Consider the following 226,927-nt stretch of genomic DNA (forward strand, 5'->3'; position numbering starts at 1 on the left):
CTCGCTGACCGCCTGCAATACCACCCGCGGCGTGGGTGAAGACATTCAGGCCGGCGGCAAGGCTATTCAGCGCAGCGCGGAATAATCCGCATTCCACCCGGCGGCGTTCCCGCTGCGGAGGGCCGCCGCATTTCCACCTCTTGCTTGCGCGTTAACGCTGCTGCTATCCTGCCGCAGTGCGGGTGAGGTTGCCCGCCATTCATCACTCAGCTGAACGGGACGACCCGTTTACGCGTCATTTTATCGGGGACGACCCCAGTGGTAGGGAGGCCGTCTCATGGCCTGGATTATTTTGCTTATCGCCGGTTTGCTCGAAGTGGTTTGGGCTATCGGTCTGAAATACACCCACGGTTTTACCCGGCTGACGCCGAGCATCATCACCATCGCCGCAATGGTGGTCAGCATGTTGCTGTTGGCCAACGCCATGAAAACGCTGCCCGCCGGCACCGCCTACGCGGTGTGGACCGGCATCGGCGCGGTGGGCGCGGCCATCATGGGCATGGTGCTGTTGGGGGAATCGACCAATATTGCGCGCATCATCAGCCTGTGCCTGATCGTGGTCGGCATACTCGGGCTGAAGTTCAGCAGTCACTGATCGGCGGACTGCTGCACCCAGATCAGCGCATCGGTGGCGAAACCGTAGCCCTTGGCTGTCTGCAATAAACGGTCGCGTACGCTGGCGTCAAGCGTCGGCGTGCGCGACAGGATCCACAGATAGTCGCGGTTAGGGCCGCAAACCAGCGCGTAGCGATATTCTGGATCCAGGGCTATCACGTTGTAGCCGCCATAGAAGGGGCCGAAGAACGACACTTTCAGCGCCGCGACCTGCGGTGAACCGATAAAGTAGGCTTTGCCTTCGCTTTCTTGCCATTGCTGTTTTTGCGCATTGAAGCCGCGATTGATGACTTTCAGTCCGCCGTCGGCGCGCGGGCCGTAATGGGCGGTCACCTGCTGCAAACCGCGTTCAAAACGATGATCCAGACGAGCGATCTCATACCAGGTGCCGAGATAGCGCTGGCTGTCGAAAGGGGTCACGACCTTGATGTCTTTAGGCGGGGAGACGCTGCAGGCCACGGAGAGCAGGGCGGAAAGCATGACGCTAAGCTTTGACCATAAACGCATCGGTGACTCCTGTTTACCGGGGGCGAGTAGACAGTGTAGCCGATGAGAAAAGGGCGGCCAACGGGCGTTGGCCACCTGAGCGGTTTACAGAGTGACGACGCCGATGACGGTGACGACGCTGAGGATTGCTGCCAGACCGTAGAACACCCACTTGCCGGCCGGCACGTGGATCTTCAGATCGTGCATCGCATGGTGGATGCGGTGCAGGCCGCACCACAGCGGCAGAATGATCATCAGCAGCAGGAACAGGCGGCCGATCAGGCTCTGGCAGAACGCCAGCACGCGCTCGTAACCCAGCGCTTCACCGGGGAACAGCCCCAGCGGCAGCAGAATGCCGACCAGCAGCACGATAGCCGGCGCGACGATCGCGCCCCACATGCCGCCGGCGCCGAACAATCCCCAGAAAACCGGCTCGTCGGAGCGTTTAGGTGCTTGATTTATCATGTTTCCTCCGGATTAGAACAGGGCCACGGCCAGAATGACCACGCTGACGACGATCGTGACGGCCCACAGCCCTTTCACGATGGGGCCCGGTCCCATTTTCTCGCTGTTGACCACGATATTGGCGGCCTTCGGCGCCAGATCGAACCAGGTTTTGGTGTGCAGCGCCGCCGCCAGCAGGGCGACGACGTTGATTAACAGCACCAGCGGGTTCTGTAAGAAGCCGACGAAGCCGGCCCAGCTCTCGGCGCCGCCCTTCAGCGCGAACACGCCGTAGAGCAGCACGATGCTGAACCAGACCGCCAGCACCGAGGTGCCTTCACGCAGCATGTAGAAACGGTAGAAGCCGAGCTTTTGCCACCAGGTGGGCGTCATGGTGCGCACATAGGGCTTACGTTGAGTTGTCATGGCAATTTTCTCCCTTATTGCGGCTTCAACATGGCGATCATGAAGTCTTTGGCGCTCTCCACCTTGCCCTGCTGGATGGCGGCGGCGGGATCGACGTGTTTCGGACAGACTTCGGAGCAATAGCCGACGAAGGTGCAGCTCCAGACGCCGTTTTGGCCGTTGAGCTGCGGCATGCGCTGTTTCTTGCCGTGGTCGCGGTTGTCCAGGTTATAGCGGTGCGCCAGCGTGATTGCCGCCGGGCCGATAAACTCGGGGTTGAGGCCGAACTGCGGGCACGCCGCGTAGCACAGGCCGCAGTTGATGCAGCCGGAGAACTGGTGGTACTTGGCCATCTGCGCCGGGGTCTGCACGTTCGGGCCATCCTCCGGTTTGCGATCGTTGCCGATGATGTACGGTTTGATCGCCTCCAGGCTTTCGATGAAGTGGGTCATGTCGACCACCAGATCACGCTCGATCGGGAAGTTGCCCAGCGCTTCGACCTTCATGCCGCCGACGTAGTCGCGCAGGAAGGTTTTGCACGCCAGCTTCGGCACGCGGTTGACCATCATGCCGCAGGAGCCGCAGATCGCCATGCGGCAAGACCAGCGGTAGGAGAGATCCGGCGCCAGGTTATCCTTGATGTAGCCCAGCGCATCGAGCAACGAGGTCTGTTCATCATAAGGCACGGCGTAAGTGACGAAATGCGGCTCGGCGTCACTTTCCGGGTTATAGCGCATGACGTCGATCTTCAGGGTTTGCATCTCAGCCATTTGCCTGCTCCTTATTCTTTTTCTCCTGCGCTTCGGCTTCTGCGCCGTAGACGCGTTTGGCCGGCGGCAGCTTGGTGATTTTCACGTCGCTGTATTCGAGACGCGGCGCGCCCTGCGGGTTATGGAACGCCAGCGTATGCTTGAGGAAGTTGACGTCGTCACGTTCGGTGCAGCCTTCGTCCAGGCGCTGGTGGGCGCCGCGCGACTCTTTGCGGTTAAATGCAGAGTGCGCCATGCATTCGGCGACGTCCAGGCCGTAGCCCAGCTCGATGGTGTACAGCAGATCGGTATTGAACACGCTGGTGTTGTCGGTGATTTTGACGCGTTTGAAACGTTCTTTCAGCTCGGCCAGCTTATCGATGGTTTTTTGCATCAGCTCCGGCGTGCGGTAGATGCCGCAGCCTTCTTCCATCGACAGCCCCATTTCGTCGCGGATCTTCGCCCAGTTTTCGTTGCCTTCCTGCTTCATCAGGTTGCTCAGGCGGGTTTCGACGTCGCGGGTTTGCGCATCCAGCGCGGCGCCGTTGGCCGGCGCGGTTTCCAGCGCGCGGCGCGCCGCGTGCTCACCAGCGACGCGGCCGAATACCACCAGTTCCGCCAGCGAGTTGGAGCCGAGACGGTTGGCGCCGTGCAGGCCGACGGAGGAACATTCGCCGACCGCGAACAGCCCCTTGATGCGGGTTTCGCAGTTCTGGTCGGTTTCAATGCCGCCCATGGTGTAGTGCGCGGTTGGGCGCACCGGGATCGGATCTTTCACCGGATCGACGCCGACATAGGCCTTGGCCAGTTCGCAGATGAACGGCAACCGTTCCAGCAGCTTTTTCTCGCCCAGGTGGCGCAGATCGAGGTAGACCACGTCGCCGCGTGGGGTGGCGATGGTGCGGCCGGCGCGCCATTCGTGCCAGAAGGCCTGGGACACTTTGTCGCGTGGGCCCAGCTCCATGTATTTGTTCTTCGGCTCGCCCAGCGGGGTTTCCGGGCCCATGCCGTAGTCTTGCAGGTAGCGGTAGCCGTCTTTGTTCACCAGGATGCCACCTTCGCCGCGGCAGCCCTCGGTCATCAGGATGCCGGAACCGGGCAGGCCGGTCGGGTGATACTGCACGAACTCCATGTCGCGCAGCGGTACGCCGTGGTGGAACGCCATGCCCATGCCGTCGCCGGTGACGATGCCGCCGTTGGTGTTGTAGCGGTAAACGCGCCCGGCGCCGCCGGTGGCCATCACCACCGCGTTGGCGCGGATCTGCACGCGGGTGCCTTCCATCATGTTGAGCGCCACCAGGCCGCGCGCCTGGCCGTCATCCACCAGGATATCCAGCACGAAGTGCTCGTCGAAGCGTTGAATTTGCGGGTATTTCAGCGAGGTCTGGAACAGGGTGTGCAGCATGTGGAAGCCGGTCTTGTCGGCGGCGAACCAGGTGCGTTCGATCTTCATGCCGCCGAAACGCCGCACGTTGACCGAACCGTCCGGTTTGCGGCTCCACGGGCAGCCCCATTGTTCGAGCTGGGTCATCTCGCGCGGGCACTGATGCACGAAGTGATCGACCACGTCCTGCTCGCACAGCCAGTCGCCGCCGGCGACGGTGTCGTGGAAGTGATAGTCGAAGGTATCATGATCCTGAGTGACGGCGGCGGAGCCCCCCTCGGCGGCGACCGTGTGGCTGCGCATCGGGTAGACCTTAGAGATCAGCGCGATTTTCAGTTGGGGATTGGCTTCCGCTGCGGCTATTGCTGCACGTAAACCAGCGCCCCCGGCCCCAATAATGGCAAGATCGGCGTTAAAGGTTTGCACTGCATTCCTCCAATGTTCTTGTTAAGAACGGCAAGTTAAATATCTATGCTTAAAATTTAGCGAACTCTTCGGGTGCTAACTAATTGAACCGATTAATGTTGCTTAAAGGTTAAGGATAGATATCTCCCACCAATAATGGGGAATTAACTATACCTAAAGTTAAGTAGTCGAAATTTGATGTGATCGATTGTTTTGTCGATTAACGCTTGCCCAACAGGCTTGCCTGCCTTTTCGCGCGTTCGGCGTGCTTTACCCTTTTTAACGCGCTTTTGCCGCCTATTTATCGGAAATTGGCGTTATGGCCGGTTGCGCATCGTGAAGAATTTGTTTGGCTGCAAGGATGCGAGTAGACTGCATCCCCTGTTTGATTTCGGAGTTAATTACCATGAGCGAAACGGCAAGCTGGCAGCCTAGTGCACCCATCGCCAATTTGTTGAAACGCGCAGCGATTCTGGCTGAGATCCGGCGTTTCTTCGCCGATCGTGGCGTGCTGGAAGTTGAGACGCCCACCATGAGCCAGGCGACGGTCACCGACGTTCACCTGTTCCCGTTCGAGACGCGTTTCGTCGGGCCGGGGGCGGCAGAGGGCCTGACGCTATACATGATGACCAGCCCGGAATATCACATGAAGCGCCTGCTGGCGGCGGGCAGCGGCCCGATCTACCAAATGGGGCGCAGCTTCCGCAATGAAGAGGCCGGGCGGCACCATAACCCCGAATTCACCATGCTGGAGTGGTACCGTCCGCACTACGACATGTACCGCCTGATGAATGAGGTGGACGATCTGCTGCAACAGGTGCTGGACTGCGAGAGCGCGGAGACCCTGTCCTATCAGCAAGCGTTCCTGCGCCATCTGGACATCGATCCGCTGTCGGCGGAGAAGGCGCAGCTGCGCGAAGCGGCGGCCAAACTCGATCTGAGCAACATCGCCGATACCGAAGAAGATCGCGATACGCTGCTGCAGCTGCTGTTCACCGTGGGCGTGGAACCGCATATCGGCCGTGAAAAGCCGGCGTTCGTTTACCACTTCCCGGCCAGCCAGGCGGCGTTGGCGGAGATCAGCACCGAAGACCACCGCGTGGCGGAGCGCTTCGAGGTGTATTTCAAGGGCATTGAGCTGGCGAACGGTTTCCGCGAGCTGACCGACGGCCGTGAACAACAGCAGCGCTTCGAGCAGGACAACCGCAAACGCGCGGAGCGCGGTCTGCCGCAGCAACCGATCGACTACAACCTGTTGGCGGCATTGCAGCACGGCATGCCGGAATGTTCCGGCGTAGCGCTGGGCGTGGATCGTCTGGTGATGCTGGCGCTGGGCGCCGAGAGCCTGAGTGACGTGTTGGCCTTCCCGGTCGGGATCGCCTGACGTTTCAGGCGGTGAAAAAAGCAAAAAGGGTCGGCAAATGCCGACCCTTTTTTTATCGCGAGAAGCGCTTACAGCCCCCCGGCGTCGCGCTTGGTGTTCGGCGCCGGCGTAGACGGCGGCGTACGGCCGTTGTTGGTCAACCGCGACAGCGTCTCGGTGCGCACCTGGAACGGCGGGTACGGCAGCGTGATGCCGTGCTCGCGATAGCCCGCCAGGATCAGCTGGTGGATCTCGTGGCGCAGCGGCATGCGGTGGCCCATCTCGGCGGCGTAAATACGCATCTCGAAGATCTGGATGCCCTGTTGCAGATCGACCAGGTAAACCTCCGGCGCCGGATTATCCAGCACCAGCGAACAGCGCTCGGCGGCGTTCATCAGGATCTTGGTCACCTCCTCGCTGTTGGCTTCGCCCGGCGCCGGTACGGTCAGCACCACACGGGTCAGGGTGTCCGACAGCGACCAGTTGACGAACTGTTCGGTGATGAACGCTTTGTTCGGCACGATGATCTCTTTGCGATCCCAGTCCGAAATGGTGGTGGCGCGGGTATTGATCTTGGTGACGGTGCCGGTCAGGTTGCGGATCGTCACGGTGTCGCCGATGCGGATCGGTTTCTCGAACAGGATGATCAGGCCGGAGATGAAGTTGGAGAAGATCTCCTGCATGCCGAAGCCCAATCCCAGACTGAGCGCGGTAACCACCCACTGCAGTTTTGACCATTCGATGCCGATCCAGGCGAAGCTGAGCACCGCGCCGAACAGCAGCAGCAAGTACTTGGTGATGGTGGTGATGGCGTAGCCGGTGCCCGGCGACAGATCCAGGTGCTGCAGCACCGCCAGCTCCAGCAGCGCCGGCAGGTTGCGCACCAGCTGCATGGTGATGATCAGCACCAGAATGGCGATCAGCACCGCGCCGAGGGTGATCGGATGGGCGGTCTCCACGCCGTTGACCGTCGAAGTCACGTCCCACAGCGAAATGTTTTCCAGGAAGGCGAACGCGGAGTGGATCTCCGACAACAGTACGATCACCGACACCAGCGCGATCAGCGTCAGGATCGATCGCACCAGCCGCAGCGACTGGGCGCTGATGGTGTCCAGATCGAAGTCCGAATCGTCCGGATCGATGGCGCCTTCGGTGCTGTTCGGGGTGTGCGAGGTTTCGTCTTCGCCGCGGGCGCGCTGGGCCAGGATGTCGGCGCGGCGCTGTTTGGCGCGATCGAAGGCGATGCGCCGCCGTTGGATCAGCATCCAGCGGCGGATGATGTGGTAGATGACCAGCAACAGGAACCAGATCGCCACCGAGGTCTCCAGGCGCGCCAACAGCGCCTGCGCGGTGGTGAGGTAACCGACGGTCGACGCCAGCGCCGCCAGCAGCGGCGCCGACAGCAGCAGCCCCCAGAAGGCGCTGTTGAGCATGTTGTCGCCGGAGCCGTTTTTATCCAGATACAGCGGAATGCCGGCGCGTTTCAGGCTGTGGGTGACCAGCGCCAGCGCCAGACACAGCAGGATGAAGCACAGCCGCCCCAGGGTGTTGGCGAACTCGCGTTCTTTCAGGCTATCGAAGGTGATCAGCGCCATGATCAGCGGCACGATCAGCCAGATCGACATCTTGTAGTAGCGCATGGCGCGCGAAACCTGCTTCGCCGGCCAGCGGAAGTGCACGATGAACAGCCCCTGCGGGTGGGCGAAGGCGGCGCAGATCATGCAGATCCACAGGATCGGCAGCGTGGCGGTCACCCCTTTGCCGATCGCTTCCGCCACCGGGTAGTTCCAGGCGCTCTGCAGGCCGTAACCGAGCGCGGCCCACAGCACCGGCAGCGGCATCGCCACCAGAATCGACCAGAATACGGTGCGCACCGTGAGGAAGAATTCGTCCTGCGTCACCTTGCCGACGCGGCTGCTGGCGCGCTCGAGGAAGGCGTGATAGTGCTTGCGTGAACTGATGCTGAAAATCACCAGCAGCAGGGCGCCGAAGATCGGGATCAGCGTTTCGCGGCTGGTCACCATCATCATGAAGGCGCCGCCGAGCTGCGACAACGTGTCCAACGACAGGACGCGCGTTAGATCGTGCGCCACGTTGAGCGGATAAGAGAAGTTGATCGGATTGACGTCCGGCACCCAGAACAGATAGCGGTGGGTGGCGTCGCGAATTTCGTTCAACGCTTCGATCAGTTGGGTGTTGGCCACCTTCAACTTGGTCAGCTCGAGGATTTGGGTGTCGCAACCGGACAGCAGCGAGTTCAGCAGCTCGCGCTGGGTGCGCAGCTGGGCATCGACGATGCGCTGCTCCTGGCTGGTCAGCGCGCTGCCGTCGTCGCGCTTGAATTCGCGCTGCGACAGCTTTTCCAGCTGATTCTCAAACTGCAGGCGCTGCACGCGCAGCTGGGCCATGTCGCCGTCCAGCTGTTGCGGCTTGGGCATTTCCGGCAGCGTCGCCACCTGGGCGCGCAGGGTTTCCCCCAGCGCCGACGACGAGCCGAGCCATTGGGCCTGTTCGATGATGGTGCTCAGCGCCTGGCGCACCTGCAGCGTCTGCGCCGCCGCCTGCCGCTGCTGCGACGAAATCAGATCCATGCGCTGCGCCTGGCTGTTCAGCGCGGCGGACAGTTCGCGGTTGATCTGCAGCTGTTGGCTGATGCTTCTTGGCAAATCGCCGTTCTGCTCGGCCAACTGCTCGGTTTTTTCCAGCGCCAGTTCCGCTTCGCGTTGGCGCTGGGCGTTGAGGTTGTTGCGCAGCGCCTGCAGCTGAACGTCTATTTTCTCGTGGCGCTTTTTATAGACCTCGGCGCGCATGCGCGCCAGCTCCTGCCGGTTGTTGGCCGACAGCTGCGCCAGCTCCAGCTCGTCCACTTTGGCTTTGCGCGCCGCAGCTTCGGTCTGCAGCAGGGCCAGGGCGGCCTGCGCGTACGGTGTGGTCGGGTTGGCGGGCTGCGCCTGCAGGCGGCGCTGCACTTCCGTCAGCGCACGGCGGGCGTCGGTCTGCTGCTGCGGCAACTGGCCGAGCGAATCGCTGATTTCCCGCGTGCGATCCTGCTCTTGCTGCAGCAGGCGCGCCTGTTCCAGCAGCAGGCTGCTGGTTTGCAGGATCTGCTGTTCCAGCTCGGCGGCCGGCAGATCGTCGCCGTTCGGCAGGATCTTGTTGCTTTCCAGCACCAACTGACGGCGCAGTTCCTGCGTCATCTTCGGGAAATCGTCGATCACTCTCTGATACTGCTCGGAGCGAGTCTGCGACTCTTTGCGCTCCGTCAGCCAGTTGAGGGCGCTTTGCAGCGCCTCGGTGGTTTCCGCCTGATTCGGCGCGTTTTTGCTGCTTTCCGCCTGCTTCAGCTCCTGTTTGAGCTGGGTCTCGGTCGGCACGGGGGCGGCCAGCGCCGGTTGCCACAGCAGGCAACCGAGCAAAAGCGTGATGATCAGGCGCACGGCGTCGATTCCTTTAGATCGGGGTCTGTGGTGTTTCAGCGGCGGCCGGGATTTCGGCGAAGGCTTCACCCATGCGGGTGACGGTGCCGTTATGCAGCTGCGGCGCGAACTGCACGCTGCCTGCGGTAAACAGGTTGATCACCGTGGAGCCGAGTTTGAAACGGCCCATCTCGGCGCCTTTTTCCAGCGCGATGGCGCCTTCTTCGCCGGCGGCCGGGTAGGTCCAGCGTTTGATGATGCCTTCGCGCGGCGGCGTGACGGTGCCGGCCCAGACGGTTTCGATACTGCCGACGATGGTGGCGCCGACCAGGATTTGCACCATCGGCCCGATGTCTGTGTCGAAGACGCAGATCACGCGCTCGTTGCGTGCGAACAGGTTAGGCACGTTGGCGGCGGTGAGCGGGTTGACCGAGAACAGATCGCCCGGCACATAGATCATTTCGCGCAGCACGCCGGCGCACGGCATGTGGACGCGGTGATAGTCGCGCGGCGCCAGGTAGGTGGTGGCGAACAGGCCGTTGCGGAACGGCTCGGCCAACAGGTAGTTGCCGGCCAGCAGCGCTTCCAGGCTGTAGTGGTGGCCTTTGGCCTGGAAGATTTGGTCCTCGCGGATCGGGCCGAGCTGGCTGATGGCGCCATCGGCGGGCAGCGCCAGCCAGTTGGCGTCGGCGATGATCGGGCGCGCGCCATCGCGCAGCGGGCGCACGAAGAAATCGTTGAAGGTGGCGTAAGACGCCAGGTCCGGGTTTTGCGCTTCCTGCATGTCCACGCGGTAGTAGCGGGCGAAGGTTTTGACCACCAGTTGGGTCAGCCAGCCGGCCCGTTTGTCGGCGCCCCAGCCCGCCAGGCGGGTCAGCGCCAGCTTCGGCAGCCAATATTGCAGTTTAATCTTGATGCTATCCAGCACGTTAACCTCGTGAATCAGGGTAAAGGGCGCGCATTGTAACGAGGGCGCCGCCGCCGTCAATGCCCGCCCGTCAGTGTCAGTCTGCGGCGTCCGTGAAGTTCTTGCGAACCTTCACCTGCGCCATGCTTTCCAGAATGCGGTGGTAATTGTCGAAACGCTCTTCCGCGATGTCGCCTTTCTCCATCGCCGCGCGGATGGCGCAGCCGGGATCGGTATCGTGGCGGCAGTCGCGGAATTTGCAACCACCTAAATAATCACGGAATTCGACAAAGCCGCGGGTAATTTGTTCCGGCTCCAGGTGCCACAGGCCAAACTCGCGCACTCCGGGGGAGTCGATCACGTCGCCGCCATGCTGGAAGTGGTACAGCCGCGCGGCGGTGGTGGTATGTTGCCCGAGGCCCGATACGTCGGAAACCTGATTTACCAGAATTTGCTCTTCAGACGGCGGCAACAGCGCGTTCAGCAGGCTGGATTTGCCTACCCCCGACTGGCCGGCGAAGATGCTGATGCGCCCGGCCAGCGCCTGTTCGAATTCCGCCATGCCTTCCCGCGTCTGGCTGGAGACTTCCAGCACCCGGTAGCCAATCTTGCGATAGATATCCATCATGCCGTCGACCAGCTTGCGCGCTTCGGCGTCCAGCAGGTCAATTTTGTTGAGCACGATCAGCGGCTCGACTTCGAGCGTTTCGCAGGCCACCAGATAGCGGTCGATGATGTTCAGCGACAGCTCGGGCAGGATCGCCGACACGATGACGATCTGATTGATATTGGCGGCGATCGGCTTCACGCCGTCGTAGAAGTCCGGGCGCGTCAGCACCGAGGTGCGCTCGTGCACCGCTTCCACAATGCCCTTCACCCCTTCATGGGCGCCCAGGCCGGGGCGCCACACCACGCGATCGCCGGTGACCAGCGAACGCAGCGTGCGGCGGATGTTGCAGCGGTGCTGAGTGCCATCCGGCGCCTCAACGTCGGCGTGCATGCCGAAACGGCTGATGACGACGCCTTCCTGCGGCTCGCCCAGCTGGGAATCATCCGGTTCCGGTTTGTTATCGGCGCGCTTCAGACGGCGCTGATGGTTCGCCTGCACGCGGCGTTGCTGACCTTTGGACAGTTTGTTCTTACTCACTGCGCCTCACTTGAATCGGTTTTATACCTTTACGTATACGCACAGCTGCGGCGAGGGACTAGCCCCGGGCGCAGCCTTGAACCCGTCAGGGTATATGTCGCCCAAGGCGACCAAAAAGACTATGATACACGCTATTTTATATTAAATAACCGTTGTTAGCCGCCGGCTGCGGCGCGTTGCCACCGGCGGCGCCCGTCGTCTCGTCCGCACAGCGTTTTTCTCTCGGCTTTTAGGCAGGAAACATCATGACAGGAAACGAAAATAACCTGATTTGGATCGATTTGGAGATGACCGGGCTGGATCCCGAGCGCGACCGCATTATCGAGATCGCCACGCTGGTCACTGACGCCAATCTGAACATCCTGGCGGAAGGGCCGGTGATCGCCCTGCACCAATCCGACGAGCAGCTGGCCTTGATGGACGAGTGGAACGTGCGCACCCATACCGGCAGCGGGCTGGTGGAGCGGGTGAAAGCCAGCCGCCAGGACGATCGCGCCGCCGAGCTGGAAACCATCGCCTTCCTGCAGCAATGGGTGCCGGCCGGCAAATCGCCGATTTGCGGCAACAGCGTGGGCCAGGATCGCCGTTTCCTGTTCCGCTATATGCCCGAGCTGGAGGCCTACTTCCATTACCGCTATCTGGACGTCAGCACGCTGAAGGAACTGGCGCGCCGTTGGAAGCCGGAAATTCTCGGCGGCTTTAAGAAGCAGGGCACCCATCAGGCGCTGGATGACATCCGTGAATCGGTGGCCGAACTGGCTTATTACCGCGAACATTTCATTCAGCTTTAAGGCGATGGCGGCCCCTGCGGGGAAAAAACGTCGTTTTTAGCCGCTTAATTCGCCAATCTGGCGCTTTAATCGGCAATCAAACAAAAATCGCGTTTTTTTGCTTTCAGGGGCTTGCGGCAAAAAGGATTTCTCGTATAATGCGCACCCCGTACCGATGAAGAATTTCGTAACGTTCCACCATCGATACGCCGGGCGGGAATAGCTCAGTTGGTAGAGCACGACCTTGCCAAGGTCGGGGTCGCGAGTTCGAGTCTCGTTTCCCGCTCCAAATTCAACAATGTCGCGATGCGGCATGATGAATAAATAAAGCAGTATCAAGCAGTACCTATGCGACGCGGGAATAGCTCAGTTGGTAGAGCGCAACCTTGCCAAGGTTGAGGTCGCGAGTTCGAGCCTCGTTTCCCGCTCCAAAAATTCAAAGGTCACGCCAGTGTTTGGTGACCGGATGCCAAAAGCATCTCTATGCGGGAATAGCTCAGTTGGTAGAGCACGACCTTGCCAAGGTCGGGGTCGCGAGTTCGAGTCTCGTTTCCCGCTCCAATTTTCTCTTCGTTTCAAACTCAAGTCCAACGCCTTATCCGGCGCGGATTTTTGTCCCGTTTTACACGCCTGCTAAAAATGTTGTGAACAGAGTTATCCACAGCCTCTGCACATAAACTCGCCTGCCTGAAAAATCAACGTCATACAAATTAAATATTTATCTATTTGATTTATATGCTTATTTATTTATCCCAAAACGTTATGCCGATCACTTGCTCTTTTTGTTGCAGTTGAAAGACAACGTGTTTTTATTTTTATGCACAAATCCACAGAGTGAGTCTTCCGGCGATAAGCCCGCGCGGCGCACGCCGTCAGGCGTCCCTCGGCAAACCTTTTTCCACAGCCCGTATCAGCCGTTTTTTCTGTGCCGTCTGCACCTCGATGCCCTGCGCTTCGCGGCGGGCGAGCTGTTGCGCCAGCGCCCAGTGGATATGTTCGTCCAGCATGCTGTCCTGGCCCAAACGCGTGCGCAGCGCGAGCACGACGCCGTCCTCATAAGGCGCATTGCCCAGCGCCACGGCGATATTGCGCAGCCAGCGCAGGTGGCCGATGCGGCGTATCGCCGAGCCTTCGGTGATGCGCAGGAATTTTTCTTCTGTCCAGTTGAACAGATCGATCAGCTGCGGCGCATGCAGCGCGGCGCGCGGGCTGAAATCGTCTTCGTCGGTGAGCTGCGAAAAGCGATTCCACGGGCAGATCAGCTGGCAGTCGTCGCAGCCGTAGATGCGGTTGCCGAGCAGCGGGCGGAATTCTTCCGGGATCGCGCCTTCCAGCTCGATGGTCAGGTAGGAGATGCAGCGCCGGGCGTCGACGGTATAGGGGGCGACGATGGCGCCGGTCGGGCAAGTGGTGATGCAGGCGACGCAGCGGCCGCACTGTTCTTCCTGCGGCTGATCCACCGGCAGCGGCAGATCGATCAGCAATTCGCCGAGGAAAAACCACGATCCGGCTTCGCGGTTGAGAATTAGTGAGTGTTTACCAACCCATCCGATGCCCGCCTTGGCGGCCAGCGCGCGCTCCATCACCGGCGCAGAATCGACAAAGGGGCGGAAATTCAACTCGCCGCAGTATTCCTGGATCTGATCGCCCAGTTTTTTCAGGCGCTGGCGCAACAGCTTGTGATAGTCACGCCCCAGCGCGTAGCGGCTGACGTAGCCCAACTGCGAATCTTGCAAGGTGCTGGCGAACGCCGCCTTGGCCGGCAGGTAGTTCATGCGTACGCTGATCACTCGCAGCGTGCCCGGCAACAGTTCGTGAGGGCGTGCGCGCAACATGCCGTGGCGCGCCATCCATTCCATCTCGCCGTGGTACTGCTTGTCGAGCCAGGCCTGCAGCTTCGGCTCTTCAAGGCTCAGATCGGTATCGCAGATGCCAACCTGCTGGAATCCTAGCGATTGCCCCCATTGCTTGATATGTTGGGCGAGTTGATGAAGATCGAGGGGGTGCGTCATGACGGGCCACAGTGAAAAAGCATACGCTGACAGTTTACCACACTCTGTCTGGCCTGCGGATTGGATCCGTCGCTCGGAACCCGCGGCGGCGGCCTCGCTCGGTATTTCTCTTTACGATTTGATGCAGCGCGCCGGTCAGGCGGCCTACGCGCTGGCGCGCAACGCGTACCCTTCCCGCGACCACTGGCTGGTGCTGTGTGGCCACGGCAACAACGGTGGCGACGGTTATGTGGTGGCGCGTCTGGCGAAGGCGGCGGGCGTGCAGGTGACGCTGATCGCCTGCGAAGGCGCACGTCCTTTGCCACCGGAAGCCGCAGCGGCTCGCGAGGCCTGGCAAGCAGCAGGCGGCGACATTCTGCCGGCGAACAGCCGCTGGCCGGCGTCTGTTTCGCTCATCATCGACGGCCTGCTGGGCACTGGTCTGGGCAGCGCGCCGCGTGCGCCTTACGACGCGCTGATCGAGGCCGCCAACCGCCATTCGGCGCCGGTGGTGGCGCTCGATATTCCGTCCGGCCTGCTGGCGGAAAGCGGCGCGGCGCCAGGCGCGGTGGTGCGTGCCGCCCACACCGTCACGTTCATCGGCCTCAAACCGGGGTTGCTGACCGGCCAGGCGCGTGACTGGGTCGGGCAACTTCATCAGAATGCGCTAGGCTTATCGGGTTGGTTGGCGAGGCAACCGGAGCAGATTCAGCGGCTTACCGCCGAGGTGTTGCCGCGCTGGCTGCATCCGCGCCGTCCTTGCGCTCATAAGGGCGAGCATGGCCGCCTGCTGTTGGTGGGCGGCGATAGCGGTTTCGGTGGTGCCATTCGCATGGCGGCGGAGGCGGCGCTGCGCAGCGGGGCTGGATTGGTGCGAGTGCTTACTCACATTGATCATGTTGCGCCGCTGCTGACGGCCAGGCCGGAGCTGATGGCGCAGGCGCTGGACGAGGCGACGCTGCGGCAGGCGATGCAATGGGCGGATGTGCTGGTGATTGGCCCGGGGCTGGGCCAGGCTGAGTGGGGCAAAAACGCCTTGAGCGTGCTGCAAACCAGCGATAAACCAGCCTTGTGGGACGCCGATGCGCTGAACTTGCTGGCATTAAATCCCGAGAAACGGCAGAATCGCGTGATGACTCCGCATCCTGGAGAGGCGGCGCGGCTGTTGAGCTGCAGCACTGCTGACATCGAGAGTGATCGCTTACTTGCCGTGCGCAAGCTGACGGCGCGCTACGGCGGCGTGGCGGTGCTGAAAGGCGCTGGTACGCTGATCGCCGATGAGCAGGGGCAGATGGCGATCGCCGACGTCGGCAACGCCGGCATGGCCTCCGGCGGCATGGGCGATGTGCTGTCGGGCATCATCGGCGGTTTGCTGGCGCAAAAGCTCCCGCTGTATGATGCCGCCTGTGCGGGCTGCGTCGTGCATGGCGCGGCCGGCGATCGCGTAGCGGAAAGACAAGGAACAAGAGGCATGTTGGCGACCGATTTACTGCCGGACATCCTTCATTTCGTTAATCCTGAGTGGGCAAAATAGACTTTATCGAATGAAAGAACTCGTTTTACCTCTGCCGGACGAGGCAGCGACTGTCGCTTTGGGCACCACTTTGGCCAAGGCCTGCGATCGCGCCAGCGTCATCTATCTCTACGGCGACCTGGGCGCCGGTAAAACCACCTTCAGCCGTGGCTTCCTGCAGGCGTTGGGGCATCAGGGCAACGTCAAAAGCCCGACTTATACGCTGGTAGAGCCCTATGCCTTGCAGCCGTTGGCGGTGTATCACTTCGATCTGTATCGCTTGGCCGATCCGGAAGAGCTTGAATTCATGGGCATTCGCGATTACTTCGCGCAAGACGCCATCTGCCTGGTCGAATGGCCGCAGCAGGGCACCGGCGTGCTGCCGGAGCCGGATCTGGCGCTGCACCTCAGCTATCAGGGCGAGGGGCGAGAGGCGAAGATTGAGGCGATTTCCGCATACGGCAGCCAGTTGTTAGACCGCATTCATGGATCACAGGGATGATGCTGCAATGACGCAGGTGTTGAAAAAATTTGCGGTCATCATGCTGATCGCCGTGCTGGGGCCGCTCGGCGCGTTGAACGCGCTGGCGGCGTCCTCGCTGTCCGATATCAAAGTGTCGAACGCCCAACGCGAAGCGACGGTGTCGGTGAGCTTCAATGGTCCGCCGGACTATGCGTTTTTCCCGCTGCACGGCCCGGAACGGGTGGTGCTGGACGTTAATCAGAAGGGCAAGGTCGGCGGTCTTCCGCTCAATTTCAGCGGGCAAAACCTGGTGAAAAGCATTCGTTCCAGCGCGCCGAAAGACGCTCAGAGCGTGCGCCTGGTGTTTGATCTGACCCAGCGCGCCAAAACCCGCGTTTCCACTCGCCAGAACGGCGGCGTGCATACCGTGGTGTTCACCATTTCGGCCGAAGGCGGCGCCAATATCGTGGCGCGTAAAGCGCCGGTGCAAACGCCTCCGCCGGTCGCCGTCAGTCAACCGCCGCGTCAGGCGCCGGTCGCGGTGCGTGAAGCGCCGGAGCCGCCGCTGCGCAAAGCGCCGACGGGATCGAATCCCTTTACCCAAAAACAGACCGTGGTCGCAGGCACCGCCACTGAGGTCACGCCGCGCAGCAGCCGCGTTTCCGCCGGTTCCGGCGATCGGGTGGTGGTGGCGATCGACGCCGGCCACGGCGGCCAGGATCCGGGGGCCATCGGCCCGAGCGGGTTGAAAGAAAAGAATGTCACCATCGCCATCGCGCGTCGCCTGCAGGCGATGCTGGACGCCGACCCGCAGTTCAAACCGGTGCTGACGCGTAACGGTGATTATTTCATCTCGGTGATGGGGCGTTCCGACGTTGCGCGTAAACAGGGCGCCAACGTGCTGGTCTCCATCCATGCGGACGCCGCGCCAAACCGCAGCGCCAGCGGCGCTTCCGTTTGGGTGCTGTCCAACCGCCGCGCCAACAGCGAAATGGCCGGTTGGCTCGAACAGCATGAGAAGCAGTCTGAGCTGCTCGGCGGCGCCGGCGATTTGCTGGCCAATAGCCAGGCCGACCCTTATCTGAGCCAGGCGGTGCTGGATCTGCAGTTCGGTCACTCGCAGCGCGTCGGGTACGACGTGGCGGTGAAAGTGCTGCAGCAGCTGCAGAGCGTCGGATCGTTGCATAAACGCCGGCCGGAACACGCCAGCCTGGGCGTGCTGCGTTCGCCGGATATTCCATCGCTGCTGGTGGAAACCGGATTTATCAGTAATAGCACGGAGGAGCGGCTGCTGGGCAGTAGCGCGTATCAGGAGAAGATTGCCAAGGCCATTCATAACGGCCTGCGCAGCTACTTCTTGGCGCATCCGCTGCAAGCCGACCCAAAGGTGGAAAACCGACCGCTGGACGTCGCAGCGGCGGTTAACACCTCAACACCAGACGTGCGTCAGCCGGAGCCTATCGTCAGCCCGGCCGGCGCGAGCCGCAGCGTTAGCGGCAAGACCCAGATCCACGTGGTGAAACGGGCGGAGACGCTGTCCGGCATCGCCGACAGCTACGGCACCACTATGGCGGCGCTGCGGGATCTGAACAAACTGAAGAAAGATGGCGTGTGGGTCGGGCAACGCCTGAAGGTGCCGGCGGGGAAAACCGCCGCTGTCACCGCCGTCGCCAAAGCGAAAACGCCGGCGAAAAGGCCGTCTAAACATAAAGTGGCCCGCGGAGATACGCTGTCCTCCATCGCTTCCCGCTACGGGGTCAGCGTCGGCGATCTGAAACGGGTCAATAATCTGAAGTCGGACGTCGCGCCGCTGGATCGGACGCTGACCATTCCGCAGGCCTAGCGCCACCGCTACAGGAGTCAGCATGCCTATCCAGGTGTTACCGCCACAGCTCGCCAACCAGATCGCCGCCGGAGAGGTGGTTGAGCGCCCCGCGTCGGTCGTCAAAGAGCTGGTGGAAAACAGCCTGGACGCCGGGGCGACGCGCATCGATATCGATATCGAACGCGGCGGCGCCAAGCTGATCCGCATTCGCGACAACGGTTGCGGCATCGGCAAGGACGATCTGGCACTGGCGCTGGCGCGGCACGCCACCAGTAAAATCAGCACGCTCGACGACCTGGAGGCGATCGTCAGCCTCGGCTTTCGCGGCGAAGCGCTGGCCAGCATCAGTTCGGTGTCCCGTTTGACTCTGACGTCGCGCACCGCCGACCAGAGCGAAGCGTGGCAAGCCTATGCCGAAGGGCGCGAGCAGGCGGTGACGGTCAAACCCGCTGCGCACCCGGTCGGCAGCACGCTGGAAGTGCTGGATCTGTTTTACAACACCCCGGCGCGCCGCAAGTTCATGCGCACCGAGAAAACCGAATTCGGCCATATCGATGAAGTGGTGCGGCGCATCGCGCTGGCGCGCTTCGATGTGGCGATCAACCTCAGCCACAACGGCAAACTGATCCGCCAATACCGGGCGGCGAAGGAAGAAAGCCAGCACGAGCGCCGTTTGGGCAGCATCTGCGGCCCGGCGTTTTTGCAGCATGCGCTGAACATCGACTGGCAGCACGGCGATCTGAGCATCCGCGGTTGGGTGGCGGATCCGGCCGGGGCGCGCCAGCTGGGTGAAATGCAGTATTGTTACGTCAACTGCCGCATGATGCGCGATCGTTTGATCAATCACGCCATTCGTCAGGCCTATCAGGATCAGTTGAAGGACGATCAGCAGCCCGCTTACGTGCTGTATCTGGAGGTCGATCCGCACCAGGTGGACGTCAACGTGCATCCCGCCAAGCACGAGGTGCGTTTCCATCAGGCGCGGCTGGTGCACGATTTTATCTACCAGGCGGTGACCACCGTGCTGCAACAGGCCGGTCAGACACCGTCGCTGCCGCTGGCGGAAATGCCGGCCGAAGCGCCCGCGCCGGTCTGGCAGCAGGAAAACCGCGTCGCCGCCGGCGGTAACCATTTTTCTCAGCCTGCGCCGCGCCGTGAAACGCCGCCACCGGCCGGCACCGCCCGCGAGCGGCCGCCGCAGCCGAGCTGGCAAGCGGCGGGCGGTTATCAGAAACGCGAAGGCGAGCTGTACGGTAAACTGATGCAGCCCGCCGCCGAGCCGCCGGCCGAGGCCGCGCCGGAAGTCTCGATCAAGCCGCCGCTGTTCCCGCCGGCGAAAGCCGCAGCGGAAACGCCGTTGGCGGGCGGCCAGCACAGTTTTGGCCGGGTGTTGATGATCCATCCGCCGTGTTATGCGTTGATTGAACAGCGCCAGCAGCCGGCGTTGCTCAATCTTACGGTGGCCGAGCGCTGGCTGCGTCAGGCGCAGCTCAACCCGCCGACGGAAGGGCTGCGGCCGCAGCCGCTGCTAATCCCAGTCAAGCTGACGTTGGAAAAGAGCGAAGCGGCAGCCATCGCGCGGCATCAGGCGCTGCTGACGATGATGGGGCTGGATCTGCAGGCGGATCACGGCCGTGTGACGCTGCGCGCAGTGCCTTTACCATTACGCCAACAAAATTTACAAAAACTGATACCCGAACTGTTAGGCTATCTGGCCGAACATCAGGAGATGTCGCCCGCGGTGCTGGCCACCTGGCTCGCTCGCCGTCTTGGCAGCGAACATGAACAGTGGAACACCTCGCAAGCGATACAATTGCTGACCGACGTTGAACGACTTTGCCCGCAGCTGGTCAAATCGCCACCGAGCGGACTTTTACAACCCGTTGATTTACAGGCCGCACTGGCGGCCCTCAAGCATGACAGACACTGAAATGACACCACGTCCCCCGGCTATTTTCATCATGGGGCCGACCGCCTCGGGCAAGACCGCGCTGGCGATCGCGCTGCGCGAACGCCTGCCGGTGGAACTGATCAGCGTCGATTCCGCGCTGATTTACCGCGGCATGGATATCGGCACCGCCAAGCCGAGCGCTGAAGAATTGGCGCAGGCGCCGCATCGGCTGATCGATATTCGCGATCCCGCCGAAGCTTACTCGGCCGCGGAGTTCCGCGTCGATGCGCTGAAAGAGATGGCCGACATCACCGCCGCCGGCCGCATTCCGCTGTTGGTGGGCGGCACCATGTTGTATTTCAAGGCGTTGCTGGAAGGATTATCGCCGTTGCCGTCCGCCGATCCCGCGGTGCGCGAGCGTATCGAACGGCAAGCGGCGGAGCAGGGCTGGGAGGCGTTGCACCGTCAGTTACAGGCGATCGATCCGGTCGCGGCATTGAGAATTCATCCGAATGATCCGCAGAGACTGTCCAGAGCACTGGAAGTTTTTTTTATTTCGGGTAAAACTTTAACGGAACTGACTAAAATTTCGGGTGAATCGTTGCCGTATCAAGTTCACCAATTTGCGATAGCACCGACCAGCCGTGAGTTGATCCATCAACGCATCGAGCTGCGGTACTATCAAATGTTGGCGGCGGGTTTTGAGACGGAAGCGCGTGCACTTTTCGCACGGGGTGATTTGCATACGGACTTGCCCTCCATTCGCTGTGTCGGTTACCGCCAGATGTGGTCATACTTGTCTGGTGAAATTAGTTACGATGAGATGGTTTATCGTGGTATTTGCGCAACACGTCAGTTGGCTAAACGCCAAATGACCTGGTTACGGGGTTGGGAGTCGGTCCATTGGTTGGACAGTGAAAAGCCGGGAGAGGCTTTGGACTCGGTGACACAGGTTGTTAGTGCATAGGTTGGGTGATTGTGTACAATTGCTGAGTATTCAGCGCGCAAATTTTTTACGTCGTTTATTTTAGAGCCGACAGGTTCTTAGTTACAAACAACAAGCAAATAAGGAAAAGATAGAATGGCTAAGCGGCAATCTTTGCAAGATCCGTTCCTGAACGCATTGCGTCGTGAACGTGTTCCGGTTTCTATTTATTTGGTGAATGGTATTAAGCTGCAAGGCCAGATTGAGTCTTTTGACCAGTTTGTCATCCTGTTGAAGAACACGGTTAGCCAGATGGTGTACAAGCACGCTATCTCTACCGTTGTCCCGTCACGTCCGGTTTCGCATCACAGCAACAACCCGAGCGGCGGTTCAAGCAACTATCACCATGGCAACAATCCGTCTGCGCAGCAACAGCCGCAGCAGGAAAGCGATGACGCTGAATAAAGCGCGTTGCAAGTCAACCATGACGGGGAGCATAAGCAGCCGCGGGCTGTTTATGTCCCCCAAACTCACGGTGAGTGTCCGTTTGAGAGGTTGCACGCTTGTTTGACCGTTATGAAGCCGGTGAGCAGGCCGTACTGGTTCATATCTATTTCTCGCAAGACAAAGATACGGAAGACCTCAACGAGTTCGAATCGCTGGTCTCCTCAGCCGGTGTCGAAGCTTTGCAAGTGGTGACTGGTAGCCGCAAAGCCCCGCATCCGAAGTACTTTGTCGGCGAAGGAAAGGCCGAAGAAATTGCAGATGCGGTGAAAGCCAGCGGCGCGTCTGTTGTCCTGTTTGATCATTCCCTTTCCCCGGCGCAGGAAAGAAACCTCGAGCGCCTGTGCGAATGCCGGGTGATCGATCGCACCGGGCTGATTTTAGACATCTTCGCCCAGCGTGCCCGCACCCATGAAGGTAAGCTGCAGGTGGAGCTGGCGCAGTTGCGTCACATCGCCACGCGTCTGGTACGCGGCTGGACGCACCTGGAGCGGCAAAAAGGGGGGATTGGCCTGCGCGGGCCGGGGGAAACCCAGCTTGAGACCGACCGTCGCCTGTTGCGCGATCGCATCAGCTTGATTCTGCGCCGCCTGGAGCGGGTAGAAAAGCAGCGTGAACAAGGCCGACGCGCGCGGACCCGTGCCGATGTGCCGACCGTATCGCTGGTGGGCTACACCAACGCCGGCAAATCCACCCTGTTTAACCGAATAACGTCTGCCGAGGTGTATGCGGCGGACCAGCTATTTGCCACCCTGGATCCTACGTTGCGGCGCATTGACGTGCCGGACGTGGGGGATACCGTGTTGGCGGATACCGTAGGCTTCATCCGGCACCTGCCGCACGATCTGGTGGCCGCCTTCAAGGCGACGCTGCAGGAAACGCGCCAGGCATCTCTGCTGCTGCACGTCATCGATGCCGCAGATCCGCGCGTCGATGAGAACATCGAAGCGGTGAACACCGTGCTGGCGGAGATAGACTCGGATGAAATTCCTACACTGTTAGTGATGAACAAAATAGATATGCTGGACGATTTTGTGCCGCGTATCGACCGCAACGACGAAAACCTGCCGATCCGGGTGTGGCTGTCCGCCGCCAGCGGAGAGGGTATTCCGTTGCTGTATCAGGCGTTGACGGAGCGCTTATCGGGGGAGATCGCGCATTACGAATTGCGCTTACCGCCACGGGCAGGCCGTCTTCGCAGCCGTTTTTACCAGCTTCAGGCGATTGAAAAAGAGTGGAACGAAGAAGACGGCAGCATTGGCGTGGTGGTGCGAATGCCGATCGTCGAATGGCGTCGTCTCTGCAAGCAAGAACAGGACCTGATTGACTTTATCGTATGATCATATCCTGTTACATTTATGCTTCGCGAAAGCCTGAAGTACCCAATCACAGAATATGGAGCTAAAACATGGCGTGGAATCAGCCCGGTAATAACGGACAGGACCGCGACCCGTGGGGGAGCAGCAATAATAATGGCGGCAACTCTGGCGGTAACAACAAAGGCGGTCGTGATCAAGGGCCACCTGATTTGGACGATATCTTCCGCAAACTGAGCAAGAAATTGAGCGGTTTCGGCGGGGGCAAAGGCTCCAACAGCAATAGCGGCGGCACCGGCACCTCTGGCCCGGGCTTCAGCGGCCGCATTATCGGCATCGCGGCGGTCGCCGTGGTGGTGATCTGGGCCGCCAGCGGCTTCTACACCATCAAGGAAGCCGAGCGCGGCGTCGTGACGCGTTTCGGCAAGTTCAGCCATCTGGTGCAGCCGGGCCTGAACTGGAAGCCGACCTTCATCGACGACGTGCGTCCGGTGAACGTGGAATCCGTGCGCGAATTGGCGGCGTCCGGCGTGATGCTGACCTCCGATGAAAACGTGGTGCGCGTGGAAATGAACGTGCAGTACCGCGTGACCAACCCGGAAGCGTACCTGTTCAGCGTCGTCAATGCCGACGACAGCCTGAGCCAGGCGACCGACAGCGCCCTGCGCGGCGTAATCGGCAAGTACTCGATGGATCGCATCCTGACCGAAGGCCGTACCGTGGTGCGTAACGATACGCAGCGCATGCTGGAAGAGACCATCCGTCCTTACAACATGGGCATCACGCTGCTGGACGTCAACTTCCAGGCGGCGCGTCCGCCGGAAGAGGTGAAGGCGTCGTTCGACGATGCGATCGCCGCGCGTGAGAACGAGCAGCAATACATCCGTGAAGCGGAAGCTTACGCCAACGAAGTTCAGCCGCGTGCGAACGGCCAGGCGCAGCGTCTGCTGGAAGACTCCAAGGCTTATAAGGACCGTACCGTCCTGGAAGCTCAGGGTGAGGTGGCGCGCTTTGCCAAGCTGTTGCCGGAATACAAGTCCGCACCGCAGATCACCCGCGAGCGTCTGTATATCGAAACCATGGAAAAAGTGCTGGGCCATACCCGTAAGGTGTTGGTGAGCGACAAAGGCAACAACCTGATGGTGCTGCCGCTGGATCAGATGCTGCGCGGCCAAGGCGCGGCGGCGGAGAGCGGCAACAAGGATACCAGCCTGATTCGCCTCAATCCGAATCCTGCGCCGGCTGCCAACAGCAGCGCTCCGCGCACCAGCGGCGGATCGGTTATGGATCAGCGCCGGGCGAATGCGCAGCGTGACGACACCACTCGCGTAGGGAGAGAGTAATCAATGCGTAAGTCTTTTGTAGTTATTGTCCTCGCGGTGCTGGTGGTGCTGTACGCTTCGCTGTTCGTGGTGCAGGAAGGCCAGCGCGGCATCGTGCTGCGCTTCGGCAAGGTTCTGCGCGATGGCGAAAACAAGCCGCTGGTGTATGCGCCGGGTCTGCACCTCAAGATCCCGTTCATTGAGACCGTGAAGAACCTGGATGCGCGTATCCAGACCATGGACAACCAGGCCGATCGCTTCGTGACCAGCGAGAAGAAAGACCTGATCGTCGACTCCTATCTGAAGTGGCGTATCAGCGATTTCAGCCGTTACTATCTGGCGACCGGCGGCGGCGACGTCTCCCAGGCCGAAGTGCTGCTGAAACGCAAGTTCAGCGACCGTCTGCGTTCCGAAATCGGCCGCCTGGACGTGAAAGACATCGTGACCGACTCGCGCGGCAAGCTGATGTCTGACGTGCGTGACGCGCTGAACACCGGCACAGTGGGCGACGTCGAAGAGGTGGCGACCACCGAAGCCGATGACGCTATCGCCTCTGCGGCGGCGCGCGTTGAGCGGGAAACCACCGGCAAACAGCCGCAGGTGAACCCGAACAGCATGGCGGCGCTGGGCATCGAAGTGATCGACGTGCGTATCAAGCAGATCAACCTGCCGGCCGAAGTGTCCGACGCCATCTACCAGCGTATGCGCGCCGAGCGTGAAGCGGTAGCCCGTCGTCTGCGCTCGCAGGGCCAGGAAGAAGCCGAGAAGCTGCGCGCCAGCGCGGATTACGAAGTGACCCGTACCCTGGCGGAAGCAGAGCGTCAGGCGCGTATCACCCGCGGTGAAGGCGATGCCGAAGCAGCCAAGCTGTTCGCCAATGCGTTCAGCCAGGATCCGGACTTCTATGCCTTTATCCGCAGTCTGCGCGCCTATGAAGCCAGCTTCAAGGACAACCAGGACGTGCTGGTACTGAGCCCGGACAGCGATTTCTTCCGCTACATGAAGTCGCCTGATACCCTGCGCAAATAAGCGCGGCAGGCAATCTGATCGAGGGCCCGTTTACGCGGGCCCTTTCTTGTTTTTGGGGGATGCATGAACTCAACGATTTGGCTGGCGCTCGGGCTGGTTCTGGTGCTGGAAGGATTGGGGCCGATGCTGTTTCCGCAGGCCTGGCGCAAAATGATAGTGGCGATGTCGCAGCTGCCGGACGCGACGCTGCGGCGATTTGGCGGTGGAATAGTGGTTGCGGGCTGCGTGATCTACTACATGTTGAGCGGCCGCACGGGTCTTTAAAGTCTAGCCCAAAATTTATGCAATCGTATGCTAAAAGTGCTGAAAATCGAAAATTACGGTGGTAGAATCCATTTTTAAGCAATCGGTGATTTTGAAAAATGGGTAAGAACGTCGTCGTACTGGGCACCCAATGGGGTGACGAAGGTAAAGGCAAGGTTGTAGACCTGCTGACTGAACGGGCTCAATATGTTGTGCGCTACCAAGGTGGCCATAACGCTGGCCACACTCTGGTAATCAACGGTGAAAAAACCGTCCTTCATTTAATTCCTTCAGGTATTCTGCGTGAAAACGTCACCAGCATCATCGGCAACGGTGTTGTTCTGGCGCCGGACGCGTTGATGAAAGAAATGGGTGAACTCGAAGCGCGTGGCATCCCGGTACGCGAACGTCTGTTACTCTCTGAAGCTTGCCCGTTGATCCTGCCTTACCACGTTGCGTTGGATAACGCGCGTGAGAAAGCGCGCGGCGCGAAAGCGATCGGCACCACCGGTCGCGGCATCGGCCCGGCTTACGAAGATAAAGTGGCTCGTCGCGGCCTGCGCGTCGGCGACCTGTTCAACAAAGAAACCTTCGCCGTTAAGCTGAAAGAGATCGTCGATTACCACAACTTCCAGCTGGTCAACTACTACAAAGTTGACGCCGTCGATTATCAGGCGACGCTGGACTACGTGCTGTCTATCGCCGACATCCTGACCGCCATGGTGGTTGACGTTTCCGAACTGCTGGACGGCGCGCGCAAGCGTGGCGACCTGATCATGTTCGAGGGCGCTCAGGGTACCCTGCTGGATATCGACCACGGTACTTATCCGTACGTGACCTCTTCCAACACCACCGCCGGCGGCGTGGCTACCGGTTCCGGCATCGGCCCGCGTTATGTGGATTACGTGCTGGGCATCGTGAAAGCCTATTCCACTCGCGTGGGTGCAGGTCCGTTCCCAACTGAACTGTTCGATGAAACCGGCGAATACCTGTGCAAGCAGGGTAACGAGTTCGGTGCCACCACCGGCCGTCGTCGTCGTACCGGTTGGCTGGACGCGGTAGCGGTGCGCCGCGCCGTGCAGATCAACTCCCTGTCCGGCTTCTGCCTGACCAAACTGGACGTCCTGGACGGCCTGAAAGAAGTGAAGATCTGCGTGGGCTACCGCATGCCGGACGGCCGCGAAGTGGACACCACTCCGCTGGCGGCTGAAGGCTGGGAAGGCATTGAGCCTATCTACGAAACCATGCCGGGCTGGAGCGAAACCACCTTTGGCGTGAAAGAGCACAGCAAGCTGCCTCAGGCTGCGCTGAACTACATCAAGCGCATCGAAGAAGTGACCGGCGTACCGGTAGACATCATCTCTACCGGCCCGGATCGCAGCGAAACCATGATCCTGCGCGACCCGTTCGACGCATAATCAGGCTTTGCGGCATTAAACAAACCGGGCGCGTCCCGGTTTGTTTTTATCCTGACTCCCTCCGATTGCGGTTTCACGTCAAAAAATCCTTTCATAAACCCGCCTTAGGGCGCGGGATTCGCTAAATAATTAGCGACGAACTCTCCGGCTGGTTTATTATCCAATGAGTAATCTTTTGAATAGCGCCGAAAAGCGGCGTATCAGACGGGTAAAGTGATACCCAGAGGTAAGATGTGCAGTTAACAAGTTTTACTGATTATGGCCTGCGGGCGTTGATCTACATGGCCTCGTTGCCGCAGGACAAGATGACCAGCATCTCGGAAGTGACTGAGGTTTATGGCGTGTCTCGCAACCATATGGTGAAGATCATCAATCAGTTGAGCCGGGTAGGTTTTGTCACGGCGGTGCGCGGCAAGCATGGCGGCATACGTTTGGGCAAACCGGCCGAGAGCATTCGCCTCGGTGACGTGGTGCGGGCGCTGGAGCCGCTCGCGCTGGTTAACTGCAGCAGTGAGTTTTGCCACATTACCCCTGCCTGCCGCTTGAAGCAGGTGCTCCACCAGGGCGTACAGAATTTCCTTGAAGAGCTGGATAAGCATACGTTGGCCGACATGGTCGAAGACAATCCGCCGCTCTACAAGCTATTGCTTGTCGAATAAAACGACGTTGAGAAGACAAGGCTCAACGTCATCCTGCTGATGACAACGGAGGAACCGCAATGTCACAAGATCCATTCCTGGAACGAGAAGCAGAAAAATACGAATCCCCTATCCCCAGCCGTGAATATATCCTGGCCCATTTGGCGAAAAGAGAAACGCCGGCCAGCCGCGAAGAACTGGGCAACGAATTGGGCCTCAGCGGCGAAGAACAGCTGGAAGCGCTGCGCCGCCGCCTGCGCGCCATGGAGCGCGATGGCCAGTTAGTGTTTACCCGCCGCCAGTGCTACGCGCTGCCGGAACGTTTGGATCTGCTGCGCGGCACGGTGATCGGCCACCGCGACGGCTACGGCTTCCTGCGCGTTGAAGGCAGCAAAGACGATCTGTACCTGTCTGCCGAACAGATGAAAATGGCGATCCACGGTGACGTGGTGCTGGCGCAGGCCTTGGGCGCGGATCGCAAAGGGCGCCGCGAAGCGCGCATCGTGCGCGTGCTGGTGCCGAAAACCAGCCAGATTGTCGGCCGCTTCTTCATGGACGCCGGTACCGGCTTCGTGGTGCCGGACGACAGCCGTCTGAGCTTCGATATTCTGATCCCGGCGGACAGCGTCAGCGGCGCGCGCATGGGCTTTATGGTGGTAGTGGAGCTGACTCAGCGCCCGACCCGCCGCACCAAGGCGGTCGGCAAGATCGTCGAGATCCTCGGCGACAAGATGGGCACCAGCATGGCGGTGGACATCGCGCTGCGCACCCATGAGATCCCGCATACCTGGCCGCCGCAGGTGGAAAAACAGGTAGCCGATCTCAGCGAGCAGGTGCCGGAAGCGGCCAAGAAGGGCCGCGTCGATCTGCGCAAGCTGCCGTTGGTCACCATCGACGGTGAAGACGCGCGCGACTTCGATGACGCCGTGTACTGCGAGAAAAAACGCGGCGGCGGCTGGCGCCGGTGGGTGGCGATCGCCGACGTCAGTTACTACGTGCGCCCGCGCACCGCGCTGGACGATGAAGCGCGCAGCCGCGGCAACTCGGTGTACTTCCCGTCGCAGGTGATCCCGATGCTGCCGGAAGTGCTGTCCAACGGGCTGTGCTCCCTGAACCCGCAGGTCGATCGTCTGTGCATGGTGTGCGAAATGACCATCTCCGCCCAGGGGCGCCTGTCGACGGCCAAGTTCTACGAGGCGGTAATGAGCTCTCACGCCCGCCTGACCTACAACAAGGTGTGGCACATTCTGCAGGGCGATCAGGAGCTGCGCGAGCATTACCATCCGCTGGTCAAGCACCTGGAAGAGCTGCACGCCATGTACAAGGTGCTGGATAAGGCGCGCGCCGAGCGCGGCGGCATCGCGTTCGAAACCGAAGAAGCCAAATTCATCTTCAACGCCGAGCGTCGCATCGAGCGCGTGGAGCCGACGGTGCGCAATGACGCCCACAAGCTGATCGAAGAGTGCATGATCATGGCCAACGTGGCGGCCGCGCGCTTCGTCGAGAAACGCAACGAGCCGGCGCTTTACCGCGTGCACGATCGTCCGAGCGACGACCACATCTCCGCGCTGCGCAGCGTGCTGAGCGAGCTGGGGCTGACGTTGGGCGGCGGCAACAAGCCGCAGCCGAAGGACTATGCGGTGCTGATGGATGAAGTGTCCGAGCGCCCTGACCACGAAATGCTGCAAACCATGTTGCTGCGTTCGATGAAACAGGCGATTTACGATCCGGAAAACCGCGGCCACTTCGGCCTGGCGCTGGCGTCTTATGGCCACTTCACCTCGCCGATCCGCCGTTATCCGGATCTGGCGCTGCACCGCGCGATCAAATATCAGTTGGCCAAAGAACACGGCGAGCAGAAAGAGCGCTGGACGCCGACCGGCGGCTGGCACAGCGAATTCGAAGAGATGCTGCAGCTGGGCGAACACTGCTCGATGACCGAGCGCCGCGCGGACGAAGCGACGCGCAACGTCGCCGACTGGCTGAAGTGCGACTTCATGCAGGATCACGTCGGTGAAGTGTTCAGCGGCATCATCTCCAGCGTGACCGGCTTCGGCTTCTTCGTGCGCCTGAACGATCTGTTCATCGACGGGCTGGTGCACGTATCAACGCTGGATAATGATTACTATCGCTACGATAATATCGGCCAGCGCCTGATCGGAGAATCTTCCGGCACGGTCTATCGCCTGGGGGATACGGTGGAGATCCGCGTGGACGCGGTACACATGGACGAGCGCAAGATCGATTTCGCACTGGTATCCAGCACCCGCAAAGCGCGCGGTGAAGGCAAAACCGAACGCGATCGCGCCAAGAAGGGCGGCCAGCGCACGCTGCGCGACAACGGTAGCGCGGGGCGCGGCAAGCGCCGCGGCGGCAAACCGCCGGCCAACTTCGAGCCGGACAGCGCCTTCCGCAAGCAGGATGACGCCAAGCCCGCGGACAACGTGAAGAAGGCGAAGAAGAAAGCCAAGAAAGCGTCCGACAAAACGCGGAAAATCGCGGCGGCGACCAAAGCCAAGCGCGCAGCCAAGAAGAAAGGTGCCGAGCAGGCCTAACCTGCCGCACATCGTTATCATCGGCCGGTTATCGCCGGCCGCACGAATTTAAAAGAGCATCATGAGCGAAATTATTTACGGCATCCATGCCGTCAAAGCCCTGTTAGAGCGCGACCCGCAACGCTTCCTGGAAGTGTTTATTCTGAAAGGCCGCGAAGATCGCCGTCTGCAACCGCTGATCGCCGAGCTGGAAGCGACCGGCATCGTGATCCAGGTGGCGAACCGTCAATGGCTGGATGACAAGGTTGAAGGCGCGGTGCACCAGGGGATCATCGCCCGGGTGCGCGAAGGGCGCCAGTATCAGGAGAACGATCTGCCGGGCCTGCTGGAAAGCGTGGAGACGCCGTTCCTGCTGGTGCTGGACGGCGTGACCGACCCGCACAACCTCGGCGCCTGCCTGCGCAGCGCCGACGCGGCCGGCGTGCACGCGGTGATCGTGCCCCGTGACCGTTCCGCCCAGTTGAACGCCACCGCCAAGAAAGTGGCCTGCGGCGCCGCCGAAAACGTGCCGTTGATCCGCGTGACCAACCTGGCGCGCACGCTGCGTCTGCTGCAAGAGATGAACGTCTGGGTGGTGGGCACCGCCGGCGAAGCCGATCATACGCTGTATCAAAGCAAAATGACCGGCCCGATGGCGCTGGTGATGGGCGCGGAAGGCGAAGGCATGCGTCGCCTGACCCGCGAACACTGCGACGAGCTGATCAGCATCCCGATGGCTGGCACCGTCTCTTCGCTGAACGTGTCGGTCGCCACCGGCATCTGCCTGTTCGAAGCGGTGCGTCAGCGCGGCTGATTCTCCTGACGGGGGCGCTCTGCCCCCGTTAATTCCCTCTCTTGTGATCCCGCCTGCGGCAGAAATCTCTGCGCCGACCATACTTATCCCTGACGCTTTTTTCAGGGAGCACTCTCATGGTCTGGACTACGCACACCGTTTTTAACCAACCCAAGCCGCTGGGCAACAGCAACCTGTTTCTCTCCGATACGCCGCTGCGCGAAGCGTTGCAGCGCGAGCAAGGCGGTTGGGACGCCGAGGTATTGGCTTCGCTGGGCCAGCAGCTCGGCACGCAAGAGTCGCTGGAGCTGGGGCGCCTGGCCAACGCCAACCCGCCGGAGCTGCTGCGCTATGACGCCACCGGCCAGCGGTTGGACGACGTTCGCTTTCACCCTGCCTGGCATATTCTGATGCAGGGGCTGATCGCCAATCGGGTGCACAACCTGCCCTGGCAGGAGGATGCGCGCATCGGTTCCTTCGTGGCGCGCGCCGCGCGCTTTATGCTGCATGCGCAGGTCGAGGCCGGCACGCTGTGCCCGGTGACCATGACCTTCGGCGCCACGCCGCTGTTGCTGCAGGCGTTACCGGCGGAATTCCGTTCCTGGCTGACCCCGTTGCTGTCGGATCGTTATGACGCTCACCTGCTGCCTGGCGGGCAAAAGCGCGGTCTGCTGATCGGCATGGGTATGACAGAGAAGCAGGGCGGCTCCGATGTCTTGAGCAATACCACCACCGCCGCGCCGCTCAGCGCGCGTGGGCCGGGCGAAGCCTACCGGCTGGTGGGGCACAAGTGGTTCTTCTCGGTGCCGCAGAGCGATGCGCACCTGGTACTGGCGCAGGCCGAAGGCGGGCTGTCCTGCTTCTTCCTGCCGCGCATTTTGCCGGACGGCAGCCGCAACGCCATTCGCCTGGAGCGGCTGAAAGACAAACTGGGCAACCGCTCCAACGCCAGCAGCGAGGTGGAGTTTCAGGACGCCGCGGCCTGGCTGCTGGGCGATGAGGGCGACGGCGTGCGGCATATCCTGAAGATGGGCGGCCTGACCCGTTTCGACTGCTCGCTGGGCAGCCACGGCCTGATGCGCCGCGGGCTGTCGGTGGCGCTGTATCATGCGCTGCAGCGGCAGGCATTCGGTAAGCTGTTGATCGAACAACCGCTGATGCGTCAGGTTCTGGCGCGCATGGCGCTGCGGCTGGAAGGGCATACCGCGTTGCTGTTCCGGCTGGCTCGCGCCTGGGAAAGCCGCAGCAATGAGGGCGAGCTGATCTACAGCCGCCTGCTGACCCCGGCGGCCAAATACAGCATCTGCCGCCAGGGCATGCCGTTCATCGCCGAGGCGATGGAGGTGCTGGGCGGCATCGGTTACTGTGAGGAGAGCGAACTGCCGCGCCTGTATCGCGAGATGCCGGTGAACAGCATCTGGGAAGGTTCCGGCAACATCATGTGCCTGGACGTGTTGCGCAGCCTGCACAAATTGCCGGGCGCGCTTGAAATGCTGCAGTTCGAGCTGCAGCCGGTGCGCGGCCAGAATCGGTTGTTCGATCGCGCCTGGCGGCAGTGGCAGCAGCGCGCCCGGCAACCGAGTGAGGAGATGGGGCGGCTGCTCACTCAACAGCTGTTCGACCTGTGCTGCGCCGCACAGCTGCTGCAGCACGCCAGCCCGCAGATCGCCGATGCCTGGTGTCATCTGACGCTGGATCATCGCGGCGAGAGCCTGCTGTCGGCCGAGGTGTGCGAACTGCTGCTGAACCGCGCCATCGGCGGTTAGGGAAAAGGGTGGCGCGCGGCGGCGAAAACCTTTTTAATTCAGCCTCACTCTGACAGGAAAATGCACATGGATATTCTCAGCGCGTTGGCGGCGTTCGCCTCTTACTTCTTCAGCGGTTTCGCCATGATTTTGGTGTTTCTGTTCGTCTATACTCGCATCACCCCGCACGACGAATGGGCGTTGATCAAGGCCGATAATCAATCCGCCGCCTTTGCTTTTATCGGCGCCTGCCTGGGGTATGTGATCCCGCTGGCCAGCGCGGCGATCAACTCGATCAGCCTGCTGGATTACCTGCTGTGGGGCGTAGTGGCGCTGGTGGTGCAACTGCTGCTGTTCGCTGCCGTGAAGATCTACATGCCGCGCATCAGCGAAAAGATCGAAGCGAATCACCTGGCCGCCGGGATTTTCCTGGGGGGCGTCTCCGTTAGCGGCGGCGTGTTGAATGCGGCTTGCATGAGCTACTAAAGGTATAAGATGGCGGAGGCGCGCCAGCCAAGCGGGTGCGCCTGCTCTTCCATCCGCAGGATGCGGTAATAGCTGGCGCCGTGTTGGTCGGCGGTGCGGGCGATGGCCAGTTCTGCTTCCTGCGGCGAGCCGGGCAGATCGCTGAAGGTGATCTCGGCGATTTCACTGAGCGGCGTCACGCGATCGGCGGGCGCCAGCTCGGCGGACTGTGCGCCGGTGCTGAGCAATCCCATGGAAAGCAGGAGGGAGGTGAGTGCGGTGGAGCGTTTCATGGCGTTCCCCTTCGTCAGATCCTGAATCGACACCCGCAACATGCGGCATGCTGTCCCTCAGTGTGCAACACCCTTCTTCAGCCAGTGCAAAGCCAGTGTAAATCTGCTTAAACAATCCCCGCCTTAACGATACAGGAGCGCCTGGGAATACCATTGGCCCGGCACGACGGTTTCGCTGTTCATGATGATCACGTAATAACGGGCGCCGGCGGCGGTGGCCTTGCGCTGGATCTCCGCTTCCACGTCCATCGGGCTGCCGCGCACTACGGCGGTGACGGTGCCGATTTTCACCAGTTTGGCGGTCTGCGCGCGGACGATCTCCTGCGCCTGTGCGGTGGGCGGCGGCGGCGGTTTCGGCGTGGTGGTCATGATGCCGCAGGCGGAAAGCTGTGCGGCCAGCGTCAGGGCGATGAGTGTGCGGACAAACGTCATGGGAACCTCGAAAGAGCCGGTGCGATGGCTTCAGTGTAACGCAATATAAGCTGGAACAGATTGAGCTAACGCTGGCTGGCGCAAGTTTGTCATGATGAATGCCAACAGGTGAGTTGAGGATGAGCGGATGATTGAAATTCATGACGAGCGGGTGGGCGATATTGCGGTGATCCATGCGGTGCCGGCGGGGCAGTATCATCGGCCGCTGCCGACGGTGTTCTTCTGCCATGGTTATACCTCATCGAAAGAGGTGTACGCCTACTTCGCCTATGCGCTGGCGCGCGCCGGTTTTCGGGCGGTGCTGCCGGATGCCGATCGGCACGGCGAGCGGTTCGACGGCGATGAGACGCGGCGCCTGGCGTCGTTCTGGGAGATCCTGCGCAGCAATATCGACGAACTGCCGCAGATCAAGGCGCATTTTGAGCGGCTTGGCCTGATAGCCGACGGACGCATCGGCGTCGCCGGCGCCTCAATGGGCGGCATGACCGCGCTCGGCGCCTTCGCGCGCTTCCCGTGGATCCGGGCGGCCGCCAGCCTGATGGGCTCAGGTTATTACCGTTCGCTGGCGCAAACGCTGTATCCGCCGTTGGACGAAGAGGGCGAGGCACTCTCGCCGGCGGCGTTTGCGGCGCGCACCGCCGTGCTGGCGGAATATGAGCTGGAGGGGCATTTGGAGACGATTGCCGGGCGGCCGCTGCTGCTGTGGCACGGCGAGGCGGACGACGTGGTGCCGTCGGCTGACAGCCAGCGTTTGGCGGCTGAACTGCGGCGGCAAGGCGCGGACGGTCGTTTGACATCGCTCATCGAATCGGGGGTGAAGCACCGCATCACGCCGCTGGCGCTGTCCGCCACGGCCGACTTTTTCCGCCGCGAACTGTGATGCGCCGACGGGCACGATGCATGGAATTGCGCCGCTCTGTGCGGGCTGTTTCGGGCATTGTTTCATGCATGTCGGAGGAGAATGTCAGCGTGAGTTCTTTCAGGGGTAGCAAGGAGCGGAGAGCATGATAAAGGGTATCAGCAATACGGCCGAGACAGCGCGCGGGCTGGCGGGAACGATGAAAGCGCGCGCCGAGCTTAACTCAGCGGCCTTCAGCGAGATGCTGGGGGCAGCCGACGGCAAGGCGCGGCAAAACAAGGCGCATTCGCTGTCGCGCATCACCGCGCAGACGGTGCAAAACATGACGGCGCTGTTCGCCTCCGCGCCGAAAGCGGCGGCCACGCAAACCGCGAAGGCCGGCTCGCTCTCCTTCGAGCAGCGGGCGACGCTGGAGGAAAGCGCCGAACTGCTGCAGGCACGGACAAACTATCTGCGGATGGCGCTGCAATTGCACAATCCGGGCAAGGCGTTCAGTGCGCCGACGTTGCTCAAACTGTGATGGGTGAGGAAGTGGAGCGCCCGACAGGCGGCGCTCCGGTGCGGACTGAACGGGCTTTCTGATGAAGCCCTGGGATTTCCCTGGCGTGGCGCGTCTCTTTAGCGGTACAGCTCGGCGCTGACGTGCATCGTGCTGTTGTCGCCCGGTTCGTGCAGGGCGATGATGCGATAAGAGCTTGCGCCGCGTTGATCGGCGATTTTACTGACCTGGCTGCTGGCGTCGTCCGGCGAAACCACATTCTGGTTCAGGGTGACGAAGCCGACGCTTTGGCGTTGGTCGGCCTGGTGCGAGGTGATCTCCGTCGCGGCCATCACGTTGGCGGAGAACAGGGCGGCCAGCGCCGTCGCGAGAATAATGCGTTTCATAGTGCCTCTCTTACTTTTTGCCGTTACGGCCTGACAGCGAGTGTCGCTGCGGCAAAAAGTCATTTATCTGCATTGAATAACCTGGGATCTTTTTCGTCGCGCTGTCTGCGGCGGATATGGTTAATTTTAGTCCGTTGCCGGCGATTAAAAAGCGGGGTGTTTTGAAGGCATCTTTCAAAAAAAATGAAATAGATTTGTGACTCAGCGCTGATTTCATTGAAAGATTTTTGAAACTGATGGATCGGCGTACATAGGTTTACTCACGAGCAAATCGTGCTATTTCCCATAGCGCCTCGCATTAACGCGAATAAAACCCACGCAGTCCTTGAGTTTCCCGCCCTGCGTCAGTATGATTACGCGTCATTTTTCAGCCGCACACTAAACACGTTCCTTGCTTCCATGGGCCGCGGTTGACCCTGACAGGAGGCTGAATAATCCGTAAGGAGCAATTCGATGCGTCATTACGAAATCGTTTTTATGGTCCATCCTGACCAAAGCGAACAGGTTCCGGGCATGATCGAGCGTTACAGTGCTACCATCACTAACGCGCAAGGTCAGATTCACCGTCTGGAAGACTGGGGCCGCCGTCAGCTGGCTTATCCGATCAACAAACTGCACAAAGCTCACTACGTTCTGCTGAACGTTGAAGCGCCGCAGGAAGCGATCGATGAGCTGGAAACTAACTTCCGCTTCAACGACGCCGTTATCCGCAGCATGGTTATGCGCGTTAAGCACGCGGTAACTGAAGCATCTCCGATGGTTAAAGCGAAAGACGAACGTCGTGGCGATCGCCGCGAAGACTTCGCTAACGAAACCGCAGATGATGCAGATGCTGGGGATTCTGAAGAGTAATTGCCGCCGTGACGGCTAATCGTCTGGTGTTGTCGGGCACTGTGTGCAAGGCGCCGGTTCGAAAAGTGAGTCCTTCCGGGATACCGCACTGCCAATTTGTGCTAGAGCACCGTTCGCAGCAGATGGAAGCCGGATTCAGCAGACAAGCATGGTGCCGAATGCCCGTGGTTGTCAGTGGACAACAGTCACAAGCACTAACTCAAAGATTAACGGTCGGCAGTCAGATTACCGTGCAAGGCTTTGTAAGCTGCCATCAAGGGCGCAACGGGCTGAGCAAATTGGTTCTGCATGCCGAGCAGATTGAATTGATAGATTCTGGAGACTAGCCAAATGGCACGTTATTTCCGTCGTCGCAAGTTCTGCCGTTTCACCGCGGAAGGCGTTCAAGAGATTGACTATAAAGACATCGCTACGCTGAAAAACTACATCACCGAAAGTGGTAAAATTGTACCGAGCCGTATCACCGGTACTCGTGCAAAATATCAGCGCCAGCTGGCCCGTGCTATCAAGCGCGCGCGCTACCTGTCTTTGTTGCCGTACACTGATCGTCATCAGTAATCGGCCACTGTCCATTAACGACTTTGAGAGGATAAGGTAATGCAAGTTATTCTGCTTGATAAAGTAGCAAACCTGGGCAGCCTGGGTGATCAAGTTAACGTTAAAGCGGGCTACGCTCGTAACTTCCTGGTACCACAGGGCAAAGCTGTTCCTGCTACCAAGAAAAACGTTGAGTTCTTCGAAGCACGCCGTGCTGAACTGGAAGCCAAACTGGCTGACGTTCTGGCTGCTGCTGAAGCTCGCGCAACCAAGATCAACGAACTGGGTTCAGTCACCATCGCTTCCAAATCTGGCGACGAAGGTAAACTGTTCGGCTCTATCGGCACCCGCGACATCGCTGACGCAGTGACTGCGGCAGGCGTTGAAGTTGCCAAGAGCGAAGTTCGTCTGCCGAACGGCGTTCTGCGTACCACTGGCGAGCACGAAGTGCACTTCCAGGTACACAGCGACGTGTTCGCACAGCTGAATGTAGTTGTGGTTGCAGAAGCGTAATTTACGCTGCTGTTAACCCGGTTAAAACGCCAGCCTCGCGCTGGCGTTTTGCTTTTCTGCGCCTGGCAAAACGCGCTACGCTTGAAGACGGGATGAAAAGGAGAGCGTGCGATGGCAACGATTACGCTACAGCGGGTTTACGATTTCAGCGCGCCGGCGCCGGAACATTGTTATCTGATAGACCGGCTATGGCCGCGCGGCATCAGCAAAGAGCGGTTGACGGGCGTGCAGTGGTTGAAACAGGTGGCGCCGGATGACGAGCTGCGCAAGTGGTTCCATCAGCATACCGACCAGTGGGAAGCCTTTGAGACGCGATACCGCCAACAGCTGGCGGCCAACGACGCCTGGCAGCCGCTGGTGGCGCTGTTACGGCAGGGGCAAGCGCTGACGCTGCTGTATGGCAGTAAAGATACCGAGCACAACCAGGGCGTGGTGCTGCGCGAGTTTCTGCTGGCGCAGCTGTAGAGATTAGCGTTCCCGGCGGTAGCTGCCGTCGGCCTGGCGGCGGAACAGCGCCTGGCTATTGTCTGCCGTGGTGACCGACAGCGCGCTAATCACGCCGTTGGCGTCGCGTTCAATGCGCACTTCCTGGCCGGCTTTCATGTTGCTCAGCGGCTTGTCGCCGCCTTCCACCTGCGCCATGGCGAACACTTCATTCACCGGCAGATTGTTGTCGCGAAACAGTTGGGCCAGGGTCTGGCCGGGCTGGATCTGATAACGCTGCCAGTTGCCCGCCGGCGTCGGCTCATTGGCGGGCGTGGCGGCGCTTCCGCCGTTTTGCAGCTCGGCCTGCAGCGGCACGCTGGTTTCCTGCTGAGAGACCGGGAACGGCTGTCTTTCGGGCGAGTAGGGCCACAGCAACGCCAGCAGCAGGATGATGCCGAAGATCAGCACCCAGCGGCGGTGAAAGTAGGGCAGCGGTTCCATCCAATGGAAACCGTCCGGCAGATGCCAGACTTTAATCAGCAGCGCTTTGACCCGCTGCATTTTGTCGTTGGCCGACGGCGGCTCCGATGGCGGTTCCGCGCCTTCAGCCGTGGGTGCGGCGCCCGGTTTCAGGCGCTGGCTGATGTTCAGCCAGGTGCGCAGCAGCGGCTGGTAGATGCGGGTGGTTTTCCTTCTCCTGGGCGCGATTCTGCCCATGGTGACCTCTCTTCGACGGCGTAATAATCAGTGCGGCGCGTTAAACGCGTCGCCTGCCCGATATCCTGCCTTCAGTATAGTCCGCTAACTGATTGAAGTGAAAGGCGGCTGAGCGGCAGAGCCGGGGTTTGCGGCTGCGGGCGTTAACAGAAGGTTATTGTTTCTTTTTCTACGACAAAAGTCATCATTCTCCACACAAGATTTTACCCGGCATTGACGCGCTGTTATGCTGCGCTTTCGACTTTTTACAGACTTAAGGAAAACCCCATGACAACCCCTTCTTTTGACAGCGTTGAAGCGCAAGCAAGTTACGGGATTGGTTTACAGGTAGGCCAGCAGCTGCAAGAGTCCGGGCTGGAAGGTTTGCAACCGGAAGCTTTGCTGGCGGGTTTGCGTGACGCGCTGGAAGGGAATGCCCCGGCGGTTCCGGTAGACGTGGTGCACCGTGCGCTGCGTGAAATCCACGAGCGTGCTGACGCGGTGCGCCGCGAGCGCCAGCAGGCGATGGCGGTTGAAGGCCAGAAATTCCTGGACGACAACGCCAAGCGCGACGACGTGACGCTGACCGAGTCTGGCCTGCAGTTCTCCGTGCTGGAGCAGGGCAACGGCCCAATTCCGTCCCGTCAGGACCGCGTGCGTGTGCACTACACCGGTCGCTTGATCAACGGCGATGTGTTCGACAGCTCGGTTGAGCGCGGCCAGCCGGCGGAATTCCCGGTCAGCGGCGTGATCCCAGGCTGGATCGAAGCGCTGACCCTGATGCCGGTCGGTTCCAAATGGCAGCTGTATATCCCGCACAACCTGGCCTACGGCGAGCGTGGCGCAGGCGCGTCCATTCCGCCGTTCAGCGCGCTGGTGTTCGACGTCGAGCTGCTGGAAATCCTGTAATCCCACCGAGGATTGTTCTGGGCGCCTTCGTGGCGCCCTTATTTTATGCGCCGCGCAGGCGAGCGATGAATGGCCGGGCGCGCCGGCCATAAACCGCGTCACTTACCGCTTAAATCGATGCGATAAACCGCGAAGCCGATGCTGTCGCTGCCTGCGGCGCTCATCGGATATTGGGCGTGCGCTTTGACAAACCTTGTCGCTTTGTCCGAAGGCGAGGTCTCGAAGCGGATATCCAGCGGTTGCTGGCTGCTGAAGTTCGCCAAACGCCAGTTGTTGTCCGCCTGCGGGCGCACCGCGCCATGCCGCTGAGTTTCGGCGCTGATGTAGGCCGCCAGCACCGAGCGGTTTTCATCCGGCGAAGCGAAGGCGATATGTTTGTCGCCGGTGCCGGCAAACTTGCCGCCGTAGGCGCGGTAGTTGTTGGTGGCGACCAGGAAGGTGGCGTTCGGATCGATCGGCTTGCCGTTGAAGGTCAGCTGCTTGATACGCTCCGCCTTGTCGTTGATCAGTTGGCATTCGCCGTCGTAGCGCGCCGGTTGACTGACGTCGATCTGGTAGTTGACGCCGTCGATCACGTCGAAGTTATAGGTGCGGAAGCCGTCCCAGTTGATCAAGCCCTGCGGCTTGGCGCTGTTGACGTCGATCTGGTTGAACTGGCCGGCGGAGCACTCCAGCCACTCTTTCACCTCTTTGCCGCTCGCCTTCACCACCACCAACGTATTGGGGTAGAGATAGAGATCGGCGGCGTTGCGGAAGGTGAGCTGGCCTTTTTCCACTTCGACGAAGCTGGCGGGATCGTTCTTGCGGCCGCCGACCTTGAACGGCGCCGCCGCCGACAGCACCGGCAGATCGGCTAGATCCGGATCGCCCTGGATGTAATGTTCGACGTAGGCTTTCTGTGCATTGTTGACGATTTGCACCGTCGGATCGTCCTGCACCAGCGCCAGGTAGCTGTACATGTTGCCGTCGGATTTACCGATCGGCTGGCTGACGAACTCGCGCGTGCCTTTGTGATCGTCCGCCAATACCTTCACCAGCGCGGCATCTTCCGCCGCCAGCGATTTCTTGTTTTCTTTGTCGTAGATCGGCCGCGCTTCCGCGTTGGCGGCGGTCACTTTCCAGCTGCCGCCATCGTTGTTGAGCTGCAGGTCGACCACGCCGAGATGATCGCCCCATTGTCCCGGCATCACCGCCGGCACACCGTTCAGCAGACCTTTGTCGATATCCGCGCCTTTTATGTTGGCAAAGTCCTTGCTCGGGAACACCGCATGAGCGTGGCCGAACATGATGGCGTCGATGCCCGGCACCTGGCTGAGGTAATAGACCGAGTTTTCCGCCATCGCCTTGTAAGGCTCGCTGGACAGCCCGGAATGCGGGATCGCCACCACCAGATCGGCGCCCTCTTTACGCATCTGCGGCACGTAGCGCTTGGCGGTGGCGGTGATGTCGTCCACCGTCACTTTGCCCTGCAGGTTGGCCTTGTCCCACACCAGGATCTGCGGCGGCACGAAGCCGATGTAGCCGATGCGCAGCGTATGCGCCTTGCCGTCGCGGTCTTTCACCGGCGTATCGACGATGATGTACGGCGTGAACAGCGGTTTTTGCGTTTTGGCGTCGATGACGTTGGCGTTGATATACGGGAATTTGGCGCCGGCGATGGCGTTCTTCAGGTAGTCCAGCCCATAGTTGAACTCATGGTTGCCGATGTTGCCGACGACGTAGTCCAGCGTGTTCATCGCCTTATAGACCGGGTGCACGTCGCCCGGTTTCAGCCCCTTGGCCGCCATGTAGTCGCCGAGCGGGCTGCCCTGAATGATGTCGCCGTTGTCCACCAACACCGCGTTGGCGGCCTGCTGGCGCGCCTGTTGGATCAGGCTGGCGGTGCGCACCAGGCCGAACTTGTCGGTCGGCGTGTCCTTGTAGTAATCGAAGTCCATCATATTGCTGTGCAGATCGGTGGTTTCCAGCACGCGCAGATCGACGGTGGCCGCTTGCGCGGAGGCGCACACCAGCAGCGCAAGCGCGGACAGCGTCAGTGGATGCTTCATCATTTGGGGTTCTCTCCATTCCATTATTCGAGTGTTATCGCAGAGGGAAATGTAATTAACATTGCTTGCCACAGCAAACTGTGAAGTGTGGCAGAAAACGGCGGCGGGTAACGCGGGGAAGTTCACAGTTGGGCCCAACAAGAACTGAGGAATTCCCGGGGCTTAGGCGGTTGAGATGGATATTCGGCGTAAAAAAAACTAGTCTGCTAGCAGAGACAGGGGGAAATTTCCCACGGAGATGCGGAGTTGAGGTGCATGATGTTAGAGCGAATTTGCCAACTGTCCCGCGAGGCGGGGGCGGCGATCATGGCGGTGTACGACGGTGAACAACCGCTTGATGTCGCACAGAAAAAAGATGATTCACCGGTGACGGCGGCCGATCTGGCGGCGCATCACATCATCAAGCGCGGCCTGGCGGCGCTGACGCCCGAGGTGCCGCTGCTGTCGGAAGAGGATCCGCCGGCGTGGGAAGAGCGCCGCAGCTGGACGCGTTACTGGCTGGTCGATCCGCTGGACGGCACCAAAGAGTTTTTGCACCGCAACGGCGAGTTCACGGTCAATATCGCCCTGATTGAAGACGGGCAGGCGGTGATGGGGGTGGTGTACGCCCCGGCGATCGACGTGTTGTATCTGGCGGAGCGCGGCAAGGCCTGGAAAGAAGAGAAGGGCGTGCGGCAGGCGATCGGCGTCAGCAACGCGCATCCGCCGCTGGTGGTGGTGAGCCGCTCGCATATCGACGACGAACTGAAAGATTATTTGCAGCAGCTGGGCGAGCACCAGACCGTGTCAGTCGGTTCCTCGCTGAAGTTCTGTCTGGTGGCGGAAGGCAAGGCGCAGCTCTATCCGCGCTTCGGGCCGACCAACATTTGGGATACCGCCGCAGGGCATGCGGTGGCGGTGGCCGCCGGGGCGCAAATTCACGATTGGCAGGGTAAGCCATTGCTCTATACCCCGCGTGAATCTTTCCTCAACCCCGGCTTCCGGGTGTCGCTGTTCTGAGTTAGTTCGCCAACAACTGGTGCAGTTTGGACATCACCTGCTGCACCTCTTCCGGCGTCAGCGCGCCGTCTTTGGCGAACTGGATGCGCCCTTGCTTATCCAGCACCACGATGGCGGAGCCTTTCGGCTGCAGATCCCAGGCTTTGCGCACGTTACCGTCGCTGTCGACGATAAACTGCGACCATGGGAACTCCTTCTTGCTGTCTTCAATGCTGCTGCGCACGAACATCGCCGTGCCCATCAGGGCATCGTCGGTGTTGACGATTGTCGTCGTTTGGTAACGATCGTGTGGTAGCTTCGCTTTCTTGATCGCTTCAATCAGTGGGTCGTTCATGTCTTTGGCGGAGCTGCGGCCGGCAATATGTTGTATCACTCGCACTTTTCCACTGAGCTGCGCGCTGTTCCAGTTTTGGTAGCTAAAATTACCGTCAGCGTAATTGAGCTCTCCTTTGTCGCTGACGCCGACCGGCGCCACGCGCTGCTGGAGCTGGAAGTTGTGCGCGGAAGCGAAAAGCGGGGCGAGCAGCAGGGATACCATCAGCATGCGACTTGTTTTCATGCTTTCTCCTTGTAATGGGGGGAATTTGTGCGACAGCACTTCGACAGCCTAAAGCATAGGATGTGATAAGAGGTCTGTCCTGTTAACCGGATCGCAGATTTTCCCTTGGTTCGCTAATCATCAGATTTTGAAGGGATATCCTGAAAACGTTATAAATTATCATATACAATTCTGTCAAAAAGTGTAAATCCAGCGTAGAAATCCGGGCGGAAGTGAACGTTCTGGTCTTTACTGGGTCTACTACATGCAATCAAGTTGCGTTCTGAATTTCGAGGCTGCCACCTTTGGCGGCTCGCTGAGCGCATGGATCAACGGGAGGAGCGTAAAAGAATGAGAATCTTCCAGCGTTATAACCCTTTGAAAGTGGCAAAGTACGTTAAGACCCTGTTTCGCGGAAGGCTGTATATCAAGGACGTGGGCGCATTTGAATTCGACGAGGGGAAAATCCTGCCGCCGAAGATTCGCGACAAGCGCCATTTCAGCGTGATGTCTGAAGTGAACCGTCAGGTGCTGCTGTTGCAGACCGAGATGGGGTGAACACCTCGCTGACAGCGGTAAAAAAATGCGGCCCCGATGGGGCCGCTGATGTTTTTGTCTTACCGCCGTCAGGCCGCAGGCGCGTCGTCCGGCGCTTTCGGCAGCACCGCCGCCGGTTTGTCGCTCAGCCGGGTGACCAGCAGCTGGTCTATCTTGTAGCTGTCGATATCCACCACTTCGAACTTGTAGCCGGCGTATTTGACGAAGTCGGTGCGTTTCGGGATCTTGCGCAGCATATACATCATAAAGCCGCCGATGGTTTCGTAGTTGCCCGCCTGAGGGAACTCATCGATGTCCAGCACGCGCATCACGTCGTCGATCGGCGTGCCGCCTTCAATCAGCCATGAGCTTTCGTCGCGCGCCACGATCTGCTCTTCCTGGCCCTGGCCGACCAGATCGCCCATCAGCGTGGTCATCACGTCGTTAAGCGTGATGATGCCCACCACCAACGCATATTCATTGAGGATCACCGCGAAGTCTTCGCCGGCGGTTTTGAAGCTTTCCAGCGCTTCGGACAGCGTCAGCGTATCCGGCACGATCAGCGCCGAGCGGATCTGCACGCCGCTGCTCAGCACCAGGCTCTGGTTGCCCAGCACGCGGTTCAGCAGGTCTTTGGAATCGACGTAACCCACCACCTGATCGATATGGCCGTCGCACACCAGGAACTTGGAGTGCGGATGGGTCGAGACCTTCTCCTTGATGCTCTCTTCGCTTTCGCGCAGATCGAAGTACACCACGCTTTCGCGCGAGGTCATCGAAGACGGCACGGTGCGCGATTCCAGTTCGAACACGTTTTCAATCAGCTCGTGCTCCTGCTTGCGCAGCACGCCCGCCAGGGCGCCGGCTTCCACCACCGCGTAGATGTCATCGGAGGTGATGTCGTCCTTGCGCACCATCGGCAGCTTGAACATGCGGAAGATCAGGTTGGCCATGCCGTTGAAGAACCACACCAGCGGGCGGAAGATCATGATGGAGAAACGCATCGGGTTGATGATCCGGACGGCGACCGTCTCTGGTGCAATCATACCGATGCGCTTCGGGGTCAAATCGGCGAACAGGATAAACAGGCTGGTCACCAGCACGAAAGAGCAGATGAAGCTGACCTGTTCCGCCAATTCGGGCGACAGGAAACGATCGAACAACACCTTGAAGGTGGGAGAGAAAGCCGCGTCGCCCACGATACCGCCGAGGATGGCCACGGCGTTCAGGCCGATCTGCACCACGGTGAAGAAGATGCCAGGGGTTTCTTGCAGCTTGAGCACTCTGGCGGCGTTGACGTTACCTTCGTCAGCCATCAGCTTCAGTTTGATCTTGCGCGAGGCGGCCAGAGAGATTTCCGACAGTGAGAAGAACGCACTCACCGCGATCAGAAAAAGAATCAGTAAAATACTGTTTAACATAATCTATCCATACGTGCCGACGGGATGACGGCGCTCTTGAGGAAGGGTAGTACATAGTAAAAAAAGCAGCGATAACAACCAGAAGGGAAGCTATCGGGCCGCAGAAGCGGCCCGCATAGTATAGCAGTTGCCCCACCGGGGCCGCCAGCGGTTAAAAAAGTGCCGCCGGCCGGCATCAAATCAGCCCTGCGGCGGCAGGCAAACGCCGATGCCGCCCAGCCCGCAGTAGCCTTCCGGGTTCTTGTACAGGTACTGTTGGTGATCGTCTTCCGCGTAATAGAACGGCAGCGCCGGCGCGATCTCGGTGGTGATGACGCGCTTGTCGCCCGCCGCGTCCATCGCCTGCTGGAAGCGTTGCAGGCTGCTTTCCGCCTCGGCCTGCTGCTCAGGGCTCAGCGTATAAATCGCCGAGCGGTACTGCGTGCCGACGTCGCCGCCCTGGCGCATGCCCTGCGCCGGATCGTGATTTTCCCAGAACAGCTGCAGCAGCTGTTTGTAGCTGACGATCTGCGGATCGAACACCACGCGCACCACTTCGGCGTGCCCGGTCTGGCCGCTGCACACTTCGCGGTAGGTCGGGTTCGGCGTATAGCCGCCGCTGTAGCCGGCGGCGGTGCTGTAGACGCCCGGCTGTTGCCAGAACAGACGCTCAACGCCCCAGAAACAGCCCATGGCGAAGATCGCCACGTCCATGCCTGCCGGCACCTGGGTCATCGAGTGCTCGGTGACCACGTTGAGCGTTGCGACAGGCATTGGCGTGGTGCGGCCAGGCAGCGCGCTTGCCTTATCGACGGTTTGTGATTTATCAAAAAATGGCACCACGGTTGACTCCTGTTGTCACAGTAAGAATTGACCCTACATGGCGGTGGTTCGGTTGTATCTCACCGCGTCTTTGCCCACAATAAGCGGCAAGTTGGATTTTGTATAAGCTTAACGCAGTATTTTGAGCGCCAAAAGTGAAGAATTCGCCTGTTGCGCGGCGGTGGCAAAGCGCGGCGGGCGGCGTCCGGAATAAGGTTGAAGAGGGCTGCCGTCATGATAGCGCGGAGTCTGCCCTGGCCCCGGAGCGAACACCATAACAGGACAGTAAAATCAATAAGGAGAACACGTGCCAAAGTACCCGGTCATGTGCTTGATATCTGTGTTGCTTGCGGCACCTGCAGCCTATGCGGCCAACGTGCGGCTGCAGGTGGAGGGGTTAAGCGGAGAGTTGGAAAAAAACGTCCGGGTGCGGCTGTCGTCGATCACGCCTGAAGAGGTTGGCACCGACGGCCGCTTCCGCGCGCGGGTGGATGAGGCGGTGCGCCAGGGGCTGCGCGCGCTCGGCTATTACCAGCCGACCATCGAGTTTACGCTGGACGATCGGCCGGGGATGTCGCGCCCGGTGCTGCACGCCAAGGTCAATCCGGGCGAGCCGGTGCGCATCGCCGGCGCCAACATCGTGCTGGAGGGCGGCGCAAAGACCGATGAGGACTACCTGACGCTGGTAAAGAAGGGGCGGCCGACCATCGGCGAGATCCTCAACCACGGCAAGTATGACAGTTTCAAAGGCTCGCTGACCGGCCTGGCGCTGCGCAAAGGCTACTTCGACGCCGATATGACCAAAAGCCAGCTCGGCGTGGCCGAAGATCTGCACAAGGCGTTTTGGGATATCGATTTCAACAGCGGCGAACGTTACCGCTTCGGCAAGGTGAAATTCACCGGTTCGCAAATTCGCGAAGACTATCTGCAAAATCTGGTGCCCTTTCATCAGGGGGATTACTACAGTTCGGAGGATTTGGCCGAGCTGAATCGCCGTTTGTCCGCCACCAACTGGTTTAACTCGGTGGTGGTGTCCCCTGATTTCAACGATGCCAAAGAGAACAAGATTTTGCCGTTGGACGCGCTGGTGACGCCGCGCACGCGCAACACCGTCGAAACCGGTATCGGTTATTCCACCGACGTCGGCCCGCGGGTGAAAGGCACCTGGAAAAAGCCCTGGCTCAACGATCGCGGGCATAGCCTGGAAACCAGCGCCAGCGTGTCGGCGCCGGAGCAGCAGCTGGATCTGACCTATAAGATCCCGTTGCTGAAGAATCCGCTGGAGCAGTATTACCTGCTGCAGGGCGGGCTCAAGAACGTCGATCTTAACGACACCAAATCCGTGACCTCCAAAGTGGTGGCCTCGCGCAACTGGGATCTCTCCAGCGGCTGGCAGCGGGCGATCAACCTGACCTGGCGCTGGGATAACTTTACCCAGGGCAACGTCAGCAATACCACTATGCTGCTGTACCCCGGCGTCAGCTTCAACCGCACCCGTTCGCGCGGCGGGCTGATGCCGACCTGGGGCGACAGCCAGCGCTATTCCATCGACGTGTCCGACACCTCCTGGGGCTCCGGCGTGGACTTCGCGCTGATGCAGGCGCAGAACGTCTGGATCCGCACTCTGGCCGACAAGCACCGTTTTGTGGCGCGCGGGCAGGTGGGCTGGATCGAAACCAACGACTTCGACAAGGTGCCGCCGGATCTGCGTTTCTTCGCCGGCGGTGACCGCAGCATTCGCGGCTACAAGTACAAAGACATTTCGCCGCGCGGCGACGACGGCAAGCTGACCGGCGCCTCCAAGATGCTGACCGGCTCGCTGGAGTACCAATACAACGTGACCGGCAAATGGTGGGGGGCGATGTTCGTCGATTCCGGTGAAGCGGTGAACGATATCAAGCAGAGCAACTTCAAGACCGGCGCCGGCGTAGGCGTGCGCTGGCAGTCGCCGGTGGGGCCGGTGAAGCTGGATATCGCCGCGCCCGTGGGGGACAAGGACACCCACGGGATGCAGTTCTACATCGGTTTGGGGCCTGAACTATGAGCCTGATTAAAAAGATTTGCCTTGGATTTCTGGTCGTCCTGCTGTTGCTGATCGGCGGCCTGGCCTTCCTGGTGGGGACCACCACCGGTTTGCATATGGTCATCAACGGCGCGGCGCGCTGGGTGCCGGGGCTGGAGATCGCCGGCGTCAGCGGCGGCTGGCGCGATCTGACGCTGAAGGGCGTGAAGTATCAGATGCCGGGCGTGACGGTCAACGCCGGGCAGTTCCATCTCTCTCTCGATCTCTCCTGCTTTAAACGCAGCTCGCTGTGCGTTAACGCCTTGACCGCTCAGGACGTGGACGTGGCGGTGAACACCAAAGAGATGGCGCCCTCCGCGCCGGTGGAGGAGAGCAGTGAGCCGACCACCAATCTCAGTACGCCTTATCCGATCACCCTGCGCCTGCTGGCGCTGAACAACGTCAAGGTCACCGTCGACGACACCGCCATTTCTCTGGCCGAGTTCCGCACCGGCGCGCAGTGGCAAGAGCGCGCGCTGACGCTGATGCCGACCAAGATCGGCTCGTTGCTGATCGCCTTGCCGAAAACGCCGCAAAATCCGTTGCCGGAAGCGGTGCAACCGGCGGTCGAGGTGGCGAAAAAGGTCGGCGAGCAGGTCACCGACGCGGCGAAACCGGCGCCGCAGCCGGAAGAGAAGCCGCTCGGCGAAACGCTGAAGGAACTGTTCGCCAAACCGCTGTTGCCGGATCTGCCGGACATCCGCCTGCCGCTGGATATCACCGTGAAAGAGATCAGCGGCGAACAGCTGCGCTTGACCGGCGATACCGACGTGCTGATCACGAGCCTGTTGCTGCAGGCCAGCACGCAGGATCAGCATATCCAGCTGGACAATTTCGACGTGAAGTCGCCGCAGGGCACGCTGTCGGTGCAGGGGCAGGCGACCCTGACCGGCGACTGGCCGGTGGCGCTGACCGCCAACAGCGCGTTGAACATTGACCCGCTGAAGGGCGAGAAGGTGAAACTGAACATCGGCGGCGGGTTGCGCGACGAGCTGAAGGTCGCGCTGAACCTGTCCGGCCCGGTCGGCGCCCAGCTCGATGTGCAAACTCGGCTGGCCGAAGCCGGCCTGCCGCTGGCGCTGACGCTGCAGAGCAAACAGCTGAAATGGCCGCTGAGCGGCGTGGCGCAGTACCAGGTCAACGATTTCCGCCTGCGCTTTAACGGCAAGGCGACCGATTACGCGCTGTCGACGCGCGCCAATCTGAAAGGCCAGGATCTGCCGCCGGCGGTGCTGACGCTGGACGGCAAGGGCAACGTCGAGCAGTTCAAGCTGGAGCGCCTGCGGCTGGCGGCGCTGCAGGGCAATACCGATCTCACCGCGCTGGTGGACTGGAGCAAGGCCATCAGCTGGAACTCGCAATTGACGCTGAGCGGCATCAATACCGCCAAGCAGTGGCCGGAATGGCCGGCGAAACTCGACGGCAAGATCACCACGCGCGGCAGCCTGCACGGCGGCAGCTGGCAACTGCAGGTGCCGGTGCTGCAGCTGGACGGCAACGTGAAGCAGAACAAGGTCACGGCGCGCGGCACGCTGAGCGGCAACGCCGCCGGGCAGTGGAAAATCCCCGGCATCGATCTGACGCTGGGGCGCAACCAGCTGAACGTCAAAGGGCAGCTGGACGAGAAGAGCTGGAACCTGGACGCCAACATCGACGCGCCGCGTCTGGACGGCGCGCTGCCGGGCCTGGGCGGCACCGCCAAAGGGCTGCTGAAGCTGCGCGGCAATCTGCAGGCGCCGCAGCTGCTGGCGGATTTGACCGCTTCCGGCTTGCAGTGGCAGGCGCTGCACATCAACCGGGTGAAGATCGACGGCGACGTGCGTTCCACGGATCAGATCCAGGGGCAACTGGCGGTACGCGTCGAGCAGCTGAAGCAGGACGCGCTGGAGGTCAGCCTGCTGACCCTCGACGCCAAGGGCAGCGAGAAGCAGCACCAACTGCAGTTGAAGATCGACGGCAAACCGGTCTCCGGCCAGCTGGCGCTGCAGGGCAGCTTCGATCGTCAGCAGCAGCGCTGGCGCGGCAATTTGAACAATACCCGCTTCGATACGCCGGTAGGGGAGTGGCGCCTGACGCGCGCCATCGCGCTGGACTACCTGAACGCCGAGCAGAAAATCAGCGTCGGGCCGCACTGTTGGCAGAACCCGAACGCCGAGCTGTGCGTGCCAAAGACCATTGAAGCCGGCCAGAGCGGCCAGGCCAGCGTGGTGCTCAACCGGTTCGATCTGGCGATGATCAAGCCGTTCCTTGGCCCGGAAACCGCCCTGAGCGGCGTGTTCACCGGCCGGGCCGACGTCAGCTGGAAGCCGGGCGGCGCGCTGCCGGAGGCGAAAGTCACGCTCGCCGGCAACGGCGTCAAAGTGGTGCAGCAGGTGCAGGGCAACGCGCTGCCGATCGCCTTCGATACGCTGACCCTCAACGCCGGCCTGAACAACGGCCGCGCGCAGGCCGACTGGCGGATCAAACTGACCAACAACGGCCAGTTCGACGGCAATATCCAGGTGGCGGATCCGCAGGTGCGGCGCACCATCAGCGGCAACGTCAATATCACCAACATCTCGCTGGCGCTGATCAACCCGGCGCTGATGAAGGGCGAAAGCGCGGCGGGCATGCTGAACGCCAACCTGCGTCTGGGCGGCAGCGCGCAGAAGCCGCTGGTGTTCGGGCGTCTGGCGTTGGATCGGGCGAAGGTGCAGGGGCACTGGATGCCGTTCGATATGACCGACGCGCGGCTGGCGGTGAATTTCAACGGCATGACCTCGACGCTGGAAGGGCTGCTCAGCACCACGCGCGGCCAGCTGAATCTGGCGGGCGATGCCGACTGGCGTGACATCAACGCCTGGCGCGCGCGCATTGCCGCCAAGGGTGACAAGCTGCGGGTGACGGTGCCGCCGATGATCCGCATCGACGTCTCGCCGGATCTGGTGTTCGAAGCCACGCCGCAGCTGTTCTCGCTCAACGGCAAGGTCGACATTCCCTGGGCGCGCATCACGGTGCAGGAGCTGCCGGAAAGCGCGGTGGGCGTCTCTTCCGACGAAGTCATGCTGGACGATCAGCTGAAGCCGATTCAACCGAAGACCGCCTCGATCCCGATCAACAGCAACCTGATGATCCACGTCGGCAACGACGTGCGGCTGGACGCCTTTGGCCTGAAAGCCCGCTTGAAGGGCGATTTGAAAGTGGTACAGGACAAGAAAGGGCTGGGCCTCAACGGCCAGATTGACATCCCTTCCGGTCGCTTCCATGCTTATGGTCAGGATTTGATCGTGCGTAAAGGGCAACTGATGTTCTCCGGCCCGCCGGATCAGCCGCTGCTCAATATCGAAGCGATCCGCAACCCGGAATCCACCGAGGACGACGTGACCGCCGGCGTGCGCGTGACCGGCCTGGCGGATGCGCCGAAGCTGGAAGTGTTCTCCGATCCGGCCAAATCGCAACAGGAAGCCCTGTCTTATCTGCTGCGCGGCCAGGGCTTGAACAGCTCCGGCGCCGACGGCAACGCCATGACGTCGATGTTAATCGGCATGGGGGTTGCACAAAGTGGTCAACTTGTGGGTAAAATCGGCGAGGCATTCGGCGTGAGTAATTTGGCTCTGGACACCCAAGGGGTTGGCGACAATTCCCAGGTTGTCGTGAGCGGCTATGTCCTCCCAGGCTTACAAGTAAAATATGGGGTGGGCATTTTCGACTCGCTGGCCACGCTGACGTTGCGTTATCGCCTGATGCCTAAGTTGTATCTTGAAGCGGTGTCTGGTCTCGACCAGGCATTAGATTTGCTCTATCAGTTTGAGTTTTAGCGATGCGAATAATTGTCTACGGCAGTTTACGGCGCAAACAGGGAAACAGCCATTGGATGACCAACGCCCAATGGCTCGGCGAGCACGAGCTCGAAGGCTATCAGATTTATAATCTGGGCCATTACCCGGCGGCGATCCCTGGAGAGGGCACGATACATTGCGAAGTGTATCGTATTAACTCATCGATTCTGGCAGAGCTGGACGAACTGAAAAGCAACACCAAGGACTATAAGCGCGAGCTGATTCAGACGCCTTATGGGAGTGCGTGGATCTACCTGTATAAACACAGCGTGGACGGTTACCCGCGAATTACCAGCGGTGACTGGCTGAAACGCCTCGAAGATCAGTAATAAAAAAACACCGCTCAATGAGCGGTGTTTTTTCATCGGACGGCGGCGAAAATTACTTCTTGGCAGCGCGTTCGAAGGAGGCGATGATTTCCGCTTTCGCTGCTGCAGCGTCTGCCCAGCCTTCCACTTTCACCCATTTGCCTTTTTCCAGATCTTTGTAGTGCTCGAAGAAGTGAGCGATCTGGGCTTTCAGCAGTTCCGGCAGGTCGTTCACGTCTTTCACGTGATCGTACTCTTTGGTCAGCTTGCTGTGCGGTACCGCAACCAGCTTGGCGTCTTCACCGGCTTCGTCGGTCATCTTCAGCACGCCAACCGGACGGCAGCGGATCACGGAGCCCGGCTGCAGCGGATATGGGGTTGGGACCAGCACGTCAACCGGATCACCATCCAGAGACAGAGTGTGGTTGATGTAGCCGTAGTTGCACGGGTAGAACATCGCGGTGGACATGAAACGGTCAACGAACAGCGCGCCGGTTTCTTTGTCGATTTCGTATTTGATTGGATCGGCGTTGGCCGGGATTTCGATTACTACGTAGATGTCTTCCGGCAGGTCTTTGCCAGCAGGGACCAGATTCAAGCTCATGTCGGTTTCCTTTAATCATCAAACCAGAAATGGAGTGGCGGCTATTATAGCGGACTCTTTTGCGATTTCCTGCCCTTTTCATCGTCGAAAACCCCGCGTGCCGGCGCAGGGATAATTTCCAGATAAATCCCGCCACGGCATGAAGTTTTGTCTCCGCCTGCCGATAACTTCAACAAACAATAATGAGCCAGCAAAGCTGGCTCCGCGTTTTGCCACCCCTACTACGTCTGATCTCACTATTCTGAAGCCGGGAAGAACTCATGCTAAAAAAGATTACGGTGAAGGCTGGGCTGATCGCCCTGCTGAGCCTGATGACCATGCTGCTGATCATGGTCAGCGTTATTGGCGTCAACGCGATTAACGAAGGATCGCGCTCGATCCATACCTTAAACCAGATCCTCGGCGAAGAGCTGGGCTCGCTGGCCAACAGCTCCAACCTGACGCTGCGCGCTCGCACCGCCGCCTCGCTGGCGGTGCGCCAACGGGAGATCGGCCAGATCGATGTCGCTGACGCCACCGTGGGCCGCATTTACGGCTACCTCGAGCAGTCGAACAAGGAAATGGCGCGCTTTGTCGGCGTCGGCACCGTGACCGAGCGCGGCCGTGAACTCTCCAATCGTCTGCAAAACAGCTATCGCGCCTACCTCGAGCAGGGCGTGAAGCCGATGGCCGCCGCCATCAAGGCCGGTAAAATCGATGAGTATTACCATATTCAGGAGACCCGCATCTCTGCGTTGAGCATCGCGTTTGAAAAGGATCTCAGCGATTTCCGCAGCTTCGCCATGAAGCTCGGCGAAAAGCAGGTGTATGACGCGGAAAACAACGCCAGCACCAAGATCTCGCTGATCGTGGTGGCGGGCCTGCTCAGCGTGCTGCTGGCGGTGCTGGCCTGGTTCGCGCTGCGCGTGATCATTTTGCGCCCGTTGGACGAGTCCATCGCGCAGTTGGAACACATCGCCGGCGGCGATCTGACCCATGAGATCCGTGGTGAGGGCGATACCGAGATGGGCCGCCTGGTGCGGGCGATGCAGCGCATGCAGCAGGCGTTGGCCAGTTCGGTCAGTAAAGTGCGTGACGCCAGCAGCCAGATCGACACCGGTTCGCGCGAACTGGCGGCCGGCAACCTGCATCTGGCGCAGCGTACCGAAGAGTCGGCCGCGTCGCTGGAAGAGACCGCCGCCAGCATGGAACAGCTGACTTCGACGGTGAAAATGAACGCCGAGAACTGCGAGCAGGCCAATCAGCTGGCGCTGAGCGTGTCCGATATCGCCAACCAGGGCAGCGACGTGGTCAGTCAGGTCATGAGCAAGATGCAGGCGATCACCGACAGCTCGCGCCGCATCGCCGACATCATCAGCGTGATGGACGGCATCGCCTTCCAGACCAATATCCTGGCGCTGAACGCAGCGGTGGAAGCGGCGCGCGCCGGTGAACAGGGCCGCGGTTTCGCGGTGGTGGCCGGCGAAGTGCGCAATCTGGCGCAGCGCAGCGCCCAGTCGGCGAAAGAGATCAAAGGGTTGATCGAAGCGTCGCAGAACCGGGTGCAGGAAGGCGAGCAGATGGTGGAGTCGGCGGCGCAGACCATGAGCGGCATCACCGGTGAAGTGGGCCGGGTGACGGCGTTGATGCGTGAGATCTCGGCGGCGACGCGCGAACAAAGCAGCGGTATCGAACAGGTGAACCTGGCGGTGGCGCAGATGGATCAGGTGGCGCAACAGAATGCGGCGCTGGTGGAGGAGTCTGCGGCGGCGACGCGCTCGCTGGAAGATCAGGCTCAGCTGCTGGCGCAGAGCATGGCGGCGTTCAAGCTGTAAGGCGATAAGGGTTCGGCGTGGCGCCGAACCCTTGCCAGAAACGCGTTACTCGTCCGGGTTTTCGGCGATGAAGCGTTCTGCGTCTTCTACCATCGACTTGGTGCCGACGAAGAATGGCGCGCGCTGGTGCAGTTTCACCGGCGTGATGTCCAGAATGCGATTTTTGCCGTCGCTGGCCTTGCCGCCGGCCTGTTCGGCCAGGAACGCCATCGGGTTGCATTCGTACAGCAGGCGCAGCTTGCCTTGCGGGTGGCTGGCGGTGCTTGGGTAGATGTAGATGCCGCCTTTCAGCAGGTTGCGGTGGAAGTCCGCCACCAGAGAACCGATGTAGCGCGAGGTGTAAGGGCGCTGCGTCGCTTCATCCTGCTCCTGGCAGTATTTGATGTATTTCTTCACGCCGAGAGGGAACTTGATGTAGTTGCCTTCGTTGATGGAATACATGTTGCCGCTCGCCGGGAAGCGCACTTTCTCGTGAGAGAGACAGAACACGCCCAGAGACGGATCGTACGTGAAGGCGTGGACGCCGTAACCGGTGGTGTACACCAGCATGGTGGACGAGCCGTAAACCACGTAACCCGCTGCGACCTGGGCGCTGCCCGGCTGCAGGAAGTCTTCTTCGGTCACCGGCGTGCCGACCGGCGTGATGCGACGATAGATAGAGAAAATCGTACCGACCGAGACGTTGACATCGATGTTGGACGAACCGTCCAACGGATCCATCAATACGACATACTTGGCATTTTCAGCTCGCTCGCCGTCGAATATCACGATTTCATCTTCTTCTTCGGAAGCGATACCCGCAACTTCACCACGCGCTTTCAACGCCGCTTTCAGTTTTTCGTTCGCGTACAGGTCCAGTTTCATCTGAACTTCGCCCTGTACGTTGGACACCCCGCTGGTCCCCAGAATATCAACCAGGCCGGCCTTGTTGATGTCGCGGTGGATGATTTTGGCGCCCAGTTTAATGGCAGAAAGTAACGCAGTCAGCTCGCCGGTGGCGTGCGAGAAGTCGTGCTGTTTCTCGACGATAAATTCGCCTAACGTTTTCATGACACAATCCCTGAATCTACGGATGGATAGCGGCCTGTTAACAAACCGCCAACGTTTTCGCGAGCAGTGTAGCCCAAAGATGCGCGCCATTCATAGGCAAATCCATTTCTTCTGGACGATTCTGAGCGTTAGAATATGCCGACATTCGATGCACTCACATGAGAAACCTATGCGCATTCACATTCTTGGGATCTGTGGCACCTTTATGGGCGGGCTAGCGATGCTGGCGCGCTCACTGGGGCATGACGTCACCGGTTCGGACGCCAACGTCTATCCGCCGATGAGCACGCTGCTGGAGAACCAGGGGATCGATCTGATTCAGGGTTATGATCCCGCCCAGCTGGATCCGGCGCCGGATCTGGTGATCATCGGCAACGCCATGACGCGCGGTAACCCGTGCGTGGAGGCGGTGCTGGAGCGCGGTATCCCTTACGTTTCCGGCCCGCAGTGGCTGCACGATGCCGTGTTGCGCGATCGCTGGGTACTGGCGGTCGCCGGCACCCACGGCAAAACCACCACCGCCGGCATGGCGACCTGGATCCTCGAAGCCTGCGGCTACCAGCCCGGCTTCGTCATCGGCGGCGTGCCGGGCAACTTCGACGTCTCGGCCCGCCTCGGCGGCAGCCCGTTCTTCGTGATCGAGGCCGACGAGTATGACTGCGCGTTCTTCGACAAACGCTCCAAGTTCGTGCACTACAGCCCGCGCACGCTGATCATGAACAACCTGGAGTTCGACCACGCCGATATCTTCGACGATCTGAAAGCCATCCAGAAACAGTTCCACCACCTGGTGCGCCTGGTGCCGGGCAAAGGCAAGATCATCCTGCCGGACAACGACAGCCACCTGAAGCAGGTGATGGCGATGGGCTGCTGGAGCGAACAGGAGCTGGTGGGCGAAGAGGGCGCCTGGCGCGCGCAGAAGCTGACGCCGGACGCCAGCCATTACGCGGTGTTCCTCGACGGCGAGCAGGTCGGCGAAGTGAACTGGGCGCTGGTGGGCGAGCACAACATGCATAACGGCCTGATGGCCATCGCCGCGACCCGTCACGTCGGCGTGCAGCCGGCGGACGCCTGCCGCGCGTTGGGCGATTTCATCAACGCCCGCCGCCGCCTGGAGCTGCGTGGCGAAGCCAACGGCGTCACGGTTTACGACGATTTCGCGCACCACCCGACGGCGATCCTGGCCACTCTGGCCGCGCTGCGCGGCAAGGTCGGCGGCACGGCGCGCATTCTGGCGGTGCTGGAGCCGCGATCCAACACCATGAAAATGGGCATCAGCAAAAACGATCTGGCGCCTTCGCTCGGCCGCGCCGACGAAGTGTTCCTGTTCCAGCCGCACCACATTCCGTGGCAGGTCGCGGAAGTGGCGGATGCCTGCGTGCAGCCGGCGCATTGGAGCGCGGATCTCGATACGCTGGTGGAGATGGTGGTGAAAACTGCGCAGCCGGGCGACCACATTCTGGTGATGAGCAACGGCGGTTTCGGCGGCATTCACGATCGCTTGCTGGACGCGTTGGCGAAAAAGCAGGAACCGAAGGTGACCTACTGATCGTTCAGCCGCATAAACCAATCTAAGGGCCGCATTTGCGGCCTTTTTTACGCCCATAAAAAAGCCCTCGCGAGCGAGGGCAACGGGGTTCGTCGGATAGGACGACGAGAGGGTCTCTGGGAAATCGGCGTTTGCGTCAGAACTCGGCAGTGGCAGTGACGAGGGTAATCAGCTCTGCAAAGCCGTTCCCAGAGTTGTTATTTGTAAATCTCGGCGGTGGCGTGGTAGTTGCCTTCGTTACGGGCTTCGATCACGCGGTAGGCGGTCGCGCCTTTCGCGTCGGCTTTCTCCGACAACGCCTGGCGAATATCGGTCGGTGCGCCGTCGATACCGCTGACGGTAATGGTGCCGATAGATTGCAGATTGGCGGTCTGATCGTTAGTCACCAACTGGGCGGCAGATGCGCCGAAGGAGATGACGGACAGCAAACCGAGTGCAGCAAGAGTAGTTTTCATGTTCATGATAGCGATCCTTGTTCATAACAGCCTGGAAGGGCTTGGCAGCGATTTTTATTCTTGAAGGCCGTTATGACAGCGTTTGATTCCAGAGAGGTATTGCCCGTTGCCGGGTAATACCGTTACTTATTTGTAGATTTCAGCGGTCGCGTGGAAGTTGCCGTCGTTGCGCGCTTCGATTACGCGGTAAGCGGTCGCCCCTTTGGCGTCAGCTTTGTCGGACAGCGCCTGGCGAATGTCGGAAGGCGCCGCGGCGACGCCGCTCACGGTGATCACACCGGCGGGCTGCAGTTTTGCGGCCTGGGTTGCATCAACAGATTGTGCTGCGAATGCACCAAAGGAAAGCATGGACAGAACGCTCAGGGTTGCAACGGTAGCTTTAATTTTCATCATCTCACCTCATCGTATTCTTTTATCAGTTCCAACGAACTGTGATTCAGTTCACGAAAATGAGTATACAGCTAGTAACGCGAAAAATTAATAGTTAGCTAACAGTTGCTAGTGAAACTTTAACCTCATGATCCTTATTTTTTATAACCGTAAGGAATAAAAAACGCTCATAAAACGATCTTTTGATGTTAAATTTATGTAATTTCAATAAGGTAAGTGATTTTGACCAAAAGTGCGGAAGATCACAGTGGGTACTGCTGGTTACATGGATATGTCATGGAAATGTGTTGTTACGGGATAAAAAAGCAGTGTTAAACGCGGTTGAAGGCTGGGAAGGTAACGCGAGGGTTAAAGAAGCGCTAACAAAATGCGGTTTACAGCCGCACTTTGTTAGCGCCAGGTTTCACAGCTCTTGCTCGAACACGCCCAGGATCGCTTCATGCAGCTTCTGAGCGGTAAAGCCGCTGGACGGGGTGACGAAAATCGTGTCGTCGCCGGCAATTGTGCCGAGGATACCCTGGGATTTACCCAGTGAGTCGAGCAGGCGGGCGATCAGCTGCGCGGCGCCCGGGCTGGTGTGGATCACCACGACGGCATCGTTATGGTCGACGTCGAGCACCAGATTCTTCAACGGGCTGGTGGTGGTCGGCACGCCGAGTTCGGCAGGAAGGCAATACACCATTTCCATTTTGGCATTGCGCGTACGTACCGCGCCGAACTTGGTCAGCATGCGCGATACTTTGGATTGGTTAATGTTTTCGAAGCCTTCTTCTTGCAGCGCCAAAACGATCTCGCCTTGAGAACTGAATTTTTCTTCTTTCAATAACGCTTTGAACGTCTTGATCAGATCTTCCTGTTTTGCGGGATTACGCATTTTGCACCGTGGAATGTTGATAGTGGAAGTCATGATTATGCATATAGATGAATTTTTATGCAACAAAGGCCGCCCCAAAGAAAATAAAAATGACCGGACGGCGAGGAAAGGGCGGCATTTTAACAAAATCCGGCCGCGATGAATATGCCCTTTTGACGACGGAAAATCGGCCTGCAGTGGTAAATAAAATGTTATTAAAATGATGTTGTTCTGATGTTGCGTAAGGGTGTAATGTAACGGCCGGTTAACTTGCTCGTGAATAACCTCGCACTATTTTTGATTAGTGTGCGCTATGCCCTTCATGCGTAAGCGATTTAATCTAAAATGGGCGCGACAGCGGCCGTTTTATTACACCTGCAGGCAAGAATTGGCTAATTTATTGTTTTGAAAGGTGTAATAACTTAAGGTCCGTAACCAACACATTCACGGCGCTTTATATATTTAAGATAATAAAGGAGTATAGGATGAAAGTTGCAGTTCTCGGTGCTGCTGGCGGTATCGGCCAGGCCCTCGCCCTTCTACTCAAAACCCAGCTTCCTTCAGGTTCTGAACTCTCTCTCTACGACATTGCCCCCGTTACCCCAGGCGTTGCCGTCGACTTAAGCCACATCCCAACCGCAGTTAAAATCAAAGGCTTCAGCGGCGAAGACGCGACTCCGGCTCTGCACGGCGCGGACGTGGTGCTGATTTCCGCCGGCGTGGCCCGTAAGCCTGGCATGGATCGCTCTGACCTGTTCAACGTTAACGCCGGCATCGTGCGTAATCTGATTGAGCAAGTGGCGAAAACCTGCCCGAAAGCCTGCATCGGCATCATCACCAACCCGGTTAACACCACGGTCGCCATCGCGGCGGAAGTGCTGAAAAAAGCCGGCGTTTACGACAAGAACAAACTGTTCGGCGTGACTTCGCTGGATATCATCCGTTCCAACACCTTCGTGGCCGAGCTGAAAGGCAAGCAGCCGGAAGAATTGAACGTGCCGGTGATCGGCGGCCACTCTGGCGTGACCATCCTGCCTCTGCTGTCGCAGATCCCTGGCGTGAGCTTCACCGAGCAGGAAGTGGCGGATCTGACCAAACGCATTCAGAATGCCGGTACCGAAGTGGTGGAAGCCAAAGCCGGCGGCGGATCTGCAACGCTGTCCATGGGGCAGGCGGCCGCCCGTTTCGGTCTGTCTCTGGTGCGTGCGCTGCAGGGCGAGAAAGGCGTTGTGGAATGCGCTTACGTTGAAGGCGACGGCAAATACGCTCGCTTCTTCGCGCAGCCGCTGGTGCTGGGCAAAAACGGCGTTGAAGAACGCAAAGATATCGGCACCCTGAGCGCCTTCGAGCAGAAAGCGCTGAACGAGATGCTGGACGTGCTGCATAAAGATATCGAACTGGGCGAGAAGTTCATCAATAACTGATCGACACCGATAGTCAGCCGATAAACGCCGCCGGACGCTGTTCCGGCGGTTTTTTTTGCTCCGCGTTCACGATTTGATACGTGCTTTGCGATCCAGCAGGCAATCGTTGTGCGGATCGTAATAGCGGCTTGGCCAGATCTCCGAAGGGTGGATGCCTATCGCTTCGGCGATCAGCCATTCCCCCTTCGGCCACGGGCGCGACAGCGCATTGGCCAGCGTCGATGAGCTTAATCCGGCCTTGCGCGACACTGCCGCCAGCGTGGTGCCCTGCTTGCGTAGCGCCGCGATGATATCTGCCGGATGCCAATCTGGGTTCCTTGAATTCATGTTTACATTCCTTTTCTGATTAGCCAAAGTTGCGTTAGTGGTATAACTAACGGGTCATGGTTAAGCGTTTGAACAACGTGAAACGCTTATTCGGAAATAAGAATACCATTAAATTTCCTAAAAAAATACCCAGGTAATTTCCAAAAAACGACATTGCCCACTATTGCCCAGAGATGATGGCTATGAAAAACGAGTGGTTTGCCGCCAAGGAACTGACAGGCATCGCAGGATTACCCTCCTCACCACAGGGAATCAATCTGATGGCCCGACGCGAAGGCTGGATCAGCCGCAGGCGTAAAGGCGTGCAGGGAAAAGCGTTGGAGTACCATATCGACAGCCTGCCTCCAGGCGTGCGTAACCTGCTGGCGCTGAAGGAAGACGGGGCGGCATATGACGTAGAACGCCAGGATCCGTTGGCGGTCTGGATCGAGTATTACTACCATTTGACGGAGAGCGAGCGCGAGAGAATGGTGGCTTTCCTGATGCGGGAAGGGATCGGCGGCCTGCTGGCGCGTATCGACGAAGAGAGCAATACCTAAGCAGGCCCGCGTGGGCGGGCCTGATGAACACATTGAGAAATCGCGATTTCTTAAAAGTCGCGTTGTACCGCCAAATGGGCCAGGCCTTCCAGCGCTGTTCGGTGCTCTGATGCCGGCAATACCTGCAGCGCGGCGATCGCCTTGTCGGCTTCTTCCTCGGCGCGTTTGCGGGTGTATTCCAGCGAACCGCATTGCTGCATCGCCTGCAGCACCGGCTCCAACAGGTGACGGCCGTTGCCTTGCTCAATCGCGCCGCGGATCATGTCACGCTGGGCGTCGTCGCCGTTGTGCATCGCGTGCAGCAGCGGCAGGGTCGGTTTCCCTTCGTTCAGATCGTCGCCGGTGTTTTTGCCCAGGGTGCTGCCGTCGGCGCTGTAGTCGAGCAGATCGTCGATCAGCTGGAAAGCGGTGCCGAGGTAGCGGCCATAATCTTGCAGCGCCTGTTCTTGCTCAGCGCTGGCGCCGGACAGGATCGCCGACGATTGCGCCGCCGCTTCAAACAGACGGGCGGTTTTGCTGTAGATCACCCGCATATAACTTTCTTCGCTGATGTCGGGATCGTGCACGTTCATCAACTGCAGCACTTCACCTTCGGCGATGACGTTGACCGCCTCCGACATCAGCGCCAGCACGCGCAGGGATTCCAGGCTGGTCATCATCTGGAAGGCGCGGGTATAGATAAAGTCGCCGACCAGCACGCTGGCGGCGTTGCCGAACGCCGCGTTGGCGGTGGCTTTGCCGCGGCGCATGTCCGATTCGTCGACGACGTCGTCATGCAGCAGCGTGGCGGTATGAATGAATTCGATCAGGGCGGCGACGGTGACGTGCTTGTTGCCTTCGTAGCCCAACGCCCGCGCCGCCAGGACGGCGATCATCGGCCGGATGCGCTTACCGCCACCACTGATAATGTAATAGCCAAGCTGATTGATGAGCGTGACATCGGAATTCAGCTGTTCGAGAATTGTTGCGTTCACGGCCGCCATATCTTGCGCGGTTAACTCGGTAATTTGCTCTAGGTTCATTGTGTTTTTTTTCAGCTGTGTTTCTCTTCACCGCGTTGAGATCGCTGCTCACATCGGTACATGGCGGTAACTGTCCCTATGATTGTACTTGAAAAACGGTTCAGATAAACGCCACGAAAGAAACTGCGCTTTTTTTCTTCTTTTTTCTCCTTCTGGTCTTATTCTGCTCTTGTCATGCGCCGCTTTTTTGCGTAGAATTCGCGCCCTATTGTGAATATTTATAGCGCGCTCTGAACTAACACAGTCGGGCACGCGGAAAGCGGAGTTTTATATGTACGCGGTTTTCCAAAGTGGTGGTAAACAACACCGAGTAAGCGAAGGTCAGACCGTTCGCTTGGAAAAGCTGGACATCGCAACTGGTGAAGCGGTTGAGTTTGACCAGATTCTGATGATCGCTAATGGCGAAGATATCAAAATCGGCGTTCCTTTCGTCGATGGCGGCAAGATCAAAGCTGAAGTCGTTGCTCACGGTCGTGGCGAGAAAATTAAAATCGTTAAGTTTCGTCGTCGTAAACACCACCGTAAGCAGCAGGGCCACCGTCAGTGGTTCACTGACGTTAAAATCACCGGCATCAGCGCTTAAGTTAGGAGAGCGGATTAATGGCACACAAAAAGGCTGGCGGCTCGACTCGTAACGGTCGCGATTCAGAAGCTAAACGTCTGGGCGTAAAACGCTTTGGCGGCGAAGCAGTACTGGCAGGCAGCATCATCGTTCGTCAGCGCGGCACCAAATTCCACGCTGGTACCAACGTGGGTTGCGGCAAAGACCACACTCTGTTTGCTTTGAAAGACGGTAAAGTCAAATTCGAAGTTAAAGGCCCGAGCAATCGTAAATTCATCAGCATCGAAGCTGAATAATTTTTCGAGCCTTACGAAATAGATGTAAGCCCCGCAATTCGTTGCGGGGCTTTTTACATTTATGGGTTGCCTGAGGGTTGGCCCGTCAGCGTTGGCGAAGGTGATATGGATACGAAGCAGCAGGTCGGCGTGGGCATCTCTCTGGCGTTAACCACGGCGGTTTGCTGGGGCGCGTTGCCGATCGCGATGAAAGAAGTGTTGGTGGTGATGGAGCCGTTTACCGTTGTCTGGTATCGCTTTACCATGGCCGCCATCGGTTTGGGCGTGATTCTTGCGGTGCGCGGCAAGCTGCCGCCGCTGACGATGTTCCGCCAGCCGCGTTGGCTGCTGCTGTTGGCGATCGCGACGGCGGGGCTGCTGGGCAACTTTGTGTTCTTCAGCTCCTCGCTGCAATACCTGAGCCCGACGGCGTCGCAGGTGATTGGCCAGCTGTCGCCAGTCGGTATGATGTTCGCCAGCGTGCTGATTTTAAAAGAACGCATGCGCATCACCCAGGTCATTGGCGCCCTGATGCTGATTTGCGGGCTGATGCTGTTTTTCAACGTCAGTCTGATAGAGATCTTCACCCGGCTGACGGACTACACGCTGGGCGTCATGCTGGGTGTGTGTGCGGCGATGGTCTGGGTGAGCTATGGCGTGGCGCAGAAGGTGTTGCTGCGCCGGCTGGCTTCGCCGCAGATCCTGGTTATGTTGTACACTTTATGTGCGATTGCGTTGTTCCCTCTGGCCAAACCCGAGGTGATTTTCCAGCTTAGCGGCTGGCAATTGGCGTGCCTGCTGTTTTGCGGCGCCAACACGCTGATCGGCTATGGCGCGCTGGCGGAAGCGATGGCGCGCTGGCAGGCGGCGCAGGTGAGCGCGTTGGTTACGCTGACCCCGCTGTTTACCCTGCTGTTTTCAGATTTATTGGCGCTGGCTTGGCCCCAGGCATTCGCCATGCCGACGCTGAACATCGTCGGCTATGTCGGTGCGTTTGTGGTTGTGGCGGGCGCCATGTTTTCCGCAATTGGTCACCGGTGGTGGCCGCGACGGGCAGACCCCCCCCTGGTTGCTCCTTTGAAGCAGCCCGGTGAATGATTTACGGAGACGGTAAATGAAGTTTGTAGATGAAGCAGCGATTCTGGTCGTTGCAGGCGACGGCGGCAACGGGTGCGTCAGCTTCCGCCGCGAAAAATATATCCCGAACGGTGGGCCTGACGGCGGTGACGGCGGCGACGGCGGCGACGTCTACCTGCTGGCGGACGAGAACCTTAACACCCTGATCGACTACCGCTTTGAGAAGTCTTTCCGCGCCGAGCGTGGCCAGAACGGCCAGAGCCGCGATTGTACCGGCAAACGCGGTAAAGACGTCATCATTAAGGTGCCGGTCGGCACGCGCGTGAAGGATCAGGGCACCGGCGAGATCCTCGGCGACATGACCCGCCACGAGCAGAAGCTGATGGTCGCCAAAGGCGGCTGGCACGGTCTGGGCAACACCCGTTTCAAATCTTCGGTCAACCGAGCGCCGCGTCAGAAGACGCTGGGTACCGCCGGCGAAGCGCGTGACCTGTTGCTGGAGCTGTTGCTGCTGGCCGATGTGGGCATGCTGGGGCTGCCGAACGCCGGCAAATCGACCTTCATCCGCGCGGTGTCCGCCGCCAAGCCGAAGGTGGCCGATTATCCGTTCACCACGCTGGTGCCGAGCCTGGGCGTGGTGCGCATGGACCACGAGCAGAGCTTTGTGGTCGCCGACATTCCGGGGCTGATCGAGGGCGCTTCGGAAGGCGCCGGTCTGGGTATTCGTTTCCTGAAACACCTGGAGCGTTGCCGCGTGCTGCTGCACCTGGTGGACATCGCGCCGATCGACGAATCCGATCCGGTGGAAAACGCCAAAGTCATTATCAACGAGTTGAACCAATACAGCGAAAATCTGGCGCAGAAGCCGCGCTGGCTGGTGTTCAACAAAATTGATGTGATTGGTGAGGAAGAAGCCGCCGAACGCGCCAAGGCGATTGTGGAAGGCATGGGCTGGGAAGGGAAGTACTACATGATCTCCGCCGCCAACCGCGAAGGCGTCAATGCGCTGTGCTGGGACGTGATGAACTTCATCAACACCCAGCCGAAAGCGATGGCGATCGAAGAAAGCGCACCGGAAAAAGTCGAATTCATGTGGGATGACTACCACCGCGAGCAAATCGCGGAAGTGGAAGCCGAAGCGGAAGATGACTGGGATGACGACTGGGACGAAGACGACGACGAAGGCGTCGAAATCATTTACCAGAAGTAATTCGGTGATAAAGGGCTCAGCAACGCTGGGCCCTTATTATTTGAGCGCCTTTTCCGGCAGCCAGCACTGGGCATTCAGGCCGCGCGCATCGCGGCGGTTTTCCAGCGTCAAACGCCCCTGGTGCAGTTGCGCGATGCGGATTACGATATTCAGGCCCAGTCCGCTGCCGCCGTAGCGTTGATCCATGCGGCGAAACGCCTGCGTCAGTTCCCCGACCATCTCTTCCTTGATTCCCGGGCCATCGTCGATGACCTGCAGCAGATAGCCGTTGTCTTGCGGCGTTAACCGCACCTGTATCGCGCCGCCTTCCGGGCCGTAACGGTGGGCGTTTTCGACCAGGTTGCGCAGCAGCAGCCGCAGCAGCACCGGATCGCCGTGCACGGTGGCAGCAGCCGGCAATTGCCAGCCCAGCGTCTGCTCGCGTTGGGCGGCCATTTCGTCGAGCTCTTCACGCAGCGGCTGGATCACATCAGCCACCCAATCGAAATGCTGATAATGGCCGCTGGCGAAGTCTTGCCCGGCGCGCGACAGCATCAGCAACTGCTCGACGGTGTGCATCAGCTGATCGATGCGGGCGATCAGCGCCTGGCTGCCCTTGACGCCCTGCTTTTCCATCAGTTCCAGCTGCAGGCGGATGCCGGCCAGCGGCGTGCGCAGCTCGTGGGCGGCGTCGGCAGTGAACAGGCGTTCCTGTTGAATGGTGTTATCCAGCCGTGAAAACAGCTGATTGAGTGCATTGGTGACCGCCACCATTTCCTGACTGTCGCTGGTGATTGGCAGCGGCGTCAGGTTATCGGCAGAGCGTTTTTCCAGCCGTTGCTGCAGTTGGTTGAGTGGGCGGATGATCCAACTGATGGCCCAAAACGACGCCAACAGCGTGACGATCATCATGATCAGCGAAGGCGCCAACAGCGACGCGATGGCCTCGGCGATCTCGGTATCGACGCGTTCGGTACGCACTTTGGCGGACAGGGTTTCGTCCACCAGGAAGCTGATCTGCTCCTGGCTTTCGTGCCACAGCCAGAAGGCGCTGATGAGTTGCGTGACCAGCAGGATCAGCGCCAGCATCAGCAGCAGGCGGCGGCGCATGCTGATCATGACGAGGGTTCCAGGCGGTAGCCGATGCCGCGCACGGTGCGGATGCGATCCTTGCCCAGTTTGCGGCGCAGGTTGTGGATATGCACTTCCAGGGTGTTGGAACCTAAATCATCTTGCCAGGTGTAGAGATCCTGCTGCAGGAGTTCGCGGTTGACCGTCTGCCCGGCACGCATGATCAGGCGCGCCAGAATGGCGAACTCTTTCGGCGTGACCTCCACCGGCTGCTGTTGCAGATAGACCTGCTGGCTGGAGAGATTCAACTGCAGGTCATCCACCTGCATCAGATTGTCGCTGTGGCCCTGGTAGCGCCGCAGGAGAGCGCGCACGCGCGCCTGTAGCTCAACCAGCGCGAAGGGTTTGACCAGGTAGTCGTCGGCGCCGGCGTCCAGCCCATCGACGCGGTCTTCCAGGGCGTCGCGGGCGGTCAGGATCAGCACCGGCAGATCGATCTGCTGGCGGCGCCACTGCCGCAGCAGCGCTGCGCCGTCCATGTCCGGCAGGCCGAGATCCAGGATCACCATGCTGTATTGGCTGGTGATGAGCAGGCTGCTGGCCTCCGCCGCTGTGGCGGCGCAGTCGCACACGTAGCCTTCACCGGTCAGCGCCAGCGCCAGCCCTTGTTGCAGCAGTTCATCATCTTCAACGACCAGCAGCTTCATGGCGATCCTCAGTTGTTTTGGTAAATATCCCGATACAGGCGGCTTTCGAAACGCACCAGCGGCGCACGGCGCTGTTTCTGATCTTCCGGTGGCACGGCGTAGCCGGAGAGATACTGCACGAAGGCCATGCGCTGGCCGCTGGCGGTAGTGATGAAACCCGCCAGGTTGTAGACGCCCTGCAGCGCGCCGGTCTTGGCCGACACCTTGCCGTCTACGCCGGCCTCATGCAGGCCGCCGCGGTAGCGCAGGGTGCCGTCATAGCCGGACAGCGGCAGCATCGAGATAAAGTTCAGCTCGTTGTCGTGCTGCGCGATGTACTGCAGCGCCTGCATCATGGTCGCCGGGGCCAGCAGGTTGTGGCGCGACAGGCCGGAACCGTCGGCGATGATGGTGTTGCCCAGATCGATGCCGGCCTTCTGGCGCAGCACCTGCCGTACCGCATCGGAACCGGCTCGCCAGGTGCCCGGCACGCCGAAGCGTTCGTGGCCGATGGTGCGGAAGACGGTATCGGCGATCATGTTGTCCGATTTCTTCAGCATGATTTTCAACAGATCGTGCAGCGGCGCCGACTGGGTTTGTGCGATCACCGTGCCGGTGATGCCGGGGCGCGTCTGGCGTTTCAAATGCCCGTCGATCTGGATGTCGGCCTGCTTCAGCTCGTCTTTCAGGATGGCGCCCGCATAGCTGGCACCGTCCTGGATGGCGAAGGCCAACGGCAGCGGTTCGCTGCGCTGCGTCAGGCAGCCGGTCAGGGTAAAGCGGTTCAGCTCGCCCGGCACCACGTCCAGTTCGCAGTATTGCGCGTCTGCGGATCCGCGCGCCAGGGTGCGCACCTGGCTAAACATATTGACCGGATAATAGGAGGCGACGCGGATAAACGCCATGTCGCCCGGGTTCGGCGCGCTGTACAGCGAGACCGAGAAACAGTTGCGATCGACGATGGCGGCGGCCGGCGGCGCGCTGAAGCACTGCGTCAGATCGTTCCACGGCCAACCAGGCGCCTTGTCATGGCTGGCGAAGACCGAGGTATCGACCAGCACGTCGCCGCTGATTTGGCGCACGCCCTGCTTCTTCAGGACGGCCACCATATTGCGCAGGCTCTGACGTTTGAAGGTCGGATCGCCGCTGAAGCGGGCGATCAGGTTGCCGCGCAGCACGCCGTCGCGGATATCGCCCTGGCTCTCCAGCGTGGTGGTGAAACGGTAATCGGGCCCGAGTTGCAGCAATGCCGCCAGCGCCGTCAGCACTTTTTGGGTACTGGCCGGCAGCGCCATCTGCTGAGAGTGATAATCGATCGTCGGCGCACCGGCACCGATCTTCTGAACGACCAGGGCAAGGTTGGCCCCATCAGGCAGATATTGTGTGTACTCTTCAACCGGGGCCGCATTCGCATTCAGAACAAATGCGCAAGCCAATGCACTGACAATTCGTGAAAAACGCATAATCTCGGGATAACAGCTGGATAACGTGCCGTCATACTACGGTGCAATCAGGGAAAAAGTAAACGATGACCCTCAAGGAACTCTAGGCTAAAATGCGTATCAAAATGCAAAACCGATCTTGGCTTGGGCCCCGTTCCGAGTCAGGTTTCTTTTGTTTGTCGCCTGGAGGCGGGGGGCGGAATGCCAACCGTGTTTTCATACGAATACGTCAGGATGACGGTTATTTGAACAGGAAAGATTTAGAGGTATTTATACGATGAACCAAATTCCGATGACCTTGTTTGGCGCTGAAAAACTGCGCGAAGAGCTCGAATATCTGAAAAGCGTGCGCCGCCCGAAAATCATTGCGGATATCGCTGAAGCGCGTGAACACGGCGACTTGAAAGAAAATGCCGAGTACCATGCCGCCCGCGAACAGCAGGGTTTCTGCGAAGGCCGCATTCAGGAGATCGAAGCCAAGCTGTCCAATGCGCAGGTGATCGATATCACCAAGATGCCGAACACCGGTCGGGTGATCTTCGGCGCCACCGTATCGGTGATGAATCTGGACAGCGAAGAAGAAGTGACTTACCGCATCGTTGGCGACGATGAGGCCGATTTCAAGAAAAATCTGATTTCGGTAAACTCGCCGATGGCGCGCGGCCTGATCGGCAAAGAGCAAGACGATGTGGTGGTGATCAAAACCCCTGGCGGCGACGTGGAATACGAGATCCTGAAGGTCGAGTATCTCTGATCGGGACCGTTGGTCATTAATACGCCAACGTTTTGTAAAGATAGGAAAAAGGCCGCAAGCGGCCTTTTATCTTGGTCAGGCGCATGGCACCTTTTCGTTAACCTGATGGTTATTAACGCGGTAGACTGATCTTGCGCTCTTTCGACGGGCGGTAAAGAATAAGTGTACTGCCGATAACTTGCACATTGCAGGCGCCCGTTTCACGCACGATAGCGTCGGCGATCAGGGTCTTGGTTTCGCGATCTTCAGCGGCGATTTTTACCTTGATCAGCTCATGATGCTCCAGAGCCTGTTCAATTTCAGCCAGCACCCCTTCGGTAAGACCGTTATTGCCCAGCATCACCACCGGTTTTAACGGATGCGCCAGGCCTTTCAGGTGCTGTTTTTGTTTATTATTCAGATTCATTGTCTTTTTTGCTTAAGTTGGGATTGAAAACGGTACATTCTACCGCCATCTCATGTATATCACCAAATCGGTCTTCACCGGTGTGAGTCTACGTGAGCAGCGACCCTGACATAAGACTCTTTTTATGATAGTTGGAAAACGAGATGGCTAATAAAAAGCGTTCGGCTAGCTCCAGTCGCTGGTTACAAGAACACTTTAGCGATAAATATGTACAGCAGGCGCAGAAAAAGGGACTGCGTTCCCGTGCCTGGTTTAAACTTGATGAAATACAGCAGAGCGACAAACTGTTCAAACCGGGCATGACCGTGGTTGACCTGGGCGCCGCACCGGGCGGCTGGTCGCAGTATGTGGTCACCCAAATCGGCGGTACCGGGCGCATCATCGCCTGTGATATTTTGCCAATGGATCCTATCGTTGGCGTCGATTTCCTTCAGGGCGATTTCCGTGATGAACTGGTGCTGAAGGCACTGTTGGAACGAGTAGGCGAGAGTAAGGTTCAGGTGGTCATGTCCGATATGGCCCCGAATATGAGTGGCACCCCGGCGGTCGATATTCCAAGGTCGATGTATCTGGTGGAGTTGGCGCTGGATATGTGTCGTGATGTCCTCGCACCAGGCGGAAGTTTCCTGGTGAAGGTGTTCCAGGGAGATGGCTTTGACGAGTACCTACGGGAAATTCGCTCCCTGTTTACGAAGGTTAAGATTCGTAAGCCAGACGCTTCCCGCGCCCGTTCGCGCGAAGTGTACATTGTAGCGACAGGGCGCAAACTGTAGTACCCTAACGCTGTTTGTTAACACAGTTGTAAGATGCGGTTAATCCCTTGAGTGACATGGCGAAAAACCTAATTCTCTGGTTAGTCATCGCGGTAGTGTTGATGTCTGTATTCCAGAGCTTTGGGCCCAGCGAGTCGAATGGCCGTAGGGTGGATTACTCTACCTTCATGTCCGAACTGACCCAGGACCAGGTTCGCGAAGCGCGAATCAACGGACGTGAAATTAACGTTACCAAGAAAGACAGTAACAAATACACGACCTACATCCCTGTCAACGATCCTAAGTTGCTGGATACGTTGTTAACGAAGAATGTGAAAGTGGTCGGCGAGCCGCCTGAAGAGCCGAGCCTGCTGGCTTCTATCTTTATCTCCTGGTTCCCGATGCTGTTGCTGATCGGGGTCTGGATCTTCTTTATGCGGCAAATGCAGGGCGGCGGCGGCAAGGGCGCGATGTCCTTCGGCAAGAGCAAGGCCCGCATGCTGACGGAAGACCAGATCAAGACCACTTTCGCCGATGTCGCCGGGTGTGACGAAGCGAAAGAAGAGGTGAGCGAACTGGTGGAATACCTGCGCGAACCGAGCCGTTTCCAGAAATTGGGCGGCAAGATCCCGAAAGGCGTGCTGATGGTTGGCCCGCCGGGGACCGGTAAAACGCTGTTGGCGAAAGCGATCGCCGGCGAAGCGAAGGTGCCGTTCTTCACCATTTCCGGTTCCGACTTCGTTGAAATGTTCGTCGGCGTGGGGGCATCCCGCGTGCGTGACATGTTTGAACAAGCGAAGAAAGCCGCGCCGTGCATCATCTTCATCGATGAAATCGACGCCGTCGGCCGCCAGCGTGGCGCCGGCCTGGGTGGCGGTCACGATGAGCGCGAGCAGACCCTGAACCAGATGCTGGTTGAGATGGACGGTTTCGAAGGCAACGAGGGCATCATCGTCATCGCGGCGACCAACCGTCCGGACGTGCTTGACCCCGCGCTGCTGCGCCCGGGCCGTTTCGACCGTCAGGTCGTGGTCGGGCTGCCGGATGTGCGTGGCCGTGAGCAGATCCTGAAGGTGCACATGCGCCGCGTGCCGTTGGCTGCCGACATCGACGCCTCCGTCATTGCGCGCGGTACGCCGGGCTTCTCCGGTGCCGACCTGGCCAACCTGGTCAACGAAGCGGCGCTGTTCGCCGCCCGCGGCAACAAGCGCGTGGTGTCGATGGTGGAGTTCGAGAAAGCCAAAGACAAGATCATGATGGGTGCGGAACGTCGCTCCATGGTGATGACCGAAGCGCAGAAAGAGTCGACCGCGTATCACGAAGCGGGCCACGCCATCATCGGCCGCCTGGTTCCTGAACACGATCCGGTACACAAAGTGACCATCATTCCTCGTGGCCGTGCGCTTGGCGTGACCTTCTTCCTGCCGGAAGGGGATGCGATCAGCGCCAGCCGTCAGAAGCTGGAGAGCCAAATCTCCACCCTGTATGGCGGCCGTCTGGCGGAAGAGATCATCTACGGGCCGGAAAAAGTCTCTACCGGTGCGTCGAACGACATCAAAGTGGCGACCTCCATCGCCCGCAACATGGTGACCCAATGGGGCTTCTCCGAGAAGCTGGGGCCACTGCTGTATGCGGAAGAAGAGGGTGAAGTGTTCCTGGGCCGCTCCGTGGCCAAGGCGAAGCACATGTCGGATGAAACCGCGCGTATCATCGACCAGGAAGTGAAGTCGCTGATCGAACGTAACTACACGCGTGCTCGCTCGCTGCTGATGGAAAACATGGACATCCTGCACTCGATGAAGGATGCGCTGATGAAGTATGAAACCATCGATGCGCCGCAGATCGACGATCTGATGAACCGCAAAGACGTGCGTCCGCCGGCGGGCTGGGACGATGCGAACAAAGGCAACAGCTCCGACAACGGCGGCACCCCGAAAGCCCCGACGCCGGTAGATGAGCCGCGCACCCCAACGCCGGGCAACACCATGTCCGAACAGCTCGACAAGTAAGAACGGCTGTGTAATAACATCAAACCCCGGTACGCCGGGGTTTTTTTTGCCCGGCGGGCAGTGAACCAGGCAACAGTAAGGTGAAACAACATGCAGTTAACCGTGCGCGACATGACGCTCAACCTCTCTCATCCACAGGTGATGGGCATCCTCAACGTGACGCCGGATTCGTTTTCCGACGGCGGTCGCCACAACACGCTGAATCAGGCGTTGCTGCACGCGCATGCGCTGATTTCGGCCGGCGCTACGATGATTGATATCGGCGGCGAGTCGACAAGGCCGGGGGCGGCGGAGGTGAGTGAAGAGGAAGAATTGGAACGGGTCGTGCCGGTGGTGGAAGCGCTGGCGCAGCGTTTCGAAGTCTTCATCTCGGTCGATACCTCGAAAGCGGGCGTGATCCGCGAATCGGCGCACGCCGGCGCGCATCTGATCAACGACATTCGTTCGCTGCAGGAGCCGGGTGCCCTGGCGGCGGCGGCGGAAAGCGGCCTGCCGGTCTGCCTGATGCACATGCAGGGGCAGCCGCGTACCATGCAACAGGCACCGCACTACGACGATCTGATCGCCGACGTTCAGGCGTTTTTCGAACACCATATCCAGCGCTGTAACGAGGCAGGGATAACAAATCAGAAATTGCTGCTCGACCCAGGCTTCGGTTTCGGTAAAAATTTGGCGCACAACTATCAGCTTCTGGCCCGGTTGTCGGAGTTTCATCGTTTTGGTTTGCCGCTGTTGGTCGGCATGTCGCGCAAATCGATGATTGGACAACTGTTGAACGTACCGCCGGATCAACGGGTTATCGGCAGCGTGGCCTGCGCGGTGATCGCGGCGATGCAGGGTGCGCAGATTGTCAGAGTGCATGACGTTAAAGAAACCGTCGAGGCGATGCGTGTCGTCGAGGCAACACTTTCAGCTAAGGGACAGTAGAAACATGAGCGAGCGCAAATATTTTGGCACCGACGGCATCCGTGGCAAGGTCGGGGACAGCCCCATCACGCCGGACTTCGTGCTGAAGCTGGGCTGGGCGGCCGGTAAGGTGCTGGCGCGTCACGGTTCCCGCAAGATCATCATCGGAAAGGATACGCGCATCTCCGGCTATATGCTGGAGTCCGCGCTGGAAGCCGGCCTGGCGGCCGCCGGATTGTCCGCGTCCTTCACCGGGCCGATGCCCACGCCGGCGGTGGCTTATTTGACGCGTACCTTCCGGGCTGAAGCGGGCATTGTCATTTCCGCTTCGCATAACCCGTTCTATGACAACGGCATCAAGTTTTTCTCGATCGACGGCGCCAAGCTGCCGGACAATGTCGAAGAAGCGATCGAGGCCGAAATGGAAAAACCGCTGACCTGCGTGGAGTCCGCGGAGCTGGGTAAAGCCAGCCGCATCATCGACGCCGCCGGTCGCTATATCGAATTCTGCAAAGGCACCTTCCCGAGCGAGCTGAGTCTGAAAGGGCTGAAAATCGTGGTCGACTGCGCCAACGGCGCGACTTACCACATCGCGCCGAGCGTGCTGCGCGAGCTGGGCGCCACGGTGATCGCCATCGGCGTTGAGCCGGACGGCATGAACATCAACGAGAAATGCGGCGCTACCGATGTACGTCAGCTGCAGGAGCGCGTGCTGCAGGAAAAAGCGCACGTTGGCCTGGCGTTCGACGGCGACGGCGACCGCGTGATGATGGTGGATCACCTGGGCAACAAGGTGGACGGCGATCAGATCTTGTACATCATCGCCCGCGAAGGCCTGCGTCAGGGGCAGCTGCGCGGTGGCGCGGTCGGCACCCTGATGAGCAATATGGGGCTGGAACTGGCGCTGAAACAGCTGGGCATTCCGTTCGCTCGCGCCAAAGTGGGCGACCGTTACGTGCTGGAGAAGTTGCAGGAGTTGGGCTGGCGCATCGGTGCGGAAAACTCCGGCCATGTGATCCTGCTGGACAAAACCACCACCGGCGATGGCATCGTGGCCGGGTTGCAGGTGCTGACCGCCATGGTGCGCAACCACATGAGCCTGCATGACCTGTGCAGCGGCATGAAGCTGTTGCCGCAGATCCTGGTCAACGTGCGTTTCGCCGGCGATCACAATCCGCTGGAATCTGAAGCGGTGCGCAAGGTCACCGAACAGGTGGAAGCCGAGCTGGCCGGCCGCGGCCGGGTGCTGCTGCGTAAATCGGGCACCGAGCCGCTGATCCGCGTGATGGTGGAGGGCGAGGACGAGCAGCAGGTGACCGCGCTGGCACATCGCATCGCCGACGCGGTGAAATCCGCAGGTTAAAACAGACAGTTAGCCACCGGGCTTGGCATCGCTGAGCCCGAATAGACGATTGTTGGCGTTTTTTTCCGCAAACGCGCCGGCGGCTGCAAATTGCCCTTGCGCGGGTTGGCGGCTTTGGTTAGTATTCACACCCGCTTCAGTAGGCAGTTTATAAACACGCCTGCTTGATGAGTGTGAAGCATTTGGCATGCGGTGAGGCCGCAAGGATACGGGTACTACTATGTACGAAGCTCTTCTGGTAATTTTCCTGCTGATTTCAATCGGGCTGGTTGCTCTGATTATGTTGCAGCAAGGTAAAGGCGCTGATATGGGAGCCTCTTTCGGAGCAGGTGCATCAGGCACGTTGTTCGGTTCGAGTGGTTCCGGTAACTTTATGACCCGCATGACTGCTGTATTGGCGACGCTGTTCTTCGTCATCAGCCTGATTTTGGGCAACCTCAGCAGCAACCAAAGCAAGAAAGGCAGCGAGTGGGAAAATCTGGGTCAGCCGGTGAAAACTGAGCAGACAACCGCGCCGGCAGCACCTGCCAAGCCGAGCAGCGATATCCCGCAGTAAGCCGTAAAAGTTTGTAAACGGTGGTTGTGAACTCGAAAGAACAACGGCCGTTAGCAGTAAGAATCAGTACCGAGGTGGTGGAATTGGTAGACACGCTACCTTGAGGTGGTAGTGCCCTAACGGGCTTGTGGGTTCGAGTCCCATCCTCGGTACCAAATCCCAGAGATAACTTGCAATTTTGCGATTATCGGCGTAGTATTTGCCACGTTTTCGGACGCGGGGTGGAGCAGCCTGGTAGCTCGTCGGGCTCATAACCCGAAGGTCGTCGGTTCAAATCCGGCCCCCGCAACCACTTTCCTTTAAGTGTTTATTTTCAAATACACTTTTCGATTGAAATCCGCTTTTCTCGATCATCATTTGAAAATGACACTTGCTCGAAAGTTGTACCGAGGCCGCCTAGCGGCAAACAGGGTCCAGTTGCATAAAGCCCCGATTTTTCGGGGTTTTTTGTTATTTGGCAACAGAATCACTGGGCTATTTAGCCCTTTTTTTATGTCTTGGGGGTGGGCTTGTCCACATTAGAGCAACAGTTAACAGAGATGCTTTCGGCACCGGTAGAAGCGTTGGGCTTTGAGCTTGTAGGCATCGAATTCATTCGTGCGCGCCAATCGACGCTCCGCATCTATATTGATAGTGATAACGGCATCAATGTTGATGATTGCGCTGATGTCAGCCACCAGGTCAGCGCTGTATTGGACGTCGAAGATCCAATCACGGTCGCTTACAACTTGGAAGTCTCCTCTCCTGGCCTTGATCGCCCGATGTTCACCGCAGAGCACTATACGCGTTTCCTCGGTGAAGAAGTCAGCCTGGTCCTGCGCATGGCGGTACAGAACCGTCGCAAGTGGCAGGGTATTATCAAGTCTGTCGAAGGCGAGATGATCACGGTTACTGTGGAAGGGAAAGATGAAGTGTTCGCGCTGAGCAACATCCAGAAAGCGAACCTGGTACCCCACTTTTAAAGTTTGGAAGAGGCAACTAGGATGAACAAAGAGATTCTGGCTGTTGTTGAAGCAGTTTCCAATGAAAAATCCCTTCCGCGCGAGAAGATTTTCGAAGCGCTGGAAACTGCATTAGCCACCGCAACCAAGAAAAAATACGAGCAGGAAATCGACGTGCGCGTCAGCATTGACCGCAGAACCGGCGATTTCGATACCTTCCGCCGTTGGGTCGCCGTAGACGAAGTGACGCAGCCAACGCGTGAAATCACGCTGGAAGCCGCTCAGTTTGAAGATCCGAGCATCGAGCTCGGCGGCTACGTCGAAGATCAGATCGAATCCGTGACCTTCGACCGTATCACCACCCAAACCGCCAAGCAGGTTATCGTGCAGAAAGTGCGCGAGGCCGAGCGTGCGATGGTGGTCGACGCTTTCCGTGAACACGAAGGCGAGATCGTCACCGGCGTGGTGAAGAAAGTGAACCGTGACAGCATCGCGCTGGATCTGGGCAACAACGCCGAAGCGGTGATTGGCCGTGAAGACATGTTGCCGCGCGAAAACTTCCGTCCGGGCGACCGCATTCGCGGCGTACTGTACGCCGTGCGTCCTGAAGCCCGCGGCGCGCAGCTGTTCGTCAGCCGTTCCAGCCCGGAAATGCTGAAAGAACTGTTCCGCATCGAAGTGCCGGAAATCGGCGAAGAAGTGATTGAAATCAAAGCGGCAGCCCGCGATCCTGGCTCCCGTGCGAAAATTGCAGTGAAAACCAACGACAAGCGCATCGACCCGGTCGGCGCCTGCGTAGGTATGCGCGGTGCGCGCGTTCAGGCCGTGTCGAGCGAGCTCGGCGGCGAACGCATCGACATCATTCTGTGGGATGATAACCCAGCGCAATTCGTCATCAACGCCATGGCGCCGGCCGACGTCGCGTCGATCGTGGTAGATGAAGATAACTGCACCATGGATATCGCCGTTGAAGCCAGCAACCTGGCACAGGCGATCGGCCGTAACGGCCAAAACGTGCGTTTGGCTTCCCAGCTGCTGAAACAACACCGCGGCGACGATCGCTGGGAACTGAACGTGATGACGGCGGACGACCTGCAGGCCAAGCACCAGGCCGAGGCTCATGCCGCTATTGATACCTTCACCAAGTATCTTGATATCGACGAAGATTTCGCCACCGTACTGGTTGAAGAAGGCTTCTCCACGCTGGAAGAGCTGGCCTACGTGCCGATCAAAGAGCTGTTGGAAATCGACGGTCTGGATGAAGATACGGTTGAAGCATTGCGCGAACGCGCCAAAGCTGCATTGACCACGCTGGCCCTGGCACAAGAAGAAAGCCTGGGCGACAACAAACCGGCCGACGATTTGCTCAACCTGCCGGGTCTTGAGCGCAGCATGGCCTTTAAACTGGCCGCGCGTGGGGTTTGTACGCTGGAAGATCTTGCCGAGCAGGGTGTTGACGATCTGGCTGATATTGAAGGGCTTAGCGACGAGCAAGCCGGCGAGCTGATCATGGCTGCGCGCAATATCTGTTGGTTTGGCGACAACGCGTAATAACTGTAGCAGGAAGGAACAGCATGACGACAGATGTAACCGTAAAATCGCTGGCAGCAGAGATTCAGACTCCGGTTGATCGCCTGGTACAGCAGTTTGCTGATGCAGGGATCAACAAGTCCGAGTCGGACTCTGTTACCCAGCAAGAAAAAGAAACATTGCTGGCGCACCTGAACCGTGAACACGGCAGCGCGCCGGGTAAACTCACTTTGCAGCGCAAAACGCGCAGCACCTTGAATATCCCGAGCACCGGCGGTAAAAGTAAATCGGTGCAAATTGAGGTCCGCAAGAAACGCACTTATGTAAATCGCGATACGCAGGAAGCCCAGTTGGCTGAAGCGGCAGAGCAGGCACAGCGTGAAGCGGAAGAGCAGGCACGGCGCGAAGCGGAAGAGCTCGCAAAACGCGAAGCGGAAGCGAAGCGCGCAGCCGAAGAGCAAGCCAAACGTGAGGCCGCGGAGATTGCTAAGCGTAATTCAGCGGAAAAAGAAAAAGTGACCAATCAACATACCGACGAAATGACCAAGCCAGCTCAGGCGGAAAAAGCACGCCGTGAAGCCGAAGCCGCTGAACTGAAACGCAAAGCGGAAGAGGAAGTGCGCCGCAAGGTTGAAGAGGAAGCCAAGCGCGTGGCGGAAGAAGCCCGTCGCATGGCCGAAGAGAACGGCGAGAAGTGGGCCCAGGCAGACGCGGCAAGCGCCGCGGTTGAAAGCGCCGACTATCACGTGACCACCTCTCAGCACGCCCGTGCCGCAGAAGATGAAAACGACGCCAAAGTTGAAGGCGATCGTCGCAGCCGCACCCGCGGCGGCAAAGCGACCAAGCAGAAGAAAGGCAACAAGCTGTCCGAATCCAAAGCGGATCGCGAAGAAGCGCGCGCCGTTACCCGTGGCGGTAAAGGCAAACGCAAGCCTAGCGCTCTGCAGCAGGGCTTCAACAAGCCGGCGCAGGTGGTTAACCGCGACGTGGTGATCGGCGAAACCATCACCGTGGCCGAGTTGGCCAACAAGATGGCGGTAAAAGGTTCTCAGGTCATCAAAGTGATGATGAAGCTGGGCGCCATGGCCACCATCAACCAGGTTATCGACCAGGAAACCGCGCAGCTGGTTGCCGAAGAGATGGGCCACAAAGTTATCCTGCGTCGTGAAAACGAGCTGGAAGAAGCGCTGATGAGCGACCGTGATACGGGCGCTGCGGCCGAGCCGCGCGCGCCGGTCGTGACCATCATGGGCCACGTTGACCACGGTAAAACCTCTCTGCTGGACTACATTCGCTCCACCAAAGTGGCGGCGGGCGAAGCCGGCGGCATTACCCAGCACATCGGTGCCTACCACGTAGAAACCGAGAACGGCATGATCACCTTCCTGGATACCCCGGGCCACGCCGCGTTTACCTCGATGCGTGCTCGCGGTGCTCAGGCGACTGACATCGTGGTTCTGGTGGTGGCGGCTGATGACGGCGTGATGCCACAGACCATTGAAGCTATCCAGCACGCGAAAGCGGCGCAGGTGCCGTTGGTGGTTGCGGTGAACAAAATCGACAAGCCGGAAGCCGATCCGGACCGCGTTAAGCAAGAACTGTCTCAGTACGGCGTGATGCCGGAAGAGTGGGGCGGCGAAGCGCAGTTCGTCCACGTGTCCGCGAAAGCCGGTACCGGTATCGACGAGCTGCTGCAGGCTATCCTGCTGCAGGCCGAAGTTCTGGAACTGAAAGCGGTACGCAGCGGCATGGCGAGCGGCGTGGTGATCGAGTCCTTCCTGGATAAAGGCCGTGGCCCGGTTGCCACCGTGCTGGTTCAGGAAGGTACGCTGAACAAGGGCGACATCGTCCTGTGTGGCTTCGAATACGGCCGTGTGCGTGCGATGCGCGACGAGCTGGGCCGTGAAGTGACCTCCGCCGGTCCGTCTATCCCTGTGGAAATCCTGGGTCTGTCCAGCGTGCCTGCAGCGGGTGACGAAGCCACCGTGGTGCGCGACGAGAAGAAAGCGCGTGAAGTGGCGCTGTACCGTCAGGGCAAGTTCCGCGAAGTCAAACTGGCGCGTCAGCAGAAGTCCAAGCTGGAAAACATGTTCGCCAACATGACCGACGGCGAAGTGTCCGAGCTGAACATCGTACTGAAATCCGATGTACAGGGTTCTTGCGAAGCGATCAGCGACTCGCTGCTGAAACTCTCCACCGACGAAGTGAAGGTGAAGATTGTCGGCTCCGGCGTAGGTGGGATCACCGAAACCGACGCGACGCTGGCTGCGGCTTCCAACGCCATCATCCTGGGCTTCAACGTGCGTGCCGACGCTTCTGCGCGCCGCGTAATCGAAGCGGAAAGCCTGGATCTGCGTTACTACTCCGTGATCTATAACCTGATCGACGAAGTGAAGCAGGCGATGAGCGGCATGCTGGCGCCGGAATACAAGCAGCAGATCATCGGCCTGGCCGAAGTGCGCGACGTGTTCAAATCGCCTAAGTTCGGCGCTATCGCCGGCTGTATGGTTACCGAAGGGACCATCAAGCGTCACAACCCAATCCGCGTACTGCGCGACAACGTGGTTATCTATGAAGGCGAGCTGGAATCCCTGCGCCGCTTCAAAGATGACGTTAACGAAGTCCGTAACGGCATGGAATGTGGTATCGGCGTTAAGAACTATAACGACGTGCGCGTCGGCGACATGATCGAAGTGTTCGAAATCATTGAGATCCAACGCACCATCGCTTAACGATTGCACATCTGCTTATATCTGTTTACGGGGGGCCTTTGTGCCCCCCGATTTGTCTGGAGAATCCAAAATGGCAAAAGAATTCAGCCGCGGTCAACGCGTGGCGCAAGAGATGCAGAAAGAGATTGCGATCATTCTGCAGCGTGAAGTGAAAGATCCGCGCGTCGGCATGGCGACCGTTTCCGGCGTGGAAGTCTCCCGTGACCTGGCGTATGCCAAGGTTTACGTCACCTTCCTGAACGTGCTGACCGAGAACCACGATCCGGATCTGGTCACCAACGGCATCAAAGCGTTGCAGGACGCTTCCGGCTATATCCGCACCCTGCTGGGCAAAGCGATGCGCCTGCGCGTGGTGCCGGAGCTGACCTTCGCCTACGACAACTCCCTGGTGGAAGGCATGCGCATGTCCAACCTGGTGACCAACGTGGTGAAGAACGACGCCGAGCGCCGTTCCGCCTCAGGCGATGACAAGGAGGATTAATGAGTCGCCCTCGTCGCCGCGGCCGTGATATCCACGGCGTGCTGTTGCTGGACAAGCCGCAAGGGTTGTCGTCCAACGATGCGCTGCAAAAAGTAAAACGCCTGTACAACGCCAACCGAGCGGGCCATACCGGCGCGCTCGATCCGTTGGCGACCGGCATGCTGCCTATCTGCCTGGGCGAAGCGACCAAGTTTTCGCAATACCTGCTCGATTCCGACAAGCGCTATCGGGTGATCGCCAAGCTGGGGCAGCGTACCGATACTTCCGACGCCGACGGTCAGATCGTGCAGGAACGCCCGGTGAACTTCACCCAGGCGCAGCTCGACGCGGCGCTGGACACCTTCCGCGGCGACATCCAGCAGGTGCCGTCGATGTATTCGGCGCTGAAATACCAGGGCAAGAAACTCTACGAGTATGCGCGCCAGGGGATTGAAGTGCCGCGAGAAGCGCGCAGCATCACGGTGTACGAGCTGCAGTTTATCCGCTGGGAAGGGGATGAGCTGGAGCTGGAGATCCACTGCTCGAAAGGCACCTACATCCGCACCATCACCGACGATCTCGGCGAGTTGCTGGGCTGCGGCGCGCACGTGATCTATCTGCGCCGCCTGCAGGTGGCGACTTATCCGATCGCGCGCATGGTGACGCTGGAACAGCTGAATGCTTTGCTGGCGCAGGCGCAGGAACAAGCGATCGCGCCCGGCGAGCTGCTCGATCCGCTGCTGATGCCGATGGACAGCCCGGTTGAGAACTATCCGGAAGTGAATTTGCTGCCGGTGGTGGCGGGTTACGTCAAGCAGGGGCAACCGGTGCAAGTGGCCGGCGCGCCGGCTTCCGGTCTGGTGCGCATCACCGAGGGTGAAGAGCGAAAATTCATCGGCGTTGGCGACATCGCCGAGGATGGTCGCGTGGCGCCGCGCCGCCTGGTGGTCGAGCATTTCGACTGACGGCGGGGCACTGCGTCGCCTTGCGATCGCACTGCGCTAAGAGTAGAATGGCGCAGCTTATGCATTGGGTTGCTGAATTAGAGATCGGCGCCTGTTTTTATTATCTATAATCTGGAGTATTACAATGTCTCTAAGTGTTGAAGCTAAAGCTCAAATCGTAGCTGATTTCGGTCGTGGTACTAACGACAGCGGTTCTACCGAAGTTCAGGTTGCCCTGCTGACTGCGCAGATCAACCATCTGCAAGGCCACTTCTCCGAGCACAAAAAAGATCACCACAGCCGTCGTGGTCTGCTGCGTATGGTTTCTCAGCGTCGTAAGCTGCTGGACTACCTGAAGCGTAAAGATGTAGCACGTTACACCAGCCTGATCGAGCGTCTGGGTCTGCGTCGCTAATCTAGCAAGTTTCAGTGGAAAGGGGCCTATTTTGGCCCCTTTCTTCTAGGAAGCATAAGCAAATCAGGTTAATGTATTACTGATGTTTCCAAACAGGTTCTTCCGTTACAGAGGTTCGCGCGGCTAATGAGAGGCTTTATCTCCCGCCTGAGATAAGGATTGTCATTAGTCGCGAGGATGTAGTGAGAAGGCAAATCGAGTCACAGGCGTGTCGAGTCGTCAATGCGATTGCGCGCCGTTAATCAAGGATATAATTTTGCTGACACCGATCATTCGCAAATTCCAGTATGGCCAGCATACCGTCACCATCGAAACCGGTATGATGGCGCGTCAGGCCACCGCCGCCGTTATGGTGAGCATGGATGACACCGCCGTATTCGTTACCGTCGTTGGCCAGAAAAAAGCCAAGCCGGGCCAGAGCTTCTTCCCGCTGACCGTTAACTACCAAGAGCGTACCTACGCCGCCGGCCGCATCCCGGGCAGCTTCTTCCGTCGCGAAGGCCGTCCGAGCGAAGGTGAGACGCTGACTTCCCGTCTGATCGACCGTCCGATCCGTCCACTGTTCCCGGACAGCTTCCTGAACGAAGTTCAGGTGATTGCGACCGTGGTTTCCGTTAACCCACGGGTGAACCCGGACATCGTTGCGATGATCGGTGCTTCCGCGGCCCTGAGCCTGTCCGGTATTCCGTTCAACGGCCCAATCGGTGCCGCGCGCGTAGGTTACATCAACGACCAGTACGTACTGAACCCAACGACTGACGAACTGAAAGAAAGCCGTCTGGATCTGGTGGTTGCCGGTACTGCAGGCGCGGTGCTGATGGTTGAATCCGAAGCGGACGTGCTGAGCGAAGACCAGATGCTGGGCGCCGTGGTGTTCGGCCATGACCAGCAGCAAGTGGTTATCGAAAACATCAACGCGCTGGTTGCCGAAGCGGGCAAACCGAAGTGGGATTGGCAGGCGCCTGCGGTCAACGAAGCGCTGCACGCGCGCGTGGCTGAACTGGCCGAAGCTCGCCTGGGCGACGCTTACCACATCACCGAAAAACAAGAGCGTTACGCTCAGGTTGACGCGATCAAAGACAGCGTTGTTGAAACCCTGCTGGCGCAGGACGAGACGCTGGACGCCGGCGAAATCCAGGACATCCTGGGCACCGTCGAGAAAAACGTGGTGCGCAGCCGCGTACTGCGTGGCGAGCCGCGTATCGACGGCCGTGAAAAAGACATGATCCGTGGCCTGGACGTGCGCACCGGCGTACTGCCGCGCACCCACGGTTCCGCGCTGTTCACCCGTGGCGAAACTCAGGCGCTGGTTACCGCGACCCTGGGCACTGCGCGCGACGCACAGAACCTGGACGAGCTGATGGGCGAGAAGACCGACAGCTTCCTGTTCCACTACAACTTCCCTCCGTACTCCGTAGGCGAAACCGGCATGGTCGGTTCTCCTAAGCGTCGTGAAATCGGTCACGGTCGCCTGGCGAAACGCGGCGTATTGGCTATGATGCCTAAACCGGAAGATTTCCCGTACACGGTTCGCGTGGTGTCTGAAATCACCGAATCCAACGGTTCTTCTTCCATGGCTTCCGTGTGCGGCGCGTCTCTGGCGCTGATGGACGCCGGTGTGCCAATCAAGGCTGCCGTTGCGGGCATCGCGATGGGCCTGGTGAAAGAAGCCGACAACTATGTGGTTCTGTCCGACATTCTGGGTGACGAAGATCACCTGGGCGACATGGACTTCAAAGTGGCCGGTAGCCGCGACGGTATCACCGCGCTGCAGATGGACATCAAAATCGAAGGCATCACCCGCGAAATCATGCAGGTGGCTCTGAACCAGGCCAAGGGCGCGCGTCTGCACATCCTGGGCGTGATGGAACAGGCTATCAGCACTCCGCGCGGCGATATCTCCGAATTCGCACCGCGCATTCATACTATCCGCATCAACCCGGATAAAATCAAAGACGTGATCGGTAAGGGCGGTTCCGTTATCCGCGCGCTGACCGAAGAGACTGGCACTACCATCGAAATCGAAGATGATGGTACAGTTAAAATCGCTGCGACCGACGGTGAGAAAGCGAAATTCGCTATCCGTCGCATCGAAGAGATCACGGCAGAGATCGAAGTGGGCCGTATCTATCAGGGTAAAGTGACCCGTATCGTTGATTTCGGCGCATTCGTCGCTATCGGCGGTGGTAAAGAAGGCCTGGTGCACATTTCTCAGATCGCCGACAAGCGCGTTGAGAAAGTGACCGACTATCTGCAGATGGGTCAGGAAGTGCCGGTTAAGGTACTGGAAGTTGACCGTCAGGGCCGTGTGCGTCTGAGCATCAAAGAAGCGATGGCGCCGGAAGCGGGTTCACCTGCGCCTGAAGCAGAATAACTGTATAGATAGTTTTACAGCTCCCCGCCACGGGGTTGGGAGCTGTTCGTATCGCGCGGGTAGGATGCCCGCGTTTTAGCAAACGGAGGACAGGACGTTCATCCAATGTTTGTCTTCGGGAGTGGGAAATGAAGCCTTTCTTGCGCTGGTGTTACGTTGCGACAGCACTCATGCTGGCAGGATGCAGCAACCATGATTGGCGTAAAGACGAAGTTTTGGCAATCCCGTTGCAGCCAACGTTGCAGCAGGAAGTGATCCTGGCGCGCATGGAACAAATTCTTGCCAGCCGGGCACTGACGGATGACGAACGCGCACAGCTTTTATATGAGCGCGGTGTGCTGTATGATAGCCTCGGGTTACGTGCATTAGCGCGCAATGATTTCTCGCAGGCGCTGGCGATACGTCCCGACATGCCGGAAGTTTTCAACTACCTGGGCATTTACTTAACGCAGGCAGGCAATTTTGATGCTGCCTATGAAGCGTTTGATTCTGTACTAGAGCTTGATCCAACTTACAATTACGCGCGTTTAAACCGGGGCATCGCACTGTATTATGGCGGCCGCTTCCCGTTGGCGCAGGATGATCTGCAGGCGTTTTATCAAGACGACCCAAACGATCCCTTCCGTTCGTTATGGCTGTATCTGGTGGAGAGAGAAATCGATCCCAAGAAGGCCGAGGTAGCGCTTCAGCAGCGCTATGACAAAGCGGACAGAGGGCAATGGGGATGGAATATTGTCGAATTCTACCTGGGCAAGATCAGCGAAAAAACGCTGATGGAACGCCTCAAGGCAGATGCAACGGATAACACTTCGCTCGCTGAGCATCTCAGTGAAACTGACTTCTATTTGGGTAAACACTACCTGAGTCTGGGGGACAAGGACACCGCTTCGGCGCTGTTCAAACTGACGGTGTCTAACAACGTTCACAACTTCGTTGAGCACCGCTATGCATTGTTGGAATTGGCGCTTTTGGGCCAAGAGCAAGACGACCTATCGGAATCGGACCAGCAATAGCTGACGAACACCTATCAGCCTGATGGACATTGGTTTTTAACCAAAGTTATCGCCTTCACGGGCGAGGGCTTTTTTGTTCGTTTTATAATCTAATTTGAGCCGGTTCACACTTTTCAATGAAAATGACTGAAAATTTTCTCGACGAGTTATGTAGACTGGCTGCCATTATTAATGAGGCACGTGTACATGACGACTGAGTTTGAAACCTCTTTTGCTGATCTGGGGCTGTCTGCTCCAATCATTTCCGCCCTGAACGATCTGGGCTATGAAAAACCATCTCCGATCCAGGCTGAGTGTATTCCTCACCTGTTGAACGGCCGCGACGTGCTGGGCATGGCGCAGACCGGTAGTGGTAAAACTGCAGCGTTCTCGCTGCCGCTGCTGCACAACCTGCAGGCAGACCTGAAAGCACCTCAGATCCTGGTGCTGGCGCCGACCCGTGAACTGGCGGTTCAGGTTGCCGAAGCGATGACTGATTTCTCCAAACACATGAACGGCGTCAACGTGGTAGCCCTGTACGGCGGCCAGCGTTACGACGTGCAGCTGCGCGCTCTGCGTCAGGGCCCGCAAATCGTTGTGGGTACCCCAGGCCGCCTGCTGGACCACCTGAAGCGCGGCACCCTGAACCTCTCCAACCTGAGCGGTCTGGTGCTGGATGAAGCCGACGAAATGCTGCGCATGGGCTTTATCGAAGACGTAGAAACCATCATGGCTGAGATCCCGGCTGAACATCAGACCGCGCTGTTCTCCGCCACCATGCCGGAAGCGATCCGTCGCATTACCCGCCGCTTTATGAAAGAGCCGCAGGAAGTGCGCATCCAATCCAGCGTGACCACCCGTCCGGACATTAGCCAGAGCTACTGGTCGGTCTACGGCATGCGTAAAAACGAAGCGCTGGTGCGTTTCCTGGAAGCCGAAGACTTTGACGCGGCGATCATCTTCGTCCGTACCAAGAACGCGACCCTGGAAGTGGCCGAAGCGCTGGAGCGCAGCGGTTACAGCAGCGCCGCGCTGAACGGCGACATGAACCAGGCGCTGCGTGAGCAGACTCTGGAGCGTCTGAAAGACGGTCGTCTGGATATCCTGATCGCGACCGACGTTGCGGCCCGTGGCCTGGACGTTGAGCGCATCAGCCTGGTTGTCAACTACGACATCCCGATGGACTCCGAGTCTTACGTTCACCGTATCGGCCGTACCGGTCGTGCGGGCCGCGCCGGCCGCGCGCTGCTGTTCGTGGAAAACCGCGAACGCCGCCTGCTGCGCAATATCGAACGCACCATGAAGCTGACCATCCCTGAAGTGGAACTGCCGAACGCAGAACTGCTGGGCGAGCGTCGTCTGGCCAAGTTCGCCGCGAAAGTTCAGCAGCAGCTGGAAAGCAGCGATCTGGACCTGTACCGTGCACTGCTGACCAAACTGCAGCCGGAAGAAGAGCTGGATATGGAAACCCTGGCCGCAGCGCTGCTGAAAATGGCTCAGGGCGAACGTCCGCTGATCCTGCCGCCGGATCCGGTCTTCAAACCGCGTCAGCGCCGCGAGTTCAACGACCGTGACGATCGTCGCGGTGACCGTGGCGATCGCCGCGACAGCCGTGACGGCGATCGTCCGCGTCGCGAACGTCGTGACGTTGGCGAAATGCAGCTGTACCGCATCGAAGTGGGCCGTGACGATGGCGTAGAAGTCCGTCATATCGTTGGCGCTATCGCTAACGAAGGCGACATCAGCAGCCGTTACATCGGCAACATCAAGCTGTTCGCTTCCCACTCCACCATCGAGCTGCCAAAAGGCATGCCGGGCGAGATCCTGAATCACTTCACTCGCACTCGCATCCTGAACAAGCCGATGAACATGCAGCTGCTGGGCGATGCACAGCCGTTCGAACGTCGCGAGCGTCGTGACGGCGGCAACGGCGGCGAGCGTCGCGGCAACGGTCGTCCGTTCAACGGCGAACGTCGTGAAGGCGGCCCGCGTCGCTCCTTCGGCGAACGTCGTGAAGGCGGTAACGGCGGCGAGCGTCGTGGCGGCAACTACAACCGCGACGGCAAGCCGGCGCCACGCCGTGATGATGGCGCACCGGCGGCACCACGTCGTCGTTTCGGCGACGCGTAATTGCTGATTCGCCGTTCGCGGTGAAGCGCTCTGAAAAACCAGCCTGCGGGCTGGTTTTTTTATGCCTGAAAGTTGCCGTCAAACGCCCCTGAATGGCGTATCATTCATAAGGTTTTTTCTTACGGATGATATGCACGGGAGATGCCATGAGTTGGCAGCAGTTTAAATCTCAATACCTGGTGCGCTTTTGGGCGCCGCTGCCGGCGGTGATCGCCGCCGGGATCCTTTCTACCTACTACTTCGGCATGACCGGCACCTTCTGGGCGGTGACCGGCGAATTCACTCGCTGGGGCGGCCATGTGCTGCAGTGGTTCGGCCTGCACCCCGAGCAGTGGGGCTATTTCAAGGTCATCGGCCTGCAGGGCACGCCGCTGGAGCGCATCGACGGGCGCATGATCATCGGCATGTTCGCCGGCTGCATCGCCGCCGCGCTGTGGGCCAACAACATCAAACTGCGTCAGCCGCAGCACCGCATTCGCATCGTGCAGGCGCTGCTGGGCGGCATCATCGCCGGCTTCGGCGCACGCTTGGCGATGGGCTGCAACCTGGCGGCATTCTTCACCGGCATTCCGCAGTTCTCGTTGCACGCCTGGTTCTTCGCGCTGGCGACTGCCGCCGGCTCCTACTTCGGCGCCAAATTCACGCTGCTGCCGATGTTCCGCATTCCGGTCAAATTGCAAAAGGTGAAGGCCGCCGCGCCGCTGACGCAGAAGCCTGAGCAGGCGCGCCGCCGCTTCCAGCTGGGCATGGCCGTCTTCGGCCTGGCGGTGGCCTGGTCGCTGTGGACACTGTTCGATGCGCCGAAGCTTGGCATCGCCATGCTGTTCGGCATCGGCTTTGGCCTGCTGATCGAACGCGCGCAGATCTGCTTCACCTCGGCGTTCCGCGATCTGTGGATCACCGGCCGCACCCACATGGCGAAAGCCATCATCATCGGCATGGCGGTGAGCGCCATCGGCATCTTCAGCTATGTGCAGCTCGGCGTGGCGCCGAAGATCATGTGGGCCGGCCCGAATGCGGTGCTGGGCGGTTTGCTGTTCGGCTTCGGCATCGTGCTGGCCGGCGGCTGCGAGACCGGTTGGATGTACCGTGCGGTGGAAGGGCAGGTGCACTACTGGTGGGTGGGGCTGGGCAACATCATCGGCGCTACGCTGCTGGCCTATTACTGGGACGACCTGGCGCCGGCGCTGGCGACCGATTACGACAAGATCAACCTGCTCGATACCTTCGGCCCGATCGGCGGCCTGCTGGTGACTTACCTGCTGCTGGCGCTGGCCTTCGCCGCCATGCTGTGGTGGGAGAAACGCTTTTTCCGCGCCCGGCCTGAGGCGCAGGTGGTGAATTTGAGGAGCATGCCATGAAAGAGACGACGATAGTGCCGGACTACCGGCTGGACATGCTGGGCGAGCCTTGCCCGTACCCGGCGGTGGCGACGCTGGAGGCGATGCCGCAGCTGAAGCCGGGAGAGATCCTGGAGGTGATCAGCGATTGCCCGCAGTCGATCAACAACATCCCGCTTGATGCGCGCAACCACGGCTACAAGGTGCTGGATATCCAGCAGGACGGGCCGACCATCCGCTATCTGATCCAGCGTTAACGCTAAGGCGGTGGGGTTCCCACCGCCTTTTCGTTTTTTAGCCCTTCACGATGTCGCCTTTCACCCCGGCGACGATCTCGAACGAACGCAGCCGCGCCTGATGATCGAAGATCTGGCCGTTGACCATGATCTCGTCGGCATCGGTTTCACGCAGCAGCGTTTGCAGCCCGTGACGCACCGTTTTTTCATCGCCGACGATCGACATCCGCAGCGCCTGTTCGACGCCATACTGCTCGCCGGCGGTCCACAGCGCGTGGATGTTATCCACCGGCGGCGGCAGCGGGCCGGGCGAACCGCGGCGCAGATTGATGAATTGCTGCTGCATCGAGCTGAACAGGAAGCGCGCGTCGCGGTCGCTGTCGGCGGCGATCACGTTGACGCACACCATGGCGTGCGGCTGCGCCAGCTGTTTGGAGGGTTTGAAGTTCTCGCGGTACAGCTGCAGCGCCTGGAACAGCATATCCGGAGCGAAGTGCGAAGCGAAGGCGAATGGCAGGCCGAGCTGCGCCGCCAGCTGGGCGCTGTAGAGGCTGGAGCCGAGCAGCCAGAGCGGCACATGCAGCCCCTGGCCCGGCACCGCCTGCACCGGCTGGCCGGGCTGCGCATCGCAGAAGTAGTTTTGCAGTTCCTGCACGTCGCGCGGGAAGGTATCCACGTCGCCGGACAGGTGGCGGCGCAAGGCCATCATGGTGCGCTGATCGGTGCCGGGCGCGCGGCCCAGCCCCAGATCGATGCGGCCGGGGTAGAGCGACTCCAGCGTGCCGAACTGCTCGGCGATCACCAGCGGCGCATGGTTCGGCAGCATTACGCCGCCGGAGCCGAGGCGAATGCTTTGGGTGCCGGCGGCCAGATAGCCCAGCAGCACCGAGGTGGCGGCGCTGCCGATGCCGGTCATGTTGTGGTGCTCGGCCAGCCAGTAGCGCTGGTAGCCCCAGCGTTCGGCGTGTTGCGCCAGATCCAGCGAACAGTGGAAAGCGTCGCGCGCTTTGGCCCCTTGCGGGATTGGCGATAAATCCAGTACCGACAGCGGTACGGCAGTGTTTTCAGTCATGACATCGTCCATCAGAGAGTGGATCGCTTAAAGGGCGATTGCAGAGGTCTGCATACCAAAAAGCCGAAAATGATGCTTTTTAGTGTTAAAAGCATAATCCAATTTATAGTTATAAAAGAGGAGATATGTGCTTGTGATATCCTCATGAGAGCAATGGTGTTTTTTGGAGCAATTTGAAATATGGAAATGATGATACTCGCCCGCCGCTTACCGTTCCGGGAACTGACATAATGAAAAAAAAGACGTTGTTTACCCTATTGCTGATGATGGTGGCGATCGCATTGGCGATCCTGTTCCGCGCGCACAACCAGGATTTGTTGCTGCAGGGTGAAGTGGATGCACCTGAAGTGATCGTCGCTTCCAAAGCGAAAGGCCGGGTGGTTGAACGCCTGATTGAGCGCGGCGACGACGTGAAAAGCGGTCAGCTGATCATCCAGCTCGACAGCCCTGAACTGATAGCGCAACTGCGTTCCGCACAGGCGACGCGCGACGAAGCCAAGGCGCAGCTCGACCAGTCGCTGAACGGCACCCGTGAAGAGAGTATCCGCAACCTGCGCGCCAACCTGGCGCAGGCCGAAGCGCAGTACCGCAATGCGCAAAATGACTACAACCGCAACCTGAGCGTGGCCGGCAAAGGCTATATCTCGAAGTCCGAGCTGGACGCTTCGCGCCGCGCGCGCGACACCGCCTTCCAACAGGTACAGGCGGCCAAAGCCAATCTGGATGAAGGCATCAACGGCGATCGCGTCGAGCTGCGGCAACAATATGCGGCGGCGCTGCGGGCGGCGGAAGAGAACCTGCTGCAGATCCAGGCGCAGACCGACGACCTGCAGGTAAAAGCGCCGGTGGATGGCGAAGTGGGGCCGATCCCGGCCGAAGTGGGTGAACTGCTGAACGCCGGCAGCCCGCTGGTGACGCTGATCCGAGTGCCGGACGCTTACTTCGTGTTTAACCTGCGCGAAGACATCCTGGCCCACGTGCGCAAAGGCGACAAGGTCAAGCTGCGGGTGCCGGCGCTGAAGGACAAAATGATCGACACCGAGGTGCGCTACATCGCGCCGCTGGGGGATTACGCCACTAAACGCGCCACCCGCGCCACCGGCGACTTCGACCTGAAAACCTTCGAAGTGCGCTTGTATCCGTCACAGCCGGTGGACGGCCTGCGTCCGGGGATGAGCACCTTATGGCAATGGAAAGAGTAAGGGCCGGCTGGCGCTGCTTCAGTCACGCGTTCGACAAAGAGTGCCGCGTCGCCTTTCGCAGCCCGGTGGTGCACTGGCTGAGCTGGATCTTTCCGCTGATCCTGTTTGTGCTGATCAGCAGCAACTTCTCCGAAGGCACGCTGCTCGATCTGCCGGTCTCGGTGGTGGATAGCGATCACAGCCCGCTGTCCAAATCGCTGACGCGCCGGCTGGATGCGGGTTCGCACGCCCACGTCGAGGCTTACGGCGGCGGATTGCCGGAGTCGCTGAACCGCCTGCGCAGCGCACAGGATTACGCGTTGCTGTACATCCCGCCGGACTTTGAGGCCAACGCGCTGTCGGGCAAGCAGCCGAGCGTGGTGATGTACTACAACGCGCTGTTCTACGGCGCCGGGCTGTACTCCACCCAGGACTTCGGCGGCCTGATGAACGAAATCAACGCCAGCACCCGCAGCATCATCGCCACCGAGATGGGCAAATCGCTGCCGCCGCTGGCGGACGTGACGCTCTCCTACGGCAGCCTGTTCAACGCCAGCGGCAGCTATATCTACTACCAACAGTTCGCCGCCACTATCCACCTGCTGCAGCTGTTCGTGGTGACCTGTATGATCTACGTGCTGGCGCGCAGCAAGTCGCTGCTGCAGGCCAAGCCGTTCAGCCTGGCGCTGCTCGGCAAGCTGGCGCCCTACACGCTGTGTTTCACCACCCTGCTGATGGTGGAGATCGCGGCGCTGGTGGGCATCTTTGACGCCCGCGTCAGCGGCAATCCGCTGTTTATGCTGATGATCGGCCTGTTCTACGTGATGGCGGCGCAGAGCATCGGCCTGCTGCTGTATACCTTTACCGGCAGCACCATCACCGCGTACAGCCTGATCGGTATTTTGGTCAGTATCGCAATGACTTTCTCCGGCATGGCGGTGCCTGAGCTGTCGATGCCGCTGCCGGCGCGCATCATTTCCAACATCGAACCGTTGACCCACGCGCTGTACGCGATGTTCGACGTGTTCCTGCGCCAGGTGCACGCTAGCGCCATCTTCAGCGTGTGCGCGCTGCTGGCGGTCTATCCGCTGGTGGCCGCGCTGCTGGTGCGCAACCGCCTGCCGGCGCGGCTGGCAAAAGAGGGGAACGCCGGATGAAGCTCTATTGGCAAACCTTCGTTAAGGTGCTGCTCGGCATGCTGGAGCGGCCGGTGTGGCTGATGCTGATCCTGTCGCTGTGTATCATGAGCCTGGTGTACGCCAACCGCACGGTGTGGGATCTGCCGGTGGGGGTGATCGATCAGGATCACAGCACCGCCAGCCGCCAGCTGATCCGCCAACTGGACGCCACCTCCAAGATCGCCATTGAAACTTACGACAGCCTGGAGCAGGCGCAGCGCGATCTCGGCTGGCGCAAGCTGTTTGCGGTGCTCATCATGCCGGTGGATCTGGAGAAGAAAATTCTCAGCGGGCAGAACATCGTGGTGCCGATGTACGGTGACGCCACCAACCGCCTGGCTAACGGCCAGATCCAACAGGACGTGGTGGCGGCCTACCAGCAGTTGTTGACGGAGTACAACAACGGGCTGCTGCTGCGCAGTGGCTTCAGCGAACGGCAGGCGCAGATATTGCTGACGCCGATACTGGGACAAACGCTGGACGTGTTTAACCCCGGCATCAGCTTTGCGGCGATCATCTTCCCCGGCCTGCTGGTGATGCTGTTGCAGCACTCGCTGCTGATCGCCTGTATCCGCGTCAATATCGCCATGAAGAGCATGCCCGGTGGCAAGGCGCCGCTGGCGGCGCACCTCGGCGGGCTGACGGCGCTGCTGCCGATCTGGCTGTTCCTGTCGATCGTGCTGTTCGTGCTGTGGCCGTGGGTATTGGGCTATAGGCAGACGGCGAACATCGCCGAACTGCTGCTGCTGACCTTCCCGTTCCTGCTGGCGGTATTGGGGCTGGGCAAGCTGGTGACCGAGTGCCTGCGCAGCGTCGAGATGATCTACCTCACGCTGGCGTTCATCACGACGCCGGTCTTCTACCTGTCCGGCACCATCTGGCCGCTGCAGTCGATGCCGGCCTGGGTGCGCGCCATCTCGTACAGCATTCCCTCCACCTGGGGCACCAAGGCGATCGCCGGCGTCAACCAGATGGGGCTGTCGCTGAATGAAGTGTGGGGCGATGTGGTGATGATGTTGATACTCGGCGTGGTCTACACCCTGCTGGGCTTCGGCGTGGCCTTCTTGCGCAACAGCGTGGCGCTGCGCGGGATGTTCAGGAAGCGGCGGGCGAGTTGATCCCCTCATTGACCCTTTTTTTGGCGACTAAAATTAATGCTTTTAATTTCAATAAAATGCATTCTCTACCGGAAAAAGGGTTTTTGGGTGAGTAACGGCCGATTATCTTTTTTCTCAGCAGGTTAGAATCACTTGCTAACTGTTCACTGCCGTACAGGCAGCTTAGAAAAACGGCAATATTGCTTTCGGTTATCACTTCTAGTTCACTGCCGTACAGGCAGATCTAATGAGCACCACAATAGGTGCCCATTTGTTGAATACAAGAGGGCATCACCCCACCAACTCCAACCCCGCCACGCGGCGCCAGTAGCCGTTGCAGTCGGCGTGGTCGGTTAAAGTCAGCGGCTGCTCGCCGCGCTCGTTGGCGCGGAAGGCGTCGATTTGCGCCAGCGTCTCGGCGCCCTGCGGCGATAGCCGCACGATGTCCACCAGCCCTTGCATGCTCGGTAGCTCGTTGCCGAGGTTATAGCAGTAGCCGCTCATGGTCTGGATGCCGTTGAGCACGAACACCTGCTGCTGCTCCTGCGAGCGCATCATGCGACCCTGCGGATACTTGATGCAGCAGGTTTCGCACTCGTCCTTGCCGCGGTTTTCCGAGCGGGCGGTGAAGCAGCGCGCCGAATAGGCCAGCGGCAGGTGGCCGTAGCTCAGCACCTCCACTTCGAAGTCGTGGCGGAAGCCCAGTTCGTCGCACTGCGTCAGCAGGTTGGCCAGCCAGTCGCGCGACAGCTCGACCGGCATGCACCAGCGCATCATGCCCTGGCGGCGCAGCAGGCGTAGGGTATAGGCGTTGTAGCAGTTCAGCGCATGGCCGGCGACGAACGGCAGACCGCGCTCCGCCGCCATGTTGACCGCGCCCAGATCGTTGGCTTCAAACAGGAACTCGCCGTTCTCCACATAGCGTTTCAGCTCATTCAGTTCGGACGGCGCCTGCAGCAGCGCCAGCGTGGAGATCACCACCTGCTTGCCGCTGCGGGCGATTTCACGCGCCAGCGCCAGCCAATCGCCGACCTTCATCTCGCGCCGCTTGGTGCAGACGTTCTCGCCGAGATAAATGATGTCGGCGCTGCTCTCCGCCGCCTGTTGATAGAACGCCGAGATGTCGTTTTTCGGCCAGTAGTAGAGTACCGGCCCGAGTGCATATTTCATGTTTCCTCCGGCTACTGCCATTTGCGGTGATAGGCGCCCAGCGTGGTTTGGGTGCCCTCGGACATCGCGCCCAGCGTCTCCATCCAGGCGGCGTCGGCGCGATAGGCGGCCGGATCGGCCTGGCAACGGTCGATCGCCTGGCGCCAGACGCGCGCCACCTGGCTGACGTAAGCCGGGCTGCGCTGGCGGCCTTCGATCTTCACCGAGGCGATGTTGGCGGCCAGCAGCGCCGGCAGCAGCTCCAGCGTATTGAGGCTGGTGGGTTCTTCCAGCGCGTGGTAGCGAACGTCGTCCACCAGATAGCGGCCCTTGCACAGCGTCGGGTAACCGGCGTTTTCGTGGTCCTGATAGCGGTCGATCAGCACGTCGTTCAGGCGCGACTCCATGCCCTGTGCGGTTTGCTGCCAGCGCACGAAACGCGCCGGCGAACAGGCGCCGACGGTGTTCGGCGACTCGCCGGTCAGGTAGGAGGAGAGGTAGCAGCGCCCCTCGGCCATGATGCACAGGCTGCCGAAAGCGAACACTTCCAGCGGCACCGGGCTGGTGCGCGCCAGCTGTTTCACCTGGTGCATCGACAGCACGCGCGGCAGCACCACCCGGCCGACCTCGAAGTTGCGTTGGTAGAAACGGATCGCTTCCTCGTTGGTGGCGGAAGCTTGCACCGAAACGTGGCGTTCCAACTGCGGGTAGCGTTGGGCGGCATATTCCAGCATCGCCAGATCCGCCAGAATCAGGGCGTCGGCGCCCAGTTGGGCCGCCATATCCACCGCGCGCTGCCAGCGGACGTAGCCGTCGGGATGGGCGAAGGTATTGATGGCGATATGCAGTTTGCGGCCGTGGCGATGCACGTAATCGACCGCTTCCTGCAGCTTTTTCTCGGTGAAGTTGAGGCCGGCGAAGTGGCGCGCGTTGGTATCGTCTTTCAGCCCGATGTAAACGGCATCGGCGCCGTTATCCACCGCGGCCTTCAGGGCCGGCAGGTTGCCGGCGGGACAAAGCAGCTCCATAGATTTATCCTGGCTTAGCCGTACGCCCGGCCGGGCGCACGCTGTCTTTAAAGGTTGCCGGCGGCGGTGTTCCGCCGGCAAACGCGAATCGGGGAGGCCATTTTAGGCAAAGGGGCGCACACAGGTTTTGATTTGGGGCAGCTTATGGCGTATTGATAAACATGGCGGTGAAATGCACTATTTGTTGATATAGACCGCTGAAGCCGCGCGCCAGTGTGGCAAAATAGCGGTAGTCCGTATTGAAAGGAGTGGATGACCGTGTTGGAACAACTACGAGCACGCCTTGTGCGCCAGGGGCCGTCGCTGCTGCGCATCCCGCTGAAATTCACGCCGTTCGCCCTGCAGCGCCAGTTGCTGCAACAGGTGCTGAGCTGGCAGTTCCGCCAGGCGTTGGCGGATGGCGAGCTGGAATTTCTCGAATCGCGCTGGTTGAAGATCGAAGTTCGCGATCTGGCGCTACACTGGTTTATGACGGTAGAAAACGACAAACTGGTGGTCAGCCAGCACGCCGAAGCGGACGTCAGCTTCAGCGGCGACGCCAACGATCTGATCCTGATCGCGGCGCGCAAGCAAGATCCGGATACGCTGTTCTTTCAGCGTCGGCTGCAGATTGAAGGGGATACCGAATTGGGCCTGTATGTGAAAAATTTGATGGACGCCATCGAGCTGGAAAGCATGCCTGCGCCGCTGCGCATGGGGCTGCTGCAGTTGGCTGATTTTGTCGAAGCAGGGCTGCAGGAGGGCACGGCGTCGGTTTCCCGTGTGGCGGTATCATGCTGATCCGCGTAGAGATCCCGGTAGACGCGGCGGGCATTGACGCCTTGCTGCGCCGCGCCTTTGGCCGCGACGACGAAGCCGATCTGGTGCAGCAGCTGCGTGAAGACGGCCTGCTGACGCTGGGCGTGGTCGCCACTGACGACGAAGGCGGGGTAGTGGGTTACGCCGCGTTCAGCCCGGTAGACGTGGCCGGCGAAGACCGCCAATGGGTGGCGCTGGCGCCGCTGGCGGTTGATGAAAGCCTGCGCCGCCAGGGGCTGGCTGAAAAGCTGGTGTACGAAGGCTTGGATTCGCTGAACGAATTCAGCTACGCCGCGGTGGTGGTGCTGGGCGATCCGGCCTACTACGGCCGCTTCGGCTTTAAACCGGCCGCCGCCTATGGCCTGCACTGCCGCTGGCCGGAGACGGAAAGCGCATTCCAGGTGTATCCGCTGGCGGAAGACGCCCTGAATGGCGTCAGTGGCGAAGTGGCTTTTTCGGCGCCGTTTAATCGCTTCTAGCGCCCGGCAACAAATACTCCAACGACAGCGGCGGGTGATTCACCAGCCGCTCTTTTTGTATTTTGCTCAGCTGTTTGACGCGGTATTCCAGCCTCAGCGCCGTTGAGCGATCTCCTACCTGGCAGTGAAACGCCAGCGTCAGTTCCCCTTTGCCGCGTAGCGCCTTGGCGCCTTTGCCGGCCTGGTGTTCTGCCATGCGGCGCGCCACGTCAGTGGTGATGCCGGTGTACAGCATGCCGCTCGGTAAACGCAGCATATAGAGATACCAGTGGGGCAAGTCCATCATTGGGATCCTGTGCAAGGGTAGAGATGACATCAGGCCGCCATAGCTAAGCGCGGCATCTCTATTTTGTCACGATTTAACGATGGATTTCACCACTGGCGGAACGGTTTGTTTATTCCGTCTTGACGATAAGGGATTATTTTACACCCACGGTAAATTTGTTTTCTTCCCCTTTATGATGCTGAATTGTCCACTCGCCACTGACGCGGAATGAAGCCGCGGAAGCATAGGTGTCTTCCATAAACTGGAAATAAACGATTTTTCCGTCTTTGACCTGCGCTTTTATTGCGAAAGGAGAGGTGAACTGATGGCCTAGCGCTACTGAGGTATAGGTGAATTGACCAAATACGGCCACGGTGCCTCCGTCGGCAAGAATGTCACCGATCGTGAAGTCGTTTATCTCCCAGTAAGTGCCGACATTTGAAAAGGTATCGATGTAAACCTGGCGCCCTTGAGAAGTGCCCGCCCAGGGCTCGATCTGTTTGAGCTCTTTGTTTTCAAAGTTCAGGGAAGTATAAACCGCGTTTTCATCGATAAGACGCATGGCGGCATTGGTGACGTCTTCCTTTGCCGTGTTCATCAAGAATGCATAAACCACATCTTTTGGCAGTTGAGTCTCTTCTGCTTTCACAATGAGTTTTTCATTGTTTTTCATATAAACCTCGTCACGTGACTTCCGGGGTGAATAATTGGCCGTTTATTCCGATGATGAGCCGGTGATTGGTTGTAAATCAACGATGATCATAGCACCGCCGGAAAGCAGAGCAGATGATAGAAAGTGCTTAGGCGTTCGGGAAATAAAGTCCCTGTAAAACGGCAATAATCATCCTAACTCAATATTAAATAAGTTTTTTATTCATGGCGAAGGCATTGGCGCACATGGGGTGACGAAGCGAGAACGCTGTTTTAAATGGATTTATATAAGCGGTATCAATGATGTTTTGATGCTTTTTATTTATGAATGGCGGTAGTGAACAGGGATTATGCTTGGTGGCTTGGATTTACTGATAATAAAGCCCGAGAGTAAGAAAGAGAGTGAGTCATTCCAGTCACTAGAGCGGCGTGGGCGACAGAGAGCATCGGCTGGCCAGGGTTGCGATGAGGTGATATTGCACCCCATCACAATCCCATCCCCGGCCGCCGGAGCCTTACCGCTTTACCCCTTTTTTCCCGCCAGCTCGAAGCGCGGCGAAACGATGCCGTACAGCGTCCAGCCGAGGAAGGTGGCGATGGCGCCCCACATCATCGCTTCTTCACCGGAGCTGTAGAGCGCATAGAAGCTGTACAGCGCGCCGATGCCGGCGATGATATTGGCGATGCGCGCCTTGTTGTCCGGCACCTTCGCCACTTTCTGAATAATGACCAGCGCCGCCATCGACAGGATGTAAGGGATGATGTTGGTCACCACCGCCAGGTTCACCAGCACGTTGAACTGCTTGTTCAACGACGGGCTGATGGTCATCAGCGACAAACCGCTCTGGATGACGACGATGGTCAGCATGCCTTTAACCGGCGCGTCGGCCTTGCTCAGCTTGGAGAAGATTTTCGGGAAGAAGCCGCTGTCGGCGGAGGATTTGAACACCTGAGCGATGGTGAACTGCCAGCCGAGCAGCGAGCCGACGCAGGACATGACCATCAACGCCATGATGATCTTGCCGACCGTCGGGTTGAACATGTGGGAGAACGCCAGCCCGAACGGGGCGGTGGAGTTGGCCAGATCCATGTTCGGCACGATGCCGGCGATCACGTTGGTCGAAATGATATAGATCACCGCCGCGCTGAGGGTGCCGCCCAGTACGGCGATCGGCACGTTGCGCTCCGGGTTTTCCACCACGTCGGTGTTGGCGCAGGCGGATTCCAGCCCCAGGAACGCCCACAGGGTCATTGAGATGGAGGCGCCGATGGCTTCGAAGGTCGGCACCTGATGCGGGTTCCAGGCGGCGACGTAGGCGCTGCCGCTGAACCAGTACCAGCCGATGACCGAGATGCCCACCACCGGAATGATCACGCCCCAGACGGTGATGCCGCTGATTTTGCCGGTGATGCGCGCGCCGCCGAAGTTAGCGACGGTTGCCAGCCACAGCACGCCGATGGTGGCGATACAGATACCGAGCGGGCTGAGCGTGGTGTCGAACAACTCGGTGCCGTAGCCGACGGCGGAAATGGCGATGGCGATATTGGCGATCAGCAGCGAAACGCCGTAGGTATAGTTCGCCATGAAGTTGCCTGATTTACCGAAGGCGTATTCGGCGTAGCCGCCCATGCCGCCGGATTTACGGCTGAACATGCCGCATTTGGCGAAGGCGTAGGCCAGCGCCATCGAGCCGACGGCGGTCACCAGCCAGGAAACGATCGAAATCGTGCCTACTTCGGCCAGCTTGGTCGGCAGCATAATTATGCCGGAACCCATCATATTCACGGCGGTCAGGATCGTTAATTGTACGACCCCCATTTTATTATTGGACTTACTCATGATCATTTTCTCTTTTAGGATGCGATCCGGGCGGCGAGAATAATCGCCGCCCCGTAAGGTGATTAATTTTTCATGACGTAGCCGTAAGCGCGGTTCCAGCCGTCCTCATCCTGTTGGATATAAACGCCCTGCAATTCCGGCGCGAACCCCGGCAATAAATTGATGCCTTCCTCCAGTGCCAAGAAATAACGCTGCGCGGCGCCGCCCCAAATTTCACCGGGAACCACGCACAGCACGCCAGGCGGGTAAGGCAGGGCGCCTTCGGCGGCGATGCGGCCCTCGGCCTTGGCCAGCGACACCAATTCCACATTGCCGCGCACGAACTCGGTATTGGCGTCCTGCGGATTCATCACCACGCGCGGGAAATAACTTTTGCGGAACATCTCTTTTTGCAGTTCTTTAACGTCATAGCTGACGTAAAGATCGTGCATTTCCTGGCACAACTGGCGGATGGTGTAGTTTTTGTAGCGCTGCTGGTGGTTTTTATAGACCGCAGGCAGCACCTCGCTGAGCAGGGAGTTTTGCTCGATGTGCTTCTCGAAGCGGGCGATCAGGGCCACCAGGTGCTGCATCTTGGCGATGTCTTCCGCCGGCGTCAGCAGGAACAGGATCGAGTTGAGATCGCATTTTTCCGGCACGATGCCGTTTTCGCGCAGGTAGTTGGCCAGAATGGTCGCCGGGATGCCGAACTCGCTGTAGCTGCCGGTGGCGGTATCGATGCCCGGCGTGGTGAGCAGCAGCTTGCATGGATCGACGAAGTACTGCGACTCGGCATAGCCCTCAAAGGCGTGCCACTTCTCGCCGGGCACGAAGTTGAAGAAGCGCAGATCGTTGGCCATCGCCGCGGTGTCATAGGCCTGCCACGGCTTGCCGTCGATCTGATCCGGCACGAACGGTTTGATCATCGTGCAGGTATCCAGCAGCATTTTGCGCGCTTCGATGCCCACGCGCACGCACTCTTGCCACAGGCGCTGGCCGCTCTTGCCCTCGTGCATCTTGGCGTTGACGTCCAGCGCGGCGAACAGCGGATAGAACGGGCTGGTGGAGGCGTGCAACATAAAGGCGTTGTTGAAGCGCTTGTGGTTGCAGTAGCGGCTCTGCCCCTTGATATGCTTGTCTTTTTTATGGATCTGCGAGGTTTGCGAGAAGCCGGCCTGCTGTTTGTGCACCGACTGGGTGACGATGATGCCGGGATCGTTTTCGTTCAGCTCCAGCAGCAGCGGCGAGCAGTCTTTCATCATCGGAATGAACTGCTCATAGCCCACCCAGGCGGAGTCGAACAGGATGTAATCGCACAGGTGGCCAATCTTGTCGACCACCTGGCGGGCGTTGTAGATGGTGCCGTCGTAGGTGCCGAGCTGGATGATCGCCAGGCGGAACGGGCGGGCTTCGTTGGCGCGTTCCGGCGCCACTTCGCGGATCTGTTGGCGCAGGTAGCGTTCGTCGAAGCAGTGCGCGTCGATGCCGCCGATAAAGCCGAACGGGTTGCGCGCGGTTTCCAGATAAACCGGCGTGGCGCCGGCCTGGATCAACGCGCCGTGGTGGTTAGATTTATGGTTGTTGCGGTCGAACAGCACCAGATCGCCGCGCGTCAGCAGAGCATTGGTCGCCACCTTGTTCGAGGCCGAGGTGCCGTTGAGCACGAAGTAGGTCTTGTCGGCGTTGAACACCTTGGCGGCGTGCTGCTGTGCAGCGCAAGGCGCGCCTTCGTGGATCAACAGATCGCCCAGTTTGACGTCGGCGTTGCACATGTCGGAGCGGAAAAGCGTTTCGCCGTAGAAGTCGAAGAACTGGCGGCCCGCCGGATGTTTGCGGAAGAACTCGCCGCCCTGGTGGCCGGGGCAGGCGAAAGTGGCGTTGCCCATTTCTACGTATTGCGTCAGCGTGTTGAAGAACGGCGGCAGCAGTTCGCTCTCATATTTGGCGGCGGCGGCCTCCAGCTGTTTGCCGTAGAATTGGGTATTCTTGCCGCACAGTTCAAACACACCGTGCAGCGCCGGCAAGACGGCGTTATCCAGCTCTTCTTCGCAGCAGACGGCGACGAACAGCGGAATGTTCAGGCCGTGTTCTTCGATGCGCGCCACCATGCCTTGCGCGACGTCGTCTACCGACAGCACGATGGCGGCGACGTCATTGAAATCGCTGTGATGCACATCGACGATGTCGCGTTCAGTTTCAAAGCAGCCGAGGGTTTGGGTGTTGGCGGCAATTTTTAATTTTTTCATTTTTCTCATTCTTCAGGCAAAGGCATTCCGCCGGCAAATAATTTCATTTGCCGTTAACGCCTTCACGAAAATAAAGGTGTGCGAGAACCCAGTGATGCCGAAAGGCATTGACTGGGTTCTTTGTTTTATTTTTCTTGGAGGCTCTTTTACGGTATTAAAAATGTATTGCGCGCCCTTCCCGGTTTGCGGGGGAAAGACATTATCACCGGAGTGCGGAGAATAAAGTGAAACGCAAAGACACTCTTAACAACGGCGTAAGAGCGAGGGGGTGAGGGTTATCTGTAGTTGAAGAATGCGAAGCTAAAGCAGCTGCGATGAGCCATCATCATAATATGGGTTGTGCGCCTGATGTGCGCCATTTTTCGGTTATTGTTTTCCATTTTCTAATCCACCTTGCTGAGTGAAAAGATGGCGCTATTTTAACGCAAGATGCACTAAAAATTGTGATGAGAATCACATAAATGCCGGTTTTGATAAATAACTATTCACCGGTTATGCAATGTGTTGCATAAGTATCATCCAGGCGCAGAGGTTGGCATGTAAATGAATTGCTAATGTTCGCGAGCCCTGAACACTTAATTTCAATGGCGCTCGGGAAGGAATAAAAAAAGCGGTCAAATAACCGGCTGCATAACGATCAAATAAATCTGTATTGTGTTATTTATGTTATCAACCTGCTTTATGTCAAAATAAATAAAAATTCACTATCTTTGTTTTTATATTCACTTTTGTTTTTTGGCGATTATCGTTATTTGTGACTCGCCTCAACAACGCAGGGTAAGATGAAGTGAGTGAACAGGGAGGCGAGTAACCTTGAATACCCCAGAACAACGGCAGCAGATTGCGGATTTTATCGGTAAACAACACGTCTTGACAATGTGCGCCGGCGACGGCCTCGACATGTGGTGCGCCAACTGTTTTTACGTGTTCGACGCCGCGACGATGGCGCTGTGGCTGATGACCGAACCGCACACCCGCCACGGCGGGCTGATGCTGAACAACGGCCGGGTGGTCGGCACCATCGCGCCGAAACCGAAAAGCATCGCGCTGATCCGCGGCGTGCAGTATCGCGCCGAGGCGGTGCTGCTGAGCGGCGAAGAGGCCGAGGCGGCGCGCGCGCGTTACTGCAAGCGCTTCCCGATCGCCAGGGCGATGAAGGCCTCGGTATGGCGGTTGGATCTGCACGAGGTGAAGATGACCGACAACACCCTGGGCTTCGGCAAGAAGCTGCATTGGGCGCGGTCTATACTTTAAATCGACGTATTGATTACAACGGGAGATCGCATGGCGCGAGCACTGTTAGTCGGCGCAACCGGGCTGGTGGGGCGCGAGTTGCTGCAGCTGTTGCAAAGCGATCCGCAGATAACGGCCATCGTGGCGCCGACGCGCACGCCGCTGCCGCCGCACGGCAAGCTGAGCAATCCGGTCGGTGATGCGCTGTTCGAACTGCTGAGCGGCCTGCAGCAGCCGGTCGATCTGGTGTTCTGCTGCCTGGGCACCACCCGCCAGGCGGCGGGCAGCGCCGATGCCTTCCGCTACGTCGATTACCAACTGGTGGTGGAGAGCGCGCTGACTGGCCGCCGGTTGGGGGCACAGCACTGTCTGGTGGTGAGCGCGTTGGGTGCCAACGCGGATTCCACCTTCCTGTATAACCGCACCAAAGGCGAGATGGAGCAGGCGCTGCGCGAACAGCGCTGGCCGCGCCTGACGCTGGTGCGGCCTTCCATGCTGGTGGGGGATCGCCCTGCGCCGCGCCTGATGGAGCGCCTTACGCTGCCGTTGTTCAGGCTGCTGCCCGGCAAATGGCGCGCGGTCGCCGCCAAAGACGTGGCGCAAACGCTGCTGCAGCAGGCGTTCACGCCGGGTGAAGGGGTCAGGGTGCTGGAGTCGGATCGGCTGCACTGCTACCGAGGCTGACGCTGAGGTGATCGAACGCCAGCTCCAGCCCGGTGGGCAGTTCGTGGTCCAGCAGCCACCGATCGAGATGATGGCTGATGTGCGTCAGCAGCGTGCGTTTGGGCTGCAGCAACCGCTGCGTCTCCTGCGCGCGGGTCAGATCGTTGTGGTTGCGCGGCGCCTGCGGCTGAGGCGGCAGGCTGCAGTCGAGCACCAGCAGATCCAGCGCCACGTTCTGCAGATAGTCGGCGGTGGCCGGCGGCAGGCCGACGGTGTCGGTCAGGTAGGCCAGCGCAGCGCCCCCCGCCTGGATCAGATAGCCGTGGGTCAGTTTGGAGTGTTGCAGCGGCAGCGGGGTGATGCGCATGCCGCCCAGTTCGACGGTGGTGAAGGGCGCCAGCGGCGGCTGAAACGCCAGAATGCCGGGGTGTTTGAACAGATCGTCGCAGCCCTGTTCATCCGGCGGGCCATATACCGGAATGGAATTTCCGCACCCCCAACGCAAAGGAAATAACCCCTGAACGTGATCCATGTGGTAATGTGTCAGTAAAAAACGTTGAATTTGCCCCGCCGAAAATCGCCGCTCCAAAGCCGGTAATCCCGCATCCAATAAGGTCGTTTCCCCCTGATAGTTGAGCATGGCGCTGCATGCTCGCCGCCGAAATGCCGGCTCGCGCCGCGCCCGTTGGCAGATAGGGCAGTCGCAGCCGAACACCGGCACCTGCTGCGCGCCGCCGGTGCCGAGAAAGGTCAGTTGCATCGCTCCCCTCCGTTAAAGGTACTTCTGCGCAAAGCGGTTGATGTCGCGAAAATCCGCCAGCCGCGCCTGCAGCGTGGCGTGATCCCAGTGCCACCACTGGCTGCGTTCGATGCGTTCTATCAGCGCGTCGTCAAAGCGCATGCCGATCTTTTTGGCCGCCACGCCGGCGACGATGCTGTAGGGCTCCACGTCCTTGGTGACCACCGCCGCGCTGCCGATCACCGCGCCGTTGCCGACGCTGACGCCCGGCATCAGGATGGCGTTATGGCCGATCCACACGTCGTGGCCGACGGTGACGTGGTGCTCGCGCCGCCAGTCGAAGAACGCTGCGTCGTCTTCCCCCAGCCCGTATTCGGAAGCGCGGTAGGTGAAGTGGTGCTGCGCGACGCGCTGGTAGGTCGGGTGGTTGCCGGGATTGATGCGCGCATAGGAGGCGATGGAGACGAACTTGCCGATAGTGGCGTAAAAGATCTGGTTGTGCCCGGCGGTGTAGGAGTAGTCCCCCATCTCTACCTCTTCCAGGATCGCATCGTCGGCCAGATGCACATACTGGCCGAGCCGGGTGCGGTTAAGGGTCACGTTGTCGCCGATTTTCGGCTGGGCGAAGTCGTTCATGGCGTCGCGTCCTGAGTTTGTCGGGTAGAGGTCGGCAGCAGCGCCAGCAGCGCCGCCAGGGTGTCGTCGAGTGGGCCGTCGTTGTGCAGCACCCGGCAGCCGGCGGGCAGGCTCTGCTGATATTCCGCCGCCCGCGCCAGCCGCTGCTCGATCTGTTCAGCGCTTTCCCGCCCCCGATCCTGCAGGCGCCGGCGCAGGATCGCGGCGTTGACCTGCAGGCATACCGGCAGCAGCTGTGCACCGTAGCGCTGCTGCGCCTGCGGCAGGTGGGCGCGTGAACCGTTGACCGCCACGTCGATCCCCTGCAGCAGCCAAAGATCCACTTCGATCCCGAACGCGTAGCGCTGCTGGTGGGCCTGCCAGTCGAGCGCGAACAGCCCCTTGGCGCGGCGGCGCAGAAATTCCGGTTCGCTCAGCGCGATGTGATTCTCGCAGCCGGCGTCCGCCGGCCGGGTGATGTAGCGGTGCGCCACCAGCGGCGCGCGGTCGGCGTCGGCCCGCAGTGCGGCCAGCAGGCTGTCCTTGCCTGCGCCGGAAGGCCCCATCAGATAGATGAGCCGCGCCATCAGAACACCTGCCTGCCCTGACGCCACACGTTCTGCACATAAACGTGCTCGCCGTGCGGCCGTGCCAGCACCAGATCCGCCCGTAATCCTTCGGCGAGGGTGCCGCGATCCTGCAGATCCAGCGCCCGCGCCGGGTTGCGGGTGATCATACGCACCGCCTGGGGCAGATCGTAGGCGTTGCGCTCGTCCGCTGCGAGGCGAAACGCCGCGTCCAGCAGGCTGGCCGGGTAATAATCGGAAGAGAGAATATCCAGCACCCCCAGCGCCGCCAGGTGGTGCGCCGCCACGTTGCCGGAGTGGGAGCCGCCGCGCACGATGTTCGGCGCGCCCATCAGCACCTGCAGGCCCTGCTGGTGCGAGGCGCGGGCGGCCGCCTCGGTGGTGGGGAACTCGGCGATGGCGCTTCCCAGCGCGCAGGATTCGGCCACGTGCGCGGCGGTGGCGTCGTCATGGCTGGCCAGCGAGATGCGGCGCGCGCGGCAGTGGGCGGCGATCGCCTCGCGGTTCGGCGCGGCCCAGCGGGCGGACAGGGCGACCTGCTGCGCCTCGTACTCGCTCATCTGCTGGTCGTTGAGGTGGTATTTGCCCTGATAATATTCGCGATACTTTTCGCGCGAGGCGAACTGGCGCTGGCCCGGCGAATGGTCCATCAGCGACACCAGCGACACGCCCGGCTTGTCCATCAGCTGTTCGAACAGCGGCAGGGTGCTCTCGTGCGGCAGCTCGCAGCGCAGGTGCAGCCGGTGCTCGGCGCGGTTCACCCCGGCGCGTTGGCTGTGGATCACCGCGTCGATCATCTTTTGCAGGTTTTCCAGCCGGTGGCCGCCGTCGCGCACGTCGCCGATCGCCACCGCGTCCAGCACCGTGGTGATGCCGTTGGCCACCATCAGCGCATCGTGGCTGCTCATCGCCGAATGGGCCGGCCAGTCGACGTTCGGGCGCGGGGTAAAGAACTTGTCCAGGTTGTCGGTATGCAGCTCGATCAGCCCCGGCAGCAGCCAGCCGCCGTCGCCGTCCAGCGCCTGCGGCAGCCGGCTCGGGCCGTCGGCGAAGCTGCGGATCATGCCGTCCTGCATCTCCAGCGAGCCTTGCACCACCTGGTCATCCAGCACCAGCTTAACGTTATTGACGATCATCAGAGGGCCTCCAGCGCCTGCGGCGCCTGCATGTCATAAAGCCGGTCGGCGACCTGTCGGCGGACGCCTTCATCATGGAAAATGCCGACGATCGCCGCGCCGCGCGCCTTGGCGCGTTCGATAAGCTGCACCACCGCCGCGCTGTTGCGGCTGTCGAGCGAAGCGGTCGGTTCGTCCAGCAACAGGATCGGGTAATCGACGATAAAACCGCGCGCGATGTTCACCCGCTGCTGCTCGCCGCCGGAGAAGGTGGACGGCGCCAGCGGCCACAGGCGATGCGGCACGTTGAGCGCGGCGAGCAGCGCTTCGGCGCGTTCGCGGCACTCGGCGCGCTCGACGCCCTGTTCCAGCAGCGGCTGCATCACCACCTCCAGCGCGCTGATGCGCGGGATCACCCGCAGGAACTGGCTGACCCAGCCCAGCGTATGGCGGCGCACCGCCAGAATCTGGCGCGCATCGGCGCTGACCATGTCCAGCCAGTCGCCCTGATGGTTGATCCAGATATGGCCGCTGTCCGGCAGGTAGTTGGCGTACAGCGAGCGCAGCAGGGTGGATTTGCCGCTGCCGGAGTGGCCGTGCAGCACCACGCATTCGCCGCCGTGGACCGTCAGGTTGGCGTCGTGCAGCACCGGCAGGCGGGTGCCGTACTGCTGATGCAGCACAAAGGTTTTACTGAGATGTTCAACTCGGATTTGCATAGTCATCTGTTATCGCCTTGGGTTACGACAGCACCGAAGAAACCAGCAGCTGGGTGTAAGGATGGTGCGGATCGTCGAGCACCCGATCGGTCAGGCCGCTCTCCACCACTTCGCCCTGTTTCATCACCAGCAGGCGGTGGGCCAGCAGCCGCGCCACGCCGAGATCGTGGGTGACGATCACCGCCGCCAGCTGCATTTCCACCACCAGATTGCGCAGCAGATCGAGCAGGCGCGCCTGCACCGACACGTCCAGCCCGCCGGTTGGCTCATCCATAAACACCAGCTTGGGGTGGGTGACCAGATTGCGGGCGATCTGCAGCCGCTGCTGCATGCCGCCGGAGAAGGTGGTCGGCAGATCGTCGAGGCGCGACAGCGGGATTTCGACGTCTTCCAGCCACTGGCCGGCCTGGCGGCGAATGTCGCCATAGTGGCGCTGGCCGATGGCCATCAGCCGCTCGCCGATGTTGCCGCCGGCGGAGACCTGCGGCCGCAGCCCGTCGAGCGGGTGCTGGTGCACCACGCCCCAGTCGGTGCGCAGCAGGCGGCGGCGATCGCTCTCCGCCATGGCGTACAGATCGTGTTCCTGGTCCGCCTGCGGGCGGTAAAGGATCTGCCCGCGCTGCGGCGCCAACCGCGCCGAGATCGACTTCAGCAGCGTGGTTTTGCCGGAGCCGGATTCGCCGACGATGCCCAGCACTTCACCGGGGTAGATGTCGAACGACACGTCGCTGAAGCCCTTGCCGGGGGCGTACAGGTGGGTGAGCCGCTTCACCGACAGCAGCGGGGTGGTGCTCAATGGGGTGGAAGTCATCAGTGCTGCGCCTCTTGCGAATATTGCGCCAGCTGCTGCCGGCAGTAGTCGGTGTCCGAACAGACGAACATGCGGTTGCCTTGATCGTCGAGCACCACCTCGTCCAGATAGCTGTGGCGCGAGCCGCACAGCGCGCAGGGTTCGTCCCACTGCTGCACGCTGAACGGATGGTCGTCGAAGTCCAGGCTCTCCACCTTGGTGAACGGCGGCAGGGCGTAGATGCGTTTCTCGCGCCCGGCGCCGAACAGCTGCAGCGCCGGCATCATGTGCATTTTCGGGTTGTCGAATTTCGGGATCGGCGACGGATCCATCACGTAGCGATCGTTGACCTTCACCGGGTAGGCGTAGGTGGTGGCGATATGGCCGTAGCGCGCGATGTCTTCATACAGCTTCACCTGCATCACGCCGTACTCCTCCAGCGCGTGCATCTTGCGGGTCTCGGTTTCGCGCGGTTCGATAAAGCGCAGCGGCTCCGGGATCGGCACCTGATAGATCAGGATCTGGTCTTCGCGCAACGCCGTTTCCGGAATGCGGTGACGGGTCTGGATTAGGGTGGCCTCCGGCGTGCGTTCGGTGGTTTCCACCCCGGCGACGCGCTGGAAGAAGCGGCGGATCGACACCGCGTTGGTGGTGTCGTCGGCGCCCTGGTCGATCACCTTCAGCACGTCGGCGCGGCCGATGACGCTGGCGGTGAGTTGAATGCCGCCGGTGCCCCAGCCGTAGGGCATCGGCATCTCGCGGCCGCCGAACGGCACCTGATAGCCGGGGATCGCCACCGCCTTCAGGATAGCGCGGCGGATCATGCGCTTGGTCTGCTCGTCCAGATAACCGAGGTTATAGCCGGTCAATACTTCACTCATCGCGGGCCTCCTGACGCTCGCTGTATTCCTGCCGCAGCCGCTTGAGCAGCTCCAGTTCGGCCTGGAAGTCGACGTAGTGCGGTAGCTTGAGATGGGAGACGAAGCCGGCGGCCTCGACGTTGTCGGCGTGGGCCAGCACGAACTCTTCGTCCTGCGCCGGGCCGGCGACGCCTTCGCCGTAGTCGGGGCTCTGCAATGCGCGATCCACCAACGCCATCGCCATCGCCTTGCGTTCGGCGCGACCGAACACCAGCCCGTAACCGCGGGTGAAGTGCGGCGGATGGTCCTTGGGATCGACGAAGCCGTTGACCATTTCGCACTCGGTCAGCAGGATTTCGCCGACATCGATGGCGAAGCCGAGCTCTTCAGGCACGATCTCCACCGAAACGTGGCCGGTGCGGATCTCGCCGGCGAACGGGTGGTTGCGGCCGTAGCCGCGCTGGGTGGCGTAGCCGAGCGCCAGCAGGAAGCCTTCGTCGCCGCGCACCAGCTGCTGCAGGCGCGCCGAGCGCGAGCAGGGGTAGACCGGTGGGTTGCGGGTGATGTCGTCCGGCGCGCTGCCGTCGTCCTGTTCCTCCCGCGCCAGCTGCTGGCGACACAACAGATCGAACACGTGGCTGCAGTTGTCCGGCAGCGGTTCGTCGGCCTGCGGCGCGCGCGGCGCCTCGCCTTCCGCCAGCAGCGCGAAGTCCAGCAGCCGGTGAGTGTAGTCGTAGGTCGGCCCCAGCACCTGCCCGCCGGGCAAGTCCTTGTAAACCGCCGAGATGCGCCGCTCCAGCCGCATGCTTTCGCTGGCCAGCGGCTCGCTGACCGCCAGGCGCGGCAGGGTGGTGCGATAGGCGCGCAGCAGGAAGATCGCCTCCACCAGATCGCCGCTGGCCTGTTTGATGGCCAGCGCCGCCAGCTCGCGATCGTAGATGCCGCCTTCGGTCATCACCCGATCTACCGCCAGCCCCAGCTGCTGTTCGATTTGTTCCGCGCCGATCGCCGGCAGCGCCTCGTCGCCACGCCGCAGCTGTTCCTGCAGCTGGTGGGCGGCCTCAATGGCTTTTTCGCCCCCTTTTACCGCTACGTACATCAGCACACCTCCACGCGGGTGGTCCGCGGGATCGCCAGCAGGCGATCGCCGCAGGTCAGCAAGATATCCAGCCCCAGCGGGAAGCGCTGCGGGCGGTTGACCAGATAATCCAGCAGCGCCGGCGGCAGGCGCGGCGCTATCAGGCGTTGGCTCTCGATGCCGGGGCCGGTCAGGCGCAGCGCGGCGCCGTTATCCAGCTCGGCGAGCTGCACGATGACCGTGGCGCCGCATTCCGGCGAGATTTCAGTGCCGTGCGGCAACGCCTGCAGATCGGCGGCCTGCACGTGCTCATCGAACAGGGCAAAGCAGACCTCCTGCGCCGTGGCGGCCAGCGGCGCGCCGCTGTGAAAACGAATGTTGGTTAGCACTTGCTCACTTTTAAGCGCAGCGCACAGCTGCAGCGGCGTTTCCTGATCGGCCAGCGTCAGCAGCGCGGCGGTGCTGGCGGCGTTCAGCGGCGTCCAAGCCGAGCCGCCCGGCAGCGTCACCCGGTGGCCCGGTTCGCTCAAGGCTTTAAGAATCAAACGGAAAGTGTGCTGCGATTGGTCTATCGGTTGTTCAAAACCGGTCAATAAACTCATGGCTTAATCCCCTCGCACCAGCGTAAAGAAGTCCACCCGGCTGGCGGCGATCGCCCGGGCGCGCAGCTGGCGCTGTTCGTGCTGCAGCGCGGCCAGCGGCGCGATCAGCTGTTGTTGCAGGCGTTCGCCGTGTTCCGGCTGTTGCAGCAGCGCATCGGCCAGCGCGCACAGCTCGGCGTGCGCCTTGTCGCGCCCGGCGATATAGCTGTAGCCGTAGCCGCCGTTGTCCAGCTGCACCACCGCGCGGGTGACCGTCATGTCCCCCAGCACGAAGCGGCGGCCGGTGGCGCCCATGCGCCCCTGCAGCTGGGCCAGGCCGATCTCCGGCGCGCGGATGCTGCGGTAACCCGGGCTGAGGTTCAGCGCCAGCCAGTGGCTGCGCAGCTGCTCGGGCCGGCTGTGCGCCAGCACCGACATCCAGCGTTGTCTCGACTCTAAGGCGTGCATTCAGTGCTCCATCGTCAGTTCAATCATGTCGGCGCGGGCCAGGCTGACGGAGTATTCCGCCACGTCTTCGCCGCCGCTGCGGACGTTAAGGGTGCGCACGCACAGCAGCGGCGCGTGGGTAGCGATCTCCAGCAGCCGGCTCTCTTTGGCCTGCGCGCGGCGCGCGCTGATGCGCGTCTGGCGGCGGGTCAGCGGCTGCTGGAGGTGCTGTTCGATAAACTGGTGCAGCGAACCGCTGTGGAACTGCTGCAGCGCCGGCCACCAGTCCAGATCGGGCAGATAGTGGTCGATCACGCTCATCGGCACGCCGTTGACCCGGCGCAGGGTGCGCAGGTGGATCACCATTTCGCCTTCTTCACGCGAGAGCGCGCTGGCGACATGCCCATTGCACGGCCGCAAGACTGCGAGTAAGCGCTCACTGGTGGGGTGGCTGCCCTGCTCGAACAGGTTCTGGCTGAAGCGGGTGTTGGCGTGCAGCGGGTAGTCGTAAGGCCGCATCAGCACCAGGATGCCGACGCCGTGGCGGCGCTGCAGCCAGCCGCGCTCTACCAGCTGATCCACCGCGCGGCGCAGGGTGTGGCGATTGACCTGATAGCGCTCGGCCAGCTGCTGTTCAGAAGGCAGGTAGTCGCCGCAGCGGTACTGCGTGCGCAGCTCCTGTTCCAGCTGCGCGGCGATCTGCTGATAGCGGGTGGGGTAAGTGGTCGGATGTCTAGATAACTCCATCATAATAAAAACCTCGTCATGCCGATGGCGGTGCGATGAAGGCGGAAGCTGTGCGTTTCATCGGGCGTCTACCCTGTGGTTTTCAAGTTGGCATCATGGTGACGGGCGCAGATGACAATCGCGTTACGCCTCGGTGGCGAACAGATGAACTATTTAGGACAGCCCGGGCGTGCACGAGCGGCGGCGGCGCGCTATGCTGGCGCCACTGTTGACTGACTCTGGCCGCTACCATGCCGCAACCTCTGAACGCCCCTGAACACGCCCCACGCGCCTGGCCGCTGTGGAAACCGATCCTGTTTCTGCTGGTGGTGGCCGTCGGCCTCTACTACGTCAAATGGCAGCCTTACTATGGCAAGGCCTTTGTGGCGGCGGACAGCCACTCGATCGGCAAATCGATCCTGGCCGACGGCGCCGCGAGCCCCTGGCTGGCGGCCTGGCAGTACGTGCTGGTCTACTTCACCGCGGTATGGAAGGCGGCGCTGCTCGGGGTGCTGTTAGGTTCGCTGGTGCAGGTGCTGATCCCGCGCGACTGGCTGGCGCGCACGCTCGGCCACCGGCGTTTTTCCGGCACCGTGCTGGGGGCGCTGATCGCGCTGCCGGGCATGATGTGCACCTGCTGCGCCGCACCGGTTGCCGCCGGCATGCGCCGCCAGTCGGTATCCAGCGGCGCCGCGCTGGCCTTTTGGCTCGCCAACCCGGTATTGAACCCGGCGACGCTGGTGTTCATGGGATTTGTGCTCGGTTGGCCGTTCGCCGCCATCCGCCTGGTGGCGGGCGTGGTGATGGTGCTGGGCATCGCCTGGCTGGTGCAGCGCGTGACCGCCAACGATCCGCAGCCCACCGCGCCGCAGCCGCCGGTGATGATGGCGCAGAGCGACGAGCAGCCGTTCCTCGCCCGCTGGGGCAAAGCGCTGTGGGCGCTGTTTTGGTCGACCATTCCGATCTACGTGCTGGCGGTGCTGGCGCTGGGCGCGGCGCGGGTCTGGCTGTTCCCGCACGCCGACGGCGCCGTCGACAATAGCCTGCTGTGGATCATCGGCCTGGCGATCGTCGGCTGCCTGTTCGTTATCCCCACCGCGGCGGAAATCCCGATCGTACAAACCATGATGCTGGCGGGCATGGGCGCCGGCCCGGCGCTGGCGCTGCTGATGACCCTGCCGGCGGTCAGCCTGCCTTCGCTGTTGATGCTCAACAAGGCCTTCTCCGCCCGGGCGCTGTGCCTGACGGCGGCGCTGGTGGCGCTGTGCGGCGCACTGACCGGCGTGGTGGGGATGGGGTTGGTGTAACGGATTCGTGACTTGACGCTATCTCAATGGAGGAGATGGCAACTTTGAACGTATAAGAAACGGTAACGCAGTTTGTATAAGCCATTCGGAGGCAGAAAAACGAATGGCTCTATTCAAAGCGAAAATCATGGCGCGCTATCGGCGGGGGGGCTGAGGGGGGGGGGGGGGGGGCAGGATTGGGTTGATGTTTCTGTGGAAAAAACAGTATTTCAGCTGGTGAACGGCTTTGAGCGAAGAACGGACACTCGGTTAAAAGATAAATTAATTTCAGCAGCAGAAAAGAGAATATTTATCTTTATACATCCCTCCCCTTAAAGTAATAATGTTCGATATTGTAATTATTTCAGGGAGAACCAATCATGGATAAACACTGGCTATTTAGATGTTCTATTAGCCAGTGCTATTAGATAATCAGTTAAAGATTTGAGCTAAAGAATGGCTTCACCGCAGGATGTACAATAAATTGTTCCTCGAGATATACCATTGGATTATCTCTTGCTGCGTACTGAGGGATTTTGTTTCCTCTCTTTCCGGTTATATAATTCCCCACAACCCCCACGGTATACAATTTTTTTAAAAGTTCACCGGCTTTATGACTTTGGTCCAAACTATCAACTTCAGAATAAATGCCGGCAAGCTCAGTCATTTGATTTTTAAATTCATGAATAGTAAATGGATTCCTAAACTTACTTAGCACTCGTGACAAACCTTCTATTTGCATAGCTGTCATTGATGCAGATAGCTCTTCGCCTATCTCAACCCAACTCTCTGAGGAGTATAATTTTTTTGACTCATCAAAATGACGTTGCAATAAGACATCTACATTTTTAAAGGATTTTAATGCAACTTCCATTAATCTTACAAGATCTCTAGGGCGGTACCATGTCTGAGCCAATGAGAACTCTCTAAAGTCTTTACCATGGAAATTACCTTTAAAGTACTTGCTCCATATATCTCCATGTTCAGAGATTCCATGAATTTTTTCTGTGGCCAGTATCCTTGATTCAATAATTTTAATTAAAGGATGATTGGTTTTGTCTTTTGAATAACGACTCCATGCTAGAGTATCTCCAAAATCAAATAGAGGTTTATTAATTTCCTTGCCAATACTTCTGGCGGACTGCATAACCTCCGATCTAACTGCCAAAATAAAGTTTATATTAAATGATTGCTTTCTGCTTATTTGGTTTAATCGATCTATACTAGTAATGAGATCTCTTACCAGATGAATATCTCTACTTGTAGATGCGTCATCTAAAACCCTAATTTCGAGTTCATCTACAAATATGATATTTCTAGTTGATGTGGAAATTAACTCCTTATATTTCTCATCACAAACCTTACAGTATTCCGAAAAGTTAACAACCTTTTTCTTATCAATCATTTCAAAATCAAATTCGAATTTTGGATCTTTAGAAAGAACTACTTTACCCCCTTTAACTTTTGGCAATGATATAGATGAATTTATATTCCCTGGGGATATTGCTAGAATTAGATCTTTAAACTCATTCCAAATCTTATTTTTTTGAAATGCATCAATTTTATCTGAGAGAGTGAGAGATACAATTGTTTTATATACGTACATTCTCCAAGCCTGTTCATAATCATATTGGCTATTAGTAGTATCTGGTTGAGGGGTTGTTGAGATTATTGAGTTATGCAAAGATTCTCTTTCATATGAATCAAACTCAGATTTAAATAAAATAAAACTTGTTTTAATGTTTTTTTTATCAGCTTTGATTTGTATAAATCTCAATAAAGCTGTTTTCCCAGTTCCTTTAAGACCCGATATGTAATATTTCTTGCCATTCAGGTAATCATCTAAATTTATATTTGGAGGCAATACATAACTGTCTTCAAAATATTTTATTTCCGCAGGGGTCCTTCCGTCAACTTCATGTTTAGCGTCTATACTTCCAAAATTAACATCGCTAATTTTCATAAGTCATCTCCTAATCAATTCCTTGTAACTTTCAAGTGCAGCATCAATTGTGCATAAATCGTTTTAGGTGCAGAGAAGTTTTTATACAAAACACAATAAAGATATCATATGTTCACATGTTCTGTCCAATTTTAAAAAAACATGTCTAGGTCAGAAACTATAGTTCACCACCTAAGTAGCTACATTTTTAATTATTATAAAGGTATTGGATGTCACACTTTCAGAATTATTTCAACTCTCATTCAATGAGATTGCCGACAAGAACTTGTAAGGTAAATTCCCATTGGATATAATTGAATGAAAAATAAAAACCAAAAACTCGGCATCAAAAGAAGCCTCGTTTAATATATTGATGAAGTGCTTTTAAGCATAATAGAGAATTATATGGCGAGAATGTTTCTGTAAGAAAAATAGTAAATTTTACGGGGGGGGCTTTAAGAGTTTAATCCACAGATGTCATTTAAGCTAAGCATTACACAATTAGATCGAGGTAATTTAGCCATCACCTAATTCTAAACTTGTCGTGATGTAAAAATGTTCGCTTCGGCACAAAGCCGCCTATCAGATCAGGTTTAGCTCTGTGCCGTAGCCATATCATGCCGACTTTGTATTAACACACGTCGAGACACGCACTATCAGCTCATCGCAACCTATGCACCACTTGGTTGCTGCTGCCGCGCCAAATCAGCGCCGGGTCTTGCAAATCCTGCACGAACTTGCCGTCGATCAGCACGTTGATCCTGTCCACCACCTGCATTTGCTGTGCGTCCAGCTCCGCCAGCCGGTAGCCGGTCCACAGCCAGATATCCTTGCCAGGGCACTCGGCGCGCACCCGTTTCACCAGCGTTAAGATGCTCGGCACGTTGGCCGGGTGCAGCGGATCGCCGCCGGAGAGCGACAGCCCCTGGCGCGGCACGCGCGTATCGTTCAGATCGGCGATGATGCGGTCTTCCAGCGCCGGGGTAAACGGCAGGCCGGAGTTGAGCCGCCAGGTGCTTTTGTTGTAGCAGCCGGGGCACTGGTGCACGCAGCCGGCGACAAACAGCGTGCAGCGGGTGCCGGGGCCGTTGACCACGTCGATTGGATAGTACTGGTGATAATTCATGTGAGGCCTGCCCATCAGGCTATTTTACTGGCCATTTTGCCTCCGGGCAGTGCTGCCAATCCTCACGTACTGCGTGTACGCTGCGGTTGGTGCGCGCTGGCCGAAGGCAAACTGGCTGCGACAATCACGCCTGTTGAACAGGCTTCTGCATAGGCTGCACGGCGCTTTTCAGCCGAGCTGCCCATTGCCGAGATGTTTCACCCGGCGTTTCACCTCTTCCTGCTTGCCGGCGTTGAACGGCCGGGCATCGGGGCTGCCGAGATAGCCGCACACCCGGCGGGTGACCGAGACCTTGGCCGAATCGTGGTTGCCGCATTTCGGGCAGGTGAAGCCTTTGCTGGTGCAGGAGAATTCACCGGTGAAGCCGCATTCGTAGCACTCGTCGATCGGCGTGTTGGTGCCGTAGTAAGGCACCCGGCTGTAGCTGTAGTCCCACACGTCTTCCAGCGCCTTCAGGTTGTGCTGCAGGTTCGGGTATTCGCCGTAGCAGATGAAGCCGCCGCTGGCCAACGGTGGGTAGGGCGCTTCGAAGTCCAGCTTGTCGTACGGATTGACCTTCTTCTCCACGTCGAGGTGGAAGCTGTTGGTGTAATAGCCCTTGTCGGTGACGCCCGGCACCACGCCGAAATCGGCGGTGTCCAGCCGGCAGAAGCGATCGCACAGGTTTTCGCTCGGCGTGCTGTAGAGGCTGAAGCCGTAGCCGGTCTCGTCTTTCCAGGCGTCGACGGCGGCGCGCAGCCGTGCGACGATCGCCACCGCTTTGGCGCGCAGCGCCTCGTCGTCATACACGTGGTTTTCGCCGCCGAACAGCGCATTGATGGTCTCGTGCAGGCCGATATAGCCCAGCGAAATTGAGGCGCGGCCGTGCTTGAAGATATCGGCGATGTTGTCGTCGGCCTTGAGCCGCACGCCGCAGGCGCCTTCCATGTACAAGATTGGCGCCACCCGCGCCTTGATGCCTTCCAGCCGGGCGATGCGCGTCATCAGCGCCTTTTTCGCCAGCTGCAGGCGCTGATCCAGCAGCGTCCAGAAGCGCGACTCATCGCCCATCGCCTCCAGCGCGATGCGCGGCAGGTTGAGGCTGATGACGCCGATGTTGTTGCGGCCGTCGTGCACCAGCTCGCCGTCCTGCTCGTAGGTGCCGAGGAAGCTGCGGCAGCCCATCGGCGTTTTGAACGAGCCGGTGACCTTCACCACCTGATCGTAGTTGAGGATGTCCGGGTACATGCGCTTGCTGGCGCACTCCAGCGCCAGCTGCTTGATGTCGTAGTTCGGGTCGCCGTACTGGTGGTTGAGGCCGTCGCGGATGGCGAACACCAGTTTGGGGAACACGGCGGTCTTGCGGTTTTTACCCAGCCCGGCGATGCGGTTTTTCAATATCGAGCGCTGGATCAGGCGCGACTCCCAGCTGGTGCCGAGGCCGAAGCCGAAGGTGACGAACGGCGTCTGGCCGTTGGCGGTGTGCAGGGTGTTAACCTCGTACTCCAGCGACTGGAAGGCGTCGTAACACTCTTTCTCGGTGCGCGCCATGGCATAGCCTTTGGCGTCCGGGATCTGCCACTCTTCCGCCACCTGCAGGTGTTTGCGGAAGCTCTCGTCGACGAACGGCGCCAGAATTTCATCGATGCGGTTGATGGTGGTGCCGCCATAAATATGGCTGGCGACCTGGGCGATGATCTGCGCGGTCACGGCGGTGGCGGTGGAGATCGACTTCGGCGGCTCAATCTCGGCGTTGCCCATCTTGAAGCCGTTGGTCAGCATGCCTTTCAGATCGATCAGCATGCAGTTGAACATCGGGAAGAACGGCGAGTAGTCGAGATCGTGGTAGTGAATTTCGCCGCGTTCATGGGCCAGCACCACGTCGCGCGGCAGGATGTGCTGCTTGGCGTAGTGTTTGGCGACGATGCCCGCCAGCAGGTCGCGCTGGGTGGGGATCACCTTGCTGTCCTTGTTGGCGTTTTCGTTCAGCAGCGCGCGGTTGCTCTGCTCGACCAGGCCGCGAATTTCCTGGTTCAGGCGGCCGCGCAGCTCGCGCGCCACGTCGCGATCGTGGCGGTATTCGATATAGGCGCGCGCCAGCTGTTTGTACTCGCCGGCCATCAGCTGGTTTTCCACCGCCTGCTGGATCTCGTGGATATCGACGCGCGGCTGTTGCTCCATGCGCTGAGCGACCACGCGGGCGACGGTGGCGCAGTAGTCGGCGTCGACCACGCCCACCGCCAGCGCGGCGCGCTCGATGGCCTGCGCAATGCGCGCTTCGTCAAAAGGTACCTGGCAACCGTCCCGCTTAATCACTACTGGTTTCACGTTGTACTCCTTGTTCCCCGAGGGAGCGTTCATACCCGCCTGACGCGGCGAGCAACCGTCAAATTTCGCTTATCCACAGGGCAAAGCCGCAGCGCGCAAGGGCTGTGGCGGCGTGTGGATGATTTTGTGGATAACTACTATATATAGGTGTTCGCAATTCTTAATGCACTATATATAGATATTGGCGCGATTCTTTTGATGTAGAACAAGGAAAACGGAAGAGCGTGCGCAAGCTGAACAGACGTCAATCGCCCGCCGGCCGATCGCGAAAATGTTCCAGCAGAAAATCGACCCAGACGCGCACCCGCGGCGGCAGATCCGCCGAAGCGTAATAGAGCCACAGCTGCACCGGGCGCGGCCAGCATTCCGCCAGCACCGGCCGCAGCGTGCCCTGCTCGAAGTGTTTCTCGACGTACCAGTGCGCCAGGTTGACGATGCCCAGCCCGGCCAGCGCTGCATCCAGCAACATCTCCGGGCGGCTGACCACCAGGCGGCCGTTCAGATCCAGCGCCAGCGTTTCGCCCTGATGGCGCAGCTGCCATTTGACGTGGCGGCCGTTGGCCGGGTTACGGTGCAGCAGGCAGTCGTGCCGCAGCAGATCGTGCGGCGTTTGCGGTTCACCGCGCCGCGCCAGATAGTCGGGTGACGCCGCTAGCACCATATGCATCGGGTAGAGCGGGCGGGCCACCAGCCGGCTGTCGGGATCGACCCGGCTGCCGATGCCGACGTCAAAACCTTCGCCCACCAGATTCACCACCCGCGCATCCAGCGACAGATCGAGATCGATCTGCGGGTAGCGCGCCAGAAATTGCGGGATCAACGGCATCAGCATCTGGCGGCCGAAGCCGGGGATCATCGTGATGCGCACCACCCCGGCAGGCGCCTGCCGTTCGCCGCCGGCGCTTTCCAGCGTCGCCGCCAATGCCTGCCACAGCGGCGCCACCTGCGCCAGCAGCGCTTTGCCCTCGTCGGTCAGCAGCACGTTGTGGGTGTTGCGCTGAAACAGCCGCAGCGCCAGCTTCTCTTCCAGCGCGCGGATGTTTTTGCTGACCGCCGCCGGCGTCACGCCCAGCTGGCGAGCGGCAGCGGAGAAATTTTGCGCCTGTGCGGCGGCGAGGAAGGCCGGCAGCAGGCGGTGCACGTCAAAGGGCAGCGACATAGTGGTTGATACTTTCGGTTGAAATTGAAGTGACCTTTAACAGCCTACACCCGAAGCGGCGGAAATGGAAAAATGCCCTCATCTTCTTATGACCGAGGAATCGTTATGTCACGCATTTTAGTGTTAACCGCCCACCGCACCCCCGACGAGTCACGCATTAATAAGGCGTTGATCGAGGCCGTACGCCCGCTGCCCAACGTGACCGTTCACGAACTGATCCGCGCGTACCCGGATTACCGCATCGACGTGGCGCGCGAGCAGGAACTGCTGCAGAGCCATGATGCGGTAGTGATGCTGTTCCCGTTTTATTGGTACAGCTCGCCGGCGATCCTCAGCGAATGGCAGGATGCGGTATTAACCTACGGTTTCGCCTACGGCAGCGCAGGCACCCAGCTGCACGGCAAGCCGCTGCAGCTGGTGGTGAGCACCGGCGGCAACGCGCAGGCTTATACGGCGCAAGGGTATAACCGTTATCCGGTGCAGGATCTGCTGCTGCCGTTCCACGCCATGGCCAACCTGACCGGCATGGATTATCTGCCGCCGCATCTGGTGCAGGGCGTGAGCGACATGAGCGATGAGCAGTTGGCGCAAGAGGCCGCCGGGGTGGCGGCGCTGCTGGGGAAATGGTAGGGCGCAGCGCTCGCCGCGCCCTGTGGGGTCAGTCTTCGAGCAGCCACCACACCGCTTCGAACGGCCGCAGCGTCAGCGCCTGCGGCTGATCCGCTGAGTCGCTGTAGTTGCTCATCAGCGGGCGCCACTGCGCGGAGGCTTCCACGCCTTCCGCCGCCCAGGCCTGCGGCTCGCGGCTCAGGTTGGCCGCCACCAGCAGGCGCTGGCCGTTCCAGCTGCGCTGATAGCACCACAGCGCCGGGTGTTCCGGCGCCAGATCCTGATAGTCGCCGTAGGTCAGCAGCGGATACTGCTTGCGCAGGGTGATCAGCTGGCGGTAGGCGTAAAACACCGAGTCGAGGTCGGCCAGCGCCGCTTCGGCGTTGATCTGCGGGTAGTTCTCGGCGCAGCCGATCCACGGCGTGCCGGTGGTGAAACCGGCGTGCGGCGCGGCGCTCCACTGCATCGGCGTGCGGCCGTTGTCGCGCGATTTGTCGGCCAGGATCGCCAGCAGTTCGGCGTCGCCGCGGCCCTGAGCGCGCAGTTCAGCGTACATGTTCAGGCTTTCCACGTCGCGATACTGCTCGATGGCGCGGAAGCCGGGGTTGGTCATGCCGATCTCTTCACCCTGGTAGATATAAGGCGTGCCCTGCATGCCGTGCAGCACCATCGCCAGCATTTTGGCGGCCGGCGCCCGCAGTGCGCCTTCATCGCCGAAGCGCGACACGATGCGCGGCTGATCGTGGTTGCACCAGAACAGCGCGTTCCAGGCGCGGTTATGCATCCCTTGCTGCCAGTGGCGGAAGATCTGCTTCAGTTCCACGTAATCCGGCGCCGCCCGCGTCCATTTTTCGCCGCCGGCGTAGTCCACCTTCAGGTGGTGGAAGTTGAAGGTCATCGACAGCTCTTCGCCGCTCTGCGCCGCGTACTGCTGGCAATGCTCAAGCGTGGTGGAAGACATCTCGCCCACCGTCATCAGGCCGCGCGGCTGAAACACCTCGCGGCTCATCTCCTGCAGGAACTCGTGGATGCGCGGGCCGTCGGTATAGAAGCGGCGGCCGTCGCCCTGGCTGTCGGACGGGAAGTCCTGCTGTTTGGACACCAGGTTGATCACGTCGAGGCGCAGACCGTCGACGCCTTTGTCCGCCCAGAACTGACACACTTTCTTCAGCTCTTCGCGCACCGGCGGGTGTTCCCAGTTGAGATCCGCCTGCTCGGTGGCGAACAGGTGCAGGTAGTACTGGCCGCTGTCGGCGTGCCATTGCCAGGCGTTGCCGCCGAACTTGGAGCGCCAGTTGTTCGGCGGCGTTTCACCTTCGCCGTCGCGCCAGACGTAGAACTGACGATACGGGCTGTGGCGATCCTGCGCGGCCTTGAACCACGGGTGCTCGGTCGAGGTGTGGTTGAATACCATGTCCATCACGATGCGGATGCCGCGCTGGTGGGCGGCGGCGACCAGCTGCTCGAAGTCCGCCATCGTGCCGTAAGCCGGATCGATGGCGCAGTAGTCCGCCACGTCATAGCCGTTGTCCACCTGCGGCGATACGTAGACCGGCGTCAGCCAGATGGCGTCTACGCCCAGCTCCTGCAGATAGTCCAGCCGCCGGGTCACGCCGGCCAAATCGCCGTAGCCGTTGCCGGTGCTGTCCTGAAAACTCTTCGGATAAATTTGGTAGATGACGCCGTTCTGCCACCAAGGGGTTGGGTTGCTCATAGATCAATACCTTTGAATCGTGACAACGAGCCTGCGCGAGCAGGCTCCTACATTCATATTGCGTGAATCAAACCGGCAGCTCGCCGCGGGCGGCCTTGCGTTTGTAGACCATGATGGTCAGCACCAGCGGGATGACGATCGCCACCAGAATCGCCAGCGAGTAAATCAGCCAGAACTGCGGCTTGATAGACAGAATGCCCGGCAGGCCACCGACGCCGATGCCGTTGGCCATTACGCCGTCCAGGCCGCAGATCAGGCCCGCGATCGCGGAGCCGATCATCGCGCACAGCATCGGGAAGCGGTATTTGAGGTTGATGCCGTACATCGCCGGTTCGGTCACGCCGAGGTAGGCGGAGATCGCCGCCGGCACCGAGATTTCACGCTCGTTGGCCTTGCGGCTGATGATGATGATGCCGAGCACTGCCGAGGCCTGCGCGATGTTGGACAGCGCAATCAGCGGCCACACCGGGGTGCCGCCCATGCTCTGGATCATCTGCATGTCGATAGCCAGCGTGGTCTGGTGCACGCCGGTGATCACCAGCGGCGCATACAGGAAGCCGAACAGCGCGGCGCCCACCGGCGCGAAGCTGCCGGTCATCACCGCTTTCACCGCCCAGGCGACGCCATCGCCGATCATGCGGCCGAACGGCCCGATCAGCGCGTGCGCCAGGAACACCGCCAGCAGCAGCGAAACTACCGGCACCACCACCAGATAGAGATAGTCGGGGACGATCTTTTTCAGCCGGGTTTCGATCCAGCCCAGCGCCATGCCCGCCAGGATCGACGGGATCACCTGCGCCTGATAACCCACTTTCTGGATCACGAACCAGCCGAAGTTCCACACTTCCGGCGTTTGCTGGCCGAGCAGGTAGGAGTTCATCAGCTGCGGCGACACCAGGGTGACGCCCAGCACGATGCCGAGCACCGGCGTGCCGCCCATCTTTTTCACCGTCGACCAGCAGATGGCCACCGGCAGGAACATGAAGATCGCTTCACCGAGCAGCCACATGAAGTCGTAAACGGTTTTCCACGCCGGATGCATCTGCGCCAGCGTTTGGCCGCCGGACATCGGGATGTCGCCGATCACGTTGCGGAAGCCGAGGATCAGACCGCCGCTGATCAGCGCCGGCAGCAGCGGGAAGAAGATTTCGGCGAAGTGGGAGATGGTGCGCTCAGACCAGGTCATGTTCTGGCGCGCGGCCACCTTGGCCTGTTCCTTGTCGGCCTCGTTGACGCCGGTGCTGGCGATCAGGGCCTGATAGTAGTCGCCGACGTCGGTGCCGATCACCACCTGGAACTGCCCGGCGTTGGTGAAGCACCCTTTGACCATCGGCAGCGCTTCGATCTCTTTCGGTTTCGCCTTATTGGGATCGTTGAGGACGAAACGCAGCCGGGTAATGCAATGGCTGACGGTGGCGATGTTCTCGCGGCCGCCGACCAAAACAATCAGGCGATCAATATCCTGCTGTTTTACTTTGCTCATTATGGGATACCTGCAGAGGTGTTGACTGAGTAATGATCAAAGCTTAGCCACTCGGCTTTTTGAATGAAATGGGAACGTTCCCGGTTTGGGGCGAGGATCACAAAATGACAAAAAATGGTCAACTTCTAAGCAGGTCGTCAGGAAAGTTTGCTGGGCACCACCAGGCGGCGGATCCCCTGTTCGCCGCTGAGCTGCGCCAGCAGCTGCTGCGCCGCCAACAGGCCGGCGCTGCCGTAGCCGAACTCCACCGACAGGGTGTCGGGGAACAGGAAGCTGAGCAGCGGGGTGTTGCCGATGGCGCATACCTGGATGGCGCGCGCCGGCTGTTGTTGCAGGTATTTGATCGCCCCCAGGGCGATGCTGTCGGAGGCGCAAATCAGCGCGCTGGTGTGCGCATCGATCACTTCGGCGGCGTGCTGGAAACCGCTCTGGTAGCTCAGCTCGCCCAGCGTGGCGCGCGGCGTGAGCGTGAGGCGTTCACAGGCGTCGAGATAGGCCTGATAGCGGCGCTGGCCGGTGGTGGCGTCGCTGAGCTGCACCCCCAGATAGCCAATATGCCGATGCCCTTGTTGATACAGGCGATCCATCAACAGGTTCACCGCGCCGGCGTCGTCGTAGCAGACGGACGAGAAGCCGTCGTATTCGCGCACCATCACCACCATTTTTTCCTGCCACGGCTTGAGCATCGCCGCGGTCAGGCCGGTGAAGCCGAACAGGATCACGCCGTCGACGTTGCGCTGATGCAGTACGTGCAGATGCTCCTGCACCAGACGAGTTTCGAACTGGCTCTCCATCACGATCGGATCGAAGCCCTGCTGGTACAGCAGCGGCAGCATGGTGCGCACCGCCTGGTTCTCCGACGGCGAATCGAGACGAGAAACGATGATGCCCACCACTTTGTCGCTCTGGCCGCGCATGGCGCGCGCCGACTTGGAGGGGGTAAACCCTTGCTGACGGATCACCGCTTCCACCCGTTCACGGGTTTGCGGGCTCACGCTGCCTTCATTGTTCAACACGCGTGAGACGGTGGATTTGCCTACGCCGCTCAGGCGTGCGATGTCCTTGATGGTCAGCCGGTTTTGCATGGTTTACTTTTCGTTGAAGTGGACAGGCGTAACATAACGGCCTGTAAAACAATGCCCGTCAGCATAGCTCATTTTCCTACGGGGATCTTGATGCAAAACGGGATTGTTGCACTGCGCTGAACGGCCGCTCCTGCCGCTCTGTTTTTCCCTTTACCGGAGGTTATACCCCATATGGACCCCGACCCGACTGCTTTAGACACTCACTCGGTTCTCCGGTAAAACCTCTCCGCCTGGCGCTGCTGTTTTACCGGTGAAGTACATCACGGTAACCGGTAGCGCGCGCTTCGTCGTTCGCTCCTGCTGCTGAAAAAAATAATAAGGATCTGCGTTGGCAGAGGCTTTTTGGCGCACCCGCCATCCGCCCGGCCGATGACGATCCCCGTTTACCCGCTGCCGTGAGGCACCGGGCGACGAGGTGCGAACCATGAAACTGAAAAAACTCCCCCGTCAGCTGCTGGGCCTGTTCGCCCGCGGCCTCCCGCGCCGTTTGGTACGCCGCGACAGCTTGCTGGACGGCGTCGGCGGCGCTGCGCGCGATATGCCTGCCGGCCTGGCGCAGCAGCGGCTGGCATGCGCCGCCGCAGAGACGATGCAGCTGTTTGAGCGTTTTCACAGCCACCCGGAAGGCATCACCGCCCATGAGGCGGAACAGGTTCGCCGGCGCTGCGGCGAGAACGTCATCGACGATCAGCAGAAAGAGGCCTGGTGGCAGCACCTGTGGCACTGCTACCGCAACCCGTTCAACCTGCTGCTGACCGCGCTCGGCATGATCTCTTACGCCACCGAGGATCTCACCGGCGCCTTGGTGATCGCGCTGATGGTGCTGATCTCCACGTTGCTGAACTTCATCCAGGAGGCGCGATCCAACCGGGCGGCCGACGCGCTGAAGGCGATGGTGAGCAACACCGCCACGGTGATCCGCAGCGATGCGCTCACCGGCAGGAGCGAGCACGTGGAGCTGCCGATCGCACAGCTGGTGCCGGGCGACATCATCAAGCTGGCGGCCGGCGACATGATCCCGGCGGATCTGCGCGTGCTGTCGGCCAAGGATCTGTTCATCAGCCAGGCGGCGCTGACCGGCGAATCGCTGCCGGTGGAGAAATCCGCCGCGCCGCAATTGTTGGCGGCCGATCCGCTCGACTGCCAGAACCTGTGCTTCATGGGCACCAACGTGGTCAGCGGCACCGCGCTGGCGATGGTGATTGGTACCGGCGGCGGCACCTATTTCGGCCAGCTGGCGCAGCGCGTCACCAGCCAGGATGAGCAGCCGAACGCCTTCCAGAGCGGCATCAGCAAGGTCAGTTGGCTGCTGATCCGCTTTATGCTGGTGATGACGCCGATCGTGCTGCTGATCAACGGCTACACCAAGGGCGACTGGTGGGAGGCGGCGCTGTTCGCGCTGTCGGTGGCGGTCGGGCTGACGCCGGAGATGCTGCCGATGATCGTCACCTCGACGCTGGCCAAAGGGGCGGTGAAGCTGTCGCGCCAGAAGGTGATCGTCAAACGGCTGGACGCCATCCAGAACTTCGGCGCCATGGATATTCTGTGCACCGACAAGACCGGCACCCTGACCCAGGACAAGATCGTGCTGGAGCGCCATACCGATGCGTTCGGCGCCGGCAGCGAGCGGGTGCTGCGCTACGCCTGGCTGAACAGCTTCTACCAGACCGGGCTGAAAAACCTGCTCGACGTGGCGGTGCTGAGCTGCGCGGAGCAGAACCGGCAGCCGGAGGCGCTGCAAAACTACCGTAAGGTGGATGAGATCCCGTTCGACTTCGTGCGCCGCCGCATGTCGGTGGTGGTGGCCAAAGACAACGAGTATCACGAGCTGGTGTGCAAGGGCGCGCTGGAAGAGATGCTGGCGATTTGCAGCCACGTGCGCCACGAAGACGAGGTGATCCCGCTGAGCGAGGCGCTGCTGGCGAGGATCCGCCGCATCACCGACGATCTCAACCAGCAGGGGCTGCGGGTGGTGGCAGTGGCCAACAAGATCCTGCCGGCGCAAACCCATGAATACGGCGTGGCGGACGAGTCGGATCTGATCCTCGAAGGCTACGTCGCCTTCCTCGATCCGCCGAAGGAAAGCACCGCACCGGCGCTGGCGGCGCTGAAACAGAACGGCGTCACGGTGAAGATCCTCACCGGCGACAACGAGCTGGTGGCCGCCAAAGTGTGCCGTGACGTCGGGCTCGAGGCCGATCATCTGCTGCGCGGCAGCGAGATCGAGCAGATGGACGACGAGCAGCTGGCGCAGGCGGCGGCGCGCACCACGGTGTTCGCCAAGCTGACGCCGCTGCACAAGGAGCGCATCGTCAAACTGCTGCGCCGCCAGGGGCACGTGGTGGGCTTTATGGGCGACGGCATCAATGACGCGCCGGCGCTGCGCGCGGCCGATATCGGCATCTCCGTCGATTCGGCGGTGGACATCGCCAAGGAAGCGGCGGACATCATCCTGCTGGAAAAAAGCCTGATGGTGCTGGAGCAAGGGGTGATCGAAGGGCGCCGCACCTTCGCCAACATGCTGAAATACATCAAGATGACCGCCAGCTCCAACTTCGGCAACGTGTTCAGCGTGCTGATCGCCAGCGCCTTCCTGCCGTTTCTGCCGATGTTGCCGCTGCATCTGTTGATTCAGAACCTGATGTACGACATCTCGCAGATCGCCATCCCGTTCGATAACGTCGACGACGATCAGATCACCCAGCCGCAGCGCTGGAACTCCGCCGATCTGGGGCGGTTTATGGTGTTCTTTGGGCCGATCAGTTCAATTTTCGACGTGCTGACCTTCAGCCTGATGTGGTGGGTATTCAAGGCCAATACGCCGGAAATGCAAACGCTGTTCCAGTCCGGCTGGTTCGTGGAAGGGCTGCTGTCGCAGACGCTGATCGTGCACATGATCCGCACGCGCAAAATTCCGTTTATCCAAAGCCGCCCGTCCTGGCCGCTGTGCATCATGACGCTGGCGGTGATCGCCACCGGCATCGGCCTGGTGTTCTCGCCGCTGGCCGGCTTCCTGCAGCTGCAGGCGCTGCCGCTCGGCTACTTCCCGTGGCTGGTGCTGATCCTCGCCGGTTACATGGTGCTGACCCAGTGCGTGAAAGGCTGGTTCGTGCGCCGCTACGGCTGGCAATAACCCGTTCGCCCCCTCCGGCCGGGAGGGGGCAACGGTGATCCCGTCCGCTTTTTCACCGCAACGGTTGGACATCTGTTCTGTGCTGAGTCTTTATCTACAGCGTTGGCTGTTTTCCCCTGCGCCTTTCAAGCCACCGCGTTGTTGGCTGTACGCCCGCCCCCCAGTTACTTAGCAGACCTAAGCGCCTGGGGATGCGGGCGCTTGCCGCCTAGCGGTGGTTTGAAATTCATTGGGGATATTTTGTTTTTTTCCTCTGAGGAATTTCCGATGCACAGACCTTTCCGTTATACGCTACTGGCTTCATCGTTATGGTTTTCTTGCGGCGCGCTGGCGCAGCCGGCGGGTGATTTGCCGCTGATGCCCTGGCCGCAGCAGGTGGAAGTGACGCAACCGGCGGGCAAGCTGGTTTTGGATCACCGTTTGTCCCTGACGCTGCAGGGTGACGACTTGGGTGACGCGCTGCCGCGCTGGCGCCAGCGCATCGAACTGCAGACCGGCTGGACGCTGGCGCCGAGGGAAGAAGCAAACGGCGCGGCGATCAAGGTGGTGATCAAGGATCGGGTGGCGGCGCAGCCGCTGCCGGGCAGCGATGAGAGTTACCGGCTGGCGGTCACACCGCAGGGCGCCACGCTGACCGCCAACACCCGCTTCGGCGCGCTGCGCGGCATGGAGACCCTGCTGCAACTGCTGCAGACCGACGGGCAAAACACTTTCCTGCCATTGGTGGATATTCGCGACGTGCCGCGTTTTCCGTGGCGCGGCGTGCTGCTGGATTCGGCGCGCCATTTCCTGCCGCTGCCGGACATTTTGCGCCAGCTCGACGGCATGGCGGCGGCCAAGCTCAACGTATTCCACTGGCACCTGACCGACGATCAGGGCTGGCGCTTCGCCTCCGAGCATTACCCTAAATTGCAGCAGCAGGCCAGCGACGGCCAGTTCTACACCCGTGAGCAAATGCAGCAGGTGGTGGCTTACGCCACGGCGCGCGGCATTCGCGTGGTGCCGGAGATCGACATGCCGGGGCACGCCTCCAGCATCGCGGTGGCCTATCCCGACCTGATGAGCGCGCCGGGGCCGTATCGCATGGAGCGCGAGTGGGGCGTGCATAAGCCGACGCTCGATCCAACCCGCGACGAGGTTTATCAGTTTGTCGATACGATCGTCGGCGAGCTGGCGGCGATCTTCCCCGATCCTTATCTGCACATCGGCGGCGACGAAGTGGACGCCAGCCAGTGGCGGGCGTCGCCGTCGATTCAGGCGTTTATGCAGCAGAACGGGCTGGCGGATACCCATGCGCTGCAGGCCTACTTCAACCAGAAGCTGGAAAAGATCCTCGAGAAGCACCAGCGGCAGATGGTCGGCTGGGACGAGATCTACCATCCGTCGCTGCCGCGTTCGATCGTCATTCAGTCCTGGCAAGGGCAAGACTCGCTGGGCGCCAGCGCGCAGGATGGCTATCAGGGCATCCTCTCCACCGGTTTCTACCTCGATCAGCCGCAAAGCACCGCCTATCACTACCGCAATGAAATTCTGCCGCAGCCGCTGGGGGTTGAGACGGCGGTACAACCCGGCGAGCAGGCACAAAGCTGGCGTTTCAGCATGCCGCGCCTGAAGGGCAGCGCGGTGGAGGGCAGCTTCACGCTGATCGAGGGCAAGCAGGGCTGGCGCGGCTTTATCGATTTCAACGGCAAATCGCGCCGCGCGGTGCACGATATCGTCTGGCGCACGCCGCAGCTGGTGACGTTCCGCGTCGATACCTGGATGGGCGACACACGGCCGGTGTTTACGCTGCAACAGGACAAGCTCAGCGGCTATACGTTGGTCGGCAACGTGCGTTACCCCACCCAGGGCGAGAAACTGGCGGCGGCGCCAGCGGGCAAGATGCCGGTGGTGCCGGATGAGAAGGGGCAGGCCAACATTCTCGGCGGGGAAGCGGCGCTGTGGGCGGAAAACGTGCGCGCGCCGCTGATCGATCTTAAGCTGTGGCCGCGCGCCTTTGCGGTGGCGGAGCGGCTGTGGTCGGCGCAGGACGTCACCGATGAGAACAATATGTACCGGCGGCTGGCGGCGATCGACGCCTGGTCGGTGGTGTCGGTCGGCCTGCAGCAGCACGCGGAAACGGCGCGCGAATTCACCCGGCTGAGCAACAGCGTGCAGATCGTGCCGCTGCAGATCCTGGCCGAGGCGGTGGAACCGGCGCAGTATTACACCCGCCAGCACCTGAAGTTCCAGGCCGGCAACTATCACCAGTTCGAACCGCTGAACCGCTTCGCCGATGCGCTGCCGCCGGAGAGCGAGGCGGTGCGCGCCATGCATGCCCAGGTCGCGGCCTTGCTGAAGGATAAGCGCGATAAGGCGGCGGCGCAGGCGCTGCGCGAACGGCTGCAGCGCTGGCAGGCGAACGGCGCGGCATTGCAAACGGCGATCGCGGGCAACCGCACGCTGCGGGAGCTGGCGCCGGTGGCGCAGGACGTGGATGCCCTGGCCGCATTGGGGTTAACGCTGCTGGATCGCCATCAGCAGGACAAACCGCTGAGCCGGGCCGAGGCCGAACAAGCGCAGCGCCGGCTGGATGCGGCGGCGCAGACGCGCGACGAAGTGGTGATTGCCGCGGTGTACCCGCTGGAGGCGCTGCTGCGGGGGCTTAAAACGGAGTGAGGGTGACGGGGCTCGGCCAGTTGAGCCCCGGTTTTGTTACGCCTGTAGCGACAGCGGCGCATACCCGATGGCGTGCTGCAGGTAATTCAGCAGCAGCTGGCGGGTGAAGCGCGGCTCATCGATACCGCTGCCCTGCAGGAAGCGTTGCAGGTTGCTGCAGTCCCACCGATAGGTGTCTTGATAGAGCTCCACCGTCGATAGCTCGTCCACCATAGGATCCTTGAACAGGCTGAGCAGCGGGTAGAGCGGCGCGTCGCTGTCGTTTTCCCATTGGGCCCGCCACTTTGCGAAGGGCAAGGGACGAAAACGATAACCGAACTCGCGCTCCAGCAGGCTGAAAAACTCACGCAGCGTCAGATTATTGTCACCTTGATGGATCAGGTTGAATTTCTGCCCCAGCGCCTGCGGGTTGCGAGAGACGTGGGCGATGGCCCGGGTCATGTAATCCACCGTGGTCAACCCTTCGCGCATATCCCGTAAATCCGGTACCGTGCCGCTGCTGATGCAGGTTTTCACCAGCCGTCCCCACCATTGATAATCGGCGTTGACGCCGGTACGGCTGTGGCAGGTGGCGTAGCCCAGGCGGAAGGTCATCAGCGGCAGGCCTTGCGCCGCCGCCAAATCGGCGATTTTCTCCATCACCCATTTGCTGCGCACGTAGCCGATATCGCGGCTGACCGCCGGCAGGTTTTGGTCGATATCGTCGCTTTCCCGCATCACCCGCTTGCCGGTGTGCAGATGCCCCCAGCTGTATACGGAGATGGTCGACAGCAGCATCAGCGGCTTGGTGCGGCTATGCGCCGCGAAGCGAATGATTTCCCGCAGGCCCTGCACGTTGTCGCGCTTCATGTAGGCGTAAGGCTGGATAAAATTCACCGCGCTGGCCGAATGGTAAATCAGATCGATATCTCGGCTTAACGCCCTGTAGGCCGCCGGCGTCAGCGAAAAGTCGTGTTCCGCTACGTTGCCAGGCACGATATGAATGCGCGCGTGCTGGCTGGCGTTCAGCGCGATCCGGTAGCGCTGCAGCACCGCCTCCAGCCGCTGTCTCGGCGGCAGTTTGGCGCCGTCGCGCACCAGACAGTACAGCTCGGCGTCGGTGGTGCGCAGCAGATCGGCCAACAGATGCGCGCCGACGAAGCCGGTGGCGCCGGTCAGCAAAATGGCGCGCGGCGCGCTGATTTGCCGCGGATCGAACGTCGGATCGATGACGATATCCGACGGCAAATACACATCATCCTGTAAGGCACGCGCTTCGCCTTGCCGCTGTGTCGGTTGCCGGTCTCTGCGTTGTGCCAGTGCCTGCGCCAGGGCGCCCAGAGTGGGATATTCATAGATGTCGTGCACCGAAGTCTCGACGGCAAATGCCTCGGCCAGCGCCGTCATCAGCTTGGCCGCCAACAGCGAATGGCCGCCCAGCGAGAAAAAATCATCGTTGGTTGCGGGCTGTTCCACTTTCAGCAACGAACGCCAGAGATCGGCGACGATGCGCTGATCGGCGGTCAGCGGCTGCGCAACGCCGGCGCTGACCGGTTGGTAATGCGCCAACAGAGCCGTTTTGTCGATTTTGCCGTTGTTGTTCAGCGGCATGTGTTGCAGTAAACGATAATCGGCGGGCAGAAATGCGGTGGGCAGCGTTTCTTTCAGTTTCTGTCGGACGCGTGCGATCACGTTTTCGCCGTCACACTCAGCGACCAGAAACGCCACGATTTTCTTGCCCAGCGGATCATCTGCCGTCGCCACGGCGGCCACCGCTTTACGGATGCCCGCAACCTGCAGCATGGCGTTTTCGATTTCGCCCAGTTCAATGCGATTGCCGCGGATTTTGACCTGATCGTCGATACGGCCCAGATATTGAATGCGGCCATCCGCCAGCCAACGAGCCCGATCGCCGCTGCGGTACAGGCGCAATCCGGCGAAGTGAGGCGGGGTGATGAAGCGCTCGGCGGTCAACGCCGGATTGTTCAGGTAGCCGCGGGCCAGACAGCGGCCGCTGATATACAGCTCGCCGGGGCGATCGCCGATCACGGGCTGCAGTCGGTCATCGAGGATGAAGATTTCGGTATCGCCGATGGGCCGCCCAATGCTGGCGGGCGGGTTTTGCGTGGCGCAAGCCACCCGGTTGCAGGTGGCGAAGATGGTGGCTTCCGTCGGGCCGTAGTAATCGATCAATGAATAATCGATGCCGCGCAGATCGACCGGATGAAGTTTCTCCCCTGAGCTGAACAGATACCGCAGCGCCAGATTGGCCGGTTGCGGCGCGCCGACCACTTCGGCGACCAGTACGGCGGGCAGGCTGGCGTGGGTAATGCCCTGTTCGGCAAAGTAGGCCAGCAGGACTTCCGGCTGCAGGCGAGCGTCTTCCGGGGGCAGATACAATGTGCCGCCGCTGGTCAGAGGCGACCAGATCTCCCATTGCGCAACGTCGAAACTCAAGCCGGCGATCAGCGTAGAACGACTTTCGGCATCCATAGCGAATTGCTTGTTATGCCAGAGAATTAAATTCAGCAGCGACTGATGTTCTATCAGCACACCTTTCGGTTTGCCGGTGGTGCCTGAAGTGAAAATGAGATAAACGATGGCATCGGGAGACGGAGAAATTAACGTTATATTCTCCTGCGGAGAAATTGATATATTATCAATATAAATAATATCCTCGCTGAAGTTATTTTCCGAAAGCGCTATCGTCGCGTTGCTGGCGAGTATTAAAGGGGAACCGCTTTGCGTAACGATATCCTGTATTCTTTTTTCCGGGTAACGGGCGTCGATGGGAATATAGCCTGCGCCGGCTTTGACGATCGCCAACATACCGATCAGCATTTCCGGCGTGCGCAGCGTGACGAGCGGCACATAGCTGCCGGGCGCCACGCCCCGCCGTAGCAACAGCGCGCACAGTGCGCTGCTGGATTCATCCAATTGACGGTAGGTCAGGCGCTTATTATCGCCGACGACGGCAAGTTTTTCCGGATAACGGGAAGCTTGTTGGATAAAATAATCCAATACGCTAGGTGCCATGGTTATCTCCTGTCATTATTCACGAAGTGAACGAAATGAAACAGCAATGACCCGGCCGGGTGAAAAACAATTATAGGCGTATTTTTATTAGGGAATTGTAAATGTGAACGATATTACGCTATCGCTATAAATTAATTGGGTTAAAAAATTATTATCAATAAAAACGGCCAGCCGAAGCTGACCGTGATTCGCGTGCGCGTCGATTAACGACGCACGGCGATGGCTTCGATTTCGATCTTCACGTCTTTCGGCAGACGCGCCACTTCTACGCAGGAGCGGGCCGGGAACGGCGCGCTGTGCTCGGTGAAGAAGGCTTCGTACGCGGCGTTGACGGTGGCGAAGTCGTTCAGGTCTTTCACGAACACGGTGGTTTTCACGATGTCGGCAACGAGCAGGCCGGCGGCTTCGACGATCGCCTTGACGTTTTCCAGCGACTGGCGCGCCTGTGCGGCGACGTCGTCGGCGACGGCGCCGGTTTTCGGATCGACCGGGATCTGGCCGGAAGTGATGATCATGCTGCCCAGATCAACGCCCTGCACGTAAGGACCAATGGCTGCCGGGGCGAGTTCAGTGCTGATGTTACGTGACATGTTTTCTCCTGATAAACGAGGATTGTTCTATCCAGAAATCCCATTATAGGGCGTCACCGGGAGAATGACAGCGCCATCTCCCGGCGCCCATGCCGGGCTTAGTCGGCCTGCAACACCACCTGATGCTCGAACTCTTTTTCGCAGTAGCGGCATTTCAGGTGCACTTCGCCGCCGCGCGATTTGACGCTGAAGCTCGACGCCACCGGCTCGCTGCGGCTGATGCAGTTGCCGTTCGGGCAGGTCAGCACGCCGTCGATGTGGTCCGGCAGGCTGAGGGTCAGCTTGCGCACCACTTCATAGTTGTCGATGCGGTTTACCGTGGCCTTCGGCGCGTACATCGCCAGTTGGTTGGCCTGCTGCTCGGTCAGGAAGGTGTTCTCGATCTTGATCAGATCCTTGCGGCCCAGCTCGTTGGAGGGCAGGTTCAGGCCGATGGTGATGCGCTGGTCGGTGGCGGTCAGCTTGAACAGCGTCAGCAGTTTGAAACCGATCTGCGCCGGAATGTGGTCGATTACCGTGCCGCATTTGATCGCTTCGACCTGCAGTTTGTTGTCATGAGTCATGGCGGTTCCCCCTTAAAGAGCCAAATCTGCGTTGAGCACCAGCGCCAGCAGCGCCTGGCGGGCGAAGATGCCGTTGCCCGCCTGCTGGAAGTAGTAAGCGTGCGGCGTTTTATCCACGTCGGTGGCGATCTCGTCGATGCGCGGCAGCGGGTGCAGCACCTTGAGGTTGGCGCGCGCGCCGGCCAGATCCGCGGCGCGCAGCACGAACTGCGCCTTCACGTTGGCGTACTCGGACGGATCGAGGCGCTCTTTCTGCACCCGGGTCATGTAGAGAATATCCAGCTCCGGCACCACTTCTTCAATGCTGCCGTGCAGGCTGTACTCGATGCCTTTCTCTTCCAGCATTTTCAGGATGTAGGCCGGCATCGCCAGCGCGTCCGGGGCGATGAAGTAGAAGCGGTTGCCTTCGAACTTGGCCAGCGCCTGGGTGAGCGAGTGCACGGTGCGGCCGTACTTCAGGTCGCCGACCATGGCGATGCTGAGGTTGCTCAGGCGCCCCTGGGTTTCCTGGATGGTGAACAGATCCAGCAGGGTCTGGGTCGGGTGCTGGTTGGCGCCGTCGCCGGCGTTGAGCACCGGCACGTTGCCGGAGAACTCCGAGGCCATGCGCGCCGCGCCTTCCTGCGGATGGCGCATCACGATGGCGTCCACGTAGGTGCTGATCACCGAGATGGTGTCGGCCAGGGTTTCGCCTTTCTTGCCGAGCGAGGTGTTGCTGCCGTCGGCGAAACCGACCACCGAGGCGCCGAGGCGGTGCATCGAGGTTTCGAACGACAGGCGGGTACGGGTCGAGGCTTCGAAGAAGCAGCTGGCGATCACCTTGTGTTTCAACAGCTCCGGCTGCGGGTTGGCTTTCAGACCGGCGGCGGTGCGCAGCACCAGCTCCAGATCCTCGCGGCTGAGATCGTTAATAGAGATGATGTGTTTGTGATACAGCGGGTTGGCCATTTTTCACTCCTCCTCGACGCGTGCCCGTGGCGCGGGACTTTTTAAGGCAAAAAAAAGCCCCTCAATGAGGGGCTTGAAAAGATCGGTTTAGCAACAGGAGAAACAACGGCAGCTGGCCGCCGATAGGCAGTCGGTTTTGTCGATTGCGGCTAACAAAACAAACGTCGTTTTTCATGCTTTCTCCTGGCAAATTGTGGCGCATTATACTCGCGCTTTTCGCCACTGCAAGCGTTAAAACGCCGTTTTTTGCCGCCCCGCAATCGATTGGCCGGCGATGGCCGCTCGCCGGCTATTTGCTGACGCGATCGTAGTAGACCATGTCGGCGTTCAACCCTTGTTGATAGCCTTTGACGTTGTCGCGCAGCACCACTTCGGTTTTAGCCTGATCGATAAACACGTACGGCGAACTGCGCTGCAGCTCCTGCTGCATGGCGGTGTACAGCGCGCGGCGCTTGACCGGATCGGCTTCGGCCAGCGCCGCCAGCGTCTGCTTATTCAACTGCGGGATCTGCCAGCCGTTCAGCCCGGCCACCGTGCTGCTCTTGCCGTCGTTGTAAGCGAAGGCGCTGGCGTTGGAGTGGGCGTCGAAGTAATCCGGGATCCACAGCCGGATCGCCGCCTGATGCTGTCTGGCGCGCACGCGCGAGTAAACCTGGCTGCCCGCGGCCGGCAGCAGCTCGATCTTCACGCCGGCGGCGGCGAAGCTGCCCTGTAGCGCCTGCGCGATGGTGATGAACGGCGGTTTGTTCTCCACGTCCAGCGTAAAGGCGGCGTGGGTGATGCCCGCCTTGGCCAGGATGGCTTTCGCCTTGGCCGGATCGTAGCTGAACGGGTTGGTCTCCAGCGCGCCCGGCAGCCCGACCGGCAGGAAGCTCTGGTGCACGAAGTATTGGCCCTTCAGCAGATCCTTCGTGATGCCCTGATAATCCACCAGGTAGCGCGCCGCTTCCCAGAAGGCCGGGTTGTTCAGCAGCGGGTTGGCGCCGTTGCCGGTGTTGAACACCAGATAGTTTTGCTCGGCGGACGGGATCTCCAGCACCTTGACGCCCGGCTGGTTCTTCAGCGTGTCGGTCTGGTCGGCGCCCAGTTCGCGGGCGATATCGGCGTCGCCCTGCTGGAGCAGCAGGCGGCGGGTGGCCGGATCCGGCACGTTTTTAATGATGATGTTTTTCAGCTGCGGCTTGTCGCCCGGCGTGGTGGGGTTGGCGTCCAGCACGATCGCCTGGTGCGGCTGATAGACGCGCATCTTGAACGGACCGCTGCCGGCAGAGTGCATCTTCAGCCAGGCGTTGCCGAAGTCGCCGTCTTTGACGTTGGCCAGCGCCGCTTTGCTGTCGACGATCGAGGCGATCGGCGTCGAGAGGATATTCAGCGCCACCGTCGGGCTGACGTCCGCCGTCCAGCGCAGCTGCACGGTATGTTCGTCGATCTTCTTGAGCTGCGCGTCGATGTTGTCCGGCTGCCAGCCGAGCACGTTGAGGATGAACGCCGGCGACTTGTTCATTTTCACCGCGCGGCTGTAGGAGAAGATCACGTCGTCGGCGGTCAGCGGGTTGCCGGAGGCGAACGCCGCCTGCGGCCGCAGTTTCACCGTCAGCGTTTTGGCCGCCGCATCGCCCCGCCAGCTTTCCGCCAGCACCGGCGCCACCTTGGCCGGATCGTCGCGATCCGCCTGCACCAGCCGCTGATACAGGCTGGGCACCGTCTGGATGCTGGAGAGTTCGTTGGCTTCCGCCGGATCGAGGCTGACGATGTCATCCAGCGATTGCACCACCACCAGCGTATTCGGCGGCGTGGCGGCCAACGCGGCGGCGGGCAGGGCGGCGAGCAGGAACAGCGGCAAGAGTTTGGCTTTCATCGGTGTGTATCCCCTGAAGGCGCCGCTGGGCGGCGCTGCGAACGGTTTGTTATCGTTGGTTTTTACGGCGCGGGCGCCGTCGGCCTGTCACGGTAGAACCTTTGCCGGCGGCGGGCAAAGGTCAATGCGCTATTTGATATTCCTGGAATATATTAGCCGCCCTGGCCGGGGGCGCCAGGGCGGAGGAGGAGGATTGTCAGAGGGTTTCGCTCAGCGTGGCGACCAGCACCGCCTTGATGGTATGCAGCCGGTTTTCCGCCTGATCGAACACCACGCTGTGCGCCGACTCGAACACCTCGTCGGTCACTTCCATGCCGCCGTGCAGATCGTACTGTTGCGCCATCTGCTTGCCGAGCGTGGTTTGGTCGTCGTGGAACGCCGGCAGGCAGTGCAGGAACTTCACGTTCGGGTTGCCGGTCAGTTTCAGCATCGCCATGTTGACCTGATACGGCCGCAGCAGCGCGATACGCTCTTGCCAGGTTTCTTTCGGTTCGCCCATCGACACCCACACGTCGGTGTAGAGGAAGTCGGCGTCTTGCACCCCTTCGGCGATGTCTTCGGTCAGGGTGAGTTTCGCGCCGGTTTGCTGCGCCAGCGCCTGGCATTCGGCCACCAGCTCCGGCTGCGGCCAGCAGGCCTTCGGCGCCACCAGCCGCAGATCCATGCCCGCCAGCGCGGCGGCTTCCAGCAGCGTGTTGCCCATGTTGTTGCGCGCGTCGCCGACGTACGCCAGCTTCACTTCACTCAGCGCCTTGCCCGGCAGGTGTTCCTGCACGGTGAGCAGATCCGCCAGCAATTGGGTAGGGTGGAACTCGTCGGTCAGGCCGTTCCACACCGGCACGCCGGCGTGTTCCGCCAGGGTTTCCACCAGCGCCTGGCCGTAGCCGCGATACTGAATGCCGTCGTACAGGCGGCCCAGCACCCGGGCGGTGTCTTTCATCGACTCTTTATGGCCGATCTGGCTGCCGCTTGGGCCGAGATAGGTCACCTGCGCGCCCTGATCGAATGCGGCAACTTCGAAAGAGCATCGCGTGCGGGTCGAGTCTTTTTCGAAGATGAGCGCAATGTTTTTGCCCTGCAGCCGGCGCGGTTCCCGCCCCTGCTTTTTGGCCTGTTTCAGATCGGCCGCCAGTTTCAGCAGCGCCTGCAGTTCGGCGGGGGTGAAATCCATTAACCTCAGAAAGTGACGTTGGTAGAACGCATTGCCGGTGCTCATAGTCCGATTCCCTGATTGTTTAATTGAATTAAAATTCACTTTATATGTATGAATATTCAATTTCAACCCCGGCGAGGAAATCTTTCACGTTTATCGTGGAAGCAATGTCGGCGGTGTGTGAAAATAGAAGGAATGAAGGCCATTTGACTTGAGGATATAGGCATGGCAAACCGCGAATTGCTGGAAGAACAACGTGAAGAGACCCGCCTGATCATCGAAGAACTGCTGGAAGACGGCAGCGATCCGGACGCGCTCTACACCATCGAGCACCATCTGTCCGCCGAGAAATTTGAGGTTCTGGAGCAGGCCGCCGTTGAAGCCTTCAAGTTGGGCTACGAAGTGACCGACGCCGAAGAGCTGGAAGTGGAAGACGGTTCGCTGGTGATGTGCTGCGACGTGATCAGCGAAGTCGGCCTGAACGCCGAACTGATCGACGCCCAGGTCGAGCAGCTGGTGGCGCTGGCGGAACGCTGCGGCGTCAACTACGACGGCTGGGGCACCTACTTCGAAGATCCGAACGGTGAAGACGGTGAGGATGACGAAGACGGCGACTACATCGACGAAGACGACGACGGCAAACGCCACTAATTAACCCCGCTTATTCACATGGGCCGGCTCTCGTCGGCCCCTGATATCCCCGTCGTCTTTCAAGCTGCAGCGTTGTTGGCTGCACTCTCTCACCCCAGTCACTTACCTGAGTAAGCTCCTGGGGATGAGTGAGCTGGCCGCCTAGCTGCAACTTGAAATACATAGGGCAATGAAGCCGATGACATACCAATCCCTGTTAGCCCCGATTTTAAGCTTCCTGCACTGTGAAACTCCCGATGCCTGGATCGACGCCGCGCGCCGTCCGGAAAACCTGCAGCTGTTGCTGACCGACCACCTGGTGTGCGAGCTGAAGGCCGCGCAGACCGGCATGTGGCTGATCCGCCGCTATGTGGCGGACAAAGAGAGCGGCGACGCGCTGTTGGCGCTGCTGCGGCCCTACGAGGCGTTTCTGCACGAGGCGCAGGGCGCGCCGGACACGCTGTTCCGCCAGGGCCAGTTCACCCGCAAGATCCTGCCGAAAAACGGCTCGGCCTACGGCCAGGATCTGGCGGATCGCATGGTGCTGTTGATCAAGGAAGAGCTGCATCACTTCTCGCAGGTGCTGGAGATCATGCAGGCGCGCGGGATCCCGTATCGCAAGATCACCGCCAGCCGCTACGCCAAGGGCATGATCCGCGAGATCCGCACCCACGATCCGGCGACGCTGATCGATAAACTGATCTGCGGCGCCTACATCGAAGCGCGATCCTGCGAACGCTTCGCCAAGCTGGCGCCGCACCTGGACGACGAGTTGAACCGCTTTTACGTTTCGCTGCTGCGATCCGAAGCGCGGCATTACCAGGACTACCTGACATTGGCCGAGCAGATCGCCGGCGGCGACATCAGCGAACGGGTGGCGCATTTCGGCCGCCTCGAAGCTGAGCTGATCCTGTCGCCGGACAGCGAGCTGCGCTTCCACAGCGGCGTGCCCGCCGCCGCCTGACGTTGAGGCGCGCCCTTACTGCGGCGCGCCCAGCAACAAATCTACCGCCTTTTCCGCCAGCATGATGGTCGGCGCATTGGTGTTGCCGCTGGTGAGCTGCGGCATCACCGAGCAGTCGATCACCCGCAGCCGTTCAAAACCGTGCACCCGCAGCTGCGGATCGGTCACCGCGTCCTGTGGCGACGGCCCCATGCGGCAACTGCCCACCGGGTGATACACCGTCTTGCAGAAGTTGCGCACGAATTCTTCCAGCTGCGCTTCATCGCGCGTCCACTCCGGCTGCGGCATCAGCAGATCTTTGATCAGCGGCTTCAGCGCCGCGGTTTGCAGGAAATCCAGGCCGAACTTCACCGCGCGCACGCTGCCGGCCAGATCGTCCGGGTGGCCGAGGTAGTTGGCGTGCAGCTTGACCGGGTCGCGCGGGTTGCTGCTGCGCAGCTGCACTTCGCCGCGCGCCTTCGGCTGCAGGTAGCCGACCTTGAGCGTGAAGCCGTGAATGTTCGGCAGCGGCTCGCCGGGCACGTCGTCCCAGCTGTCCAGCAGCGGCAGAAAGTGGATCTGCACGTCCGGCCGGCCGTCGCCCTGGCTGTCGGTGAAGGCGGCGCCTTCCAGCACGTTGGATGAGAGCACCCCACTGCGAAACGCCAGCCACTGCGCGCCGTGGCTCAGCGCCTGCAGGCCGCGATCGGCGCCGAACAGGCTGATCGGCTCGCGGGTGCTGACGTTGATCGACATATGCAGATGGTCGTGGAAGTTTTTGCCCACCGGCAGATCCGCCCGCACCTCGATGCCCAGCTGCTGCAGGTGGTCGCGCGGGCCGATGCCGGACAGCATCAGCAGCTTCGGCGAACCGACCGCGCCGGCGCTGACGATCACCTCTTTGGTGGCGCGCGCGGTCACTTCGGCGCCGCCGTTCTGGCTGTAGACCACGCCGGTGGCGACGTTGCCCTCGAAGGTCAGCCGATGCGCCAGGGCGTTCAGTTTCACCACCAGCCGCCGTTCGTCGCGCACCGCCTTCAGGTAGGTGCGGGCGGTGCTGGCGCGTTCGCCGTTGTGGGTGGTGGTTTGGTAGAAACCGACGCCGTGCTGGCTGTCGCCGTTGAAGTCGTTGCGATAGGGCAGGTTCAGCTCCTGGCCGGCGCGGATAAACGCCATGCTGAGCGGGTGGCGGTAGCGATTCTCGCTGACCGGCAGCAGCCCGTCGGCGCCGTGGTAGTCGTCCGACAGGCTTTCGTTGGCCTCGGCGCGTTTGAAGTAGGGCAGCACCTCGCGGTAGCTCCAGCCGGCGCAGCCGTAGCGTTCGGCCCAATCGTCGTAGTCTTGCGGCTGGCCGCGCAGGTAGATCATGCCGTTCACCGAACTGCTGCCGCCCAGCACCTTGCCCTGCGCGATCTGCATGCGGCGGTTATTGGCGTGCGGTTCCGGCTCCGTCTCATAAGGCCAGCTCTTTTTGGCGATGATCTTGGCCACCCCGGCCGGCATCTTAATGAACAGGTTATTGTCGTCGCCGCCGGCTTCCAGCAGCAGCACCCGCGCCTGGGTGCGGCGGATCAGCTGCGCCGCCAGCACGCAGCCGGCGGAACCGGCGCCGACGATGATGTAATCAAAGGTATTTTCCGACATGACAGCTCTCCGTGCGCGATTGGGATACTGGCAGAGTAACGCGGGGGAAAAGGCGGTCAATTTGCGATCGTTAATTTATTAACGAACTTCACATTAAATTTACATATCGGTTTTTAACGTCAGTTTATCTGCTTGAAAAACGGCGTTATAGCGAGTTTTACTGATTGATTGCGATATTAATAAAAAAGGCGCAGCAAGCTGCGCCCTGATGAAGAGGCGGGGGAGGATTACAGCGTTTTCAGCATGGTGACTTCACAATCGACGTGGCCGGTGGCGCCCATCGCATGCTCGATGTGTTCGAAGCCCAGATGTTCGTACAGCGCAACGGCCTGCGTCAGGCTGGCGGTGGTCTCGAGGTAACAACAGCGGAAGCCGTGCTGGCGGGCGAAATCCAGCGCCTGCAGCGCCAGGCGTTTCGCCAATCCCTTGCCGCGCAACACCGGCAGGAAATACATCTTCTGCAATTCGCAAATATCGTCTGCGCCGCCCTGCAGCGGCGCGATGCCGCCGCCGCCGGCGACCTGGCCGTCCACCTCGATCACCCAGTAAGCGCTGCGCGGCAGGCTATAGAGCTGATACAGGGCGTCCAGATTGGGATCGGAGACGGTATAGCCTTTATCCGCCGTCAGGCCGTGCTCGGCGGAGACTTCGCGAATGACGTGAGCAATGGCGGCATTGTCTTCCGCCGTGATAGGGCGCACCAGCAGGCGCGCCGGGGTTGCTGTTGTCATGTTTACACTCGCCATTGAAAGAGACCACGTTCGTTTTTCGTTTTTATCGCAGCGCGAAACGCGCCGGGGGTTATTTCCCGGCGGCGTCCCTGCAGCAGTAATATCTTGTAATAACATCTAACCCGGCCCGGATGCAACGGCGATAAAAAAACAGCGGGGAAGACCCCGCTGTTTTCAGGCGTTGGCGTGAGCCGGTGGATTACAGCGCGGCGATGGTCGCCTGCTGTTCCTGCAGCTTCACTTTGCCTTCTTTGCAGGCCGCCAGGCGATCGCGTTCTTTGGCGACCACCGCTTCCGGCGCGCGCGCCACGAAGCCTTCGTTCGCCAGCTTGCCTTCGATCGAAGCGATTTCCGCATCCAGTTTGCCCATCTCTTTGGCCAGACGCGCGATCTCGGCGTCCTTGTCGATGAAACCGGCCATCGGGATCAGCAGCTCGGCGCCGTCCACCAGCTTGGTGACGGAGACCGGGCCTTTCTCACCGGCCGGCAGCAGCGCGATGGATCCCAGGCGCGCCAGGCGGGCGATAAAGCTTTGGTTCTCCTGCACGCGGCGCTGGGCATCGGCGCTGCAGTTGCGCAGCAGCACGTCGAGCGCTTTGCTTGGCGCGATGTTCATCTCGGCGCGGATGTTGCGCACGGCGATGATGGTTTGCTTGATCCACTCCAGATCGTTCAGCGCCTGCTCGTCTTCCAGCGCGGCGTCGTAGGCCGGGAACGGCTGCAGCATGATGGTGTCAGCGGCCGTGCCGGTCAGCGGCTTCACGCGCTGCCAGATGGTTTCGGTGATGAACGGAATGATCGGGTGCGCCAGGCGCAGCAGCGCTTCCAGCACGGTAATCAGCGTGTGACGGGTGCCGCGCTGTTCCGCTTCGCTGCCGTTGCTCACCACCGGCTTGGTCAGCTCCAGATACCAGTCGCAGAACTGGTTCCAGGTGAATTCGTACAGGATGTTGGCCGCCAGATCGAAGCGGTAGGTATCCAGCGCTTCACGGTAGGCTTTCACCGTGCGGTTGAATTCGGCCAGGATCCAGCGATCCGCCAGCGACAGCACTTTCTCGCCGCCGTTGAAGCCGCAGTCGTGCGCCTCGGTGTTCATCAGCACGAAGCGGCTGGCGTTCCACAGCTTGTTACAGAAGTTGCGGTAGCCTTCCAGGCGCTTCATGTCCCAGTTGATGTCGCGGCCGGTCGAGGCCAGCGCCGCCAGGGTGAAGCGCAGGGCGTCGGTGCCGTGCGGCTCGATGCCGTTCGGGAACTGCTTCTCGGTGCGCTTGCGGATTTTCTCCGCCAGCTGCGGCTGCATCATATTGCCGGTGCGTTTTTCCAGCAGGTCTTCCAGCGAGATGCCGTCGACCATGTCCAGCGGGTCGATCACGTTGCCTTTCGACTTGGACATCTTCTGGCCTTCGTCGTCGCGGATAAGACCGGTCATGTAGACGGTCTTGAACGGCACCTGCGGCTTGCCGTTTTCATCCTTGATGAAGTGCATGGTCAGCATGATCATGCGCGCGATCCAGAAGAAGATGATGTCGAAGCCGCTGACCATCACGCTGGTCGGGTGGAAGGTTTTCAGCGCGTCGGTCTGCTCCGGCCAGCCCAGGGTGGAGAAGGTCCACAGGCCGGACGAGAACCAGGTGTCCAGCACGTCTTCGTCCTGGGTCAGCGCCACGTCGGCGCCCAGGTTGTTCTCGCTGCGCACTTCTTCTTCGCTGCGGCCCACATAGACTTTGCCGTTCACGTCGTACCAGGCCGGGATGCGGTGGCCCCACCACAGCTGACGCGAGATGCACCAGTCCTGAATGTCGCGCATCCAGCTGAAGTACATGTTTTCGTACTGCTTCGGCACGAACTCGATTTGGCCCTGTTCGACCGCTTCCACCGCCACTTTGGCCAGCGGCGCGGTGCGCACGTACCATTGGTCGGTCAGCATCGGCTCGATCACCACGCCGCCGCGGTCGCCGTAAGGCACCGTCAGGTCGTGCGGTTTGATCTCGTCCAGCAGGCCCAGATTTTCGAAGGCGGCGACCACCGCTTTACGCGCCGCGAAGCGCTCCAGGCCGCGGAACTCGGCCGGGATCTCGCTGCAGTAGTCGGTGCAGACTTCGCCCAGGGTGTTGAACACTTCCGCTTCCTGACGGATGTCACCGTCGAAGGTCAGAATGTTGATCATCGGCAGGCCGTGGCGTTTGCCGACTTCGTAGTCGTTGAAATCGTGCGCCGGGGTGATCTTCACGCAGCCGGTGCCTTTTTCCATATCGGCGTGTTCGTCGCCGACGATGCGGATGCGGCGGCCGACCAGCGGCAGAATGATCTCTTTGCCGATCAGGTCTTTATAGCGCGGATCTTCCGGGTTGACCGCCACGCCGGTATCGCCCAGCACGGTTTCCGGACGGGTGGTGGCGACCACCAGGTAGTCTTTGCCCTCGGCGGTTTTCGCGCCGTCGGCCAGCGGATAGCGCAGGTGCCACATCGAGCCTTTGGATTCGCGGTTTTCCACTTCCAGATCGGAGATGGCGGTGCGCAGCTTCGGATCCCAGTTCACCAGGCGCTTGCCGCGGTAGATCAGATCTTCTTTGTGCAGACGGACAAACACTTCGCGCACCGCGTTCGACAGGCCTTCGTCCATGGTGAAGCGCTCGCGCTCCCAGTCCACGGAGTTGCCCAGACGACGCATCTGACGGGTGATGGTGCCGCCGGATTCCGCCTTCCACTGCCAGATCTTGTCGATGAACGCGTCACGGCCGTAGTCGTGGCGGGTTTTGCCTTCTTCCGCGGCGATCTTGCGCTCCACCACCATCTGGGTGGCGATGCCGGCGTGGTCGGTGCCCGCCTGCCACAGGGTGTTTTTACCCTGCATGCGTTGATAGCGAATCATGGTGTCCATGATGGTCTGCTGGAACGCGTGGCCCATGTGCAGGCTGCCGGTGACGTTCGGCGGCGGGATCATGATGCAGAAGCTTTCCTGGCTGGTGTCGCCGTTCGGCTTGAAGTAACCCTGACTCTCCCAGTGATCGTACAGCTTCTGTTCGATCTGTTTTGGGTCGTATGCGGTGTCGAGCTGACTGTTTGTCTTTTCCATTCTTTATCGTATTCAGTGAGTTGGCGGCGTAGCCGTGGTCAAATGGAAGCCGACGCTGCGATAGGCCTTGTAACGGTCGCGCGCCAACTGTTTCAGAGTGTCTTCGTAAGGAACGAAGTCTACCACTTCATGGAAAGCGGTAGCAAAGTCGGCAAACTGCGGCAGCAGGGCGATCAGCAGATCGCGCGGGGCGTTGCCGCGCTTGCCGGGCCAGCACAGTTCCACCGGCGCGCCGTAGTGCGGCCCTTCGCCGGCCAGGTTGTGCGGCACGAATTCATGCGGCTCGCGCTGCCACAGCGCTTCGTCCAGCCGCTGGGCCTGCTCCTGGCTCTCGCAGGCGATCAGCACCCGCTTGCCGGAACGCCAGCGTTCGGCGGCAACGGCGCAGGCCACGGCCTCATGGGCGCTGAGCGCGCCTGACGGTTCCGCGTTGTCGAGCAAATAAAACGTCGCCTGTTTCATTAAGGATCCACCGCTGCCGATAAAAAAACAGGGCACAACATGTAGGTTGCGCCCTTTTTGGGAACGGAGCAGATAACTCTACCCCTTCGCTGCTGAGAGGATTATATACCCAATAGATTTCAAGTTGCAGCTAGGCGGCAAGTTCGTTCATCCCCAGGAGCTGACATCAAGTCAGTGACTGGGGTGAACGAATGCGGCCAACAACGCTGCGGCTTGAAAGATGAAGGGTATTTAATCGTCGCCGTTCAGGCCTGCACGGTTCAGTAAGAACTGCGACAGCAGCGCCACCGGGCGGCCGGTCGCGCCCTTGGCTTTACCGGAGCGCCAGGCGGTGCCGGCGATATCCAGGTGCGCCCAGGTGTACTTGCGGGTGAAGCGCGACAGGAAGCAGGCAGCGGTGATGGCGCCGCCAGGGCGGCCACCGATGTTCGCCATGTCGGCGAAGTTGGAGTCCAACTGCTCGTAGTACTCGTCGGCCATCGGCAGGCGCCAGGCGCGGTCGCCGGCCTGCTCGGAAGCGCCCAGCAGCTCGTGCGCCAGCGGGTTGTGGTTCGACATCAGGCCGGTGATATGGTGGCCCAGGGCGATCACGCAGGCGCCGGTCAGGGTGGCGATGTCGATCACCAGCTCCGGCTCGAAGCGCTCGACATAGGTCAGGGTGTCGCACAGCACCAGACGGCCTTCGGCGTCGGTGTTGAGCACCTCGACGGTCTGGCCGGACATGGTGGTCAGCACGTCGCCCGGACGATACGCCCGGCCGCCCGGCATGTTTTCACAGCCGGCCAGCACGCCGATCACGTTCAGCGGCAGGTTCAGCTCCGCCACCACGCGCATCACGCCGTACACGGTCGCCGCGCCGCACATGTCGTATTTCATCTCGTCCATGCCGTCGGCCGGTTTGATCGAGATGCCGCCGGAGTCGAAGGTCAGCCCTTTGCCTACCAGCACGATCGGCTTAGCGTCCGGATTTGGGTTGCCCTTATATTCCATCACCGACATCAATGATTCGTTCTGCGAACCGGCGCCGACCGCCAGATAGGCGTTCATGCCCAGCTCTTTCATCTGCTGTTCGCCGATGACGCGGGTGGTGATGTTGGTGCTGAAGGCGTCCGCCAGCTGACGAGCCTGCGAGGCCAGGTAGCCGGCGTTACAGATGTTCGGCGGCATGTTGCCGAGATCTTTGGCCGCCTTGATGCCGGAAGCCACCGCCAAACCGTGCTGAATCGCGCGCTCGCCGCTGGTGAGCTCACGGCGGGTCGGCACGTTGAACACCATTTTGCGAAGCGGACGACGCGGCTCCACCTTGTTGCTTTTCAGCTGATCGAAGGTGTAGAGCGTCTCTTTGGCGGTTTCCACCGCCTGACGCACTTTCCAGTAGGTGTTGCGGCCTTTCACGTGCAGCTCGGTCAGGAAGCAGACCGCTTCCATTGAGCCGGTGTCGTTGAGGGTATTGATGGTTTTCTGGATCACCTGCTTGTATTGGCGCTCATCGAGCTCGCGCTCTTTGCCGCAGCCGATCAGCAGGATGCGCTCGGAGAGAATGTTGGGCACATGGTGCAGTAGCAGCGTCTGCCCGACCTTGCCTTCCAGTTCGCCACGGCGCAGCAATGCGCTGATATAACCATCACTGATTTTGTCGAGTTGTTCTGCGATAGGGGACAGGCGGCGCGGTTCGAAAACGCCGACTACAATACAGGCACTGCGCTGTTTTTCCGGGCTACCGCTTTTTACACTGAACTCCATGCACTCTCCTGAATCTTAAAGACAAAGGCGGACGCTACGGCTAGAATAACCGACTCCGTAACGATCTCCTGCCATTTGAGTTAACGGATTATGTTAACCTGAACGGCGTAAATTGCTCTGTTTTGGCGACTATAAGCAAGTTCCTATAGGACACCCAAACGGCTTGATGTTGTAATACTATTTTAGCTGTGAAGGTTGCCATATGATGAGAATAAATGGCGGATTAGCGATGAAATTATCGATTTTCCTGCAAAAAGACAAGTTTTCACAGGCGTAATAAGCGTGATCATCATAAGATATCTGGTACGGGAAACGCTCAAGAGCCAAATCGCCATCCTGTTCATCCTGCTTCTGATCTTCTTTTGTCAGAACCTGGTCAGGGTGTTGGGCGACGCGGTGGACGGCAATATCCCGACAAACTTAGTACTCTCTCTGCTTGCTCTGGGCGTGCCGAAGATGGCGCAGCTCATCCTGCCTTTGAGCCTGTTTCTCGGCTTGCTGATGACGCTTGGGCGGTTGTATACCGAGAGCGAAATCACCGTCATGCACGCCTGCGGGCTGGGCAAACGCACCCTGATTATTGCCGCCATGATCCTGGCGCTGTTCACCTCTGCGGTCGCGGCGGTGAACGTGTTTTGGGCCGGCCCCTGGGCCTCGCGCTATCAGGACGTGGTGGTGAACGAAGCCAAGGCCAACCCAAGCATCGCCGGGCTGGCGGAAGGGCAGTTCAAGCCCTCGCAAGACGGCAACGCGGTGCTGTTTATCGGCAACGTGAAGGGCAGCACCTTCAACGACGTGTTCCTGGCGCAGCTGCGGCCGAACGGCAACCAACGCCCGTCGGTGGTGGTGGCCGAGCACGGCAACATCGTGCAGCAGAAAGACGGCTCGCAGGTGGTGACGCTCGACAAGGGCACGCGTTTTGAAGGCACCGCGCTGCTGCGCGACTTCCGCATTACCGACTTCACCGACTACAAGGCGGTGATTGGCCACCGCACCGTGGCGGCGGACAACACCGAATCCGAACAGATGTCGATGCAGACGCTGTGGGAATCCGACGATCCGGACGCGCGCGCCGAGTTCCACTGGCGCCTGACGCTGGTGGTCTCGGTGGCGCTGATGGCGCTGCTGGTGGTGCCGCTCAGCGTGGTGAACCCGCGCCAGGGCCGCGTGCTGAGCATGCTGCCGGCCATCCTGCTGTATCTGATCTTCTTCCTGCTGCAGACCTCGCTGCGCTCCAACGCCGGCAAGGGCAAGCTGGATCCGATGCTGTGGCTGTGGCTGGTTAACGGCGTTTACTTCGCGATCGCGCTGGCGCTGAACCTGTGGGATACCGTGCCGATGCGTAAGCTGCGCGCACGCCTGAGAGGAGCGGCCTGATGTTTGGCGTATTAGACCGGTATATCGGTAAAACGATTTTCAACACCATCATCATGACGCTGTTCATGCTGGTGTCGCTGTCCGGCATCATCAAGTTCGTCGATCAGCTGCGCAAGGTCGGCCAGGGCGAATACACCGCGCTGAGCGCCGGCATGTATACCCTGCTGAGCGTGCCGAAAGACATCGAGATCTTCTTCCCGATGGCGGCGCTGCTCGGCGCGCTGCTCGGCCTGGGCCAACTGGCGACGCGCAGCGAACTGGTGGTGATGCAGGCTTCCGGCTTCACCCGCCTGCAGATCGCCGGCTCGGTGATGAAAACCGCCATTCCGCTGGTGCTGTTGACCATGGCGATCGGCGAGTGGGTGGCGCCGCAGGGCGAGCAGATGGCGCGCAACTACCGCGCCCAGCAGATGTACGGCGGCTCGCTGCTCTCTACCAAGAGCGGGCTGTGGGCGAAGGACGGCAACGACTTCATCTACATCGAGCGCGTCTCCGGCGATAAAGAACTCTCCGGCGTGAACATCTACCACTTCAACGATCAGCGTCGCCTGGAAACGGTGCGCTATGCGGCTACCGCCAGCTTCGAGAACGGCCTGTGGCAGCTTTCGCAGGTGGACACCTCGGATCTGACCAACCCGAAACAGGTGACCGGCACCCAGACGCTGACCGGCGAATGGAAAACCAACCTGACCCCGGACAAGCTGGGCGTGGTGGCGCTGGATCCGGATTCGCTCTCCATCAGCGGGCTGCACAACTACGTGAAGTACCTGAAGCAGAGCGGCCAGGAAGCCAACCGTTACCAGCTCAACATGTGGAGCAAAATCTTCTCGCCGCTGTCGGTGGCGGTGATGATGCTGATGGCGCTGTCGTTCATCTTCGGCCCGCTGCGCAGCGTGCCGATGGGCATCCGCGTGGTGACCGGCATCAGCTTCGGCTTCCTGTTCTACGTGCTGGATCAGATTTTCGGCCCGCTGAGCCTGGTGTACAGCATGCCGCCGGTGCTGGGCGCGCTGCTGCCGAGCATGCTGTTCCTGCTGATCAGCGTGTATATGCTGCTCAAACGCAAGTAGCGGGGCGATCGGTAGTGAAGAAAGGCGTGGCCGCGGGGCCGCGCCTTTTTTGTGGGTGGGATTAGCTGACGCTCAGCAGCGCGATGCCGGCATCCTGATAGGCCTGTGCGTCTTCCGGCAGGCGATCCAGCACGAGAGTGTCGATCTGAGCAGGGGAGGCGAACTGCGCCAGCGAGGTGTTGCTCAGCTTGGAGTGATCGCACACCACGATCACCTGATTGGCATGCTCCACCATCGCGCGCTTGGTTTCGGCCAGCATGATATCCGCCACGCAGGCGCCCTGTTTCAACGACAGCGCGTTGGTGCCCATAAACGCCTTGTCGATGTTCAGCGTATCCAGCAGTGAACGGCCGTTGATGGCGACTGCGCAGTGATAGCCCTTTTTGACGATGCCGCCTAGCAGGATGATTTGGATAGACTCGACGTCTTCCAGACTTTTGGCGATCATGAAATCGTTGGTAACCACGGTCAGATTGCGCTTTTGGCGTAGATGGCGAGCGATCTGCAGGGTGGTGGTGCCGGTGTCCAGCACGATGATATCGCCGTCCTCCACCAGACCGGCGGCCAGTTGGCCAATCTGCTCCTTGGCGCTGAGGTTCACCTCTTCACGCTGATCGGAACCGACCTCAAAGCTGGCACGGGTGCGCAGAATGGCACCGCCGTGGGTGCGCGTCAGCATGCCGGCGTCTTCCAGAATGCGCAGATCGGTGCGGATGGTGGCGCCGGAGACGTTAAAGCGCGAGCTCATTTCCCCTACGGAGAGCTTGCGCTTCTCCTTGAGAATGGCGAGAAGTTTTTCCTGGCGCTCTTCTGCGAACATGCTCACTCATTCACTCCTGACCGGCACAATGGATGTGCGGCTAATATACCTTGCACATCGGCCGCAGGCAAAGCGGCTTGCCCCGGACTGCTCGTAGGAGAATGTGAAGGTTACGGCGCGTCGATCCTTTTTGGTATAGTCTACCCAGCAGCGTATTGGGTAGCGGGGCAGGCAGTTAATGGAATATGAAGAGAATATCAGTCACATTATCAGCAAGCATCTGGAAGCGGCATTAGGCGATTTCGGCGAGCTTATCTGGGCCTACGTGGTGTTATCCAAGAAAGATATGTCATGTATCTTTGGCGTCACCAATTATCCCGGTGAATGGGTAAAGCAATATAAAGAGCAGGGGCTACAATATACCGATCCGGTAGTCATTACGGCGCTCAATCGCCTGACGCCTTTTGCCTGGGATGAGAATCTGATGGCCGGTACCGGCTTCCGCTTTTCTGAGTTGTTCGAGCAAGCACGCGAATTCGGCGTAGCCGACGGCTATACCTTCGTGTTGCATGATTTTAATAATAATCTAGTGACCCTTTCCTTTACCCTCGCTGCCGAGCGCAAGGCGGAAACCATGCAGATGCTGAATCAGCATAAAGGCGATATTTCGTTGCTGCTGGCATCGACCCATGAGATGTATTTGACGCTGACTTCACTGTCCGAAAAAAACACCGCGCGCCAGGAAAAAAACGCCCGTTTTACCGAGAGAGAAAACGAGATCCTCTATTGGGCCAGCGTAGGGAAAACCTACCAGGAAATGGGCATGATCCTGGGGATCAAAACCTGCACCATCAAGTTTCATATGGGGAACATTGTCAAAAAGCTGGGGGTGGCGAATGCCCGGCATGCTATCCGTTTAGGGATGGAACTTCAGCTGATTAAACCGGTGGGGTGATTAGAACGCAGGTTCGTCGCTCAACGGCCAGGCGTTTAGCATGTGCTCGTCTTGCGTATTCAACTTTTTGAATATTCTGTTTTTTAATGCCTCCTGGCTCTGACGATCAACGTGGCCCAACAGCAAATGAACGGGCTCGTTCTTTTCCGATATGCCTGTTTTCAGCAGCGTGACGTTCCAGCCGGAGCTTTTGATGATATGCAACATAGGATGGCTGGAGACGGCCAGTATGCCGTCATAGCCGTGTTGCCGCGCATAGTTGATCAGCGACAAGAACAGCGCCAGAGTTACAGGGAACCGGCGACCCAGCAGTGATTGGGTTCTTTCTTTATCGACGAAAAAGCGTGTGGATTCGATGAAATTCCCTTCTGGAATGACGATGTCATGAAAGAAAGAGGAAAATGCGCTGTTTAGCATATTCTTGTGTTTCATATCAATCATCCTGGTACCACAAACTATCATGTTGTCCTTTACGCCAAATATATAGTTTGTCTTATCATTATCAAACTCATCCAGCTCCTTGCCGTCTGAACAGTTCACGGCCCATTGCAGCCTGTCTTTAAAGACATTTTTCCTTAAAACATAAAGATCTGCTGATTTTTCGGTGCTCATTGATGCGTAGTTGGTGCTGTAAATATTAAACATAATGTTACCTTTGAATAAATTAAGAGAAATAACTTTATCCAGTAACATCAGAGAAGTTTCACTACGAGCATGCCGGTGCGTGAGAATGATAAGGCTTTTTAAGCGATCGGCGCTAACCTTATTATGCCGTGCGGCCGAGGTAGTTTCAGGGCAATGGAACGGTGAACACAGCAGGCCGGCGAAATTGAACGGCCTGGCCGATTAAAGACAGGAGAGGATTCCAGAATTGCTATCATGGGCTGCCCGGCCTTGTCTGCCATGGCGAAATATTAACTGGTGATTTTATAATGAATGGAGTCTTAATTATTTTAATAGTGAATGGGTGATATTTTCCTACTGAAGATTTGCCGATAAGGCATGACTTCCTCGTCCCGCAGAGAAATAAGCGTGAAAATGGCGGCCAGTGTGATTTCTACAGTATGCCTCGGACCTTTATTCCTGCGTGACCAAGTCCGATCTTAAAAAATATCTGATAGAGATCACATTATTGTAATGACAGGAACGGTGCTATTTCGTGATGGTTCTGCGGGTATGTTGGGCTGCTATGTGAAATGAGCAATGTGTGGTGGTTTTGATAGAACGCCGTGGCGGCTGGGATACAGAGTGAAAAATAGTGCTAGCACCCGATTTCCGCTATGTGAAATAATAACCCAACTGAACTGATGAAGGTCTAGTAGGGTACTATACTTTAGTCTAACTAGCTTCTAACTCCCTAAGGCGATACACTTTTCTAGTCAATTTTTGATGAAAAAACATAAAAAAAACCTGACCTCGTAGGGTCAGGCTGCCAAGATCGGCCAACACCAGGGAAAATTTTCTTACACCATCTTAAAGCTATCAACTCAGCAGAGGCAAGTGTTCTCTGCTGGTTTTTAGCTTTGGGTTGCTGTTTTGTTACGTATGCACGCTATTTTCTGTTGGTTCTAGATAAAATCCCATCTCAAGAAATAACATCTCTCCCCTGACAACCCCGTTCCCATTGACTTATTCCAGTTATGACTGTCGTAGATGAAAAAATAGTGTTGTCGGAATGTTGTGCAAACATATTTTTTATTGGCTGAATTATTGGGTTGAAATTATTTTCAGCGTTGTTATCCCGGTTCGGGATTATTTGGCATCGTTTACATAGATCGGGGGAGTAACAAGCATAACCCGACAAGCGGCGAGCCATGGCTATAAAGACGCGTGAGCTGACAAAAAAGCGAATGAGGCCTGATGGTTTATAACAGCTATCAGGCCTCATGCTATGTGGTAAGAAACATTACAGCGGCTGGCTGAACTCCACTCGTTCGCCGTCCGGCCCGGCGATCATCAGATAGCGCACGCCGTTGGCGCCGCTGGGTTGTAGCGTCGGTCCTTCAATCACCGGATACCCCAGATCCGCCAGCCAACGCTGCGTGGCCGCCAGATCGGTGACCCGCAAAGCGATGTGGTCGATACCATAGGCGTTGACGGGGAGAATCAGCCCTTCGGCGGGCAGCTGGTATAACTCCAGCGTTAGCTCACCTAACTGCAAAAACTGTACGGTGACGGGGCCGCCGAGCGCCAGCGTTTGCCGGGGTTCGAAACCGAGTGAACGATAGAAGCCGGCGGCTCGTTCGATATCGGCGCAGCGCAGGCCGACGTGCATCAACCCATTAATCCGGTGTGCCATATCAAATCCCCTTGCGCGCGCAGTAGAAGCCATAGAAGGCGACGTAGGCGAAGCAGACCAGCGGCACTGCGAAGGCGATCTGCATATCGCCGCCGTTGAGATCGGAGATGATGCCCATGATTAATGGCACTACCGCGCCACCGATGATCGACATCACCACGATCGAGCCGGCCACCTGAGTTTCTTCGCCCAGCCCTTTGATCGTCAGGCCAAAGTTGGTTGGCCAGCACAACGCCATACAGAAGTTGACGCCCATGATCGCCACCACCGCCAGCAGGCTTTGAATGTTGATGGCCAGCAGCAACAGCAGCACGCATACCGAACAGAACACGCCGAGCAACCGCGCCGGGCTGAACTTTTTCATCAGCGCGGTGGTGACCACCTTGCCGGCCGAGTAGCAGACCAGCGTGGCCAACAGCCAGTAGGTGGCCGAATGCTCGCTTGCCCCCTGTTCAATCATCTGCACAAAACGAATGGTGAAGCTCCAAAGCCCTACCTGCGCGCCGACATACAGGAACTGCGACAGCACCCCCAATCGGAAGCGCGGCAGCGCCAGCAGGATCTTCAGCGATTGCATCAGCGGCTTGCCCGCTCCCTGATGTGAGCGTTGGGTTTTGCAGGCGGGGAATTTCACCGCCACGAAGATCAGCGCCAGCACGATCAGCACGCTGCCGATGATCAGATAAGGTGTGACTACCTGCGACACCATCTGGGTGCGTGCCGCTTCGGCCGCCGCCGGTGGCATCTGCAGCAGCTCGGCGTGGCTGGGATCGTTTTTGCCGAACACCAGCTGCTGGCCGATCAATACGCCAAAAATGATCCCCAGCGAGTTGAAGATCTGCGAAAAGTTGATGCGCTGGGTGGAGGTTTCCAGCGGCCCCAGCAGGCTGGAGTAGGTATTGGCGGAGGTTTCCAGGAACGACAGCCCGGTGGCGATCACTCCCAGGCAGGCCAGGAAGGCGCCGTAGGTCATGATCTGCGCTGCCGGGATAAACAGGAAACAGCCGAGAGCGTACAGGCACAGGCCGATCACGATCGCCACCTTGTACGAGTAGCGTTTGATCACCGCCGCGGCGGGCAGAGCCATCACGAAGTAGCCGAGGAAGAAGATCGATTGCACCAGCGCGGTTTGGGTATCCGACAGATCGAACCCCTTCTTGAACTGGGCGATCAGGATGTCGTTCAGGTTGCCGGCCATGCCCCACCGGGCGAACAGGCAGCAGACCAGCATCAGCTGCAGCCAGGGCGTGGCGGGCAGATAGGCGCTGCGGTCGATGTTTTCGGCCGCGGCGTGTTGCGCCACGTCGCCTTTGTTAATCAGAGAGTCGCTCATTGCGGTGTTCCTTCATCCGGAGAAAAAGAGAACGAGCTAATAACGTCAAGCTGTTCGTAGAGGGGTTGCGCCTGGCGGTAGAGCTGTTCGAACAGCTCGAAGCAGCGCAGGTAGTGTTCGTGTTGGCGCAGATCGGGGGTAAATTCGCGCTCGATGCTGACGGTGCGGCTCACCCCCTGGGCGAAACTGCTGAACAACCCGACGCCGACCCCGGCGACTATCGCGCAGCCGGTAGTGCCGTTCTCCTGATTGCGCGTTTGCAGTAGCGGCAGGTTGTAGACGGAGGCCTTGATCTGCAGCCACAGCGGGCTACGTGCGCCACCACCCGAAGCGATCATTGCCTCCGGTTCCTGCGCGTGGCGCCTGAGCTGCTGCAGATTACGCAGGGAGGCCAGCGCTACGCCTTCCAGTACCGCGCGGTAGAGGTGCGCCTGCCTATGCTTGCGCTGCAGGCCGAAGAACTGCGCGCGCGAGTTGGTGTGTTCCGCCAGCCGCTCGCCGGTCAGGTAAGGCAGGAACAGCAGCCCTTCGGCACCCGGCGGCACCTCGGCCGCCATATCGAGCATCTGCTGATGGTTGAGTTGGCTGGCGCTCAGCGCCGAACGCGCCCAGCGCATGGCGTCGCCACCGGCATCGAGCAGGGTAAAACCGCCCCAGGCCGAGTTGGCCAGGTGCAGGTTGTTGACGTTGGCAGAGAGCAGCGGGTGTTCCGAGACCACGGTGAGCAGCGTGGAGGTGCCGGTGCTGTCGGAAGCGATGCCGGCCTGATAGACGCCGGAACCGAGCAGGGTAGCGGCCATATCCGCCGTGCCCGCTACCACCGGCACCCCCGGTGGCAGACCGGTAACGCTTGCCGCTGCGGGCGTAATGTGGCCAATCACCTCGCTGGAAAGATGGATGGCGGGTAGCTGATCGGCGCGCAGCCCGAACTGCCGCAGCGCCTCTGGCGACCACTGCAGCGTGGCGCTGTCCATCAGGTAATAGCAGGAGGCTTCGCTGTAGTCGGTGGCGCGTACGCCGCAGAGCCGGAAATTGACGTAATCCTTCGGCATCAACACCGTGGCGATGCGCTCCCACTGCGATGGATGATGCTCGCGCAGCCAGGCCAGCTTGAACGCCGGCCAGGCGGCGGTAGGGGGATTGTTCAACAGTTTCAACCAGAGCTGCGGCGGCTGTTGGTTGCTAAAGCGCGCCACCTGCGGCTGCGCTCGTTTGTCGTTCCACAGCATGGCGCGATCGACGACCAGCTCGCCATCGGCATCGAGCAAGACCGTGCCGTGCATCTGCCCGCAGGCACCGACGGCGGCGATACGCGGCCAGTATTCGGCGTAGCGCGCGTGCAGCTCCTGCGTACACTGGCAGACGCACTGCCACCACAGTGAAGGCGGTTGTTCCGACCAACCGGCTTGCGGCGTGATCTGCTCGTACTCGCGCTGCGCGAAGCCAAGGATTTCCCCGGTGTTGGTGACCAGCCCGGCGCGGGTGCTGCCGGTGCCAATATCAAGGGTAAGAAGTAAATCTTTCATTGTTATCACTCCCGTGGCGGATGGCGCGGGCCACCCGCAGAAGCGTGCGCTGGGATCGCGCAAGATTAGTTATCGTTCAGTTCCGGGAACAGGCCTGGATCCTGTTCGAGCTGCTCCAGCACGCGCTGGGTGGCCGCCGCGCTCATGCCAAAGCGGCGTACGCCCAGCCGAAACAACGCGCGCACCGTGTCCAGATCGCGAATACCGCCGGCCCCTTTGATCTGGATGCGGCCACGCAACTGATCGGCGATGATCGCCACTTTCTCTACCGTGGCGCCGGTCGGTGCCCAGCCGGTGGAGGTTTTCACCCAGGCCATGCCGACCTCGACCGCGATGTCGCACACCCGACGGATCTGTTGCTCGTTCAGATAGTGCGTCTCCAGAATGACTTTGGTCGGCACCGGTGCGGCGGCCTCGACTACCCGGCGCAGATCTTCACGCACGTAGCCGTAATCCCCCGACAGCACCTTACCAATGTTCACCACCATATCGACCTCGCGCGCGCCCTCGGCGATCAGCTGGCGCACCTCCTGCACCTTGAGATCGGTGGTCTGCCCACCGCCGGGAAAGCCGACCGGCCCGCCAATCATCACATCTGCCTGGCCGCGCTCCGGCAGCAGGGTGCTGAGGAAACGCGTCCAGCACGGCAGCACGTGCACCGAGATGATGCGATAGCGGCTGGCCAGCGCGGCGCAGTGACGCACGTCTTCCTCGGTATTAGTGGCCTGCACCGCGCTCAGATCGATCAACCTGGCCATGCGTCTGGTTGTTTCATTCATTGCGTTTATCCTTCTTTTATTTTCATTTGATTTTATTTATTCACCTTATTCTCTTTCATATGGCTTTAAAATCATCACTTGGTGAAATTGTGATCTGTTCTGCGGTTTTGTGGTGAGGGGCGTGAAAGAGCGGGAGGAAGATGCGGTAAACGCCGCAATAAGAGGGTAAACGGGGATTGTGACGCTTTTTTCAACATTTAACTCATTGAATGCCTGATAACTCTTGCGTACCGATCGCGGGAAGGTATAATGCACCCGTTTTCCGCATACTACTTCAGTGCCGAAGTGGCGAAATCGGTAGACGCAGTTGATTCAAAATCAACCGTAGAGATACGTGCCGGTTCGAGTCCGGCCTTCGGCACCATTCCCCCTTCCGTAGTCGTCCGACGAAGTCCAAAAAATCCTTTAAAATCAATAAAGATAGCTTTTCCGGCGTCCGCCATTGTCCGAGACCGTCCGTTGAAATCCAGGGGGCACTGGGGGCATAATTGGGGGCATCTCCACTTCGATAGAAAATGTGCCCCCAAAATGAAGCTAAACGCCCGCCAGGTCGAGACCGCAAAGCCCAAAGAGAAAACCTACAAAATGGCCGATGGCGGCGGTTTGTACCTCGAGGTTACGACGAAAGGTTCCAAGTATTGGCGAATGAAGTACCGCCGCCCTAACGATAAAAAAGAGGATCGGCTTGCTTTCGGTGTTTGGCCGACAGTCAGTCTTGCCGAAGCACGTAGCAAAGAGACGAAGCCAAAAAGCTGTTGGTACAAGGATTGGATCCAAAAGCAGAAGAAAGGGAAGCTCAGGCTGAAACTGCGGGTGCATACACGTTCGAGACCATTGCCCGAGAATGGCATGCCAACAACAAACGCTGGAGTGAAGATCACCGGGCGAGAGTGCTTCGTTATTTGGAACTGTATATTTTCCCGCACATTGGTGCCGCTGATATTCGTGGTCTTAAAACCAGCCATCTCTTAGCACCGATTAAGGCCGTTGATGCCAGCGGTAAGCACGACGTAGCGCAGCGACTGCAACAGCGCGTTACGGCCATCATGCGTTATGCTGTACAGAACGATTATATTGATTCTAATCCTGCCAGCGACATGGCCGGGGCATTGGCAACGACTAAAGCCCGGCACTATCCAGCATTGCCGCCACATCGTTTCCCCGAGTTCCTTGCACGGCTTGCCGCTTATCGGGGACGTCTCATGACACGCATTGCCGTAGAGCTTTCATTACTCACCTTTGTGCGTTCTAGTGAGCTGCGTTTCGCCCGCTGGGATGAGTTCGATTTTGATAAAGCGTGCTGGCGAATACCGGCGCAGCGTGAAGAAATCAAAGGCGTGCGCTACTCACATCGTGGCATGAAGATGAAAGAAGAGCATCTTGTCCCGCTAAGCCGCCAAGCGTTGGTTTTGTTGGAGAAACTGAGGACTTTGAGCGGAGAAAACAAGCGGTTGTTTCCCGGCGATCATGATCCCGATAAAGTCATGAGCGAAAATACTGTGAATAATGCACTACGTGCAATGGGTTACGACACCAAAACAGAAGTCTGTGGGCACGGTTTTAGGACGATGGCGCGCGGTGCTTTGGGGGAATCAGGGTTGTGGAGCGATGATGCGATAGAACGCCAGCTAAGCCATTCTGAGCGAAATAATGTGCGTGCGGCATATATTCATACTTCTGAACACTTGGATGAGCGACGTTTGATGGTTCAGTGGTGGGCGGATTATTTATATTCTAATATCGAAGAGTTTGTATCGGCGTTTGATTATGCGAAAAAAACAACATGATTACAGAAGCAATAGGCAACATGAGTTGCCTATTACATGACTAGACACGATTTCTGTTTTGAATTCTCGGTTGAACCCTTGGTTGGATTCTTTGCTGAATGGTTTGGTAAATATTTATATTCTGCGTATGTGTCATTTCTACTACAATTGCATAACGTTGTTCTTGGATAAAGTCGGCCCATCCAGCTTGACATCTTACAACTAAATAATATGTATCTCCGTAATTTTGCATAGCACGGTCATAGGTGACTGATGCCGTCTGAACAGTGCTAAAGTCTCTTGAATTTGCACCAGGTTTAAGATCGCAATTATTACTTTGAGACATTTCTGAGACGATTCCGGTATCATCTTTAACTTTAAAGAATTCGAAAACCTCAGCGGCAGATTTACCACGAATTAATCTGAAGTTCATTTCACACCCAAGGTAATCCTTTCTGGTATGTCTTACAGGAGGATCAAATGTAAGTGTTACCTTTATTGTCTTTTTGCCTGCCGTATTTTTGAAGATTTCTGTTATTGGTATTTCGTATACTGCAAAGTAATCTGGTTGTAATGAATCTTCTGAATAGAGAACCACTCGATTATCTTCGGATGCTATTAGGTTTTTTAGCTGAGGAACTCCCTTTCCATAAATTTTTCCTTTAGACGCTTCATCTAACATATTTATTCTTTGTTGGTTGAGCGTAGGATGATTTGATGAATTTACCAATAGAGCTCTTAGCAAATTAGCAGAGCAATCTGGAATTTGCTTGAGTAATATTGCTGCTTTATGGGCTACCATAGGAGCAGCAACAGATGTGCCAGAAGATGTTTTAAATAACTTAGTCAAAAAACGGTTATTAAGGCTTATCATGCCAGCTTCAGAAATATCGGCACCAGACCGTATTTTAAATATTGCGGAATCGAAAATAGCAGTGCCACCATAATCAACCATATCAGGTTTACATATACCTAATACACCGGGGCCAGTACGTGTGAAAATAGACGGTTCATCCAATTTAGCTGTAGGTTGTACTCCAACATACGGCGCTAAGCTAGGTGGTAAGCCATCACCACAAGACAACGAACCTACAGTTAGTACATTGACTGCACCAGCTGGCTCAAGGAACTTATTTTTTTCATCTAAGAGAAAATTTGGGTACTCATTAATAGCATCTTCAGGATTTTGACCCCATGCATTACCGTTGCCAGCTGAAACGATTATTAGGATATCGAGACTTCGTGCCAACTCGTCGAGAATGGATGCCCATTGACCATTTCGCTTACCATTAAATGGTGCTTTGGGATCTCCCAAAGAAATGTTAAAAATGCGACAACTATAATGTCTATGAAGTTCATTAATTGCCTGAGACATTAATTTTGGAATTACAACATCCTCAGGGAATTTACCTTCATTATTAACTACTTTGGCGGAGCAAATTTTGGCATAGCGAGTAAGCCGGTTACTGATGCTAAGCTGATACCGAAAATCACCAAATGCTGCTATTCCTGCAACTGAAGTCCCATGACCCAAAACATCTTCACCGGTATCCTGCAAAAAAGATATTCCACCAATTAAAGCACCGTCTAGGAATGGGTGATTATTTACACCGCTATCTATCACCCCGATTACGGGTAAATCTTCATATGCATCATTAACTTCATGAGCATTTTCTAGATCTATTTCCATATATCTGCTAGTTTCCATATCAGGTGATGGAGGCAGATCAACTGTGTATATCTCAGGGATTTCCAATATTTCGTTTAAGCATTCAGTGTTACATTTTATTCTTAGAAGAGATATGGACGGTCCGACATATGAATCAATGTATTCGCCTCCGTTTTCAATGGCGATTTTTTTTATTGATTCAATTTTAGCTTCTCGGGCTATCCTGCCACCAAAATCCCAGAGCTCGACGTCAAAAGTGTAAACTTCATCCTCATCAAAATCAGCTAAGGAAACGAATCCATCCTCCCTAAGTCTTATTCCAATCCTGTCATTGGCGGTAATTGTTTCTATGGATGTTAAGTTGCCTACAAAATTATTGTAGGCAGGGTTGCGCTGATTGGCGGGAATAGGGGCTGAGTACGCATTGATTCTTTCTGTTAGAGATAATAGAGAGTCGTTTGACGAAAAGAGAACTAAAGTTTTGTCTTCGTCATGTGAAAGTACATGCAATCCAAGTCTTTCCCAATCCTCATCAGCAGCTGAACCCTCATACTTTACTTTCATGATTAATGATGGATCAATACTTCCTGGTTTTCGCTTGCTCCTGATATAAGCAACAGTTGAATCTAACTGTCTTATAAGAGAGGTCCCATGCGTAACTCTTTGTTGACTGTTACGTTTAGGAGCGGAACCAAATCCGGGCTTTTTCCGTCTTTCGAATTGCTGTGGCATCTTAACAAGACGCAAATGTTCATACTCTGCCATTTTTATTCTCCATTTATATTAACGCATTTTATCAACACCACTATTCCTGCGATATTCATCATTGATCGCGTCAACTAAATAACGTTCACTCAATACTTTTTTCTTCCCTATAATCATGGTTTTTATAGCTTGATTTAATACTCTTTCTAAGCTTGAAAAACTCATATTATCTAACTTTAATATAAAATTATCTGGGTTGAAATCATAGTTAACATTTTTAAGCCTGCTTTTCAAAAACCTTTTAATCATCCCTTTATCGGGGTTTTTGAACCAAACAACTTCATCGAAACGCCGCCATACTGCTGGATCTATGCTTTTATCAAGATTGGTTGCGGCAATCATAAAACCTTTTGGAGCTAATCGTTCAATAAATAGCAAAAGGCTATTAACAACTCTCTTAAGTTCATTGTGCTCGTTTCCATCCTCACGTGAACGTGCAATTGCATCAAATTCATCTAAAAAAAGCACGCAAGGTTTGTTATTCGCGAATTCAAATATGGAGCGAATATTAGTGGCTGTCTCGCCGAGATAAGATGAGATCAACTTATCTAACTTAACTATAAACATAGGAAGACCTAGTGTAGAGGAAAAAACCTCAGCGCTTAGTGTCTTACCACAGCCCGGAGGACCACAAAAAAGGAGCTTGGTGCGTAACGATAGCCCATTTTTTCGTATTGCTTCTGCATGTCTATACTCCTCAATTAATCCTTTAAGTATTCTGACATTTTCGAAAGATAGAACTAATTCTTTGTGGGAATTACTTGGCTCAACTCTTTCGACAAAGTCATTTTTACCTTCAAGAGTCGGGGCGAACTTTTCCAGACCTTTTAAAGAATAATTCGAACCTATAGCTTGGCTGTTTTCGAGAGTTCGTCTCAAACTATTAGCTAATACTTTATTATTCTTTTTTTCTTCTTCACTAATAATTCTTTCAGCTACCGAGCGAAATTCTGAGTCATTGCCGTAGCTAGCCAAAAGTTTTTTCATTAACTCGCCTCTGGCCATCTTTAATCCTTTTTAAAATTACTTAATTATCAATTTGTTAAACAAGCATTTCTAAGCCTGAGAAACATCATAAAGAGTATACTACCAAGTCGAAGTAAGGAACGATAGCCTACCCACATACTTACATTTTTTGCCTAAAACATAATTTGTTTTCTCTATGGCGCGCAATACTTCCCCCGCCTCGCCTGCGCACTTCATGTGTCGCTTTTCATGCAGTTGCATGAACGGCCGCAGGCCGCGCCAGTACTGGTGTGGCAGGGGATGAAAAGTGCATTTTCTTGCATGCAAAATCATGCACCCTATGCATGCACACGCAATTTGAGGCTGGCTAGCCAGGAAAAAGGCTGTTTTGGGCGAGGCGGAAGGGTAATGCCCCGCGATGCTGTCGAGAGCGGCGGGGCGGAGAATGCTTAGTGCAGTGTAGGATTGCTGTTGTAGCGGCGATAGCGGTTCAAGGTCCGTTTCTCCGGAGGTGGCAGGGCGTTCTCATCGACCGGTTGCGCCTGTATCGGCTGGCACAGGATTTTATCGACGCTTTCCACCGTCTTGAATGTGCAAGAACAGGTCAGGCTCTGACATTGGTAATACGCCTCTTTTGTCCGCTCCGTGATATAGCGACTGGTGCGAGTATAGGACGCATGGGTGCACAGCGGGCAGCGCATCATGATTGGGCCCCTTTCTCTTGCAGCAGACGGCGTTTTTCCGCCAGTTCTCTTGCCACTTGCGTCCGGCGAATTGGGCTGCTTTGCAGTTCCGGCAATACGCCGGTTTCTTGCGGTATCGTCAGGCCAATCTCATTAAGCACCGGGTGGTCGATATTTTGCGTAGCCATGGTAGCGCGAATGCGGCCTTGTAGCGTGCCCAGTACCTGTAGCTCAATCATTTTCATCGGATTGTCCGCATAGACGCCGTAAGCCCGTGAAGCCAGTGCACACGCCTTGATAACGTTAGGGTTGATTAGCGCCTTGCTCAGCGCATCCACCGCCTGATGCATCGCATGAGCCGCAAAGGTCGTGAGGGCGTCTTTGTGCGCGTTCACCACCTTCGGGGCTGTGCCGCCGCAGCTGAGGTGAAGCTGCATTTTGTCCAGCTCCATCTCTTCAATCAGGCCGTCGAACTCTTTCGCCAGCTCCCGCTTGGAAATCCGACGGTGGTGCTGTGCTTGCAGTTCCGGCGTCATTTCTCCGCGCAGTTTGCGAAACAGGGTGCGCCACTGGCTTTCTGCCTCCTGGCTCTGCACTTCGGTGTCTTTCTTCTGTTGGTGGCAGCGGGCAATGCCGGTTACGACGTCGGTCAACGCCTGGTAGTTTTTGGCGTGGGCGGCGCGAGCGTCGCGCAGGGCGTGCAGTTTATCGGTGATGTATTTCGGTAAGGCGGCGCTGCTCATGGTCGTGTCTCCGGTGTCAGTCAATGTGAAGCTATTCTGCTGACCGCCGTACAACATCGCCATTCATCCCGGTTTGGCCATCCGTGGGACAATAGTCCCAGAACTAACTGTAAAACCATCAATGAAGTTTTAGTTCTTATAAAAACTATTCTCTACTGTTCATCCAAATAAAAATATAGTTAAATTAGTAAATAAGAGAGTGAACGGTTTCCTGTAAACGCTTATGCGGAAGGTTTTTGATCTATTACAGTACTGTATAGAACATGGCTGGCGCATTTTTCAAGCGATCAGTGCACTTGGTTCATCTAATCTATCAACAATGCTGATACACGCTATCAAGAGCAAATTCTTATAATCGCTTCTCCCAATAACTTGAACTGGATCATACCATCTAACTAAATTTTATTTATAAGTAATGGTAGTATTATACTAGGTAGCTTGAACGAGGGGAACGTAGTGGATAAAGCTTTCTGTACTATTGATGAAAAAGAATGGAGCGCGGATGCATTTTACGCATTGCCACTTAGTGAGATCCAACTAAAGAGACGGAGTTTGCTATGTATCGAATGTAAGGGTGATGCATGGTTCAGGCGATCGAGTTACGGAAATGACTCGCCGCATTTTTGTGCACATCACCAGGAAAACTGCCCACTGGGGACCTCATATGAAGCTGTGGGGGAAGGGGATGAAAATAAAGGTTTACCAGCATCAGACGCTGACAGTGGCATAGTATTGGATTTGGGATTAACGCAAAGCTATAACATTGATGTCAAACCAATAGTGGATGATTCAGATACTACCCCTCATGGGCAAAAGTTTTCTGGTGAGAAAAAAATTAATGGTGGAAATTTAAAATATCCGGCGCATTTTACTTTAAAAAACCTACTTTACAAATTGGTGAAGTCAAAAGGGTTATGTTATACCGATAAAAAGGTGGGGTTTAAAGAGGGGGATTTTAACGATTTACCGGAGCGTGGAGCTGAACTGTTTGTCGAGTTTGTCAATGTTGAGCCATGGATGGACGGTGCTCGTAGAATCTTTTGGGGTTTCATTAGTGATGTTGGGCAGACAAAAGATGGCAAAATTTGGTTAAATGCAGGTAATATAAAATCTGGGTTAAGTATCTGTATTAATAAGGATGTTTCAGATGATTTCAAAGAGCAGTTTAGGGTTGAAAAGAGTCTGGATGAATTAGATGGATGTCATGCACTGATTATTGGTACTTGCGCATATGCTACAACAGGTAAACCAATTCTGTGGTGTGGTGATCTTAGTTATATTGTACTTAGAAGGTACAAATCTGATCAAAGTTTATAATTTCTGCCTGTAGGAGAGCGTGTCAATATGTATGCGCGTTTTACCAGAAAAAATAGATGGTATGCTAAAGTGGTTAGCGATATCATGAAATCCTAAATAACCTGATGTCAGATGAATGCCGGATGTCTCAAAATGCACTAAACTAAAAAATATATTTACAAAAGGACGATTATGTTGCCCCAGATGTTGGGGCCCCAGCTATGTATAATTTACTAGCGGCTAACAGCTTGGTGAGCAATTACAATATCAACTCTTCTTATCTGCAGCTAAATAGAGTCCAGAATTTCTTGCATAAGGCACTTTACCTGAAGGTACAAGCTTTGCTGCTGCATCCAAATGAACATCTTGATCATCAAAGAAAACGTGTGGTCTGAACGCTTTTAAAACTTTATCTTTTCCAACTCCACCGAGAAAAAACGCTTCGTCAACATAAACGCCCCAGTTACGTAGCGTTTTAATCACTCTCATTTCTGATGGGGAATTTCTTGCTGTGACTAAAGCAATACGGATTGGGGAGTATTCCACTCTTATTGGTAGACGCTCTTGAAGTTTTGCCAATTTCTTGAGCAATGTAGCATACGGACCTTCCCCCATAGGAATATCTTGCTGTGCATTCTCTTGAGCGTGGAATGCTTCCATCCCTTGTTTTTTATAGACCAATTCACTCTCGTCTGAAAAAAGTACGGCATCCCCATCAAAGGCAATTCTGACCTGGCCGTCAGGGATCTCTGGAGAATCTGCAGGAGGATCTTTCAAAATAGCTGCCGCACAGAAACAAGAGTCAATTACCTTCTGCGCATCAGCAACATTTGTAGTCAGAAAGAGGTCCACATCAAATGCATCTAAATAATCTGCAACCGTTTCTCCAGCTGTGAATGCCGAGCGTGAGATGTCCAGCTTATCGTGGCGGATGGTGTTTAATACGCGAATACCTGTCTCTGGGCTATTACGAGACATAACAACGACTTCTACTAACGGTGATTTATCCTCGGCCTGTTTATACTGGTTTAGCCCGAGTAATGCTTTGATTAGTGGATAGCCAGTCCCAGGTTTAAGTGGTTCATTTTCGTGCTTTAGCATATAGGCACGATATTGCTCAATTGCACTGTCGGGGTCTGTTAGCGATGTCTCTTGAAACATACGATCTGATTCACTCATATCAAACAGTGCGGTAGCACTTATACCAATAACCAAAGTATTACTCAGATCTAATGCCATTTTACTCTCCTATTAAAATCCACTCATGCCATTAACAAAGGTATCGTTCACACTGCGGATTTTTTCATACGTACGAGAACGAAATGTTCTGCGTTCAAGAATTCTAGACTCATCTCTTTAAATATCACCTTCGAAACACCCCTAGTCGGATGGTTTTTAACGATAGCTATTTAAAATTGACCTCTTTCAACTCCAACTTCACCATCAGCTTCTTGTTCACCTCTTTCCCATCCACCCCGCTATGAATCCGCCGATGGCAAGTAGGGCAGATAGCACCCACCCACTGTGGGTGATCGGGGCCTTCGTCGGCTAGGCGCTTGGTGTGGTGAGGTTCGAGGTAGGGCTCGCCGTTCCTTTTCTTGAACGGTGCCGGCTGGTCGCAGGCTTCGCAGGTGCCATTGGCGCGCTTGAGCACGTATTTTTTTACGTCTTCGCTGCGTTTGAACCAGGATTTTTTGCTGTCGCTCTGTTGGCGCTGGCCTGATATCTCTGAAGACTTTATAGCCTTTGCGCGCAACTGTTCTAAACTCTCCTCCTTCTGGCCTACTTCTGATGAGATAATCTCATGATCAGAATCTTGAGCAGAAGATACACGGAATAGATTAAAAATTATCCCTTGCCTCATGTTTTCTTGGGTATCTTTACATTCAGTGTAGTTCCATGAATCACACTCAAATAGCCCAGCAAATTTTACGCCCGTACGGTTTTTGTTATATTCAAATAAAAGTATATCCTTACCATTCTCTTTATGGTCGCGGATATCTTTATTGCCTTTGGTAAACTGCATGTTACCTTTCTGGCCTTCTCCCGTGTAGGAGAAGTGGTCGTTGTTAGACCATCCATCTTTGTACCCATGAGTTTCGCCAGTCTCGCCGGTGAAAATGAAGATCACGGGGAATTCTATAGGTGTCGATATTCCGCCCTGTTCTTGCCCTCCATAGAGATCGTGGAGGTATTTACGTTTATAAACTTCGTCTTTTTCCAGTATCTCAAAAGGATGCGGTGTTTCGACGATCTCAAAACTGAGATCTTTGAGAAATTGGATGGCTTTTTCCGTGCCGCTATCGGCATTGATTCCTTTAAACGGATAGCCATGTTGCTCACTGTATGCTCTAGCGGAAATGCCGCGGATATCGTACTTCTCGCCATTATAAAGAAGGGTGTATTTTTTTAATCGTTTTATTTCATGTTGTTTTAAGAACGCATCTCGGCCAATTTTTTTATATTCTTCGATCGCTTTTAAAACGGATTCTTTTGAAGATAACGCCTCTATTGCAGTTGCCAAAACCACGTCCTCACATTACCGAGCAGACTCTGAGCAATGTGCTTGCTGACCTGAGCAGCATGCATCAATACCCAGCAGTTAACTCATCGATTTACCGAATGCGTTAACTATGCCAGGTAGGGGAGGAAATGCCTACCTTGATGAATGTTTTTGTTGTGATATGTCAGTCAGATCTATTGGAAATCCTGAGTGGGAAGGGCGACGAGTGCAGGCATCGCCCTGATTGCCATTTACGTTAGCCGCAGGTTTCCATCTCTCGCAGTGCCCGCCCATAAAGATTACACAACGCAGGAACCAGATGCGCCGTGGCGTTGAGATAGTGATTCAGCTGTTCCCAGCCTTCAGTGTCCAGCTGTGGGTGCTTTTGCAGTAAATGGCCGAATAGCATCAGGCCGTGGCACAAACCTTCCGCCTGTTCGGCAGAGAGGGCGGCCAGGTCTAAAAGTTCTGAGGGATCGAAAGCGCTGAGATCGAGGTGGTTAAACAGTTGGCGATAAAGGGTGAGGGTACTTGTGGTGAACTCGGTGGTGATGACATTTTCCATGTGTCTTTATCCTTAGTGTGTAGTATGCGTACTACCACATGAGACGCTAAACCCATGGTGGTAGCCCAAGCGGAGTTAGCGTTACCGGACACGAAGGAAACCGGCGCTTCTTGCGAAGCCCCCACTTGGGCCACCATAATTCTGGATGTTTAAAGCCCCAACATTATATACATAATGCTGCCTTGTGTAAGTGTTCGGAACGCTAACTCCGGCTGCGGATTTTGCCGCAGCAGAAAAACTATAACGTTATCAGTAAAAGGAAAAATAAGCTGTATGGAATTACAGGCTGTTTACTCATGAGGTTGGAATGCAGATCGCAGTTATTAAATTTTAATTCAGGCTAATCAGTTAGGATAATTCATTTGCTAAATGAATTATTAAATCTGTGAATTTTGTTGTCACGAAATACGTTGAGGTGAATGAATGTAAAAAGAATGGTTGAATGTTTATCATGTGTACCTAGGGTGCTATTATCAACCTCTTTGTTAATACTCGCGGTAGTGAGTTTTTTAAAATAATGACAGGGATGCACTACGATGGAAAAGAAAGAGGGGGCTTTAAGGCTATTAACCTCCGGGGAGATCGGCCTTGCGAAGTCGGTATTTGGTGGTTCAATTATTTATGGGAAAGTCTGGGTTCATCACGATAGCTATTTCCCCTTTGGCTTACAAAATCGAAACACTGCGATGTCACCCAATGGTGAGCTGTATTTTAGAGACTGGTACGTGCCCGATTTCTCAAAGGAAGGGTATAGTCATAAACATCTTTTCATCCATGAAATGGTTCATGTTTGGCAATACCAGCGTGGTATGTGGGTTAAGACCCGAGGCCTCTACAGTTGGTTGGCAAATTACAGTTATGAACTGGATGGCTCCAAGCTCCTAAAGAACTACGCTATGGAGCAACAGGCTCAGATCGTTGCTGATTATCATTTGTTGACCTCTTCAGGTTATGCTGTTTGGAGAAACCGCTTCGGCAAGGAAGTGACTTACAGCGGTAATGACTATGCCGATATGAGAAAAGTAAAAGAAAAATATGAGAAAGTGTTAGTCGGTTTTCCTTACAAGTAAGAGGATTGGTTATGAAGGTGAGACTGTTCTGTGCCGTTGTTGGTGTGACCTTGCTAAGTGCTTGTGTAGGCGATCGTCTCAATCAGCGCTATGCGCCGGATATCCCTATCGCCGCCCATGCTAAAGCGAATGGCGACATCTGCATCTATCCATCACCAAAGGAGAATGAAAGGCAAGATACGCTCTATCTCACGGGTGATACGGATGAGAAATTGATTGAGGTGGCGAATCAGGATCTTAAAAAGGGCATTTGCGTTACGCAGAACGATTACCCGTTTCAGGAAAATCATACCTACAGCATGAGGCTAAATTTTTTGCCGATTGAGAAGCGCAGAAACCTGCAGGATATTTCTGGTAGGGCCTTTATTGCTCACTTCAAAGTGAAAAAGCTCAACGGCGCTTACGAAATTGAAAATATCACGCAGGGCAGCAGATAGCGCCGAGACAAAATGAACCGGATCTTCCCCCTCGCATTTCCCTTCCTGCTCGCAGGCTGTCCGTCGATAGGCGATCGTATCCCCGTAGACTATCCCGCTACTGCCAGCCTGCGTGAGGGCAAAGTATGCATCACCGTTCAGCCGCAGGGAGACGAAAAGCTTGCGGGCATCTCGATCTACCGATTGGATGAGGCGCAGAGTCGTACATTCAAATTCTTCGATCCGCTGCGGGATTTCGCCCCCAATCAGTGCGTCCCTGATGAGGGCTACGTATTTACGCCGGGGCAGCAATACCATTTCTCCGCGAAGCTGGTCTCCCTCAATAAACAGCAGGCGGGCGAGTTTCCCTCTGCGCGTGAATTCGTCGCCGAATTCGTTGTGCAGCAGGAAGGCGATCAACTTAGGTTGGAAGCCCTCCGCACCCCACGCTAACCCCACCGCCCCGCTACCCCAAATCCCCCCCATTGCTGGCGATCACCTTTTTATACCACCAGAACGATTTCTTGCGGGTGCGGGCGAGGGTGCCGTTGCCCTGGTCGTCGCGGTCGACGTAGACAAAGCCGTAGCGCTTGCTCATTTCGCCGGTCGAGGCGGCCACCAGGTCGATGCAGCCCCAGGTGGTGTAACCCAGCACCGGCACGCCGTCGGCGATGGCGTCGGCCATGGCGCGGATGTGTTCGCGCAGGTAGCTGATGCGGTAGTCGTCTTCTATCTCGCCTGCTGCATTGAACTCGTCGTGCGCGCCCAGGCCGTTTTCCACCAGGAACAGCGGCTTTTGGTAGCGGTCGTACATCATGTTCATGGTGATGCGCAGCCCCAGCGGATCGATGCCCCAGCCCCAGTCGCTGCGCGGCAGGTGCGGGTTCGCCAGCGATTTCACCACGTTGGCGGCGCTGCTGTTGTTGTCGTTCATGTCGGCGGAGGCGCAGCGCGAGGCGTAGTAGCTGAAGGAGACGAAGTCGACGGTGTGCTTCAGGATGTCGGCGTCTTCCGGCGCCATTGCGATGCTCACGCCTTTCTCGCGGAAGACGCGGGCAGCGTAGGAGGGGTAAGCGCCGCGCGCCTGCACGTCGATAAAGAACAGGTTCTCGCGGTCTTTCTCCAGCGCGGCCCACACGTCTTCCGGCTTGCTGGACCACGGGTAGAAGTTGCCGCCGGCCAGCATGCAGCCCACCTGGTTGGCGGGGTTCACTTCGTGGGCGATACGCGTCGCCAGCGCGCTGGCCACCAGTTCGTGGTGCGCGGCCTGGTATTTCACCTGTTCAGGGTTTTCGTCCGCTTCAAACACCAGCCCCGCGCCGGAGAACGGGCTGTGCAGCAGGATGTTGATCTCGTTGAAGGTCAGCCAGTATTTCACCAGCCCGTCGAAGGCTTCGAAACAGGTGCGGGCGTAGCGGGTGAAGAACTCCACCATCTTGCGGCTGCGCCAGGAGCCGTATTCGGTCACCAGGTGCATCGGCACGTCGAAGTGGCACGGGGTCACCAGCGGCTCGATGCCGTATTGGCGGCACTCTTCGAACAGGCTGCGGTAGAAGGCGATGCCCTCGGCGTTGGGCGTCAGCTCGTCGCCGTTGGGGTAGATGCGGCTCCAGGCGATGGAGGTGCGGAACACGGTAAAGCCCATCTCCGCCATCAGCGCGATGTCGTCGCGGTAGCGGTGGTAGAAATCGATGGCGTCATGGCTGGGATAAAATTCGTTGTCGCGCAGGCTAAAGCGCTTCTCCAGCCCGAGTTTGACCGCCATGCGGTTGGCGCCGTGCGGGATCATATCGACGGTGGTCAGCCCTTTGCCGCCCTCGCGATAGCCGCCTTCCGCCTGGTTGGCGGCTAAAGCGCCGCCCCATAAAAATCCTTTAGGGAATGTTGAATCGGACATGCAATCCTCTGGTGTCTCATTGCGTTGCGCTGGCGGCGTTCGCCGCCGGTGCGGTTTGGCCGGGCGCGGCGGCGTTTTCCGGCAGATCCTCGAATCCCAGCATCAGCGTGAGCGCGAACGACAGCACTACCGAGAGCGCCATCACCGCCACCACCCACACGATGCTCATCGGGTTGGCCGGATCGAAGAACTGCACGCTGGTGAACAGCCCGGGCGAGGCCATCGAATGGCTGGCCAACCCGCCGATGCCGGCGACCGCGCCACAGACGAAGCCGCTGATCAGGCTGGCGATCAGCGGCCGCTTCAGGCGTACCGCCACGCCGTACAGCGCCGGTTCGGAAATCCCCGCCACGATGGCGGAGGCGGCGGCGGCCAGCGCGGTCTGGCGCAGCTCGCGGTTCTTGGTTTTCAGCGCCACCGCCAGCGAAGCGCCGCCCAGCGACAGGTTGGCGCCGATCTCTGAAGGCATCACCATGCCCTCTTTGCCGGTCTCGGCGATGGTCTGGATGATGGTCGGGGTAAACACCCGGTGCATGCCGGTGATCACCAGCAGCGGCCAAATCGCTCCCATAATGGCCACGGAAAGCCAGCCCAGGTAGCCGTGCACGGTGTAGACCAGCGCAGAGATGCCGCTGCCGATCCAGATGCCGAGCGGGCCGATAAGCAGAATGGCGATCGGCGCGGCGATCAGCACGATCAGCATCGGCTTGAGGAAGTTCTTGGTCACCGCCGGGGTGATGCGATCCACCCCGCGTTCGATGTGCGACAGGATCCAGGTCATCACCAGCGCCGGGATCACCGTGTAGGTGTATTTCACCGCCGTCACCGGGATGAAGGCGAATTCCACCGCCTGGCCCTGCGCCGCCTTGGCCATCAGATCGATAAAGTTGGGATGCACCAGCACCCCGGCGATAGCGATCGCCAATGACATGTTGGTTTTGAACTTCAGCGCCGCCGAGGCGGCGACCATCACCGGCAGGAAGAAGAACGCGCCGTCGCCGATCACGTTGAGGATGACGAGGGTCGAGGAGCCTTTCTCGAATACCCCGGCCATATCCAGGATCATCGCCAGCAGCTTCACCATCGAGCCGCCGATGATGGCGGGGATCAGTGGCGACATGGTGCCCACCAGCGCGTCGAGAATGCCGGCGCCGATGCCCTTCAGGGTAAGCTGGCGTTTCACCGGGGCGGCGGGGGATGCTGCGCCCGGCATGCCGAGCGCCAGCACCGCCTGATAGGCCTTGGCCACCTCGTTGCCGATGATCACCTGGCACTGTTCACCGCTGTGCACCACGCCCAGCACGCCGTCGATGGCCTTCAGCGCCGGCGTGTCGATCCGCGTTTTGTCTTTCACCACGAATCTCAGGCGGGTCATGCAGTGGGTCACGGCCTCGATATTGCCCGCGCCGCCTAGGGCGGCCACGATGGCGTGCGAGATTTCTGCGTAGTTCTTCGGCATGGCGTGTCGTCTCTCAGATAGCAATTCGGATAGCCTAAAGGCGAATATTTACTGCCTGGGCGATCCGTCGTTCCATCCGTATGAAACGCCCATAAGAAACCGGTTTCACAAAATCATGTATTGGTGTTTTGTGGTTGGCAAGAACTATGGTTTTTGGCGTTGCGTTTTCGTGATCTGGATCGTCAGGGATAAGTGCGCACCGATGTGCAGGGGCGTGAAAACGTTCCAAACGCCGGGCGTCTTGGGTAGACTGCGCTGAACCCATGGATTTTGGCGGCGCACAGATGGCAACGATACTCGAGGTGGCGAAAAAGGCCGGCGTTTCAAAGGCGACGGTGTCGCGCGTTTTGTCCGGCAGCGGCTATGTCAGCGAGGAGAAACGCGCGTTGGTGGAAAAAGCCATCGCGGAAACCGGCTATCGGCCCAACCTGCTGGCGCGCAGCCTGGCGACCAACACCACCCAAACCCTCGGCCTGGTGGTCACCAACACCCTCTACAGCGGCAACTATTTCAGCGAACTGATGGCGCAGTCGGCGCGCATCATGGAGGCGGACGGCCGCCAACTGATCCTGGCGGACGGCAAGCACACTGCCGAAGAGGAGCGGGCCGCCATTCAGTTTTTGCTGGATCTGCGCTGCGACGGGGTGATCATCTACCCGCGTTTTCTGTCGATCGCGGAAATGGACGAGATCGTCTCCCAACACCGCCAGCCGATTCTGGTGATCAACCGGCGGCTGCGGCGGAACGACAGCTACTGCATCTTCAGCGATCAGCACGCCGCCGGCGCGGCGGCGGTGGCGCACCTGATCGCGCGCGGCCATCGCGACATCGCCTTTATCACTGGCTCGCTCGATTCCCCCACCGGGCTGGAGCGGCTTTCCGGCTACAAATCCGCGCTGGCGCAGCAGGGCATCGCGGTTAACGAGGCGTTGATCGTCGAGGGGAAATGGCACGCGCAAAGCGGCGTGGCGGCGGTCGATGCGCTGCTGGCCGGCGGGCAACCGTTCAGCGCCATCGTCGCGGGCAACGACGAAATGGCCATCGGCGCGATGAAGCGGCTGACGGAGCGCGGCGTGGCGGTGCCGGAGGCGGTATCGGTCATCGGCTTCGACGACATCCCGCTGGCGCCCTATACCGTGCCGTCGCTGTCGAGCATGAAGATGCCGGTCACCGAGATGATCCAGGAGACCATCAACCGCCTGCTGTCGATGCTGGACGGCGGCGAGCTCCGCAAGCGCCCCAGCTTCCCGGCCAGCCTGATCGAGCGCGAATCGGTGGCGGCGGGACCGTATTGGGGAAAGGCATAAGCGCGTACCCGCCTTTTTCAGGCGCTACAACGCTTGAATCCGCCTCTTCGACAAAGCAAAAATCCCCAGCGCGCTGCCCAATGCCAGGGCGCTGGCGGTTGCCGTGGATAGCGCGAACTCGCGTGAGTAGGGCAGCAGCAGGCCAACCGCAGAGATGCTGCCCAACAGCAGGCTAAAGAACAGCGCTTTTTTACGATAGGGCGCCTTTAGGTTGAGATAGGCGGCGACGGCGCAGACGATAAGCGTGCCACCGACGACGACCAACAGCGGCAGGATGATGAGCGCCCCGGCGAGGAGATTGGACAGCCCAACGTCCTCCACGCCGGCGTAAGAGACAATAAGAAACATGATGCCGATGGCTAACACCGTGCTCAGTTTGATGACGATATAGGCGCTCGCGCACAGGTTAAGCGCCTTTAATCCTACTATCATCACGTTGTTTGCCATCGTTCATCCTTGAGTTTGCTGGATATGGGCCGTGTTGGCCTGGGGAATGGTTTATCTTACCCCAACCCCCCCAATCCTTCCCCGAATCTCCTCCTCCGGCAGATCCACGCCAATAAATACCAAGGTGCTCTTGCGCTCTTCCTCCGGCAGCCACTCCCGATCCCAGTCGGCGTTATACAGCCGTTGCACGCCCTGGAACAGCAGGCGGCGCGGTTCGTTTTCGATGGACAGAATGCCTTTGTAGCGCAGCAGGTTGTCGGCGTATTCCAGCAGCAGGCCTTCCATTACTTCGGAGATTTGCATCAGCGGCAGCGGGCGCTCCAGCGTCACGACAATTGAGCGGATGTCGCTCTGCGGCTGCGGGATGCGGCGGAACAGCGGGGCGGGCGGCGTCAGGTTGAGTTTGTCGTTCAGCGTAAAGCCTTCGATGTCGAACAGCACGCTCAGATCGATGTCGCCGTGCGTCACCTGGTAGACCGGCGCGCGGGCGTTCATCCGCTGCAGCCGCTGGATCAGCGCCTCGCAGTCCGGCGCCACGTCGGTTTTGGTCAGCAGGAGGCGGTCGGCGTAGCCCACCTGCGCCTGGGCGATGCTGAACTGGCTCAGCTGCTGCTCGGCGTGCGCCGCGTCCACCAGGGTGATGATGCCGTCCAGCAGGAAGCGCTCGCACAGGATCTCGTGCGAGAAAAAGGTCTGGGTAATCGGGCCGGGATCGGCCATGCCGGTGCATTCGATGATCAGCCGGTCGAACGCCAGTTGGCCGCTGTCGACGCCGTCCAGCAGATCCAGCAGCGCGTCCGCCAGTTCGTTGGACTTGCTGCAGCAGATGCAGCCGTTGCTCAAGGTAGTGATGCGGCTGGCGCGATCGCCGATCAGCGCGTCGTCGATCGGCACTTCGCCGAACTCATTCTCGATGACCGCGATTTTATAGCCGTGTTCGGCGTTCAGGATGTGGCGCAGCAGGGTGGTTTTGCCGGCGCCCAAAAAGCCGGTCAGGATGGTGACTGCAATGGGTTTCATACGGATCCTTGTGACTGCGGGTTAACAGCAGCGCATGCCGCCTTTGCCGTCGCCGCCGTAGCGCGCTTGCTGGCGCTCGCGGAAAAATTCTTTATAGGTCATCACCGGCTTGTCCGGGTGGTTGTCTTTCATGTGCTGGACGTAGGTATCGTAGTCAGGCACGCCCACCAACATGCGCGCCGCCTGCCCGAGGTACTTCCCCGCCTGGCCGAGATTTCCGAACATAAGCCTTCTCCAACTTTACCCTGCATCACTACAGCGCTTGCTTTAGCCTGATATTAGGGGAAGCCGGGGGATGGGGTTCCCGCAGGGATGCCCCACCTCCGGGTCGCCCCGGGTATCTCGATTGCATCGCGCCGCACGGCTGGCATCTTGCGATACGCAGGCCGAGCGGCTTTGGGTACTACTTAACGTTTATTATGCAGGGTATCCGTTAAATCACATCAATGCTGGGTCGAAACTTTGACCTCCCCCTCAGTTACGCCGTCGGCGGGCGCGGCCTGCGGCACCGGCACGTAAGGCGTTTCCTGATCGGTGCGTTTCGGGTTCTTGTGCGCCGCCATCGCGGTTTTCACCCCGTAGAAGATGATGCTGTACACCACCAGCAGGAACAGAATGCTCAGCCCGGCGTTGGTGTAGTTGTTCACCACGATGTGGTTCATGTTGGCGATCTGCTGGGCGCTCAGCTCGGCGCCGCCTTCGGCGATTTTGCGTTTGTATTCGCCGGCCAGGAAGAAGAAGCCTTCCAGCTGCGGGTTGTCGCTGAACAGCTTCAGGCCCAGAGCGTAGGTGGTGCAGATCAGCAGCCACACCGCCGGCAGCACCGTCACCCAGATGTATTGCGCGCGCTTCATCTTAATCAGCACCACGGTGCCCAGCACCAGCGCCACGGCGGCCAGCATCTGGTTGGAGATGCCGAACAGCGGCCACAGGCTCTTCACGCCGCCGAGCGGATCCACCACGCCCTGATACAGCAGGTAACCCCACAGCCCGACGCAGCCGGCGGTGCCGACGATGCCGGCCACCAGCGAGTCGGTTTTCTTCAGGAACGGCACGAAGTTGCCCAGCAGATCCTGCAGCATAAAGCGGCCGGAACGGGTGCCGGCGTCCAGCGCGGTCAGGATGAACAGCGCCTCGAACAGAATGCCGAAGTGGTACCAGAAGCCCATGTTGGCGCCCGGAATGATCTGGTGGAACACGTGGGCGATGCCCACCGCCAGCGTTGGCGCGCCGCCGGCGCGGTTCAGCACCGAAGGTTCGCCGATGTCGGTGGCGGTCTGCAGGATCTGTTCCGGGCTGATGACGAAGCCCCAGGAGCTGACCGCCGCTGCCGCGTGCACGGTCACGTCCTTCAGCGAAGCCATGATCATCGGCGCGTCTTCGGTGCCCAGGCGGTGCAGATCCGGCATGGTGATGCCCAGCGCCGCCGGCGGGGTGTTCATGGCGAAGTACAGGCCCGGCTCGATGATGGACGCCGCCACCAGCGCCATGATGGCGACGAAGGATTCCATCAGCATCGCGCCGTAACCGATAAAGCGCGCGTCGGTCTCATTGGCCAGCAGCTTCGGCGTGGTGCCGGAGGCGATCAGCGCATGGAAGCCGGAGACCGCGCCGCAGGCGATGGTGATGAACAGGAACGGGAACAGGGTGCCTTTCCACACCGGGCCGGTGCCGTCGACGAACTGGGTTACCGCCGGCATTTTCAGCTCAGGGTTGAGGATCACGATGCCGATCGCCAGCCCGACGATCACGCCGATTTTCAGGAAGGTGGCCAGGTAGTCGCGCGGCGCCAGGATCAGCCACACCGGCAGCAGGGCGGAGACAAAGGCGTAGCCGATCAGCGTGAAGGTGATGGTGGTGTCTTTAAAGGTCAGCGCCGGGCCCCAGTACGGGTCGTGCGCCACCACGCCGCCGAACCAGATGGCGGCCACCAGCAGCACGATGCCGATGATCGACACTTCACCCACGCGGCCAGGGCGCAGGTAGCGCATGTAGATGCCCATAAACAGTGCGATCGGCACGGTGGAGCAGACGGTGAACACGCCCCACGGGCTTTCCGCCAGCGCTTTCACCACGATCAGCGCCAGCACCGCCAGGATGATGATCATGATCAGGAAGCAGCCGAACAGCGCGATGGTGCCCGGTATCGGCCCCATCTCTTTTTTGATGATCTCACCGAGCGAGGCGCCGTTGCGGCGCGAGGAGATGAACAGCACCATAAAGTCCTGCACCGCCCCCGCCAGCACCACGCCGCCCAGCAGCCACAGCGTGCCGGGCAGGTAGCCGACCTGCGCGGCCAGCACCGGCCCCACCAGCGGCCCGGCGCCGGCGATGGCGGCGAAGTGGTGGCCGAACAGCACGTTCTTGTTGGTCGGCACGTAGTTGAGGCCATCGTTGTTGACCACCGCCGGGGTGGCGCGGCCGGCGTCCAGCTTCATCACCTTGGTGGCGATGTACAGGCTGTAGTAGCGGTAGGCCACCAGATACACCGCCACCGAAGCGACGACGATCCACAGCGCGCTGATGTGTTCGCCGCGGCGCAGCGCCACCACGCCGAGGCAGGCTGCGCCGAGTATCCCCAGCAGCATCCACGGAATGTGCTTTAAAATCCCCTCTCGTTTCATGAGGTATCCTTAATTCCAGTCTGCAAAATATGAATGAACTCATCCGCTTGTAAGAGATGTCAGAGTGGCGCGGCGAGCCGTAGCGTCTTTCCCGAGGTAAGGCGGGTTTAGGAACAGCTCATCATCGCCGGGGGTAAGGGGGGAAGACAGGCGTATTTCGCTCAGCGGTCAGATCCGCCGGGTGAACGGTTGGATTGGCGGGGTGAGCGGTTTGCTGCATAACCAACAGCCGCCCGCCAGCCGCTGTTGCCAATGCAGCACCCGCTTTAACCCGCCGGCTTTAAACCTTCGGTTTTTCAGCCGGATGCCTTAACGCGGCGGTTGGCACGCATTCTGCTATCGGATTTATAACCAAAACAAGGTTTTCAATATTTGTAAATCGATAATGGTTATATGCGTGCCGCATCGCGGCGCCAACGAGCAGAGGGAGAGAAGCATGTCAGCAGCAAACCACTCGCAGCAGCCTATTCAGTTCGCCTACTGGGTGCCGAACGTCTCCGGCGGTCTGGTGATCAGCAACATCCCGCAGCGCACCGGTTGGGACATCGGCTACAACCGCAAGCTGGCGCAGATTGCCGAGCGCGCCGGTTTCGACTACGCGCTCACCCAGATCCGTTTCACCGCCGGTTACGGCGCCGACAACCAGCACGAGTCGGTGTCGTTTTCGCAGGCGCTGCTGGATTCCACCGAGAAGCTGAAGGTGATCGCCGCGCTGCTGCCGGGGCCGTGGAACCCCACGCTGGCGGCCAAGCAGATCGCCACCATCAGCCATCTTTCCAACGCGCGCATCGCGGTCAATATCGTCAGCGGCTGGTTCCGCGGCGAGTTCAAGGCCATCGGCGAGCCGTGGCTGGACCACGAAGAGCGCTACCTGCGTTCGGAAGAGTTTATCCGTTGCCTGCGCGGCATCTGGGCCGAGCCCAGCTTCAGCTTCGCCGGCGATTTTTATCGCTATCGCGACTACTCGCTGAAGCCCAAGCCGCTGGATCCGCTGCCGGAGATCTTCCAGGGCGGCAGCTCGCGGGCGGCGCGCGACATGGCGGCGCGGGTTTCGGACTGGTATTTCACCAACGGCAATAGCGTGGAGGGCATTCGCCAGCAGGTGGACGATCTGCAGACCAAGGCCAGGGCCAACCAGCACCGGGTCAAGGTGGGAGTGAACGGCTTCGTCATTGCCCGCGATACCGAGCAGGAAGCGCAGGCGGTGCTGCAGGAGATTATCGATCACGCCAACCCGGAGGCGGTGCAAGGATTCGGCCACGAGGTGAAGAACGCCGGGGCGGCTTCGCCGGAGGGTGAGGGCAACTGGGCCAAATCCTCGTTTGAGGATCTGGTGCAGTACAACGACGGCTTTAAAACCAACCTGATCGGCACGCCGCAGCAGATCGCCGAGCGCATCATCGCGCTGAAAGACGCCGGGGGGGATCTGATGCTGTTGGCGTTCCTGCACTTCCAGGAAGAGGTGGCGTTCTTCGGCCGCGAGGTGATCCCGCTGGTGCGCGAACTGGAGCGCCAGCGGGCGGCGGCCTGAGTTCAGTAAACCTGCCTGGCGTTGATGCCGGCGGGGAAAATGCCGGTGGCGAAAATATGCCCGTTGGCCTGGATCTGGTCGTCGGGCAGCATCTCCAGCAGGAACTCGCCTGACAGGCAGCTGAGAAAGGCGTTGCGATCGTCCGTGGTGGTAAAGCCGATCAGATCGTAGAACAGCAGCGAAGCGATCAGCTGGCGATGTTCCGGGATGCGCCGCAGCAGCGCCGCCGACGGGAACGGCAGGTGGAAGAAGAACGCGCAGGCATTCAGCAGCCCCTGCTCCTTCAACGCCTGGGCGCAGGGCAGCAACTGGTAGTCGTCGATACAGACGATGTCGCCCGGGCACAGGTGCTCGCAGGCGATATCGGCGAAACGGCAGTTCAGCTGCCGGTAAGCGCGGTAGTTTTCCGGCGTGAAGTGCGCCTTCTCCGGCTGGTTGTGGAACACCGGCCACAGGCCGTCGTGGTAGTAGCCCTGATAGTGGCGGCGAAACTCCTCGATCGACAGCGGGAAGGTCACCTGATCGTAACCGGCGCGTTGGCGGCAACTGATCGGGCGCTGCGCGAAATTCTGCACGTCGCCGTTCCAGCCGAGCCACAGCCCCGGTTCGGCGTCGGCCGCCAGCGTCCGGCCGGCGCAGGCCAGATCCTTGCCGTCGCACTGTTTGTTGGAAATCAGCACCAAACGAGACATCGGGCTCTCCTTATCAGTGCAGGGCGCGCGGGGCGTGCGCCGCGCAGTCGGCGCGCCAGGGTGCTTGCAGCGCGGGCAGCGTGACGCGCAGGCCGCGCAAAGCCGGGTGCGCCAGGCAGCAGCGCGTCAGCCAGCTTCCCAGCCCGACGCCGCGGTATTCGGCGCTGACGAACAGTTCGCTCACCGAGGCGAAGGTGGCGTAATCGGTCACCATGCGGGCGAAGCCGAGCTGGTGGCGCTTGCGGTACAGGCCAAAGCACAGGCCGTGGCGCGCCAGGCGCTCCGCCGCCGCCCGATCCGGCAGGCTGAGGAAACGCTGGATCGCCTCGATATCCAATAACTGCCGATCGGTGCTGATATGAAAAACGCCTTTGCGCCAGCAGAGCAGCGGCTGTACGGGGGCCAATTGCGGTTGCATGTTCATGATTATCCTTAGGTTAACGAATCAGTGGACGGTTACAGCATCCAGCCGAGTTCGGCGGCGGTGACCTGTTCCTCGAAGCGGCGCAGTTCGGCGCTTTTGCAGGTGTGCCACAGGGTGCAGAACGCCGGGCCGAGCAGCTCGCGCAGCGGATCGCTGTGGCGGAACAGCGCCAGCGCCTCCTGCTGGCCGAGCGGCAAGGGGGCGGCGTTGTCGCTTTCGCAGCCGTTGGCGGCGGGCGGCAGCGGCAGCGGGTGTTCCAGCCCGTGCAGCAGGCCGCCGAGCATCACCGCCAGCGCCAGATAGGGGTTGGCGTCGGCGCCGGCCAGGCGGTATTCGATGCGCTGATTGGCGCTGTCGGCGCAGGGCAGGCGCAGTGCCACCGTGCGATTGTTGTGGCCCCAGGAGGCGCGCAGCGGCACGTGCATGCCGGGGCGGAAGCGGCGAAATGCGTTGATGTTGGGCGCCAGGATCGCCATCGACGCCGGCATCAGCGCCAGCATGCCCGCCATCGCCTGCTGCATGTTGTCGCTCAGTTCGCCCGGCGCGCCGGTCAGCAGGTTCTCGCCGTGCTCGTTCTGCAGGCTGATGTGAAAATGCAGCCCGCTGCCGGCGGCATGGGTACAGGGCTTGGCCATAAAGCAGGCGTGCTGGTGATGCTGCTCGGCAATCTGCCGCGTCAGGCGTTTCAGCGCCATGATCTGGTCGCAGGCTTCCAGCACGCGCCGGCTGTGATGCAGGTTCAGCTCGTACTGGCCGGAGGCGGCTTCGGCCACCACGCCGGTCAGCGGCAGGCTTTGCAGCCGCGCGTGCCGTTCGATGTCGCTCAGCAGCGCATGGTGGCGCTCGGGCGCATCCACCGCGAAGCTCTGCGTCGGGCAGGCTTCCGCCTCGGCGGGGTGCAGCGGATCCTGCAGGTAGAACTCCAGTTCGGCCGCCACCACCGGGAAGCAGTTGCGCTCGTGCAGGCGCTTCAGCACCCGTTGCAGCACCACGCGCGGCTCCAGCTCGCAGGCGTCGCCTTCGGCGTTTTGCATCGTCAGCAGCAGCTGGGCGTGGCGTTCGGGATCGCGCGCGCAGGGGCGCAGCGTGCCGGGCACCGGCAGGCACAAGCGGTCCGGCTCGCCCGCCCGCTGCCCCAGCCCGCTCTCTTCAATCACCCGGCCGTGCAGATCCAGGGCGTAGATTGACAGCGGGAAGTAGCAGCCTTTTTCCAGGCCAAAGGCTTCGGCGATCGGCAACCGCTTGCCGCGCAGCTGGCCGTTCAGATCGTGCAGATAAATATCCAACTGTTCGGTATCCGGATAGCGCTGCAGATAGTGCTCCAGTTCTTTGCGGAAGACGCGTGTCGGCGAAGCGGGCAGCTCCGCCAGCAGGGGATTGAACCCGATGATATTAGAATGCATGGCGCGCTCCAGAACGAAGACCGGTCACGGCCAGAGGCAGGGATAAACGCATGAGACAACTCTCTTGTGAGGCCATAGCGGCGATGTGAAAAGGGTATCTGCGGCGGCAAAAACTGTCTGTAAAAACGCCGTAACGTTAACGGGGCGCGGAATAAAAATGCCGTAAAGAGCGCGGCGGGTTGGCCGGGTCGGCACGGTCTATACTGGCGAGACGGGCCGTAGAAAGAGGGATAACGATGAAGAGAATAGGGCTGCTTATCGCCGCGCTGGCCGCGTTCCACGCCACCGCGTCTTCCCCACCGGCGTGGGCCGAGAGCGAACAGGCGATGCGCGCCGCCTGCCTGAAAGCCAGCGGGCTAAAAAACGCCAGGGTGGAAGGGGCGATCGTTCACTACGGTGATGACGTCGGCTATTCGGCGCTGTTTATCGGCGGGCGCTACCCGCAGCCGTTTATGAAAAACCAGCCGGGCAGGGAGCTGTGCTTATATCAGCGCGCCACGCAGAAGGCGGCGGTGCAGGCGGTGGAGGGGGAATAAATAATCCCAGTCTCCTTACTGTAGCTGTATTTCTCCTTTGGGATTAATTCTTAAGTTGAATTCTTTCATGTATTTACGCCTTTCCGTATCGTTATTCATCGAGACGCCGAGCAAGACCGAGTATTCTCCCGCAGCCCAGTTTACCTGCGGATAAGTGACGCATTGCCCTGGTTTCAGGTCAGGCAACGGAGTGACTGCTGGTGAGGTCCAGACGATATGCCATTGCCGTTGTTCCTGTCGTGAGACGATCACTCCCCGGTTTTGCAGGCTGTCGCCGCTGCGAACGCTGTTGATAGGCACTGCAAAGCAAGGTTGGTTGTCTTTTAGCGAGACATCCAACGGATGGTACCAGGGTTGAGTGGATTGACAGCCGTTCAGTAGCAGTGCGCACAGTAACGAGAGATAAAGTCTTATCATGACAAGGTGTTCCGGTTCTTTGGATTGTTCAGGAAAGCTCGCAATACCCATTCATAGCGTTTTTTGATGTCTGGCCCAATAATGCCACTGTAGTTGGTGATTGCTTGAAAGCCATTGCGTCCGAATTTAGTGAGATAGAAATAGTCTGCAATGATACTTGCCTGTGCCTCCATTCCATAATCGGATAGAAGATGATAATTGGGCAAGGAATACTGATAGGAAACCGCCCAACTAGCCAACCCGCGCAGGCGTACGTTCATGCCTAATTGATATTGCCAGACATGCGCCATTTCATGGATAAACCAATGCTGATCGTAGGTGTTTGCCGTGGCAAAGTCTTCTTTGAAGTGTTTGGGCATAAAATAGAGCGTGCCATTTGGTGTTACGGCCGTATCTTCATGCTGTAAGCCGAAGGGGAAATAGCTGCCGTTATGGACGCGAACGCGCGAGTAATCGACAGCATCTTTGTAGAGCAGTCTGGCCAATGTGATTTCACCGGCCGTAAGTTTTCTGGCGTTTCCTTGAGTTGTGGCCATGGTTTTAATCCGTTAAAACATGAAAAAAATACCATAACGAAAGTTCAGACATGATTAACCCACTTTGTCACAATCTTTTGCGTTCGCTCACAAGACGGAAAGGCAAAGGAGTATTTGGTGTAATTAATTGATTGATATGGAGAATGATTCTATTATTTTGATATTCATTCATAAATAAAAAACCGGGTTGCGTGCTTTATTACCTCGCCAAATCCGCATGTTTTCTTCTCTGGCCGATACTGATGCCGCTGTTCCCGTATCTCGTCGCATTCCATGCTCAAGCCGCAAGGCAATCACCACTGTTTTTTCGAGCTGCCAGGCAAAACGCCAATGGCGTTCTGGATAAAATTATATATTCCGGCCTATCGTTTTTTATAGGCTGTAATCTATAATCAGGCGATACCCCGTGGAAGGCAATGACAAAGGAAGAGTTTACAAGGAGTAACCCATGAGCACCCTAAAGCAACTGCTGGCCTCCCGCACCCCGGAGAGCCGCCGGCGCATCGAGGAAATGGCCGAAGAGATGCTGTTTGAAGCGCACCTGCACCAGCTGCGGGAAGCGCTGAATATTTCCCAACAGGAACTGGCGAAAACGCTGGGCATTTCCCAGCCTTCGGTCGCGGCCATCGAAGGGCGCGGCAATGAGCTGAAGATTTCGACCCTGAAACGCTACGTGGAAGCGATGGGCGGCACGCTGCGTCTGGACATTGAACTGCCGGGTGGCAAGCACGTCGGGTTTACGGTTTAAGCGCAGGTTCTGCGCCACTCCCCGCCATCTCCCGTTCGATTACCGTCGCCAGCGCCTGCGCGGCGGAAGAGAGCTGGTGCTGCGCCAGGCGGATCAGGCCCACGCGCCGTTCGATGATCGGGCCGATCAGCGGCACGCAGACCGCCCCCAGCTCATCCATTTGTTGCTCGCACAGCGCCGGCACCGCGCTGGCGCCGAGGCCGTTGGCCACCATGCGCCCGACCGTCACCAGCTGGTGGCTCTCAAACGCCACCTCCAGCGTTCGCCCGCTGCGGGCCAGTTCCTGCTCCAGCAGCAGCCGCACCGCCGATGGCCGCTGCAGGGTGATGAAATCCAGCGTCAGCAGCTCCTTCCAGCTCACCTGCGCCTTGCGCGCCAGCGCCGAATCCTTCGGCACCACCGCCAGAAAGCGATCGCGGCACAGCGGGGTGAAGTGCAGGGTGTCGCTCGGCTCCGGCTCGAAGGCGATGCCCATCTCCACCCGGCCTTCGCGGATCATTTCAAACACCTGTTCGTTGATGACGTCGTGCACCGCCACGTTGATGCCGGCGTAACGATCGCGAAACGCCTTGAGGATCGGCGGCAGCGGGTTGCCGGCGAACGACGGCATGGCGGCGATCGCCACCTTGCCCATCTGCAGGGTGAAGCGCTGACGCATCGCCTCTTCCGCGTTGTCCCAATCCGCCAGCAGCTGGCGCGCCATCGGGAAGAAGGTTTCTCCTTCCGGCGTCAGCGTCACCCGGCGGGTGGTGCGCAGCAGCAGCGGCCCGCCCAACGCGTCTTCCAACCCACGGATCGCCAGGCTGAGCGCCGGCTGAGAAATATTCAGCCGCTCGCTGGCCTGGGCGAAATTCAGAGTGTGAGCTACCGCTAAAAACGCGCGTAACTGTTTGATGCTCATTTTCATTTTGGTTGGCGTTAACTCTTTGTTAATTGTCGGTTAACGACTGATTGATAAAAATTCTAAATGAATGCGGCATAAAAACAAAATTAACAAATCATTTTTGTGACCTGAAGATGCCCTCACGCAAGCCAGGGCATTTCGCCCTGCGCCGCAACATGCAGGGGCAACGATATGGCAGGGCTCGACAAACGCGTCGGCAGCTACCAGGAAGCGCTGGCAGGGCTGACGGACAACATGACGGTGCTGGCGGGCGGCTTCGGCCTGTGCGGCATCCCGGAGAATCTGATCGAAGAGATCCGCCGGCGCGGCGTGCGCGGGTTGACGGTGGTTTCCAACAACTGCGGCGTCGACGGGTTCGGCCTCGGGCGGCTGCTGGAAACCCATCAGATCCGCAAGGTGGTGGGATCTTACGTCGGTGAAAACGCGCTGTTCGAACAGCAGGCGCTCAGCGGCGAGCTGGAGGTGGATCTCACGCCGCAGGGCACGCTGGCGGAGAAGATCCGCGCCGGCGGCGCCGGCATCCCGGCGTTCTTCACCGCCACCGGTTACGGCACGCCGATCGCCGAAGGCAAAGAGGTGCGCGAGTTCAACGGCCGCCCCTACATCATGGAAACCGCCATCACCGGCGATTTCGCCATCGTGAAAGGCTGGAAGGCCGATCACTTCGGCAACGTCATCTACCGCCACACCGCGCAGAACTTTAATCCGCTGATGGCGACCGCCGGGCGCATCACGGTGGTGGAAGTGGAAGAGATCGTGGCGCCGGGCGAGCTGGATCCGGCGGCGATCCACACCCCCGGCATTTACGTCGATCGGCTGATCCAGGGCACCTTCGAGAAGCGTATCGAACAACGCACCCTGCGGGCTTAAGGAGATTCTCATGCTTACCCGTGAACAAATGGCGCAGCGCGTGGCGCAAGAGTTGAGGGACGGTTACTACGTCAACCTGGGCATCGGCATCCCGACGCTGGTGGCCAACTACGTGCCGTCGGGCATGGATGTGATGCTGCAGTCGGAAAACGGCCTGCTGGGGATGGGCGAGTTCCCGACCGAGCAGCAGCTGGACGCCGACATGATCAACGCCGGCAAGCAGACGGTCACCGCGCGCCTCGGCGCGTCGATCTTCGATTCGGCGCAGTCGTTCGCCATGATCCGCGGCGGCCATGTCGATCTGACCGTGCTGGGGGCGTTTGAAGTGGACGTCGAGGGCAACATCGCCTCGTGGATGATCCCCGGCAAGATGGTCAAGGGCATGGGCGGCGCGATGGATCTGGTGGCGGGGGCGGAGAACATCATCGTGGTGATGACCCACGCCGCGAAGGGCGGCGAGTCCAAGCTGCTGCCGCGCTGCACGCTGCCGCTGACCGGCGCCCGCTGCATCCGCAAGGTATTGACCGATCTGGCCTACCTGGAAATTGAAGACGGCGCCTTCGTGCTGCGCGAACGCGCGCCGGGCGTCAGCGTGGCGGAGATTGTCGCCAAAACCGCCGGCCGGCTGATCGTGCCGGAGCAAGTGCCGGAAATGCGTTTCTGAGACGGGAGGTGAATGTGCAACAACGTGAAGTGGTGATCGTGGCGGCGACGCGCACGCCGGTCGGCAGTTTTCACGGCGCGCTGGCGCCGCTGACGGCGGTGGAACTGGGCGCGGCGGCGGTGCAGGGGCTGCTGGCGCAAAGCGGCGTGCCGCCGCAGCAGATCGATGAAGTGATCCTCGGCCAGGTGCTGACCGCCGGCTGCGGGCAGAATCCGGCGCGCCAGACCGCGCTCAACGCCGGGCTGCCCGTGACGACGCCGGCGCTGACCATCAACAAGGTGTGCGGCTCCGGTTTGAAGGCGGTGCATCTGGCGGCGCAGGCGATCCGCAGCGGCGACGCCGAGGCGGTGATCGCCGGCGGCCAGGAAAGCATGAGCCAGTCGCCTTACCTGATGGCCGGCGCGCGCGCCGGTCTGCGCCTCGGTCACGCGCAGATGGTGGACAGCGTGATCCACGACGGCCTGTGGGACGCGTTCAACGACTACCACATGGGCATCACCGCCGAGAACCTGGCGGAGAAATACGCCATCAGCAGAGAAGAACAAGACAGGTTCGCGCTGCGTTCGCAGCAGAAGGCGCAGGCGGCGCAGCAGGCCGGGCGTTTCGCGCAGGAGATCACGCCGGTGACGGTGCCGCAGCCGAAGGGGGAGGCGCTGAGAGTTGAGCGCGACCAACAGCCGCGCGACACCAGCCTGGAGGCGCTGGCGCGGCTGCGTCCGGCGTTTCGCAAGGAGGGTTCGGTGACCGCCGGCAACGCCTCGTCGCTCAACGACGGCGCCGCCGTGGTGCTGCTGATGAGCGCGGAAAAAGCCGCTGAGCTGCGCTTGCCGGTGCTGGCGCGCATCGCCGGTTACGCCTCGTCGGGCGTCGATCCGGCGATCATGGGCATCGGCCCGGTGCCGGCCGCGCGCCGCTGCCTGGAAAAAGCCGGTTGGCGGCTGGAGGAAGTCGATCTGATCGAAGCCAACGAAGCCTTCGCCGCGCAGGCGCTGGCGGTGGGTAAAGAACTGGGCTGGGAGGCGGAGCGGGTCAACGTCAACGGCGGAGCGATCGCGCTGGGGCATCCGATCGGCGCCTCCGGCTGTCGCATTTTGGTGTCGCTGCTGTACGAAATGCAGCGCCGCGAGGTGAACAAGGGGCTGGCGATGCTGTGCATCGGCGGCGGGCAGGGGGTGGCGCTGGCGGTAGAGCGCCCGTAAACAACCGAGGAGGGCACCATGCAGTCATCTGACTATGCGGTACTGGGCGCCGGGCTGATGGGGGTGGGCATCGCCACCCACTTTATTCGCCACGGCCATGAGGTGCTGCTGTATGACCCGGATCCGCAGCGCCTGGCGGAAGCGCCGGCGGTGGCGAGCGGCATTCTGGCCGAGCTGAGCGACGTCGGGCAGTTTGCGCATACTGAGCGCGGCGCGGCGCTGGCGCGTCTGCACGTGACCGGCGATCTGAACGACGTGGCGCGCGCCCGGCTGCTTATCGAGGCGATCCCGGAACGGCTCGAGCTGAAGCACGCGCTGTATGAGCAGCTGGAAGGGCTGATCGCCGACGACGCGGTGATTGCCAGCAACACCAGCGGCCTGCCGCCGGACGAGCTGGCGGCGCGCATGACCCATCCGCAGCGGCTGCTGATCGCCCACTTCTGGCACCCGCCGCACCTGATCCCGCTGGTGGAGATCGTGCCCGGCCGCGCCACCGATCCGCGCCATCTGGCGGCGGTGCAGGCGCTGCTCGGCGGGATGGCGCTGGAGGCGGTGCTGCTGGAGCGCGCCGCGCCGGGGTTTGTCGGCAACCGGCTGCAGTTTGCGGTGCTGCGCGAGGCGCTGCACATCGTCCACAGCGGCATCGCCAGCGCCGAGGTGGTGGATCAGGTGATGCGCGCCTCGCTGGGGCGGCGCTACGCCATGGTCGGCCCGCTGGAGGCCGCCGACATGACCGGGCTGGGGACGGTGGCGGACATCGCCCGCCACCTGTTCCCGGAACTGGCGACCGGCGACGAGATGATGGCGCTGGTGGAGCAGCGGCTGCAGCGCGGCGATAGCGGCCAGCGCAGCGGCCGGGGATTTTATCTGTGGGATGAAGCGCGCAGGGAACGCATTCAACGGCGACGGGCGCATCAGCTGCGCTTTGCGCTGAAACCGTAATTTCGCACGCCGTACCTGACAATAACAACGATAGCGAGGTGCCCGATGAGCGTTTTGATTGCCCTGGCAGCACTGGGATTACTGATGCTGGCCGCCTACCGCGGCTACAGCGTGATTTTGTTCGCCCCGATCGCCGCGCTGGGCGCGGTGCTGTTGACCGATCCCGGCGCGGTGGCGCCGACCTTCACCGGGCTGTTTATGGAGAAGATGGTCGGCTTCGTGAAGCTCTACTTCCCGGTGTTCCTGCTGGGGGCGGTATTCGGCAAACTGATCGAGCTGTCCGGCTTTTCCCGATCGATCGTCGCGGCGGCGATCCGCATTCTCGGCCGACGCCACGCCATTCCGGTGATTGTGCTGGTATGCGCGCTGCTGACCTACGGCGGGGTGTCGCTGTTCGTGGTGGCGTTCGCGGTTTATCCGTTCGCCGCCGAGCTGTTCCGCCAGAGCGGCATCCCCAAGCGGCTGATCCCGGCCACCGTGGCGCTAGGCGCCTTCTCCTTCACCATGGACGCCTTGCCCGGCACGCCGCAGATCCAAAACATCATCCCGACCAGCTTCTTCGGCACCAACGCCTGGGCCGCGCCCTGGCTGGGGCTGATCGGCTCGCTGTTCATCATCGCGGTCGGTTTGCTGTATCTTGAACGCCAGCGGCGCAACGCGCAGTTGAAGGGGGAGGGTTACGGCACCGAGCTGCTGAACGAACCGGAAACCCCGGACGACATCAACCTGCCTAACCCGCTGATCGCCATCCTGCCGTTGATTTTGGTCGGGGTATTCAACCTTGGCTTCACCCATTGGATCCCGCAGTGGTACGGCGCCAGCCACGATCTGACGCTGCCGGGACTGGCCAAGCCCATCACCACCGATGTGGCGAAGATCACCGCCATTTGGGCGGTGGAAGCGGCGCTGGTGTCGGGTATTCTGCTGGTGGTGGTGTTCGGCTTTCGTAATATTCGCGGCCGGCTGGCGGAAGGCAGCAAGACGGCGGTCGGCGGCGCGATCCTGGCGGCGATGAACACCGCCTCCGAATACGGCTTCGGCGCGGTGATCGCCGCGCTGCCGGGCTTTTTGGTGCTGTCGCAGGCGCTGTCGGCGATCCCCAACCCGCTGCTGAACGAAGCGATCAGCGTCACCCTGCTGGCCGGCATCACCGGCTCGGCCTCCGGCGGCATGAGCATCGCGCTGGCGGCGATGTCCGACAGCTTTATCGCCGCCGCCCATGCGGCACACATTCCGCTGGAGGTGCTGCACCGGGTGGCCTCGATGGCCAGCGGCGGCATGGACACCTTGCCGCACAACGGCGCGGTGATCACCCTGTTGGCGATCACCGGCCTCAGCCACCGGCAGGCCTATGGCGGCATCTTCGCCATCACCCTGATCAAAAGCGCCGCGGTGCTGTTTGTGATCGGCGTGTTCTACCTGACCGGCATTGTTTAAAGGAGCGATACCATGAGTGTACAAGGCAAAACCGCGCTGGTGACCGGCTCGACCAGCGGCATCGGTCTCGGGATCGCGTCCGTGCTGGCCGCCGCCGGCGCGCGCGTGATCCTCAACGGCTTCGGCGATGTGGAGCAGGCGCAAATGCAGGTCGCGCGGCTGGGCGCCGCGCCGGGGTATCACGGCGCCGATCTCGGCGATGCGGCCCAGATAGCGGACATGATGCAGTATGCCGAACGTGAGTTCGGTGGCGTGGACATTCTGGTGAACAACGCCGGCATTCAGCACGTGGCGCCGCTGGATCAGTTCCCGGTGGAGAAATGGAACGCCATCCTTGCCATCAACCTGTCGGCGGTGTTCCACACTTGCCGATTGGCGCTGCCGGGCATGCGCGAGCGCCACTGGGGGCGCATCATCAACGTAGCGTCGGTGCACGGGCTGGTGGCGTCGAAAGACAAGTCGGCCTATGTGGCGGCCAAGCACGGTGTGGTGGGGCTGACCAAGACGCTGGCGCTGGAGACCGCCCGCACGCCCGTCACCTGCAACGCCATCTGCCCCGGCTGGGTGCTGACGCCGCTGGTGCAGCAGCAGATCGACAAGCGCATCGCCGCCGGTGCCGATCCGCAGCGGGCGCGCGATGAGCTGTTGGCGGAGAAGCAGCCTTCGCAAGCGTTCGTCACGCCAGAGCAACTCGGCGAGCTGGCGCTGTTCCGGTGCAGCGATGCGGCGGCGCAGGTGCGCGGCGCGGCCTGGAACATGGACGGTGGCTGGCTGGCGCAGTAGTGAGATTTTCCCCGGAGCGCGCAACGCGCTCCGTTGTTATTTCCCGCCTTTAATTAATTCCCTCGCGTGACGGTTTACCTGCGGCAATAATATTTATTTGTTATTTGCTATCTTTATTTCCAGATAATCACGAAGGGTTATTTTGGGTGAAGCGTGCGGATTGGTTTATTTCGTGCTGCGATTATTACATTGTTTTTCTCCGTGTTACAGGTGAACACGTGTTTGCTGAAATTAAATCCAACCTGAAATAATGGCAGGTTATGGCGTGAATTTTTATATCTTGCGTGCGCTGTTCACATCGGTTAATTATTTCTGCGTGGCTTAAGACCACCGCGTTTATAACAATAATTTTTTCGGGCAGGGGTAATAATGAGAAAAAATACAACGCCAATATTCATTGGCGGTGTCTTGCTGTCGGCGATTTCCGCCGGCGCGCAGGCCGAGATCACCATTCTGGATAAAAACCCGCAGAGCAATGTGTTGCTGGCGCCGCTCAGTTTAAAGGTGGGCGGCAGCATTCGCCCCGAGTGGATCTTCAATAACGGCCCGGAGCCGGGCTATGACAAAAACGGCCACGACGGCGGCACGCGTTTTCGCTTCAGCGGCGATTATGCGCTGACGCAGGACACTTCGATCATCGGCTATTACGAGTGGGGCGTCGATCTGGCGCACGCGCTCAGCTGGGACGGGCATTATAACGAAGACGGCAAGCGCGACTATCAGCGCCAACTGTACGCCGGTTTCAAGGACGATCGTTACGGCACCCTGACCTATGGCCATCAATACGGCATCTATTATTCGGTGGTCGGCATTAAAAGCGACGTCTGGGATAACGATGGCCATGCGGGCGGCACCGGCATCGGCATTTCCGGCGACTATGACGGCGGCAATAAACCGAAAAACAGCATCAAATACACCAATGATTTCGGGCCGGTCACGCTGTACGCCAACTATTTATTGCCGGAAGACGATCTGCACACCGCGGATAACCTGATTTACCGCCGCAAGGGCGGTGGCGGGCTGGGCTTCGATTACAAGGTGACGAAGGATTTCACCTTCAGCGCGGCCTACAGTTATACCGATGCGAAGATCAAAGACAATCTGTACCACGAACAGGATTATCACCAGCAGCTGTCCGGCACCGCGTTGACCTGGCAGCCGAACAACTGGTACATCGTCGGCACCGCCAGCTATTACAAAGATTATGTGCCGAGCACCCGCCAGCGCACGCTGTCGCACTTCTTCGCCGGTGACGGCTACGGGCTGGAAGGTTTCGTCGGTTATACCTTCAATATCGACAAGCCGTTCCTCAAATCCGTCCAGCCTTATGTGGCGGCGGACTCGCTGCGGCTGAAGGGAGACGAGGCGTATCACGCCAACCACGTCTATCTTGGCGCGGGCACCACCATCGGTTACGGTCTGTCGGTGTATGTGGAGCGCACGCTGGCCAACAGCAGCGACAACGAGCCGGATTCCACCTGGATAACGGTGTTCTACGATTTCTGATTTTCACCTGCTCCAAGCCGGCGCCTGCGCCGGCTTTTTCACATGGTGATCGCGCCGCCCAGGGTTTCTCCAGAGGCGTTGCGCTCCGCCAGGTAGCGCGCCGGCGGTTTGCCCACCGCCTTTCTGAACATGGTGACGAAGCCGCTGGCGCTCTCGTAGCCCAGATCCAGCGCCACCGTCTGTACGCTCTCGCCCTGCGTCAAGCGCTGCAGCGCCAGCATCACGTGCAACTGGCGCCGCCAGTGGCCGAAGCTCATGCCCATCTGCTGTTGCAGCGTGCGGCTGAGGGAGCGTTCGCTCATGCCGATGCGCTGCGCCCACTGTCCGAGGGTGGATTTGTCCGCCGGGCTGCTCAGCATGCCTTCGGTCAACTGCCGGATGCGCGCGTCGTCGGACACCGGCAGATGCAGATTCTCGATCGGCGCGGCCGCCAACTGATCCAGCAATACCGCCGTCAGACGCCCCTCGGCGCCCTGTTCGTCGTAAAGCGGCTCGAAGGTGCTGGCCTGCAGCAGCAGCTCGCGCAGCAGCGGCGAGACCGACAGCGTGCAGCAGCTTTGCGGCAGGCCGGCGGCGGCATGTTGATCGACGAACAGGCAGTAGGCCTCGGTGGAGCTGGCGCCCTGGGCGTTGTGCAACACGTTGCCCGGCATCCACAGCGCGCACTGCGGCGGCACCAGCCACAGCCCGTTTTCCACTTCGCAGCGGATCATGCCGCGCACGGTGTAGATCAGTTGCGCCTTCCGGTGGCGGTGCGGCTCGACTTCCCAATCCTGTTCGAGGGTCGACCCCTGCAGGGCAAACAGCGGGCGCGGCACTTGATCGATATCCAGACAGTGGCGGGGGATCTGTACTTTCATGAGAATAGTTCTCAATTTGGCGGAATTGAAAAGTATTATGTCCTGATTGCGCAATGCGGTCTAGCGCCGGTGCCGATAAAGTAAGCGCCAGTCCTAAACCCTTTCGCGAGGAAACTGATTATGTCATTGGATACCGACGATTTTCCGCTGGTGTGGATGCGCCGAAACGGGCGCGATACCCAGGCCGAGCTGGCCGAATTCAGCGCGCTGCTGGCGCGCGCCGAACCTTTTGTTCTGATCACCGACCGCAGCGTCGGCGATGAAGAAGAAGAACATGACCGCGATGCTCGCACCCAGGTGGCGCTGTGGAAACGCGATAACCGCGAGGCGCTGAAGCGGTGGGTGAAAGGCATGATCATGCTGGAGCCGGACGACGCCAAACGCGCGGCGGCGGAAGAATTCGCCGAATACGGCGCCAAATTCTGGGGCTATCCGGTGCTGGTGGCCGCCAATGAAGCCGCAGGCCGGGTATTGGCGCAGACGTTATTGATCAAATAAGGGGGAGAACACCATGCACCAGCAACAGGTGATTGAACAGCTGCTGGCCTGGATCGAACAGAGCCTGGATCAGCCGCTGACGCTGGACGATATCGCCGCCAAGTCCGGCTACTCCAAATGGCATTTGCAGCGGATGTTCAAGCAGCATACCGGCCATATTCTCGGCACCTACGCGCGCCGCAGAAGGCTGACCGCCGCCGCGCGTGAACTACGTCTGACCGGCACCAGCGTGGCCTGCATCGCCGATACTTACCAGTTCGATTCGCAGCAGACCTTCACCCGTTGCTTCCGCAAGCAATTCGGTCTGCCGCCGGCCAGCTATCGTCGCAGCCAGGATTGGTCGAGCTATGGCCTGCAGCCGCCGCTGCGCCTGACCGAAGCGCCATTGCCGCAGGCCGATATCGTGACGCTGCCCGCCATGCAGTTGGTGGGCCATACCCAGCGCCGCAGTTTTACCCTGGGGCAACTGGCGGCCTCCAAGTGTGAGCTGCGCCGCCACGCCTGGCGGCAGTTGCTGCAGCCGCAGGCGCTGCCGGAGGTAGTATACGGCCTTACCAGTCTGGAAGTTGACCGGCGCCGCCGGGGCAGCCCGCGCATGGCCTACACCGCCGCTCTGCCGGACGAAGGGGCGCCGGGAGAGCGGGTGACTATCGAGCAGGGCGAGTATGCCCGCTTCACCTACCAGGGACAGGCGGAAGGGTTACAAAACTTTATTGTCCGGCTGTATGACACCGCCATGCCGCAGATGAACGCCATCCGCCGGCCGGGGCAGGATATCGAGCGTTTCTACCCGGCGAAGGAGGGCAGTTGCCCGCTCGGCGGCGCGGCGATCCGCTGTGAATACCTGATCCCGATACGGCGGGAGGAAGCGTTGGCCGCCGCCAGCTAGGCGGCGGTTCTCGCAAAAAATCGCCTTCGTGGCGCGTCAGGTTACAAAAAATTGCGATATTACATCGGTAATGGTTCACACTTTGATTGATGTGCACATATAATGCGCATCCGGTCCAATCCCCCTGTTTTTCAGGCCGCAGCGAGTGGCTGCCGGCTGAAACTCATCGGGGCGAAGTGGCCGTAGAAACCGATATCCCTAATCGCCAGTGGCCTTGACCAACACGAAGATGAAAATGAGCATTCGCGCGTTATTAACCCTGTTTACGGCACTGGTTGCATTCAGCCAGGCTGCCTTCGCCGTCGTTTACCCGCTGCCGCCAAAAGACAGCCGTTTGGTGGGCGAGAATATCCAAATCACCGTACCGGAAGACAGCAAACTGCCGCTGGAGAGCTTCGCCGCCCAGTATCAGATGGGGCTGAGCAACATGCTGGAGGCCAACCCGGGCGTGGATCCGTTCCTGCCGAAGGCCGGCAGCACCCTAACTATCCCGCAGCAGCTGATCCTGCCGGACGCGCCGCGTGAAGGCATCATCATCAACAGCGCCGAAATGCGTCTGTACTATTACCCGAAAGGCTCCAACACCGTGGTGGTGCTGCCGATCGGCATCGGCCAACTGGGTAAAGACACCCCGCTGAACTGGACCACCACCGTGCAGCGCAAGAAAGACGGCCCGACCTGGACGCCGACCGCCAAGATGCGCGCCGAATACGCGGCTGACGGCGAGATCCTGCCTGCGGTGTTCCCGGCCGGCCCGGATAACCCGATGGGGCTGTATGCGCTGTATGTCGGCCGTCTGTACGCCATCCACGGCACCAACGCCAACTTCGGCATCGGCCTGCGCGTGAGCCACGGCTGCGTGCGTCTGCGCGCCGACGACATCAAGTACCTGTTCCAGAACGTGCCGGTCGGCACCCGCGTGCAGTTCATCAACGAACCGATGAAGGCCACCGTCGAACCGGACGGCTCGCGCTACGTGGAAGTGCACAACCCGCTGTCGGCCAACGAAGAGCAGCTGCAATCGAAAGATCCGGTGCCGTTGACCATCTCTGCGCCGGTCGGCAAAGTGCTGATGGACGCCGGCGTCAACCAGAGCGAAGTGGACGCGGCGATCAAGGCCCGTTCCGGTATGCCGGTGAAAGTGAACTGATCGCCTCGGGCTCAGTGACAATGCCAAGAAGACGCCTGCGGGCGTCTTTTTTTGTGGTGTTTGGCCTGCGAACGTTGCATGGGCTTATGCAGACGCGCGGTGGGGCAGGATATCCAGTGCTAGTGCGCATGAGGCGTTTTAGGTAAACCAGGCTGGAGGACTGTCAACAACGACACGCTGTATAGTGTATGCCGCCTGTCCCCCAGTACTGGTTCGCCGCTTGCTTGGCAAGCGGCTTCGTTAATGTCAGGGAAATTGGTAGTACAACTTTCCAACGACAATATTCAATGCGGGAATATCATCAGAGGTGTTGCTGCTTTGAAGGGCTTCTATTGCACCTTCTGTCCAGTACAGTAAATCGCTGATAACAAGGGGGCTCAATATTGAAGGATCGATACTGTATACTTTTCCGATGAAAGCAGACAGTTTCAAACTGATATAGACAAATACGTTCCCATTGGGCGTGGTGATCATGTTGTCGCATTCTTTTTTAAGAATATGCAGAGCATTAACAAGCTCATCTTTTTGTTCTTTAGTCGCCATGATATTGTCCTCTTAAAGAGCCGCTACCAGAAGCGGTGTGAAGTCTTTGACAAAGTCTTTTATATATCCTAAGGCCTCCTTTAAATTTTCCTGTTGGATTTTTAGTTTTTCTTCTTTTATTTTTTTATCGATAATGTTGTCATCGATAATCGAGATTAACCCTTCATGGTACCGCTGGAAGGCCTCAATCGCCTGTTCGGCCGCGGTGGGGTTTTTGATACTTTTTTGCGTCAGGTTATTGAGCGTGATAATGTTATCGATATAGACAGCGGACTTTTCCATGTCAGAGGGTTGAGGGGATTTGGGCGTTCTTTTGTTAAAATTGTCGACGGTGAAGTTGAAAATGTCCTGTTTCATTACGTCATCATATTGCGTCTTTAGCTGATGGATATCTTGCTTAACCAACTCCATATTATCAGTCTGGTTTTTTCCTTCTTGTTTAATCAATTTGGCAATGTCGCGTCCGTTTTTTTCCTCTTCAGCGAGCCTTTGCAAGAACCCCGCCAGGTTACTGACGGACTTTTTTTGGTTATCGGTGAGGTTAGCCAGCGATTTTACCGATTCGGCTTTGGTCAATGCCTTGTCCACAAGATCGCCCACCGGGTATGTCGGATCCGCTGTGTACACCGTCAGGGCGGAGAGATAGCTGGAGAAAGCAGAGAGAATGTCCAGGTCCGGCTGGAACATCTGTAGATCCAATGGCATAAGGTTAAGTAGCATAACATTATTATTTTTGAAGTCCTGAGGCGTGGCGCAAAGAGGTGAGTTTGGATTAGGTACAGATGACTCGTTAATTCTTACTGTTATCTTTCCGTCTGTATTAAATTTGCAATTAGGTTGAGTCGCGTAGACAACAACGGCCCGTTTTTGTTGAAGCGCCAACAATACGTCAAAATATTTTTTTGATTCGCCTATAGCTTCATGCCCGGCAGTGACTGTTTCTTTAGTATGGTTGATAGTGAGTTTTCCGGAACTGCAGCTAACCAGCAATAATGTGATGGCTAGCATGGAAATGGATTTTTTTGTTTTCATGGCCTTTCTCGCTGTGGTCGTTAAATTATTAACAGTAACAATTTTTCAAGGCATTTAGGACGAGTGTTATAGCAATGGAATTTTGACCTTCAAAGACGGAACGCGCATCAAAGGAATGCTAATAAGAATGATGTATTCCAAGGTTGTTATTGTGATTTTTATTTCTTCATAGTCTGCAAATCATTATCGTGATAAGATAAGCTTTCATGGTGTTATTATTAAATCTACTGCTTATCTTGCATTATTCCAGTTGATTTATGTCTGACTTGTGCGCGTTCTAATAAATTGTGTCATTCATCGTCCTGGTATCTTTATTGTCGATATTTTATTCCAGATGTGGCGATGCTGGCAGGATAAGCTGATGGGATAATTGGGTAACGGCTCCTTTGCCTGAAGTGGTGGCATTCTGCTGTGTTGGCCTGATTGTCACTATTCTCACATTTTCGGCATGCCGGTAGCCTTGTCTATACGTCACTCTGCAATTATTCCAATAAAAACTATCGCTAATTAATAAGTTATATCTACTCCCTTATCGCCTGCCATTGAAAAAATTCTCGCAAAAAATCCGTACTGTGAAAATAAGATCACACAAGCGTAACAAAAGGTAAACAAACCCCTCCTATATTGGCTGCTTCGCTTTTGGAGGGAGTGTCATGCGTAACTGGAACGAACCGAAAAAGAACAAAGCGCACATCGAACTGATCCCGATGATCGACGTGATGATGTTTTTATTGGTGTTTTTCGTCTTGATCAGCCTGAACGTCATCCCGGCGCTCGGGCTGAAAACGCAGTTGCCGTCCGCCGGCAGCGCGCAACAGCTGAAACCGCAGAAGAAAGCGATCATCACGCTGGGGGCCGACGAACAGCTGCAGCTGGATGGCCAGCCGATCGCGCTCGACGCGTTGGTCAACACGCTGAAACAACAGCAGCAGGCCAACCAGACCACCACCATCATCGTCAACAGCGATAAAGGCGTGGCGGTCGAGCGGCTGGTGGCGGTCATGGACAACCTGCGCCAGGGCGGCTTCTTCTCCGTCTCCATCGCGACACGGAAGCTGTGACATGTATCTGCTCTATCGCTCACGTCATCTTTTCAGCTGGTTGCCGGCGCTGATTGTCGCCGGTTGCCTGCTGTTCGCCAGCCAACAGGCGGCGCTGAAGATCCAGCCGCGCTATGACGAAACCGCCATTGAACTGGCGCTGGTGGAACCTGAACCGGCGCCGGAACCCCAACCGGAAACGCCGCCGGAACCTCAGCCCGAACCGCCGCCGCCCGAGCCGGAGCCGATCCCCGAACCGGTGGTGCCGGCGCCGGAACCGATCGTGGAAGCCAAGCCGGTGCCGAAGCCACAGCCGAAGCCCAAACCCAAACCGGTGAAAGAGAAAGCCAAACCGGTAGAGAAACCCAAACCGACGCCGGCGCCTGCCGTACCGCGCGCGCTGGCCAGCAAACCGGCGGCGCAGCCTGCACCGGCCGCCCCCGCGGCGTCGAAGGTGAACGCGCAGGCGATAGAAAACGGCTACCTGCTGGCCTTGCGCCGTGAGTTGGAACAGCGCAAGCGCTACCCGAGCGGGCGGCAGGCCTCGCTCGAGCGCCCGCAGGGCAACGTCGAGGTGTGGTTGGAGGTCGATCGCAGCGGGCGGGTGCTCTCTTCCGGCATCGCCAACAAAGCCGCCAGCATGCTGCTGAATCGCGCGGCGATGAGCAGCCTGCAAAGCATCAGTTCAGTGAAGCCGTTCCCGAGCGAGGCGTTCGCCGGGCAAACAACCAAAAGATTTACCGCGACGTTCAATTATCAGGCGCCTTAGCGCAAGGGTTAATCGTTTGATTTTTATGGGATGCACACAATGAAATCGTTTAATCGTTCTGGGATCTATCTGGCGGTGATGCTGCCGGGCGCCGCGCTGGCGGCCGACGCCACCGATGTCGGCACCATCAGCGTCAAGGGGCAGTCGCTCGGCGGCGGCATGATGGTGCAGGATGACAGCGCCAAGGCGCGCTCCACCGTCACCAAAGAAGCGATGGACAAAATGCCGTCGGCGGCCAACGCCATCGATAAACTGAAATACACGCCGGGCTTGAACGTCAACAGCAACGACGCCAGCGGCCTGAGCGGCGTGGACTACACCATGCGCGGCATGAACTCGGATCAGATCGGCCTGTCGATGGACGGCATCCCGATCAATGACTCCGGCAACTACGCGGTCTACCCGAACCTGCTCGGCGATGCGGAGAACCTGGAAGAGGTGTTCGTCACCCAGGGGTCTTCCGAAGCGGACGGCCCGCACATCGGCTCCAGCGGCGGCAACATCGGCCTGGTGACGCGCCGCCCGGCGAAAGACTTCGGCGGTTTCGTCAAGCAGACGCTGGGCAGCAACAGCCTGAGCAAAACCTTCGCCCGCCTGGAAACCGGCGAGTATAACGGCTTCAGCAACTGGCTCTCCTATTCGCACACCGAGGCGAAGAAATGGCGCGGCGAGGGGCGGCTGTACTCCGACAAGTTCGAGATGAACTCGCTGTATGAAGACGGCAACGGCAACAGCAGCAATCTGGTGATGAAGTACAACCGCCAGAACAACACCAACTACAACACCCTGAGCAAGGCGCAGTTCCAAAACGACGGTCGTGACACCGATTATGTCACCTCGCCGGAGTACAACAGCAAAGGGCAGTTGAACAAGTATTACAAGATTGAACGCAACCCGTTCGAGAACTTTACGCTGTCGTTCACCCAGAAACTGCAGCTGCGCGACAACCTGTCGCTGACTCTGCAGCCCTATTACTACTGGGGCAACGGCGGCAGTTTCAACGGCCAGACGGCGTCGGTATTGTCCAGCACGTCGGACAGAGCCGGGCAGTATGACCTCAGCAACCTGCAGTCCAACACCTATTACCGCCCGTCGTGGACCCAAACCTGGCGGCCGGGCATCACCACCAAGCTGAAGTGGGACATCAACGAGCAGCACAGCCTGGACGTCGGTTATTGGTACGAGCGCGCGCGCCAGTTGCAGACTCAGCCGTTCATCAGCATCAAGGGCGACGGCAACCCGTCACAGATTTGGGGGAAACCTGGCGGTTCCGATCAGGTGAAGGACGCCAACGGCAACACCGTGCAGGGACGCAACCAGTACACCATCACCCCGGCGCAGAAAGTGTGGCTGCAGGACACCTGGTTCGCCACGCCGGACTGGACCTTCGTCGGCGGCCTGGCCTATCAGTATGTGGAGCGCAAAGGGGACAACCGCGGCAGCCTGTACAACGTGCCGGAGAAGCGCAAAGCCACCTATCACGAATTCCTGCCGAATTTCAGCGCCAGCTATAAGGTGAACCAGGAAAACCAGGTGTTCTACAACCTGACGCGCAACATGCGCACGCCGCCAAACTACGTGCTGTACAACGTCGGCGACTCGCTCAGCACCAAGCCGGAACTGAGCTGGAACCACGAGCTGGGCTGGCGTTTCCAGCAAGAGGACATGCTGCTGAGCGCCACGCTGTTCTACATGCGCTACAGCGATCGCCAAATCTCCACCACCAACGCGGCCGGCGACTACGAGATGATGAACATCGGCAACGTGGAGAACAAAGGGCTGGAGCTGGAGTGGAGCGGCCAACTGCCGCATAACTTCAACTACTACACCTCTTATACCTATACCCAATCGAAGCAGAAGAGCGACATCGTCAGCAATGGCGGGCAGCCGCTGCCGACCTCCGGCAAAGAGGTGCCGAACGTGCCGAAAAACCTGCTGAACATGACGTTGGGTTATGACGACGGGCTGTATTACGGCAGCGTCAGCGGCAAGTACGTCAGCGCGTTCTACGGCGATCTGACCAACGACGAGAAGATCGGCGGCCGCACGGTGTTCGATCTGGCGGCGGGGGTGCATCTGCCGGTGGACAAGAAAATCGTCAAAAGCGCCGCGCTGCGCTTTGGCATCAGCAACCTGTTTGACAAGGAATACCTGACCTCGGTGCGCACCACCACCTTCAACGCGGCGCCCTACGGCGGTGTGAAGGCCAGCACGCCGTATTACAACGTCGGCGAAGAACGCACCTTCAGCGTCTCGCTGGAAGCCACCTTTTAACTGAATACCCCGCTGCCTGCCGTGCGGCGGGGAAGAGGAAACCTGTATGGACGCCAATCTGTTGCACGACATTATTTTCTACGTGATGTACGCCGCGCTGGCGATTGCGCTGGTGATCATCATCGAACGCACGCTGTACTTCGCCTATACCCAGCGCCAGGCGCGCCGGCTGGAGCAGGCGCTGACGCCGGAGGTGCGCCGCGCCGCCGATTTGCCCGACGCGCTGACCCAGCGCAACAGCCTGCCGATGGCGGTGATCGCGCCGGTGCTGGCGCAGAAACACCGCGCCGGCGACCGCGAGGCGATCGGCGATCTGATCGACGCCCAGTACCTGCTGAGCAAGCCGCCGATGGCGCGCGGCCTGTGGCTGCTGGAAACCGTGGTGACCGCCGCGCCGTTGCTGGGGCTGCTGGGCACGGTGATGGGGATCATCGAAACCTTCAAGGCGCTGGCCGCCTCGGGGGTGTCCGAGCCGAGTCTGGTGTCGGCCGGCATGGGCACCGCGCTGTACGCCACCGGGCTGGGCATCGCCATCGCGCTGCTGTGCCTGGTGGCCAACAATTTTCTGCAGAGCCGCATGGAGCGCATCAACGAACTGCTGAAGGTGCTGCTGATCCGCGCCGGTCAACCGGCCAGCCGTCCGGAGAGCGGCAGCGGCGAACAATGGGTTGACAGCGGAGCGCCGCGCTATGCCTAATGGCCATCCAGCACGGCGGCCGAGAGGCCGCCTTTATACGGCATTGTGGAGCGGTTGTTTGTTGATGTTGAGCCAGAGCGCTGCGGCGCGTTTTGCTATTCCCGGTTACGAGCTGGTGTACACCGCGCCGGTGGAAACCGCGCTGCAGGCCGACGACCTGCGCAACACCGCCGAGGTGTGGCGCGAGATGTTCGACGCGGCGAAAACCCGCATCGACCTGGGGCAGTTCTACGTGGCGAATCAGGACGGTTCGCTGCTGGACGGCGTGCTGCAGCACCTGAAGGCGGCCGGCGAGCGCGGGGTGAAAATCCGCTTTTTGGTCGAAGAGAAGGGCCTTCGCATTTCTACCGCCGAAACGCTGGAACAGCTGAAGGCGATCCCCAATCTGGAGCTGCGCATCATTCCTTACCAGAAGCTGAGCGGCGGCATCCTGCACGCCAAGTATCTGCTGGTGGACGGCGAGCAGGCGTTCGTCGGCAGCCAGAACTTCGACTGGCGCGCGCTGGAACACATTCACGAAACCGGGCTGCGCATCAGCGACGCCAGGGTGGTGGGGCAGATCCAGGCGATCTTCGTACAGGACTGGCGGGCGCAGGCGCTGCTGGCGCAGGATAAGCCGGTGCCGGCGCTGCCCGACTCGCCGCCGACCGCGCCCCCGCAGGGCAACTATCTGGTGGCCAGCCCGCGCGCCTACAATCCGGCAGGGGTGATCGACTCGCAGGCCGAGCTGCCGCGCCTGCTGGCCGACGCCAAACGGCGGGTGCGGGTGCAGGTGATGGACTACGCGCCGCTGTCGTTCGGCCCGGAACGCAGCCGTCCCTTCTATGCGGTGATCGACAACGCGCTGCGCAGCGCGGCGGCGCGCGGCGTGCAGATCGAGCTGATGGTGGCAAACTGGAACACCAAAAAGCCGGATATCGCCTGGCTGAAGAGCCTGGCGCTGGTGCCGAACGTGCAGATCAAGGTGGTGACCATTCCGCCGGCCAGCAGCGGCTTCATCCCGTTTGCCCGGGTGATCCACAGCAAGCTGATGACCATTGATGATGAGATCGCCTGGGTGGGCACCAGCAACTGGACCGGCGGCTATCTGGACAACTCGCGCAATCTGGAGCTGGTGCTGCACAGCGCGGCGATGAGCGGGCGGTTGGACCAGCTGTACCAACAGCTGTGGAACAGCGTCTACGCCGAACCGTTGCGGCTGGATTACGACTACCCGACGCCCAAGCCGGGCGGCGAATCCTGATAATCAGGGCGCGGTTAACCCCCGCGCCCTGTGTTTTTTTACCGCCGCCAGCCGGCTTTCTCCAGCGCCATCACCAGCTGTTCGGCGCTCAACCCTTCCGCCCGATGGCCGTTGCCGCTGACGGTATTGGCCGCCAGCAACGCATTGACGATCGCTTCTTCCACCGCTTCCGCCGCCGCGGCGAACAGCGCCGAAATGTAGTCGTTGTTCACCATGCGCAGCGGCGTGGTGAAATCGCCTTTATTGGCGTAGTCGGCGGGCGGCAGGCCGTCGTTGCCGGTGGCGAAGGCGATGAAAATGTCGCCGCTCGAATCCTCGGTGCCGCCGCCGGTGCGGGCGATGCCGATGCTGGCGCGCTGCGCCAGCCGCGCGCACTGGTGCGGCAGCAGCGGCGCGTCGGTCGCCAGCGCCACCACGATGGAGCCCATGCCGGGATGCGGCAACTGCGGCGTGAACGGCGAGGGGAGATGCCCCAGGTGGCGGCCCACCGGGTAGCCGCCCACCAACAGCGACTCGCGCTTGCCGTGGTTGGCCTGCACGATGGCGCCCACCGTCCAGCCGCCTTGATCGGCGGGCAAGCGGCGCGATGCGGTGCCGCTGCCGCCTTTGAATTCATGGCAGATCATGCCGCTGCCGCCGCCGACCGCGCCTTCCTGCGGCAAGCCGCTCCGGGCCGCCTGCTGCGCTTCGCGCACGTGTTCAGCCTTGACGTGAAAGCCGTTGATGTCGTTGAGCAGGCCATCGAAGGTTTCCATCACCACCGGCATATTCCAGTACACCGCGTTGTCGCTCGCGGGCAGCGCTTCACGCTCCAGCGCGATCAGCGCATCGCGCACCACGCCCACGCTGTGGGTATTGGTGAAGGCGATTGGGCTGGTCAGCAGGCCCGCTTCGCGCACCCATTCCAGGCCGGTGGCGTCGCCGTTGCCGTTCAGGACGTGCACGCCGGCGAAGCAGGGCGCGTGGCGGGCGGAGCCGGGGCGCGGTTCGATCACCGTCACGCCGGTGCGCACGCTGCGCCCGTCCGCCAAGTCGGCATGAATGCTGGCATGGCCGACGCGCACGCCGGGCACGTCGGTGATGGCGTTCAGCGGGCCGGGCGTGCCCTGGCCGATGATGATGCCCAGATCCTGAGCGCGCTGCGTCATGGTTATTCTCCTTCTATTGAGGGGGCGGCGAGGGGCGCCGTCTGGCGGCCGCGCAGATGGTTCAGCGCCAGCCCGAAGCCGATGATGCCGGCAATGATGATAAAGTCTTTCAGGCTGCTGGCGATCAAAATCGTCCACAGTACGTATAGGCAGCACAGCAGCGCCACCACCACCGGCAGTGGCCACAGCGGCATCAGATACGGGTGGGGGAAGTGGCGGCGACGGCGGCTGATCAGCGCCGCGACCGCCATGATGATGTACACCAGCAGCAGCAGGATCACGGTGAACGAGGTCAGCGATTCGAGATCGGAGCAAAACGCCAGCAGCGCCGAGGGCACGCCGAACAGCAGGGTGGCGATCCAGGGGGTGCCGAAGCGCGGATGGATGATTTTCAGCGCCCGGTTGAACGCCGGCAGCCAGAAGCCGTCGCGTCCGCTGGCGAACATCATGCGGCTGAACTGCGCCACGATGGCGATGATGGCGTTGAATACCGACAGATAAATCGCGCCGCTCACCACCCGCGCCAGCGTCGGGCCGCCGAGCTCGGTGACCACATAGCCGACCGGATCGGCCTGTTTGGCCATCTCCGTCAGCGACGGCGAGCCGATCAGCAGGGCGGTGAACGGCACCAGCTCCACCAGCACCACGATGGCCAGCGTCAGCATGATCGCGATCGCCATTGGCCTGCCCTGTTCGCGCATGTCTTCCGCCATGTACACCGCCGCGCCGTAGCCGTTGTAGGAGAACAGCGCGACCCCGACCATGGCGACGATCAGCGGCAGCGATACCGGCGCCAGGCTGCCTTGCGCGTCCAGCATCACCGGCGCGGTGAGGATCTCCGCGCTTTGATGCGGATGGCTGAAACCGAGCCAGGCGATCAGCGCCAGCACCGCCACTTCGACCACCAGAAAGGCGCCGGTCAGCAGGGCGTTGGCCTTGATGTTGAAAATGGCGCAGATACCGCCGACCAGCACGGTGAGCATGCCGGCGGTGGAGGCGTCGAATTGGGTGCCCAGCGCGGTATTCAGGTAGGGCACTGCGCCGGTGGCCAGCACCGCCGGCACGAACAGCGAGGCGCTGAGGATAAACAGGTAGGTCTGCAACCCGCACAGGGTGCCGAACCGGCGCTTGATGATGCTGTATTCGCCGCCGGCGCTGGGGTGCGCGGCGCCGAGCTCGGCATAGCACAGCGCGATGGCGGCGGCGACGCAGGCGGCGATCAGAAACGACAGAAAGGCGCCGCTGCCGGCGTTGGCGATCGCCAGCGGCGCGATGACGAAGATCGAACTGGCCGGCGTCACGCCGGACGCGGTGATCATCACCACGTCGAGGACGCTGAGATTGCCTTTGAAGGTGTGTTCAGGGGCGGACTCTTTCATTGGGAACTACTCCATTAACGCTTGGGTGAATTGTTGTTGCCGCCAGAAGGGCGACTCTGTTGTCCTGCGTAAAGATGAAATGGAGCGCGTGGAAATACCGGGGAAGCGAACTTCCCCGGAAAGGACTTTTCGTTATGCTGGGATTACCCCTGCCCCGACGGGAAGCTGAAGCTGGCGAGCCGGGCGTCGCCGGAGGCCGGCCAGCGCTGGGTCACGGTCTTGCGTTTGGTGTAGAACCTGACCGCGTCCGGGCCGTAGGCGTGCAGATCGCCAAACAGCGAGCGCTTCCAGCCGCCGAACGAGTGGTAGGCCACCGGCACCGGCAGCGCCACGTTGATCCCCACCATGCCGACCTGAATGCGGCTGGAGAAGTAACGCGCCGCTTCGCCGTCGCGGGTGAACAGGCAGGTGCCGTTGCCGTATTCGTGGGCGTCGATCAAGGTCATCGCCTCCTGCAGCGACGCCGCGCGCACCACGCCGAGCACCGGGCCGAAGATCTCTTCCTGATAGATGCGCATGCCCGGCGTCACGCGATCGAACAGCGTCGGGCCGAGGAAATACCCCTGGCTGGGGCGGCCGTCGTCGCCGGTCACGCTCAGCTCGCGGCCGTCCACCAGCAGCTCGGCGCCTTCGGCCACGCCCTGCTCGATATAGCCTTTCACCTTCTGATAATGCTGTTGGGTCACCAGCGGCCCCATGTCGTTGCGATTGTCGCTGCCGGGGCCGACGCGCATGGCGGCCATCTGTTGCCGCAGCCCGGCGATCAGCGCGTCGGCGGTGCCGTCGCCCACCGCGACCACCAGCGGGATGGCCATGCAGCGCTGGCCGCAGGAGCCGAACGCCGCGCCCATCAGCGCGCCGACCGCGCCGGGGATATCGGCGTCCGGCAGCACCACCGCGTGGTTCTTGGCGCCGCCCAGCGCCTGCACCCGTTTGTTCTGACCGCAGCCGGTGTGATAGATGTGCTCCGCCACCGGCGTTGAGCCGACGAAGCTGATTGCCTTCACGCGTCCGTCATGCAGCAGCGTCTCCACCGCTTCGCGATCGCCGTTGACCACGTTGAGCACCCCCGGCGGCAGCCCGGCTTCCGCCGCCAGCCGCGCGATATACAGCGCGGCGGAAGGGACGCGCTCGGAAGGCTTCAGCACGAAGGTGTTGCCGCAGGCGACCGCCATCGGCCACATCCACAGCGGCACCATCGCCGGGAAGTTGAACGGCGTGATGCCCGCCACCACCCCCAGCGGCTGAAACTCGCTCCAGCTGTCGATGCCTGGGCCGGCCTCTTTGCTGTGTTCGCCTTTCAGCAGTTCCGGCACATAGCCGGCGTATTCGATATTCTCGATGCCGCGCTGCAGTTCGCCCAGGGCGTCGCTGAGCACTTTGCCGTGCTCGGCGGTGATCAATTGGCAGACGGCGTCGGCATGTTGCTCCAGCAGATCCTTGAGCTTCATCATGATGCGCGCGCGTTTCAGCGGCGGGGTATCGCGCCAGGCGGGATAGGCCTGTTCGGCGGCGGCGATGGCGCGCTCCACCGTGGCACGGTCGGCCAGCTGCACCTCCTGCGCCGATTGGCCGGTGGCCGGGTCGTAAACCGGCTGGCTGCGTTCGCCGCCGGCGGCGGGCTCGCCGTTGATCCAATGGGTGATGGTCATGATTCTCTCCTTATTCGGTGGCGTTGAGGGCGTCGCCGACGGCGTTGATCAGCGCGTCGATCTGCGCTTCGCTGCTGATGAACGGCGGCGCCAGCTGCAGGGTGTCGCCGCCGTAGCGCACGTAAAATCCGCTTTCCCAGCAGCGCATCGCCGCCTCGAAGGGGCGCCGCGCCGGTTCACCGGGCCGCGCCGCCAGCGTGATGCCGGCCGCCAGACCAATATTGCGAATGTCGGCGACGTGTTTGGCCCCCTGCAGACTGTGCACCGCGCGCTCGAAATAGGGCGCCAGCGCCTGCACGCGCTCCACCATCTGTTCGCGCTGCAGGATGTCCAGCGTCGCCAGCGCGACCGCGCAGCTGACCGGATGAGCGGAGTAGGTGTAGCCGTGCGGGAATTCGAGCTGGTAGTCCGGCTCGCCGCCGTTCATGAAGGTGCGGTAGATCTCCGGCCGCACCACCACCGCGCCCATCGGCTGCGCGCCGTTGGTCACCTGTTTGGCGATGTTCATGATGTCCGGCGTGACGCCGAACGCCTCGGCGCCGGTCATCGCGCCGCAGCGGCCGAAGGCGGTGATCACTTCGTCGAAGATCAGCAGAATGTCATGCTGGGTGCAGATCTCGCGCAGGCGCTGCAGATAGCCGACCGGCGGCACGATCACCCCGGCGGAGCCTGAGAAAGGTTCGACGATCACCGCGGCGATCGTCGAGGCGTCGCGCAGCGCGATGATGCGGCTGAGCTCATCCGCCAGCTCCGCCCCCTGTTGCGGCATGCCGCGCGAAAAGGCGTTGCCGGCCAGCAGGGTGTGCGGCAGGTGATCCGCCTCGGCGCCGGCGCCGAACGTCTTGCGGTTGCCGGCGATGCCGCCGACCGAGATACCGCCGAAGTTAACGCCGTGGTAGCCCTTTTCCCGGCCTATAAAGCAGGTTTTGCCCGCCTGGCCTTTGGCGCGCCAGTAAGCGCGCGCCATTTTCAGCGAGGTGTCCGCCGCTTCCGAGCCGGAGCCGGTGAAGAACACGTAATCCAGCCCCGCCGGCGTCATCGCTTTGATTTTGTTGGCTAGCTCGAACGACAGCGGGTGGCCGAACTGAAACGCCGGCGAGTAATCCAGCGTCGCCAGTTGGCGCTGGGCGGCTTCGGTGATTTCCTGCCGGCCGTGCCCCAATCCGCAGCACCACAATCCGGACAGGCCGTCGAAAATCTTTCTGCCGTCGTGGCTGGTGTAATACGCCCCTGCGGCCTGAGTAATGATGCGCGGCTGCGCTTTAAAATTGCGGTTGCCGGTAAAAGGCATCCAATGGGCTTCTAACCCTGCGGCATCGAGACGATTAAGCGAATAATTTTCAGCGGCCATGTTTTCCTCCGGGCAGGAAAATAAGTGCGATTAATTAAATAAAATGAGTTGTTAACGAATTGTTGTGCGAAATTGACTATGTACCGCTTGTTCTCTACTGTGAATAATCATATGTCGAAACTTACTTAAGGTTTTATGCAAGTAAAAAAGCGCGCGTTGCTGGGACAATTGTCGGATATGGATCTGCGTTTGCTGCGGGTATTCAAGGCCGTGGTCGACTGCGGCGGCATGAGCGCCGCCGAACTGGAGCTGAATATCAGCCTGTCGACCATCAGCAAGCACATCAAGGATCTGGAGCAGCGGTTGGGCCTGACGCTGTGCCAGCGCGGGCGCGAGGGCTTTGCGGTCACCGACGAGGGGCTGATTATCTACCAGGAAACCGTCAACCTGCTGGCGGCCACCGAGGCGTTCCGGCGCGGGGTGGACGAGGTGCACCAGCGCATGGGCGGGCAGCTGCACGTGGCGATATTCGACCATACGGTCAGCAATCCGCAGGCGCAGATCGGCCGGGCCATCGCATTATTCAGCGAGCGCGCGCCGGAGGTTTCTTTGCAAATGTACGTGGAGCCGATTAATACCATTGAACGCGGCGTCATTGACGGGCAATTTCAGGTTGGCGTTATTCCCATGCACCGCAGCGCGGAAAGTTTATCTTATCATTCGTTATTCAGTGAGAGGATGTTCTTATATTGCGGCGCGCAGCATGAATTATTTTCCGGCCCCCATGAAACATTAAATTGGGATCTGCTGCACAATTATGCCTTCGCCGGATTAGGCTATCATTCGCCGAATATGGAACTGAGTCTGCAGCAACATTTGCATCGCAAGGCGACGGGGTTTGCGCAGGAGTCGATCGCCACGCTGATCCTGTCCGGCAAATACGTCGGCTTTTTGCCGGATCACTACGCGGCGTTTTTCGTGGCGCAGAATATGATGCGGGCGATCAAACCGGCGCTGTTCCGCTATCACTGCGAATACTCCAGCGTGCTGCGCCGCTCGCCGGTGCCGCAGCGGGTGGTGAAGCTGTTCCATGAGTGCCTGCTGGCGGCCCACGGAACAGCGTGACGCTTACTGTTCTTTCTTCTTGCCGAAGATTCTGATCAGCGCGCCGACCAGGATGCCGACCGCGATGCCGGCGAAGATCCAGCCGATGATGCCCATTTCCTTACTCCTGCTAGTGCGTTGATCTGATTATACCCGTCATACTTGAAACTGCATCTGTGTTGGCTGCGAGTGCGTACGCCAGTCACTTACTTGAGTAAGCTCCTGGCGAGCCGCCTCTTGCCGCCGGGATGCAGCTCCAACTATTTAGGGTAGATATCATCATTCGACGCGAAACGCCTCTTCGATCATCCGTTGCCGCTGCGCCGGCGCATAGTCGAGCCAGGAATTCTTGCTGTTGGATTTCTCCAGCGCTACCGCCAATTCCTGGCCGGAAATCGGCAAATCGTCCTGCCAGAACGGCGCGATGGCGTGGCGGGTGATGAAGTCGGTCAGATAGCTCTCCGGGCTGCCCTGCCAGTGCGGGTACAGGCGCGCGGCCAGCTCGGCCATCAGCGCGCGCTGCTGCGGCTGTTCGCTGTTTTCCAGCAGGGCGAAGAACGGCAGCAGCAGGCGGCCGCAGACCTGGCCGTGGTGGTAGTCGCGCAGCGCGCCGATCTCGCCGGCGATGCCGTGAATGACCCCCAGCCCGGCGGCGCTCAGCGTCAGCCCGCCGAGGTAGGAAGCCTGCATGATCGCCTCGCGCGCCGCGTCGCTGCGGTTGAGCGCCGGCCAGGCGGCGAGGAAGTGGCGGATGCCGCTCAGCGACATGTCGCGCGTCATGGCGCCGGCGGTTTTCGACAGATAGGCCTCGAACAGGTGGGTGAAGGCGTCGATGGCGCAGTAGGCCAGCACCTTGTCCGGGGCGCCCGCCAGCAGCTGCGGATCGAGAATGGCGGTGTGCGGCACGAAGTTGTTATGGCGCAGCGAGGCTTTCACCTTGCTGATCTGGGTATCGGTGATCACCGCGTTCTGCGTCACCTCGCTGCCGGTGCCGGCGGTGGTGGGAATGGCGATCAGCGGCAGGGTGGCGCCGCTGATTTTGCTGTCGCCCACCTTTTCCATATAGCGCAGCGTTGGCAGCGGATGCTCCACCAGCGCGGAGAACGCCTTGGCGGCGTCCAGCACGCTGCCGCCGCCGATGGCCACTACGCGCCGCGCCTGTCCGCGCCAGCGCGCCACCCAGGCGTCGATTTCCTGCGGCGACGCCTCGTGGCTGACGATCTCGGTGCCGATGAACAGCGGCGCCAGCGATTCGCGCAGGCCGGCGTACACCGGGCCGTTGAGAAAAGATCGGCAGCTGAACAGCAGCGTCGGCTGCGGATCGGCAAGCAGCAGCGGCGACAGCTGTTGGATGCTGCCGTGGCCGAACCAGGTCTGGCGGTTGGCGATGATGTGGCTGACGGACATGAGGTCTCCTTGACGGCGTTGCAGGTCGCGATGCCACAGCATAAGCCAGCGGGCGCGGAGCGGCCACCGCTTTCCCCGCCGCGGCAACCGGTGAGTTGTTTAACATGTAAACGATCGCGTTCTTGCATTTCGGCGCTGCGGATGCTTTTTTTAACAGTACCGGCCGCCATGCGGCCGACCCCATCCGGAATCGGTAGATTGTTAATGTATTAATAATGGCGAGGCGGGTATGGAAATTCAGGTTGAACGCTTGTCTGCGGTGATCGATGCGGTGGCCAGCCCGCGCTTTTATCCCAGCCTGTTGAATTGGCTGGAAGGGTTCTTCGCCTTCGACAACGCCATCGTCTATGCCTTCGAACGCGGCCGGCCGCCGCATTGCCTGATCAAAACCGAGCGGGAAAACAGCGACGCGGTCAACCAGCTCTACCAACAGGGCGCCTACCTGCAGGATCCGTTTTACCGCGCGCTGAGCGACGGCGGCGAAGGTGAGGTGCTCACGCTGCGCCAGCTGGCGCCCTGCGGGTTTTATCACAGCGACTATTACCGCAATTTTTATCGCAAGACCGGCTGGCACGACGAGGCCGGCGTGCTGCTGCAGCTGACGCCGGAGCGCGGGCTGGGGGTGTTCTTCGGCTCGGCGCGCCGCACGGTGGCGGTGCGCTACCCGCAACGGGCGGATCTGCGCAGCGCGTTGACGCTGGTGAAAAGCGTGGCTCGGCTGCACGGTGAGGTGGTGGCGGCGCCGGCCGAGGCCGCGACGGTGAACAGCGACGGCGCGCAGGCGCGCTATCTGCTGACGCCGCGCGAGCGCGAGATCGTCGATCTGATCCTCGCCGGCTGCGGTTCGCAGCAGATTGCCGACCGGCTGTTCATCAGCCTCGGCACGGTAAAAAATCACCGCAAGAACATCTACGGCAAGCTGAACATCGGCTCGCAGGCCGAACTGTTCAGTCTGCTGCTGACCGCCCCGCAGCGGCGCAGCGCGTGAATGTATCGATGTATCCCCTATAGCTTTCAAGCTACAGCTAGGCGGCCAGGACGATAGTCCCCAGGAGCTTACTTAGGTAAGTGACTGGGGTGAACGTCAGCAGCCAACAACGCTGTAGTTTGAAAGATGAAGGGGACGAATGTCCCTAAGGGGACATAGCGAACGATCCCACTGCTCCCGATAATCCGATGTCATGGCATAGGCAATCGGGAGTGCGGCAGTGAACAACGAAATCGAGTCCTTAACCTACTACGCGGCGACCAAAAAATACGATCTGCGCTTCCCGACGCTGGAAGAGGATCTGGACGTCGACGTGGTGATCATCGGCGGCGGCTTCTCCGGCATCAACACCGCGCTGGAGCTGGCGGAGAAGGGCATCACCAACATCGCCATTCTCGAAGGCCGCTATCTGGGCTACGGCGGCACCGGGCGCAACGGCGGCCAGGTGATGGCCGGCATCGGCCACGATCTGGAGAAGATCAAACGCCACGTCGGCCCGTCCGGGCTGGAAACCATCTTCAAGATCAGCAACCTCGGCGCCGGCATCATCCGCGAACGCATCAAGAAATATGACATCGACGCCGACTTCTGCTTCGGCTACGGCTATCTCGGCAGCAACGCGCGCCAGGAGAAGACCCTGCGCGGCTGGCTGAAGGAGTTCAGGGCGGTGGCGCCGGAGGAGGAAATTGAGCTCTACACCGGGGCGGAGGTCAAGCAGGTGGTGGGTTCCGACGCCTACACCTGCGCGCTGAAACACATGGGCGGCGGCCACGTGCATTCGCTCAACCTGCTGCTGGGCGAGGCCAAGGCGCTGAGCGGCTACGGAGTGAAAATCTTCGAGAACAGCAGCGTGCTCGACGTCGAGTATGGCCCGCGCATCACGGTGCGCACCGCCATGGGCTCGGTGCGCGCCAACAAGATGCTGTGGGCCTGCAACGGCTTCCTCAACGGCATGGAGCCGCAGATCTACCGCAAGACCATCAATACCTACGCCTTCCAGCTGGCCACCGAGCCGCTGTCTGACGAACTGATCCGCCAGATCAGTCCGATCCGCGGCGCTTACAGCGACATCCGCCCGGTGATCGACTATTACCGGGTGACCAACGAAAACCGGCTGCTGTTCGGCAGCGCCACCCGCCTGATCGAATATTTCCCGTCGGATCTCAAGGCCTGGAACCGCAACCTGATGCTGAAGGTGTTCCCGTACCTGAAAGACGTGAAGATCGATCTGGCCTGGGGCGGCCCGCTGTGCTGCAGCGCGAACCTGTTCCCGCAGATCGGCACGCTGCCGGATCGCGACAACGTGTTTTACGTGCAGGGCTACTCCGGCTTCGGCGTGACGCCGAGCCACATCGTGTGCAAGGTGCTGGCGGAGGGCATGAGCGAAGGATCCGATCGGTACGATCTGATGAGCTCGATCCCGCACGTCAACATCTTCGGCAAGGACAAGCTGCGGCGGGTGATGACCACCGCCGGTAAGGTTTGGCACCAGACATCCGGCTACTGGAAAGGCCGCCGTTAACCCTCAGAGGAGAATGACATGAAACCGTTACTGCTTAAACAACCGCTGCCGGAACTGCTGGAGATCGGCAGCGTCAGCAACCTGGGCGCCACGGTGATCGCCGGCACGCCAAACGTCGGCGTGGCCAGCATCTTCGGCGAACCAACCGACAACCTGAACTGCGGCGTATTCAGCTGCACCCGCGGCAGCTTCGTGATGGAGTACCCGTTCGCCGAGCACGCCACGGTGTGGGAAGGCAGCGCCACTCTGACCAACGAACGCACCGGCGAGTCGGTACACTATCAGGCCGGCGACTCCTGGTTCGTCGAGAAGGGCACCCCGGTGCGTTGGGACATCACCTCGGATCGCTTCGTCAAACACTACCTCGCCATCGTCGAAGGCTGACGCCGTCGTGCCCCCTCAGCCTGCTGAGGGGGAACGCCTTAGCCTAACGCCCGCGCAATAAAATCGGTCACCCGCTTGAGGATCTGATCCTTATTGGTTTCGTTAAAGCTCTCGTGCCGCCCGCCCGCATTGATCATCCGTTCGAAATCGTCGCCCTGCAGACGATCGAGCGCGGTTTGCGTTTCGCTCATCAGCACTAACCGATCGTCGTCGCCGTGGATCCATAGCGTGGGCAGCGCGCCGAACCCCGGTCCGGCGTTGATGGCGGCGAGGATCCGCTGCATGGCGCGCAGGGTGGGGCGCTTGAACGGCCCGTGCCACACCAGCGGATCTTCCTGATACGCTGTGCCGACCGCCGGATCGCGCGCCAGGGTGGCGGTATCCAGCGGCGCGTCGGGGATCGTCGGCAGTTCGGCCAGATCGGAGATCGCCGTTCTGTCGCCGAGCAGCGGGCCGGACAGCACCAGCGCGCGCACTTCCTCGCCATGGCGCTGCACGTAGCGGGTGGCGATCATGCCGCCCATCGAGTGGCCGATCGCCACCAGCGGCAAGGTGGGGTATTGCTGCCGGAAATGGCTGACCACGCGCTGCACGTCGTCGACCACGGCGTCATAATCCTCGATCAGCACGCGTTCGCCCTGCGACAGGCCGTGGCCGAGGTGGTCGGGGCCGAACACCCGCGCGCCCTGCGCCTGCAGCGTGCGCGCCACGTATTGATAGCGGCCGAGGTGCTCGCCGTAGCCGTGTATCAGCAGCGCCAGATAGCGCGGCTTGTCGTTTCCCCAGTCGTGCAAGGCGATGTCGCCGTGGCGGCCTTTGATAAAGCTGACGGTTTGTTCGGACATGTTATTGTTCTCATGGTGGTAGGGTTGCCCTTCAGCGTAGCGGCTGGCGGCGAGGTTGTCAGGGGCGCCGGGTGCGGCGCCCGCAAAGGGGGATTACAGGCCGAACTGGCGCGCCAGCGCATCGAGCGCTTCGCGCTGGAAGCGGTTGAAGGCGTCGCGCGGCTGCTGCTGCTGGATGAACGCCAGCAGCGGATCCTGCACTTCAGTGCGCACGCCGCTCAGCTGTTCCATTACCGCCAGCCCGCAGAATGGCACGTAGGATTCGGCGTAGCCGCCTTCGTGCACCATCACCAGCTTGCCGCCGCACAGCCGGTCGGCGGCGTCCTGCACCAGCGCGGTCATGGCGCGGAAGCTGTCGCTGTGCAGCTGCATGCGCGCCAGCGGATCGAGGGCGTTGGCGTCGTAGCCGCAGGCGACGATGATCAGCTCCGGCTCGAATTTTTCCAGCGCCGGGATGATGATGCGCCGCATGGCGTGCAGGTAGCCGTCGTCGCCGGCGCCGGCCAGCATCGGCACGTTAACGTTGCAGCCCGCCCCGTCGCCTTCACCGCGATCCTGCTCGCCGGAATAGCCCGCCGGGAAGCAGCCGTCCTGATGCAGCGACAGCGTCAGCACATCGCCGCGCTGCCAATAGATGTGCTGGGTGCCGTTGCCGTGGTGCACGTCCCAGTCGAGCACCGCCACTTTTCCGAGGCCGTAACGGGCCTTGGCGCGCTCGATGGCGATGGGAATATTGGCCAGGAAGCAGAAGCCCATCGATTGATCCGGCAGGCAGTGGTGGCCCGGCGGGCGCGACAGCGCATAGGCATTATCCAGTTCGCCCTGCAGCACCGCCTCCACCGCCGCACAGGCCAGGCCGGCGGAGAGTTTGGCGATTTCATAGCTGCCCGGCCCCAGCGGCGCTTCCTCCCCCAGCAGGCCGCCGCCGCTGTCGCTCACCTGTTTGAAGCGCTGCAGGTAGTGGGCGGGGTGGATGCGCAGCAGATCTTCTTCCGTCGCCGGTTCAGCGCTCAGCAGGGTGAGCCGGCGCGACAGGCCGGATACGTCCATCAGGTTCTTCATGCGCCGTTTGGTTTCCGGCGACTCGGCATGGCCGGCGCCCGAGGGCGGTTGCACCCAGCCGCCGACCGGCAGGGTGGTGGCGTGCAGGCCGGTGCTGTGCCAGAAACAGCGTTCATCAAACAAGAAACCGGTTGTTCTTTTCACCTTTCTCCTCCTGTTATACGGCGCGGTGCGCGCGGTGAAGCCAGCGAAATCAACAGCAGCGACAGCAGCGCGCAGCCCAGCGCGCCGAGCAGCAAGGCGTTGAAACCGCCGGAAGATTCGATCAGAGAGCCGGCCAGCGTCGGGCCGATGGCCATGCCGCCGCCGATCACCAGGTTGATGCCGTTCATCAGCTTGCCGTCGTTATCCAGCCCGGCGACCCGCGCCAGAATGAACGGCAGCACGAAGGTCCAGGTGAATTTGAACAGCAGAGCGGCCAGGGCGAAGCGCAGTAGCAAGGGTTGGCCCGTCAGCAGCGCCACGCTGCCCAGCAGCAGGACGTACCCCAGCACGATCAGGCGCCCGCCGCCGAAGCGCGCGCCGATCAGCGCCGCGGCGCTGGCGCCGACGATGCCGAGCAAGGTGGCGACGGCCAGCACCTGGCCGCTGTGAGCCGGCGACAGCCCGGCGCCGGCGGCGATGCCGCCGATAAAGGTCCAGACCGCGCTCAGGCTGATGTAAAAGGTCAGCACCGCCAGCACGGCGCACAGCTTGCGCGCCAGCGAGGCGGCGGGGCCGCTGCGGGCGGCGCGGGCGGCGGTGAAACCGTTGGGGAACGCCGGGATGAGCGGCAGGCAGCACAGCATGATGGCCGCCAAAATCAGGTAGACCGCCATCAGGCCGAAGTGCGCGAATAGCGGCGGCAGCACCAGCAGCCCGACCGCGCCCAGCACCAGCTGGCCGAGCACCCAGAAGGCATAGACGCGGCTGGGATTGGCGGTGCCGGCGGCGCAGGTGATGCACAGGATCATCAGGGTACCGCCCGCCAGCGAGGCGATAAAGCGCAGCGGCAGCAGCAGGGTGAAATCCTGCACCAGCGCCGAAGCCAGGTTGCCGGCGATAAACACCAGCGCCGACAGCGTAGCGACCCGCCGCCAGTTGATGCGCCCGATCCACCACCACGCCGGCAGCGTGGCCAGGCTCATGGCACCGAGTTCGGTGGAGAACAGGTGGCCAATCTGCGCCGGACCGAGCTGCCACTGCGCGGCGAGCTGGGCGGCCACGGCGGGGGCGGTCATCAGAATGCCCGGCGCGATGGCGGCGAAGACGATAATGGCGGTCAGCAGCCGCGGCGGGCAGGGGAGCGCCGCGCCGACGGTGGGCGCGGAAACCGAATCACTGGACATAAACCTTATTCCCCAAGCGTTAAGTGACGATGAAATATCCCGCTCGGCCCGATTGCGGGCAGGGGGAAGCCGCGCCATAAATGGCGAATACGTTCTGGCGTTATTTTTCGGCCGTCGGCAGCGGCGGCCGCTATCGGGCGTTAACCGTGGGCGAGAAAACCGCCGGCGACCAGTTCGGTGCGGTTCACCACGTCGGTTTTGGCGAAAATATTGCGCATATGGGTTTTCACCGTGGACAGCGAAATGCCCAGCTTCAGGGCGATGCGCTTATTGCTGGCGCCTTCGCGCACCAGGTTGACGATCTCTTGCTCTTTGGCGGTCAGCAGCTGCGCCTCGCCGTCGGGCAGCAGATCGCGCGTCGCCAGCTCGATCAGCGGCAGCACCGCGCGCAGTCGGCCGCGCTCCGCTTCGGTAAACGGGGTATCGCGGATCAGCGATACCCCGGCGACGATGCGCTTGCGCTGGCGGATGAAGATCTCCGTCATGTCGCGCATGTCGTTCGGCAGCATAAAGTCGTGGTAATAGCGGCGGTTGCCGGCGATCGCCGCCGGGCTCATGCCGACCATGGTGATGTCCTGGCGATGGAAATTGGCCGGCTGCAGCGGGTCTATCTGCTGGAAGTGGTTCAGGTACTGCTGATGCGTTTTATCGGGCATGCCGTGCAGGATGTAGTGATCCGGCCGCAGGTCGCGATCGACCAGATAAAACACCCCGGCGGACACCGGGATCAGGTGCGTAATGGTCGCCAAACAACTGTTGATAAAGGCATCGGATGCGGTGCTGTGCATGATTCGTGTTCCTCCCTTTATCGTTCAACTGGAGAATGTTGGCGGTCAATATATGAACGATACAAGCATAGTTGTAGCAATTTGGCAACACAATAAAAACATATTAACAACGTGAGGCCGATTGCAATAAAACACATAAATAACAAGATGACACTGCGTTAGTCAGGGCTTTTCAGGCTGTATTCATCGCGATTTTCATTAATAGGTTAATGAAATAATTCACCGCTTTTCCCGCTGAATTTACAGCGCTTTTCAATGCTTGCCTGGGCGAGGCCCTCGCCGCTCTGCGCGTGCTACAACCGGCGCGACCGTCGCCGTCCCTCGTTCTTAAGAACGATAGCCAGGCTTTTCCACCGCTTCCTACACTGCGAATTGAAGATAGCGCCAGGCGGCGCCAAACGTATAAGACGAAAAAATGATGACCTTTCTCGGGCTGAGGCGTCGGGTTGTTCAGTCCACATGACCATACGGGGAACGAACGATGCAGAAAAAAACGCTGGCGGTGGCGTTGAGCGGCGCCTTATCGGGCCTGGCTCAGGGGGCGGATGCCGATCGCCCCAATGTGCTGATCATTCTGGTGGACGACATGGGCTACTCCGACATCAGCCCGTTCGGCGGCGAGATACCGACCCCCAACCTGCAGGCGCTGGCCGAGCGGGGCGTGCGCATGAGCCAGTACTACACCTCGCCGATGTCGGCGCCGGCGCGTTCGATGTTGATGACCGGCAACACCAACCAGCAGGCCGGCATGGGCGGCATGTGGTGGTATGAGAGCACCGCCGCGCAGCCGGGCTATGAAATGCGGCTGACCGACCGCGTGACCACATTGCCGGAGCGCTTTCGCGACGCGGGTTACGCCACCATGATGGCGGGCAAATGGCACCTGGGCTATGTCGACGGCGCCAAACCGACCGATCGCGGCTTTGAGCGCGCCTTCGCCTTTATGGGCGGCGGCACCAGCCATTTCGACGACGCGAAACCGCTGGGTACCGTGGAGGCGTTCCACACGTTTTACACCCTGAACGGCAAACGTGTGTCGTTGCCCAAAGATTTCTATTCCAGCAAGGCCTATGCCGATCAGCTGGAACAGTGGATCCGTGATACTCCGCAGAATAAGCCCGTCTTCGCCTATCTGGCGTTTACCGCGCCGCACGATCCGCTGCAGGCGCCGGATGACTGGATCGCCAAATTCGACGGCAAATACGACGCCGGCTATCAGCAGGCCTATCAGCAGCGCATTCAGCGCCTGAAAGCGCTGGGATTGATTTCCGATCGCACGCCGATGCCGGCGTTGGCGCTGGATAAGGCCTGGAACGCGCTGACGCCGGAACAGCAAAAATATGAAGCTAAGACCATGCAGGTATACGCGGCGATGATCGCTTACATGGACGATCAGGTCGGCGCGGTGCTGAATACCCTGAAGCAGACCGGCCGCGACCAAAATACGGTGATCGTGTTCGCCACCGACAACGGCGCCAACCCCGCCAGCGGCTTCTACTACGGCTCGAAGCCGGAGTATTGGCGGCAGTTCGACAACAGCTACGCCAACCTCGGCCGCAAGGGATCGTTCATCTCCTACGGGCCGCACTGGGCCAACGTCAGCAATGCGCCGTATGCCAACTACCACAAAACCACCAGCGCACAGGGCGGCATCAATACCGATTTCATCATCTCCGCGCCACAGCTGAAAGGGCGCGGCGGCATCGACCGCACGCCGATGGCGGTGTATGACATCGCCCCGACGCTGTACGACTATGCCGGCATCGATGCCAACAAACCGCTGAAGGCCAAACCGACGCTGCCGATGGTCGGCGTCAGCTTCAAGCGCTATTTCAGCGGCGAGGCCAACGGCGTGCCGCGCGCGACCTACGGCGTGGAGCTGCATAACCAGGCCGCCTATGTAGACGGCATCTGGAAGCTGCGGCGGTTGGTGAAGGCCGGGCCGACGGCGCAGATGGCGCCGTGGGGGCTGTTCAACCTGCATGACGATCCGCTGGAAACGCGCGATCTGGCCGCCGCTAACCCGGAACGGGTCAAACGGCTGAGCGAAGCGTATCGCCGCTTTGCGCAGCAGAGCATGGTCATTGAAGCCAAAGGCGCAGCGATCGACTATCTCGGCGTTGACGCCAGCACCGGTGGCTACATCGGCCTGGATCCGCAGACCCACAAACCGTTGCCGCAGGCGGCGCCATGAATCTGGCCCAGCTGCGCGCGCAGCAGATCCCGGTGGAGAGCGAACCGCGCGCGGCGGCGCCTTTTCATTTGCTGGTGAAGCCGATCGGCGCCGGCTGCAACCTGGGTTGCCGCTACTGTTACTACCCGCAGCGCCAGCAAGAGCGGACGCGCAAGATAGACGACGACCTGCTGGCGGAGTTTATCCGCGGCTACATCGCCGCCCAACCGCGTTACAGCCGCGAGATCAACTTCGTCTGGCAGGGCGGTGAGCCGCTGCTGGCGGGGATCGGTTTTTACAAGCGGGCGCTGGCGTTGCAGCGCCGCTATGCGCCGCCGGGCGTGCGGATCAGCAACAGCCTGCAGACCAATGGCACACTGCTGAACGACGCCTGGTGCCGGCTGTTCCGGCAGCATCACTTTATCCTCGGCGTCAGCCTGGACGGCGATCGCGAGGTGCAGGACGCCCACCGGCCGGACAAGCGAGGCGGCGCCAGCTATGACGCCGCGCTGCGCGGCATTGCGTTGTTGCAGCGTCATCAGATCGACTTCAACCTGCTGATGGTGGTGCACGACGGCGTCGCGGATCGCGCCGAGGCGATCTACGATCATGCGGTGGCGATCGGGGCGCGTTATTTGCAGTTCCAGCCGCTGATGCTGGAAGGGGATGCGCCCACCGCCGGTTACGGACTGAGCGCCGCCAACTGGGGGCGCTTCATGCTGGCGGTATACCGCCGCTGGCGCAGCCGCGGGCACGTCGGCCAGGTGTTTGTGATGAATATTGAGCAGGTCTACGCGCAGTATTTCACTCACGTCAGCCCCAGCTGCGTGCACGCCGAACGCTGCGGCGGCAATCTGGTGATGGAGCCGGACGGTCGCCTCTACGCCTGCGATCACCTGATCAATGCGCAGCACCTGCTCGGCCATGCCGATCGCCACACGCCGCTCGCCACCCTGGCGGCAAGGGCGGCGGAGATGCCGTTCGGTAAAAACAAAAGCCTGCGCCGCGAGTGCCAACGCTGCAGCGTGAAAAGCGTCTGCCAGGGCGGTTGCCCGGCGCATGTGGGCGAAGATCGCTACAACCGGCTGTGCGCCGGCTATTACGCCTTCTTTTCCGCGCTGCTGGCGCCGCTGCGCGCCTACCCGCGCAGCCCGCAGGGGGCAATGCAGTGGCGCGCCGCCGTGAGCGCGGCCGCAGGTTGAAAGCGTCTCGTCCTTAAGGACGATAGTCAGCATTTTCCTTTCCTCTCTATAGTGAGATGACCGCCGCTGGCGGTGAAAAACCTGCAAGCACCTGCATGCATCAGGCCAAAACTATAAGAGGAAATAACCATGAACCTGTCGTCGCGGTTGCACGCCCACCTGGCTCGAGGCAAGGTCGGCTTTCCCACCACCCTGGCCAGTTCGGTCGGGGTGATCATGGCCAGCCCGGTGATCCTGACGGTCACCAGCGGCTTCGGCATCGGCGGCGACACCTTCGCGCTGGCGATGCTGATCGCCTTCATCATGATGCAGGCGCAGCTCACCACTTTCTCCGAAGCGGCGGCGCTGTTGCCGACCTCCGGTTCGGTTTACGACTACATCTCCTGCGGCATGGGGCGCTTTTTCGCCATCACCGGCGCGCTGTCGGCCTACCTGATCGTGCACATCTTCGCCGGCACCGCCGAGACCATTCTCTCCGGCATCATGGCGCTGGTGAACTTCGAGCATCTCAACACCCTGATGGAAAGCCACAACGCCTCCTGGATGGTCGGCGTCGGGCTGGTCGTCGTGTTCGGCCTGCTCAACGCGTTCGGCATCGAGGCCTTCGGCAAGGCGGAGATCGTGCTGACCTTCGCCATGTGGAGCACGCTGGTGATTTTCGGCATCGTCGGGCTGCTGTCGCCGCATGCGGTGCCGCTCGAGGGCTGGTTCGGCAGCACGCTCGATCTGAACGATCCCTTCGCGGTATTCAGCCTGATCGGCATGGCGATGTTCATGTTCGTCGGCTGTGAGCTGGTGACGCCGATGGCGCCGGAGATCAAACGCTGCGATCGGGTGATCCCGCGGGCGATGGCGCTCGGGCTGTGCGGCGTGGCGGTGTGCATGGCGCTGTACGGCGCGGCGCTCAGCCACCAGGTGGAAAACGTGGTGATCGACGCCGCCAGCGGCACGCGCCTGCTGGAAACGCCGATGGCCATCCCGGCCTTCGCCGGCCAGGTGATGGGCCAGTTCGGCAAATACTGGCTGGGCGTCGGCCTGCTGCTGGCGGGCGCGGCGACCATCAACACGCTGATGGCGGCGGTGCCGCGCATTCTGTACGGCATGGCGCTGGACGGCGCGTTGCCGCGCATGTTCGCCTATCTGCACCCGCGCTTTAAGACGCCGGTGGTCGGCATTCTGGTGGCGGTCCTGATCCCCTGCGTACACGCCTTCGCCATTCAGGGCAACCTCGACAAGATCATTCCGCTGGTGCTGGCGGCGGTGTGCGCCTGGGGCGTGGCCTACCTGCTGGTGACCTGCTCGGTGGTGCTGCTGCGCCTGCGCCGCCCCGATCTGCCGCGCGCCTATAAATCGCCGTGGTTCCCGCTGCCGCAGATCGTCTCCAGCGTCGGCATCGTGCTGGCCATCGTCTACATCACGCCGCCGGGGATGAATCCGCGCGACGTCTACATTCCCTTCGGCTGGATGATCGGCCTGACCGCCGCCTATGCGCTGTTCTGGACGCTGTGCGTGCAGAAAGTGAATCCGTTCAAGCCGGTGCCGGTCGAACAGGTGCTGGAGAACGCGTTCGCCAAGGGTGAAAACGAGGAGGCGCAGTTTGATCGGCTTACTTCCCTCACTTAATCGCGCCTGGCGGCGAGCGCCGTCGGGCTATCGGCCGGGCGCCGCGCTGGATCGTCTGGCGCGCAACCTGGAACCCTACGCGTGCGAACGCCTGGCGCCGGGCCTGCTGCGGCTGACGCTGCCGCAGGGGACGCAGATCGAGGTCAGCGAACAGGTGCAGGGGCTGTTTATGGCGCATATCGTCAGCCACCGTTTTCGGCTGCAGGGCGCATGCGCAGCGCAGCTTCCGCTGACGCTGGACGTGGTGGCCGGCGGTTGGCTGCGGCGGCGCGGGGTGCGCTATCTGCTGCGTCAGCGCCATACGGCCGCGCAGCGGTTGCTGGCCGGCCTGCAGCGCTACCCGCAGATCGGCGAGACGCTGGCGCAGCTGGATTTTCGCCGCGTGCGGCTGACGGTGAACGACGGGCGCTGGCAGGTGGATATCGAGCATTTCGCCGCCTCGGAGGTGGTCAGCCGCGTGCCGGCCGGCCGCCGCTATCTGCGGCTGGATACCGAACAGCGGCGGCTGCTGTTGAGCAGTCTGCTGATGATCGGCCAACTAATGGAGAAGCTGAATCATGAATAGAGTGGTTGTGATTACCGGCGGCGGCACCGGCGTCGGCGCCGCCTGCGCCCGTCTGCTGGCGGCGCAGGGCGATCGGGTGTTCATCATCGGCCGCCGTCCGGAACCGCTGACGGCGCTGGCGCAAGAGATCGGCGCGCAGGCGCTGGTGGGCGACGCCGCCAGCGGCGAGAGCTGGGCCCACACGCTGCTGCCGGCCATTCTGCGCGACGCCGGGCGCATCGACTGCCTGATCGGCAGCGCCGGCGGCATGGGCTTCAAGCGCATTACCGAGATGACCGACGCGCAGTGGCAAGGGGCGATGGACAGCAACCTCAACAGCGCTTTCGCCAGTGCGCGCGCCTGCCTGCCGGAGCTGATCAAGAGCGGCGGCAACCTGCTGTTCGTGGCCTCGATCGCCTCGCTGGCCGCCGGGCCGGAGGTTTGCGGCTACGTTACCGCCAAGCACGCGCTGATCGGGCTGATGCGTTCCATCGCCCGCGACTATGGCCCGCTGGGCGTGCGCGCCAACGCGGTGTGCCCGGGCTGGGTGACCACGCCGATGGCGGACGAAGAGATGCAACTGCTGATGGACGCCCATCAGATTTCGCTGGAGCAGGCCTACCAAATGGTCTGTCGCGATGTACCGCTGCGCCGGCCGGCCAGCGCCGAGGAGATCGCCCGCGTCTGCCGTTTCCTCTGTTCCAGCGAAGCTTCCATCATTACCGGCGCGGCGCTGGTGGCCGACGGCGGCTCCACCATTGTCGATGTGCCGACCCTGGCTTTCACTTCCCTGTAAGGAGCATTTCCATGAGTTCAGAAGCGGTATTCATTCAGGTTGGCGCGCTGGCGGAAGGTTTTGCGCCGCACAGCAACACGCTGGAACGGCAGCACGGCCTGGCGGGCGCCACGTTGACGCTGCGCTTTAGCGACGGCGCGACGCAGCGCTGTCGGTTTACCGATGAGCAGACGCTGGAGTGGGGGGAACGGCGCGGTATCGCCTATCGCGCCACCAGCATTCGCCCCGGCGTGTTGTTCATCGATTTTCTCGATCCCGCCCGCGCCAACGCCAGCATTACGCTGGTGTACGACCGCAATCAGGGCAACTTCAGCGCGGTGTACGGCCAACTGCCGGACGAAGCGCAGGCGCGGCTCGACGCCTTCAGCCGGGTTGAGCAGGGGCTGCCGCTGACCGCAGTCGAGGCCGAATTCCGCTTCGGCACGCTGGATGACGCCGACGCGGCACCGCCGGGCTTTACCGATGAGCTGATCGGCATGCGCAACATGTACACCTACAGCCCGACCGAGCGCTACGAGCACATCTACCTGAACGACAACTTCTACGCCTGGCAGTGTCTGGACGGGGTGGAGAAAGGACTGGCGGACGTGGATCGCTGCCACTACGTGAAGGTGGCGGAGCAGCTTTATCTGTTTGTCTGGCGCGAGAAGATCATTCCGACGCTGGGCGTGGTGATGATCGATCTGCAGGGCATGCGCACCGACGGCAAGATCCTCGGTTATCAGGGCAGCGATTTCAGCGCGCTGAGCAACTTTGCGGTCGGCGCCCACGCGCAGGTGCTGAACACCACGCGCCACCCGCGAGGATAGGCCGATGAGCGCAACCTATGCGGCCGATGCTTTTGCGGGGCAGGTGGTGCTGGTGACCGGCGGCGCGCAGGGCATTGGGCTGGCGATCGTCAGCGCCTTTGCCCGGCTGGGCGCCAAGGTGACGATCGCGGACGTGCAGTTGCCGCAGGCGCAGGCGGCGGCGCAAACGCTGCGGGACGAAGGGGGGAGCGTGCAGGCGCTGGCCTGCGATCTGGCC

The 226,927-nt window shown here is 59.6% G+C and carries 212 protein-coding genes, 6 tRNA genes and 2 pseudogenes (2 of these 220 running past the window's edge); 116 read left to right on the forward strand and 104 right to left on the reverse strand.

Annotation, left to right across the window (positions count from 1 at the left end):
* Positions 1–85, forward strand: partial view of an entericidin A/B family lipoprotein gene (locus tag IT763_RS01540; protein WP_004929668.1) — the 3' portion only. Its footprint begins 47 nt before the window's first position; 85 of the gene's 132 nt are visible here — the last part of the coding sequence; its start codon lies off the left edge, out of view; the stop codon is at positions 83–85.
* 192 nt (positions 86–277) lie between these two features.
* Positions 278–595 (forward strand): quaternary ammonium compound efflux SMR transporter SugE, encoded by a 318-nt coding sequence (sugE, locus tag IT763_RS01545; RefSeq protein WP_004929669.1) that lies wholly within the window; start codon positions 278–280, stop codon positions 593–595.
* Here the strand turns inward: sugE and blc are convergent.
* From blc to frdA, 5 genes are all read right to left on the reverse strand, one after another.
* Positions 589–1,122 (reverse strand): outer membrane lipoprotein Blc, encoded by a 534-nt coding sequence (gene blc / locus IT763_RS01550; protein ID WP_033638927.1) that lies wholly within the window; start codon positions 1,120–1,122, stop codon positions 589–591. The genes sugE and blc overlap by 7 nt on opposite strands.
* An 84-nt stretch (positions 1,123–1,206) precedes the next feature.
* On the reverse strand, positions 1,207–1,566 hold the full coding sequence (frdD, locus tag IT763_RS01555; RefSeq protein WP_004929672.1) for a fumarate reductase subunit FrdD: 360 nt from the start codon (positions 1,564–1,566) through the stop codon (positions 1,207–1,209).
* 12 nt (positions 1,567–1,578) lie between these two features.
* Positions 1,579–1,971 (reverse strand): fumarate reductase subunit FrdC, encoded by a 393-nt coding sequence (gene frdC / locus IT763_RS01560; protein ID WP_025305010.1) that lies wholly within the window; start codon positions 1,969–1,971, stop codon positions 1,579–1,581.
* A 14-nt stretch (positions 1,972–1,985) separates the two neighbouring features.
* A complete protein-coding gene (locus IT763_RS01565; protein WP_004929676.1) occupies positions 1,986–2,720 on the reverse strand; it encodes a succinate dehydrogenase/fumarate reductase iron-sulfur subunit in 735 nt (244 codons plus the stop codon).
* Complete coding sequence (frdA, locus tag IT763_RS01570) at positions 2,713–4,509, reverse strand: fumarate reductase (quinol) flavoprotein subunit (protein WP_033631602.1); 1,797 nt, start codon at positions 4,507–4,509, stop codon at positions 2,713–2,715. The genes IT763_RS01565 and frdA overlap by 8 nt, the downstream gene beginning before the upstream one ends.
* 385 nt (positions 4,510–4,894) lie before the next feature.
* Between frdA and epmA the strand changes: the two genes are divergently transcribed.
* Positions 4,895–5,872 (forward strand): elongation factor P--(R)-beta-lysine ligase, encoded by a 978-nt coding sequence (epmA, locus tag IT763_RS01575; RefSeq protein ID WP_004929681.1) that lies wholly within the window; start codon positions 4,895–4,897, stop codon positions 5,870–5,872.
* 68 nt (positions 5,873–5,940) lie between these two features.
* Here the strand turns inward: epmA and mscM are convergent, their stop codons facing one another.
* The 3 genes from mscM to rsgA all read right to left on the reverse strand — a co-directional run bounded on the left by mscM (position 5,941) and on the right by rsgA (position 11,321).
* A complete protein-coding gene (gene mscM, locus IT763_RS01580; protein ID WP_206195101.1) occupies positions 5,941–9,288 on the reverse strand; it encodes a miniconductance mechanosensitive channel MscM in 3,348 nt (1,115 codons plus the stop codon).
* Positions 9,289–9,301: 13 nt separating this feature from the next.
* Positions 9,302–10,195, reverse strand: a complete 894-nt coding sequence (asd, locus tag IT763_RS01585; protein WP_028127565.1) for an archaetidylserine decarboxylase — start codon at positions 10,193–10,195, stop codon at positions 9,302–9,304.
* Between the two features lie 76 nt (positions 10,196–10,271).
* Positions 10,272–11,321, reverse strand: a complete 1,050-nt coding sequence (rsgA, locus tag IT763_RS01590; RefSeq protein ID WP_033638924.1) for a small ribosomal subunit biogenesis GTPase RsgA — start codon at positions 11,319–11,321, stop codon at positions 10,272–10,274.
* Positions 11,322–11,566: 245 nt separating this feature from the next.
* Here rsgA and orn point away from each other — a divergent pair, with 245 nt between their 5' ends.
* From orn to IT763_RS01610, 4 genes are all read left to right on the forward strand, one after another.
* A complete protein-coding gene (orn, locus tag IT763_RS01595) occupies positions 11,567–12,112 on the forward strand; it encodes an oligoribonuclease (RefSeq protein ID WP_206195102.1) in 546 nt (181 codons plus the stop codon).
* Positions 12,113–12,304: 192 nt separating this feature from the next.
* Positions 12,305–12,380, forward strand: a tRNA-Gly gene (locus IT763_RS01600).
* 66 nt (positions 12,381–12,446) lie between these two features.
* Positions 12,447–12,522, forward strand: a tRNA-Gly gene (locus tag IT763_RS01605).
* Positions 12,523–12,576: 54 nt separating this feature from the next.
* Positions 12,577–12,652, forward strand: a tRNA-Gly gene (locus IT763_RS01610).
* 311 nt (positions 12,653–12,963) lie between these two features.
* Here IT763_RS01610 and queG read toward each other — a convergent pair.
* A complete protein-coding gene (gene queG, locus IT763_RS01615; RefSeq protein WP_016929367.1) occupies positions 12,964–14,103 on the reverse strand; it encodes a tRNA epoxyqueuosine(34) reductase QueG in 1,140 nt (379 codons plus the stop codon).
* Here queG and nnr point away from each other — a divergent pair.
* From nnr to IT763_RS01695, 16 genes are all read left to right on the forward strand, one after another.
* Positions 14,102–15,616 (forward strand): bifunctional ADP-dependent NAD(P)H-hydrate dehydratase/NAD(P)H-hydrate epimerase, encoded by a 1,515-nt coding sequence (nnr, locus tag IT763_RS01620; RefSeq protein ID WP_033638923.1) that lies wholly within the window; start codon positions 14,102–14,104, stop codon positions 15,614–15,616. The two genes, queG and nnr, sit on opposite strands and share 2 nt — an antisense overlap.
* 10 nt (positions 15,617–15,626) lie before the next feature.
* Complete coding sequence (gene tsaE, locus IT763_RS01625) at positions 15,627–16,097, forward strand: tRNA (adenosine(37)-N6)-threonylcarbamoyltransferase complex ATPase subunit type 1 TsaE (RefSeq protein WP_025305017.1); 471 nt, start codon at positions 15,627–15,629, stop codon at positions 16,095–16,097.
* 7 nt (positions 16,098–16,104) lie between these two features.
* Positions 16,105–17,901: an N-acetylmuramoyl-L-alanine amidase AmiB gene (amiB, locus tag IT763_RS01630; RefSeq protein WP_033638922.1), complete on the forward strand. Its 1,797-nt coding sequence runs from the start codon at positions 16,105–16,107 to the stop codon at positions 17,899–17,901.
* Between the two features lie 22 nt (positions 17,902–17,923).
* Positions 17,924–19,813, forward strand: a complete 1,890-nt coding sequence (gene mutL / locus IT763_RS01635) for a DNA mismatch repair endonuclease MutL (protein ID WP_049300853.1) — start codon at positions 17,924–17,926, stop codon at positions 19,811–19,813.
* A complete protein-coding gene (miaA, locus tag IT763_RS01640) occupies positions 19,800–20,741 on the forward strand; it encodes a tRNA (adenosine(37)-N6)-dimethylallyltransferase MiaA (RefSeq protein WP_197758681.1) in 942 nt (313 codons plus the stop codon). Before mutL ends, miaA begins: the two co-directional genes overlap by 14 nt.
* 114 nt (positions 20,742–20,855) lie before the next feature.
* Positions 20,856–21,164 carry an RNA chaperone Hfq gene (gene hfq / locus IT763_RS01645; RefSeq protein WP_206195103.1) on the forward strand — a complete coding sequence of 103 codons (309 nt, stop codon included), beginning with the start codon at positions 20,856–20,858 and terminating at the stop codon, positions 21,162–21,164.
* Between the two features lie 98 nt (positions 21,165–21,262).
* The gene (gene hflX / locus IT763_RS01650) at positions 21,263–22,543 is read left to right on the forward strand and encodes a ribosome rescue GTPase HflX (protein WP_004933675.1); all 1,281 of its coding nucleotides are present in this window, start codon (positions 21,263–21,265) and stop codon (positions 22,541–22,543) included.
* A 68-nt stretch (positions 22,544–22,611) separates the two neighbouring features.
* Positions 22,612–23,862 carry an FtsH protease activity modulator HflK gene (hflK, locus tag IT763_RS01655; RefSeq protein ID WP_197758680.1) on the forward strand — a complete coding sequence of 417 codons (1,251 nt, stop codon included), beginning with the start codon at positions 22,612–22,614 and terminating at the stop codon, positions 23,860–23,862.
* Positions 23,863–23,865: 3 nt separating this feature from the next.
* The gene (hflC, locus tag IT763_RS01660) at positions 23,866–24,870 is read left to right on the forward strand and encodes a protease modulator HflC (RefSeq protein WP_206195104.1); all 1,005 of its coding nucleotides are present in this window, start codon (positions 23,866–23,868) and stop codon (positions 24,868–24,870) included.
* A gap of 63 nt (positions 24,871–24,933) precedes the next feature.
* Positions 24,934–25,134, forward strand: a complete 201-nt coding sequence (locus tag IT763_RS01665; RefSeq protein WP_004933666.1) for a DUF2065 domain-containing protein — start codon at positions 24,934–24,936, stop codon at positions 25,132–25,134.
* Between the two features lie 98 nt (positions 25,135–25,232).
* Positions 25,233–26,531, forward strand: coding sequence for an adenylosuccinate synthase (locus IT763_RS01670; protein WP_004933663.1), 1,299 nt, complete (start codon positions 25,233–25,235; stop codon positions 26,529–26,531).
* A 233-nt stretch (positions 26,532–26,764) separates the two neighbouring features.
* The gene (gene nsrR, locus IT763_RS01675) at positions 26,765–27,190 is read left to right on the forward strand and encodes a nitric oxide-sensing transcriptional repressor NsrR (RefSeq protein ID WP_004933660.1); all 426 of its coding nucleotides are present in this window, start codon (positions 26,765–26,767) and stop codon (positions 27,188–27,190) included.
* 59 nt (positions 27,191–27,249) lie between these two features.
* Positions 27,250–29,724: a ribonuclease R gene (gene rnr, locus IT763_RS01680; protein WP_206195105.1), complete on the forward strand. Its 2,475-nt coding sequence runs from the start codon at positions 27,250–27,252 to the stop codon at positions 29,722–29,724.
* A 61-nt stretch (positions 29,725–29,785) separates the two neighbouring features.
* On the forward strand, positions 29,786–30,517 hold the full coding sequence (gene rlmB / locus IT763_RS01685; RefSeq protein WP_004933653.1) for a 23S rRNA (guanosine(2251)-2'-O)-methyltransferase RlmB: 732 nt from the start codon (positions 29,786–29,788) through the stop codon (positions 30,515–30,517).
* Positions 30,518–30,633: 116 nt separating this feature from the next.
* Entirely contained in the window at positions 30,634–32,262 is a 1,629-nt protein-coding gene (locus IT763_RS01690) for an isovaleryl-CoA dehydrogenase (RefSeq protein ID WP_206195106.1), read from the forward strand.
* 66 nt (positions 32,263–32,328) lie between these two features.
* Positions 32,329–32,727 carry a DUF350 domain-containing protein gene (locus IT763_RS01695; RefSeq protein ID WP_016929354.1) on the forward strand — a complete coding sequence of 133 codons (399 nt, stop codon included), beginning with the start codon at positions 32,329–32,331 and terminating at the stop codon, positions 32,725–32,727.
* Here the strand turns inward: IT763_RS01695 and IT763_RS01700 are convergent.
* Together IT763_RS01700 and bsmA are read right to left on the reverse strand one after the other, a co-directional pair.
* Positions 32,724–32,999: a DUF1471 domain-containing protein gene (locus IT763_RS01700; protein ID WP_028127568.1), complete on the reverse strand. Its 276-nt coding sequence runs from the start codon at positions 32,997–32,999 to the stop codon at positions 32,724–32,726. The two genes, IT763_RS01695 and IT763_RS01700, sit on opposite strands and share 4 nt — an antisense overlap.
* A 123-nt stretch (positions 33,000–33,122) precedes the next feature.
* Positions 33,123–33,431, reverse strand: coding sequence for a biofilm peroxide resistance protein BsmA (gene bsmA, locus IT763_RS01705; protein WP_016929352.1), 309 nt, complete (start codon positions 33,429–33,431; stop codon positions 33,123–33,125).
* 127 nt (positions 33,432–33,558) lie between these two features.
* Between bsmA and yjfP the strand changes: the two genes are divergently transcribed.
* Positions 33,559–34,311, forward strand: a complete 753-nt coding sequence (gene yjfP, locus IT763_RS01710) for an esterase (protein WP_143779105.1) — start codon at positions 33,559–33,561, stop codon at positions 34,309–34,311.
* A 124-nt stretch (positions 34,312–34,435) separates the two neighbouring features.
* Positions 34,436–34,810 carry a hypothetical protein gene (locus IT763_RS01715; protein WP_151254730.1) on the forward strand — a complete coding sequence of 125 codons (375 nt, stop codon included), beginning with the start codon at positions 34,436–34,438 and terminating at the stop codon, positions 34,808–34,810.
* A gap of 98 nt (positions 34,811–34,908) precedes the next feature.
* Here IT763_RS01715 and IT763_RS01720 read toward each other — a convergent pair whose 3' ends face one another.
* Positions 34,909–35,175 carry a DUF1471 domain-containing protein gene (locus IT763_RS01720; RefSeq protein WP_004933636.1) on the reverse strand — a complete coding sequence of 89 codons (267 nt, stop codon included), beginning with the start codon at positions 35,173–35,175 and terminating at the stop codon, positions 34,909–34,911.
* A gap of 10 nt (positions 35,176–35,185) precedes the next feature.
* Positions 35,186–35,392, reverse strand: coding sequence for a hypothetical protein (locus IT763_RS01725; protein ID WP_126186680.1), 207 nt, complete (start codon positions 35,390–35,392; stop codon positions 35,186–35,188).
* A 236-nt stretch (positions 35,393–35,628) separates the two neighbouring features.
* Here IT763_RS01725 and rpsF point away from each other — a divergent pair, with 236 nt between their 5' ends.
* The 5 genes from rpsF (at position 35,629) to IT763_RS01750 (ending at position 37,542) form a co-directional block, all read left to right on the forward strand.
* Positions 35,629–36,027: a 30S ribosomal protein S6 gene (gene rpsF / locus IT763_RS01730; RefSeq protein ID WP_004933634.1), complete on the forward strand. Its 399-nt coding sequence runs from the start codon at positions 35,629–35,631 to the stop codon at positions 36,025–36,027.
* Positions 36,028–36,035: 8 nt separating this feature from the next.
* Positions 36,036–36,353, forward strand: a complete 318-nt coding sequence (priB, locus tag IT763_RS01735; protein ID WP_049233092.1) for a primosomal replication protein N — start codon at positions 36,036–36,038, stop codon at positions 36,351–36,353.
* A gap of 4 nt (positions 36,354–36,357) precedes the next feature.
* Complete coding sequence (rpsR, locus tag IT763_RS01740) at positions 36,358–36,585, forward strand: 30S ribosomal protein S18 (protein ID WP_000135199.1); 228 nt, start codon at positions 36,358–36,360, stop codon at positions 36,583–36,585.
* 39 nt (positions 36,586–36,624) lie between these two features.
* Positions 36,625–37,077, forward strand: a complete 453-nt coding sequence (gene rplI, locus IT763_RS01745) for a 50S ribosomal protein L9 (protein ID WP_004933629.1) — start codon at positions 36,625–36,627, stop codon at positions 37,075–37,077.
* A 111-nt stretch (positions 37,078–37,188) separates the two neighbouring features.
* Positions 37,189–37,542 carry a DUF488 domain-containing protein gene (locus IT763_RS01750; protein ID WP_016929349.1) on the forward strand — a complete coding sequence of 118 codons (354 nt, stop codon included), beginning with the start codon at positions 37,189–37,191 and terminating at the stop codon, positions 37,540–37,542.
* 3 nt (positions 37,543–37,545) lie between these two features.
* On the opposite strand, the gene IT763_RS01755 is transcribed toward IT763_RS01750, so the two are convergent.
* Complete coding sequence (locus IT763_RS01755) at positions 37,546–38,220, reverse strand: OapA family protein (protein WP_016929348.1); 675 nt, start codon at positions 38,218–38,220, stop codon at positions 37,546–37,548.
* 267 nt (positions 38,221–38,487) lie between these two features.
* On the opposite strand from IT763_RS01755, the gene fklB reads away from it, so the two are divergent.
* Positions 38,488–39,108 carry an FKBP-type peptidyl-prolyl cis-trans isomerase gene (gene fklB, locus IT763_RS01760; protein WP_004933618.1) on the forward strand — a complete coding sequence of 207 codons (621 nt, stop codon included), beginning with the start codon at positions 38,488–38,490 and terminating at the stop codon, positions 39,106–39,108.
* Between the two features lie 98 nt (positions 39,109–39,206).
* On the opposite strand, the gene IT763_RS01765 is transcribed toward fklB, so the two are convergent.
* Complete coding sequence (locus IT763_RS01765; RefSeq protein ID WP_049300851.1) at positions 39,207–41,159, reverse strand: bifunctional 2',3'-cyclic-nucleotide 2'-phosphodiesterase/3'-nucleotidase; 1,953 nt, start codon at positions 41,157–41,159, stop codon at positions 39,207–39,209.
* Between the two features lie 255 nt (positions 41,160–41,414).
* On the opposite strand from IT763_RS01765, the gene cysQ reads away from it, so the two are divergent.
* Positions 41,415–42,155 carry a 3'(2'),5'-bisphosphate nucleotidase CysQ gene (gene cysQ, locus IT763_RS01770; protein WP_004933611.1) on the forward strand — a complete coding sequence of 247 codons (741 nt, stop codon included), beginning with the start codon at positions 41,415–41,417 and terminating at the stop codon, positions 42,153–42,155.
* 1 nt (position 42,156) lies between these two features.
* Here the strand turns inward: cysQ and IT763_RS01775 are convergent, their stop codons facing one another.
* Complete coding sequence (locus IT763_RS01775; protein ID WP_025159587.1) at positions 42,157–42,714, reverse strand: YtfJ family protein; 558 nt, start codon at positions 42,712–42,714, stop codon at positions 42,157–42,159.
* Positions 42,715–43,044: 330 nt separating this feature from the next.
* Between IT763_RS01775 and IT763_RS01780 the strand changes: the two genes are divergently transcribed.
* Positions 43,045–43,251: a DUF1107 domain-containing protein gene (locus tag IT763_RS01780; protein ID WP_004933604.1), complete on the forward strand. Its 207-nt coding sequence runs from the start codon at positions 43,045–43,047 to the stop codon at positions 43,249–43,251.
* A 68-nt stretch (positions 43,252–43,319) separates the two neighbouring features.
* Here IT763_RS01780 and IT763_RS01785 read toward each other — a convergent pair whose 3' ends face one another.
* Both IT763_RS01785 and msrA read right to left on the reverse strand, forming a co-directional pair.
* Positions 43,320–44,651 (reverse strand): hemolysin family protein, encoded by a 1,332-nt coding sequence (locus IT763_RS01785; protein WP_016929344.1) that lies wholly within the window; start codon positions 44,649–44,651, stop codon positions 43,320–43,322.
* Between the two features lie 180 nt (positions 44,652–44,831).
* A complete protein-coding gene (gene msrA, locus IT763_RS01790; protein WP_086013601.1) occupies positions 44,832–45,470 on the reverse strand; it encodes a peptide-methionine (S)-S-oxide reductase MsrA in 639 nt (212 codons plus the stop codon).
* A gap of 307 nt (positions 45,471–45,777) precedes the next feature.
* On the opposite strand from msrA, the gene IT763_RS01795 reads away from it, so the two are divergent.
* Genes IT763_RS01795 through IT763_RS01805 form a run of 3 tightly spaced genes read left to right on the forward strand, consistent with a single transcriptional unit; the run spans position 45,778 to position 51,661 of the window.
* A complete protein-coding gene (locus IT763_RS01795; RefSeq protein ID WP_249339672.1) occupies positions 45,778–47,496 on the forward strand; it encodes an autotransporter assembly complex family protein in 1,719 nt (572 codons plus the stop codon).
* Entirely contained in the window at positions 47,493–51,311 is a 3,819-nt protein-coding gene (locus IT763_RS01800; RefSeq protein WP_206195107.1) for a translocation/assembly module TamB domain-containing protein, read from the forward strand. Before IT763_RS01795 ends, IT763_RS01800 begins: the two co-directional genes overlap by 4 nt.
* Before the next feature lie 2 nt (positions 51,312–51,313).
* Entirely contained in the window at positions 51,314–51,661 is a 348-nt protein-coding gene (locus IT763_RS01805; RefSeq protein ID WP_004933596.1) for a gamma-glutamylcyclotransferase, read from the forward strand.
* Between the two features lie 52 nt (positions 51,662–51,713).
* Here IT763_RS01805 and ppa read toward each other — a convergent pair whose 3' ends face one another.
* Positions 51,714–52,244, reverse strand: a complete 531-nt coding sequence (gene ppa / locus IT763_RS01810; protein ID WP_004933594.1) for an inorganic diphosphatase — start codon at positions 52,242–52,244, stop codon at positions 51,714–51,716.
* A 260-nt stretch (positions 52,245–52,504) separates the two neighbouring features.
* On the opposite strand from ppa, the gene IT763_RS01815 reads away from it, so the two are divergent.
* Positions 52,505–54,058: a methyl-accepting chemotaxis protein gene (locus IT763_RS01815; protein ID WP_016929339.1), complete on the forward strand. Its 1,554-nt coding sequence runs from the start codon at positions 52,505–52,507 to the stop codon at positions 54,056–54,058.
* 45 nt (positions 54,059–54,103) lie between these two features.
* On the opposite strand, the gene fbp is transcribed toward IT763_RS01815, so the two are convergent.
* Positions 54,104–55,108: a class 1 fructose-bisphosphatase gene (gene fbp / locus IT763_RS01820; RefSeq protein WP_004933587.1), complete on the reverse strand. Its 1,005-nt coding sequence runs from the start codon at positions 55,106–55,108 to the stop codon at positions 54,104–54,106.
* Between the two features lie 169 nt (positions 55,109–55,277).
* Here fbp and mpl point away from each other — a divergent pair, with 169 nt between their 5' ends.
* A complete protein-coding gene (mpl, locus tag IT763_RS01825; RefSeq protein WP_016929338.1) occupies positions 55,278–56,657 on the forward strand; it encodes a UDP-N-acetylmuramate:L-alanyl-gamma-D-glutamyl-meso-diaminopimelate ligase in 1,380 nt (459 codons plus the stop codon).
* Positions 56,658–56,854: 197 nt separating this feature from the next.
* Here the strand turns inward: mpl and yhcN (IT763_RS01830) are convergent, their stop codons facing one another.
* The 3 genes from yhcN (IT763_RS01830) to argR all read right to left on the reverse strand — a co-directional run bounded on the left by yhcN (IT763_RS01830) (position 56,855) and on the right by argR (position 58,376).
* Positions 56,855–57,118: a peroxide/acid stress response protein YhcN gene (gene yhcN, locus IT763_RS01830; RefSeq protein ID WP_025305042.1), complete on the reverse strand. Its 264-nt coding sequence runs from the start codon at positions 57,116–57,118 to the stop codon at positions 56,855–56,857.
* A gap of 120 nt (positions 57,119–57,238) precedes the next feature.
* Positions 57,239–57,502: a peroxide/acid stress response protein YhcN gene (yhcN, locus tag IT763_RS01835; RefSeq protein WP_004933574.1), complete on the reverse strand. Its 264-nt coding sequence runs from the start codon at positions 57,500–57,502 to the stop codon at positions 57,239–57,241.
* A 403-nt stretch (positions 57,503–57,905) separates the two neighbouring features.
* Complete coding sequence (argR, locus tag IT763_RS01840) at positions 57,906–58,376, reverse strand: transcriptional regulator ArgR (RefSeq protein ID WP_016929335.1); 471 nt, start codon at positions 58,374–58,376, stop codon at positions 57,906–57,908.
* Positions 58,377–58,840: 464 nt separating this feature from the next.
* Here argR and mdh point away from each other — a divergent pair, with 464 nt between their 5' ends.
* A complete protein-coding gene (gene mdh / locus IT763_RS01845) occupies positions 58,841–59,779 on the forward strand; it encodes a malate dehydrogenase (RefSeq protein ID WP_028127571.1) in 939 nt (312 codons plus the stop codon).
* A 66-nt stretch (positions 59,780–59,845) separates the two neighbouring features.
* Here the strand turns inward: mdh and IT763_RS01850 are convergent, their stop codons facing one another.
* Entirely contained in the window at positions 59,846–60,106 is a 261-nt protein-coding gene (locus tag IT763_RS01850; protein WP_016929333.1) for a helix-turn-helix transcriptional regulator, read from the reverse strand.
* A gap of 182 nt (positions 60,107–60,288) precedes the next feature.
* Between IT763_RS01850 and IT763_RS01855 the strand changes: the two genes are divergently transcribed.
* On the forward strand, positions 60,289–60,645 hold the full coding sequence (locus IT763_RS01855) for a DNA-binding protein (protein ID WP_028127572.1): 357 nt from the start codon (positions 60,289–60,291) through the stop codon (positions 60,643–60,645).
* A gap of 50 nt (positions 60,646–60,695) precedes the next feature.
* Here the strand turns inward: IT763_RS01855 and ispB are convergent, their stop codons facing one another.
* Positions 60,696–61,667 carry an octaprenyl diphosphate synthase gene (ispB, locus tag IT763_RS01860; protein ID WP_016929331.1) on the reverse strand — a complete coding sequence of 324 codons (972 nt, stop codon included), beginning with the start codon at positions 61,665–61,667 and terminating at the stop codon, positions 60,696–60,698.
* A 271-nt stretch (positions 61,668–61,938) separates the two neighbouring features.
* On the opposite strand from ispB, the gene rplU reads away from it, so the two are divergent.
* The 4 genes from rplU (at position 61,939) to cgtA (ending at position 64,791) form a co-directional block, all read left to right on the forward strand.
* Complete coding sequence (gene rplU, locus IT763_RS01865) at positions 61,939–62,250, forward strand: 50S ribosomal protein L21 (RefSeq protein WP_004933561.1); 312 nt, start codon at positions 61,939–61,941, stop codon at positions 62,248–62,250.
* A gap of 17 nt (positions 62,251–62,267) precedes the next feature.
* On the forward strand, positions 62,268–62,525 hold the full coding sequence (gene rpmA / locus IT763_RS01870) for a 50S ribosomal protein L27 (RefSeq protein WP_004933559.1): 258 nt from the start codon (positions 62,268–62,270) through the stop codon (positions 62,523–62,525).
* 105 nt (positions 62,526–62,630) lie between these two features.
* A complete protein-coding gene (locus IT763_RS01875; protein ID WP_021504260.1) occupies positions 62,631–63,602 on the forward strand; it encodes a DMT family transporter in 972 nt (323 codons plus the stop codon).
* Positions 63,603–63,618: 16 nt separating this feature from the next.
* Positions 63,619–64,791, forward strand: a complete 1,173-nt coding sequence (gene cgtA, locus IT763_RS01880) for an Obg family GTPase CgtA (protein WP_004933553.1) — start codon at positions 63,619–63,621, stop codon at positions 64,789–64,791.
* A gap of 36 nt (positions 64,792–64,827) precedes the next feature.
* Here cgtA and pmrB read toward each other — a convergent pair whose 3' ends face one another.
* Genes pmrB through dacB form a run of 3 tightly spaced genes read right to left on the reverse strand, consistent with a single transcriptional unit; the run spans position 64,828 to position 67,990 of the window.
* A complete protein-coding gene (gene pmrB, locus IT763_RS01885) occupies positions 64,828–65,889 on the reverse strand; it encodes a two-component system sensor histidine kinase PmrB (RefSeq protein WP_206195108.1) in 1,062 nt (353 codons plus the stop codon).
* Positions 65,886–66,548, reverse strand: coding sequence for a two-component system response regulator PmrA (gene pmrA, locus IT763_RS01890; RefSeq protein WP_004933545.1), 663 nt, complete (start codon positions 66,546–66,548; stop codon positions 65,886–65,888). Before pmrA ends, pmrB begins: the two co-directional genes overlap by 4 nt.
* An 8-nt stretch (positions 66,549–66,556) precedes the next feature.
* A complete protein-coding gene (dacB, locus tag IT763_RS01895) occupies positions 66,557–67,990 on the reverse strand; it encodes a serine-type D-Ala-D-Ala carboxypeptidase (RefSeq protein WP_015376410.1) in 1,434 nt (477 codons plus the stop codon).
* Between the two features lie 256 nt (positions 67,991–68,246).
* On the opposite strand from dacB, the gene greA reads away from it, so the two are divergent.
* Positions 68,247–68,723 (forward strand): transcription elongation factor GreA, encoded by a 477-nt coding sequence (greA, locus tag IT763_RS01900; protein WP_004933539.1) that lies wholly within the window; start codon positions 68,247–68,249, stop codon positions 68,721–68,723.
* Positions 68,724–68,835: 112 nt separating this feature from the next.
* Here greA and yhbY read toward each other — a convergent pair whose 3' ends face one another.
* The gene (yhbY, locus tag IT763_RS01905; RefSeq protein ID WP_004933536.1) at positions 68,836–69,129 is read right to left on the reverse strand and encodes a ribosome assembly RNA-binding protein YhbY; all 294 of its coding nucleotides are present in this window, start codon (positions 69,127–69,129) and stop codon (positions 68,836–68,838) included.
* Between the two features lie 143 nt (positions 69,130–69,272).
* On the opposite strand from yhbY, the gene rlmE reads away from it, so the two are divergent.
* The 19 genes from rlmE (at position 69,273) to yedF (ending at position 88,830) form a co-directional block, all read left to right on the forward strand.
* Positions 69,273–69,902 (forward strand): 23S rRNA (uridine(2552)-2'-O)-methyltransferase RlmE, encoded by a 630-nt coding sequence (gene rlmE / locus IT763_RS01910; RefSeq protein WP_004933533.1) that lies wholly within the window; start codon positions 69,273–69,275, stop codon positions 69,900–69,902.
* A gap of 56 nt (positions 69,903–69,958) precedes the next feature.
* Positions 69,959–71,890, forward strand: coding sequence for an ATP-dependent zinc metalloprotease FtsH (ftsH, locus tag IT763_RS01915; protein ID WP_004933529.1), 1,932 nt, complete (start codon positions 69,959–69,961; stop codon positions 71,888–71,890).
* Positions 71,891–71,980: 90 nt separating this feature from the next.
* Positions 71,981–72,817: a dihydropteroate synthase gene (gene folP / locus IT763_RS01920; protein ID WP_016929326.1), complete on the forward strand. Its 837-nt coding sequence runs from the start codon at positions 71,981–71,983 to the stop codon at positions 72,815–72,817.
* Between the two features lie 4 nt (positions 72,818–72,821).
* Positions 72,822–74,159, forward strand: a complete 1,338-nt coding sequence (glmM, locus tag IT763_RS01925) for a phosphoglucosamine mutase (protein ID WP_021504256.1) — start codon at positions 72,822–72,824, stop codon at positions 74,157–74,159.
* A 220-nt stretch (positions 74,160–74,379) separates the two neighbouring features.
* Positions 74,380–74,715: a preprotein translocase subunit SecG gene (gene secG / locus IT763_RS01930; protein WP_004933519.1), complete on the forward strand. Its 336-nt coding sequence runs from the start codon at positions 74,380–74,382 to the stop codon at positions 74,713–74,715.
* Positions 74,716–74,783: 68 nt separating this feature from the next.
* A tRNA-Leu gene (locus IT763_RS01935) sits at positions 74,784–74,870 on the forward strand.
* A gap of 60 nt (positions 74,871–74,930) precedes the next feature.
* A tRNA-Met gene (locus tag IT763_RS01940) sits at positions 74,931–75,007 on the forward strand.
* Between the two features lie 217 nt (positions 75,008–75,224).
* Positions 75,225–75,677 (forward strand): ribosome maturation factor RimP, encoded by a 453-nt coding sequence (gene rimP / locus IT763_RS01945; protein WP_028127574.1) that lies wholly within the window; start codon positions 75,225–75,227, stop codon positions 75,675–75,677.
* Between the two features lie 21 nt (positions 75,678–75,698).
* Positions 75,699–77,207, forward strand: a complete 1,509-nt coding sequence (gene nusA / locus IT763_RS01950; protein ID WP_004933514.1) for a transcription termination factor NusA — start codon at positions 75,699–75,701, stop codon at positions 77,205–77,207.
* A gap of 23 nt (positions 77,208–77,230) precedes the next feature.
* Positions 77,231–79,918, forward strand: a complete 2,688-nt coding sequence (infB, locus tag IT763_RS01955; protein WP_004933511.1) for a translation initiation factor IF-2 — start codon at positions 77,231–77,233, stop codon at positions 79,916–79,918.
* Between the two features lie 70 nt (positions 79,919–79,988).
* Positions 79,989–80,399, forward strand: coding sequence for a 30S ribosome-binding factor RbfA (rbfA, locus tag IT763_RS01960; RefSeq protein WP_004933508.1), 411 nt, complete (start codon positions 79,989–79,991; stop codon positions 80,397–80,399).
* Positions 80,399–81,343: a tRNA pseudouridine(55) synthase TruB gene (truB, locus tag IT763_RS01965; RefSeq protein WP_039567792.1), complete on the forward strand. Its 945-nt coding sequence runs from the start codon at positions 80,399–80,401 to the stop codon at positions 81,341–81,343. The genes rbfA and truB overlap by 1 nt, the downstream gene beginning before the upstream one ends.
* A 124-nt stretch (positions 81,344–81,467) precedes the next feature.
* The gene (gene rpsO, locus IT763_RS01970) at positions 81,468–81,737 is read left to right on the forward strand and encodes a 30S ribosomal protein S15 (protein WP_004933502.1); all 270 of its coding nucleotides are present in this window, start codon (positions 81,468–81,470) and stop codon (positions 81,735–81,737) included.
* Between the two features lie 256 nt (positions 81,738–81,993).
* Complete coding sequence (gene pnp / locus IT763_RS01975; RefSeq protein WP_206195109.1) at positions 81,994–84,111, forward strand: polyribonucleotide nucleotidyltransferase; 2,118 nt, start codon at positions 81,994–81,996, stop codon at positions 84,109–84,111.
* Between the two features lie 128 nt (positions 84,112–84,239).
* Positions 84,240–85,124: a lipoprotein NlpI gene (nlpI, locus tag IT763_RS01980; RefSeq protein WP_004933495.1), complete on the forward strand. Its 885-nt coding sequence runs from the start codon at positions 84,240–84,242 to the stop codon at positions 85,122–85,124.
* Between the two features lie 122 nt (positions 85,125–85,246).
* Positions 85,247–85,321, forward strand: coding sequence for a protein YrbN (gene yrbN / locus IT763_RS23465; protein ID WP_223182019.1), 75 nt, complete (start codon positions 85,247–85,249; stop codon positions 85,319–85,321).
* Complete coding sequence (locus IT763_RS01990; RefSeq protein ID WP_004933492.1) at positions 85,311–87,233, forward strand: DEAD/DEAH family ATP-dependent RNA helicase; 1,923 nt, start codon at positions 85,311–85,313, stop codon at positions 87,231–87,233. The genes yrbN and IT763_RS01990 overlap by 11 nt, the downstream gene beginning before the upstream one ends.
* A 146-nt stretch (positions 87,234–87,379) precedes the next feature.
* Positions 87,380–88,594, forward strand: coding sequence for a selenium metabolism membrane protein YedE/FdhT (yedE, locus tag IT763_RS01995; RefSeq protein ID WP_097102908.1), 1,215 nt, complete (start codon positions 87,380–87,382; stop codon positions 88,592–88,594).
* Positions 88,591–88,830: a sulfurtransferase-like selenium metabolism protein YedF gene (yedF, locus tag IT763_RS02000; RefSeq protein ID WP_004933486.1), complete on the forward strand. Its 240-nt coding sequence runs from the start codon at positions 88,591–88,593 to the stop codon at positions 88,828–88,830. The genes yedE and yedF overlap by 4 nt, the downstream gene beginning before the upstream one ends.
* 37 nt (positions 88,831–88,867) lie before the next feature.
* Here yedF and IT763_RS02005 read toward each other — a convergent pair whose 3' ends face one another.
* Positions 88,868–89,881 (reverse strand): luciferase-like monooxygenase, encoded by a 1,014-nt coding sequence (locus IT763_RS02005; RefSeq protein ID WP_206195110.1) that lies wholly within the window; start codon positions 89,879–89,881, stop codon positions 88,868–88,870.
* A gap of 230 nt (positions 89,882–90,111) precedes the next feature.
* On the opposite strand from IT763_RS02005, the gene IT763_RS02010 reads away from it, so the two are divergent.
* The 3 genes from IT763_RS02010 to IT763_RS02020 are packed head-to-tail and all read left to right on the forward strand — an operon-like array spanning position 90,112 to position 93,358.
* Positions 90,112–91,083 carry an HlyD family secretion protein gene (locus IT763_RS02010; protein ID WP_019453332.1) on the forward strand — a complete coding sequence of 324 codons (972 nt, stop codon included), beginning with the start codon at positions 90,112–90,114 and terminating at the stop codon, positions 91,081–91,083.
* Positions 91,065–92,219 (forward strand): ABC transporter permease, encoded by a 1,155-nt coding sequence (locus IT763_RS02015; protein WP_025159593.1) that lies wholly within the window; start codon positions 91,065–91,067, stop codon positions 92,217–92,219. The genes IT763_RS02010 and IT763_RS02015 overlap by 19 nt, the downstream gene beginning before the upstream one ends.
* The gene (locus tag IT763_RS02020; RefSeq protein WP_206195111.1) at positions 92,216–93,358 is read left to right on the forward strand and encodes an ABC transporter permease; all 1,143 of its coding nucleotides are present in this window, start codon (positions 92,216–92,218) and stop codon (positions 93,356–93,358) included. Before IT763_RS02015 ends, IT763_RS02020 begins: the two co-directional genes overlap by 4 nt.
* A 270-nt stretch (positions 93,359–93,628) precedes the next feature.
* Here the strand turns inward: IT763_RS02020 and IT763_RS02025 are convergent, their stop codons facing one another.
* Positions 93,629–94,507 (reverse strand): U32 family peptidase, encoded by an 879-nt coding sequence (locus IT763_RS02025; protein WP_206195112.1) that lies wholly within the window; start codon positions 94,505–94,507, stop codon positions 93,629–93,631.
* 11 nt (positions 94,508–94,518) lie between these two features.
* Entirely contained in the window at positions 94,519–95,514 is a 996-nt protein-coding gene (locus IT763_RS02030; protein WP_164053146.1) for a peptidase U32 family protein, read from the reverse strand.
* 252 nt (positions 95,515–95,766) lie between these two features.
* On the opposite strand from IT763_RS02030, the gene IT763_RS02035 reads away from it, so the two are divergent.
* Together IT763_RS02035 and IT763_RS02040 are read left to right on the forward strand one after the other, a co-directional pair.
* Positions 95,767–96,294, forward strand: coding sequence for an SCP2 domain-containing protein (locus IT763_RS02035; RefSeq protein WP_170913137.1), 528 nt, complete (start codon positions 95,767–95,769; stop codon positions 96,292–96,294).
* The gene (locus tag IT763_RS02040; protein WP_016929312.1) at positions 96,288–96,791 is read left to right on the forward strand and encodes a GNAT family N-acetyltransferase; all 504 of its coding nucleotides are present in this window, start codon (positions 96,288–96,290) and stop codon (positions 96,789–96,791) included. Before IT763_RS02035 ends, IT763_RS02040 begins: the two co-directional genes overlap by 7 nt.
* Here IT763_RS02040 and IT763_RS02045 read toward each other — a convergent pair.
* From IT763_RS02045 to speFL, 5 genes are all read right to left on the reverse strand, one after another.
* Complete coding sequence (locus IT763_RS02045; protein WP_143779145.1) at positions 96,778–97,074, reverse strand: GIY-YIG nuclease family protein; 297 nt, start codon at positions 97,072–97,074, stop codon at positions 96,778–96,780. The genes IT763_RS02040 and IT763_RS02045 overlap by 14 nt on opposite strands.
* A 136-nt stretch (positions 97,075–97,210) precedes the next feature.
* Positions 97,211–97,729, reverse strand: coding sequence for a nuclear transport factor 2 family protein (locus IT763_RS02050; protein WP_004933453.1), 519 nt, complete (start codon positions 97,727–97,729; stop codon positions 97,211–97,213).
* 501 nt (positions 97,730–98,230) lie between these two features.
* Positions 98,231–99,547 (reverse strand): putrescine-ornithine antiporter, encoded by a 1,317-nt coding sequence (gene potE, locus IT763_RS02055; protein WP_025305085.1) that lies wholly within the window; start codon positions 99,545–99,547, stop codon positions 98,231–98,233.
* 62 nt (positions 99,548–99,609) lie between these two features.
* The gene (gene speF / locus IT763_RS02060) at positions 99,610–101,772 is read right to left on the reverse strand and encodes an ornithine decarboxylase SpeF (RefSeq protein ID WP_015376427.1); all 2,163 of its coding nucleotides are present in this window, start codon (positions 101,770–101,772) and stop codon (positions 99,610–99,612) included.
* Positions 101,773–102,047: 275 nt separating this feature from the next.
* Positions 102,048–102,152: a leader peptide SpeFL gene (speFL, locus tag IT763_RS02065; RefSeq protein WP_004933443.1), complete on the reverse strand. Its 105-nt coding sequence runs from the start codon at positions 102,150–102,152 to the stop codon at positions 102,048–102,050.
* Positions 102,153–102,585: 433 nt separating this feature from the next.
* Between speFL and IT763_RS02070 the strand changes: the two genes are divergently transcribed.
* Together IT763_RS02070 and IT763_RS02075 are read left to right on the forward strand one after the other, a co-directional pair.
* Positions 102,586–103,026: a YhbP family protein gene (locus IT763_RS02070; protein WP_206195113.1), complete on the forward strand. Its 441-nt coding sequence runs from the start codon at positions 102,586–102,588 to the stop codon at positions 103,024–103,026.
* A 30-nt stretch (positions 103,027–103,056) separates the two neighbouring features.
* Positions 103,057–103,689, forward strand: a complete 633-nt coding sequence (locus tag IT763_RS02075) for an NAD(P)H-binding protein (protein ID WP_206195114.1) — start codon at positions 103,057–103,059, stop codon at positions 103,687–103,689.
* Here the strand turns inward: IT763_RS02075 and phnP are convergent.
* From phnP to phnF, 11 genes are read right to left on the reverse strand one after another with little or no spacing between them, the layout of a single operon-like run.
* Positions 103,646–104,428 carry a phosphonate metabolism protein PhnP gene (gene phnP, locus IT763_RS02080; protein ID WP_049300827.1) on the reverse strand — a complete coding sequence of 261 codons (783 nt, stop codon included), beginning with the start codon at positions 104,426–104,428 and terminating at the stop codon, positions 103,646–103,648. The genes IT763_RS02075 and phnP overlap by 44 nt on opposite strands.
* Before the next feature lie 12 nt (positions 104,429–104,440).
* Positions 104,441–105,043, reverse strand: a complete 603-nt coding sequence (locus IT763_RS02085) for a DapH/DapD/GlmU-related protein (RefSeq protein WP_049243056.1) — start codon at positions 105,041–105,043, stop codon at positions 104,441–104,443.
* Positions 105,040–105,609 carry a ribose 1,5-bisphosphokinase gene (phnN, locus tag IT763_RS02090; RefSeq protein ID WP_206195115.1) on the reverse strand — a complete coding sequence of 190 codons (570 nt, stop codon included), beginning with the start codon at positions 105,607–105,609 and terminating at the stop codon, positions 105,040–105,042. The genes IT763_RS02085 and phnN overlap by 4 nt, the downstream gene beginning before the upstream one ends.
* A complete protein-coding gene (gene phnM / locus IT763_RS02095) occupies positions 105,609–106,745 on the reverse strand; it encodes an alpha-D-ribose 1-methylphosphonate 5-triphosphate diphosphatase (RefSeq protein ID WP_176063777.1) in 1,137 nt (378 codons plus the stop codon). The genes phnN and phnM overlap by 1 nt, the downstream gene beginning before the upstream one ends.
* Positions 106,745–107,449, reverse strand: coding sequence for a phosphonate C-P lyase system protein PhnL (gene phnL, locus IT763_RS02100; protein ID WP_047025107.1), 705 nt, complete (start codon positions 107,447–107,449; stop codon positions 106,745–106,747). Before phnL ends, phnM begins: the two co-directional genes overlap by 1 nt.
* A 16-nt stretch (positions 107,450–107,465) precedes the next feature.
* A complete protein-coding gene (gene phnK / locus IT763_RS02105) occupies positions 107,466–108,254 on the reverse strand; it encodes a phosphonate C-P lyase system protein PhnK (protein WP_079450005.1) in 789 nt (262 codons plus the stop codon).
* Positions 108,254–109,114: an alpha-D-ribose 1-methylphosphonate 5-phosphate C-P-lyase PhnJ gene (locus IT763_RS02110; RefSeq protein ID WP_206195116.1), complete on the reverse strand. Its 861-nt coding sequence runs from the start codon at positions 109,112–109,114 to the stop codon at positions 108,254–108,256. The genes phnK and IT763_RS02110 overlap by 1 nt, the downstream gene beginning before the upstream one ends.
* Entirely contained in the window at positions 109,107–110,192 is a 1,086-nt protein-coding gene (locus IT763_RS02115) for a carbon-phosphorus lyase complex subunit PhnI (protein ID WP_151254738.1), read from the reverse strand. Before IT763_RS02115 ends, IT763_RS02110 begins: the two co-directional genes overlap by 8 nt.
* Positions 110,192–110,773 (reverse strand): phosphonate C-P lyase system protein PhnH, encoded by a 582-nt coding sequence (gene phnH / locus IT763_RS02120; protein WP_206195117.1) that lies wholly within the window; start codon positions 110,771–110,773, stop codon positions 110,192–110,194. Before phnH ends, IT763_RS02115 begins: the two co-directional genes overlap by 1 nt.
* Positions 110,774–110,776: 3 nt before the next feature.
* On the reverse strand, positions 110,777–111,220 hold the full coding sequence (gene phnG, locus IT763_RS02125; protein WP_033631646.1) for a phosphonate C-P lyase system protein PhnG: 444 nt from the start codon (positions 111,218–111,220) through the stop codon (positions 110,777–110,779).
* Positions 111,221–111,949, reverse strand: a complete 729-nt coding sequence (gene phnF / locus IT763_RS02130) for a phosphonate metabolism transcriptional regulator PhnF (protein WP_015376439.1) — start codon at positions 111,947–111,949, stop codon at positions 111,221–111,223. It lies immediately after the preceding gene.
* A gap of 227 nt (positions 111,950–112,176) precedes the next feature.
* Between phnF and IT763_RS02135 the strand changes: the two genes are divergently transcribed.
* Positions 112,177–113,232 carry a permease gene (locus IT763_RS02135; RefSeq protein ID WP_206195118.1) on the forward strand — a complete coding sequence of 352 codons (1,056 nt, stop codon included), beginning with the start codon at positions 112,177–112,179 and terminating at the stop codon, positions 113,230–113,232.
* A gap of 415 nt (positions 113,233–113,647) precedes the next feature.
* Here IT763_RS02135 and IT763_RS02140 read toward each other — a convergent pair whose 3' ends face one another.
* The 4 genes from IT763_RS02140 to IT763_RS02155 form a co-directional block, all read right to left on the reverse strand.
* Positions 113,648–115,174 (reverse strand): P-loop ATPase, Sll1717 family, encoded by a 1,527-nt coding sequence (locus IT763_RS02140; protein WP_164145701.1) that lies wholly within the window; start codon positions 115,172–115,174, stop codon positions 113,648–113,650.
* 640 nt (positions 115,175–115,814) lie between these two features.
* A complete protein-coding gene (gene nrdG, locus IT763_RS02145) occupies positions 115,815–116,279 on the reverse strand; it encodes an anaerobic ribonucleoside-triphosphate reductase-activating protein (protein WP_164052157.1) in 465 nt (154 codons plus the stop codon).
* Between the two features lie 168 nt (positions 116,280–116,447).
* Entirely contained in the window at positions 116,448–118,586 is a 2,139-nt protein-coding gene (nrdD, locus tag IT763_RS02150; RefSeq protein ID WP_102985537.1) for an anaerobic ribonucleoside-triphosphate reductase, read from the reverse strand.
* A 244-nt stretch (positions 118,587–118,830) separates the two neighbouring features.
* Positions 118,831–119,745, reverse strand: a complete 915-nt coding sequence (locus IT763_RS02155) for a LysR family transcriptional regulator (RefSeq protein WP_206195119.1) — start codon at positions 119,743–119,745, stop codon at positions 118,831–118,833.
* Positions 119,746–119,850: 105 nt separating this feature from the next.
* Here IT763_RS02155 and IT763_RS02160 point away from each other — a divergent pair, with 105 nt between their 5' ends.
* On the forward strand, positions 119,851–120,375 hold the full coding sequence (locus IT763_RS02160) for an NAD(P)H-dependent oxidoreductase (protein WP_115435457.1): 525 nt from the start codon (positions 119,851–119,853) through the stop codon (positions 120,373–120,375).
* A gap of 28 nt (positions 120,376–120,403) precedes the next feature.
* Here the strand turns inward: IT763_RS02160 and treC are convergent, their stop codons facing one another.
* From treC to treR, 3 genes are all read right to left on the reverse strand, one after another.
* Positions 120,404–122,068 carry an alpha,alpha-phosphotrehalase gene (gene treC, locus IT763_RS02165; protein ID WP_176063766.1) on the reverse strand — a complete coding sequence of 555 codons (1,665 nt, stop codon included), beginning with the start codon at positions 122,066–122,068 and terminating at the stop codon, positions 120,404–120,406.
* Between the two features lie 67 nt (positions 122,069–122,135).
* The gene (gene treB / locus IT763_RS02170; protein WP_206195120.1) at positions 122,136–123,551 is read right to left on the reverse strand and encodes a PTS trehalose transporter subunit IIBC; all 1,416 of its coding nucleotides are present in this window, start codon (positions 123,549–123,551) and stop codon (positions 122,136–122,138) included.
* Between the two features lie 137 nt (positions 123,552–123,688).
* The gene (treR, locus tag IT763_RS02175) at positions 123,689–124,636 is read right to left on the reverse strand and encodes a trehalose operon repressor TreR (protein ID WP_016929286.1); all 948 of its coding nucleotides are present in this window, start codon (positions 124,634–124,636) and stop codon (positions 123,689–123,691) included.
* Positions 124,637–125,060: 424 nt separating this feature from the next.
* Here treR and mgtA point away from each other — a divergent pair, with 424 nt between their 5' ends.
* Together mgtA and IT763_RS02185 are read left to right on the forward strand one after the other, a co-directional pair.
* Entirely contained in the window at positions 125,061–127,769 is a 2,709-nt protein-coding gene (gene mgtA, locus IT763_RS02180; RefSeq protein ID WP_206195121.1) for a magnesium-translocating P-type ATPase, read from the forward strand.
* A gap of 267 nt (positions 127,770–128,036) precedes the next feature.
* Positions 128,037–130,427, forward strand: a complete 2,391-nt coding sequence (locus tag IT763_RS02185) for a beta-N-acetylhexosaminidase (protein ID WP_176063762.1) — start codon at positions 128,037–128,039, stop codon at positions 130,425–130,427.
* 36 nt (positions 130,428–130,463) lie between these two features.
* Here IT763_RS02185 and IT763_RS02190 read toward each other — a convergent pair whose 3' ends face one another.
* From IT763_RS02190 to argF, 6 genes are all read right to left on the reverse strand, one after another.
* Positions 130,464–133,442 carry a non-ribosomal peptide synthetase gene (locus IT763_RS02190; RefSeq protein ID WP_206195122.1) on the reverse strand — a complete coding sequence of 993 codons (2,979 nt, stop codon included), beginning with the start codon at positions 133,440–133,442 and terminating at the stop codon, positions 130,464–130,466.
* 203 nt (positions 133,443–133,645) lie between these two features.
* A complete protein-coding gene (gene ridA / locus IT763_RS02195) occupies positions 133,646–134,032 on the reverse strand; it encodes a 2-iminobutanoate/2-iminopropanoate deaminase (RefSeq protein ID WP_049300809.1) in 387 nt (128 codons plus the stop codon).
* A gap of 98 nt (positions 134,033–134,130) precedes the next feature.
* A complete protein-coding gene (gene pyrI / locus IT763_RS02200) occupies positions 134,131–134,595 on the reverse strand; it encodes an aspartate carbamoyltransferase regulatory subunit (RefSeq protein WP_004933377.1) in 465 nt (154 codons plus the stop codon).
* A 12-nt stretch (positions 134,596–134,607) separates the two neighbouring features.
* Positions 134,608–135,543 carry an aspartate carbamoyltransferase gene (pyrB, locus tag IT763_RS02205; RefSeq protein ID WP_004933375.1) on the reverse strand — a complete coding sequence of 312 codons (936 nt, stop codon included), beginning with the start codon at positions 135,541–135,543 and terminating at the stop codon, positions 134,608–134,610.
* 289 nt (positions 135,544–135,832) lie between these two features.
* Entirely contained in the window at positions 135,833–137,401 is a 1,569-nt protein-coding gene (locus IT763_RS02210; RefSeq protein ID WP_206195123.1) for an ABC transporter substrate-binding protein, read from the reverse strand.
* A 196-nt stretch (positions 137,402–137,597) separates the two neighbouring features.
* Positions 137,598–138,617: an ornithine carbamoyltransferase gene (argF, locus tag IT763_RS02215; RefSeq protein WP_048795039.1), complete on the reverse strand. Its 1,020-nt coding sequence runs from the start codon at positions 138,615–138,617 to the stop codon at positions 137,598–137,600.
* A gap of 162 nt (positions 138,618–138,779) precedes the next feature.
* On the opposite strand from argF, the gene rraB reads away from it, so the two are divergent.
* Both rraB and miaE read left to right on the forward strand, forming a co-directional pair.
* On the forward strand, positions 138,780–139,205 hold the full coding sequence (rraB, locus tag IT763_RS02220; protein ID WP_004933365.1) for a ribonuclease E inhibitor RraB: 426 nt from the start codon (positions 138,780–138,782) through the stop codon (positions 139,203–139,205).
* A 178-nt stretch (positions 139,206–139,383) separates the two neighbouring features.
* Complete coding sequence (miaE, locus tag IT763_RS02225) at positions 139,384–140,148, forward strand: tRNA isopentenyl-2-thiomethyl-A-37 hydroxylase MiaE (RefSeq protein WP_015376459.1); 765 nt, start codon at positions 139,384–139,386, stop codon at positions 140,146–140,148.
* A 15-nt stretch (positions 140,149–140,163) separates the two neighbouring features.
* On the opposite strand, the gene IT763_RS02230 is transcribed toward miaE, so the two are convergent.
* The 5 genes from IT763_RS02230 to pepA form a co-directional block, all read right to left on the reverse strand.
* Positions 140,164–141,771, reverse strand: a complete 1,608-nt coding sequence (locus IT763_RS02230; protein WP_016929278.1) for a GMC family oxidoreductase — start codon at positions 141,769–141,771, stop codon at positions 140,164–140,166.
* Positions 141,772–141,998: 227 nt separating this feature from the next.
* Positions 141,999–142,502, reverse strand: a complete 504-nt coding sequence (locus tag IT763_RS02235; RefSeq protein ID WP_206195124.1) for a GNAT family N-acetyltransferase — start codon at positions 142,500–142,502, stop codon at positions 141,999–142,001.
* 199 nt (positions 142,503–142,701) lie between these two features.
* On the reverse strand, positions 142,702–145,578 hold the full coding sequence (locus IT763_RS02240; RefSeq protein ID WP_016929276.1) for a valine--tRNA ligase: 2,877 nt from the start codon (positions 145,576–145,578) through the stop codon (positions 142,702–142,704).
* A 12-nt stretch (positions 145,579–145,590) separates the two neighbouring features.
* Complete coding sequence (locus IT763_RS02245) at positions 145,591–146,040, reverse strand: DNA polymerase III subunit chi (protein ID WP_016929275.1); 450 nt, start codon at positions 146,038–146,040, stop codon at positions 145,591–145,593.
* A 231-nt stretch (positions 146,041–146,271) separates the two neighbouring features.
* Positions 146,272–147,783, reverse strand: coding sequence for a leucyl aminopeptidase (gene pepA, locus IT763_RS02250; RefSeq protein WP_004933352.1), 1,512 nt, complete (start codon positions 147,781–147,783; stop codon positions 146,272–146,274).
* Positions 147,784–148,065: 282 nt separating this feature from the next.
* Here pepA and lptF point away from each other — a divergent pair, with 282 nt between their 5' ends.
* Both lptF and lptG read left to right on the forward strand, forming a co-directional pair.
* Positions 148,066–149,160 carry an LPS export ABC transporter permease LptF gene (gene lptF / locus IT763_RS02255; RefSeq protein ID WP_004933351.1) on the forward strand — a complete coding sequence of 365 codons (1,095 nt, stop codon included), beginning with the start codon at positions 148,066–148,068 and terminating at the stop codon, positions 149,158–149,160.
* Positions 149,160–150,230 (forward strand): LPS export ABC transporter permease LptG, encoded by a 1,071-nt coding sequence (gene lptG / locus IT763_RS02260; RefSeq protein WP_016929273.1) that lies wholly within the window; start codon positions 149,160–149,162, stop codon positions 150,228–150,230. Before lptF ends, lptG begins: the two co-directional genes overlap by 1 nt.
* Before the next feature lie 61 nt (positions 150,231–150,291).
* On the opposite strand, the gene IT763_RS02265 is transcribed toward lptG, so the two are convergent.
* Complete coding sequence (locus IT763_RS02265; protein ID WP_206195440.1) at positions 150,292–151,050, reverse strand: DeoR/GlpR family DNA-binding transcription regulator; 759 nt, start codon at positions 151,048–151,050, stop codon at positions 150,292–150,294.
* A 178-nt stretch (positions 151,051–151,228) separates the two neighbouring features.
* Between IT763_RS02265 and IT763_RS02270 the strand changes: the two genes are divergently transcribed.
* A complete protein-coding gene (locus tag IT763_RS02270) occupies positions 151,229–151,945 on the forward strand; it encodes a LuxR family transcriptional regulator (RefSeq protein WP_160125705.1) in 717 nt (238 codons plus the stop codon).
* Here the strand turns inward: IT763_RS02270 and IT763_RS02275 are convergent, their stop codons facing one another.
* The 5 genes from IT763_RS02275 to deoC all read right to left on the reverse strand — a co-directional run bounded on the left by IT763_RS02275 (position 151,946) and on the right by deoC (position 157,882).
* Entirely contained in the window at positions 151,946–152,590 is a 645-nt protein-coding gene (locus IT763_RS02275; protein WP_049187813.1) for an acyl-homoserine-lactone synthase, read from the reverse strand.
* A 1,261-nt stretch (positions 152,591–153,851) separates the two neighbouring features.
* Positions 153,852–154,244 carry a VOC family protein gene (locus tag IT763_RS02280; protein ID WP_176063748.1) on the reverse strand — a complete coding sequence of 131 codons (393 nt, stop codon included), beginning with the start codon at positions 154,242–154,244 and terminating at the stop codon, positions 153,852–153,854.
* A gap of 1 nt (position 154,245) precedes the next feature.
* Positions 154,246–155,577: an L-fucose:H+ symporter permease gene (gene fucP, locus IT763_RS02285; protein WP_206195125.1), complete on the reverse strand. Its 1,332-nt coding sequence runs from the start codon at positions 155,575–155,577 to the stop codon at positions 154,246–154,248.
* The gene (locus IT763_RS02290) at positions 155,574–157,103 is read right to left on the reverse strand and encodes an FGGY-family carbohydrate kinase (RefSeq protein WP_206195126.1); all 1,530 of its coding nucleotides are present in this window, start codon (positions 157,101–157,103) and stop codon (positions 155,574–155,576) included. The genes fucP and IT763_RS02290 overlap by 4 nt, the downstream gene beginning before the upstream one ends.
* Before the next feature lie 65 nt (positions 157,104–157,168).
* A complete protein-coding gene (deoC, locus tag IT763_RS02295; RefSeq protein ID WP_337055618.1) occupies positions 157,169–157,882 on the reverse strand; it encodes a deoxyribose-phosphate aldolase in 714 nt (237 codons plus the stop codon).
* Between the two features lie 279 nt (positions 157,883–158,161).
* Here deoC and IT763_RS02300 point away from each other — a divergent pair.
* A tRNA-Leu gene (locus tag IT763_RS02300) sits at positions 158,162–158,246 on the forward strand.
* Between the two features lie 164 nt (positions 158,247–158,410).
* Positions 158,411–159,669 (forward strand): annotated as a pseudogene (locus tag IT763_RS02305) (tyrosine-type recombinase/integrase).
* 40 nt (positions 159,670–159,709) lie between these two features.
* On the opposite strand, the gene IT763_RS02310 reads toward IT763_RS02305, so the two are convergent.
* The 4 genes from IT763_RS02310 to IT763_RS02325 form a co-directional block, all read right to left on the reverse strand.
* Complete coding sequence (locus IT763_RS02310; protein ID WP_206195127.1) at positions 159,710–162,082, reverse strand: S8 family peptidase; 2,373 nt, start codon at positions 162,080–162,082, stop codon at positions 159,710–159,712.
* Positions 162,083–162,100: 18 nt separating this feature from the next.
* Positions 162,101–163,087, reverse strand: coding sequence for an AAA family ATPase (locus IT763_RS02315; RefSeq protein WP_187043713.1), 987 nt, complete (start codon positions 163,085–163,087; stop codon positions 162,101–162,103).
* A 410-nt stretch (positions 163,088–163,497) separates the two neighbouring features.
* Complete coding sequence (locus IT763_RS02320) at positions 163,498–163,752, reverse strand: ogr/Delta-like zinc finger family protein (protein ID WP_015376189.1); 255 nt, start codon at positions 163,750–163,752, stop codon at positions 163,498–163,500.
* The gene (locus IT763_RS02325) at positions 163,749–164,474 is read right to left on the reverse strand and encodes an NAD-dependent aldehyde dehydrogenase (protein WP_206195128.1); all 726 of its coding nucleotides are present in this window, start codon (positions 164,472–164,474) and stop codon (positions 163,749–163,751) included. The genes IT763_RS02320 and IT763_RS02325 overlap by 4 nt, the downstream gene beginning before the upstream one ends.
* Before the next feature lie 456 nt (positions 164,475–164,930).
* On the opposite strand from IT763_RS02325, the gene IT763_RS02330 reads away from it, so the two are divergent.
* Positions 164,931–165,791, forward strand: a complete 861-nt coding sequence (locus IT763_RS02330) for a hypothetical protein (protein ID WP_206195129.1) — start codon at positions 164,931–164,933, stop codon at positions 165,789–165,791.
* A gap of 246 nt (positions 165,792–166,037) precedes the next feature.
* Here the strand turns inward: IT763_RS02330 and IT763_RS02335 are convergent, their stop codons facing one another.
* From IT763_RS02335 to IT763_RS02350, 4 genes are all read right to left on the reverse strand, one after another.
* Complete coding sequence (locus IT763_RS02335; protein ID WP_206195130.1) at positions 166,038–167,009, reverse strand: 5'-nucleotidase; 972 nt, start codon at positions 167,007–167,009, stop codon at positions 166,038–166,040.
* Positions 167,010–167,175: 166 nt separating this feature from the next.
* Positions 167,176–168,294, reverse strand: a complete 1,119-nt coding sequence (locus IT763_RS02340; protein ID WP_206195131.1) for an HNH endonuclease — start codon at positions 168,292–168,294, stop codon at positions 167,176–167,178.
* A 235-nt stretch (positions 168,295–168,529) separates the two neighbouring features.
* On the reverse strand, positions 168,530–168,838 hold the full coding sequence (locus IT763_RS02345) for a hypothetical protein (protein ID WP_115435473.1): 309 nt from the start codon (positions 168,836–168,838) through the stop codon (positions 168,530–168,532).
* Positions 168,733–168,975 (reverse strand): ash family protein, encoded by a 243-nt coding sequence (locus tag IT763_RS02350; RefSeq protein ID WP_115435474.1) that lies wholly within the window; start codon positions 168,973–168,975, stop codon positions 168,733–168,735. Before IT763_RS02350 ends, IT763_RS02345 begins: the two co-directional genes overlap by 106 nt.
* Positions 168,976–169,374: 399 nt before the next feature.
* On the opposite strand from IT763_RS02350, the gene IT763_RS02355 reads away from it, so the two are divergent.
* From IT763_RS02355 to IT763_RS02365, 3 genes are read left to right on the forward strand one after another with little or no spacing between them, the layout of a single operon-like run.
* Positions 169,375–169,908, forward strand: a complete 534-nt coding sequence (locus IT763_RS02355; protein ID WP_206195132.1) for a type IV secretion protein Rhs — start codon at positions 169,375–169,377, stop codon at positions 169,906–169,908.
* Positions 169,909–169,919: 11 nt separating this feature from the next.
* Positions 169,920–170,345 (forward strand): putative T6SS immunity periplasmic lipoprotein, encoded by a 426-nt coding sequence (locus IT763_RS02360; protein WP_206195133.1) that lies wholly within the window; start codon positions 169,920–169,922, stop codon positions 170,343–170,345.
* 12 nt (positions 170,346–170,357) lie between these two features.
* A complete protein-coding gene (locus IT763_RS02365; RefSeq protein ID WP_206195134.1) occupies positions 170,358–170,777 on the forward strand; it encodes a putative T6SS immunity periplasmic lipoprotein in 420 nt (139 codons plus the stop codon).
* 13 nt (positions 170,778–170,790) lie between these two features.
* On the opposite strand, the gene IT763_RS02370 is transcribed toward IT763_RS02365, so the two are convergent.
* Complete coding sequence (locus IT763_RS02370) at positions 170,791–172,221, reverse strand: 6-phospho-beta-glucosidase (protein WP_206195135.1); 1,431 nt, start codon at positions 172,219–172,221, stop codon at positions 170,791–170,793.
* A gap of 16 nt (positions 172,222–172,237) precedes the next feature.
* Entirely contained in the window at positions 172,238–173,680 is a 1,443-nt protein-coding gene (gene ascF, locus IT763_RS02375; protein ID WP_206195136.1) for a PTS cellobiose/arbutin/salicin transporter subunit IIBC, read from the reverse strand.
* 284 nt (positions 173,681–173,964) lie between these two features.
* Here ascF and IT763_RS02380 point away from each other — a divergent pair, with 284 nt between their 5' ends.
* Positions 173,965–174,987: a LacI family DNA-binding transcriptional regulator gene (locus tag IT763_RS02380; protein WP_206195137.1), complete on the forward strand. Its 1,023-nt coding sequence runs from the start codon at positions 173,965–173,967 to the stop codon at positions 174,985–174,987.
* 24 nt (positions 174,988–175,011) lie between these two features.
* On the opposite strand, the gene IT763_RS02385 is transcribed toward IT763_RS02380, so the two are convergent.
* The 4 genes from IT763_RS02385 to IT763_RS02400 all read right to left on the reverse strand — a co-directional run bounded on the left by IT763_RS02385 (position 175,012) and on the right by IT763_RS02400 (position 179,078).
* Positions 175,012–175,434, reverse strand: a complete 423-nt coding sequence (locus IT763_RS02385; RefSeq protein WP_143779212.1) for a hypothetical protein — start codon at positions 175,432–175,434, stop codon at positions 175,012–175,014.
* Between the two features lie 51 nt (positions 175,435–175,485).
* Positions 175,486–176,454, reverse strand: coding sequence for a GTPase (gene yjiA, locus IT763_RS02390; RefSeq protein WP_143779211.1), 969 nt, complete (start codon positions 176,452–176,454; stop codon positions 175,486–175,488).
* 21 nt (positions 176,455–176,475) lie between these two features.
* Entirely contained in the window at positions 176,476–176,679 is a 204-nt protein-coding gene (locus IT763_RS02395) for a YbdD/YjiX family protein (RefSeq protein WP_004953088.1), read from the reverse strand.
* Between the two features lie 218 nt (positions 176,680–176,897).
* Complete coding sequence (locus IT763_RS02400) at positions 176,898–179,078, reverse strand: carbon starvation CstA family protein (protein ID WP_048795356.1); 2,181 nt, start codon at positions 179,076–179,078, stop codon at positions 176,898–176,900.
* Between the two features lie 436 nt (positions 179,079–179,514).
* Between IT763_RS02400 and sfnG the strand changes: the two genes are divergently transcribed.
* Positions 179,515–180,609 (forward strand): dimethylsulfone monooxygenase SfnG, encoded by a 1,095-nt coding sequence (gene sfnG, locus IT763_RS02405; protein WP_206195138.1) that lies wholly within the window; start codon positions 179,515–179,517, stop codon positions 180,607–180,609.
* Positions 180,610–180,611: 2 nt separating this feature from the next.
* On the opposite strand, the gene IT763_RS02410 is transcribed toward sfnG, so the two are convergent.
* Genes IT763_RS02410 through IT763_RS02420 form a run of 3 tightly spaced genes read right to left on the reverse strand, consistent with a single transcriptional unit; the run spans position 180,612 to position 183,128 of the window.
* Complete coding sequence (locus IT763_RS02410) at positions 180,612–181,301, reverse strand: trehalose-6-phosphate synthase (protein ID WP_049300773.1); 690 nt, start codon at positions 181,299–181,301, stop codon at positions 180,612–180,614.
* Between the two features lie 13 nt (positions 181,302–181,314).
* Entirely contained in the window at positions 181,315–181,725 is a 411-nt protein-coding gene (locus IT763_RS02415) for a GNAT family N-acetyltransferase (RefSeq protein ID WP_033631690.1), read from the reverse strand.
* Between the two features lie 32 nt (positions 181,726–181,757).
* Positions 181,758–183,128: a glutamine synthetase family protein gene (locus IT763_RS02420; protein WP_206195139.1), complete on the reverse strand. Its 1,371-nt coding sequence runs from the start codon at positions 183,126–183,128 to the stop codon at positions 181,758–181,760.
* A 236-nt stretch (positions 183,129–183,364) separates the two neighbouring features.
* Here IT763_RS02420 and IT763_RS02425 point away from each other — a divergent pair, with 236 nt between their 5' ends.
* A complete protein-coding gene (locus IT763_RS02425) occupies positions 183,365–183,664 on the forward strand; it encodes a hypothetical protein (RefSeq protein ID WP_206195140.1) in 300 nt (99 codons plus the stop codon).
* A 15-nt stretch (positions 183,665–183,679) separates the two neighbouring features.
* On the opposite strand, the gene IT763_RS02430 is transcribed toward IT763_RS02425, so the two are convergent.
* Both IT763_RS02430 and IT763_RS02435 read right to left on the reverse strand, forming a co-directional pair.
* Positions 183,680–184,081, reverse strand: a complete 402-nt coding sequence (locus IT763_RS02430) for a putative T6SS immunity periplasmic lipoprotein (RefSeq protein ID WP_143779207.1) — start codon at positions 184,079–184,081, stop codon at positions 183,680–183,682.
* Positions 184,078–184,617, reverse strand: coding sequence for a hypothetical protein (locus IT763_RS02435; RefSeq protein WP_206195141.1), 540 nt, complete (start codon positions 184,615–184,617; stop codon positions 184,078–184,080). The genes IT763_RS02430 and IT763_RS02435 overlap by 4 nt, the downstream gene beginning before the upstream one ends.
* 448 nt (positions 184,618–185,065) lie before the next feature.
* On the opposite strand from IT763_RS02435, the gene IT763_RS02440 reads away from it, so the two are divergent.
* Complete coding sequence (locus IT763_RS02440) at positions 185,066–185,365, forward strand: helix-turn-helix domain-containing protein (protein ID WP_049300769.1); 300 nt, start codon at positions 185,066–185,068, stop codon at positions 185,363–185,365.
* Here IT763_RS02440 and IT763_RS02445 read toward each other — a convergent pair.
* A complete protein-coding gene (locus IT763_RS02445; protein ID WP_176063721.1) occupies positions 185,355–186,272 on the reverse strand; it encodes a LysR family transcriptional regulator in 918 nt (305 codons plus the stop codon). The genes IT763_RS02440 and IT763_RS02445 overlap by 11 nt on opposite strands.
* Before the next feature lie 168 nt (positions 186,273–186,440).
* On the opposite strand from IT763_RS02445, the gene IT763_RS02450 reads away from it, so the two are divergent.
* The 7 genes from IT763_RS02450 (at position 186,441) to IT763_RS02480 (ending at position 193,670) form a co-directional block, all read left to right on the forward strand.
* Positions 186,441–187,139 carry a CoA transferase subunit A gene (locus IT763_RS02450; RefSeq protein WP_004933280.1) on the forward strand — a complete coding sequence of 233 codons (699 nt, stop codon included), beginning with the start codon at positions 186,441–186,443 and terminating at the stop codon, positions 187,137–187,139.
* Positions 187,140–187,149: 10 nt separating this feature from the next.
* Complete coding sequence (locus IT763_RS02455; RefSeq protein WP_049300767.1) at positions 187,150–187,803, forward strand: CoA transferase subunit B; 654 nt, start codon at positions 187,150–187,152, stop codon at positions 187,801–187,803.
* A gap of 14 nt (positions 187,804–187,817) precedes the next feature.
* A complete protein-coding gene (locus IT763_RS02460) occupies positions 187,818–189,002 on the forward strand; it encodes an acetyl-CoA C-acetyltransferase (RefSeq protein WP_206195142.1) in 1,185 nt (394 codons plus the stop codon).
* 18 nt (positions 189,003–189,020) lie between these two features.
* Positions 189,021–189,944, forward strand: a complete 924-nt coding sequence (locus tag IT763_RS02465) for a 3-hydroxyacyl-CoA dehydrogenase family protein (RefSeq protein WP_049300765.1) — start codon at positions 189,021–189,023, stop codon at positions 189,942–189,944.
* Between the two features lie 45 nt (positions 189,945–189,989).
* A complete protein-coding gene (locus IT763_RS02470; protein WP_049300764.1) occupies positions 189,990–191,381 on the forward strand; it encodes a GntP family permease in 1,392 nt (463 codons plus the stop codon).
* Between the two features lie 12 nt (positions 191,382–191,393).
* Positions 191,394–192,164, forward strand: coding sequence for a 3-hydroxybutyrate dehydrogenase (locus tag IT763_RS02475; RefSeq protein ID WP_206195143.1), 771 nt, complete (start codon positions 191,394–191,396; stop codon positions 192,162–192,164).
* Between the two features lie 369 nt (positions 192,165–192,533).
* Positions 192,534–193,670 (forward strand): porin, encoded by a 1,137-nt coding sequence (locus IT763_RS02480; protein WP_004933268.1) that lies wholly within the window; start codon positions 192,534–192,536, stop codon positions 193,668–193,670.
* Between the two features lie 38 nt (positions 193,671–193,708).
* Here IT763_RS02480 and IT763_RS02485 read toward each other — a convergent pair whose 3' ends face one another.
* On the reverse strand, positions 193,709–194,530 hold the full coding sequence (locus tag IT763_RS02485) for a helix-turn-helix transcriptional regulator (RefSeq protein ID WP_206195144.1): 822 nt from the start codon (positions 194,528–194,530) through the stop codon (positions 193,709–193,711).
* Positions 194,531–194,650: 120 nt separating this feature from the next.
* Here IT763_RS02485 and IT763_RS02490 point away from each other — a divergent pair, with 120 nt between their 5' ends.
* From IT763_RS02490 to IT763_RS02500, 3 genes and pseudogenes are all read left to right on the forward strand, one after another.
* The gene (locus IT763_RS02490; protein ID WP_206195145.1) at positions 194,651–195,028 is read left to right on the forward strand and encodes a hypothetical protein; all 378 of its coding nucleotides are present in this window, start codon (positions 194,651–194,653) and stop codon (positions 195,026–195,028) included.
* Positions 195,029–195,041: 13 nt separating this feature from the next.
* A complete protein-coding gene (locus IT763_RS02495) occupies positions 195,042–195,917 on the forward strand; it encodes a helix-turn-helix domain-containing protein (protein ID WP_206195146.1) in 876 nt (291 codons plus the stop codon).
* A gap of 229 nt (positions 195,918–196,146) precedes the next feature.
* A pseudogene (locus IT763_RS02500) lies at positions 196,147–197,064 on the forward strand (L,D-transpeptidase family protein); the annotation flags it as partial.
* 249 nt (positions 197,065–197,313) lie between these two features.
* On the opposite strand, the gene IT763_RS02505 reads toward IT763_RS02500, so the two are convergent.
* Both IT763_RS02505 and IT763_RS02510 read right to left on the reverse strand, forming a co-directional pair.
* Complete coding sequence (locus tag IT763_RS02505) at positions 197,314–197,610, reverse strand: hypothetical protein (RefSeq protein ID WP_016929218.1); 297 nt, start codon at positions 197,608–197,610, stop codon at positions 197,314–197,316.
* 12 nt (positions 197,611–197,622) lie between these two features.
* Positions 197,623–198,642 carry a hypothetical protein gene (locus IT763_RS02510; protein WP_049300762.1) on the reverse strand — a complete coding sequence of 340 codons (1,020 nt, stop codon included), beginning with the start codon at positions 198,640–198,642 and terminating at the stop codon, positions 197,623–197,625.
* A gap of 653 nt (positions 198,643–199,295) precedes the next feature.
* On the opposite strand from IT763_RS02510, the gene IT763_RS02515 reads away from it, so the two are divergent.
* The 5 genes from IT763_RS02515 to IT763_RS02535 are packed head-to-tail and all read left to right on the forward strand — an operon-like array spanning position 199,296 to position 204,665.
* Entirely contained in the window at positions 199,296–199,703 is a 408-nt protein-coding gene (locus IT763_RS02515) for a biopolymer transporter ExbD (RefSeq protein ID WP_004933244.1), read from the forward strand.
* Between the two features lies 1 nt (position 199,704).
* Positions 199,705–200,451, forward strand: coding sequence for an energy transducer TonB (locus tag IT763_RS02520; RefSeq protein ID WP_049300761.1), 747 nt, complete (start codon positions 199,705–199,707; stop codon positions 200,449–200,451).
* Positions 200,452–200,490: 39 nt separating this feature from the next.
* The gene (locus tag IT763_RS02525; protein ID WP_016929216.1) at positions 200,491–202,725 is read left to right on the forward strand and encodes a TonB-dependent receptor; all 2,235 of its coding nucleotides are present in this window, start codon (positions 200,491–200,493) and stop codon (positions 202,723–202,725) included.
* 46 nt (positions 202,726–202,771) lie between these two features.
* Positions 202,772–203,422, forward strand: a complete 651-nt coding sequence (locus IT763_RS02530) for a MotA/TolQ/ExbB proton channel family protein (RefSeq protein ID WP_016929215.1) — start codon at positions 202,772–202,774, stop codon at positions 203,420–203,422.
* On the forward strand, positions 203,415–204,665 hold the full coding sequence (locus IT763_RS02535; RefSeq protein WP_206195147.1) for a phospholipase D-like domain-containing protein: 1,251 nt from the start codon (positions 203,415–203,417) through the stop codon (positions 204,663–204,665). Before IT763_RS02530 ends, IT763_RS02535 begins: the two co-directional genes overlap by 8 nt.
* 38 nt (positions 204,666–204,703) lie before the next feature.
* On the opposite strand, the gene IT763_RS02540 is transcribed toward IT763_RS02535, so the two are convergent.
* The 4 genes from IT763_RS02540 to IT763_RS02555 all read right to left on the reverse strand — a co-directional run bounded on the left by IT763_RS02540 (position 204,704) and on the right by IT763_RS02555 (position 210,195).
* A complete protein-coding gene (locus tag IT763_RS02540; RefSeq protein ID WP_206195148.1) occupies positions 204,704–205,813 on the reverse strand; it encodes a P1 family peptidase in 1,110 nt (369 codons plus the stop codon).
* 2 nt (positions 205,814–205,815) lie between these two features.
* Positions 205,816–207,192 (reverse strand): APC family permease, encoded by a 1,377-nt coding sequence (locus IT763_RS02545; protein WP_206195149.1) that lies wholly within the window; start codon positions 207,190–207,192, stop codon positions 205,816–205,818.
* 143 nt (positions 207,193–207,335) lie between these two features.
* Positions 207,336–208,844, reverse strand: coding sequence for a CoA-acylating methylmalonate-semialdehyde dehydrogenase (locus IT763_RS02550; protein WP_048795368.1), 1,509 nt, complete (start codon positions 208,842–208,844; stop codon positions 207,336–207,338).
* A 10-nt stretch (positions 208,845–208,854) separates the two neighbouring features.
* A complete protein-coding gene (locus IT763_RS02555) occupies positions 208,855–210,195 on the reverse strand; it encodes an aspartate aminotransferase family protein (RefSeq protein ID WP_206195150.1) in 1,341 nt (446 codons plus the stop codon).
* A 135-nt stretch (positions 210,196–210,330) separates the two neighbouring features.
* Here IT763_RS02555 and IT763_RS02560 point away from each other — a divergent pair, with 135 nt between their 5' ends.
* Positions 210,331–211,260, forward strand: coding sequence for a LysR family transcriptional regulator (locus tag IT763_RS02560; protein ID WP_016929209.1), 930 nt, complete (start codon positions 210,331–210,333; stop codon positions 211,258–211,260).
* Between the two features lie 258 nt (positions 211,261–211,518).
* Here the strand turns inward: IT763_RS02560 and IT763_RS02565 are convergent, their stop codons facing one another.
* Positions 211,519–212,646, reverse strand: a complete 1,128-nt coding sequence (locus tag IT763_RS02565; RefSeq protein ID WP_176063716.1) for an iron-containing alcohol dehydrogenase — start codon at positions 212,644–212,646, stop codon at positions 211,519–211,521.
* Between the two features lie 229 nt (positions 212,647–212,875).
* On the opposite strand from IT763_RS02565, the gene IT763_RS02570 reads away from it, so the two are divergent.
* From IT763_RS02570 to IT763_RS02580, 3 genes are all read left to right on the forward strand, one after another.
* Positions 212,876–213,634 carry a helix-turn-helix transcriptional regulator gene (locus tag IT763_RS02570; protein ID WP_016929207.1) on the forward strand — a complete coding sequence of 253 codons (759 nt, stop codon included), beginning with the start codon at positions 212,876–212,878 and terminating at the stop codon, positions 213,632–213,634.
* Positions 213,635–213,854: 220 nt separating this feature from the next.
* On the forward strand, positions 213,855–215,156 hold the full coding sequence (locus IT763_RS02575) for an FAD-binding oxidoreductase (protein WP_079450053.1): 1,302 nt from the start codon (positions 213,855–213,857) through the stop codon (positions 215,154–215,156).
* Positions 215,157–215,174: 18 nt separating this feature from the next.
* Entirely contained in the window at positions 215,175–215,540 is a 366-nt protein-coding gene (locus IT763_RS02580) for a cupin domain-containing protein (protein WP_004933207.1), read from the forward strand.
* Between the two features lie 38 nt (positions 215,541–215,578).
* Here the strand turns inward: IT763_RS02580 and IT763_RS02585 are convergent, their stop codons facing one another.
* The 4 genes from IT763_RS02585 to IT763_RS02600 form a co-directional block, all read right to left on the reverse strand.
* Entirely contained in the window at positions 215,579–216,385 is an 807-nt protein-coding gene (locus IT763_RS02585) for an alpha/beta fold hydrolase (RefSeq protein ID WP_206195151.1), read from the reverse strand.
* Between the two features lie 93 nt (positions 216,386–216,478).
* Positions 216,479–217,591 (reverse strand): class II histone deacetylase, encoded by a 1,113-nt coding sequence (locus IT763_RS02590; RefSeq protein ID WP_016929203.1) that lies wholly within the window; start codon positions 217,589–217,591, stop codon positions 216,479–216,481.
* Entirely contained in the window at positions 217,588–218,775 is a 1,188-nt protein-coding gene (locus IT763_RS02595) for an MFS transporter (RefSeq protein ID WP_164052240.1), read from the reverse strand. The genes IT763_RS02590 and IT763_RS02595 overlap by 4 nt, the downstream gene beginning before the upstream one ends.
* Positions 218,776–218,915: 140 nt before the next feature.
* Complete coding sequence (locus IT763_RS02600; RefSeq protein WP_016929201.1) at positions 218,916–219,563, reverse strand: LuxR family transcriptional regulator; 648 nt, start codon at positions 219,561–219,563, stop codon at positions 218,916–218,918.
* A 481-nt stretch (positions 219,564–220,044) separates the two neighbouring features.
* Between IT763_RS02600 and IT763_RS02605 the strand changes: the two genes are divergently transcribed.
* The 7 genes from IT763_RS02605 to IT763_RS02635 form a co-directional block, all read left to right on the forward strand.
* Positions 220,045–221,757, forward strand: coding sequence for an arylsulfatase (locus IT763_RS02605; protein ID WP_206195152.1), 1,713 nt, complete (start codon positions 220,045–220,047; stop codon positions 221,755–221,757).
* A complete protein-coding gene (locus IT763_RS02610) occupies positions 221,754–222,938 on the forward strand; it encodes an anaerobic sulfatase maturase (protein ID WP_206195153.1) in 1,185 nt (394 codons plus the stop codon). The genes IT763_RS02605 and IT763_RS02610 overlap by 4 nt, the downstream gene beginning before the upstream one ends.
* A 129-nt stretch (positions 222,939–223,067) precedes the next feature.
* On the forward strand, positions 223,068–224,561 hold the full coding sequence (locus IT763_RS02615) for an APC family permease (RefSeq protein WP_164052244.1): 1,494 nt from the start codon (positions 223,068–223,070) through the stop codon (positions 224,559–224,561).
* Positions 224,536–225,126 (forward strand): DUF3156 family protein, encoded by a 591-nt coding sequence (locus IT763_RS02620; RefSeq protein WP_164052246.1) that lies wholly within the window; start codon positions 224,536–224,538, stop codon positions 225,124–225,126. Before IT763_RS02615 ends, IT763_RS02620 begins: the two co-directional genes overlap by 26 nt.
* Positions 225,119–225,901 (forward strand): SDR family NAD(P)-dependent oxidoreductase, encoded by a 783-nt coding sequence (locus IT763_RS02625; RefSeq protein WP_025305180.1) that lies wholly within the window; start codon positions 225,119–225,121, stop codon positions 225,899–225,901. Before IT763_RS02620 ends, IT763_RS02625 begins: the two co-directional genes overlap by 8 nt.
* 11 nt (positions 225,902–225,912) lie before the next feature.
* A complete protein-coding gene (locus tag IT763_RS02630; protein WP_143779188.1) occupies positions 225,913–226,710 on the forward strand; it encodes a MoaF C-terminal domain-containing protein in 798 nt (265 codons plus the stop codon).
* 4 nt (positions 226,711–226,714) lie between these two features.
* Positions 226,715–226,927 carry the start of an SDR family oxidoreductase gene (locus IT763_RS02635; protein ID WP_164052248.1) on the forward strand. Its footprint extends 579 nt past the window's final position, so the window shows 213 of its 792 coding nt (coding positions 1–213); its start codon is at positions 226,715–226,717; its stop codon lies off the right edge, out of view.

Origin of the sequence: Serratia sp. CMO1 (genome assembly GCF_015689115.1) — a bacterium.
Lineage (GTDB): Bacteria > Pseudomonadota > Gammaproteobacteria > Enterobacterales > Enterobacteriaceae > Serratia > Serratia marcescens.

What these genes read in the sequence shown, in the direction of transcription:
- pepA (WP_004933352.1), bottom strand. Translation starts at nt 147,783, where the DNA reads ATGGAGTTCAGTGTAAAAAGCGGTAGCCCGGAAAAACAGCGCAGTGCC.
- IT763_RS01815 (WP_016929339.1), top strand. Translation starts at nt 52,505, where the DNA reads ATGCTAAAAAAGATTACGGTGAAGGCTGGGCTGATCGCCCTGCTGAGC.
- cysQ (WP_004933611.1), top strand. Translation starts at nt 41,415, where the DNA reads ATGTTAGAGCGAATTTGCCAACTGTCCCGCGAGGCGGGGGCGGCGATC.
- glmM (WP_021504256.1), top strand. Translation starts at nt 72,822, where the DNA reads ATGAGCGAGCGCAAATATTTTGGCACCGACGGCATCCGTGGCAAGGTC.
- IT763_RS02530 (WP_016929215.1), top strand. Translation starts at nt 202,772, where the DNA reads ATGGACGCCAATCTGTTGCACGACATTATTTTCTACGTGATGTACGCC.
- IT763_RS02155 (WP_206195119.1), bottom strand. Translation starts at nt 119,745, where the DNA reads ATGTCGCTGCCCTTTGACGTGCACCGCCTGCTGCCGGCCTTCCTCGCC.
- IT763_RS02630 (WP_143779188.1), top strand. Translation starts at nt 225,913, where the DNA reads ATGAGTTCAGAAGCGGTATTCATTCAGGTTGGCGCGCTGGCGGAAGGT.
- lptG (WP_016929273.1), top strand. Translation starts at nt 149,160, where the DNA reads ATGTTTGGCGTATTAGACCGGTATATCGGTAAAACGATTTTCAACACC.
- nnr (WP_033638923.1), top strand. Translation starts at nt 14,102, where the DNA reads ATGACGGGCCACAGTGAAAAAGCATACGCTGACAGTTTACCACACTCT.
- sfnG (WP_206195138.1), top strand. Translation starts at nt 179,515, where the DNA reads ATGTCAGCAGCAAACCACTCGCAGCAGCCTATTCAGTTCGCCTACTGG.
- yjiA (WP_143779211.1), bottom strand. Translation starts at nt 176,454, where the DNA reads ATGAAACCCATTGCAGTCACCATCCTGACCGGCTTTTTGGGCGCCGGC.
- ridA (WP_049300809.1), bottom strand. Translation starts at nt 134,032, where the DNA reads ATGTCACGTAACATCAGCACTGAACTCGCCCCGGCAGCCATTGGTCCT.
- IT763_RS02610 (WP_206195153.1), top strand. Translation starts at nt 221,754, where the DNA reads ATGAATCTGGCCCAGCTGCGCGCGCAGCAGATCCCGGTGGAGAGCGAA.
- IT763_RS02510 (WP_049300762.1), bottom strand. Translation starts at nt 198,642, where the DNA reads ATGAAAACAAAAAAATCCATTTCCATGCTAGCCATCACATTATTGCTG.
- IT763_RS02455 (WP_049300767.1), top strand. Translation starts at nt 187,150, where the DNA reads ATGCTTACCCGTGAACAAATGGCGCAGCGCGTGGCGCAAGAGTTGAGG.
- IT763_RS02240 (WP_016929276.1), bottom strand. Translation starts at nt 145,578, where the DNA reads ATGGAAAAGACAAACAGTCAGCTCGACACCGCATACGACCCAAAACAG.
- IT763_RS02440 (WP_049300769.1), top strand. Translation starts at nt 185,066, where the DNA reads ATGAGCACCCTAAAGCAACTGCTGGCCTCCCGCACCCCGGAGAGCCGC.
- IT763_RS02045 (WP_143779145.1), bottom strand. Translation starts at nt 97,074, where the DNA reads ATGGACTTGCCCCACTGGTATCTCTATATGCTGCGTTTACCGAGCGGC.
- argF (WP_048795039.1), bottom strand. Translation starts at nt 138,617, where the DNA reads ATGAGCACCGGCAATGCGTTCTACCAACGTCACTTTCTGAGGTTAATG.
- hfq (WP_206195103.1), top strand. Translation starts at nt 20,856, where the DNA reads ATGGCTAAGCGGCAATCTTTGCAAGATCCGTTCCTGAACGCATTGCGT.
- truB (WP_039567792.1), top strand. Translation starts at nt 80,399, where the DNA reads ATGAGTCGCCCTCGTCGCCGCGGCCGTGATATCCACGGCGTGCTGTTG.
- argR (WP_016929335.1), bottom strand. Translation starts at nt 58,376, where the DNA reads ATGCGTAATCCCGCAAAACAGGAAGATCTGATCAAGACGTTCAAAGCG.
- IT763_RS02245 (WP_016929275.1), bottom strand. Translation starts at nt 146,040, where the DNA reads ATGAAACAGGCGACGTTTTATTTGCTCGACAACGCGGAACCGTCAGGC.
- IT763_RS02325 (WP_206195128.1), bottom strand. Translation starts at nt 164,474, where the DNA reads ATGAGCAGCGCCGCCTTACCGAAATACATCACCGATAAACTGCACGCC.
- IT763_RS01875 (WP_021504260.1), top strand. Translation starts at nt 62,631, where the DNA reads ATGGATACGAAGCAGCAGGTCGGCGTGGGCATCTCTCTGGCGTTAACC.
- IT763_RS02535 (WP_206195147.1), top strand. Translation starts at nt 203,415, where the DNA reads ATGCCTAATGGCCATCCAGCACGGCGGCCGAGAGGCCGCCTTTATACG.
- IT763_RS01670 (WP_004933663.1), top strand. Translation starts at nt 25,233, where the DNA reads ATGGGTAAGAACGTCGTCGTACTGGGCACCCAATGGGGTGACGAAGGT.
- IT763_RS02350 (WP_115435474.1), bottom strand. Translation starts at nt 168,975, where the DNA reads ATGGTGGCCCAAGTGGGGGCTTCGCAAGAAGCGCCGGTTTCCTTCGTG.
- IT763_RS01715 (WP_151254730.1), top strand. Translation starts at nt 34,436, where the DNA reads ATGATAAAGGGTATCAGCAATACGGCCGAGACAGCGCGCGGGCTGGCG.
- IT763_RS02540 (WP_206195148.1), bottom strand. Translation starts at nt 205,813, where the DNA reads ATGACGCAGCGCGCTCAGGATCTGGGCATCATCATCGGCCAGGGCACG.
- greA (WP_004933539.1), top strand. Translation starts at nt 68,247, where the DNA reads ATGAACCAAATTCCGATGACCTTGTTTGGCGCTGAAAAACTGCGCGAA.
- IT763_RS02565 (WP_176063716.1), bottom strand. Translation starts at nt 212,646, where the DNA reads ATGTCCGTCAGCCACATCATCGCCAACCGCCAGACCTGGTTCGGCCAC.
- IT763_RS01780 (WP_004933604.1), top strand. Translation starts at nt 43,045, where the DNA reads ATGAGAATCTTCCAGCGTTATAACCCTTTGAAAGTGGCAAAGTACGTT.
- IT763_RS02435 (WP_206195141.1), bottom strand. Translation starts at nt 184,617, where the DNA reads ATGGCCACAACTCAAGGAAACGCCAGAAAACTTACGGCCGGTGAAATC.
- pyrI (WP_004933377.1), bottom strand. Translation starts at nt 134,595, where the DNA reads ATGACTCATGACAACAAACTGCAGGTCGAAGCGATCAAATGCGGCACG.
- secG (WP_004933519.1), top strand. Translation starts at nt 74,380, where the DNA reads ATGTACGAAGCTCTTCTGGTAATTTTCCTGCTGATTTCAATCGGGCTG.
- IT763_RS01725 (WP_126186680.1), bottom strand. Translation starts at nt 35,392, where the DNA reads ATGAAATCAGCGCTGAGTCACAAATCTATTTCATTTTTTTTGAAAGAT.
- IT763_RS02545 (WP_206195149.1), bottom strand. Translation starts at nt 207,192, where the DNA reads ATGAAAGAGTCCGCCCCTGAACACACCTTCAAAGGCAATCTCAGCGTC.
- IT763_RS02085 (WP_049243056.1), bottom strand. Translation starts at nt 105,043, where the DNA reads ATGAACGACTTCGCCCAGCCGAAAATCGGCGACAACGTGACCCTTAAC.
- IT763_RS02230 (WP_016929278.1), bottom strand. Translation starts at nt 141,771, where the DNA reads ATGTCGGAAAATACCTTTGATTACATCATCGTCGGCGCCGGTTCCGCC.
- IT763_RS02595 (WP_164052240.1), bottom strand. Translation starts at nt 218,775, where the DNA reads ATGTCCAGTGATTCGGTTTCCGCGCCCACCGTCGGCGCGGCGCTCCCC.
- miaE (WP_015376459.1), top strand. Translation starts at nt 139,384, where the DNA reads ATGACATACCAATCCCTGTTAGCCCCGATTTTAAGCTTCCTGCACTGT.
- rnr (WP_206195105.1), top strand. Translation starts at nt 27,250, where the DNA reads ATGTCACAAGATCCATTCCTGGAACGAGAAGCAGAAAAATACGAATCC.
- IT763_RS01665 (WP_004933666.1), top strand. Translation starts at nt 24,934, where the DNA reads ATGAACTCAACGATTTGGCTGGCGCTCGGGCTGGTTCTGGTGCTGGAA.
- IT763_RS02365 (WP_206195134.1), top strand. Translation starts at nt 170,358, where the DNA reads ATGAACCGGATCTTCCCCCTCGCATTTCCCTTCCTGCTCGCAGGCTGT.
- mdh (WP_028127571.1), top strand. Translation starts at nt 58,841, where the DNA reads ATGAAAGTTGCAGTTCTCGGTGCTGCTGGCGGTATCGGCCAGGCCCTC.
- deoC (WP_337055618.1), bottom strand. Translation starts at nt 157,882, where the DNA reads ATGAATGAAACAACCAGACGCATGGCCAGGTTGATCGATCTGAGCGCG.
- phnK (WP_079450005.1), bottom strand. Translation starts at nt 108,254, where the DNA reads ATGACTTCCACCCCATTGAGCACCACCCCGCTGCTGTCGGTGAAGCGG.
- IT763_RS02040 (WP_016929312.1), top strand. Translation starts at nt 96,288, where the DNA reads ATGCTGATCCGCGTAGAGATCCCGGTAGACGCGGCGGGCATTGACGCC.
- tsaE (WP_025305017.1), top strand. Translation starts at nt 15,627, where the DNA reads ATGAAAGAACTCGTTTTACCTCTGCCGGACGAGGCAGCGACTGTCGCT.
- ispB (WP_016929331.1), bottom strand. Translation starts at nt 61,667, where the DNA reads ATGAACCTAGAGCAAATTACCGAGTTAACCGCGCAAGATATGGCGGCC.
- queG (WP_016929367.1), bottom strand. Translation starts at nt 14,103, where the DNA reads ATGACGCACCCCCTCGATCTTCATCAACTCGCCCAACATATCAAGCAA.
- IT763_RS02030 (WP_164053146.1), bottom strand. Translation starts at nt 95,514, where the DNA reads ATGGAGCTGCTTTGTCCCGCCGGCAACCTGCCGGCCCTGAAGGCCGCG.
- pmrB (WP_206195108.1), bottom strand. Translation starts at nt 65,889, where the DNA reads ATGATCAGCATGCGCCGCCGCCTGCTGCTGATGCTGGCGCTGATCCTG.
- IT763_RS02485 (WP_206195144.1), bottom strand. Translation starts at nt 194,530, where the DNA reads ATGAAAGTACAGATCCCCCGCCACTGTCTGGATATCGATCAAGTGCCG.
- IT763_RS01765 (WP_049300851.1), bottom strand. Translation starts at nt 41,159, where the DNA reads ATGATGAAGCATCCACTGACGCTGTCCGCGCTTGCGCTGCTGGTGTGC.
- folP (WP_016929326.1), top strand. Translation starts at nt 71,981, where the DNA reads ATGCAGTTAACCGTGCGCGACATGACGCTCAACCTCTCTCATCCACAG.
- potE (WP_025305085.1), bottom strand. Translation starts at nt 99,547, where the DNA reads ATGAGTAAGTCCAATAATAAAATGGGGGTCGTACAATTAACGATCCTG.
- IT763_RS02025 (WP_206195112.1), bottom strand. Translation starts at nt 94,507, where the DNA reads ATGAAATATGCACTCGGGCCGGTACTCTACTACTGGCCGAAAAACGAC.
- yhcN (WP_025305042.1), bottom strand. Translation starts at nt 57,118, where the DNA reads ATGAACATGAAAACTACTCTTGCTGCACTCGGTTTGCTGTCCGTCATC.
- fklB (WP_004933618.1), top strand. Translation starts at nt 38,488, where the DNA reads ATGACAACCCCTTCTTTTGACAGCGTTGAAGCGCAAGCAAGTTACGGG.
- IT763_RS01755 (WP_016929348.1), bottom strand. Translation starts at nt 38,220, where the DNA reads ATGGGCAGAATCGCGCCCAGGAGAAGGAAAACCACCCGCATCTACCAG.
- IT763_RS02525 (WP_016929216.1), top strand. Translation starts at nt 200,491, where the DNA reads ATGAAATCGTTTAATCGTTCTGGGATCTATCTGGCGGTGATGCTGCCG.
- yedE (WP_097102908.1), top strand. Translation starts at nt 87,380, where the DNA reads ATGAGTTGGCAGCAGTTTAAATCTCAATACCTGGTGCGCTTTTGGGCG.
- IT763_RS01720 (WP_004933636.1), bottom strand. Translation starts at nt 35,175, where the DNA reads ATGAAACGCATTATTCTCGCGACGGCGCTGGCCGCCCTGTTCTCCGCC.
- rpsO (WP_004933502.1), top strand. Translation starts at nt 81,468, where the DNA reads ATGTCTCTAAGTGTTGAAGCTAAAGCTCAAATCGTAGCTGATTTCGGT.
- IT763_RS02560 (WP_016929209.1), top strand. Translation starts at nt 210,331, where the DNA reads ATGCAAGTAAAAAAGCGCGCGTTGCTGGGACAATTGTCGGATATGGAT.
- IT763_RS02235 (WP_206195124.1), bottom strand. Translation starts at nt 142,502, where the DNA reads ATGACAACAGCAACCCCGGCGCGCCTGCTGGTGCGCCCTATCACGGCG.
- IT763_RS02370 (WP_206195135.1), bottom strand. Translation starts at nt 172,221, where the DNA reads ATGTCCGATTCAACATTCCCTAAAGGATTTTTATGGGGCGGCGCTTTA.
- phnP (WP_049300827.1), bottom strand. Translation starts at nt 104,428, where the DNA reads ATGCAACTGACCTTTCTCGGCACCGGCGGCGCGCAGCAGGTGCCGGTG.
- IT763_RS02555 (WP_206195150.1), bottom strand. Translation starts at nt 210,195, where the DNA reads ATGGCCGCTGAAAATTATTCGCTTAATCGTCTCGATGCCGCAGGGTTA.
- phnM (WP_176063777.1), bottom strand. Translation starts at nt 106,745, where the DNA reads ATGATCGTCAATAACGTTAAGCTGGTGCTGGATGACCAGGTGGTGCAA.
- IT763_RS02515 (WP_004933244.1), top strand. Translation starts at nt 199,296, where the DNA reads ATGCGTAACTGGAACGAACCGAAAAAGAACAAAGCGCACATCGAACTG.
- phnG (WP_033631646.1), bottom strand. Translation starts at nt 111,220, where the DNA reads ATGCACGCCTTAGAGTCGAGACAACGCTGGATGTCGGTGCTGGCGCAC.
- frdC (WP_025305010.1), bottom strand. Translation starts at nt 1,971, where the DNA reads ATGACAACTCAACGTAAGCCCTATGTGCGCACCATGACGCCCACCTGG.
- IT763_RS01750 (WP_016929349.1), top strand. Translation starts at nt 37,189, where the DNA reads ATGGCAACGATTACGCTACAGCGGGTTTACGATTTCAGCGCGCCGGCG.
- IT763_RS02615 (WP_164052244.1), top strand. Translation starts at nt 223,068, where the DNA reads ATGAACCTGTCGTCGCGGTTGCACGCCCACCTGGCTCGAGGCAAGGTC.
- IT763_RS02520 (WP_049300761.1), top strand. Translation starts at nt 199,705, where the DNA reads ATGTATCTGCTCTATCGCTCACGTCATCTTTTCAGCTGGTTGCCGGCG.
- sugE (WP_004929669.1), top strand. Translation starts at nt 278, where the DNA reads ATGGCCTGGATTATTTTGCTTATCGCCGGTTTGCTCGAAGTGGTTTGG.
- IT763_RS01795 (WP_249339672.1), top strand. Translation starts at nt 45,778, where the DNA reads ATGTGCTTGATATCTGTGTTGCTTGCGGCACCTGCAGCCTATGCGGCC.
- IT763_RS02280 (WP_176063748.1), bottom strand. Translation starts at nt 154,244, where the DNA reads ATGGCACACCGGATTAATGGGTTGATGCACGTCGGCCTGCGCTGCGCC.
- rplI (WP_004933629.1), top strand. Translation starts at nt 36,625, where the DNA reads ATGCAAGTTATTCTGCTTGATAAAGTAGCAAACCTGGGCAGCCTGGGT.
- IT763_RS02115 (WP_151254738.1), bottom strand. Translation starts at nt 110,192, where the DNA reads ATGTACGTAGCGGTAAAAGGGGGCGAAAAAGCCATTGAGGCCGCCCAC.
- IT763_RS02050 (WP_004933453.1), bottom strand. Translation starts at nt 97,729, where the DNA reads ATGAAAAACAATGAAAAACTCATTGTGAAAGCAGAAGAGACTCAACTG.
- IT763_RS01690 (WP_206195106.1), top strand. Translation starts at nt 30,634, where the DNA reads ATGGTCTGGACTACGCACACCGTTTTTAACCAACCCAAGCCGCTGGGC.
- amiB (WP_033638922.1), top strand. Translation starts at nt 16,105, where the DNA reads ATGACGCAGGTGTTGAAAAAATTTGCGGTCATCATGCTGATCGCCGTG.
- IT763_RS02075 (WP_206195114.1), top strand. Translation starts at nt 103,057, where the DNA reads ATGGCGCGAGCACTGTTAGTCGGCGCAACCGGGCTGGTGGGGCGCGAG.
- ppa (WP_004933594.1), bottom strand. Translation starts at nt 52,244, where the DNA reads ATGAGCTTGAATCTGGTCCCTGCTGGCAAAGACCTGCCGGAAGACATC.
- IT763_RS02415 (WP_033631690.1), bottom strand. Translation starts at nt 181,725, where the DNA reads ATGAACATGCAACCGCAATTGGCCCCCGTACAGCCGCTGCTCTGCTGG.
- treR (WP_016929286.1), bottom strand. Translation starts at nt 124,636, where the DNA reads ATGCAAAACCGGCTGACCATCAAGGACATCGCACGCCTGAGCGGCGTA.
- IT763_RS02505 (WP_016929218.1), bottom strand. Translation starts at nt 197,610, where the DNA reads ATGGCGACTAAAGAACAAAAAGATGAGCTTGTTAATGCTCTGCATATT.
- pyrB (WP_004933375.1), bottom strand. Translation starts at nt 135,543, where the DNA reads ATGGCCAACCCGCTGTATCACAAACACATCATCTCTATTAACGATCTC.
- IT763_RS02420 (WP_206195139.1), bottom strand. Translation starts at nt 183,128, where the DNA reads ATGCATTCTAATATCATCGGGTTCAATCCCCTGCTGGCGGAGCTGCCC.
- miaA (WP_197758681.1), top strand. Translation starts at nt 19,800, where the DNA reads ATGACAGACACTGAAATGACACCACGTCCCCCGGCTATTTTCATCATG.
- IT763_RS02355 (WP_206195132.1), top strand. Translation starts at nt 169,375, where the DNA reads ATGGAAAAGAAAGAGGGGGCTTTAAGGCTATTAACCTCCGGGGAGATC.
- IT763_RS02185 (WP_176063762.1), top strand. Translation starts at nt 128,037, where the DNA reads ATGCACAGACCTTTCCGTTATACGCTACTGGCTTCATCGTTATGGTTT.
- IT763_RS02290 (WP_206195126.1), bottom strand. Translation starts at nt 157,103, where the DNA reads ATGAAAGATTTACTTCTTACCCTTGATATTGGCACCGGCAGCACCCGC.
- phnN (WP_206195115.1), bottom strand. Translation starts at nt 105,609, where the DNA reads ATGGCGCGGCTCATCTATCTGATGGGGCCTTCCGGCGCAGGCAAGGAC.
- IT763_RS02475 (WP_206195143.1), top strand. Translation starts at nt 191,394, where the DNA reads ATGAGTGTACAAGGCAAAACCGCGCTGGTGACCGGCTCGACCAGCGGC.
- IT763_RS02135 (WP_206195118.1), top strand. Translation starts at nt 112,177, where the DNA reads ATGCCGCAACCTCTGAACGCCCCTGAACACGCCCCACGCGCCTGGCCG.
- IT763_RS01785 (WP_016929344.1), bottom strand. Translation starts at nt 44,651, where the DNA reads ATGTTAAACAGTATTTTACTGATTCTTTTTCTGATCGCGGTGAGTGCG.
- ascF (WP_206195136.1), bottom strand. Translation starts at nt 173,680, where the DNA reads ATGCCGAAGAACTACGCAGAAATCTCGCACGCCATCGTGGCCGCCCTA.
- rlmE (WP_004933533.1), top strand. Translation starts at nt 69,273, where the DNA reads ATGGCTAATAAAAAGCGTTCGGCTAGCTCCAGTCGCTGGTTACAAGAA.
- yjfP (WP_143779105.1), top strand. Translation starts at nt 33,559, where the DNA reads ATGATTGAAATTCATGACGAGCGGGTGGGCGATATTGCGGTGATCCAT.
- IT763_RS02480 (WP_004933268.1), top strand. Translation starts at nt 192,534, where the DNA reads ATGAGAAAAAATACAACGCCAATATTCATTGGCGGTGTCTTGCTGTCG.
- IT763_RS01775 (WP_025159587.1), bottom strand. Translation starts at nt 42,714, where the DNA reads ATGAAAACAAGTCGCATGCTGATGGTATCCCTGCTGCTCGCCCCGCTT.
- IT763_RS01850 (WP_016929333.1), bottom strand. Translation starts at nt 60,106, where the DNA reads ATGAATTCAAGGAACCCAGATTGGCATCCGGCAGATATCATCGCGGCG.
- IT763_RS02270 (WP_160125705.1), top strand. Translation starts at nt 151,229, where the DNA reads ATGGAATATGAAGAGAATATCAGTCACATTATCAGCAAGCATCTGGAA.
- rplU (WP_004933561.1), top strand. Translation starts at nt 61,939, where the DNA reads ATGTACGCGGTTTTCCAAAGTGGTGGTAAACAACACCGAGTAAGCGAA.
- hflC (WP_206195104.1), top strand. Translation starts at nt 23,866, where the DNA reads ATGCGTAAGTCTTTTGTAGTTATTGTCCTCGCGGTGCTGGTGGTGCTG.
- IT763_RS02445 (WP_176063721.1), bottom strand. Translation starts at nt 186,272, where the DNA reads ATGAAAATGAGCATCAAACAGTTACGCGCGTTTTTAGCGGTAGCTCAC.
- mgtA (WP_206195121.1), top strand. Translation starts at nt 125,061, where the DNA reads ATGAAACTGAAAAAACTCCCCCGTCAGCTGCTGGGCCTGTTCGCCCGC.
- rbfA (WP_004933508.1), top strand. Translation starts at nt 79,989, where the DNA reads ATGGCAAAAGAATTCAGCCGCGGTCAACGCGTGGCGCAAGAGATGCAG.
- IT763_RS02430 (WP_143779207.1), bottom strand. Translation starts at nt 184,081, where the DNA reads ATGATAAGACTTTATCTCTCGTTACTGTGCGCACTGCTACTGAACGGC.
- IT763_RS01565 (WP_004929676.1), bottom strand. Translation starts at nt 2,720, where the DNA reads ATGGCTGAGATGCAAACCCTGAAGATCGACGTCATGCGCTATAACCCG.
- IT763_RS02035 (WP_170913137.1), top strand. Translation starts at nt 95,767, where the DNA reads ATGACCGTGTTGGAACAACTACGAGCACGCCTTGTGCGCCAGGGGCCG.
- IT763_RS02160 (WP_115435457.1), top strand. Translation starts at nt 119,851, where the DNA reads ATGTCACGCATTTTAGTGTTAACCGCCCACCGCACCCCCGACGAGTCA.
- IT763_RS02315 (WP_187043713.1), bottom strand. Translation starts at nt 163,087, where the DNA reads ATGGCCAGAGGCGAGTTAATGAAAAAACTTTTGGCTAGCTACGGCAAT.
- IT763_RS02450 (WP_004933280.1), top strand. Translation starts at nt 186,441, where the DNA reads ATGGCAGGGCTCGACAAACGCGTCGGCAGCTACCAGGAAGCGCTGGCA.
- IT763_RS02140 (WP_164145701.1), bottom strand. Translation starts at nt 115,174, where the DNA reads ATGAAAATTAGCGATGTTAATTTTGGAAGTATAGACGCTAAACATGAA.
- IT763_RS01990 (WP_004933492.1), top strand. Translation starts at nt 85,311, where the DNA reads ATGACGACTGAGTTTGAAACCTCTTTTGCTGATCTGGGGCTGTCTGCT.
- phnH (WP_206195117.1), bottom strand. Translation starts at nt 110,773, where the DNA reads ATGAGTTTATTGACCGGTTTTGAACAACCGATAGACCAATCGCAGCAC.
- IT763_RS02190 (WP_206195122.1), bottom strand. Translation starts at nt 133,442, where the DNA reads ATGGCACCTAGCGTATTGGATTATTTTATCCAACAAGCTTCCCGTTAT.
- IT763_RS02580 (WP_004933207.1), top strand. Translation starts at nt 215,175, where the DNA reads ATGAAACCGTTACTGCTTAAACAACCGCTGCCGGAACTGCTGGAGATC.
- IT763_RS02385 (WP_143779212.1), bottom strand. Translation starts at nt 175,434, where the DNA reads ATGGCAAACAACGTGATGATAGTAGGATTAAAGGCGCTTAACCTGTGC.
- IT763_RS02380 (WP_206195137.1), top strand. Translation starts at nt 173,965, where the DNA reads ATGGCAACGATACTCGAGGTGGCGAAAAAGGCCGGCGTTTCAAAGGCG.
- IT763_RS02495 (WP_206195146.1), top strand. Translation starts at nt 195,042, where the DNA reads ATGCACCAGCAACAGGTGATTGAACAGCTGCTGGCCTGGATCGAACAG.
- nrdG (WP_164052157.1), bottom strand. Translation starts at nt 116,279, where the DNA reads ATGAATTATCACCAGTACTATCCAATCGACGTGGTCAACGGCCCCGGC.
- mutL (WP_049300853.1), top strand. Translation starts at nt 17,924, where the DNA reads ATGCCTATCCAGGTGTTACCGCCACAGCTCGCCAACCAGATCGCCGCC.
- IT763_RS02335 (WP_206195130.1), bottom strand. Translation starts at nt 167,009, where the DNA reads ATGGCATTAGATCTGAGTAATACTTTGGTTATTGGTATAAGTGCTACC.
- orn (WP_206195102.1), top strand. Translation starts at nt 11,567, where the DNA reads ATGACAGGAAACGAAAATAACCTGATTTGGATCGATTTGGAGATGACC.
- IT763_RS02320 (WP_015376189.1), bottom strand. Translation starts at nt 163,752, where the DNA reads ATGATGCGCTGCCCGCTGTGCACCCATGCGTCCTATACTCGCACCAGT.
- hflK (WP_197758680.1), top strand. Translation starts at nt 22,612, where the DNA reads ATGGCGTGGAATCAGCCCGGTAATAACGGACAGGACCGCGACCCGTGG.
- dacB (WP_015376410.1), bottom strand. Translation starts at nt 67,990, where the DNA reads ATGCGTTTTTCACGAATTGTCAGTGCATTGGCTTGCGCATTTGTTCTG.
- IT763_RS02010 (WP_019453332.1), top strand. Translation starts at nt 90,112, where the DNA reads ATGAAAAAAAAGACGTTGTTTACCCTATTGCTGATGATGGTGGCGATC.
- IT763_RS02015 (WP_025159593.1), top strand. Translation starts at nt 91,065, where the DNA reads ATGGCAATGGAAAGAGTAAGGGCCGGCTGGCGCTGCTTCAGTCACGCG.
- cgtA (WP_004933553.1), top strand. Translation starts at nt 63,619, where the DNA reads ATGAAGTTTGTAGATGAAGCAGCGATTCTGGTCGTTGCAGGCGACGGC.
- IT763_RS01800 (WP_206195107.1), top strand. Translation starts at nt 47,493, where the DNA reads ATGAGCCTGATTAAAAAGATTTGCCTTGGATTTCTGGTCGTCCTGCTG.
- epmA (WP_004929681.1), top strand. Translation starts at nt 4,895, where the DNA reads ATGAGCGAAACGGCAAGCTGGCAGCCTAGTGCACCCATCGCCAATTTG.
- IT763_RS02020 (WP_206195111.1), top strand. Translation starts at nt 92,216, where the DNA reads ATGAAGCTCTATTGGCAAACCTTCGTTAAGGTGCTGCTCGGCATGCTG.
- pmrA (WP_004933545.1), bottom strand. Translation starts at nt 66,548, where the DNA reads ATGAAGCTGCTGGTCGTTGAAGATGATGAACTGCTGCAACAAGGGCTG.
- fbp (WP_004933587.1), bottom strand. Translation starts at nt 55,108, where the DNA reads ATGAAAACGTTAGGCGAATTTATCGTCGAGAAACAGCACGACTTCTCG.
- treB (WP_206195120.1), bottom strand. Translation starts at nt 123,551, where the DNA reads ATGAGCAAAGTAAAACAGCAGGATATTGATCGCCTGATTGTTTTGGTC.
- IT763_RS02605 (WP_206195152.1), top strand. Translation starts at nt 220,045, where the DNA reads ATGCAGAAAAAAACGCTGGCGGTGGCGTTGAGCGGCGCCTTATCGGGC.
- IT763_RS02410 (WP_049300773.1), bottom strand. Translation starts at nt 181,301, where the DNA reads ATGTCTCGTTTGGTGCTGATTTCCAACAAACAGTGCGACGGCAAGGAT.
- infB (WP_004933511.1), top strand. Translation starts at nt 77,231, where the DNA reads ATGACGACAGATGTAACCGTAAAATCGCTGGCAGCAGAGATTCAGACT.
- IT763_RS02275 (WP_049187813.1), bottom strand. Translation starts at nt 152,590, where the DNA reads ATGTTTAATATTTACAGCACCAACTACGCATCAATGAGCACCGAAAAA.
- nlpI (WP_004933495.1), top strand. Translation starts at nt 84,240, where the DNA reads ATGAAGCCTTTCTTGCGCTGGTGTTACGTTGCGACAGCACTCATGCTG.
- bsmA (WP_016929352.1), bottom strand. Translation starts at nt 33,431, where the DNA reads ATGACGTTTGTCCGCACACTCATCGCCCTGACGCTGGCCGCACAGCTT.
- frdD (WP_004929672.1), bottom strand. Translation starts at nt 1,566, where the DNA reads ATGATAAATCAAGCACCTAAACGCTCCGACGAGCCGGTTTTCTGGGGA.
- IT763_RS01805 (WP_004933596.1), top strand. Translation starts at nt 51,314, where the DNA reads ATGCGAATAATTGTCTACGGCAGTTTACGGCGCAAACAGGGAAACAGC.
- yhbY (WP_004933536.1), bottom strand. Translation starts at nt 69,129, where the DNA reads ATGAATCTGAATAATAAACAAAAACAGCACCTGAAAGGCCTGGCGCAT.
- phnL (WP_047025107.1), bottom strand. Translation starts at nt 107,449, where the DNA reads ATGACTATGCAAATCCGAGTTGAACATCTCAGTAAAACCTTTGTGCTG.
- IT763_RS02585 (WP_206195151.1), bottom strand. Translation starts at nt 216,385, where the DNA reads ATGTCCGAACAAACCGTCAGCTTTATCAAAGGCCGCCACGGCGACATC.
- IT763_RS02345 (WP_115435473.1), bottom strand. Translation starts at nt 168,838, where the DNA reads ATGGAAAATGTCATCACCACCGAGTTCACCACAAGTACCCTCACCCTT.
- IT763_RS02110 (WP_206195116.1), bottom strand. Translation starts at nt 109,114, where the DNA reads ATGAGTGAAGTATTGACCGGCTATAACCTCGGTTATCTGGACGAGCAG.
- rpsR (WP_000135199.1), top strand. Translation starts at nt 36,358, where the DNA reads ATGGCACGTTATTTCCGTCGTCGCAAGTTCTGCCGTTTCACCGCGGAA.
- IT763_RS02465 (WP_049300765.1), top strand. Translation starts at nt 189,021, where the DNA reads ATGCAGTCATCTGACTATGCGGTACTGGGCGCCGGGCTGATGGGGGTG.
- treC (WP_176063766.1), bottom strand. Translation starts at nt 122,068, where the DNA reads ATGAGCAACCCAACCCCTTGGTGGCAGAACGGCGTCATCTACCAAATT.
- IT763_RS02005 (WP_206195110.1), bottom strand. Translation starts at nt 89,881, where the DNA reads ATGACTGAAAACACTGCCGTACCGCTGTCGGTACTGGATTTATCGCCA.
- rlmB (WP_004933653.1), top strand. Translation starts at nt 29,786, where the DNA reads ATGAGCGAAATTATTTACGGCATCCATGCCGTCAAAGCCCTGTTAGAG.
- yhcN (WP_004933574.1), bottom strand. Translation starts at nt 57,502, where the DNA reads ATGAAAATTAAAGCTACCGTTGCAACCCTGAGCGTTCTGTCCATGCTT.
- IT763_RS02625 (WP_025305180.1), top strand. Translation starts at nt 225,119, where the DNA reads ATGAATAGAGTGGTTGTGATTACCGGCGGCGGCACCGGCGTCGGCGCC.
- rpmA (WP_004933559.1), top strand. Translation starts at nt 62,268, where the DNA reads ATGGCACACAAAAAGGCTGGCGGCTCGACTCGTAACGGTCGCGATTCA.
- mpl (WP_016929338.1), top strand. Translation starts at nt 55,278, where the DNA reads ATGCGCATTCACATTCTTGGGATCTGTGGCACCTTTATGGGCGGGCTA.
- IT763_RS02310 (WP_206195127.1), bottom strand. Translation starts at nt 162,082, where the DNA reads ATGGCAGAGTATGAACATTTGCGTCTTGTTAAGATGCCACAGCAATTC.
- rpsF (WP_004933634.1), top strand. Translation starts at nt 35,629, where the DNA reads ATGCGTCATTACGAAATCGTTTTTATGGTCCATCCTGACCAAAGCGAA.
- IT763_RS02600 (WP_016929201.1), bottom strand. Translation starts at nt 219,563, where the DNA reads ATGCACAGCACCGCATCCGATGCCTTTATCAACAGTTGTTTGGCGACC.
- IT763_RS01695 (WP_016929354.1), top strand. Translation starts at nt 32,329, where the DNA reads ATGGATATTCTCAGCGCGTTGGCGGCGTTCGCCTCTTACTTCTTCAGC.
- IT763_RS02470 (WP_049300764.1), top strand. Translation starts at nt 189,990, where the DNA reads ATGAGCGTTTTGATTGCCCTGGCAGCACTGGGATTACTGATGCTGGCC.
- IT763_RS02400 (WP_048795356.1), bottom strand. Translation starts at nt 179,078, where the DNA reads ATGAAACGAGAGGGGATTTTAAAGCACATTCCGTGGATGCTGCTGGGG.
- IT763_RS02490 (WP_206195145.1), top strand. Translation starts at nt 194,651, where the DNA reads ATGTCATTGGATACCGACGATTTTCCGCTGGTGTGGATGCGCCGAAAC.
- IT763_RS01855 (WP_028127572.1), top strand. Translation starts at nt 60,289, where the DNA reads ATGAAAAACGAGTGGTTTGCCGCCAAGGAACTGACAGGCATCGCAGGA.
- IT763_RS02570 (WP_016929207.1), top strand. Translation starts at nt 212,876, where the DNA reads ATGGAAATTCAGGTTGAACGCTTGTCTGCGGTGATCGATGCGGTGGCC.
- yedF (WP_004933486.1), top strand. Translation starts at nt 88,591, where the DNA reads ATGAAAGAGACGACGATAGTGCCGGACTACCGGCTGGACATGCTGGGC.
- rraB (WP_004933365.1), top strand. Translation starts at nt 138,780, where the DNA reads ATGGCAAACCGCGAATTGCTGGAAGAACAACGTGAAGAGACCCGCCTG.
- IT763_RS02550 (WP_048795368.1), bottom strand. Translation starts at nt 208,844, where the DNA reads ATGACCATCACCCATTGGATCAACGGCGAGCCCGCCGCCGGCGGCGAA.
- fucP (WP_206195125.1), bottom strand. Translation starts at nt 155,577, where the DNA reads ATGAGCGACTCTCTGATTAACAAAGGCGACGTGGCGCAACACGCCGCG.
- blc (WP_033638927.1), bottom strand. Translation starts at nt 1,122, where the DNA reads ATGCGTTTATGGTCAAAGCTTAGCGTCATGCTTTCCGCCCTGCTCTCC.
- phnF (WP_015376439.1), bottom strand. Translation starts at nt 111,949, where the DNA reads ATGATGGAGTTATCTAGACATCCGACCACTTACCCCACCCGCTATCAG.
- nusA (WP_004933514.1), top strand. Translation starts at nt 75,699, where the DNA reads ATGAACAAAGAGATTCTGGCTGTTGTTGAAGCAGTTTCCAATGAAAAA.
- ftsH (WP_004933529.1), top strand. Translation starts at nt 69,959, where the DNA reads ATGGCGAAAAACCTAATTCTCTGGTTAGTCATCGCGGTAGTGTTGATG.
- IT763_RS01700 (WP_028127568.1), bottom strand. Translation starts at nt 32,999, where the DNA reads ATGAAACGCTCCACCGCACTCACCTCCCTCCTGCTTTCCATGGGATTG.
- IT763_RS02425 (WP_206195140.1), top strand. Translation starts at nt 183,365, where the DNA reads ATGAAGAGAATAGGGCTGCTTATCGCCGCGCTGGCCGCGTTCCACGCC.
- IT763_RS02265 (WP_206195440.1), bottom strand. Translation starts at nt 151,050, where the DNA reads ATGTTCGCAGAAGAGCGCCAGGAAAAACTTCTCGCCATTCTCAAGGAG.
- IT763_RS02360 (WP_206195133.1), top strand. Translation starts at nt 169,920, where the DNA reads ATGAAGGTGAGACTGTTCTGTGCCGTTGTTGGTGTGACCTTGCTAAGT.
- speFL (WP_004933443.1), bottom strand. Translation starts at nt 102,152, where the DNA reads ATGGAAAACAATAACCGAAAAATGGCGCACATCAGGCGCACAACCCAT.
- IT763_RS02395 (WP_004953088.1), bottom strand. Translation starts at nt 176,679, where the DNA reads ATGTTCGGAAATCTCGGCCAGGCGGGGAAGTACCTCGGGCAGGCGGCG.
- speF (WP_015376427.1), bottom strand. Translation starts at nt 101,772, where the DNA reads ATGAAAAAATTAAAAATTGCCGCCAACACCCAAACCCTCGGCTGCTTT.
- IT763_RS02210 (WP_206195123.1), bottom strand. Translation starts at nt 137,401, where the DNA reads ATGAAAGCCAAACTCTTGCCGCTGTTCCTGCTCGCCGCCCTGCCCGCC.